This is a genomic window from Stenotrophomonas sp., from assembly GCF_035634915.1.
Lineage (GTDB): Bacteria > Pseudomonadota > Gammaproteobacteria > Xanthomonadales > Xanthomonadaceae > Stenotrophomonas.
The window spans coordinates 1-161760 of the sequence record NZ_DASQCB010000019.1; the positions used below are offsets into that span (position 1 = coordinate 1).

The 161760-nt window shown below is 67.3% G+C and carries 151 protein-coding genes, 2 tRNA genes and 1 other RNA gene; 92 read left to right on the top strand and 62 right to left on the bottom strand.

Translation table 11 applies throughout. The annotated features are described in order from the left end of the window. Window positions 1–312: 312 nt before the first annotated feature. The 8 genes from VER16_RS15400 to VER16_RS15435 all read right to left on the bottom strand — a co-directional run bounded on the left by VER16_RS15400 (window position 313) and on the right by VER16_RS15435 (window position 6008). Window positions 313–389: transfer RNA gene (locus VER16_RS15400), tRNA-Arg, on the bottom strand. Next, window positions 380–1306 (bottom strand): alpha/beta fold hydrolase, encoded by a 927-nt coding sequence (locus tag VER16_RS15405; protein ID WP_324809590.1) that lies wholly within the window; start codon window positions 1304–1306, stop codon window positions 380–382. Before VER16_RS15405 ends, VER16_RS15400 begins: the two co-directional genes overlap by 10 nt. Beyond that, window positions 1303–2112 (bottom strand): bifunctional hydroxymethylpyrimidine kinase/phosphomethylpyrimidine kinase, encoded by an 810-nt coding sequence (gene thiD / locus VER16_RS15410; RefSeq protein WP_324809591.1) that lies wholly within the window; start codon window positions 2110–2112, stop codon window positions 1303–1305. The genes VER16_RS15405 and thiD overlap by 4 nt, the downstream gene beginning before the upstream one ends. A gap of 97 nt (window positions 2113–2209) precedes the next feature. Further along, window positions 2210–2878: a YoaK family protein gene (locus tag VER16_RS15415; protein WP_324809592.1), complete on the bottom strand. Its 669-nt coding sequence runs from the start codon at window positions 2876–2878 to the stop codon at window positions 2210–2212. Between the two features lie 9 nt (window positions 2879–2887). Then, the gene (locus tag VER16_RS15420) at window positions 2888–3397 is read right to left on the bottom strand and encodes a hypothetical protein (RefSeq protein ID WP_324809593.1); all 510 of its coding nucleotides are present in this window, start codon (window positions 3395–3397) and stop codon (window positions 2888–2890) included. Then, window positions 3394–4794, bottom strand: coding sequence for a PhoH family protein (locus VER16_RS15425; protein ID WP_324809594.1), 1401 nt, complete (start codon window positions 4792–4794; stop codon window positions 3394–3396). Before VER16_RS15425 ends, VER16_RS15420 begins: the two co-directional genes overlap by 4 nt. 81 nt (window positions 4795–4875) lie before the next feature. Further along, window positions 4876–5355 carry a peroxiredoxin gene (locus VER16_RS15430; protein WP_324809595.1) on the bottom strand — a complete coding sequence of 160 codons (480 nt, stop codon included), beginning with the start codon at window positions 5353–5355 and terminating at the stop codon, window positions 4876–4878. A 92-nt stretch (window positions 5356–5447) separates the two neighbouring features. Next, entirely contained in the window at window positions 5448–6008 is a 561-nt protein-coding gene (locus VER16_RS15435) for a glycine cleavage system protein R (RefSeq protein ID WP_313142209.1), read from the bottom strand. Window positions 6009–6171: 163 nt separating this feature from the next. Here VER16_RS15435 and dapA point away from each other — a divergent pair, with 163 nt between their 5' ends. Both dapA and VER16_RS15445 read left to right on the top strand, forming a co-directional pair. After that, the gene (gene dapA / locus VER16_RS15440; RefSeq protein WP_324809596.1) at window positions 6172–7065 is read left to right on the top strand and encodes a 4-hydroxy-tetrahydrodipicolinate synthase; all 894 of its coding nucleotides are present in this window, start codon (window positions 6172–6174) and stop codon (window positions 7063–7065) included. Between the two features lie 32 nt (window positions 7066–7097). Further along, entirely contained in the window at window positions 7098–7625 is a 528-nt protein-coding gene (locus VER16_RS15445; protein WP_324809597.1) for a hypothetical protein, read from the top strand. Window positions 7626–7791: 166 nt separating this feature from the next. On the opposite strand, the gene fdxA is transcribed toward VER16_RS15445, so the two are convergent. Continuing rightward, window positions 7792–8115: a ferredoxin FdxA gene (gene fdxA / locus VER16_RS15450; RefSeq protein ID WP_324809598.1), complete on the bottom strand. Its 324-nt coding sequence runs from the start codon at window positions 8113–8115 to the stop codon at window positions 7792–7794. A 246-nt stretch (window positions 8116–8361) separates the two neighbouring features. Here fdxA and xylB point away from each other — a divergent pair, with 246 nt between their 5' ends. Genes xylB through VER16_RS15465 form a run of 3 tightly spaced genes read left to right on the top strand, consistent with a single transcriptional unit; the run spans window position 8362 to window position 12676 of the window. Further along, window positions 8362–9855 (top strand): xylulokinase, encoded by a 1494-nt coding sequence (xylB, locus tag VER16_RS15455; RefSeq protein ID WP_324809599.1) that lies wholly within the window; start codon window positions 8362–8364, stop codon window positions 9853–9855. Window positions 9856–9878: 23 nt separating this feature from the next. Continuing rightward, window positions 9879–11219, top strand: a complete 1341-nt coding sequence (gene xylA, locus VER16_RS15460; RefSeq protein ID WP_324809600.1) for a xylose isomerase — start codon at window positions 9879–9881, stop codon at window positions 11217–11219. 32 nt (window positions 11220–11251) lie between these two features. Next, window positions 11252–12676, top strand: a complete 1425-nt coding sequence (locus tag VER16_RS15465; protein WP_324809601.1) for a sugar porter family MFS transporter — start codon at window positions 11252–11254, stop codon at window positions 12674–12676. Between the two features lie 369 nt (window positions 12677–13045). Here the strand turns inward: VER16_RS15465 and VER16_RS15470 are convergent. Beyond that, window positions 13046–13120: transfer RNA gene (locus VER16_RS15470), tRNA-Glu, on the bottom strand. A 49-nt stretch (window positions 13121–13169) separates the two neighbouring features. On the opposite strand from VER16_RS15470, the gene pcnB reads away from it, so the two are divergent. The 6 genes from pcnB to pgi all read left to right on the top strand — a co-directional run bounded on the left by pcnB (window position 13170) and on the right by pgi (window position 18767). Further along, entirely contained in the window at window positions 13170–14549 is a 1380-nt protein-coding gene (pcnB, locus tag VER16_RS15475) for a polynucleotide adenylyltransferase PcnB (RefSeq protein ID WP_324809602.1), read from the top strand. Window positions 14550–14552: 3 nt separating this feature from the next. Next, window positions 14553–15038, top strand: coding sequence for a 2-amino-4-hydroxy-6-hydroxymethyldihydropteridine diphosphokinase (folK, locus tag VER16_RS15480; protein WP_324809603.1), 486 nt, complete (start codon window positions 14553–14555; stop codon window positions 15036–15038). A 34-nt stretch (window positions 15039–15072) separates the two neighbouring features. Further along, on the top strand, window positions 15073–15888 hold the full coding sequence (gene panB / locus VER16_RS15485) for a 3-methyl-2-oxobutanoate hydroxymethyltransferase (protein WP_079221487.1): 816 nt from the start codon (window positions 15073–15075) through the stop codon (window positions 15886–15888). Further along, entirely contained in the window at window positions 15885–16724 is an 840-nt protein-coding gene (gene panC, locus VER16_RS15490) for a pantoate--beta-alanine ligase (protein WP_324809604.1), read from the top strand. Before panB ends, panC begins: the two co-directional genes overlap by 4 nt. Window positions 16725–16875: 151 nt before the next feature. Then, complete coding sequence (gene panD, locus VER16_RS15495; protein WP_006432456.1) at window positions 16876–17256, top strand: aspartate 1-decarboxylase; 381 nt, start codon at window positions 16876–16878, stop codon at window positions 17254–17256. Then, window positions 17253–18767, top strand: a complete 1515-nt coding sequence (pgi, locus tag VER16_RS15500) for a glucose-6-phosphate isomerase (RefSeq protein ID WP_324809605.1) — start codon at window positions 17253–17255, stop codon at window positions 18765–18767. Before panD ends, pgi begins: the two co-directional genes overlap by 4 nt. A gap of 106 nt (window positions 18768–18873) precedes the next feature. On the opposite strand, the gene VER16_RS15505 is transcribed toward pgi, so the two are convergent. Both VER16_RS15505 and VER16_RS15510 read right to left on the bottom strand, forming a co-directional pair. Then, window positions 18874–19437, bottom strand: coding sequence for a response regulator transcription factor (locus VER16_RS15505; RefSeq protein WP_324809606.1), 564 nt, complete (start codon window positions 19435–19437; stop codon window positions 18874–18876). Then, a complete protein-coding gene (locus VER16_RS15510; protein ID WP_324809607.1) occupies window positions 19434–20660 on the bottom strand; it encodes an ATP-binding protein in 1227 nt (408 codons plus the stop codon). Before VER16_RS15510 ends, VER16_RS15505 begins: the two co-directional genes overlap by 4 nt. 114 nt (window positions 20661–20774) lie before the next feature. Here VER16_RS15510 and ispG point away from each other — a divergent pair, with 114 nt between their 5' ends. The 3 genes from ispG (at window position 20775) to VER16_RS15525 (ending at window position 23618) form a co-directional block, all read left to right on the top strand. Continuing rightward, window positions 20775–22040 (top strand): flavodoxin-dependent (E)-4-hydroxy-3-methylbut-2-enyl-diphosphate synthase, encoded by a 1266-nt coding sequence (gene ispG, locus VER16_RS15515; RefSeq protein WP_079221491.1) that lies wholly within the window; start codon window positions 20775–20777, stop codon window positions 22038–22040. Then, entirely contained in the window at window positions 22021–22770 is a 750-nt protein-coding gene (locus tag VER16_RS15520) for a phosphatase PAP2 family protein (RefSeq protein ID WP_324809608.1), read from the top strand. The genes ispG and VER16_RS15520 overlap by 20 nt, the downstream gene beginning before the upstream one ends. A 200-nt stretch (window positions 22771–22970) precedes the next feature. Beyond that, window positions 22971–23618 (top strand): response regulator, encoded by a 648-nt coding sequence (locus VER16_RS15525; protein WP_079221493.1) that lies wholly within the window; start codon window positions 22971–22973, stop codon window positions 23616–23618. A 56-nt stretch (window positions 23619–23674) separates the two neighbouring features. Here VER16_RS15525 and eda read toward each other — a convergent pair whose 3' ends face one another. From eda to zwf, 5 genes are all read right to left on the bottom strand, one after another. After that, a complete protein-coding gene (eda, locus tag VER16_RS15530; protein WP_032128859.1) occupies window positions 23675–24334 on the bottom strand; it encodes a bifunctional 4-hydroxy-2-oxoglutarate aldolase/2-dehydro-3-deoxy-phosphogluconate aldolase in 660 nt (219 codons plus the stop codon). A 232-nt stretch (window positions 24335–24566) separates the two neighbouring features. Then, window positions 24567–26483 (bottom strand): phosphogluconate dehydratase, encoded by a 1917-nt coding sequence (gene edd, locus VER16_RS15535; RefSeq protein WP_324809609.1) that lies wholly within the window; start codon window positions 26481–26483, stop codon window positions 24567–24569. A gap of 57 nt (window positions 26484–26540) precedes the next feature. Beyond that, complete coding sequence (gene pgl, locus VER16_RS15540; protein WP_324809610.1) at window positions 26541–27263, bottom strand: 6-phosphogluconolactonase; 723 nt, start codon at window positions 27261–27263, stop codon at window positions 26541–26543. After that, complete coding sequence (gene glk, locus VER16_RS15545; protein ID WP_313148112.1) at window positions 27260–28267, bottom strand: glucokinase; 1008 nt, start codon at window positions 28265–28267, stop codon at window positions 27260–27262. The genes pgl and glk overlap by 4 nt, the downstream gene beginning before the upstream one ends. Next, window positions 28264–29700, bottom strand: coding sequence for a glucose-6-phosphate dehydrogenase (zwf, locus tag VER16_RS15550; protein ID WP_324809611.1), 1437 nt, complete (start codon window positions 29698–29700; stop codon window positions 28264–28266). Before zwf ends, glk begins: the two co-directional genes overlap by 4 nt. Before the next feature lie 353 nt (window positions 29701–30053). Here zwf and VER16_RS15555 point away from each other — a divergent pair, with 353 nt between their 5' ends. After that, a complete protein-coding gene (locus VER16_RS15555) occupies window positions 30054–31136 on the top strand; it encodes a sn-glycerol-3-phosphate ABC transporter ATP-binding protein UgpC (protein WP_324809612.1) in 1083 nt (360 codons plus the stop codon). Between the two features lie 84 nt (window positions 31137–31220). Here the strand turns inward: VER16_RS15555 and VER16_RS15560 are convergent, their stop codons facing one another. Continuing rightward, window positions 31221–32096 carry a folate-binding protein gene (locus VER16_RS15560; RefSeq protein WP_324809613.1) on the bottom strand — a complete coding sequence of 292 codons (876 nt, stop codon included), beginning with the start codon at window positions 32094–32096 and terminating at the stop codon, window positions 31221–31223. A gap of 39 nt (window positions 32097–32135) precedes the next feature. Here VER16_RS15560 and VER16_RS15565 point away from each other — a divergent pair, with 39 nt between their 5' ends. From VER16_RS15565 to VER16_RS15610, 10 genes are all read left to right on the top strand, one after another. Next, window positions 32136–32309, top strand: a complete 174-nt coding sequence (locus VER16_RS15565) for a DUF1674 domain-containing protein (protein ID WP_324809614.1) — start codon at window positions 32136–32138, stop codon at window positions 32307–32309. Window positions 32310–32366: 57 nt separating this feature from the next. Further along, window positions 32367–32759, top strand: coding sequence for a succinate dehydrogenase, cytochrome b556 subunit (gene sdhC, locus VER16_RS15570; protein WP_324809704.1), 393 nt, complete (start codon window positions 32367–32369; stop codon window positions 32757–32759). After that, window positions 32756–33142, top strand: coding sequence for a succinate dehydrogenase, hydrophobic membrane anchor protein (gene sdhD / locus VER16_RS15575; protein WP_324809615.1), 387 nt, complete (start codon window positions 32756–32758; stop codon window positions 33140–33142). Before sdhC ends, sdhD begins: the two co-directional genes overlap by 4 nt. A 31-nt stretch (window positions 33143–33173) precedes the next feature. Next, window positions 33174–34964, top strand: coding sequence for a succinate dehydrogenase flavoprotein subunit (gene sdhA / locus VER16_RS15580; RefSeq protein WP_324809616.1), 1791 nt, complete (start codon window positions 33174–33176; stop codon window positions 34962–34964). Window positions 34965–35033: 69 nt separating this feature from the next. Beyond that, entirely contained in the window at window positions 35034–35819 is a 786-nt protein-coding gene (locus tag VER16_RS15585; RefSeq protein WP_295519534.1) for a succinate dehydrogenase iron-sulfur subunit, read from the top strand. 98 nt (window positions 35820–35917) lie between these two features. Then, a complete protein-coding gene (locus tag VER16_RS15590) occupies window positions 35918–36166 on the top strand; it encodes a succinate dehydrogenase assembly factor 2 (protein ID WP_324809617.1) in 249 nt (82 codons plus the stop codon). Window positions 36167–36350: 184 nt separating this feature from the next. Beyond that, the gene (locus VER16_RS15595; RefSeq protein ID WP_324809618.1) at window positions 36351–36566 is read left to right on the top strand and encodes a hypothetical protein; all 216 of its coding nucleotides are present in this window, start codon (window positions 36351–36353) and stop codon (window positions 36564–36566) included. 23 nt (window positions 36567–36589) lie between these two features. Further along, the gene (locus VER16_RS15600; protein ID WP_324809619.1) at window positions 36590–37831 is read left to right on the top strand and encodes a lipoprotein-releasing ABC transporter permease subunit; all 1242 of its coding nucleotides are present in this window, start codon (window positions 36590–36592) and stop codon (window positions 37829–37831) included. Beyond that, complete coding sequence (lolD, locus tag VER16_RS15605) at window positions 37824–38537, top strand: lipoprotein-releasing ABC transporter ATP-binding protein LolD (RefSeq protein WP_108768527.1); 714 nt, start codon at window positions 37824–37826, stop codon at window positions 38535–38537. Before VER16_RS15600 ends, lolD begins: the two co-directional genes overlap by 8 nt. Before the next feature lie 536 nt (window positions 38538–39073). After that, window positions 39074–39511 (top strand): DUF6491 family protein, encoded by a 438-nt coding sequence (locus VER16_RS15610; RefSeq protein ID WP_324809620.1) that lies wholly within the window; start codon window positions 39074–39076, stop codon window positions 39509–39511. Window positions 39512–39587: 76 nt separating this feature from the next. Here the strand turns inward: VER16_RS15610 and VER16_RS15615 are convergent, their stop codons facing one another. The 3 genes from VER16_RS15615 to ftsY form a co-directional block, all read right to left on the bottom strand. Further along, window positions 39588–39857, bottom strand: a complete 270-nt coding sequence (locus VER16_RS15615) for an oxidative damage protection protein (protein WP_324809621.1) — start codon at window positions 39855–39857, stop codon at window positions 39588–39590. A gap of 5 nt (window positions 39858–39862) precedes the next feature. Beyond that, window positions 39863–40987, bottom strand: coding sequence for an A/G-specific adenine glycosylase (mutY, locus tag VER16_RS15620; protein WP_324809622.1), 1125 nt, complete (start codon window positions 40985–40987; stop codon window positions 39863–39865). Between the two features lie 83 nt (window positions 40988–41070). Beyond that, the gene (gene ftsY / locus VER16_RS15625; protein ID WP_324809623.1) at window positions 41071–42375 is read right to left on the bottom strand and encodes a signal recognition particle-docking protein FtsY; all 1305 of its coding nucleotides are present in this window, start codon (window positions 42373–42375) and stop codon (window positions 41071–41073) included. Window positions 42376–42505: 130 nt separating this feature from the next. Between ftsY and VER16_RS15630 the strand changes: the two genes are divergently transcribed. After that, entirely contained in the window at window positions 42506–42802 is a 297-nt protein-coding gene (locus VER16_RS15630; RefSeq protein WP_324809624.1) for a hypothetical protein, read from the top strand. Between the two features lie 255 nt (window positions 42803–43057). Here the strand turns inward: VER16_RS15630 and htpG are convergent, their stop codons facing one another. Beyond that, window positions 43058–44944, bottom strand: a complete 1887-nt coding sequence (gene htpG / locus VER16_RS15635; RefSeq protein ID WP_324809625.1) for a molecular chaperone HtpG — start codon at window positions 44942–44944, stop codon at window positions 43058–43060. Window positions 44945–45582: 638 nt separating this feature from the next. On the opposite strand from htpG, the gene rsmD reads away from it, so the two are divergent. The 6 genes from rsmD to VER16_RS15665 all read left to right on the top strand — a co-directional run bounded on the left by rsmD (window position 45583) and on the right by VER16_RS15665 (window position 50414). Further along, the gene (rsmD, locus tag VER16_RS15640; RefSeq protein ID WP_324809626.1) at window positions 45583–46161 is read left to right on the top strand and encodes a 16S rRNA (guanine(966)-N(2))-methyltransferase RsmD; all 579 of its coding nucleotides are present in this window, start codon (window positions 45583–45585) and stop codon (window positions 46159–46161) included. A 26-nt stretch (window positions 46162–46187) separates the two neighbouring features. Then, window positions 46188–46697 (top strand): pantetheine-phosphate adenylyltransferase, encoded by a 510-nt coding sequence (coaD, locus tag VER16_RS15645; protein WP_005409091.1) that lies wholly within the window; start codon window positions 46188–46190, stop codon window positions 46695–46697. A 78-nt stretch (window positions 46698–46775) separates the two neighbouring features. Then, the gene (locus VER16_RS15650) at window positions 46776–47267 is read left to right on the top strand and encodes a hypothetical protein (protein WP_324809627.1); all 492 of its coding nucleotides are present in this window, start codon (window positions 46776–46778) and stop codon (window positions 47265–47267) included. Between the two features lie 131 nt (window positions 47268–47398). Then, the gene (locus VER16_RS15655) at window positions 47399–47680 is read left to right on the top strand and encodes a YfhL family 4Fe-4S dicluster ferredoxin (protein WP_324809628.1); all 282 of its coding nucleotides are present in this window, start codon (window positions 47399–47401) and stop codon (window positions 47678–47680) included. After that, entirely contained in the window at window positions 47677–49407 is a 1731-nt protein-coding gene (ggt, locus tag VER16_RS15660; protein ID WP_324809629.1) for a gamma-glutamyltransferase, read from the top strand. The genes VER16_RS15655 and ggt overlap by 4 nt, the downstream gene beginning before the upstream one ends. Window positions 49408–49526: 119 nt before the next feature. After that, window positions 49527–50414, top strand: a complete 888-nt coding sequence (locus VER16_RS15665) for an MBL fold metallo-hydrolase (protein ID WP_324809630.1) — start codon at window positions 49527–49529, stop codon at window positions 50412–50414. A gap of 354 nt (window positions 50415–50768) precedes the next feature. Here VER16_RS15665 and VER16_RS15670 read toward each other — a convergent pair whose 3' ends face one another. Next, window positions 50769–51059, bottom strand: a complete 291-nt coding sequence (locus VER16_RS15670; protein WP_108768537.1) for a PsiF family protein — start codon at window positions 51057–51059, stop codon at window positions 50769–50771. Window positions 51060–51205: 146 nt separating this feature from the next. On the opposite strand from VER16_RS15670, the gene VER16_RS15675 reads away from it, so the two are divergent. Next, window positions 51206–51691, top strand: coding sequence for an SRPBCC family protein (locus VER16_RS15675; RefSeq protein ID WP_343240127.1), 486 nt, complete (start codon window positions 51206–51208; stop codon window positions 51689–51691). A 65-nt stretch (window positions 51692–51756) separates the two neighbouring features. Here VER16_RS15675 and upp read toward each other — a convergent pair whose 3' ends face one another. Next, on the bottom strand, window positions 51757–52389 hold the full coding sequence (gene upp / locus VER16_RS15680) for a uracil phosphoribosyltransferase (RefSeq protein ID WP_324809631.1): 633 nt from the start codon (window positions 52387–52389) through the stop codon (window positions 51757–51759). Between the two features lie 155 nt (window positions 52390–52544). Between upp and VER16_RS15685 the strand changes: the two genes are divergently transcribed. From VER16_RS15685 to VER16_RS15700, 4 genes are read left to right on the top strand one after another with little or no spacing between them, the layout of a single operon-like run. Beyond that, window positions 52545–55121 (top strand): TonB-dependent receptor, encoded by a 2577-nt coding sequence (locus VER16_RS15685; protein ID WP_324809632.1) that lies wholly within the window; start codon window positions 52545–52547, stop codon window positions 55119–55121. Beyond that, a complete protein-coding gene (locus tag VER16_RS15690) occupies window positions 55121–56236 on the top strand; it encodes a phytase (protein ID WP_324809633.1) in 1116 nt (371 codons plus the stop codon). Before VER16_RS15685 ends, VER16_RS15690 begins: the two co-directional genes overlap by 1 nt. Before the next feature lie 11 nt (window positions 56237–56247). Beyond that, entirely contained in the window at window positions 56248–57597 is a 1350-nt protein-coding gene (locus tag VER16_RS15695; protein WP_324809706.1) for a metallophosphoesterase family protein, read from the top strand. An 11-nt stretch (window positions 57598–57608) separates the two neighbouring features. Continuing rightward, window positions 57609–58223 carry an inorganic diphosphatase gene (locus VER16_RS15700; protein WP_324809634.1) on the top strand — a complete coding sequence of 205 codons (615 nt, stop codon included), beginning with the start codon at window positions 57609–57611 and terminating at the stop codon, window positions 58221–58223. 19 nt (window positions 58224–58242) lie between these two features. Here VER16_RS15700 and VER16_RS15705 read toward each other — a convergent pair whose 3' ends face one another. Beyond that, window positions 58243–58827 (bottom strand): hypothetical protein, encoded by a 585-nt coding sequence (locus VER16_RS15705; protein WP_324809635.1) that lies wholly within the window; start codon window positions 58825–58827, stop codon window positions 58243–58245. Between the two features lie 108 nt (window positions 58828–58935). Here VER16_RS15705 and VER16_RS15710 point away from each other — a divergent pair, with 108 nt between their 5' ends. Beyond that, window positions 58936–60351, top strand: coding sequence for a deoxyribodipyrimidine photo-lyase (locus VER16_RS15710; protein ID WP_324809636.1), 1416 nt, complete (start codon window positions 58936–58938; stop codon window positions 60349–60351). 138 nt (window positions 60352–60489) lie between these two features. Then, window positions 60490–61185 carry an OmpA family protein gene (locus tag VER16_RS15715; RefSeq protein ID WP_324809637.1) on the top strand — a complete coding sequence of 232 codons (696 nt, stop codon included), beginning with the start codon at window positions 60490–60492 and terminating at the stop codon, window positions 61183–61185. A gap of 9 nt (window positions 61186–61194) precedes the next feature. Here the strand turns inward: VER16_RS15715 and VER16_RS15720 are convergent, their stop codons facing one another. Both VER16_RS15720 and VER16_RS15725 read right to left on the bottom strand, forming a co-directional pair. Continuing rightward, window positions 61195–61431 (bottom strand): hypothetical protein, encoded by a 237-nt coding sequence (locus VER16_RS15720; protein ID WP_324809638.1) that lies wholly within the window; start codon window positions 61429–61431, stop codon window positions 61195–61197. A gap of 282 nt (window positions 61432–61713) precedes the next feature. Beyond that, window positions 61714–62439 (bottom strand): SDR family oxidoreductase, encoded by a 726-nt coding sequence (locus VER16_RS15725; RefSeq protein WP_324809639.1) that lies wholly within the window; start codon window positions 62437–62439, stop codon window positions 61714–61716. A gap of 119 nt (window positions 62440–62558) precedes the next feature. Between VER16_RS15725 and VER16_RS15730 the strand changes: the two genes are divergently transcribed. Beyond that, window positions 62559–63449: a LysR family transcriptional regulator gene (locus VER16_RS15730; RefSeq protein ID WP_324809640.1), complete on the top strand. Its 891-nt coding sequence runs from the start codon at window positions 62559–62561 to the stop codon at window positions 63447–63449. 68 nt (window positions 63450–63517) lie between these two features. On the opposite strand, the gene VER16_RS15735 is transcribed toward VER16_RS15730, so the two are convergent. Then, window positions 63518–64546, bottom strand: a complete 1029-nt coding sequence (locus VER16_RS15735; RefSeq protein WP_079221531.1) for a LysR family transcriptional regulator — start codon at window positions 64544–64546, stop codon at window positions 63518–63520. Window positions 64547–64692: 146 nt separating this feature from the next. Here VER16_RS15735 and VER16_RS15740 point away from each other — a divergent pair, with 146 nt between their 5' ends. From VER16_RS15740 to VER16_RS15770, 7 genes are all read left to right on the top strand, one after another. Beyond that, on the top strand, window positions 64693–64920 hold the full coding sequence (locus VER16_RS15740) for a hypothetical protein (RefSeq protein WP_324809641.1): 228 nt from the start codon (window positions 64693–64695) through the stop codon (window positions 64918–64920). Next, entirely contained in the window at window positions 64917–65687 is a 771-nt protein-coding gene (locus tag VER16_RS15745) for an SDR family NAD(P)-dependent oxidoreductase (protein ID WP_324809642.1), read from the top strand. The genes VER16_RS15740 and VER16_RS15745 overlap by 4 nt, the downstream gene beginning before the upstream one ends. A gap of 91 nt (window positions 65688–65778) precedes the next feature. After that, complete coding sequence (locus VER16_RS15750) at window positions 65779–67002, top strand: efflux RND transporter periplasmic adaptor subunit (RefSeq protein WP_108764815.1); 1224 nt, start codon at window positions 65779–65781, stop codon at window positions 67000–67002. A gap of 127 nt (window positions 67003–67129) precedes the next feature. Beyond that, window positions 67130–70300: a multidrug efflux RND transporter permease subunit gene (locus VER16_RS15755; protein ID WP_324809643.1), complete on the top strand. Its 3171-nt coding sequence runs from the start codon at window positions 67130–67132 to the stop codon at window positions 70298–70300. 63 nt (window positions 70301–70363) lie between these two features. After that, complete coding sequence (locus VER16_RS15760; protein ID WP_324809644.1) at window positions 70364–71101, top strand: SDR family oxidoreductase; 738 nt, start codon at window positions 70364–70366, stop codon at window positions 71099–71101. Next, window positions 71095–72516 (top strand): efflux transporter outer membrane subunit, encoded by a 1422-nt coding sequence (locus tag VER16_RS15765; RefSeq protein ID WP_324809645.1) that lies wholly within the window; start codon window positions 71095–71097, stop codon window positions 72514–72516. Before VER16_RS15760 ends, VER16_RS15765 begins: the two co-directional genes overlap by 7 nt. A 150-nt stretch (window positions 72517–72666) precedes the next feature. Further along, complete coding sequence (locus VER16_RS15770) at window positions 72667–72930, top strand: hypothetical protein (RefSeq protein WP_324809646.1); 264 nt, start codon at window positions 72667–72669, stop codon at window positions 72928–72930. 33 nt (window positions 72931–72963) lie between these two features. Here VER16_RS15770 and VER16_RS15775 read toward each other — a convergent pair whose 3' ends face one another. From VER16_RS15775 to VER16_RS15785, 3 genes are all read right to left on the bottom strand, one after another. After that, window positions 72964–73821, bottom strand: a complete 858-nt coding sequence (locus VER16_RS15775; RefSeq protein WP_324809647.1) for an endonuclease/exonuclease/phosphatase family protein — start codon at window positions 73819–73821, stop codon at window positions 72964–72966. A 135-nt stretch (window positions 73822–73956) separates the two neighbouring features. Then, window positions 73957–74196, bottom strand: coding sequence for a hypothetical protein (locus VER16_RS15780; protein ID WP_324809648.1), 240 nt, complete (start codon window positions 74194–74196; stop codon window positions 73957–73959). A 65-nt stretch (window positions 74197–74261) separates the two neighbouring features. Then, window positions 74262–74501, bottom strand: a complete 240-nt coding sequence (locus tag VER16_RS15785; protein ID WP_324809649.1) for a hypothetical protein — start codon at window positions 74499–74501, stop codon at window positions 74262–74264. A gap of 189 nt (window positions 74502–74690) precedes the next feature. On the opposite strand from VER16_RS15785, the gene VER16_RS15790 reads away from it, so the two are divergent. Further along, window positions 74691–76799 (top strand): TonB-dependent receptor, encoded by a 2109-nt coding sequence (locus VER16_RS15790; RefSeq protein ID WP_324809650.1) that lies wholly within the window; start codon window positions 74691–74693, stop codon window positions 76797–76799. A gap of 18 nt (window positions 76800–76817) precedes the next feature. On the opposite strand, the gene VER16_RS15795 is transcribed toward VER16_RS15790, so the two are convergent. Then, window positions 76818–78827, bottom strand: coding sequence for an alpha/beta hydrolase (locus VER16_RS15795; protein ID WP_324809651.1), 2010 nt, complete (start codon window positions 78825–78827; stop codon window positions 76818–76820). A 121-nt stretch (window positions 78828–78948) separates the two neighbouring features. Between VER16_RS15795 and VER16_RS15800 the strand changes: the two genes are divergently transcribed. Next, on the top strand, window positions 78949–79404 hold the full coding sequence (locus VER16_RS15800; protein WP_324809652.1) for an isoprenylcysteine carboxylmethyltransferase family protein: 456 nt from the start codon (window positions 78949–78951) through the stop codon (window positions 79402–79404). Between the two features lie 77 nt (window positions 79405–79481). On the opposite strand, the gene VER16_RS15805 is transcribed toward VER16_RS15800, so the two are convergent. Next, window positions 79482–79856, bottom strand: a complete 375-nt coding sequence (locus VER16_RS15805) for an NINE protein (RefSeq protein WP_324809653.1) — start codon at window positions 79854–79856, stop codon at window positions 79482–79484. Between the two features lie 154 nt (window positions 79857–80010). Next, window positions 80011–80403, bottom strand: a transfer-messenger RNA (tmRNA) gene (ssrA, locus tag VER16_RS15810). 250 nt (window positions 80404–80653) lie between these two features. Between ssrA and VER16_RS15815 the strand changes: the two genes are divergently transcribed. Both VER16_RS15815 and VER16_RS15820 read left to right on the top strand, forming a co-directional pair. Continuing rightward, window positions 80654–81673, top strand: a complete 1020-nt coding sequence (locus VER16_RS15815; protein WP_324809654.1) for a hypothetical protein — start codon at window positions 80654–80656, stop codon at window positions 81671–81673. A gap of 111 nt (window positions 81674–81784) precedes the next feature. Beyond that, a complete protein-coding gene (locus VER16_RS15820) occupies window positions 81785–82357 on the top strand; it encodes a hypothetical protein (protein ID WP_324809655.1) in 573 nt (190 codons plus the stop codon). 50 nt (window positions 82358–82407) lie between these two features. On the opposite strand, the gene smpB is transcribed toward VER16_RS15820, so the two are convergent. After that, window positions 82408–82911: an SsrA-binding protein SmpB gene (smpB, locus tag VER16_RS15825; protein ID WP_079221548.1), complete on the bottom strand. Its 504-nt coding sequence runs from the start codon at window positions 82909–82911 to the stop codon at window positions 82408–82410. Window positions 82912–82968: 57 nt separating this feature from the next. Here smpB and VER16_RS15830 point away from each other — a divergent pair, with 57 nt between their 5' ends. Continuing rightward, window positions 82969–83394 (top strand): type II toxin-antitoxin system RatA family toxin, encoded by a 426-nt coding sequence (locus VER16_RS15830; RefSeq protein ID WP_079221549.1) that lies wholly within the window; start codon window positions 82969–82971, stop codon window positions 83392–83394. Window positions 83395–83397: 3 nt separating this feature from the next. Further along, complete coding sequence (locus tag VER16_RS15835) at window positions 83398–83655, top strand: RnfH family protein (RefSeq protein WP_324809656.1); 258 nt, start codon at window positions 83398–83400, stop codon at window positions 83653–83655. A 36-nt stretch (window positions 83656–83691) separates the two neighbouring features. Here VER16_RS15835 and VER16_RS15840 read toward each other — a convergent pair whose 3' ends face one another. Next, window positions 83692–84081: an outer membrane protein assembly factor BamE gene (locus tag VER16_RS15840; protein WP_324809657.1), complete on the bottom strand. Its 390-nt coding sequence runs from the start codon at window positions 84079–84081 to the stop codon at window positions 83692–83694. A 103-nt stretch (window positions 84082–84184) separates the two neighbouring features. Between VER16_RS15840 and fur the strand changes: the two genes are divergently transcribed. Beyond that, window positions 84185–84592 (top strand): ferric iron uptake transcriptional regulator, encoded by a 408-nt coding sequence (fur, locus tag VER16_RS15845; protein ID WP_295567769.1) that lies wholly within the window; start codon window positions 84185–84187, stop codon window positions 84590–84592. A 61-nt stretch (window positions 84593–84653) separates the two neighbouring features. Here the strand turns inward: fur and VER16_RS15850 are convergent, their stop codons facing one another. Next, window positions 84654–85901, bottom strand: coding sequence for an SGNH/GDSL hydrolase family protein (locus tag VER16_RS15850; RefSeq protein ID WP_324809658.1), 1248 nt, complete (start codon window positions 85899–85901; stop codon window positions 84654–84656). 97 nt (window positions 85902–85998) lie between these two features. Between VER16_RS15850 and VER16_RS15855 the strand changes: the two genes are divergently transcribed. Beyond that, a complete protein-coding gene (locus VER16_RS15855) occupies window positions 85999–86916 on the top strand; it encodes a LysR family transcriptional regulator (protein WP_324809659.1) in 918 nt (305 codons plus the stop codon). 95 nt (window positions 86917–87011) lie between these two features. Here the strand turns inward: VER16_RS15855 and recN are convergent, their stop codons facing one another. Then, the gene (gene recN, locus VER16_RS15860) at window positions 87012–88673 is read right to left on the bottom strand and encodes a DNA repair protein RecN (protein ID WP_324809660.1); all 1662 of its coding nucleotides are present in this window, start codon (window positions 88671–88673) and stop codon (window positions 87012–87014) included. Window positions 88674–88787: 114 nt separating this feature from the next. On the opposite strand from recN, the gene hrcA reads away from it, so the two are divergent. The 4 genes from hrcA to dnaJ all read left to right on the top strand — a co-directional run bounded on the left by hrcA (window position 88788) and on the right by dnaJ (window position 93821). After that, window positions 88788–89852: a heat-inducible transcriptional repressor HrcA gene (gene hrcA / locus VER16_RS15865; protein WP_324809661.1), complete on the top strand. Its 1065-nt coding sequence runs from the start codon at window positions 88788–88790 to the stop codon at window positions 89850–89852. 63 nt (window positions 89853–89915) lie between these two features. Then, window positions 89916–90431, top strand: a complete 516-nt coding sequence (gene grpE / locus VER16_RS15870) for a nucleotide exchange factor GrpE (RefSeq protein ID WP_324809662.1) — start codon at window positions 89916–89918, stop codon at window positions 90429–90431. Between the two features lie 185 nt (window positions 90432–90616). Further along, window positions 90617–92539, top strand: coding sequence for a molecular chaperone DnaK (gene dnaK / locus VER16_RS15875; RefSeq protein WP_324809663.1), 1923 nt, complete (start codon window positions 90617–90619; stop codon window positions 92537–92539). Window positions 92540–92693: 154 nt separating this feature from the next. After that, window positions 92694–93821: a molecular chaperone DnaJ gene (dnaJ, locus tag VER16_RS15880; RefSeq protein WP_324809664.1), complete on the top strand. Its 1128-nt coding sequence runs from the start codon at window positions 92694–92696 to the stop codon at window positions 93819–93821. A gap of 61 nt (window positions 93822–93882) precedes the next feature. On the opposite strand, the gene VER16_RS15885 is transcribed toward dnaJ, so the two are convergent. After that, the gene (locus VER16_RS15885) at window positions 93883–94266 is read right to left on the bottom strand and encodes a hypothetical protein (RefSeq protein ID WP_324809665.1); all 384 of its coding nucleotides are present in this window, start codon (window positions 94264–94266) and stop codon (window positions 93883–93885) included. Between the two features lie 107 nt (window positions 94267–94373). Next, window positions 94374–95171, bottom strand: a complete 798-nt coding sequence (locus tag VER16_RS15890) for a helix-turn-helix transcriptional regulator (RefSeq protein ID WP_324809666.1) — start codon at window positions 95169–95171, stop codon at window positions 94374–94376. A gap of 73 nt (window positions 95172–95244) precedes the next feature. Between VER16_RS15890 and VER16_RS15895 the strand changes: the two genes are divergently transcribed. The 3 genes from VER16_RS15895 to VER16_RS15905 all read left to right on the top strand — a co-directional run bounded on the left by VER16_RS15895 (window position 95245) and on the right by VER16_RS15905 (window position 99108). After that, window positions 95245–96444 carry an MFS transporter gene (locus tag VER16_RS15895; protein ID WP_324809667.1) on the top strand — a complete coding sequence of 400 codons (1200 nt, stop codon included), beginning with the start codon at window positions 95245–95247 and terminating at the stop codon, window positions 96442–96444. A gap of 628 nt (window positions 96445–97072) precedes the next feature. After that, window positions 97073–97981 (top strand): pyridoxal kinase, encoded by a 909-nt coding sequence (gene pdxY / locus VER16_RS15900; RefSeq protein WP_324809668.1) that lies wholly within the window; start codon window positions 97073–97075, stop codon window positions 97979–97981. Beyond that, entirely contained in the window at window positions 97978–99108 is a 1131-nt protein-coding gene (locus VER16_RS15905; protein ID WP_324809669.1) for a prephenate dehydrogenase, read from the top strand. The genes pdxY and VER16_RS15905 overlap by 4 nt, the downstream gene beginning before the upstream one ends. A gap of 305 nt (window positions 99109–99413) precedes the next feature. Here the strand turns inward: VER16_RS15905 and VER16_RS15910 are convergent, their stop codons facing one another. The 5 genes from VER16_RS15910 to VER16_RS15930 all read right to left on the bottom strand — a co-directional run bounded on the left by VER16_RS15910 (window position 99414) and on the right by VER16_RS15930 (window position 103553). After that, the gene (locus VER16_RS15910) at window positions 99414–99608 is read right to left on the bottom strand and encodes a hypothetical protein (protein ID WP_324809670.1); all 195 of its coding nucleotides are present in this window, start codon (window positions 99606–99608) and stop codon (window positions 99414–99416) included. 71 nt (window positions 99609–99679) lie between these two features. Then, window positions 99680–101452: an ABC transporter transmembrane domain-containing protein gene (locus VER16_RS15915; RefSeq protein WP_324809671.1), complete on the bottom strand. Its 1773-nt coding sequence runs from the start codon at window positions 101450–101452 to the stop codon at window positions 99680–99682. Next, window positions 101445–102041, bottom strand: coding sequence for a YigZ family protein (locus VER16_RS15920; RefSeq protein WP_324809672.1), 597 nt, complete (start codon window positions 102039–102041; stop codon window positions 101445–101447). The genes VER16_RS15915 and VER16_RS15920 overlap by 8 nt, the downstream gene beginning before the upstream one ends. 34 nt (window positions 102042–102075) lie before the next feature. Next, a complete protein-coding gene (locus VER16_RS15925; RefSeq protein ID WP_324809673.1) occupies window positions 102076–103038 on the bottom strand; it encodes a hypothetical protein in 963 nt (320 codons plus the stop codon). Beyond that, the gene (locus VER16_RS15930) at window positions 103035–103553 is read right to left on the bottom strand and encodes an RNA polymerase sigma factor (RefSeq protein ID WP_324809707.1); all 519 of its coding nucleotides are present in this window, start codon (window positions 103551–103553) and stop codon (window positions 103035–103037) included. Before VER16_RS15930 ends, VER16_RS15925 begins: the two co-directional genes overlap by 4 nt. A 248-nt stretch (window positions 103554–103801) precedes the next feature. Between VER16_RS15930 and VER16_RS15935 the strand changes: the two genes are divergently transcribed. Next, on the top strand, window positions 103802–106663 hold the full coding sequence (locus tag VER16_RS15935; protein WP_324809674.1) for an EAL domain-containing protein: 2862 nt from the start codon (window positions 103802–103804) through the stop codon (window positions 106661–106663). A gap of 19 nt (window positions 106664–106682) precedes the next feature. Here the strand turns inward: VER16_RS15935 and VER16_RS15940 are convergent, their stop codons facing one another. Beyond that, window positions 106683–107276, bottom strand: coding sequence for a TIGR00730 family Rossman fold protein (locus VER16_RS15940; RefSeq protein WP_079221569.1), 594 nt, complete (start codon window positions 107274–107276; stop codon window positions 106683–106685). A gap of 102 nt (window positions 107277–107378) precedes the next feature. Beyond that, window positions 107379–108875, bottom strand: coding sequence for an aminotransferase class III-fold pyridoxal phosphate-dependent enzyme (locus VER16_RS15945; protein WP_324809675.1), 1497 nt, complete (start codon window positions 108873–108875; stop codon window positions 107379–107381). A gap of 248 nt (window positions 108876–109123) precedes the next feature. Between VER16_RS15945 and queA the strand changes: the two genes are divergently transcribed. The 6 genes from queA (at window position 109124) to fabV (ending at window position 116932) form a co-directional block, all read left to right on the top strand. After that, window positions 109124–110155 carry a tRNA preQ1(34) S-adenosylmethionine ribosyltransferase-isomerase QueA gene (gene queA / locus VER16_RS15950; protein ID WP_324809708.1) on the top strand — a complete coding sequence of 344 codons (1032 nt, stop codon included), beginning with the start codon at window positions 109124–109126 and terminating at the stop codon, window positions 110153–110155. 235 nt (window positions 110156–110390) lie between these two features. Further along, entirely contained in the window at window positions 110391–111521 is a 1131-nt protein-coding gene (gene tgt, locus VER16_RS15955) for a tRNA guanosine(34) transglycosylase Tgt (protein ID WP_079221572.1), read from the top strand. Window positions 111522–111656: 135 nt separating this feature from the next. Then, window positions 111657–112001: a preprotein translocase subunit YajC gene (yajC, locus tag VER16_RS15960; RefSeq protein ID WP_057498089.1), complete on the top strand. Its 345-nt coding sequence runs from the start codon at window positions 111657–111659 to the stop codon at window positions 111999–112001. Between the two features lie 61 nt (window positions 112002–112062). Continuing rightward, window positions 112063–113919 (top strand): protein translocase subunit SecD, encoded by a 1857-nt coding sequence (gene secD / locus VER16_RS15965; protein WP_324809676.1) that lies wholly within the window; start codon window positions 112063–112065, stop codon window positions 113917–113919. A gap of 16 nt (window positions 113920–113935) precedes the next feature. Beyond that, window positions 113936–114916, top strand: a complete 981-nt coding sequence (gene secF, locus VER16_RS15970) for a protein translocase subunit SecF (RefSeq protein WP_324809677.1) — start codon at window positions 113936–113938, stop codon at window positions 114914–114916. Window positions 114917–115672: 756 nt separating this feature from the next. After that, window positions 115673–116932 (top strand): enoyl-ACP reductase FabV, encoded by a 1260-nt coding sequence (gene fabV / locus VER16_RS15975; RefSeq protein WP_324809678.1) that lies wholly within the window; start codon window positions 115673–115675, stop codon window positions 116930–116932. Window positions 116933–117058: 126 nt separating this feature from the next. On the opposite strand, the gene VER16_RS15980 is transcribed toward fabV, so the two are convergent. The 3 genes from VER16_RS15980 to VER16_RS15990 all read right to left on the bottom strand — a co-directional run bounded on the left by VER16_RS15980 (window position 117059) and on the right by VER16_RS15990 (window position 120949). After that, window positions 117059–119128, bottom strand: coding sequence for an EAL domain-containing response regulator (locus tag VER16_RS15980; RefSeq protein WP_324809679.1), 2070 nt, complete (start codon window positions 119126–119128; stop codon window positions 117059–117061). Window positions 119129–119219: 91 nt separating this feature from the next. Continuing rightward, window positions 119220–120404 carry an NAD(P)/FAD-dependent oxidoreductase gene (locus VER16_RS15985; RefSeq protein WP_324809680.1) on the bottom strand — a complete coding sequence of 395 codons (1185 nt, stop codon included), beginning with the start codon at window positions 120402–120404 and terminating at the stop codon, window positions 119220–119222. Then, complete coding sequence (locus VER16_RS15990) at window positions 120401–120949, bottom strand: YaeQ family protein (protein WP_324809681.1); 549 nt, start codon at window positions 120947–120949, stop codon at window positions 120401–120403. The genes VER16_RS15985 and VER16_RS15990 overlap by 4 nt, the downstream gene beginning before the upstream one ends. Before the next feature lie 123 nt (window positions 120950–121072). Here VER16_RS15990 and VER16_RS15995 point away from each other — a divergent pair, with 123 nt between their 5' ends. Continuing rightward, window positions 121073–121960 (top strand): pseudouridine synthase, encoded by an 888-nt coding sequence (locus VER16_RS15995; RefSeq protein ID WP_324809682.1) that lies wholly within the window; start codon window positions 121073–121075, stop codon window positions 121958–121960. A gap of 14 nt (window positions 121961–121974) precedes the next feature. Here VER16_RS15995 and VER16_RS16000 read toward each other — a convergent pair whose 3' ends face one another. Further along, window positions 121975–122463: a YaiI/YqxD family protein gene (locus tag VER16_RS16000; RefSeq protein ID WP_324809683.1), complete on the bottom strand. Its 489-nt coding sequence runs from the start codon at window positions 122461–122463 to the stop codon at window positions 121975–121977. Window positions 122464–122765: 302 nt separating this feature from the next. Between VER16_RS16000 and VER16_RS16005 the strand changes: the two genes are divergently transcribed. The 15 genes from VER16_RS16005 (at window position 122766) to pcaC (ending at window position 138182) form a co-directional block, all read left to right on the top strand. Further along, window positions 122766–122975: a cold-shock protein gene (locus tag VER16_RS16005; protein ID WP_004153307.1), complete on the top strand. Its 210-nt coding sequence runs from the start codon at window positions 122766–122768 to the stop codon at window positions 122973–122975. 171 nt (window positions 122976–123146) lie between these two features. Beyond that, window positions 123147–123836 (top strand): glutathione S-transferase, encoded by a 690-nt coding sequence (locus VER16_RS16010; protein WP_324809684.1) that lies wholly within the window; start codon window positions 123147–123149, stop codon window positions 123834–123836. 31 nt (window positions 123837–123867) lie between these two features. Beyond that, window positions 123868–125433 (top strand): protein adenylyltransferase SelO, encoded by a 1566-nt coding sequence (locus VER16_RS16015; RefSeq protein WP_324809685.1) that lies wholly within the window; start codon window positions 123868–123870, stop codon window positions 125431–125433. Window positions 125434–126365: 932 nt separating this feature from the next. Then, on the top strand, window positions 126366–127877 hold the full coding sequence (locus VER16_RS16020; protein ID WP_324809686.1) for a right-handed parallel beta-helix repeat-containing protein: 1512 nt from the start codon (window positions 126366–126368) through the stop codon (window positions 127875–127877). Between the two features lie 22 nt (window positions 127878–127899). After that, a complete protein-coding gene (locus tag VER16_RS16025) occupies window positions 127900–129201 on the top strand; it encodes a carbohydrate porin (protein ID WP_324809687.1) in 1302 nt (433 codons plus the stop codon). 35 nt (window positions 129202–129236) lie between these two features. After that, a complete protein-coding gene (gene aroD, locus VER16_RS16030; protein WP_324809688.1) occupies window positions 129237–130088 on the top strand; it encodes a type I 3-dehydroquinate dehydratase in 852 nt (283 codons plus the stop codon). Between the two features lie 53 nt (window positions 130089–130141). Then, window positions 130142–131467 (top strand): MFS transporter, encoded by a 1326-nt coding sequence (locus VER16_RS16035; protein WP_324809689.1) that lies wholly within the window; start codon window positions 130142–130144, stop codon window positions 131465–131467. Window positions 131468–131638: 171 nt separating this feature from the next. Further along, the gene (locus tag VER16_RS16040) at window positions 131639–132319 is read left to right on the top strand and encodes a 3-oxoacid CoA-transferase subunit A (protein ID WP_324809690.1); all 681 of its coding nucleotides are present in this window, start codon (window positions 131639–131641) and stop codon (window positions 132317–132319) included. Further along, on the top strand, window positions 132316–132963 hold the full coding sequence (locus VER16_RS16045; protein ID WP_164073142.1) for a 3-oxoacid CoA-transferase subunit B: 648 nt from the start codon (window positions 132316–132318) through the stop codon (window positions 132961–132963). The genes VER16_RS16040 and VER16_RS16045 overlap by 4 nt, the downstream gene beginning before the upstream one ends. A 1-nt stretch (window position 132964) precedes the next feature. Beyond that, window positions 132965–134179, top strand: a complete 1215-nt coding sequence (pcaF, locus tag VER16_RS16050) for a 3-oxoadipyl-CoA thiolase (RefSeq protein ID WP_414716058.1) — start codon at window positions 132965–132967, stop codon at window positions 134177–134179. Window positions 134180–134248: 69 nt separating this feature from the next. Beyond that, window positions 134249–134959, top strand: a complete 711-nt coding sequence (gene pcaH / locus VER16_RS16055; RefSeq protein WP_079221590.1) for a protocatechuate 3,4-dioxygenase subunit beta — start codon at window positions 134249–134251, stop codon at window positions 134957–134959. A gap of 4 nt (window positions 134960–134963) precedes the next feature. Further along, window positions 134964–135527, top strand: coding sequence for a protocatechuate 3,4-dioxygenase subunit alpha (gene pcaG, locus VER16_RS16060; RefSeq protein WP_324809691.1), 564 nt, complete (start codon window positions 134964–134966; stop codon window positions 135525–135527). A gap of 90 nt (window positions 135528–135617) precedes the next feature. After that, window positions 135618–136961, top strand: a complete 1344-nt coding sequence (locus VER16_RS16065) for a 3-carboxy-cis,cis-muconate cycloisomerase (RefSeq protein ID WP_324809692.1) — start codon at window positions 135618–135620, stop codon at window positions 136959–136961. A 26-nt stretch (window positions 136962–136987) separates the two neighbouring features. After that, window positions 136988–137773, top strand: a complete 786-nt coding sequence (pcaD, locus tag VER16_RS16070; RefSeq protein ID WP_324809693.1) for a 3-oxoadipate enol-lactonase — start codon at window positions 136988–136990, stop codon at window positions 137771–137773. Between the two features lie 22 nt (window positions 137774–137795). Next, on the top strand, window positions 137796–138182 hold the full coding sequence (pcaC, locus tag VER16_RS16075) for a 4-carboxymuconolactone decarboxylase (RefSeq protein WP_324809694.1): 387 nt from the start codon (window positions 137796–137798) through the stop codon (window positions 138180–138182). A gap of 36 nt (window positions 138183–138218) precedes the next feature. On the opposite strand, the gene VER16_RS16080 is transcribed toward pcaC, so the two are convergent. Together VER16_RS16080 and VER16_RS16085 are read right to left on the bottom strand one after the other, a co-directional pair. Then, window positions 138219–139073 (bottom strand): IclR family transcriptional regulator domain-containing protein, encoded by an 855-nt coding sequence (locus tag VER16_RS16080; protein WP_324809710.1) that lies wholly within the window; start codon window positions 139071–139073, stop codon window positions 138219–138221. Between the two features lie 101 nt (window positions 139074–139174). After that, window positions 139175–141580 carry a membrane-bound PQQ-dependent dehydrogenase, glucose/quinate/shikimate family gene (locus VER16_RS16085; protein WP_324809695.1) on the bottom strand — a complete coding sequence of 802 codons (2406 nt, stop codon included), beginning with the start codon at window positions 141578–141580 and terminating at the stop codon, window positions 139175–139177. Between the two features lie 297 nt (window positions 141581–141877). Here VER16_RS16085 and VER16_RS16090 point away from each other — a divergent pair, with 297 nt between their 5' ends. Continuing rightward, window positions 141878–142417, top strand: a complete 540-nt coding sequence (locus VER16_RS16090; protein ID WP_164073135.1) for an adenine phosphoribosyltransferase — start codon at window positions 141878–141880, stop codon at window positions 142415–142417. Between the two features lie 233 nt (window positions 142418–142650). On the opposite strand, the gene dbpA is transcribed toward VER16_RS16090, so the two are convergent. Further along, on the bottom strand, window positions 142651–144027 hold the full coding sequence (gene dbpA / locus VER16_RS16095) for an ATP-dependent RNA helicase DbpA (protein WP_324809696.1): 1377 nt from the start codon (window positions 144025–144027) through the stop codon (window positions 142651–142653). Window positions 144028–144228: 201 nt separating this feature from the next. Here dbpA and VER16_RS16100 point away from each other — a divergent pair, with 201 nt between their 5' ends. Further along, a complete protein-coding gene (locus VER16_RS16100) occupies window positions 144229–146115 on the top strand; it encodes an ATP-binding cassette domain-containing protein (RefSeq protein ID WP_324809697.1) in 1887 nt (628 codons plus the stop codon). 159 nt (window positions 146116–146274) lie between these two features. On the opposite strand, the gene VER16_RS16105 is transcribed toward VER16_RS16100, so the two are convergent. Both VER16_RS16105 and VER16_RS16110 read right to left on the bottom strand, forming a co-directional pair. Next, a complete protein-coding gene (locus VER16_RS16105) occupies window positions 146275–146736 on the bottom strand; it encodes a c-type cytochrome (protein WP_108764877.1) in 462 nt (153 codons plus the stop codon). A gap of 9 nt (window positions 146737–146745) precedes the next feature. Then, a complete protein-coding gene (locus VER16_RS16110; RefSeq protein WP_108746511.1) occupies window positions 146746–147135 on the bottom strand; it encodes a c-type cytochrome in 390 nt (129 codons plus the stop codon). Window positions 147136–147341: 206 nt separating this feature from the next. Between VER16_RS16110 and VER16_RS16115 the strand changes: the two genes are divergently transcribed. The 3 genes from VER16_RS16115 to VER16_RS16125 are packed head-to-tail and all read left to right on the top strand — an operon-like array spanning window position 147342 to window position 155109. Continuing rightward, complete coding sequence (locus VER16_RS16115) at window positions 147342–148502, top strand: efflux RND transporter periplasmic adaptor subunit (RefSeq protein ID WP_324809698.1); 1161 nt, start codon at window positions 147342–147344, stop codon at window positions 148500–148502. Beyond that, window positions 148499–152035 (top strand): efflux RND transporter permease subunit, encoded by a 3537-nt coding sequence (locus VER16_RS16120; RefSeq protein ID WP_414716059.1) that lies wholly within the window; start codon window positions 148499–148501, stop codon window positions 152033–152035. The genes VER16_RS16115 and VER16_RS16120 overlap by 4 nt, the downstream gene beginning before the upstream one ends. Continuing rightward, a complete protein-coding gene (locus tag VER16_RS16125; protein WP_324809699.1) occupies window positions 152032–155109 on the top strand; it encodes an efflux RND transporter permease subunit in 3078 nt (1025 codons plus the stop codon). The genes VER16_RS16120 and VER16_RS16125 overlap by 4 nt, the downstream gene beginning before the upstream one ends. Window positions 155110–155359: 250 nt before the next feature. Here VER16_RS16125 and VER16_RS16130 read toward each other — a convergent pair whose 3' ends face one another. The 6 genes from VER16_RS16130 to ykgO all read right to left on the bottom strand — a co-directional run bounded on the left by VER16_RS16130 (window position 155360) and on the right by ykgO (window position 159907). Continuing rightward, entirely contained in the window at window positions 155360–156580 is a 1221-nt protein-coding gene (locus VER16_RS16130; protein WP_414716060.1) for a TraB/GumN family protein, read from the bottom strand. A 4-nt stretch (window positions 156581–156584) separates the two neighbouring features. Further along, window positions 156585–157115, bottom strand: a complete 531-nt coding sequence (locus tag VER16_RS16135; protein WP_324809701.1) for a GNAT family N-acetyltransferase — start codon at window positions 157113–157115, stop codon at window positions 156585–156587. 14 nt (window positions 157116–157129) lie between these two features. After that, a complete protein-coding gene (locus VER16_RS16140) occupies window positions 157130–158017 on the bottom strand; it encodes a carbon-nitrogen hydrolase (RefSeq protein WP_079221610.1) in 888 nt (295 codons plus the stop codon). Between the two features lie 208 nt (window positions 158018–158225). Beyond that, window positions 158226–159263: an agmatine deiminase family protein gene (locus VER16_RS16145; RefSeq protein WP_324809702.1), complete on the bottom strand. Its 1038-nt coding sequence runs from the start codon at window positions 159261–159263 to the stop codon at window positions 158226–158228. A gap of 39 nt (window positions 159264–159302) precedes the next feature. Then, on the bottom strand, window positions 159303–159632 hold the full coding sequence (locus tag VER16_RS16150; protein ID WP_079221612.1) for a hypothetical protein: 330 nt from the start codon (window positions 159630–159632) through the stop codon (window positions 159303–159305). A 149-nt stretch (window positions 159633–159781) separates the two neighbouring features. After that, window positions 159782–159907 (bottom strand): type B 50S ribosomal protein L36, encoded by a 126-nt coding sequence (gene ykgO / locus VER16_RS16155; RefSeq protein WP_005409283.1) that lies wholly within the window; start codon window positions 159905–159907, stop codon window positions 159782–159784. 196 nt (window positions 159908–160103) lie between these two features. Between ykgO and cmk the strand changes: the two genes are divergently transcribed. Then, a complete protein-coding gene (gene cmk / locus VER16_RS16160) occupies window positions 160104–160781 on the top strand; it encodes a (d)CMP kinase (RefSeq protein WP_005409284.1) in 678 nt (225 codons plus the stop codon). A 196-nt stretch (window positions 160782–160977) separates the two neighbouring features. After that, window positions 160978–161760: S1 RNA-binding domain-containing protein (locus VER16_RS16165; RefSeq protein ID WP_324809703.1), on the top strand; the 783-nt coding region annotated here is incomplete at its 3' end.

The window sequence follows — 161760 nt, forward strand, 5'->3', positions numbered from 1 at the left end:
ATCCACGCCATGCGTGGATGAATTCATTCGATATCCGACAGATGTGCCGACCAACGGTCGGCACCCACCATCAGCCGCGTGAACCTGTCGAAGGCGGGGCACTGTGGGGTTGCGGGGTGTGAGCCGCATGGATGCGGCGACAAAGCCCCCATGGATGGGTTTACGGCGTCCCCGCAAACCCACAGTGCCCCGCCAACCCACGGCATGCCGCTTCGGCTTTGGACGTTGCCGTTGCATTGAGCAGGTGCAGGGCGCAGCCCTGCCGAAAACACAAAAAAAAACAGCAGGCCGGAGCCTGCTGTTTCGGTGTAATGGTGCGCCCGGAGAGATTCGAACTCCCGACCGCCTGGTTCGTAGCCAGGTACTCTATCCAACTGAGCTACGGGCGCCCTGCGACAGGAGCGGAATTATGCGGATGTCGGCGGCTGTCGTCAACGCTTTTGTGAAAATTTTCATCCAACTGAATGAAAAAACGCTCTGCCACGGCATCCGGGGCCTTCATCCATGCGAAGTGATCGGCGCGCGTGCCCAGTTCCTGCGCGGACAGCACGCGCACGCGTGAGGCCACATTCGGCAGCTTGGCCAGCAGCGCCTGCATCGAACCGGACGGCGCGAACCAGTCATCGGCCATCAGCACCGCCTGCGCGCTGCCATGGATGCGTGCGAGCTGGGCATCCAGGTCCTCGTCCATTCCCACAGCGGCGTAGTGGTTGTTCAGGCCCACCCGCGCCCAATCGGCGATCAGCCCGCGTGCTTCGGTGCCGCCAAAGCCGAGGCGACGGCCGTGCAGTACCCCCTGGTGGCGCGCGATCCACGGCAGGAACCGGTAGAACAGTGGCAGCAGCCAACCGCGCGGGGGCGGGAATACGCGCCAGAACGGCGTGCCGCTGGCGGCCAGCCACAGGTGCTGGAAACGATCCGGGTTGCGACCGGCATGCAGGCAGGCGAGCTGCCCGCCCAGACTGTGGCCACCGATGATCCACGGCAGCGCGCTGCCCGCATCGTCTCCGCGGTCCAGCACGGCCTGGCTGGCCGGCAGATCCTGTTCTAGGATCTCGCGGTAGCCCCAGTCGGCCGTGCGCGAGGGGCGCAGGGAGCTGCTGCCGTTGCCACGCCACTCATGCAGGTAGACGGCGACGCCACGCGCGGCCAGCGCCTGTGCCAGCGGCAGGTAGTGGCGCGCCGCCACGCCCAGCGCCGGCAGCCACAGCAGGCGCGCCCGCGGTTGCGCCGGCACACAGGCGATGATCTCGTAACGGTGGCCATCGCCGCTCTCCACGGCGATCATGCGTGGCGTGGCGCTCATGCGTGCGGTGCCGCGCCGAAGTGGTCCAGCACCCGCACATCGCTGCGACCGGGCGCATAGCCCTGCTGCAGGCCGCGCGCCACGTAATCGATGCCGGCTTCGCAGGCATTGGCCAGGCTGAGCCCGTTGCACAGCTGCGCGGCAATGGCCGAGGCCAGCGTGCAGCCGGTGCCGTGCGCGTCCAGTGGCAGCCGTGCGTGGATGAATTCCTCGCTGCTGACGCCATCGAAGTAACGGTCGATCACCCGGTTGCCTTCGTGCAGGTGGCCACCCTTCAGCAGTACGGCGCCGGCGCCCATGTCCAGCAGGGCGGCAGCAGCCTGCTCGACGTGGTCGGCGTTGCCGATGCTGCGGCCGACCAGCAGCTCGGCTTCGGGGGTGTTGGGGGTGATCAGCGTGGCCAGCGGAATCAGCCGTTCGCGCATCGCCTGCAGCGCGCTGTCTTCCAGCAGGCGCGCGCCGCTGGTGGCGACCATTACCGGGTCGAGCACCACGTGTGCGGGGCGGCGCTGTTGGAGCACGTCAGCAACGGTGTGGATGACTTCGGCGTTTGCGAGCATGCCGAGCTTCACTGCGTGGATGTCGAAATCATCGAAGCAGGCGTCCAGCTGCGCGCGCAGGAAGGCGACCGGCGGCACGTGCACGGCGGTAACCCCGCGGGTGTTCTGCGCGGTCAGTGCGGTGATGGCGGACAGGCCGTGCACGCGATGCGCGGCGAACGCCTTCAGATCGGCCTGGATGCCGGCGCCACCGCCGGAATCGGAGCCGGCGATGGTCAGGGCGGAAGCGGGAGTGGTCGGGCTCATGGACTGATTGTGCCGTAGAAGCGGGTTCTCCGCGGCTTGTCACGTTCACGCGAAACGTATCCACGCATGGCGTGGATCTACTGGGGGTCTGGCCCCATCAATGCCGCCAGCGCGCCCATTGCTGGTACATCACATACACGATGCCGGTCAGGCCGGTGAGCAGGGCAGGGGCAAGCAGGGCGTCGTAACGGAAGTGCATGAACAACCACGCCCCTGCGATGCCGCCGCCGAGGAAGCCGCTGATGATCAGTCCGCTCAGGGTCAACCGGCGCACCTGCAGCGGCAGGCCGCGCAGCAGGTGGCCCAGGCCGATGCCGAGGTCGGTGAACATGCCGCTCAGGTGCGTGGTGCGTACCACCGCGCCGCTGAAGGTGGTGGCCATCGCATTCTGCAGGCCGCAGGCCATGGCCGCAGCCAGCGCGCCCCAGATCTGTTGCTGTTCGAACAACGGAATGGCCACCAGCAGCAGTGCCGATTCGATGGCCAGGGCCACGCCGTAGCGACGGCCCAGCTGCAGGGTGTCGGCCTGGATCAGCAGGCCACTGAGCATCGCGCCCAGCGAAAAGGCGATCAGCAGGCCCCAGAGGTGCCCGACCGCGCGCCAGTCACCCTGGGCAATCGCCATGCCCAGCTGGCTGGTGCTGCCGGTCATGTGGCTCACCGCCTGGTGCTCGAAGCCCAGGAAGCCCACCACGTTGACCATGCCGGCCACGCTGGACAACGCGACCGCGCCGATCCAGACCCAGGTGGGCAGGCGGATTCCCATGCCGCCGCCTCAGGGCGACGGCACTTTGCCGCCGTTGAACTGCAGGTCGCTGAAGCTGCCGGTGGCCGGGTCGTACACTGCGCCCCAGAACTGCCGGCCGCCATCACACACGCGGATAGCTTCGCGCGCGGGATTGCTGCTGGCATCTTCCGGCATGTGGAAGGCGTTGATGTAGATCAGCTGCCGGCCGCCGCTCTCGATGCCCACGTACTGGCGGTCGAAGTCCAGCACGTGCGGCACCTGTGCTTCCAGCGAGGAGAGCTTCGCTTCCATCTGGTCCACCTGCTGCCGGCTCGGCGCCCAGTAGCCGCTCACCCGCCCGGCCTCGCGGCCGGGGCTGGTGCGCGAGCAGGTGTCCAGCACCTGCGCGGCGATGACCGGGCGGGTGACCACCCACGATTGGCCGGTACGTTCGGCGGTCGGCACGCTGGCCGGGCCGCGCGTGGTGGTGCATGCACCCAGGGCGGCTGCGAGAGCGATCGCAGCCGTGGGCAGCAGCAGGCGGGTGCAGCGGTTCACAACACCTCCGAAGCGTAATCGGCCAGGCGCGAACGCTCGCCACGGCGCAGGGTGATGTGCGCACTATGCGGCCAGTTCTTGAAGCGGTCCACCGCGTAGGTCAGGCCCGAGGTGGTCTCGGTCAGGTACGGGGTGTCGATCTGCTCGACGTTGCCCAGGCAGACGATCTTGGTGCCGGGGCCGGCACGGGTGATCAGCGTCTTCATCTGCTTCGGAGTGAGGTTCTGCGCCTCGTCCAGGATCAGGTAACGCGACAGGAAGGTGCGCCCGCGCATGAAGTTCATCGAACGGATCTTGATGCGGCTGGCCAGCAGGTCGTTGGTGGCCTGGCGGCCCCAGGTACCGCCTTCCTGGTTGTGGGTGAGTACTTCCAGGTTGTCGGTCAGCGCGCCCATCCACGGCGTCATCTTTTCTTCTTCGGTACCCGGCAGGAAGCCGATGTCCTCGCCCACGCTCACCGTGGCGCGGGTCATGATGATCTCGCGGTAGCGCTGCTGGTCCATCGTCTGCGCCAGGCCTGCGGCCAGCGCCAGCAGGGTCTTGCCGGTGCCGGCGGTGCCGAGCAGGGTGACGAAGTCGATCTCCGGGTCCATCAGTGCATTGAGCGCGAAGTTCTGCTCGCGGTTGCGTGCGCTGATGCCCCACACGGCGTGGCTGCCGTGGCGGAAATCATCGACCAGTGACAGCACTACCTTGCCATCGCCGACCACGCGGCTGACACGCAGCTCGACCTCGTCTTCGCCGGGCAGGTACACATACTGGTTCGGGTACCACTCCTCGCCGTCCTGGGCGAGGATTTCGTAATGCGTGCGGCCCTTGTCGCTCCAGCTGCGCAGGTCCTCGCCGTGGCGCTTCCAGAAGTCTTCCGGCAGCTCGGTGGCGCCGGTGTAGAGCAGGCTGAAATCATCCAGTGCGCGGTCGTTCTCGTAGTCCTCGGACACGATGCCGGCGATGGCCGCCTTGATCCGCAGGTTGATGTCCTTGGAAACGAACACCACCGGCAGGTCCGGGGTTTCTTCCTTCAGCGCCAGGATCGCGCCGAGGATGGCATTGTCCGGGATGACCTTGCCAAAGCTCTTGCCTGCGTCGAAATGGCTGGTCTGGAAGCGCAGCTTGCCGGCGCTCTGCTTGCCGCGCAGCTGCAGGCCGTTGGGGCGCTGCAGCGGAATGCCGTCGCCCAGATTGTCCAGGCCCGATTCCTGCACCAGCTCGTTGAGGAAGCGGCTTACCTGGCGGGCATTGCGGCTCGCTTCGGAAGTGCCTTTCTTGCCGTTGTCCAGCTCCTCGATCACCTGCATGGGCAGGTAGACGTCATGTTCCTCGAACTTGAACAGCGCGGTGGGATCGTGCATCAGCACGTTGGTATCCAGCACGTAGATGCGCTTGCCTCGGGTCATCGTCATTTCCTGGTTACGGACAGGGAAAAACCACCACGACCTGCAGGGCAGGGCGGTGGCGGACACAGTGGGCGGTGGGTCTCACTTGGATTGGGCGGCCTTCAGTTCGGCAAGCACGGCGTCGGCATGGCCGGCGACCTTGACCTTGCGCCAGGACTGCACGAGTTGGCTGTCGGGGGAAATCAGGAAGGTGCTGCGTTCGATGCCACGTACCTGCTTGCCGTACATGTTCTTCATCTTGATGACGTCGAAGGCGGTGCACAGCGCTTCGTCGCCATCGCTGACCAGCGGGAAGTTGAATCCCTGCTTGGCGCAGAAGTTGTCGTGCGACTTCACCGAGTCGCGGGAGACGCCGAGCACGACGGCACCGGCCTTGCTGAACTTCGGCAGCAGCGCGTTGAAGTCGATGCCTTCGGTGGTGCAGCCGGGCGTGCTGTCCTTCGGGTAGAAGTACAGCACCAGCCACTGCCCTGCGTAATCGCCGAGGGTGGACTGGTTGCCGCCGGACAGCGCCAGCGGCAGGGAAAGGGTGGTGCTGTCCAGGGTATCGCCGTTGTTCATGAGGTCCTTCTGTCGAGCCTGGGTTGTTTCTACGACAATTTCATGAAACGCCACGCGCCTGTGAGAGGCGCGCGAAAAATCCGCACGTGCGATCAGAATTTCATCGGGTCCATGATCGCGTCCAGGTTCAGGTGGTCGCAGAACTCGAGGAAATCGTCGCGCAGCGCGGCGATGTGCATGTTGGCCGGAACGCCGATGGTGACCTGCGCGCTGAACATTTCAGCACCGGTCTGCATGGCGCGGTAACGCGTGCTCTGCAGGTTCTCGATGGTGATGCCCTGGCGGTCGAAGAAATCGGCCAGCTGGAACAGGATGCCCGGCTTGTCAGCGGCGATGACCTCGACGATGTACGGCAGCAGGTTGGACTGTGCCTGCTTGGCCTCGGTGCGGTACCAGACCAGCTTCAGGCCCTCTTCGCGCTCCAGCCGGGTCAGCATGGCTTCCAGCTTGGCAACGGAATCCCACGAGCCGGTGGCCAGGGCGGTAACCGAGACATCGCGGCCGACCGTGGCCAGGCGTGCGTCCACCAGATTGCAGCCACTGTCGGCGATGCGGCGGGTGACAGACAGCAGGGGGGACTCCGGATGCGTCGTGTAGGCGTTGATCAGGAGGTGGTTTTCGCTCGGCGCAGGGCGCGGGGTGGTGTCGGTCAAGGCGATTCCGGGTAATACAGGGGTGAGTCTGAATGCCCGCCGGGGGCGGGAATCCACCGGTGTCCAGCATACTTGCCCGTGCTTTCGCGCCGCAAGTAACATTCAGGTGCCCCCGGCCTGTCGTGGCGGGCGTTTTCCCTCCCCAGCCAAGAGCAGCACGTCCTTGTCCCTTTCCGGCCTCATCACCGCGCTGGCGACCCCGTTCCGGGCCGACGGCTCCCTCGACCTCGACGGTTGGCAGCGCCTGCTGCACCTGCAGCTGGAGGGCGGCGTGCAGGGCGTTGTCGTCGCCGGCTCGACCGGCGAAGCCGCCACCCTCTCCAATGCGGAGTACGACCAGCTGCTGGCCAGCGCCGTCGAGCGCATCGCTGGCCGTATCCCGGTCCTGGCCGGCACCGGCCTGTCCGGTACCGCCAAAACCATCGAGCAGACCCGCCGCGCCGCCGCACTCGGTGCCACCCACGCCCTGGTTGTGACCCCGCCGTACGTGCGTCCCACCCAGGCGGGCCTGATCGCGCATTATCGCGCCGTGGCCGACCAGGGCGGCCTGCCGGTAGTGCTCTACAACGTGCCCGGGCGCACCGGCTGCGACATGCTGCCGGAGACCGTGGCCGAGCTGGCCAGCCATCCGAACATCGTTGCCATCAAGGAAGCGGTGGGTGACACCGGCCGCGTGCAGGCCCTGCTGGCCCTGGCCAACCCGGACTTTGCCGTGCTCAGCGGTGATGACGGTACCGCCGCCCGTTCGATCCAGGCTGGCATGGCCGGCCTGATCTCGGTCGGCTCCAACGCGCTGCCCGGTGCCTACCGTCGCATGTGCGCGCTGGCCGCCGCCCACGAACATGACGCCACCGAAGCCTGGGATGCGCGCCTGCAGCCGTTCCATGATTTCTGTGGCGTCGAACCGAACCCGATCCCGGTCAAGGCGCTGCTGCGCCGCATCGGCATCGGCCATGACCTGCGCCTGCCGCTGCTGCCGCTGTCGGCCGCACACCAGCCCGCGGCCGACCATCTTGCCGGCGATATCGCCGCCCTTGAAGCCCTTTCCAGCCACTGACCCGTTGTCGTGGCCTGATCCAGGAGATCCACATGCGTCAATCCGTTTCCACTGTCCGCGTGCTGTCCTACGCCCTGCTTGCCGTTGCCGTCGCTGCCGGTACCACCGGCTGCTTCAAGCGCGGTGCCAAGGGTGATTACGCCCTGGCCCCCGAAATGCGTCCGCTGGAAGTGCCGCCGGATCTGAACGTCCCGGCCGGTGCCGGTGGCAACCAGGTGCCCACGCTGAGCGCGGCCACCAAGCCGGCGGCTCCTGCTGCTCCGGCTGCTGCTGCCGCCCCGGCCGCTGGCAACAGCGGTTTCACCATCCCGGGCGGCAAGGAAGAAGCGTTTGCCAAGGTCGGCACCGCGCTGGAAGGCGTGGATGGCGTGACCATCGCCAGCCGCGCGCAGCTGCTGGGCTCATATGACGTGGCCTATGAAGGCAGCAACTTCCTGGTCCGCGTGGTTGCCGTCGATGCCGGTGCCTACATCTCCGCGGTCGACCCGCGTGGCCTGCCGGCCACCGCCGAAGCCCCGGTGAAGCTGATTGCCGCACTGAAGGCGAAGCTGGCGCAGTAATCGCCGGTGAAGGTTCCGCCGGGCATGGCCCGGCGCTACCTTTGCTCTGGTAGACGCCAACCTTGGTTGGCGCCGGAATGCCAACCAAGGTTGGCATCTACCGGATACCGTGCATCCACGAAAAAGGGCGCCGAGGGCGCCCTTTTTCGTTGCAACCGCAGGCGCGTCAGCGCTCCAGCAGCGGCAGCTTGTCCGGCTTGCCGTCCCACTCGCCGGCATCGGCGGGCGGATCCTTGCGCACGGTCAGTACCGGCCATTCCCTGGCAAGCTCGGCATTGAGGCCCGCGAACACTTCCTGGCCGGCCGGAACATCGTCCTCCGGGAAGATCGCATTGACCGGGCACTCAGGCTCGCAGAGCGTGCAGTCGATGCACTCGTCCGGATCGATCACCAGGAAGTTCGGGCCCTCGTGGAAGCAGTCCACGGGGCACACTTCCACGCAATCGGTGTGTTTGCACTTGATGCAGTTTTCGGTAACGACAAAGGGCATAAGGGGAGAGGCAGATCCGTCTTCAAGCGGACAATTCTAGAACAGGTTGAACGCGCGCGCTGCCGTCGGGCGCACCGGCGCCCTGCGTGGTGACGATTCCGCACAGGCGGCGAGGGCGCGCGGCCACTGCGCAGCCTCACTTTGCGGCACTGCACATTGCCAAGCCGGGGAAGCCCCCGGCAGACTCGATGTCCATCGGTGGACATCTGGCGGTGAAGCAGTGCGGATCGCAGGGACGGGCAGGGCATGAGCGTGTATCTGGGCATCGACGCCGGCACGCAGAGCGTGAAAGTGATCGCCTACGATGCGGCGGCACGCACGGTGCTGGCGCAGCAGGCACGGTCGCTGGAACTGGCGGCGACGGCCGATGGGGGACGCGAACAGAACGCCGCAGACTGGGTGAAGGCGCTGGTCGAGGCGGTCCAGGCCCTGCCGGGGCCGGTGCGGTCACGGGTGCGCGGCCTGGCGGTATCCGGCCAGCAGCACGGCTTCGTCCCGCTGGGGCGTGACGACCGCGCGCTGGGCCCGGTCAAGCTGTGGTGCGATACCAGCACCGGCGCCGAATGCGAGGCGATCACCGCCGCCATGGGCGGGCCAGCGGCCTGCATCGCCGAGGCCGGCAACGACCTGCGGGTGGGCTACACGGCCTCGAAGCTGCGTTGGACGCGGGAGCACCGGCCGGAGGTGGATGCCGCGCTGGATGGCATCGCTCTGCCGCATGACTACCTGAATCTATGGCTGACCGGCCAGCGCTTCATGGAGGCTGGTGACGCCTCCGGCACCGGTTGGCTGGATGTGCGTCGGCGCGACTGGTCGCCGGCGATGCTGGCCGCCACCGATGAGCGGCGTGACCTGGCCGCGCTGCTGCCGCCGCTGGTCGGCCCGGAGCGCGCCTTCTCCCTGCTGCCGGCGATCGCCGCGCTGCTGGGGCTGCCGGCCGCTACCCGCGTGGCGGTCGGCGGCGGCGACAACATGATGGCGGCCATCGGCACCGGCGCGGTGCGCGAGGGGCGGCTGAGCATGAGCCTGGGTACCTCGGGCACGCTGTTCGCCTGGCGCGCCACGCCCTGCGTGGATGCGCAGGGGCGCTGGGCCGCGTTCTGCGCTTCCGATGGCGGCTGGCTGCCGCTGATCTGCACGATGAACTGCACGGTCGCCACCGGCCAGGTGGCCGCATTGCTGGGGCAGTCGCCGGCGCAGTGCGAAACCCTTCTGGCGCAGAGCGCGCCCGGCGCCGATGGACTGGTGATGCTGCCCTTCTTCAACGGCGAGCGCAGCCCGGACCTGCCGCTGGCGCGCGGCGCCCTGCAGGGGCTGGACCTGCACAACCTGACCCCCGCCAACCTCTACCGCGCCGCGATGGAGGGGGCCAGCTACAGCCTGCGCCTGGGCTACGACGCGCTGGTTGAAGGCGGCCTGCGCGGGCAGCGCCTGGTGCTGACCGGGGGCGGTGCCAACAGCCCGGCCTGGCGCCAGCTGATCGCCGATCTGTTCCAGCTGCCGGTGGCCGTGCCGGTGCAGGCTGAAGGCGCCGCCTTCGGTGCCGCGCTGCAGGCGCTGTGGCTGTGCGAAGGGCAGGGCCAGGCGCTGGCCGATCTGGTCGATGCGCACCTGCAGTTCGACGCCGCCCTGGCCGCCCAGCCCGATACCACCCGCGCGGCCGCCTACGAAGCCGGTTACCAGCGTTTCGTCCACCACCTGCAGGCGTTGACGCCGCTGTTCCAGCAGCGCCTGCCCTGATCCCGAAGAAGGAAGCATCGTCCATGGCAACCCCGTTCCATGTTGGTCAGCGTGAGTACTTCCCCGGCATCGGTCGCATTCCCTTCGAGGGCCGTGACTCCGGCAACCCCCTGGCCTTCAAGGTCTACGACGCACAGAAGCAGATCGGTGGGCGCAGCATGGCCGAGCACCTGCGCTTTGCCGTGGCCTACTGGCACAGCTTCTGTGGTGCCGGCCAGGATCCGTTCGGGCCGGGCACCCGGGACTACCCGTGGGACCACGGCGATACCGCACTGGCCCGTGCCGAGGCGCGCTGCGATGCGGCCTTCGAGTTCTTCACCAAGCTGGGCGTGCCGTACTGGTGCTTCCATGACGTGGACCTTGCGCCGGACGCGGAGGACATCGGTGAGTACCGGGCCAACCTTGCGCACATGGTCGAGCTGGCCGGCCAGCGCCAGCAGCAGACCGGCATGCAGCTGCTGTGGGGTACCGCCAACCTGTTCTCGCACCCGCGCTACATGAATGGTGCGGCCACCAACCCGGATTTCGCCGTGGTCGCGCGCGCGGCGGTGCAGGTGCGCGCCGCGCTGGAGGCCACCGTGGCCCTGGGTGGCAGCAACTACGTGTTCTGGGGCGGCCGCGAAGGCTATGCCTGCCTGCTCAACACCGACATGAAGCGCGAACAGGCGCATCTGGCCCGGTTCCTTGCCGCCGCCCGCGACCACGGCCGCAGCATCGGTTTCCAGGGCACGTTCCTGATCGAGCCCAAGCCGATGGAGCCGATGCACCACCAGTACGACTTCGACAGCGCCACCGTGGTCGGCTTCCTGCGTGAGCACGGGTTGGATGGCGATTTCAAGCTGAACATCGAGGCCAACCACGCCACCCTGTCCGGGCACACCTTCGCCCACGACCTTCAGGTGGCTGCCGATGCCGGCCTGCTGGGCAGCATCGACGCCAACCGGGGCAACCCGCAGAACGGCTGGGACACCGACCAGTTCCCGACCGACCTCTACGACACCGTCGGCGCCATGCTGGTGGTGCTGCGGCAGGGCGGGCTGGGCCATGGGGGACTGAACTTCGATGCCAAGGTGCGCCGCGAGTCGACCGACCCGCAGGCCCTGTTCCTGGCCCATATCGGCGGCATGGATGCGTTCGCCCGCGGCCTGGAAGTGGCCCATGCGCTGCTGCAGGTCTCACCGCTGGAGCAGTGGCGGCGCGAGCGCTATGCCAGTTTCGACCATGGCCCGGGCCAGGCCTTCGCCGCTGGCCAGCTCAGCCTGGACGACCTCTGCGCCCACGCCCTGCAGGGCGGCGAGCCACGCCAGCGTAGCGGCCGGCAGGAAGCCTATGAGAACCTGCTGAACCAGTACCTGCTGCGCTGAGCGGCCGGCCCACCTCTTTCGCGGAAGACCCAATGTCCACAGCGATTCCTGCAAACGCCGGCACGCGCGGCGAAAACACTGCCTTCATCGTCCTGATCAGCTGCGTGGCCACCCTCGGTGGCTTCCTGTTCGGCTTCGACAGTGGCGTGATCAACGGTACGGTCGATGGCCTGCGCCAGGCGTTCAATTCCAGCGAGGCGGCGTTGGGCTTCGAGGTGGCCTCCATGCTGTTGGGTTGTGCGATCGGCGCATTCGTGGCCGGGCGCCTGGGCGACCTGCTGGGCCGGCGCAGCGTGCTGATCATCTCGGCGGTGCTGTTCCTGCTGTCGGCGCTGGGTGCCGGCGCGGCGCATGCCTCGTGGCTGTTCGTGGCCGCGCGCATGGTCGGCGGCTTCGCGGTGGGTGCGGCCAGCGTGATGTCGCCGGCCTACATCGCCGAAGTGGCCTCGGCGCGCTACCGCGGCAAGCTGGCCACGGTGCAGCAGATGGCGATCATCAGTGGCCTGTTTGCGGCCTTCCTCAGCAACTTCCTGCTGGCCCGCGCAGCCGGTGCCTCCACCGAGGTGCTGTGGCTGGGGCAGGAGGCGTGGCGCTGGATGTTCTGGATGCAGGCGATTCCTTCGCTGCTGTTCCTGGTACTGCTGCTGGCCATTCCGGAAAGCCCGCGCTTCCTGGTCGCCAAGGGCCGCCACGCACAGGCCGAGGCGGTGCTGGTGAAGCTGTACGGCACGGCCGAGGCCCGCACCAAGCGCGGCGAGATCGAGGGCAGCCTGGCCCAGGACCAGCACCGCCCGACCTTTGCCGACCTGAAGGACAAGGCCAGTGGCAAGCTGCGCGGCATTGTCTGGGTGGGTATCGGCTTGGCGGTGCTGCAGCAGCTGGTGGGCATCAACGTGGTGTTCTATTACGGCGCGGTGCTGTGGCAGGCGGTGGGTTTCTCGGAAAACGACGCGCTGCTGATCAACGTGCTGTCCGGCGCGCTGAGCATCGGCGCCTGCCTGGTGACGGTGCTGCTGATCGACCGCATCGGCCGCAAGCCGCTGCTATGGGTGGGGTCGGTGGGCATGGCCATTGCCCTGGCGCTGATGGTGGTGGCCTTTGCCAGCGGCAGCCTGGTGGATGGGAAGCTGCAGCTGTCCGACGGCATGGGCCGGCTGGCGCTGGTGGCGGCCAACGTCTACGTGGTGTTCTTCAACATGTCGTGGGGGCCGGTGATGTGGGTGATGCTGGGCGAGATGTTCCCGAACCAGATCCGCGGCTCGGCGCTGGCGGTGGCCGGCGCGGCGCAGTGGACGTCCAACTTCGCCATCACCGTCACCTTCCCGATGCTGCTGGCCGGCATCGGCCTGGCTGGCGCCTACGGCATCTATACGGTCGCAGCCTTCCTCTCCATCTTCTTCGTCATCCGCTACGTGCGCGAAACCAAGGGCAAGGAACTGGAGCAGATGGAAGGCTGACGCGTTTCGGCATCGGCTTCGGAGGCGATCCGTTCGCGCCTCCCGGCTACGTGGGGGAGGGGGCGGCCTGCCCCCTCCTGACAGTTTCGTGGTGTGTGCGGAAGCCGCGGGCCACTGCCCGTTTGCTGCCGCAGTGCGCGATCAACTGTCCGGAGACGGTGGGGTCACCCAGGCCAGGACCGCAGGCGCCATGGATGGCGCCTACGAGCCCCCATGGATGGGTTAACGGCGTGTCCTGGCCTGGGTGCCCCCACCGGCTCATGCCGATAACAGGGAGGCGCCACAGCGACCAAGCACCCGGAGTAGTGAACCCCGGAAAACGGAAAAGCCCGCACGAAGGCGGGCTTTTTCGGTTCCTGCTGCTGCGACTGGTGCTCCCTAGGGGACTCGAACCCCTGTTTTAGCCTTGAGAGGGCCACGTCCTAACCACTAGACGAAGGGAGCAGTGTGTCGCTGCCGAGGCAGGAGCGGTAGTATATGCACCTCGATGCCATTGGGCAATCCCGAAACTTCAACCGGAAGCGCCAACATCATTTCCTCTGCTCCATCACCGTTCAGCCTGCGGGTCATCCCGCGCGACCAGCACACGATCTCCCGCAAGGACATCAGCCCGAACGCTCTGCGCGTGCTGTACCGCCTGCGCGATGCCGGCTTCGGCGCCTACCTTGTCGGCGGCGCGGTGCGCGATCTGCTGGTCAATGGCCAACCCAAGGATTTCGACGTGGCCACCGACGCCACGCCCGAACAGGTCAAGCAGCTGTTCCGCAACTGCCGCCTGATCGGCCGCCGTTTCCGCCTGGCTCACGTAGTCTTCGGTCGCGAAATCATCGAAGTGGCCACGTTCCGTGCCAACAGCGATGACGGCAGTGGCGACCGCGAAATGGAAAACGGCATGCTCGTGCGCGACAACGTGTACGGCACCATCGAAGACGATGCCGTCCGCCGCGACTTCACCTGCAACGCCCTGTATTACGCCATCGAGGATTTCTCGGTGCGCGATTACACCGGCGGCTTCGAAGACGTGCAGGCGCGCCTGATGAAGCTGATCGGCGACCCGGTGCAGCGCTACCAGGAAGACCCGGTGCGCATGCTGCGTGCGGTGCGCCTGGCTGCCAAGCTCGGCTTCCAGATCGAAGAGGGCACCGCCGCACCGATTCCGCATCTGGCCGGCCTGCTCAACGAAGCCGCCCCGGCGCGCCTGTTCGAGGAAGTGCTGAAGCTGTTCCTGTCCGGGCACGGCGTCGCCAGCTTTGAAGGCCTGGAGCGTTACGGCCTGTTCGACGTGCTGTTCCCGGAAAGCGGCAAGGCGCTGAAGTCCAACCGCACCGGCGCGCTGCGCCGCATGCTGGTGGAAGGCCTGGCCAACACCGATGCGCGCGTGGCCAACGACGAGCCGGTCTCACCGGCGTTCCTGTTCGCGCTGCTGCTGTGGCCGGCGTACTGCCGCGCCCAGGCCGGACTGCTCAAGCAGGGCGTGGCGCCGGAAGAGGCGCAGCGTCGCGCCGCCGACCGGGTCACCGTACAGCAGTTGAGCACCATTGCCCTGCCGCGGCGTTTCTCGCTGCCGATGCAGGAAATCTGGCTGCTGCAGTCGCGTTTCAGCTCGCGCCAGCGCAAGCGCGTGTTCCGCACGCTCACCCATCCGCGCTTCCGCGCCGCGTTCGACTTCCTGTCCCTGCGCCAGGTTGCCTCGGCCGAGCACGAAGCCGATGTGGCGTTCTGGCGCGAGGCACAGGCGCAGTCCGGGCATGAGCTGGAATCGTCGCTGGATGCCATGCACACCGACGGTGGCGACGAAGAGGGTGGGGCCCCGCGCAAGCGTCGCCGCCGTCGTCGCCGCACCGGCGCGGCGGCCGGCGGCGCCGCCGAGTAAGCCATGACCCTTGCCTGGATCGGCCTGGGGGCCAACCTGGGTGACGCAATCGCCACCATCCGCGCGGCCATCACCGCGCTCGATGGCCTGCCCGGCACCCAGCTGCGGCAGGCCTCGCGCCTGTATGCCACGCCGGCCTGGGGCAACGAAGACCAGCCACCGTTCGTCAATGCGGTCGCCGGGGTGGAAACCACCCTGGCCGCCGGCGATCTGCTGCAGGCCATGCTGGCGCTGGAGCAGCAGTTTGGCCGCGTGCGCGACCCGGCCGTGCACTGGGGCCCACGCGCGCTGGATCTGGACCTGTTGCTGTACGGCGCGCAGGTGCTGGATGAGCCCGGCCTGCAGGTGCCGCACCCCTACCTGCATCAGCGCGCCTTCGTGCTGGTGCCGCTGGCTGAAATCGCCCCGGATCTGGCGATTCCCGGCCATGGGCGCGCGCAGGATGCAGTGATGCGGGTTGATGCCTGCGGGATCGCGCCGATAGGGTGATAATGGCCGGGTTATCTCCCCCGGTTATCAGCACATGAGCACCCACGCAGACAGCAAGCCTTGGACCGTTCCCGCCCTGGCCGAGGCCAAGCGCAATGGCCAGAAGCTGGTCATGTTGACCGCCTACGACGCCGGCTTCGCCCGCACCTTCGACGCCAACGGCGTGGACCTGATCCTGATTGGCGATTCGCTGGGCATGGTCGTGCAGGGGCATGATTCCACGCTGCCGGTCACCGTGGCCGACATGGTCTACCACACCCGCGCGGTATCCCGCGTACTGCAGCGTGCGCTGCTGGTCGCCGACCTGCCGTTCGGCGCCGATGCCACCCCCGAGCGCGCGCTGGACGCATCGCTGCAGCTGCTGCAGGCCGGCGCGGAGATGGTCAAGATCGAGGGTGCGGGCTTCAAGGTCGACATCGTGCGCTATCTGGTCGAGCGTGAGATTCCGGTGTGTTCGCACCTGGGCCTGACCCCGCAGTCGGTGCTGCGCCTGGGCGGCTTCAAGATCCAGGGCCGTGGCGATGCCGCGCGCCAGCTGGTGGAAGACGCCAAGGCGGTGGCCGCCGCTGGTGCCACCCTGATCGTGCTCGAATGCATGCCGACCCCGGTGGCGGCCGAAGTGACCGCAGCGGTGGACGTACCGACCATCGGCATCGGTGCCGGCCCGCACTGCGATGGCCAGGTGCTGGTGCTGCACGATTTCATCGGCCTGGACAGCGGCCATCGCCGTCCGAAGTTCGTCAAGGACTTCCTGGCCGAAGGCGGTTCCGTGGCCGGTGCCACCCGTGCGTATGCAGACGCCGTACGCGATGGCAGCTTCCCCGACGAACAGCACGCCTACGCCCAATGATCCAGACCTTCAACGAACTTGGCGCACTGCGCGCGCAGATCGCGCAGTGGAAGCAGGAAGGCCTGCGCGTGGCGCTGGTGCCGACCATGGGCAACCTGCACGGCGGCCATCATTCGCTGGTGAGCCTGGCGCGGCAGTACGCCGACAGGGTAGTGGCCAGCATCTTCGTCAACCCGACCCAGTTCGGGCCGAACGAAGATTTCAGCCGTTACCCGCGTACGCCCGAGGCCGATGTGGCCGGGCTGGAGCAGGTCGGCTGCGATGCGGTGTGGCTGCCCAGCGTAGAGGCGATGTACCCGCTGGGCGTGGACAGGACCACGCAGCTGCACGCCCCCGGGGTGAGCGAAGTGCTGGAGGGTGCCAGCCGCCCCGGTCACTTTGATGGCGTCTGCACGGTGGTCGCGCGCCTGTTCCTGCAGGTGCAGCCGGATGTGGCCGTGTTCGGCCGCAAGGACTACCAGCAGCTGGCGGTGATCAAGCAGATGGTGGCCGAGCTGTCGTTCCCGATCCAGATCGTCGGTGCGGAGATCGTGCGGGATGACGACGGCCTGGCCAAAAGCTCGCGCAACCAATACCTCGATGCCACCCAGCGCCCGTTGGCCACGACGATCCACCGCACCCTGCTGGGCATGCGCGAAGGTTACGTGGCCGGGCAGCCGCGCGCGCAGATCGAGGCCGATGCCACCGCCGCGCTGCAGGCCGCCGGCTTCCAGGTCGACTACGCCGTGCTGCGCACGCCTGAACTGGCCGAGCCGACCTTCGACGGTGGCGGCCGGGTGGCGCTGATCGCCGCCCGCCTGGGCAGCACGCGGTTGATCGACAACCTGGAATTCTGATGTCTGCGTGGGGTCAGATCCCTTTTCCTGCGGAAAAGGGTTCTGACCCCGGCTCCCCCTTCCAGCCCGTTACCTGAACGGGTTGCCGGCGGTGATGCCCCGTGCTGCGCGGGTGCTAGAATCCACGCTTTCCTTTGCGTTGTGCCGTGCCATGCACCTGTCCCTGCTGAAGACCAAGATCCACCGCGCCACTGTCACCCATTCCGAGCTGAACTATGAAGGCTCGATCGCCATCGACGACAACCTGCTGGCTGCCACGGGCATCCGCGAGTTCGAGCAGGTGCACATCTGGGACGTGACCAACGGTGCGCGCTTCTCGACCTATGCCATCCGTGCCGAAGCCGGCAGCGGCGTGGTGTCGCTCAACGGTGGCGCTGCACGCCACGTGCAGGTCGGTGACATCATCATCATCGCTGCGTTTGCCAGCATGACCGAGCAGGAAGCGGACAGCTTCAAGCCGAAGCTGGTGTACGTGGACGGCAACAACCAGATTACCCACACCAACGACACGATCCCGACCCAGGCCGCATGACAACGAACAACGGATTCGACTCGCTGCACTCCCACGCCCAGCGCCTGAAGGGCGCAAGCATTCCCAGCCTTCTCGCCGCCGAACCCGGTCGTGTGCAGGACCTGGCGCTGCGGGTCGGTCCGTTGTATGTCAATTTCGCCCGGCAGAAATACGATGCCGCGGCGCTGCAGGCGTTGCTGGCACTGGCCGCCGACTGTGATGTCGGCGGTGCGATCACCCGTCTGTTCCGTGGCGAGCAGGTCAATCTGACCGAAGGCCGCGCTGCGCTGCATACCGCGCTGCGTGGCGATGGGGTCGATGCGCCGGTGGCGGTCGAGGCCTATGCCACCGCGCGCGGGATCCGCCAGCGCATGGGCGTGCTGGTGCGCGCGCTGGAAGACAGCGGCGTGACCGACGTGGTCAGCGTCGGCATCGGCGGTTCCGATCTGGGCCCGCGCCTGGTGGCCGATGCGCTGCGCCCGGTCAGCGGTGCACGCCTGCGCGTGCATTTCGTGTCGAACGTGGACGGTGCCGCCATGCAGCGCACGCTGGCCACGCTGGATCCGGCAAAGACTGCTGGCATCCTCATCTCCAAGACCTTCGGTACCCAGGAAACCCTGCTCAACGGGCAGATCCTGCACGACTGGCTGGGTGGCAGCGAGCGCCTGTACGCGGTCAGCGCCAACCCCGAGCGTGCGGCCAAGGCCTTCGCCATCGCCGCCGATCGCGTGCTGCCGATGTGGGACTGGGTGGGTGGCCGTTATTCGCTGTGGTCGGCGGTCGGTTTCCCGATCGCGCTGGCCATCGGCTTCGAGCGTTTCGAACAGCTGCTGGACGGTGCCGCGCAGATGGATGCGCACGCGCTGGACGCGCCGCTGGAGCGCAACCTGCCGGTGCTGCACGGCCTGACCGACATCTGGAACCGCAACGTGCTGGGCCATGCCACGCACGCGGTGATGACCTATGACCAGCGCCTGGCGCTGCTGCCGGCCTATCTGCAGCAGCTGGTGATGGAAAGCCTGGGCAAGCGCGTGCAGCGCGACGGCCAGCCGGTCACCACCGACACCGTGCCGGTGTGGTGGGGCGGGGCGGGCACCGACGTGCAGCACAGCTTCTTCCAGGCGCTGCACCAGGGCACCAGCATCATCCCGGCCGATTTCATCGGCTGCGTGCACAACGATGATCCGTACACGGTGAACCACCAGGCGCTGCTGGCCAACCTGCTGGCGCAGACCGAAGCGCTGGCCAACGGCCAGAGCAGCGACGATCCGCACCGTGACTACCCGGGTGGCCGCCCGAGCACGCTGATCCTGCTCGACGCGCTGACTCCGCAGGCGCTGGGCGCGCTGATCGCCATGTACGAACACGCCGTGTACGTGCAGTCGGTCATCTGGAACATCAACGCCTTCGACCAGTTCGGTGTCGAGCTGGGCAAGCAGCTGGCCAGCGGCCTGCTGCCGGCGCTGCAGGGCGAGGATGTGGCGGTTGCCGATCCGATGACCCGCGAGATCCTGGCGCAGCTGAAGCGCTGAGGTATCTGTAGAGTCGAGCCATGCTCGACTGTCTTGTGCACGTAGTCGAGCATGGCTCGACTCTACAAGTCGGTAGCGCCGGGCCATGCCCGGCGGATTCGCCGCGTCAGCGGCTCGGGTCGCGTTCCGGGCTGGGCCGCTTGGCCAGCTTGCGCTGCAGCGAACGCCGGTGCATGCCGAGCAGGCGTGCGGCCGCAGACACATTGCCGCCGGTCTCATGCATCGCCTGCTGGATGTGCTCCCACTGCAGGCGGCTGATCGGCGTCATCGCGTCGGGCACTTCCATTTCGCTGTCGTCGGCCGGGCCATCATCTTCCTCGCCCAGTGCGCGCAGGATCATCGGCACCGTCGCCGGCTTCGGCAGGTAGTCATCCGCACCCAGCTTGATCGCCTCCACCGCGGTGGCGATGCTGGCGTAGCCGGTCACCAGCAGGATCCGCATGTCCGCGCGCAGGGCGCGCAGCGGCTGGATCAGCGCCAGGCCCGAATCGCTGCCCAGCTTCAGGTCGATCAGCGCGAACGCCGGCGGCTGCTGGCGGGCCAGGGCCAACGCGCTGGCGGCATCCTGTGCGGTCTGCGTCTCCAGCCCCTTGCGGGCCAGGCTGCGCTGCAGGGTGCGCAGGTACAGTTCGTCGTCGTCGACCAGCAGGCCGAGGGTTGAGGTACTCATGGGGTTTCCTCGTGGGGAGCCAGGGGCAGGCGGAAGCCGACGCGGCTGCCGGCGCCTTGCGCCGGGCGCATCCACATCTCGCCCTGCAGGCGTTCGATGGTGGCGTGGGACAGGGCCAGGCCGACGCCCATGCCCTCGCTCTTGCTGCTGCCGAACAGCTTGCCCGGCAGCACCGCGGCGCGCGCGTTGAAGCCATGGCCGTAGTCGCGCACTTCGCCGATCAGATCCTCGCCGTCGATCCGCAGCTCCAGGTCCACGCGCGGTCGCCCGGCCTGTTCGCCGGCATCGGCGGCGTTGTTCAGCAGCACCATCAGCAGATGGCCCACGCCGGGGTCCAGCGGCAGGCGCAGCGGTGCGTCGTCGTTGCGGTGCAGGTCGATGGTCGGGCGCACCAGGCGCCACTGTTCCAGCACCTGCTGGGCGCTGGAATGGCTGCGTCCGGGGCCGTCGGTGGAGGCCGGTGCGGCCAGCGCCAGCACCCGCTCGCGGCATTGCACCAGCAGCTCGCGCAGGGTTTCCATGTCCTCGCGCACTTCCGGTTCTTCGCTGCGCTCGGCCACATCGTCGGCCAGCAGGGTCATGGTCGCCAGCGGAGTGTTCAGTTCGTGCGCCACCGAGGCGGCATGGGTGGCCAGGGCAACGATGCCTTCGTTGCGGGCAAAGCGCTCGCGCAGCGCCGACAGTTCCAGTTCGCGCACGCGCAGGGCCATCGCCAGGCGGGTCGAGAAGGTGAGCACCACCGTGGCCGACAGCAGGAAGTTGGCGACCACGCCCCAGCGGTTCAGGTCCAGCGCACGGAAATAGCCGGTGGGCAGCGGCTGCCCGAAGATGCCACTGGCGGCGTAGCCGAGCAGGCAGGCACAGGCCACCGCCAGCGCCCAGCGCAGGGGCAGGGCGAAGGCCGCCAGGGCGATCAGGATCAGGAACAGCGAGCCGAACGGATTGGCGATGCCGCCGCTCCAGCCGACCATCCAGGTCAGGATGATCACATCGACCAGGATGTGGCCGAAGGCGGTCAGCGGCGCAGTGTCGTCCGGTTCGGGGCGCATCTGCGTGTACAGGTTGAACACGGCCAGCACGGCCACGCCCGCCCACAGCGGCAGCTGCGGCAGCGGCAGGCCCAATACCCAGGTGGCCACCAGGATGGTCGCGGCCTGGCCGGCCACGGCCAGCCAGCGCAGGCTGCACAGGGTGCGTAGGAAGGGGGCGTCGGGACCGGTCATGCCTGACCATCGTATGCGTTCACCGGGCAACCTGCCTGCGACAATCGGCCGCAGACGTGCCGACGGCTGAATGGGAATCGCCCGGAATGCAGGGCCGGGCGGTAGAATGCGCCCATGCACGACGCCGTCACCCGCCCGACCCAGCCCTCCGATGCCACCGCCTGGTCCCGTCGCCAGACCCATGCCGTCCAGATCGGCGGGGTCACCGTAGGTGGCGGCAAGCCCGTGGTGGTGCAGTCGATGACCAACACCGACACCTCCGACGTCGCCTCCAGCGTGAAGCAGGTGGCCGAATTGTGGCGGGCCGGTTCGGAAATGGTGCGGTTGACCGTCAATACTGTCGAGGCAGCCGCGGCCATCCCGCGCATCGTCGACAAGCTGGCGATGATGGGCATCGATGTGCCGCTGATCGGCGACTTCCATTACAACGGCCACCAGCTGCTGACCGCCGAGCCGGCCTGCGCCGAAGCGCTGGCCAAGTACCGCATCAACCCGGGCAACGTCGGCTTCGGCAAGAAGAAGGACCTGCAGTTCGCCCAGCTGATCGAGTTCGCCATCCGCTACAACAAGCCGGTGCGCATCGGCGCCAACTGGGGCTCGCTGGACCAGGCCCTGGCGGCGAAGCTGATGGACGAGAACAACCATCGCGAACAGCCCTGGGACGCCGGCCGCGTGCTGCGCGAGGCGCTGATCCGTTCGGCGCTGGATTCGGCCGAGCAGGCGGTGGAGATCGGCCTGCCGCGCGATCGCATCATTCTTTCGGCCAAGGTCAGCGGCGTGCAGGAACTGATCGCGGTGTACCGCGACCTGGCCCAGCGTTCTGATTTCGCCCTGCACCTGGGCCTGACCGAAGCCGGCATCGGCAGCAAGGGCATCGTCGCTTCGGCGGCTGCGCTGAGCGTGCTGCTGCAGGAAGGCATCGGTGACACCATCCGCATTTCGCTGACGCCCGAGCCTGGCCAGTCGCGAACCCAGGAAGTGATCGTCGCCCAGGAACTGCTGCAGACCACCGGCCAGCGCGCCTTCACCCCGCTGGTCACCGCCTGCCCAGGCTGCGGCCGCACCACGTCCGAGTTCTTCCAGGAACTGGCCAAGGTGGTGCAGAACCACGTGCGCGAGAAGATGCCGGTCTGGAAGGTGCAGCACCCCGGTGCCGAGAACATGACCCTGGCGGTAATGGGCTGCATCGTCAACGGGCCGGGTGAGTCGCGCCACGCCAACATCGGCATTTCCCTGCCGGGTACCGGCGAAACGCCAGCCGCACCGGTGTTCGTCGACGGTGAGAAGAAGGTGACCCTGCGTGGCGACAACATCGCCCAGGAATTCGTTGCCCTGATCGACGAATACGTCGAACAGAAGTATGTCCGGATCGCCGGGTAAGCCGGCGATCCTGGCCGCGCCGGAACCGGCGTCCGGCTTCCGACACTGGATGGGGCGCAATGCGTGGCGCCTGGTGCTGCTGTTTGCCGGCGTGCTGCTGCCGCTGGCCGGCTTCGTCGCCCTGGCCGATGAAGTGCACGAGTTCGAGTCGTTCCACTTCGACGCCCCGCTGCTGTGGCAGATGCACGGGCTGCATTCGCCGTGGCTGGACCGCTGCTTCGTACTGCTGTCGAAGCTGGGCTACGAGTGGTTCCTGATCCCGGCCGACGTACTGATCGTCGGCGCGCTGCTGTGGCGGCGGCGCTGGCGCGAGGCGACCTTCGTGGCCGTGTGCTTCGTCGGCTCGGCGCTGCTGAACATGGGCAGCAAGCAGTTCTTCCAGCGCGACCGCCCCAGCCTGTGGGAATCGATCGCGCCCGAATCGACGTTCAGCTTCCCCAGCGGCCACGCGATGGGCAGCATGACCCTGGCCGTGACCCTGGTGCTGCTGGCCTGGAACACCCGCTGGCGCTGGCCGGTGCTGGTGCTGGCGCCGCTGTTCAGCCTGCTGGTCAGCGTCTCGCGGGTGTACCTGGGGGTGCATTACCCCTCCGATATCCTCGCCGGATGGTGTGCGGCACTGGTTTGGGTGGTAGGGTGCTATCTGGTCATGTTCAGTCGCCGGCAACCCTGGCGACACCGCGGTTCGCCGCCAGCAGCGGCCAGCGAAGCGATCGCAACAGGGGAGTGACGTGGATGACCCTTCTAGGGCGTCCATGCAGCAGCAGGTTGTGTCGTTGTGACGGGTTCTGTGGGACAGGGGGCAACATCGATGTGCGAAGAATGTGATGCGCAAGGCAGAACGCCGTTTTTGCGCAGTTGTCCTGCTTGCGATGCCCGGATGCCCTGCCTAGCGTGGCCCGCAATGGCCGCATTCGATGAGGTACGTGAATGACGATTCGAGTCTACCTGGTGGATGACCACGCGCTGGTCCGCACCGGTATGAAGATGATCCTGTCGGGTGAAGCCGACATTGAAGTGGTGGGCGAAGCCGAGACCGGGGAAGACGGCCTGCGTGAGATCCGCCAGCTGCTGCCGGACGTGGTGCTGTGCGACCTGCACCTGCCGGGCGTCAGTGGCATGGAAGTGACCGAGCGCATCGTGCGTGGCCATCGCGCCACGCGCGTGGTGATCGTGTCCGTGCTGGAAGATGGCCCGCTGCCCAAGCGCCTGCTCGAGGCCGGTGCGGCCGGCTACATCGGCAAGGGCTGCGATGCGCAGGAGCTGCTGCGTGCGGTGCGTGACGTGGCCGCAGGGCGACGTTACCTCGGTACCAGCATTGCGCAGAACCTGGCGTTGTCGACGGTGGAAGGCAATGCCTCGCCGTTCGATACGCTGTCGCCGCGCGAGCTGGAAGTGGCGCTGCTGCTGACCCAGGGCCTGCGCCAGGAAGACATCGCACGGCGCCTGAGCCTGAGTGCGAAGACGGTGAACACGCACAAGGCGCGGTTGTTCGAGAAGATGGGGATCAGCGACAACATTGCGTTGGCGCGCATGGCCAGCCAGTACGGGCTGGTGGATCCGGCACGGCCGCTGTAACGGATTTTCCCTTCTGTAGAGCCGAGCCCATGCTCGGCTCTACACCTTTGCTGGGTTCAGTGGCCGCGGACGCGCTTGATGATCTTGGCGGCGTCGGCGGCGCTGGCGCGCACCTTGTCCCACTCGCCATCGGCGATCCAGTTGCCCGGCACCATCCACGAGCCACCGATGCAGACCACGTTCTTCTGCTCGAGGTACTCGGCGGCGGTGTTTTCGGTGATGCCACCGGTCGGGCACAGCTTCAGGTCGGCCACCGGGCCGGCCAGGCCCTTGATCATCGCCAGTCCGCCCACGGCCGTGGCCGGGAACAGCTTGCACACGCGGAAACCGCGCGCGTAGAGCGACAGCAGCTCGGTCGGCGTGGCTGCGCCTGGCACCACCGGCAGCGGTGCCGCCGCCAGCGCATCGGCCAGCGCCGGTGGCGTACCCGGCGTCACCAGGAAATCCGCACCCGCATCGATGGACTGCTGCATCTGCTCCACGGTCAGCACCGTGCCCGCACCCACCACCACATCGGGCAGCTCGCGCTTGAGCATCGCCAGCGCTTCCATCGCCACCGGCGTACGCAGCGTCAGCTCGATGGCCGGCAGGCCACCTTCCAGCAGCGCCGCACTCACCGCACGCGCCTGGTCCAGCGTATGAATCGTCACCACCGGCAGGATGCCCGCCGCACGCAGCAGTTCCGCCGCCTTCACCTGATGTTGTTCGATACCCATAGCTCTGCTTCTGCCTTTGCTTTCGAATTTGATTTCAATGATCACTTCGCGGCATTGATGCGCCGGAAAGCGTGATGCGGCGGAGGTCAGGCCGTCGCCAGGACCGCAGGCGCCATGGATGGCGCCTACGAGCCCCCATGGATGGGTTCACGGCGTGTCCTGGCGACGGCCTGACCTCCGCCGCCCCAGGACACCAACCGCCGCAACAAACCCGCAGCGCTCTTTCAACAATTCAGGCGTCCTTCGCCTCATGCGGCGCCGCCGCCGCAGCAGCATCGTTCCCCAGCTCGTACTCGGCGTCGTAATCCCACGGCCCACCATCGGCCGCCGCCGGACCGCACGAAATCGAAATCGCCCCTTGGTCCGCCGGACCCACCACGCGACGGTTGATCGCGAACAGATTGCGGCCCAGGTCATGCGCCGCCGGTGCCGTGTTCGGCGCCAGCGAACGCGCCGCCCACTCGGCCGCATCCACCAGCACTTCCAGCGTGCCGGCTTCACCGTCCAGGCGGATCATGTCGCCCTCGCGCACCTTCGCCAGCGGGCCACCGCGCGCCGCTTCCGGCGTCACGTGGATCGCCGCCGGGATCTTGCCCGAGGCGCCGGACAGGCGGCCGTCGGTGACCAGTGCCACGCGCCGGCTCTGGTTCTGCAGCAGGCCCAGCAGCGGCGCCAGCGAATGCAGTTCCGGCATGCCGTTCGCACGCGGGCCCTGGTAACGCACCACCGCCACGAAATGCTCCGGCAGCAGGCCACCAGCGTGCAGCTTGTTCAGCACCTGCGGCGCATCGACCACCACGGCCGGGGCCTCGATGGTGCGGTACTGCGGCTTCACCGCCGACAGCTTGATCAGCGACTTGCCCAGGTTGCCGCGCAGCAGGCGCAGGCCGCCTTGGCTTTCGAAAGGATTGTCGACGCTGCGCACCACTTCTTCATCGGCGCTGCGTTCCAGGCCCGGCAGGTACACCAGCTTGCCGTCGCGCAGCTGCGGCTCGCGGGCGTAGTCGGCCATGCCGCCACGGGCCACGCTGACGATATCGCCATGCATCAGGCCGGCCTTGATCAGCTCGCCGAACACGAACGCCGGGCCACCGGCCGCGGCGAAGCGGTTCACGTCGGCCTCGCCGTTCGGATAGACGCGGGCCAGCAGCGGAACCAGCTGCGACAGCTCGTCGAAGTCGTCCCAGGTCAGCACGATGCCGGCGGCGCGGGCCACGGCGATCCAGTGGATGGTGTGGTTGGTCGAACCACCGGTGGCCATCAATGCGATGACCGCGTTGAGGATCGCGCGCTCGTCGATGATGCGACCCAGCGGACGGAAATCGTCGCCCAGCGCGGTGATGTCCAGCGCACGCTCGGTGGCTTCGCGGGTCAGCGCATCGCGCAGCGGCGTATCCGGGTTGACGAACGAGGCGCCCGGCAGCTGCACGCCCATCGCTTCCAGCAGCACCTGGTTGGAATTGGCGGTGCCGTAGAAGGTGCAGGTACCGACGCCGTGGTACGAGGCGGACTCGGCTTCCAGCAGTTCCTCGCGGGTGGCTTCGCCGGCGGCGTAGCGCTCGCGCACTTCGGCCTTCTGCTTGTTCGGGATGCCCGGGGTCATCGGGCCGGCCGGCACGAACACCGCCGGCAGGTGACCGAACGCCAGTGCGCCGATCAGCAGGCCCGGCACGATCTTGTCGCACACGCCAAGGTGGATGGTAGTGTCGAACATGTCGTGGCTGAGGCCGATGGCCGTGGCCTGCGCGATCACATCGCGCGAGAACAGCGACAGTTCCATGCCGCCGCGGCCCTGGGTCACGCCGTCGCACATCGCCGGCACCGCGCCGGCCACCTGCGCGGTAGCGCCGAGTTCGCGCGCGATCTCACGGATCTGCTCCGGGTAGGTCTCGAACGGCTGGTGCGCCGACAGCATGTCGTTGTAGGCGGTGATGATGCCCAGGTTCGGGGTCACGCCGCCGCGCAGGCGGCTCTTGTCGGTGCTGCCGCAGGCGGCGAAGCCGTGGGCGAGGTTGCCGCAGCTCAGGCGGCTGCGGAACGGGCCATCGCGCAGGGCGGCGTCGATCGCGGCCAGGTAGGCGGCGCGCGAGGCGGCGCTGCGGCGGATGACGCGATCGGTGATGGCTTGCAGTTGCGGATGGAGGCTCATTGGCTACCAGCGTTCAAGGTGGCGAGAGGCAAGCGGCGGCGGGCGCCGCCGCCGACGTCAATCAGCCCAGTGCACGCGCAGGCGCGCGCCGTCCAGGTTGATTGCATTGAGGATCGGGTACAGCTGTGCGTCGTTGCTGTCCAGCGCCTGGCGCAGCACCTGCAGCTTCTGCTTGCCGCGCAGCAGCAGCAGGCGCTGGCGGCACTGGCCCAGCCCGCGCGGGGTCAGGGTGATGCGCAGCGGCCACTGGTTGGCGCCCGGGCAGCCGGTGGCATCCAGTGCGGCGTAGGGCAGGGTGCTTTCCAGGGCGCGGGCCAGATCCTTCGAGCCCGGGAACAGCGAGGCGGTGTGGCCATCGTTGCCCATACCCAGCGCCACGACGCTCGGCGCCTGGCTGTGCTGTGCCTGCAGGTTGGCGGTGTACACGCATTCGGGCAGCGGCTTGCCAACGCGCACCAGCGGATCGAAGTGCGCACCCTCGGCGCGCTTGAGCAGATGCTCGCGCACCAGCCAGGCATTGCTGTCGCGATCCTGCGGCGACAGCCAGCGCTCATCGGCCAGGCTCACTTCCACCCGGTCCCAGAGCACATCCAGCTCGGCCAGCGCCTGGTACACCGGCGCCGGCGTGGTGCCGCCGGACAGCAGGATGCGGGCGCGTCCCACTTCGTTGATGTCGTGGTTGATCGCCTGGGCCATTTCGGCGGCCACCGCTTCGATCCAGCCATCGGCATCGCCATGGCTGATGAAGTCGATGCGGTCGTCGTGGAAGGTCGGGCTCATGCAGCAACTCCTGTGGCGTCACGTTCGGCGTCGGCGGCATAGGCGGCGGCGCCCAGCAGCCCGGGGCAGGGGTGCATGATGGCCAGCGACGGCACCCGCGCCATGATCGAAGAGAACCGGCCCTTGTGCTCGAAGCGCTGGCGGAAGCCGGAGTGCTGCAGCGAGTCGAGCATCTTCGGCACCAGGCCGCCGGTCAGGAACACGCCGTCCCAGGCGCCCTGCACCAGCACCAGGTCACCGGCGATGGCACCGAACACGGCGCAGAACACGTCCACCGTGCGCATCGCCTGCGGGTCACCCAGGGCGGCGCGGGCGGTGACGTCGGCCGGCTGCAGCTGGCCCGGATCGAAACCGGCCATCTCGCACACGGCGCGATGGATGTTGACCAGGCCGGGGCCGCAGATCAGGCGTTCGTTGGAGACGCGGCCGAACTGCTCGGACAGGATCTCCAGAATGCGGATCTCCTCCGGCGTGCCTGGCGGGAAGCTGACGTGGCCGCCTTCGGTTTCCAGCGGATAGCTGCGGCCGTGGCGCACGATCAGGCCGCCGACACCGAGGCCGGTACCCGGACCGATCACGCCGTAGTTGCGCGACTCGCCCGGTGCGGCCGGGGTCCAGTGCGCGCCGCCGATCTGGATCACGTCGTGCGGCTGCAGCAGGGCCACCGCCATCGCCTGCGCGGCGAAGTCGTTGATCAGGTGCAGTTCGTCGAAGCCGAGCATGGCCGCAGTGCGGCTGCGCGAGATCACCCACGGGTGGTTGGTGATGCGTGCTTCGTCGCCGTCCACGCGGCCGGCCACCGCGAACACGCCGCGGCGCGCAGTGGCGCCGGCCTGTTCCAGGTAGTGGCGTGCGGCATCACCCAGCGAGGGGAACTCGGCTACCGCGTATTCGCGGATGCTGTCCTTCTGCAGGGGTGCGTCCAGCGAGGTATCGGCGAGGGCGAAGCGGGCGTTGGTGCCGCCGATGTCGGCGACCAGCACGGGCTGGCTGCCGACACTCATGCCGATGCTCCGCTGTCCGGGGCGTCCACACCCTGCGGCAGGAAGTCGGTGGCGTTGTCCGGGCCCCACTGGCCGGCCGGGTAGGGTTCCAGCGGCAGCTTGGCGGCCTTCCAGGCATCGGCCACGCTGTCGATCCAGGCCCAGGCCGCGCGCACTTCGTCATCGCGCACGAACAGGGTGTGGTTGCCGTTGAAGGCGTCCAGGAACAGGCGCTCGTAGGCGATGCGGCGGTGCAGGCCGGTCGGCACGGACAGTTCCAGTTCCAGCGGGTGCAGTTCAAGCGCGCCCCATTCCGGGCCGGCCAGGCTGCTCATCAGGCCCAGTTCGATGTTTTCCTGCGGCTGCAGCTGGAACACCAGGCGGTTCGGTGCGGCCTGCGCACGCTGCGGGCGCTCGAACAGCCAGTGGGTGACCGGCTTCAGGGTGACCACCACGCGGGTGGTGCGCTCGGGCAGGCGCTTGCCGGTGACCAGGTGGAACGGCACGCCGCTCCAGCGCCAGTTGTCGATGTGCGCGGTGACGCCGGCGAAGGTTTCCACATCGCTGCCTTCCGGCGGCTGGTAGGCCTGGGCCGGCTGGCCGTTGATGCTGCCGGCGGTGTAGCGGCCGCGGATGCTGTCACGCGCTGCATGCTTGGCGTCCAGCGGGCGCAGCGCACGCAGCACCTTGACCTTCTCGTCGCGGATGCGGTCGGCTTCCAGCGAGGCCGGCGGTTCCATCGCGACCATGCACAGCAGCTGCAGGATGTGGCTCTGCACCATGTCGCGCAGTGCACCTGAGCGGGCGTAGTAGGCGTCGCGGCCGTCCACGCCTTCGCTCTCGGCCACCAGGATGTGCACGGATTCGATGTAGTTGCGGTTCCACACCGCTTCCAGCAGCGTGTTGCCGAAGCGCAGGGCGATCAGGTTCTGCACCGCCGCCTTGCCCAGGTAGTGGTCCAGGCGGAACACGCGGTCTTCGTCGATCCACTGGCCGATGGTGGAAATGATCTCCTCGGCGCTCTCGCTGTCGCTGCCGATCGGCTTTTCCAGCATCAGGCGCGACGGGGCAGCCAGGGCGCCGCCCTTGGCCAGGCCTTCGCAGGTGGAGATGTACAGGCCCGGCGGGATGGCCAGGTAGCTGACGCAGCGACGGTCGACCAGGTCGGAGACGGCGGCGGCGACCGAGTCGACGTCGCGCAGGTCCACCGAGCGGTAATCGATGCGCCGCAGCAGGGAGGCGATGTCCTCCTGGCTGGCCATCGGCATGGCCTGCTGCAGGCGTGGCCGCAGGATGTCATGGAAGGCTTCGGTGTCATGGCCCGACAAGGCCAGCGCACGGATGCGGAAGTCCTCCGGCAGCAGGCCGTCGCCAAGCAGGCGCAGCAGCGAAGGGAACAGGTAGCGCTGGGCCAGATCACCTGTGGCACCAAACAGGAAGAGGGTGTCGTGCATCGCTCGAGTTTCAGATCCGGGTGACATCGTTGTCAATCGCTTCATGGCTGGGTTCAGGGGACATCCGCGCTACTGTCTGTCCGAGGCTCGATGGGGACGGATTTCCGGCAGTCCGGAAGACCGTTCCATTCGTAACCACTACGACGATGACCTTTCGTCTGGTCATCGAAGCAGATCGGCGCGCACCGACGTTCGGATAGTGCCACGTGAAAACGTTTACATGGCAGAATGGGCAACTGTATTCGATTGCAGTGGTCGCCGTCATGCGGCAACCGCGCAATCATCACTGCCATCGGGAGGGCCGAGGCAGTCCCCAATGACAGCCCGGCGTCGGGCGGACTGGATAGATTGATATGGCAAAAGTGCAGTTGCAGGGTGTGCGCAAGGTCTACGACAACGGCCAGGTCGCGGTGAAGGACGCTACCTTCGAGGTTGCCGATGGCGAACTCATGGTGCTGGTCGGTCCATCCGGCTGTGGCAAGTCGACCCTGCTGCGGATGGTTGCGGGGCTGGAAGAGATCAGCGGTGGCACGCTGACCATCGGCGACCGCGTGGTCAACGATGTGGCGCCGAAGGATCGCGACATCGCCATGGTGTTCCAGAGTTATGCGCTGTACCCGCATATGACCGTGGCCGAGAACCTGGCTTTCGGCCTGAAGCTGCGCGGCCACGACAAGGCGACCATCGACAAGCGCATCGCCGAGGCGGCGCAGACGCTGGGCCTGACCCAGATGATGGACAAGCTGCCCAAGGCGATGTCTGGCGGCCAGCGCCAGCGCGTGGCCTTGGGGCGTGCACTGGTGCGCGAGCCGGCGGTGTTCCTGCTGGACGAGCCGCTGTCCAACCTGGATGCCAAGCTGCGCCACAGCGTGCGTACCGAAATCGCGCAGCTGCACCGCAAGCTGGGCACCACCATGATCTACGTGACCCATGACCAGGTCGAAGCGATGACCCTGGGCCAGCGCATCGTGGTGCTGAAGGACGGCATCATCCAGCAGATCGACACGCCTATGGCGCTGTACGACCGCCCGGCCAACCTGTTCGTGGCCGGCTTCCTCGGCAGCCCGGCGATGAACGTGCTGCGTGGCACGCTGCAGGGCGATGCCGGCGGCGTGACCGTGGTCGATGGCGAGTGGCGCGCGCCGCTGGGCCAGGCCACCATCGACCCGGCATGGCTGCAGAAGTCGATTGCCGTGGGCGTGCGCCCGGAGCACCTGCAGCCAGCGGGTGCCGACGATACGCATGCGTTCACCGCACGCATCGAAGGCATCGAGCCGGTCGGCAACGAGATCTTCGTCAACCTGAGCAGCGGCACGCATGCGCTGACCATGCGCGTGGCGCCGCAGTCGCTGCCGGGCGTGGGCGAGGACCTCCGGGTGGCGATCCACCCGCAGGGCCTGCATTTCTTCGATGCGGAAACCGGCGAACGCCTGTGATTCCGTAGAGCCGAGCCCATGCTCGGCTGCTCTGGAGGCGTGCGGACCAACGGTCCGCACCTGCCGCGTGGATGAGGGGCTGCCTCAGCGCCCCAGGCCATCCAGCAGCGGCACCCGCTGCGCGGCCACGCCGCCCACCTGCAGTTCGGCGTCGCTGGTTTCCAGCGGCAACACCGCCAGCGCCAGGTCGCCGGCCACGCTGGCAATGCTGCCCAACGCCGCGCCGTCCTGCTGCACGCCATCACCGGCCTGTGCCGGGCCGGCGGTATGCAGCAGCTGCACCGCGCGCTTGGCCTTGCCGAGGAAGTGGGTGCGGGCCACGATTTCCTGGCCCGGGTAGCAGCCCTTCTTCACGCTGTAGCCGTTCAGCCGGTCCAGGCCCAGCTGCTGCGGCGTCCACACTTCGCGCTGGCTCTCTTCCAGTCGTGGCAGGCCGTAGCGCAGGTCAGCCTGCCGCCAGGCCAGGGCGAATGCGGCTTCGTCGGCCTCGCTGCCGGCTGCAAACCCTTCAGCTGGCCCTATGCGCAGCGTGCGCGGCAGGGCATCGCTGCCCAGGTCCAGTTCCCAGCCTGCGTCGCCACCGCCGGCGATTGCCGCGCCAGTGGCCGCTTCCGGCGCAGTGAACGCGCCTGCCACTGCCAGATCCGCATGCACCTGCAGCTTCACCTTGCGGCGGAACACGAAGCGCTGCAGTTGCGACGCAATCGCATCTGCATCGCCATCGGCCAGCACCAGCATCACGTGATCCTCGGCCAGCCGCAGCAGCTGGAACACCGCAAGGGTGCGGCCCTTGGCGCTCAGCCAGGCGCTCCACTGCCAGTGCTGCAGGGGCAGGGCGGTCACATCACTGCTGAACTGGGCGTGGGCGAAAACGGCCGCATCCACGCCCTGCAGGCTCAGCAGCTGGTGGCCGGGCAGGCGCGGATATGCGACGAAAGCAGGGGGCAGGTTGTCAGGCACGTGAACGAGGTCTAAAATTTGTGCGTTGCGAGACCGAACATGATAGGCCAAACAACCCCCACTCCCGACGACGAAACTGAAGCCCCGCTGGTCCCTGCGGCACCTGTGCCCGTGGAACAACCAGACGCGGAAGAGGAATTCGGCGGCCGCGGCGGACTTGATCCGGTGCGGTATGGCGATTGGGAGAAAAACGGACGCTGCATCGATTTCTGATCAGCATTGAGCCAACGCGGCATCGTGCCGCCCAGCCGAGACAACGAGCCCAGCGAAATGGCGACCAGACAACGCCCCCTCTCCCCGCACCTTCAGGTGTATCGCTGGCAGATTCAGATGGCCACCTCGATCCTGCATCGAGCCACTGGCGTCTTTCTGTCCGTGGGTGCCCTCATCATCGCTGCTGGCCTGCTGGCCCTGATGATGGGACCCGATTCCTGGAACTGCTTCACCGGTCATGCCGGGGCCTGGTATGGCCGCGTGTTCCTGTTTGCGTGGACATGGTCGTTCGCCTATCACCTGTGCAATGGCATCCGCCATATCGTGCAGGACTTCGCAGTTGGCTTCAGCATTCCGGCCTTCGTCCGCAGCAGCTGGATCTCGGTTTTCGGCAGCCTGGTGATCACCGCGCTGGTCTGGGCCTACGTGATGTTCGGAGGTGCCGCATGAGCAGGTTCCGTACCCCGCTGAAGAACGTGCGCGGCCTTGGCTCGGCCAAGACCGGCACCGAGCACTTCGTGCACCAGCGCCTGACCGCCGCCGCCCTGGTGGTGCTGGGCCTGTGGTTCCTGGTGTTCGTGGTGCGCATGGCTGGCGCCGATTACGCCACGGCCGTGGCCGCCATCGCCAAGCCGTGGAATGCCGTGCCGCTGATCGGCCTGCTGATCACCATGTTCTGGCACGCACAGCTCGGCATGCAGGTCGTGCTGGAAGATTACATCCACGAATCGCTGCTGGCCCTGGTGCTGCAGACCGCGGTGAAGTTCGTCGCCGTGCTCGGCATGATCGTCAGTGTGTTTGCGGTGGGCCGCATCGCCCTCGGCGTTGCCTGAGCCCAGGCACCAAGACAGGAATCCAGACTAGATGTCCGCTTACAAGATCACCGAACACAAGTACGACATGGTCGTGGTGGGCGCCGGCGGCGCCGGCCTGCGCGCCACGTTCGGCCTTGCCGCCAAGGGCCTGCAGACCGTGTGCCTGACCAAGGTCTTCCCGACCCGTTCGCACACCGTCGCTGCCCAGGGCGGCATTTCCGCCGCGCTCGCCAACATGGGCGAAGACGATTGGCGCTACCACTTCTACGACACCATCAAGGGCTCGGACTGGCTGGGCGACCAGGACGCCATCGAGTACATGTGCCGTGAGGCCATTCCGGCCATCATCGAACTCGAGCACTACGGCGTGCCGTTCAGCCGCACCGCCGAAGGCAAGATCTACCAGCGTCCGTTCGGCGGCATGACCACCAAGTACGGCGAAGGCCCGGCAGCGCAGCGCACCTGCGCAGCGGCCGACCGTACCGGCCACGCCATGCTGCACACCCTGTACCAGCAGTCGCTCAAGCACGACGCGCGCTTCATGATCGAGTACTTCGCACTCGACCTGATCTTCGATGACGAAGGCGTGTGCCGTGGCGTGCTGGCCTTGGACATGTCCGATGGCACGCTGCACCTGTTCCGCGCCCAGGGCGTGGTGCTGGCCACCGGCGGCTACGGCCGTGCGTACTTCAGCGCCACCTCGGCGCACACCTGCACCGGCGACGGTGGCGGCCTGGCCATGCGTGCCGGCATCGCCATGCAGGACATGGAGTTCGTGCAGTTCCATCCGACCGGCATCTACGGCGCCGGCTGCCTGATCACCGAGGGTGTCCGCGGTGAAGGCGGCATCCTGCGCAACGACAGCGGCGAGCGTTTCATGGAACGCTACGCACCGCATTACAAGGATCTGGCCTCGCGTGACGTGGTGGCCCGTTCGATGACCATCGAGATCCGCGAAGGCCGCGGCGTCGGCGAGCACAAGGACCACATCCTGCTCGACCTGACCCACCTGGGCCCGGGCGTGATCGACGAGAAGCTGCCGGGCATCGCCGAGAGCGCCCGCATCTTCGCCGGCGTCGACGTGCACAAGCAGCCGATCCCGGTCATCCCGACCGTGCACTACAACATGGGTGGCATCCCGACCAACTTCCACGGCGAAGTCGTGCGCAAGGTCGGCGACAACCCCGATGCCGTGGTGCCGGGCCTGTACGCCATCGGCGAAGCGGCCTGCGTATCCGTGCACGGTGCCAACCGCCTGGGCTCGAACTCGCTGCTCGACCTGGTGGTGTTCGGTCGTGCGGTGGCCAACCGCTGCGCTGAGACCATCAAGCCGGGCGCGCCGCACAAGCCGCTGCCGGCCGATGCCTGCGACAAGGCGCTGGGCCTGCTGGACAAGCTGCGCCACGCCAACGGCGACACGCCGACCTCGGTCATCCGTGACCGCATGCAGCGCACGATGCAGGCCGATGCCGCCGTCTTCCGTACCAGCCAGACGCTCAAGGAAGGCTGCGAGAAGATGGCCACCGTGTTCGATTCGTTCCAGGACGTGAAGGTCAGCGACCGTTCGCTGGTCTGGAACTCGGACCTGATCGAGACCTACGAGCTGAACAACCTGCTGCTGAACGCGGTGGCGACGATCAACTCGGCGGAGCAGCGCAAGGAAAGCCGTGGTGCGCACGCGCACGAGGACTACCCGGATCGCGACGACGTCAACTGGCACAAGCACACGCTGGTCACCGTCGACGAGAAGGGCAAGTGCAGCTTCGACTACCGTCCGGTGCACATGTACACGCTGACCGATGAGGTCGACGTGGTGCCGCCGAAGCCGCGCGTGTACTGATCGCGACCCCCGCCTACCATGCAATCCGCGCCTTGATGGCGCGGGCCGCCTGAGCCAACGAGAGCAGCCATGGCCGAGTTTTCACTCCCCAAGAATTCCAAGGTCACGAAGGGCCAGCACTTCCCCGCCAAGAGCGGTGGCAAGAACCTGCGCACCTTCAAGATCTACCGCTGGAGTCCGGACGACGACAGCAATCCGCGCACCGATACCTATGAGATTGATCTGGACGCCTGCGGCCCGATGGTCCTGGACGCGCTGATCAAGATCAAGAATGAGATCGATCCGACCCTGACCTTCCGTCGCTCCTGCCGCGAAGGTATCTGCGGTTCGTGCGCAATGAACATCGACGGCACCAACACCCTGGCCTGCACCCGCGCCATCGCGGACTGCGGCAAGAAGGAAGTGCCGATCTACCCGCTGCCGCACATGAGCGTGGTCAAGGATCTGGTTCCGGACCTGACCCACTTCTACGCGCAGTACGCCTCGATCAAGCCGTGGATCCGTACCCAGACCCCGGCACCGCCGGACCGTGAGCGCCTGCAGTCGCCGGACGACCGCAAGAAGCTCGACGGCCTGTACGAGTGCATCCTGTGCGCCTGCTGCTCGACCAGCTGCCCGAGCTACTGGTGGAACGGCGAGCGTTACCTGGGCCCGGCTATCCTGCTGCAGGCCTACCGCTGGATCATCGACTCGCGCGATGAGGACACCGGTGCGCGCCTGGACGATCTGGAAGATCCGTTCAAGCTGTACCGCTGCCACACCATCATGAACTGTGCCCGGACCTGTCCGAAGGGCCTGAACCCGGCGCTGGCGATCGCCGAGATCAAGAAGCTGATGATGGAACGCCGCGCCTGATACAGGCCTTGCGTTACCCGGTAGAGCCACGCCATGCGTGGATGCACCAACCAGCAGAGCCACGCCATGCGTGGCTTTGCTGTATCTGGAGAAACACGATGGACGAAGAAACCCTGCTGAAGAAGCTGCGCTGGCGCTGCCGCCGCGGCATGCGCGAGCTGGACCAGCTGTTCGGCCGCTATCTCGACCGCGAATGGAGTACTGCGCCGACCGAAGAGCGCGAGGTTTTCCTGTTCCTGCTCGACTGCGAGGACGATAAGTTGTGGCGCTGGTTCATGGGCTACGAGGCCTGCCCGCATGCCCACGCCGTGCCCCTCATGCAGAAGATCCTCGCCCTCAAGGCTTGAGTGGCGGCCCTCGCGGCTGCAGGCCGGCGCGCAGCCGCTGGTACTGCTGGCCGCGCCCTGGCTGCTGGGTGCCACGGCCCTGCCGGAAGACCGGTACTGGCCGGTGTTGCTGGCGGTCTGGGCACTCGGGGGGATCCAGCTTGTGGTGCGGCTGCGAAGGCCCCGGCGCTGGCTTGATCTGACCGTGCTGCCAGCGCCACTGCAGCTCGATGGCAGCGATATCGACGCCCCCCGCCTTGTGGTCCGTGGCCCCTGGCTGCTGCTGCACTGGCGCAGCGAAGGGCGGCGCGGGCGGCTGCTGTTCTGGCCGGACGTACTCGACCACCTGCAGCGACGTGAACTGCGACTGGCCGTGTCCGCACGCAGCGTTTCACGTCGACCCCGTACGATGGCACCATAGACTGAATCGACTGGCGTGCCTGCATGTTCAAACCCATCCCCGTGGCCATCGGCCTGCGCTACCTGCGCGCCAAGCGCCGCAACGGCTTCATCTCCTTCATTTCAATGGCATCGATCCTGGGCATCGCGCTCGGCGTGACGGTGCTGATCACCACCCTGGCGGTGATGAGCGGTTTCCAGAAGGAAATCCGCAGCCGCCTGCTGCAGATGACCGCCCATACCACCATCAGCCGCGACGGTGAGCCGATGCCGGACTGGATGCGCGTGGTTGACGTAGCCAACAAGGACCCGCGCGTGGCCGGTGCCGCGCCGTACATCGAGATCCAGTCGATGATCAGCGGCCCGCGCGTGCAGGGCGCGATCATCCAGGGCATCGACCCGGCGCTGGAGCCGAAGGTGTCGGTGATCGACCAGAAGATCACCAAGGGCAGCTATGACAGCCTGAAGCCGGGCAGCTTCAACCTGCTGCTGGGCAAGGAGCTGGCCATCTGGCTGGGTGTGGACGTGGGCGACCAGGTGCTGGTGACCTTCGCCGAAGTGCAGGGCACCCCGGCGGGCGCGGTGCCACGGATGAAACGCTTCACCGTCAGCGGCCTGTTCGAGGCCGGCTACAACGAGGTCGATCGTGGCGTCGGCTTCGCCAACATGAAAGATCTCGAGCGCGTGCTGCGCTCGGACGGTGCCACCGGCGTACGCCTGAAACTGCACGACATGGACCGCTCGCTGGAAGTGGGCGTGGACCTGGCGCAGAACCTGGGGGGCGCGTACCGGGTGAGCGACTGGACCCAGCAGAACGCCAACCTCTACCACTCGCTGCGGATGGAAAAGGTGGTGATGGGCATCCTGCTGTCGCTGATCATCGCGATGGGTGCCTTCAACCTGGTCTCCTCGCAGGTGATGCTGGTGACCGACAAGCAGGCCGACATCGCCATCCTGCGCACGCTGGGCCTGACCCCGGGCGGGGTGATGCAGGTGTTCATGGTGCAGGGCTCGCTGATCGGCATTTTCGGCACGCTGGCCGGCCTGATCGGCGGCATCACCCTGACCTTGAACCTGGAGCGCATCCTCAGCGCCATCGAGTCGCTGTTCAACGTCAAGCTGCTGCCGGAGGACGTCTACTACATCACCGGCCTGCCGACGGACATGCAGACCGGCGATATCGTAGCGATCACGCTGATCGCTCTGTTGATGAGTTTCCTGGCCACCCTGTACCCCGCCTGGCGGGCAGCACGCACCCAGCCGGCGGAGGCCCTGCGCTATGAATAAGGTCGTCAATCGCGGCGATGAAGTGATCCGTGCCGAGGGCCTGGGCAAGACCTACGCCGAAGGCCGCATGCAGACCCCGGTGTTCGATGGGCTGGACCTGAAGGTCAATGCCGGCGAAACGGTGGCGATCATCGGTGCCTCCGGCGCCGGCAAGAGCACCCTGCTGCACCTGCTGGGCGGCCTCGATGTGCCGACCGCAGGCGAGGTGTTCGTCACCGGACAGCGCATGTCGACCTTGTCGGACACCGCGCGTGGCCTGCTGCGCAACCAGGCGCTGGGCTTCGTCTACCAGTTCCACCACCTGCTGCCGGAATTCACCGCGCTGGAAAACGTGATGATGCCGGTGATGCTGGCCGGTACCGGCGTGCCCGAAGCCAGCCAACGCGCGACCGCGCTGCTGGAAGCGGTCGGCCTGGGCCATCGCCTGGACCACAAGCCGGGCGAGCTGTCCGGTGGCGAGCGCCAGCGTGCCGCCGTGGCCCGCGCGCTGGTCAACCATCCGGCGTGCGTGCTCGGCGATGAGCCGACCGGCAACCTGGATGACCGCACTGCGGCTACCGTGTTCGAGCTGATGCTGGAACTCAACCGTGCGCGCCACACCAGCCTGGTGCTGGTGACCCACGACCGCAGCCTGGCACGTCGCCTGGACCGCGTGCTGGAACTGCGCGAAGGGCGCCTGCACGCACTGGCCCACGCTGACGTCTGAGGCGCGGGTCTCGCTCTGGTGGATGCCGACCTTGGTCGGCTGCTTCTGCAGGGCGCGCGCCAACCAAGGTTGGCGACTACCAGGCGCCGGGGCTGGTTTCGCTCTGGTAGATGCCGACCTTGGTCGGCTGCTATTGCAGGGAGCGCGCCAACCAAGGTTGGCGACTTCCGGGCGCAGGGGCTGGTCTCGCTCTGGTAGATGCCGACCTTGGTCGGCTGCTTCTGCAGGGAGCGCGCCAACCAAGGTTGGCGGCTACCAGGCGCCGGGGCCGGTTTCGCTCTGGTAGATGCCGACCTTGGTCGGCTGCTTCTGCAGGGCGTGCGCCAACCAAGGTTGGCGGCTACCAGGTGCCGGGGCTGGTCTCGCTCCGGTAGATGCCAACCTTGGTCGGCTGCTTTTGCTTTGCTAGCGCCAACCGAGGTTGGCGACGACCGGTGCGCGGTGCGCCGACCGGCGGCTGAATGGGGCCGCTGGCCGTCGCGCCGGCCTTGCCCGGCCGGGCGCATGATGGCGACACCTTCCCGCTGGAGATCGCCATGAAGACCCCGTTGCTGATCGCCGGCCTGTGCCTGGCCCTGGCCGGCTGCGCCACCACCGGCCTGAGCAGTGCCGACCGGCTGGAGCTGTACCGCACGCACGCGGGTCCGCCGCAGAAGGACATGCAGTTCTTCGGCACCCTCAACGGCTGGACCGAGCTGGGTGACAGTGCGCTGGCGGTGTGGACCAAGCCCAGTGAAGCCTATCTGCTGGAGCTGACCGGACCGTGCCCGGACCTGTCCTACGCGCCCGCCATCGGTCTGACCAGCCATATGGGCCGGGTCACCACGCCGTTCGACAAGGTGCTGGTGCGTGATCCGACCGGTGGCCCGCGCCTGCCGTGTTTCATCAAGACCATCCGCAGGCTGGACGTGAAAGCGCTGCGTGCGCAGGAGAAGGAAATGCGTCAGGCGCAGGTGCAGGAGCGCGAAGAATAAAAAAAGGGGACGGAGGGGATTAAGTCGTTTGTGGAACAAACGACTTAATCCCCTCCGTCCCCTTTCTTGCTTGGCCTCAGGCTTCGGGGGTGAAGCCAGCCGGCTTTTCCGCATCCTTCTCGAACAGGAATTTCACCAGTTCCGCTTCCAGCATCGCGCGGTGTTCGGGCTTGCGCGGCGACAGGCGGTTCTCGTTGATCAGCATGGTCTGGTGCGCCAGCCAGGCCGCCCAGGCCTGCTTGCCGATGTGGTTGAACACGCGCTGGCCCAGCTCGCCGGGGTAGGGCACGAAATCCAGGCCCTCGGCATCGCGTTGTTCGTACTGGCAGAAGACGGTTCGGGGCATGGTGCTCACTCGTGGTTGCGGGTTTTCGTGGATCTGCGTTTCGGCGCCTTCACTGGCGTGCCGTCCAGCAGTTTGCGGATCGGCGCGGGCAGGCCCAGCGCCGGAAGTTCATCGGCGGCGACCCAGCGCAGCGCGGGTTCCTGCACGCGCAGGCCGCGCACCTGTCGCGACAATACCTGCAGATGCAGCCGATAGTGGCTGAAGGTGTGCTGCAGCACCGGCAGTTCCTCGGCCTCTTCCAGCGAACCGTCGACATGGGTGTCGAACCAGTCCTGCAGGTCGCTGCCGACGTCGGCCTGCGGCAGGGTCCACAGCTGCGCCCAGATGCCGGTGTCCGGTCGCTTCTGCAGCAGCACGCGCTGCTGGGCGTCGCGCAGCAGCAGCGCCACGGCCTCGCGCTCGGGCAGGGTCTTGCCGGGTTTTGGCGTGGGCAGTTCGGCGGTGCGGCCTTCGCGGCGTGCCACGCAGTCCTGCTGCAGCGGGCAGATCACGCAGGCCGGCTTGGCGCGGCTGCATACCGTCGCACCCAGGTCCATCTGCGCCTGTGTGTAATCGGCCATGCGCCCGGCTGGGACCTGCGCCACATGCGCCTCGGCCAGTGACCACAGTTGTTTCTCGATGGCCGGCAGGCCGGGGAAGCCCTCGATGCCGTGGTAGCGGCTGAGCACGCGCTTGACGTTGCCATCGAGGATCGCGAACGGGTCGTTCCAGGCCTGGCTGAGGATCGCGCCGGCGGTGCTGCGGCCGATGCCGGGCAGGGCGTGCAGGGCATCGAAATCACGCGGCAGGTCGCCGTCGTGCAGTTCCACGCAGCGCTTGGCCGCAGCATGCAGGTTGCGCGCACGGGCGTAGTAGCCGAGCCCGGCCCACTGCGCCATGACCGCGTCGTTGCTGGCGGCGGCCAGGTCGGGCAGGGTCGGGAAATGCTGCAGGAAACGCTGGAAATACGGGATGACCGTGGTCACCTGGGTCTGCTGCAGCATGATCTCCGACAGCCAGACCCGGTAGGGACTGCGCGGGTGCTGCCAGGGCAGGTCGTGGCGGCCGTGGTCGTCGAACCAGTGCAGCAGACGGGCGACGAAGCCGTCTGCGGGTTCAGTTGCGGCGCTGGCGTGCGGCTGGCGGGGCATCGGTGTTCCGGGGAAGGCAGCCACCCATGGGGTGGCTCTACTGGATTGCGGTAGAGCCACGCCAGGCGTGGCTGCACGGCGTATCAGCCGCCCAGCGCTTCAGGCAGCAGGGCGTCGACGAAGGCTTCCGGATCGAACACGCGCAGGTCTTCCGGGCGCTCGCCGATGCCGGCAAAGCGGATCGGAATGCCGAACTCGCGGGCCAGGGCGAACACCACGCCGCCCTTGGCGGTGCCGTCCAGCTTGGTCACCACCAGGCCGGTCACCTTCACCGCGGCATTGAACTGGCGCAGCTGCGAAAGCGCGTTCTGGCCGGTGGTGCCGTCAATCACCATCAGCACTTCGTGCGGTGCGGTTTCGTCGATCTTGCCAAGCACGCGGCGGATCTTGCCCAGCTCGTTCATCAGGCCGGATTGGGTATGCAGGCGACCGGCGGTATCGGCAATCAGCACCGAGGTGCCGCGTGCCTTGCCGGCCTGCAGCGCGTCGTAGGCCACCGAAGCGGCGTCGGCGTTCTGCCCCTGGGCGACGACGGCCACGCCGTTGCGCTCGCCCCAGGCCTGCAGCTGGGCCACGGCAGCGGCCCGGAAGGTATCGCCGGCCGCCAGCATCAGGCTGTGGCCTTCGTCCTTGAAGCGCTTGGCCAGCTTGCCGATGGTGGTGGTCTTGCCGACGCCGTTGACGCCGACGGTGAGCACCACGAAGGGCTTGGCGTTGCGGTCGATCACCAGCGGCTTGGCCACCGGCTGCAGGATCGCGATCAGCTCGCTGCGCAGCGCGGCGAGCAGCGCATTGGCATCGACGAACTCGCGCGACTTCATGCGCTTGCGCAGGCCTTCGACCAGATCGGTGGTCGCACCCACGCCGACGTCGGCGGTGATCAGCGCGGTTTCCAGTTCGTCCAACAGGTCGTCGTCGAGCTTGGGATTGCGCGAGAACAGGCCGCCGAAGCTGCGGGCGATGACGCTGTTGCGCAGCCGCTCGCGCCAGCCGGGCTTGCCGGCCGGGGCCGGGGCGGCATCGACCAGCACCGGCAGATCAGCGGCCGGCGCTGCCGGCGCTTCGGCCGGGGTGACCGGGGCCAGCGGTGCGAGCACGGCGGCTGCCGCAAGGGCTTCGGCTTCGAAGTCTTCTGGAGCGATGACGCGTTCCGGGGCCGGGGCCGGCGGCGCAGCGGCGACCGGCGGCTCGGGCGCCAGGGCAGGCGCAGGTGCAGGTGCGGCGGCCTCGACGCTGGCCGGCGTGGCGACTGGCGCGGCCGGGGCTTCTTCGGCCGGGGCGGCCGACGGGAACGCTGCCGCCAGCTCGTCAGCCGAGTAATGCTGGGTCTTGGGCGCGTCCGGCGTGGCGGCGTCCTGGGGCTTCTTGCGGCGGAAAAAACTGAGCATTGGCAAAAGGCGCTGAAATCAGAGGGATATGCTACCACTCGGGCCCGTTGACCCGATGTGGACTCAAGGTTGCGCGTGCCGGGCCGTTAACCGGTCCGAGGGGCTGCGCAGGGTGGCCCGGAGACCGCCGATGAACGTGATGGAGACTGCGCTGTCCGGCATGCGTGCGGCCCAGCAGGGCGTGCAGGTGGCCGCGCACAACGTGGCCAACCTTGCCAGCCCCGATGCCGAGCGACTGCAGGTGCAGCGCAGCGCGGGGGAACAGGGCGGGGTGGAGACCACGGTCACCACGACCGACCCCGATCCGTCGGCGCCGCTGGGCGACCTGCTGGCGGCCAGGGCCGAGGTGGTGGCGTTTGCCGCCAATGCCGCGGTGATCCGCCGCCAGGACCAGATGCTGGGCTCGCTGCTGGACCGGAATGCCTGAGGCGACCGCTCTGGTAGGTGTCAACCTTGGTTGACACGCTTCCCGGCTTGGTAGGTGTCAACCTTGGTTGACACGTCTTTCAAGCGCCAACCAAGGTTGGCATCTACCAGAGCAGGAATGCCAACCAAGGTTGGCATCTACCAGAGCGGGAATGCCAACCAAGGTTGGCATCTACCAGAGCAGGGGCGGGCATCCAACGTTGGCATCGAGCAGCGCGCGGTAGCGCCGGGCCATGCCCGGCGCCCACCCCATCAATCAGGCCGACAGCTCCAGCAGCAGCTTGTTCAGGCGCGCCACGTAGGCGCCCGGGTCCTTCAGGCTGTCACCGGCGGCCAGCGCGGCCTGGTCGAACAGCACCCGGCCCAGGTCGTCGAAGCGCGCGCCATCGGCTTCGGCATCGAGCTTGGCGATCAGCGGATGGCCCGGGTTGATCTCCAGCACCGGCTTGCTGTCGGGCACCTTCTGCCCGCTGGCTTCCAGGATCTGGCGCATCTGCAGGCCCAGATCCTGTTCGCCGATGGCCAGCACGGCCGGCGAATCGGTCAGGCGGTGCGACACGCGCACATCAGCAACGTCATCGCCCAGCACCGACTTCAGGCGCTCGACCAGGGCCTGCTTGTCCTTCGCCGCCGCTTCCTGTTCCTGCTTGTCGGCTTCGCTTTCCAGCGCGCCCAGGTCGAGGTCGCCGCGCGCGATGTCGACGAAGCCCTTGCCTTCGAAATCGGTCAGGTAGCCCATCAGCCACTCGTCGATGCGGTCGGTCAGCAGCAGCACTTCCACGCCCTTCTTGCGGAACACTTCCAGGTGCGGGCTGTTGCGCACCTGGCTGTAGCTTTCGCCGGTCAGGTAATAGATCTTGTCCTGGCCTTCGGCCATGCGGCCGATGTAATCGGCCAGCGACACGGTCTGCGCATCGGCTTCGCCGCGGGTAGAGGCGAAGCGCAGCAGGCCGGCCACCTTCTCGCGATTGTTGTAGTCCTCGGCCGGACCTTCCTTCAGCACCTGGCCGAATTCCTTCCAGAACGTGGCGTACTGCTCCGGCTTGTCGGCGGCCAGCTTTTCCAGCATGTCCAGCGAGCGCTTGGTCAGCGCGGCCTTCATCGAATCGATGACCGGGCCGGACTGCAGGATCTCGCGCGACACGTTCAGCGACAGATCGTTGGAATCGACCACGCCCTTGATGAAGCGCAGGTACAGGGGCAGGAACTGCTCGGCCTGGTCCATCACGAACACGCGCTGCACGTACAGCTTCAGGCCCTTGGGCGCGTCGCGGTGGTACAGGTCGAACGGCGCGCGGCCGGGTACGTACAGCAGCGAGGTGTACTCGAGCTTGCCTTCGACCTTGTTGTGGCTCCAGGCCAGCGGGTCGCTGTGGTCGTGTGCCACGTGCTTGTAGAACTCGGTGTACTCGGCGTCGCTGATCTCGGTACGCGGGCGGGTCCACAGCGCGCTGGCACGGTTGACGGTCTCCCACTCGCCGGCGGCGTCGTCGCCTTCCTTCGGCATCTGGATCGGCAGGCCGATGTGGTCGGAGTACTTCTTGAGGATGCTGCGCAGGCGCCAGCCGTCGGCGAAATCGTGCTCGCCGTCCTTCAGGTGCAGCACGATGCGGGTGCCGCGCTCGGCCTTGTCGATGGTGGCAACGTCGAAATCACCCTCGCCACGCGAGGTCCAGCGCACGCCTTCGCCTGCAGCCAGGCCGGCGCGGCGCGAGGTCACTTCCACTTCGTCGGCGACGATGAAGGCGCTGTAGAAGCCGACGCCGAACTGGCCGATCAGCTGCGAATCCTTCTTCTGGTCGCCGGACAGCTGGCGCAGGAAGTCGCCGGTGCCGGACTTGGCGATCGTGCCGAGGTGGGCGATGGCTTCGGCGCGGCTCATGCCGATGCCGTTGTCTTCAATGGTGATGGTGTGGGCGGCGGCGTCGAAGCTGACGCGCACGCGCAGTTCGCTGTCGCCTTCCAGCAGGGCAGGCTGGGTCAGGGCTTCGAAGCGCAGCTTGTCGGCGGCGTCGGCGGCGTTGGAGACCAGCTCGCGGAGGAAGATTTCCTTGTTGGAGTACAGCGAGTGGATCATCAGCTGCAGCAGCTGCTTGACCTCGGTCTGGAAGCCAAGGGTTTCGGTCTGGGGGGTCTCGGTCATCGATAGGGCTCCGTGTGCAATGCCGCGCCAGCGCGTGCGGCCTGGCCAAGGGGTATGGTTGATTGTCCCGAAATCAAGGGGTTGGTCGGGCAGGGCTGCGCCCTGCACCTGCAGAGGCCAGGGCAACGGCCACAGCCACAGCCACAGCCACAGCCGGCTCTGGGTTGTCTGCGGGGTTGGCGGGGCGGTGTGGGTTGGCAGGACACGCCGTAAACCCGTCCATGGGGGCTCGATGGCGCCATCCATGGCGCCAACGGTCCTGCCAACCCACACCGCCCCACCTCTGACAGGTTCCCGGTGACGGTGACAACGGCGGGTTCCTGATCTCATCAAATCCTTCGATATCTGACAGATGTTCATCCACGCATGGCGTGGATCTACTGCAGATCGCGGGAAACTGTCGAAGGCGGGGTGGGTCCGGTTGAGGGGGCGTGAGCCGCATGGATGCGGCGACCGAGCTTACATGGACGTACTTGCAGCGTCCCCCTCAACCGGATCCACCCCGCCATCCCACTGGAAGTCAGCTTTTGAAGTTGCTTCGGCTGTTGCTCCGGCCTCTGCGGGTGCCGGGCGCCGCCCGGCCGAACTACAATTCCGCTCATGGTGAATTTCTCGAACAACCCCCACCGGGGGCGCCGGTGAACGGCCGTGGTGGCAATGACGGCCAGGTCCGCATCATCGGCGGGCGCTGGCGCAACACCCGCCTGCCGGTGCCGACTCTGCCGGGCCTGCGGCCCAGCAGTGACCGCGTGCGCGAAACCCTGTTCAACTGGCTGATGCCCAAGCTGGGCGGGGCCCGCGTGCTGGACCTGTTCGCCGGCAGCGGTGCGCTGGGCCTGGAGGCCGTCTCGCGCGGTGCCGCCCACGCCACCCTGGTCGAGCGCGATGCCCAGCTCGGCCGCAACCTGACCGCCGCCGTCGCCAAGCTGCAGGCCGCCGAGCAGGTCACCGTGGTCCAGGCCGATGCCCTGCGCTGGCTGCAGGGCGCCCCGGCCCAGCAGGCCACCCTGGTGTTCATCGACCCGCCGTTCGCCGACGGCCTGTGGCAGGACGTGCTCGCCCAGCTGCCGCGCCACCTCGCCGCCGATGCCTGGCTGTACCTGGAATCGCCGGCCGGCCACGTGCCCGTGCTGCCGCCGGAATGGCTGCTGCACCGCGAGGGTGGCACCCGCGAGGTGCGCTTTGCCCTGTACCGCCGCGCCACTGCTACACTTTGACCTCATCTGAACATCTGTTACCGCCCATGACCGTGGCCAACCGCCGCATCGCCGTCTACCCCGGCACGTTCGACCCCATCACCAATGGTCACATCGACCTGGTGAGCCGGGCCGCGCCGTTGTTCGAAAAGGTCGTGGTGGGCGTGGCGCAGAGCCCGTCCAAGGGCCCGGCGCTGCCGCTGGAGCAGCGCGTGCAGCTGGCCCGGGGCGCCCTGGGCCACCACGGCAATGTCGAGGTCATCGGCTTCGATACCCTGCTGGCCCATTTCGTACGTTCGGTCCAGGGCGGGGTGCTGCTGCGCGGCCTGCGCGCGGTGTCCGACTTCGAATACGAATTCCAGATGGCGAGCATGAACCGCCACCTGATCCCGGAGGTCGAGACCCTGTTCCTGACCCCGGCCGAGCAGCACAGCTTCATTTCGTCCTCGCTGGTCCGCGAGATCGCCCGCCTGGGAGGCGACGTGTCCGGTTTCGTGCCGGCCGCCGTGCTCGAGGCGCTGCGCAAGGTCCGCGAAGCGAAGGCGGCGCAGTCGTAAATCCTGCCGCCCTGGCAGGGCCCGTAGTACCAAGCACCCCCATTACGTAAACCACACGCACCACTCGGGAGGAAACCCATGAACACCACCATGCGCGCGATGCTGATCGCTTCGTTTGCCCTGGCCTTCACCGCCTGCAAGAAGGAAGAGGCCGCTCCGGTCGAAGACGCCAAGCAGGCCCTGGTCGCTCCGGCCAAGGAAGACGATGCAGGCTGGAAGAAGTACCTGCAGGAAGTGGCGATCCAGAACATGGGCAACATCACCAACAGCCCGTTCCTGTATTACCTCTCGCCGGAATCGGACCCGGACTTCCAGGCCAAGTACGAGCGCCAGACCGAAAGCGCAACCCAGGCCGTGGCCCGTGGCGTGCAGCCGGGCAACATGCTGGCCTTCGGTTCGTCGGCCTCGGGCAAGATGGCTGACATGATCCAGGCGGTGTTCAAGGACGTCTCGGCCGATTCGATGAAGGGCGTGCGCGTCGTCTTCATCGGCCAGTCCGCTGACAACGCCCGCGTGCAGGCTGTCGTGCAGCCGACCGGCGCCGAGTACATTTTCGTCGAAGCCAAGTAAGACCGTGCCATGGCGGCCATGCTCCGGCATGGCCCGGGCGGCGCGCCGCAAGGGCGCCGCTGATGACCTGACCGGCCCGCGCGCCCGCGCGGGCCGGTCCTTGTCCCAAGGCGCGGGCGAGGAGTATCGCCATGTCGCTGAAAATCAACGAGCTCTGCGTCAACTGTGACGTCTGCGAGCCGGCCTGCCCGAACCAGGCCATTTCGATGGGTGAAACCATCTACGTGATCGACCCTGCGCGCTGCACCGAATGCGTGGGTCACTTCGACGAGCCACAGTGCGTGGTCGTCTGCCCGGTCGAATGCATCGACCCGGACCCGGAGATCGTGGAAACGGAAGTCCAGCTGCTGGCCAAGTTGCGCCAACTGCAGCACGATCACCCCGAACTCTACGCGGAGCCCCCATCCGAATGAAGACGCTGATCGTCCGCCCCCTGCTGCTGCTCAGCCTGGTGCTGAGCCCGCTGGCCTGGGCCGAAACCACTGCCCGTGCCGAGCGCCCTGATGGCGCGGCCATCGCCAGTGGTCATGCGCTGGCCACCCAGGCCGGCATCGACATCCTGGCGCAGGGCGGCAACGCTTTCGACGCCGCGGTGGCGGTGTCCTCCACCCTGGCCGTGGTCGAGCCGATCAGCTCGGGCCTGGGCGGCGGCGGCTTCTTCCTGCTGCACGATGCAGCCACCGGCAAGGACATCATGCTGGATGCGCGCGAGACCGCCCCGGCGGCCGCGACCCCGCAGGCGTTCCTGGACAAGCAGGGCAACCTGGACCGCGACCGCTCGGTCAACGGCCCGTGGTCGGCCGGTATTCCAGGCCTGCCTGCCGCGCTGGTCGAACTGTCGGCCAAGCACGGCAAGCTGCCGCTGTCGGCCTCGCTGCAGCCGGCCATCCGCATCGCCCGTGAAGGCTTCCCGGTCTATGACCGCATGGCCAAGGGCTATGCGTCGCGCCGCGAGGTGATGGAGCGCTTCCCCGGCACGCGCGAGGTGTACCTGCGCAACGGCAAGCCGATCGCCACCGGCGATCTGTTCAAGCAGCCTGAGCTGGCACAGACCCTGGAGCGCCTGGCGGCCGGCGGTCGCGATGGCTTCTACAAGGGCCAGACCGGCAAGCTGCTGCTGGAAGGCGTGAAGCAGGCCGGCGGCAAGTGGACGGCCGACGAGCTGGCCGGCTACCAGGTCAAGCTGCGCGAGCCGATCGTGTTCGACTACAACGGCTGGAAGATCACCACCGCGCCGCCGCCGTCGTCCGGTGGCATCGCCCTGGCCAGCATGCTGCAGATCCTGGAAGGCTGGGACATCAAGCAGATGGATGCGGCACACCGTACCCACCTGGTGGTGGAAGCGATGCGCCGCGCCTACCGTGACCGCACCTTCTTCCTCGGCGATCCGGATTTCGTGCAGATTCCGCAGAAGGTGCTGACCAGCAAGGATTATGCGCAGGGCCTGCGGGCCACGATCCACCCGGACAAGGCCACCCCCAGCGACCTGCTGTCGGGCAACCCGACCCCGCTGGAAGATGACGAGACCACCCATTTCTCGATCATCGACCGCGATGGCAACCGCGTCGGCGCCACCCAGACCGTCAACCTGCTGTATGGCTCGGGGCTGATTCCCAAGGGCACCGGCGTGCTGCTGAACAACGAGATGGACGACTTCGCGCTGAAGCCGGGTACCCCCAATGCCTTCGGCGTGATGGGTTACGCGGCCAATGCACCGAAGCCGGGCAAGCGCATGCTCAGCTCGATGACGCCCACCTTCATGGAGAATGCCGACAAGGTCGTGGTGCTGGGCACCCCGGGCGGCAGCCGCATCATCACCATGGTGCTGCTGGGCATCCTCGGCTATGACGCCGGCCTGGACGCGCAGCAGGTGGCCGCGTTGCCGCGCTACCACCACCAGTGGCTGCCGGACCTGATCGAGGCCGAGAGCGATGCCTTCGACGCGGACACGGTGAAGCAGCTGCAGGCGATGGGCCACAAGATCGACCTGCCGGGCGACGTCGCCGCAGGTGGCCGCGGCTCCAGCCACGTGTGGGGCAACCTGCAGACCGTGGAGTGGGACCGCAAGGCCAACAAGCTGTACGGTGGCAGCGATCCGCGCAACCCGGTGGGCGCTGCCCAGGTCGTGCCGGCGCATTGATGTGGCGGTAGCGCCGGGCCATGCCCGGCGAATGCAGATTCCGCGAACCCCGCCACCCGGCGGGGTTCTGCATTTTGCGGCTAGCGATTATTTAACGGGACCCCCTCGATAATTGCCGAATGAAACTATGGTCGATTCGTGGGAACTCGCAGCGCCTGGATGGCGGTGCGATGTTCGGCAACGCGCCGCGTGCGGTGTGGGAAAAGTGGGCGGCTCCGGACGAGCGCAATCGCATCGAGCTGGCCTGCCGTGCGTTGCTGGCCAGCCCGCTGGATGGCAAGACCGTGCTGTTCGAGACCGGCATCGGTGCGTTCTTCGACCCACGCATGCGTGATCGCTACGGCGTGCAGGAAAGCCAGCACGTGCTGATCGATTCGCTGCGCGAGGCGGGTTTCGAACACGAGGACATCGACGTGGTGGTGCTCAGCCACCTGCATTTCGACCACGCCGGCGGCCTGCTGGCAGCATGGAGCGAAGGTCGCTCGCCCGAACTGCTGTTCCCCAACGCGACGTTCGTGGTCGGTGCACAGCACTGGCAGCGGGCACTGGAACCGCATCCACGCGACCGCGCCAGCTTCATTCCTGAACTGCCGGGCCTGCTGCAGGCCAGTGGGCGCCTGGAAGTAGTGGAGGGTGAGTACTCCAAGGTGCTGGGCAACAGCGTGCGCTTCAGCTACAGCGATGGGCATACGCCGGGGCTGATGCTGGCCGAGATCGTCGGCCACGCGCATGCGGGCCAGGATGCGCACGGTGGCGTGGTGTTCTGCGCCGACCTGATCCCGGGGCGGTCGTGGGTGCACGTGCCGATCACCATGGGGTACGACCGCAATGCGGAGTTGCTGATCGACGAGAAGCGCCGCTTCCTGGAAGACAAGCTGGCGCGCAACGTCCATCTGTTCTTCACCCATGACCCGCAGGTGGCGTTGGCGCAGCTGGGGCGGGATGAGAAAGGGCGTTTCGTGACCCTGCACGAGCAGGGCGAACTGAAGGCGCGCGCGCTGGGGTGAGGGGTGTTCGTTCGGCAGGGCTTGCAGCCCTGCACCTGCAGAAGCCGAAGCCGCAGCAAGATCAAGAGCGGCATTCCGTGGGACGGCGGGGCGGTGTGGGTGGTCAGGACACGCCGTAAACCCCCCTTCGGGGTCCGGCCCAGCCGCTGGCGGCTGTGCGTTCGGGCGCTTGCGAGGCGTGCCTCGCAAGCAAAGCGCCCTCACCCATGGGGGCTCGATGGCGCCATCCATGGCGCCAACGGTCCTGCCCACCCACACCGCCCCGCCTCTGGCAGATGGCTGCGATCTGTCGGGGTCGGATCCCGTTGCTGCGCAACGGGCTCTGACCCCATCTGATTGAACTTGATGGCGGTGCTACGAGGCCTTGAGGCAGCTGCTCATGAAGGTCTTGCGGGCGTCGCCGGCGAGCTTTTTGGTCGCGGCATCGGCGTTGCACTGCTTCATGCGCTCCTGCGGGGTGGCGGCCTTGGTGTCGGTGGCGTGGCCGCTCAGGCAGGCGCTCTGCGCGGTCTTGTAGGCGTCGCCCTTCAGTCCTTTGTTTTTGGCCGAGCAGTCGGCCATGCGCTGCTGTTGCGGGGTGGCGGCGGTGGCGGCCAGGGGCAGGCCGATGAGCAGGGCGGCGGCCAGCAGGAACGAGGCTTTCATGGCATCTCCAGGGCGAGCGGTGCGGGTGCGCGGAGCATTCGCCTGTTGGATGAAAAACGACGTGAAGATTCGCGATCATCCCGGTAACGCTTGCCTCTGGAGGGCCATCGGCGTATCGGTGGGCATCCTTTCCGACGCACTGGGGCATGTCCATGACATCCGCTGCCGAGTCTCATCCGGAGACCGATCTGGTCATCAGCCGCATATTGGCCGCGCCGCGGGCAGCGTTGTGGCGGGCCTGGACCGAGCCTGAGCTGTTGCGGCAGTGGTGGTGCCCGCGGCCGTGGACCACCGAGGTGCGCGCATTCGAGCTGCGCCCAGGCGGGGCGTTCCACACCTTCATGCAGGGCCCGGAAGGCGGTACCAGCGATAACCCGGGGTGCTTCGTCGAGATCGTGCCGCAGCAGCGCCTGGTGTTCACCTCGATGCTGGGCGGCGGCTGGCGGCCGCAGACCCCGTGGCTGGGCTTCACTGCGGCCATCACCTTCGCCGACGAAGGGCAGGGCTGCCGCTACACCGCGCAGGTCATGCACCCGGACAAGACAGTCCGTGACCAACACGAGCAGATGGGGTTTCTTGATGGTTGGAACACGGCCATCGACCAGCTTCAGGCGCTGGCGGCCAGGCTGTAAAGACTCGGGTCGGAGCCCTTTCTGTGAAAGGGATCCGACCCCAGAGTCAGATCCCTTCAACCGGATCACACCACGCGCGTACCGAAAATGCGGTCGCCGGCATCGCCCAGGCCCGGCAGGATGTAGCCCTTGTCGTTGAGCTGGGCATCGATGGCGGCCGTGTAGATCTCCACGTCCGGGTGCGCGGCCTTGACCGCCTCGATGCCTTCCGGTGCGGCGACCAGGAAGGTGCCCTTGATGCGGCGCGCGCCCGCGCGCTTGAGCATGTCGATGGTGGCGATCAAGGTGCCGCCGGTGGCCAGCATCGGGTCCAGGATCAGCGCATCGCGCTCCTCCAGGCGGCCGGTCAGGCGCTCGAAGTAGGGCACCGGCTGCAGGGTTTCCTCATCGCGCTGCAGGCCGACCACGCTCACCCGTGCGGCCGGGATCAGCGACAGCACGCCGCTGAGCATGCCCAGGCCGGCACGCAGGATCGGCACCACGGTGATCTTGGCGCCAGCGATGCGCTGCACGGTCACCGGGCCGGCCCAGCCGGGGAGAGTATGCGGTTCGGTTTCCAGGTCGGCGGTGGCCTCGTAGGCCAGCAGCGTGCCCAGTTCGTTGGCCAGCTCGCGGAAATCCTTGGTGCTGAGCGCAGCGTTGCGCATCAGGCCGATCTTGTGCTGCACCAGCGGGTGGCGCACTTCGACGATCTTCATGGTCGGGAAGGGGGAATGGAGAGAGGCCCCCATTTTGCCGGATCGGCGCTGCGATGCCCACGTCGGTTTCGCCGGATATGCCGAGAGGTGTCACGGCCATGCAACCTTCCGGACATACCGTGCAGACCCATTCTTAACAGGAATGGGGAACTCCCGTGCACATCAAGACTCCGCTGGCCGTGGCCATCACCGTGACCCTGGCGCTGGGGGCCGCAGCACCGCTGCAGGCCGCCGGGCAGCAGGCCCTGGCCGCCACCGGCGCGGTTGCCGCCGATGCGGTCGATCTGGACCGCATTGAAGTGCGCGCCCAGCTCGAATCGCAGATCCGCGCGGTTGATCTGAAGCGCAGCAGCGACGCCATCGAAGACGCGGTGTCCTCCGATGCCCTGGGCCAGTACCCGGACAAGAACGTGGCCGAGTCGCTGCAGCGCCTGCCGGGCATCAGCGTGACCCGTGACCAGGGCGAAGGCCGCTTCGTGGTCATCCGTGGCCTGGATGCCAACCTCAACAGCGTCAGCATCGATGGCATCGCCGTGGGTACCCCGGAAGATTCCAGCCGCGCCGCGCCGCTGGACGTCATCCCTTCCGACTCGACCGAGCGCCTGCGTGTGGTCAAGTCGCCGACCCCGGACATGCCCGGTGATGCCATCGGTGGCGCGGTGCTGGTCGAATCGGCCTCGGCCTTCGACCGCGACGGCCGCAGCCTGCGCGGCAAGATCGAAGCCAGCCACCAGCAGCTGTCCGGCGAGACCAGCCCCAAGGCCTCGTTCAACTACAGCGAAGTATTCGCCGATACCTTCGGCATCGCGCTGGGCGTGAACTACCAGAACCGCAAGTTCGAGTCGGACAACACCGAAGTGGAGTACGACAATCTTGACGGTGACATCGAAGCCGCGGACGTGAAGCCCGGTGAGGTCACCGCGATCAATCTGCAGAACCGCAAGTACGAGATCGAGCGCAAGCGCATCGGTGCCAACCTCAACATGGACTGGCGCCCGAACGAGGACAGCACGTACTACCTGCGCACGCTGTACAGCCAGTTCGACGATGCCGAAACGCGCCAGCGCGTGATCTACAACTTCGATGACGCCGACATGGTGGCCACCGGCACCGACCAGTACCGCCTGGACGACCTGCCGTCGGATGCGATCCAGAAGCGCATGCGTTACCGCACCAAGAAGGAAAACACCTTTGCTGCCAGCCTGGGCGGCGAGAACAAGCTGACCAACGCAGTGGTGGACTACAGGATCGGATACACCCGTACCGAAGAGCGCGTCAACGACGAAATGGAAGCGCGCTTCGAGCTGGATGCCGATGACATGTCCGGCACCCTGGACCAGCGCAGCCGCCTGCCGACCTATACGCTCAGCAGCAACGACTGGATGGACAACGCGAACTACGCCTTCGATCGCTTCGTGCTTTCGCCCAAGCAGGTCAATGATGAAGAGCGCAGCGCGCAGGTCAACGTGCGTTTCGATGGTGACAACAGCAGCATCAAGTTCGGCCTGCTGGGCCGCTGGCGCGACCGTGACGTCAATGTGGACGAGGTCGAGCTGCGCCGTGGCCCGGACATCGATCTGACCAGCTGGACCGCGGCCGATCCGGAACACCGCCATGGCCTGATGGGGCAGGGCATGAGTTCGGCAGCCATGCGCGCCTACTGGGCGCAGAACGGCAGCCGCTACAGCGCCCGCCCGCAGGATGTCGCCGGCAACGCCGCGACTTCGCTGGAAGAGGACTACACCGCCAGCGAAGACATCTTCGCCAGCTATGCGATGGGCACCTGGGACATCGGTGCGCTGCGCATCATCGGCGGCGTGCGCGTGGAGAACACCCGCTTCAAGGCTACCGGCAACAGCGTCGAACTGGACGATGATGACGGCTACACCGTCAGCCCGGTGCAGGCCAACCGCAGCTACACCAACGTGCTGCCGGGCCTGCACCTGCGCTACGACGCGGCCGACGACTGGGTGCTGCGCGCCTCGGCCAACAAGACGGTCTCGCGTCCGTCCTTCGGTGACATCTCGCCGCGCCGCGCGCTGAACGCCGGTGACGAAGAGCTGCGCCTGGGCAATCCGCAGCTGGATCCCTACGAGTCGAAGAACATCGACCTGTCGGTGGAGAAGTACATCGGCACCACCGGCATCGTCTCGCTGGGCCTGTTCCACAAGTCCATCGATGGCTACATCGTGGAGACCGTGAGCCAGAATGACCCGGCTTACGATGGCCTCGACGTGACCCGCCCGATCAATGGCCGCAAGGCCACCGTGCGTGGCGCCGAGTTCAACTGGCAGCAGCAGCTGGCGTTCCTGCCGGGCGCGCTGGACGGCCTGCTGGTTGGCGCCAGTGGCACCTGGCTGGACACCGAGTTCGATGCCGGCATTGATGGCCGCGAGGGCGAAGACTTCATGCTGCCGCGTGCCTCCAAGCACGTGTACAGCGCGCACATCGGCTATGAGAAGTACGGCCTGAGCACCCGCCTGGCCGCGGTCTACCGCAGCGAATACCTGGACACCGTCGGTGCCGGCCGCGCGTTCGACATCTACGTCGCGCCCAACACCCAGCTCGACTTCTCGCTGGACTACAAGTTCACCCCGCGCATCAGCATGTACTTCGAAGCGCAGAACCTGCTGGACAAGCCGCTGGAGCTGTACCAGGGCACCCGTTCGCGCACCCTGCAGATGGAAGAGTACGGCCGCACCTACGCCATCGGCCTGAAGGTGGCCCTGTGATGGCGCGTGGCATGACCCTGCTGGCAGCCGCGATGACTGCCTGCCTCGCCGCCGGCTGCACGCCGGCGGCCGCTCCGGCCGGCGCCGATGCCGCCGCGAAGGCCCCGGCCGCTACGGCACGTTCGGTAGCAACCATCGCCGAGGCGTTCCTCAGCCCGATGACGCCGGAGGACAACATCGATTCTCCGGCCGCCTGGAAGGCGCCGGATGGCAAAACCTGGTTGATCGCCACCGCCAAGGCCACCGACAAGCTGGTGGTGTATGACGGCAGCACCGGCCAGCACCTGCGCGATGTCGGCACCGCCGGTACTGCGCTGGGCCAGTTCGACCGCCCCAACGGCATCTCGATCACCGACGACCTGCTGTGGATCGTCGAGCGTGACAACCACCGCGTGCAGGTGTTCGCGCTGCCCGATTTCACCCCGCTGGCGGTGTTCGGCGCCGACAACCTGCGCAAGCCCTATGGCCTGTGGGTCGACCGCCGCGCCGATGGCTACAGCGTCTACGTCACCGATTCCTGGGACAACGGCGAGGACGCACAGGGCAAGGACATCCTGCCGCCGCTGGCCGAGCTGGACAAGCGCGTGCGCCAGTACCACGTCACCCGCGATGGCGCCAAGGTTGAAGCGACCCTGGCCGCCAGCATCGGTGACACCAGCGAAGCCGGCGCACTGCGCGTGGTCGAGTCGATCTGGGGTGATCCGGCCAACGACCGCCTGCTGATCGCCGAGGAAGACGAAACCTACGCCAGCGAGTTCAAGGTCTACACGCTGGCCGGTCGTTTCACCGGCACCACGTTCGGTCGCGATGTGTTCCAGGCACAGGCCGAAGGCGTGATGCTGCGCACCTGCGGCAAGGACGGCTGGTGGATCACCACCGAGCAGGGCAAGCAGCGCAGCGTCTTCCACCTGTTCGACCGCCATACTCTGAAGCCAGTCGGTGCCTTCCAGGGCAATACCGTGGCCAACACCGATGGCATCTGGATGATGCAGCAGCCGAGCCCGCGCTTCCCGCACGGGGCGCTGTATGCCGTGCATGACGACCAGGGCGTGGTGGCCTTCGACTGGGAAGCCATCGCCAAGCAGCTGTCGCTGCCGCTGGAGTGTGGCGCATGAGCCGTCGTTGCATGAGCGCACTCGCGCTGGGCCTGCTGCTGGCGGTTCCCGCGCTGGGCTTCGCCGCCGCCGAACCGAACACCCAGGTGCCGGTGGGCAGCCGTCACTACGCGGCCACCACCGTGCCGGACCGCATCGTCGCCTCGCCGTCGGTCGATCCCAGCCAGGGCTTCGCCGTGGCCTGGCGTACCGATGGCAGCGTGCAGGCGCCGCTGCTGGAAATCGCCCTGGCCGGTGATTCGCCGGCCATCGAGGGCATCCGCCAGGTGCGCGCGAAGACCCAGCAGCTGCAGACCGAGAACGGTATGTCGCACCACCATCGCGCCGAGGTTGATGGGCTGAAGCCGGACACCCTGTACGTGTACCGCGTGCAGGGCAATGGCAGCTGGAGTGCCTGGAACCAGCTGCGTACGCTGGGCAAGGCCGGGCAGCCGCTGACCCTGCTGTACTTCGGTGATACCCAGAACAAGAACCTCAGCCATGTCAGTCGCGTGGTGCGTGCCGCGCAGAAGACCGCACCGGAGGCACGCATGAGCCTGTTCGCCGGTGACCTGGTCAGTGGCGGCGACGGCGCCGATGACAGCGAATGGGGCGAGTGGTTCGCCGCCACCAGCTGGCTGGCGCAAGAAACGCTGGTGGCCCCGGCCATCGGCAACCATGAGTACTTCGAAGAGTTCGAGGACACCCCGCAGGAACGCCGCGTGCTGGGCAGGCACTGGCCGGTGACGTTCGCGCTGCCGGGCAATGGTGCCGCAGCGGCTGCCAGCAGCACCTACTGGTTCGATGTGCAGGACGTACGCGTGGCCGTGCTCGACGGCACCTCCGCACTCGACCTGGGCACCGCCCAGGCGCAGGCGCAGTGGCTGGACAAGGTGCTGGCCAACAACCCGCACCCGTGGACCATCGTGCTGCTGCACCAGCCGTTCTATTCGCCGCGCGAAGGCCGCGAGAACGCTGCGCTGCGTGACGTGCTGCTGCCGGTCGTGCGCCGCCACAACGTCGACCTGGTGCTGCAGGGCCACGACCACACCTACGGCCGCCGCGGCGAAGGCGAGGCCGCCACGCCGCAGTACGTGGTGACGGTGGCCGGGCCGAAGCAGTACCGCCTGTCCGACGAGGCACGCCGGACCATGGATCCGGTGGCCGAGGATACCCAGCTGTTCCAGGTGCTGAAGATCGATCCGCAGCACCTGCGCTACGAAGCACGCACCGTCACCGGCCGGTTGTACGATGCCTTCGAGCTGCGCCGCGACGCTGCAGGTACCAAGCAGCGCGTGGAACTGCGCGAAGACCGCATCGCCCCGCGTGACTGCCCGCGTGCGCAGACCGCAAAGGGCCGGGCGGACCGTTGCTGGGAATGAGGAGTGACCGCATGAACACAACGCGACGCATCGCCCCGCTGGCCGCCCTTGGCGCAGCCCTGTTGCTGGTCGCCGGTGCCGTGACCGCCGCCGACAGCGTGCTGCATCCGTTCCTGGCCGCGCAGCCGAAGCAGGCCCCGGCCGAAGTGAACCTGGCGGTGGAGATCCCGGCCGGCAGCTTCACCAAGTACGAGATCAAGGAAGATGGTCTCGTACACGTGGACCGCTTCCAGTCGATGCCGGTGGCCTATCCGGCCAACTACGGCTCGATGCCGCGCACGCTGGCCGGTGACAACGATCCGCTGGATGCGCTGGTGCTGACCCGCGAACCGCTGCATCCGGGCGTGATCGTGCGCTTCCGCCCGATCGGTTATCTGAAGATGATCGATGGCGGCGAGCACGACGAGAAGGTCATCGGCGTGCCCGCCGACAAGGTCGACCCGACCTACGCCAACATCCGCGACCTGTCCGATCTGCCTGAGATCGAACGGCAGCGCATCGAGGCGTTCTTCCGGGTCTACAAGGACCTGCCGGCCGGCCGCAACCCGGTGCAGCTCAATGGCTGGGGCAATGCCGCCGAAGCCCGTGCGCTGATCAGCGAGGCGATGAAGCGCTTCGAAAAGTAGATCCACGCCATGCGTGGATTCACCCCTGCAACGTCTCGATGAACGACTCGGCCTGCAGGCGGTCGCCCAGCACCTGGGCCACCGCCTGAACGGCCGCTTCCTGGTGCTCGGCGCGGATGCCGCCATCGTCGTCATCGTTGTAGAGATCATCGCCGGCTTGCAGATACACCGTGCCGGCCGCGGCGAGGGCTGCCATAAGAGTCGGCAGGTCGTCGACGAACGTATCGGCCTCCCAGCTTCCGCAGCCATGCCGTGCGAACAGAACACGGCCATCGTCCATGTCGAGGATGAAGGGATCGGCGCCGAGGTCGGCCACGACCAGCCAGTTGGCGGGCCAGTCTTCGATCGGCTCGCCGTCCACGCCATTCCAGCGATACCCCGCCTGGTAGCTCCATAGACGCTGCAGTGGCGGCACCCATACCTCAAGCCCGGGAAAAGTGATGCCGGCATGGCCGACCTTGGCGTTGATCTCGCGCCCCAGCGGCCCGACCTGCGCGTAGAAGCGGGCCAGCACCGGCGGCAGCGGGAACGGGCCCTGCCAGTCCTGTTCGTGCTGGGCCTGCAGGGGGCCGAAATGGGCGAAGGCAGCGTGCAGGTCATCCATGCGGGGTTGTTCCGGTGACGGACCCGGCAGCCTAGCAGACGGACCCGCGTGCAATGCCTTCACCGTGGCTGGCTATCATGTGCGCCATCCAGAACGAAGGCGATGCACGTGTCGGTAGCGTTGGTGTGGTTCCGCCGCGATCTGCGGCTGCAGGACAATCCGGCCCTGCAGGCCGCGCTCGATGCCGGCCATGACGTGGTTCCGGTCTATATCCATGCGCCGCAGGAAGAGGGCGAGTGGACGCCCGGCGCGGCGTCGGATGCCTGGCGCCATCGCTCGTTGGCCGCACTCGATGGCGACCTGCGCGCACGCGGTTCGGCGCTGGTGCTGCGCAGCGGCGAGAGCCTGGCCACGTTGCAGGCACTGATCGAGGAAACCGGCGCCGAGGCGGTGTACTGGAACCGCAAGTACGAGCCGGCCACCCAGCCGCGCGACGCCACCATCAAGCGCACGCTGCGCGAGCAGGGCATCGACGCGCAGAGCTGCAACGGCAGCCTGTTGTTCGAGCCCTGGGACATCGAGACCCAGCAGGGGCAGCCGTACAAGGTGTTCACCCCGTACTGGCGCAACGTGCTCAGCCACTGGCGCCTGCCCGCGCTGCAGACCGCGCCGGAGAAACTGCCGGAGCACAAGGTCCAGAGCCTCGCGCTGGAAGAGCTGCAGCTGGCGCCGACGCTGGACTGGGACACCGGCTTCTGGGAGCACTGGCAACCGGGCGAAGCCGGTGCGCTGGAGGCCCTGTCGGTGTTCGAGGATGGCGCCCTGCGCGGCTATCGCGAGCAACGCGACCTGCCGGACCGGGTAGGCACCTCGCGGATGTCGCCGCACCTGCATTTCGGAGAGATCGCGCCGTGGCGCATCGCGCACGCGCTGGAAGGCCTGCGCAGCGCCGGCACCGATGCCGACATCGACGGCTACCTGCGCCAGCTCGGTTGGCGAGATTTCGCCTATCACCTGCTGCACCACTTCCCGAAGACGCCCAACGAGAACCTCAATCCGCGCTTCGATCGCTTCCCCTGGGCCAATCCCAGCGCTGCGCAGCTGCAGGACTGGCAGCGCGGCAACACCGGCGTGCCGATCGTCGATGCCGGCCTCCGCGAGCTGTGGCACACCGGCTACATGCACAACCGGGTGCGTATGATCGTCGCCAGCTACCTGTGCAAGCACCTGCGCGCGCACTGGTTGCATGGCGCGCGCTGGTTCTGGGACACGCTGGTCGATGCCGACCTGGCCAACAACACCATGGGCTGGCAGTGGGTGGCCGGTACCGGCGCCGACGCAGCGCCGTATTTCCGGGTGTTCAATCCGGTCACCCAGGCCGAGAAGTTCGATCCACAGGCGCGCTACATCACGCGCTGGGTGCCGGAACTGGCTTCGCTGCCGGTGAAGGCGCGCTTTGCGCCCTGGCAGCATCCGCTGCTGCTGGCCGACAAGGCCCCCGGCTATCCACGCACGCCGCTGGTGGACCTGGCGGCAGGCCGCGATGCCGCCCTGGCGGCTTACCGGAGCACAGGCGGGGAGTAAAGGTGGGGAATGAAGGCCGGCTCAGAAAGCTGAATGCAGCACGTCCGGCCTTCACATCCATCATCCCGGCATCGCGCCGGGCTGTATATCCTCCGGATCGTTCGCACGCCGCACTGGCCGGCATCCAAGGAGACCACCATGATCCGCAACACCACCCGCAACGTCGCTTTGGCCCTGATGACTGCCGCCGCGCTGACGGCGTGCGCCACCGGCGGCTCCTATGTGCAGAGTGACCAGTACGGCAACCCGACCGAGCAGCAGAACCGCACCGGTCGCGGCGCCCTGATCGGTACCGCCGTGGGCGTGGCCGCCGGCCTGCTGACCGGCAACAGCGCCACCGAACGCCGCCAGCACGCGCTGATCGGCGCGGGCATCGGCGCACTCAGCGGCGCGGCGATCGGCAACTACCAGGACCGCCAGGAGCGCGCGCTGCGTGAGCGCACCGCCAACACCGGCATTGATGTGCAGCGCCAGGGCGACAACATCACCCTGAACCTGCCGGACGGCATCACCTTCGATTTCGGCAAGTCGGCGCTGAAGCCGCAGTTCTACAGCTCGCTCAATGGTGTTGCCAGCACCTTGAACGAATACAACCAGACCATGATTGAAGTGGTGGGCCACACCGACAGCATCGGCAGCGATGCGGTGAACAACCGCCTGTCGAAGGAACGTGCTGATTCAGTGGCGCAGTACCTGGTGGGCCAGGGCGTGCAGCAGGTACGCATCGAGACCTTGGGTGCCGGCAAGGCCTACCCGATTGCCGACAACAGCACCGACGCCGGCCGCGCGCAGAACCGCCGCGTGGAGATTCGTGTGATTCCGCTGAAGCAATAACGCGCAGCGTCATGGTTCCGGCGAAGCCGAAACAGAGATGCCGCCCTTGCGGGCGGCATTTTTTTTAGGTGCCGAGCCTTGCGCGACACACGGTGAAGCCGTCCGCCGCATGTCCTGCTCCTGGTAGGTGCCGACCTTGGTCGGTACGCTCTGGCCTTGGTCGAGTCGAGCCATGCTCGACTGCTTTGCATTTGGGTAGGTGCCGACCTTGGTGGGCACGCTCTGGCCTTTGTAGAGTCGAGCCATGCTCGACTGCTTTGCGTTTGGGTAGGTGCCGACCTTGGTCGGCACGCTCTGGCCTTTATAGCTTTCAGGCAGTCGAGCATGGCTCGACTCTACAAAGAGCGGTCGAGCAAGCTCGACCCCTACCAGGGCGCAGAGCGGTCGAGCAAGCTCGACCCCTGCCAGGGCGCGGAGCGGTCGAGCAAGCTCGCCCCCTACCAGGGCGCGGAGCGGTTGAGCAAGCTCGACCCCTACCAGGGCGCGGAGCGGTCGAGCAAGCTCGACCCCTACCAGAGCAGCGGCACGTCACCCCGCCGCCGTCGGCCGCACCACGATCTCGTTCACGTCCACATCGCCCGGCTGCTCGATCGCAAACGCCACCGCCCGGCCAATCGCATCCGGCTGCAGTGCGATCGCGCGGTACTGCACCATCGCCTCGGCGGCGATGGGGTCGGTGATGGTGTCCGCCAGCTCGCTTTCCACAACACCTGGATGGATGCAGGTCACCCGCAGTTCGCGGTGTTCCTGGCGCAGGCCCTCGGAAATCGCGCGCACCGCGTATTTGGTCGCGCAGTACACCGCTGCGGTCGGCACTACCGACAACGCGCCGATCGAGGCGATATTGATGATCTGCCCCTGGCCACGCGACTGCATGTGCGGCAGCACGGCGGCGATGCCGTGCAGCACGCCGCGGATGTTGACGTCGATCATCCGGTCCCACTCGTCCACCTTCAGCGAGGCCATCGGCGAGAGCGGCATGACGCCGGCGTTGTTGACGATCACATCAATGCTGCCGAATTCGGCGAGCGCTGCGGCAGCAAACGCTTCGACCTGCGCGCGCTGGGTCACGTCCAGCGCCTGCACCAGCACCTGCGCCCCTTGCCCGCGCAGTTCGTCGGCCAGTGCCTGCAGGCGGTCCAGGCGACGTGCGCCGAGCACGAGGCGTGCGCCCGGCTGGGCCAGCGTGCGGGCAATGCCGGCGCCGATACCGCTGGACGCGCCGGTGATGAGGATGGTTCGGGAAAGGCTCATGGCAGGACTCCTGGGGGGATTGGAAAGGTCGCTTCGGACCTGGTATCGCCACGGTAGATCGCCCGCGTTGTCGCGATAAGATGGCGATTGCCGATCAGCCTGTTAAGGACTGCTAACCAATGTCTGTTGATCTCAATGCCCTTGCCGTGTTCCAGCGGGTGGCCGAGTACCGCAGCTTCACCGGTGCGGCCGACCAGCTGGGCGTGACCCGTTCGGCGGTGAGCCAGACGATCAGCAAGCTGGAACAGGCGCTGGGCATCGCCCTGGTCCTGCGCACCACGCGCAGCGTCAATCTGACAGATGCCGGGCAGGCGCTGCTGGCGTCGGTGCGCCCGGCGCTGGCCGAGCTGGATACTGCACTGGAGGCCACCCAACGGCGCCAGGCTGCGGTGTCTGGACAGCTGCGGCTCGCCGTTTCTTCCATTGCCGAAGCCTTCCTCGCCGGACCGTTGCTGGCCAGCTTCGCGGCAAAGCATCCCGCGCTGCAGCTGGACATCACGGTGAGCGATGAGGAATTCGACATCGTCGGCGCGGGCTTCGATGCCGGTGTGCGCCTGGGCGAAGTCATCGCCCAGGACATGGTTGCCGTGCCCGTATCGGCGCGGCAGCGGCAACTGGTGGTGTGCGCGCCGTCGTACCGCGACCAGCACACGCTGCCCGCGCATCCACGCGATCTGGCCGGGCATCGCTGCATCGGCTGGCGCAGTGCGCCGGGCAAGGCGCCGTATCGCTGGGAATTCGAGGAGCGCGGCCGCGAGTTCAGTGTTGATGTAAAGCCGGAGATCACCAGCAACGACATGGGCGTGATGGCGCGGCTGGCGGTGGCCGGCGCAGGCATTGCCATTGGCATGGAAGAGACCTGGCGGCCGTGGCTGCAACGCGGTGAACTGGTGTCACTGCTGGAGCCGTATTGCCCGCGTTTCGCGGGCTTTTTCCTGTACTACCCGAGCCGCCGCCAGGCCGAGCCGAAGCTGCGTGCGCTGGTCGAGCATGTGCTCTCCGACCTGTAGAGGCGAGCCATGCTCGACTCTACAAAAGCAGTCGAGCAGTAGATCCACGCCACGCGTGGATGCGTCGATCACGCCGCCGCAGTGACCTTTTCGAGGATGCGCTTGCCGCTGCTTTCCAGCGCCGCGTCTTCCTTCTCCTGCTGCTGCCGTGCCAGCTTTGCCGCCGGGCACTGCGCCAGCATGTAGTTGGCATCGAAGTTGAGCTTCTCCACCAGGAAATCGACGAAGGCACGCACCTTCGGCGAGACCAGGCGGCCGCCGGCGAACACGGCGTTGAAGTCCACTTCCGGACCGGTCCAGCCGGCCAGCACGCGGCGCACCATGCCCGATTCGACAAACGGCTTGGCCATCACGTCGCCGGTCAGCAGCAGGCCTTCGCCGCACACCAGCGCGCCGTTCAAGGCAGACATGTCGTTGGCGGTCATCAGCGGCGTCACCGGGAAATCGCGCAGCTCGCCACCGTTCTCGCCCAGCTGCCAGGTGAAGCGCGGCGAATTGCCGGTGTGGTACGGCTTGCGCATGGCCAGGATCCGGTGGAACTGCAGTTCTTCCGGATGCAGCGGCTCGCCGTAGCGTTCGATATAGGCCGGGCTGGCGAACACCTGCGTGCGCAGGCTGCCGAGCTTGCGCGCCACCAGGTTGGAATCGGGCAGGGCGCCCACGCGCAGCGCGAGATCGGCTTCGCCTGCGATCAGGTCCAGCTTTTCGTTGCCCAGGTGCATGTCCAGGCGGATTTCCGGGTATTGCGCATGGAACTGGCCCAGCAGCGGCGCGATCCAGGTGATGCCGATGGAGTAGGGCACGGTGAAGCGCAGCCAGCCACGCGGGCCGGACTGCAGTTGGCTCACCGCGCTTTCGGCTTCTTCCAGTTCGCGTGCAATGCGCTGGCAATGCTCGTGGTAGATCGAACCGGCTTCGGTCAGGCCGAGGCGGCGCGTGGTCCGATGCAGCAGGCGCGCACCCAGGCGCGTTTCCAGCTCCTGCACTTTGCGGCTGACCGTGGTCTTGGGCAGGCCGAGCGACTTGGCAGCGGCAATGAAGCTGCCTTGCTCGACCACCTTGACGAAGATCAGCGTCTCGTTGAGATCGTGGGACATGGTCGGGATCCTGGACGGCGGGGATGGGACAATCGTGACAGATCGATTGGACCGGGGACGGGATGATTATTCCCCTTAATCCGGACTAATCAAGTAAAGGTTTGAGGTCTATCGTGGCGCCATTCGTGAAATGGAGCCCATTCCCCATGAGCCTGCGCAACATTCTTGCCCACTTCCGGCGTGCCGGCCAGAACGCTCTGGACCAGGCGATGACCGTCGAAGCCCGCCCCAGTTCCTTGGTACACAAGGATTTCCGGGAGTTCACCGCACCGGTCCGTAGCCAGCGCGGCAGTTCGATCCGTCTGGTCCCCCGTCAGGGCGACCGACTGCGTCGAATTGGGACTATCCCGGATATGGGAGGAAATGTCCCGTGAATGGGATTCTGACGCCCGAGGTCCTGGTCCTCGGCGGCACCGGTGCCGTCGGCCAGGGCGTGGTCGGCGCCCTGCTGGAGGCCGGCAGTCCGGTTCTGGTGGTGGGGCGCGACCCGGGCCGACTGGCGGCACTGCACGAGCAGTTCGCCGATGAGCCGGGCCTGCAGACGATGCTGGGTTCGCTCAGCGACGACGGCTCGGCGCGGGCACTGGCCGAACGCGTGGCGCAGCGTCCGCGCCCGCTGGCGGCCGTGGTCGCGGCCATGGGCGGCCCATACAACCGCGGCCGCGTCATCGACCGCAGTGGTGACGCCCTGCTGGGTGCCGTGCAGGCCGACCTGATGCCGCACGCCCACGCGGTGCGCCACCTGCTGCCGCTGCTGCAGGACAACCCGCACGCCCGCCGCTACGTGATGATCGGCAGCCCCGCCGGCGCCAAGCCCTGGGCCGGCTACGGCGAAACCTCCATCACCACGGCAGCGCTGCGCATGTACGCGCAGGTGGTGCACCAGGAAGCGCAGGCACTGGGCGTGCGTGCGCAGATGCTGGAAGTGTGCAGCCCCGTGTGCACCCCGGCCAATGCGGCCAATGCCTGCATCGAGTGGCCCAGCTCGCTGCTGGTCGGTCGCCGCGTGGTGTCCCTGCTGGATGGATGCCGCGACAACCGCGCCATCGTCCGCTGCGACAGCAGCGATGCGGAACTGCCGCGCGGCCTGTTGAACCTCGACCTGCCACCGCTGTGGCGCGACACCGCAGGCGTTGCTTGACCTCAACCATCGTTGAGGTCGCAGGCTACGCCGCCGATTCACCGATCTTCGATTTCTACGTACTACCACCCCTTCCGTACGGATGCATGCCATGACTTCCCCCAACACCACCCCACACCGTTTCCGCCATCGCCTGGCAATGGCCGGCGTGTCGATCCTCGCAGCGGCGGTGCTGGCCGCCTGCAGTGGCGGCCATGCCGAAGAGGCCGGCGCGCCGCCGCCGCCGCAGGTCAGCGCCGCCCCGGTGCTGGTCAAGCCGATCAGCCAGTGGGACGAATTCAGCGGCCGCGTCGAGGCCGTGCAGAGCGTCGAGCTGCGCCCGCGCGTCTCCGGCTACATCGACAAGGTCAACTACGTGGAAGGCGAAGAAGTGAAGAAGGGCGCCGTCCTGTTCACCATCGACGCCCGCAGCTACCAGGCCGAGTACGATCGCGCCGCCGCCGAACTGGCCCGCGCCCGCACCCAGGCCAGCCTGGCCCGCAGCGAATCGGAGCGGGCCAAGCGCCTGTCCGAGCAGCAGGCCATCTCCACCGAGACCGCCGAACAGCGTCGCGCCGCGGCCGACCAGTCCGGTGCCGCGGTGCAGGCCGCGCAGGCCGCCCTGGATGCCGCCCGCCTCAACCTGGAATTCACCAAGGTGCGTGCGCCCATCGATGGCCGTGCCGGTCGTGCGATGGTCACCGCCGGCAACCTGGTCACCGCCGGCGACAGTGCCAGCGTACTGACCACGCTGGTCTCGCTGGACACGGTGTTCGTGTACTTCGATGCCGACGAAAGCACCTTCCTGCGCTACGCCCAGATGGCCCGCAAGGGCGAACGCCCGAGCGAGCGTGACAGCGAACTGCCGGTGAAGGTCGGCCTGTCCGGTGAAGAGGGTTACCCGCACACCGGCAAGGTCGACTTCCTCGACAACCAGGTGGCCCGCAGCACCGGCACCATCCGCGTCCGCGCGCTGCTGGACAACGCCGACCGCCAGTTCACCCCGGGCCTGTTCGCCCGCGTGCAGCTGCTCGGCAGCGGCCAGTTCCAGGCCATGCTGATCGACGACAAGGCCGTACTGACCGACCAGGACCGCAAGTACGTGTACGTGGTGGACAAGGATGGCAAGGCCCAGCGCCGCGACATCCAGCTCGGCCGCACCGCCGAAGGCCTGCGCATCGTCGAACACGGCCTGGCCGCCGGTGACAAGGTCATCATCGACGGCGTGCAGAAGGTCTTCATGCCGGGCATGCCGGTGCAGGCCAAGGCGGTGGCGATGCAGCCCTCGCCGGCACCTGCGCCGGGCCGCGATGCCACCGCTGCCCTGAATCGCTGATCCGCCGTCTCCTGATCCACGTTTCCGCTTAGCTGCCGGCGCCAGCGGCAGCCTTCCCTGCCTTCGTCATTTTGACGAGGGGCAGGGCGGCTGTTGCCCGTCGACGGCATTTCCCAGGAATTCCTCCATGGACTTTTCCCGTTTCTTCATCGACAGGCCGATCTTCGCGGCGGTGCTGTCGATCGTGATCTTCGCCGCCGGCCTGATCTCGATCCCGTTGCTGCCGATCGGCGAGTACCCCGAAGTGGTGCCGCCGTCGGTGGTCGTGCGCACGGTCTACCCGGGCGCCAACCCCAAGGTCATCGCTGAAACCGTGGCCACCCCGCTGGAAGAGGCGATCAACGGCGTCGAGGGCATGATGTACCTCAAGTCGGTGGCCGGCTCCGATGGCGTGCTGCAGATGACCGTCACCTTCCGCCCGGGCACCGACCCGGACGCGGCGGCGGTGAAGGTGCAGAACCGCGTGGCACAGGCGCAGGCGCGTCTGCCCGAGGACGTGCGCCGGCAGGGTGTGACCACCCAGAAGCAGTCGCCGACCTTCCTGATGGTGGTGCACCTGACCTCGCCCAATGGCAAGTACGACACCCTGTACCTGCGCAACTACGCCCGCCTGCACGTCAAGGACGCGCTGGCCCGTATTCCGGGCGTGGGTGATGCGCAGATCTTCGGTGGCGGTGACTACGCCATGCGCGCCTGGCTGGACCCGGACAAGGTGGCCTCGCGCGGCCTGACCGCCAGCGACGTGGTCGCCGCCATGCGCGAGCAGAACGTGCAGGTCTCGGCCGGCCAGCTCGGTGCGGAACCGCTGCCCAACAGCCAGTTCCTGACCCTGATCAATGCCCAGGGCCGCCTGAAGTCCGAGAAGGAATTCGGCGACATCGTTCTCAAGAGCGGCACCGATGGCGAGATCGTGCGCCTGTCCGATGTGGCCCGCGTGGAACTGGGCGCCGGCGACTACACCCTGCGCTCGCAGCTGGACGGCAAGAACGCCGTGGGCATCGGCATCTTCCAGGCACCGGGCGCCAACGCGCTGGAAATCCGTGATGCGGTCATCGGCACCATGGACGAGATGCAGAAGACCATGCCGTCCGACGTGAAGTACGAAGCGGTGTATGACACCACCATCTTCGTGCGTGACTCGATCAAGGCCGTGGTCTCCACCCTGCTCGAAGCCATCGCCCTGGTGGTGCTGGTGGTGATCCTGTTCCTGCAGACCTGGCGTGCCTCGATCATTCCGCTGATCGCCGTGCCGGTGTCGGTGGTGGGTACCTTCGCTGCGCTGTACCTGCTGGGTTTCTCGATCAACACGCTGAGCCTGTTCGGCCTGGTGCTGGCGATCGGCATCGTGGTCGACGATGCGATCGTGGTCGTCGAAAACGTTGAACGCAACATCGAGGAAGGCCTCACCCCACTCGCAGCGGCCCACCAGGCCATGCGCGAAGTGTCCGGCCCGATCATCGCGATCGCCCTGGTGCTGTGCGCCGTGTTCGTGCCGATGGCCTTCCTGTCCGGCGTCACCGGCCAGTTCTACAAGCAGTTCGCGGTCACCATCGCCATTTCCACGGTGATCTCGGCGATCAACTCGCTGACCCTGTCGCCGGCCCTGGCCGCGCGCCTGCTGAAGCCGCATGACGCTGCCAAGGATGCGCCGACGCGCATCATCGACCGCCTGTTCGGCTGGGTGTTCCGTCCGTTCAACCGCTTCTTCAAGTCCAGTTCGGAAAAGTACGAGCGTGGCGTGTCGAAGATCCTCGGCCGTCGTGGTGCGGTGTTCGTGGTCTACGCGATCCTGCTGGTCGGTACCGGCATGATCTTCAAGCTGGTGCCGCCGGGCTTCATCCCGACCCAGGACAAGCTGTACCTGATCGCCGGCGTGAAGCTGCCGGAAGGCTCGTCGATCGCCCGTACCGATGAAATGCTGCGCAAGGTCGCCAGGATCGCCCAGGAAACCGATGGCGTTGCCCACACCATTTCGTTCCCGGGCCTGAACGCGCTGCAGTTCACCAACACGCCCAACACCGGCGTGGCGTTCATTCCGCTCAAGCCGTTCGCCGAGCGTCATGGCCGTACCGCTGCGCAGATCAATGCCGAGATCAACCAGAAGATCGCCGGGCTGCAGGAAGGCTTCGCCTTCGCGATGATGCCGCCGCCGATCCTCGGCCTGGGCAACGGCAACGGCTACCAGATGTTCATCCAGGACCGTGGCAACCTGGGTTACGGCGCGTTGCAGAATGCCGTGCAGGCGATGCAGGGCACCGTCGCGCAGACCCCGGGCATGGCCTTCCCGATCACCAGCTACCAGGCCAACGTGCCGCAGCTGGATGCGGAAGTGGACCGCGTCAAGGCCAAGGCCCAGGGCGTGCAGCTCACCGAGCTGTTCGACACCCTGCAGACCTACCTGGGTTCGGCCTACGTCAACGACTTCAACCAGTTCGGTCGTACCTGGCAGGTGATCGCCCAGGCCGATGGCCCGTTCCGCGAGAGCGTCGAAGACATCGGCAAGCTGCGTACCCGCAATGATCGCGGCGAGATGGTGCCGATCGGTTCGATGGTCACCGTCAAGCAGACCTTCGGCCCGGACCCGGTGCTGCGCTTCAACGGCTACCCGGCCGCCGACCTGGCCGGTGAAGCCGATCCGCGCCTGCTGTCCTCGGCCGAAGCGATGAACAAGCTGACCGAGATCGCCGGCAAGGTGCTGCCGGTGGGCATGACCACCGAATGGACCGACCTGAGCTACCAGCAGGCCACCCAGGGCAAGGCTGCCTTCATCGTGTTCCCGGTGGCGATCATGCTGGCCTTCCTGGTGCTGGCGGCGCTGTACGAAAGCTGGTCGCTGCCGCTGGCGGTGATCCTGATCGTGCCGATGACCCTGCTGTCGGCCCTGTTTGGCGTGTGGATGACCGGTGGTGACAACAACGTGTTCGTGCAGGTCGGCCTGGTGGTGCTGATGGGCCTGGCGTGCAAGAACGCGATCCTGATCGTCGAGTTCGCTCGAGAACTGGAAATGGGCGGCAAGGGCATCGTTGAAGCGGCGCTGGAAGCCTGCCGCCTGCGTCTGCGTCCGATCGTGATGACCTCCATCGCGTTCATCGCCGGCACCGTGCCGCTGGTGCTGTCCCACGGTGCAGGCGCCGAAGTGCGCTCTGTCACCGGCATCACGGTGTTTGCCGGCATGCTGGGCGTGACCCTGTTCGGTCTGTTCCTGACCCCGGTGTTCTACGTGGCCCTGCGCAAGTTCGTCACCCGCAACGGCGGTGGCCAGCTGGTGCAGCACGGCGATCCCACCCTCCATCACTGACATGCACTCCCGCGGTCGCCGCCCCGAGCGGCGGCCGCTTCCCCCAAACCAAGGCATGAATCCATGAACACCCATCAGAACAAGATCGCGCTGGTCACCGGCGCCACCCGTGGCATCGGCCTGGAAACCGTGCGCCAGCTGGCCCAGGCCGGCGTGCACACGCTGCTGGCCGGCCGCAAGCGCGAGACCGCGGTGGAGCAGGCATTGCTGCTGCAGGGCGAAGGCCTGCCGGTGGAAGCCATCCAGCTGGACGTGACCGATGCCGCCAGCATCGCCGAGGCCGTCGAGCAGGTGCGCCAGCGCCACGGCCGCCTGGACATCCTGGTCAACAACGCCGGCATCATGATCGAGAACCCGGCGCAGGCGCCGTCCGAGCAGTCGCTGGATACCTGGCACCGCACCTTCGACACCAACGTGTTCGCGCTGGTCGCGGTCACCCAGGCCTTCCTGCCGCTGGTCAAGCAGGCCAAGTCCGGCCGCATCGTCAACGTGTCCAGCATGCTCGGCTCGCAGACCCTGCACGCCGACCCGACGTCGGGCATCTACGATTTCAAGGTTCCCGCCTACAACGCCTCCAAGGCAGCGGTGAACAGCTGGACGCTGGCCCTGGCCTACGAGCTGCGCAACACGCCGATCAAGGTCAACACCGTGCACCCCGGCTACGTGAAGACCGACATGAACGGTGGCAACGGCGAGATCGAGATCAGCGAGGGCGCGCGTTCCAGCGTGGAAATGGCGCTGATCGGCGAAGCCGGTGCCAGCGGCAGCTTCACCTACCTGGGCGAGGTGCTGCCATGGTGATCCGCACGTTGGCGGTGGCCATCTCCAGCCTGGTGCTGGCAGGGTGTGTCAGCGTCGGCCCCAACTACACGGCCCCGGCGCAGGAGCCGGTGGTCCTGCAGGGCGCGCAGCAGGCGGTGTTCACCACCGCTTCGCCGGTGGCCAGCTGGTGGGCCCAGTTCGATGATCCGGTGCTGGAAGAACTGGTGCACGGCGCACTGTCGGAGAACCTGGACCTGCGCGTGGCCGTGGCCCGCGTCAGCCAGGCCCGCGCGGTATTCGTCGAAAGCCGCTTCGACCAGGCCCCGCACATCACCGCTGACGGCAGCTACGACCGCCGCAGGCAACCCGATCCGCAGCTGGGTGGGCAGCGGGTGTTCAGTGAAAGCTACCAGCTCGGCTTCGATGCGGGCTGGGAGCTGGATCTGTTCGGCCGCAAGCGCCGTGCTGCAGAAGCCGCACGCGCCGATCTCGGTGCCGAGCAGGCCAATCTGGCCGATGCGCAGGTGCTGGTCGCCGCCGAAGTGGCACGCAACTACTTCGAGCTGCGCGGTACCCAGAAACGCATCGCGGTGGCCCAGCACACGCTGGAAAACCTGCGCGATACGCAGAAACTGACCGAAGCACGCTGGGAGCTGGGTGCCGGCAGCGAACTGGATGTGCAGAGCAGCCGCGCCCGCCTGAAGGCGATCGAGGCCGATATCCCGCTGCTGGAAGTGTCCGAGGCACAGTCGCGCAACCGTCTGGCGGTGCTGCTGGGCCAGCGCCCGGAAGTGCTGACCGCGATGCTGGCGCCGCAGGACGTGCCGGCGTTTGCCAAGGCGCTGCCGCTGGGCGACACCCGCGAACTGCTGCGCCAGCGTGCCGATGTGCGCGTGGCCGAACGTCGCCTTGCTGCCGCCACCGCGCGTGTCGGCGTGGCCACGGCCGACCTGTTCCCGCGGCTGTCGCTGTCCGGTTTCGTGGGCTTCCTCGGCGGCGATGCCAGTGGCCTGGTCAACGGCAACAACAAGGCCTGGTCGCTGACCCCATCCATCAGCTGGGCCGCGTTCGACTTCGGCACCGTGCGCGCACGCCTGCGTGCCAGCAAGGCCGAGGCCGAAGGCGTGGCCGCGCAGTACGAGCAGGCCGTGCTGCTGGCGCTGGAAGACACCGAGAACGCGCTGACGCGCTACGCCAAGCAGCAGGCGCGGCTGGCCATCGTGGTCGAGCAGGCGCAGGCGGCGCGGCGTGCCGAATCGCTTGCGCAGATCCGCTTCCGCGAGGGTTCGGAGGACTTCCTGACCCTGCTGGATGCGCAGCGCACGCAGCTGGCCGCCGACGATGCACTGGCCGCGGCCGAGGCCGAAGTCAACGTCAGTGTGGTCGGTGTCTACAAGGCACTGGGCGGCTGGGGGCAGTCGCCACAGGCAACGAGCGTGGCTCAGGTGCAGTAGGCCCGGGCCTGCAGTACCCGCACGGGGACGGATGCGAAGGCATCCGTCCCCGTGTTGTGTCTGGCCACGTTGCCGCAGTGACGCTTCTGACTCTGCCGGAACGGCCGCCCGCCGTAGTAACTAATAGGCGGATTTCAAGGAGGGGCGGCAATGAATGACGACAAGCAATCAACCCAGCGGCTGCTGTTCGGTGACCCCGGGCTGCCGGGCGCGGGCCTGTCCGTAGCGGTGGTGGCGTTGCTGGTACTGGCCGTGCTGGCCGTGGGCATCGGCTTCCTGCGCCTGCCGGATTCGATGCTTGGGCCGGGCCTGGTCGGCATTGGCCTGTTCCTGGCCATTGGTGCACGCATCTGCCAGGCCCGTGACCAGCACCAGGCGCTGTATCGCCTGCTGGGAGGGCGGCGGCCATCCTGACGATGGCCGCACGCAGGTCATGCCTGCAGTCGATCAGCGCTTCGGCCAGTCCAGTTCAACCACCAGCGGGAAGTGGTCCGAGGGCAGCACGCCGCCGATGCGGCGGTCATCGGTGGTGAAGCGGCGGGCGTGGAAGCCGCGCACCAGCACCCAGTCCAGCTGCACGGTGGCCTTGCCGGTGAAATCGTGGAAGGTCTCGCGCGGGCCCTGCGGTGCCTTCACCTGGGTGCGGGTGTCCTGCAGCACGCGCGTGAAGGCCTTGTAGGTCTCGCTGCCCGGCTCGGTATTGAAATCACCGGTCAGCACCACCGGCAGGTCGGCCGGCAGCGTGCCCAGGCGCGTGGCGATGAGTTCAGCACCCTTGAGGCGGCGTGGCTCGTCCTCGTCGCGGTAGGGCAGGTGGGTGTCCATGAAATAGAAACGACGGCCATCGTCGAGGCGGCGGAACAGTGCCCACGTGACCATGCGCGGGTAGAGGTTGCCCCAGGTGATGCTGCCTGGCACGTCCGGCGTATCGGACAGCCAGAAATCGCCCGACTGCTCGATCGCCAGCACCTTGCTGTCGTAGAACACACCCATGTGCTCGTCGCCCTCGCCACCACGGCGGCCCTGGCCGAACCAGCGGTAGCCGGGCAGGTGGGCGGCCAGGTAGGTCGCCTGTTCCTGCACCAGCTCCTGCGTGCCGATCACGGCCGGATGTGCATCGAGGATGACCTTGACCATCGCATCGCGGCGGTCGTCCCAGCGCTTGCCGGGCTCGGTATCGGCCGGGGTGCGTACGTTGAACGACATCACTTTCAACGGCGCGGGCGGTTGGGCTGCCCAGGCAGCCACGGGCAGAGCAAGGGCCAGCAGTGCGCAGAGTGCAGGCCGGCGAAGACGCGGGAACATCGTGGAATCCCTCCATTCCATGAAAACGGTTTCACGGAGCATGCCATGGAACGGGCGGAGGTGGTGTGCCGGGATGGGCGGCTGGCGAACGCCGGGCGGTCACGGGGGCCGCCCGGCGAACCGGCTGGTGCGCGATCAGGGGTCGTAGATCATCCCGTTTTCGTCGCGGTTGTAGTGGTCGCTGACCTCGCGCGTGCCGTCGTCGTAGATGACGTAGGCCGTGCAGGCCTGGTGGTACTGGCCTCCCATGCGGATGGGCACGCACTCTTCCTCCCATCCGACCACCTCGGCGGCATTCGCCGGGATTGCCGGGGCCATCGCCGCCAGCGCCAGCACGGCGCCGAACGAACTTGCAAGCATCTTCCTGTGCAGCATCGAGCACACTCCTTATGTCAGAGTTCCTGAACGCGCTTTGGAGAGGGCCTCGGAGGCCGACGGCCTCAGTCAGCCGGGATGTACCAGGTACCGTTCTGGTCGATCCAGTACTCCGAGGTGTAGACCGAGCCATCGGGCAGGGTGTGGGTGACCGTGCAGTGCTGGTGCACCACGTTCCATCCCATCCTTACCGGCACGCACTGGGTGGTCGACGTTCCCGGAAGCCCGGCGGCCGAGACACCGGCCGGGGAAATGGCTGCTGCGGCCAACATCAGTGCTGCCAGCGGAGCCAGTTGCAGTTTCATAAGCATCATCCTTGCTTTCTGCAATCGCGCACATGCGCAGGCCCTGTGTAGCACGGAGCGGGCAGGGCGGGTAGTGTCTGCGCAGCGCGCGGCCGTGACGCGATTGACGCATTTCGACACGTCGGGAAAGATACGCCCCTGTTCCGGGCCAGCCATATCGCCACGCCCTCCCCCCCAAGAGGAGTTCACGTGCTGAGATATTCGCGGCTGACGGTCGCCATTTCGTTGCTGGTCTGCGCCCACGCCCACGCCGAACAGGCCCCGCCCGAGGCACAGACGCTGGACAAGGTCGTCGTGACCGCCTCGCGTACCGGCCAGGACGCGGCCACCGCGCCGCAGACCGTGGTCATCATCGGCAAGGAGCAGATCGAGCAGCAGCTGCGCCTCAGCAGCAATTCGTCCGATGTGCTGTCCAGCCTGCTGCCGTCCTACACGCCCAGCCGCGGCAAGATGAACGGCAGTGGCGAGACCCTGCGTGGGCGCACGCCGCTGATCCTGGTCGATGGCATCCCGCAGTCGAACCCGCTGCGCCCGACCGGCCGCGAAGCGCACACCATCGATTACGCGCTGGTGGAGCGCATCGAAGTCATCCAGGGCGCCAATGCCATGAATGGCCTGGGCGCCACCGGCGGCACCATCAACCTCATCACCCGGCGTCCGGAACCGGGTGCGGTCAACCAGCACGTGGGCGTGCAGGCCACGCTGCCCACGTCCGAGGTGCGCGGTGAAACCGCCGGCTACCGCGCCGATTACCGCATCAGCGGCAGCAAGGGAAAGTGGGATTACCTGCTGGGCGCCGGCTATGAAGACCAGGGCCTGTGGGTGGATGGCGATGGCACGCCGATTGGCGTGGATGTCACCCAGGGCGACCTGATGTCGACCCGCGCCTACGACCTGCACGCCAAGCTGGGCTACTGGATCGACGACAACCAGGAACTGCAGTTCAGCAGCAACCGCTACCGCATCAAGTCCAAGGCCGAGTACCTGCCGGTGGCCGGCAACCGCGACCTGGGCATTCCCACCACCTCGGTGCGTGGCACGCCGCCGGGCACCCCGGCCTGGAACGATGCCTGGACCACTGGCCTGAGCTACACCCATCACGACCTGGCGGGCATGGAGCTGAAGGCGATGGTGTTCAACCAGGAATTCGAAGGCCTGTTCGGCGCCGACAATTCGTCCACCTTCCAGGACCCGCTGATCGCACCGGTCGGGACCTTGTATGACCAGTCGCGCTCGACCGCCTCCAAGTGGGGCTCCAAGACCAGCCTGGGCCGCGATGACCTGCTCGGCGGCGACCTGAAGATCACCGCTGGCGTGGACACGCTGCGCGACAGTGGCAAGCAGGATCTGTACGGCACCGGCCGCACCTACGTGCCCGATTCGCGCTACAGCAGCGTGGCCGGCTTCGTGCAGGCCGACTACAAGTTGCTGCCGCAGCTGACCGTGCAGGGCGGCTGGCGCCGCGAAGAGGCCGACCTGCGCATCGACAGCTACACCACGCTGTACCGCTACAACCGCGTGGCGGTGCAGGGCGGCAAGCTCAAGTTCCGGCAGAACCTGCGCAACATCGGCCTGGTGTACGCGCCGACCGGTCGCTTCAACACCTTCGTCAGCTATTCCGAGGGCTTCGGCATGCCCGATGTCGGCCGCGTGCTGCGTTCGATCAACACGCCGGGCACCAACGTGGAATCGCTGCGTTCCTTGCAGCCGCTGCTGACCCGCAACAGCGAGATCGGCGTGCGCTACCGCTCGCCGTCATGGGAAGCCGAAGCCAGCGCGTTCCAGTCGCGCTCGGAATACGGCACGCGCGTCATCGCAGTCGACGGCGCATTCCAGCTCGCCCGCGAGAAGACGGCCATCGAAGGCCTGGATGCGAGCGTGCGTTATCGTCTGAATGATGCGCACCGCCTCGGCCTGTCCTATGCCTGGACCCGCGGGCGCTACGACAGCAATGCCGATGGCCGGCTCGACGCGCGTCTGGATGGCCTGAACATCGCGCCCAACCGCGTCATCGCCACCTGGTCGGCGCAGTGGACGCCGGAGCTGTCGACGTTCCTGCAGGGGCAGTATGCCTTCAGCCGCACCTTCGACGAAGCCGCCAAGGAGTTCAGCGGCTACGCGCTGTTTGATCTCGGCGTGGACTATCGGCTTGCCAGGGGCAAAGTGAACCTGGGCATCGCCAACCTGCTAGACCGCCAGTACATCACCTACTACTCGCAGAGCGCGCTGATCGAGCCGGCGCGGTATTTTGCCGGGCGTGGGCGCACGGTGACTGTGGGTTACAGCCTGGATTTCTGAGGCAAAGCGCGGGCAGGATCATTCCTGCCCGCTGTCGTGCGCCTGCATGTCCTCATGCAGGATGCGCCGCAGTTCGACGATGGCCGGCGTGGCTTCCTGCACGCTGTGCCCCGATACGATCACCTTTTCCGACACCGCGTTGGGCAGGTGCGAACTCCAGTACGGCACCAGCCCGTCATCGGTCTTTTCCAGCGGGCCATCGGCGCTGGCGCGCGCGATGATCGAGTGATAGCGCACGCGCGGTGACATCGGCAGATCGGCCACCGCTTTCACGAACGGATCGTCCTTGTCCAGGTTCTGGATGCTGTTCATCTGGTAGCCCTGCTTGGCGTCCTTGGCGTCGAAGCTGCCACCATCATCCACGCCGGCCACATCCTCCAGCACGGTCAACGGCAGGCGCACCAGCCGGCCGATCCAGCGGCCGAGCCGGGTGCCGGCCACATCCGTGCCCCGGTGCGGGGTGGCGATGAACACGACCCGCGAAATTTCCGGCTCGGGCTGGAAGGTCAGCAATGGCGCGCCGCGGGTACGCAGCAGTTCCCGCTGCCGGGGGCTCAGCTTGGCCGTCGACAGCAGCGTATCCACCAGGTGATCGCCGGACGAAGACACCAGCAGGCGCGAGATGACCCCGCCCATGCTGTGCGCGACCACCACCATGTCATGCGACGCCTGCGCCTTCCCGGTCGGATCGTAGTGCTGCATCACATCATCCAGCGTGTGCCGGATGGCATCGTGGCTGAGGGCGATGGGCATGTTGGTGGGGTAATAGAACTGCCAGACCTGGAACTCGCGGCGGATCTCGTCGTCGCGCATCAGCTCGTTGGCCACGTTCACCCAGGCTTCCGGGCTGCTGGCCAGGCCATGGATCATCAGCAGCACCCGTCGGTTGGGATCGTACGGCTGCAGCATGAACAGGTGCGGCCGATCAATGCCGCCCTTGCTGCCGAACAGGCTGCGCAGCGACTGCCGGCTGAAATTGGCGCGCGCCAGCCACAACGCGTAGCCGGCGGTGAAGTTGGCGGCCAAGGGCACCTTCTGCCCATGCAGTTCAACGGCCGCGATCTGGTAGGGATCATGGATCTCGATCGTGGGCGTTTCATCGTGCAGGACTTCCCACAGGTTGGCGCCGGAGAACCGCAGCAGCACGGTTATCGACGGCGAAGGCATGCCGCTCCAGCGTTGAGCCGAAGGCGCATCATCAGTCGCCGCTTTACCGTTCCCGTGTGCCACCGCCAAGCCGTCGCTGGCCGGGTCCGCCATGACCGCCACCAGCTCGGCGCCAAAGCCATCGCGCCGCTGCACCCGGCGCAGGGTGCCGGTGAAGGACAGCGAGGCGGCTGGCACCAGTTCGATGGGCTGGCGGGTGTCCTGCACCACGCCGGTGTCTGCCGGCGCCAGCACGAAGGTCCAGCGGCCCAGCTGCAGGCGGCCATCCTCATTGCGCACCTGCTGGCTGGAATAGGCGTCGAACAGCATCACCGCCGCTTCCTGCGCGGCCAGGTTGTAGTAGTCGCGCACCTGGGTCTGGCGATCCTCGAAGCCGCGCTGGTTGGCGGTGCGTTCGGTGAAGAACAGATACGCATAGGACTGGCGCGCCACCTGCATCCACGCATCCAGCCGCGGCTGGAAGCCGGCATCGGCCACGATCATGGCCGGCGTGGTGCCGCGCTTGGCCTTGGGCGCGGGCATCGCCATCGCCTGCTGCAGCCACAGTTCTGCCAGGGTCGAGCGCTTGTCCTCCTCGCGCACCACGATGCTTGCTTCCATCGCCTCGATGCAGGGCAGGCCAGGCTTCGCGCAGGTGGTCTCGTCCAGGCCGGCCACCCGCAGTGTCTCCATCGTGGCCGCGCTCAGCCTGCCACTGGTGAGGATGTCGCCGCGCTTGAGCGCGATGTACTGGCCCGGGGTGACCGAGGCCACCTGCACCGAGGGGCCGAACTGGCGCAGCGTGGCGCAGCCGCTCAGCAGGAGCAGCGCGGTGATGATGAGGGTCGTGTGGCGGATGACGCCGATGCCCGTGGTTGCCATGCGATCCTCCAGCGCGGTCGCGCCACTCTAGCGGCCGGGGTGTCAACGCGGAAGCACAGGGTTGAACGCGCGCTGCACGGACTGTGACACCATCGCCGGCAGTGCTTTTCAGGGACCGACGATGCACCTGCTGGAAACGCGGATTCCGCCGCCGCTGCTGATGCTGCTGTCTGGGGTACTGGGGTATCTGATGGGCCGGGCGTGGCCGTGGCCTGCGCTGGCCGTGCCGGCCTGGGTCGCAGCACTCGTGGTGCTGGCAGGGCTGGCCCTGAACCTGCTGCCCAAGCTGGCCTTCCGCCGCGCACGGACCTCGGTCAACCCGCTGCGCCCGGCGGCGGCCACCGCGCTGGTCACCGGCGGCATCTACCGCTACAGCCGCAACCCGATGTACCTGGGGCAGGCGCTGGTGCTGCTGGGGGCCATGCTGTGGCTGGGCAGTGCGGCGGCACTGCTGGTGGTGCCGCTGTTCGTCGGCTGGATCACCCGTTTCCAGATCGTGCCCGAAGAGCGGGTGCTGTCCGCCCGGTTTGGCGCCGACCATGCTGCCTTCCGGCGCGAGGTGCGGCGCTGGCTGTAGGGCAGGGAGGCGTCCTGGACGGGCAGCCGGGGTCCTGGCCAGGCCCGCAGGTAATTGCGCGGGGCAATAGCCGGAACTCAGACCATGCGCACACCGGCGGCGTCGGTGTCGACGGTGATGACCTCGATCAGCGCCCACAGTGCGGTGATGAACAGGCCGATCAGCAGCCAGCCCAGCAACAGCGTGATCAACAGCTGTGCAACGGCACGGCCGTGGTAGCCGGCGTAGAAGTTGTGGATGCCCAGCCCACCCAGGAACAGGCCCAGCAGGACGTAGGCGACACGGGCGCGGGCGACCGGTTGCGGCTGCGCGTAGGGGGCCGCGTACACCGGTGCCACATGCAGCGGCGGCGGGGTCGGACGGCTGGCGCCGACAGGGGCGCCGCAGCCGACACAGCTGGCCGCCTTGTCACTGACTTCGCGACCACATTCCAAGCAACTGATCAACGCCATCGTTCTGTTCCCTGTGCTGGGCGGGGTGTCCGCCGGTCCAAAGGGACATTATCGGTTGTACTGAGGGGAATGCGGCCATCACGCGGGCAACAAAAAAGCCGGACCCCAATCGACGGGAGTGTCCGGCTTTTCGTGCCCCGAAGGGCGGTACAGATGGTGGAGGTGGGCGGAATTGAACCGCCGTCCGAAGGCACTCCATCCCCAGCACTACATGCTTAGCTCACCGTTGGATCTCGCCCCCGAGCAGCACGGTGTGCAAAGCGCACCCGGGGACCAGCCTGTTGTGTTCTAGTGCCGGACTGACAGGCAGCCGCCCAGCGCGATTCCATGATAATGACTCTACGCTGCGAGCATGGACACAAGCAGTTTCGAGGCTCCGCCTAAGTCGGCAGAAGGTCACGCACCGCAGTTTTTAGGCTGCGAGAGCGACCGGAGCGTAGTTGTCGTCGTTGGCAACTAGAGTTTTGCAGCTGGATTTACGAGGACAGCTACCCCCTCGGCATGCGCCAAGCGACTTCACAACCCCCGTCGAAACCAATGCACCCCCGGTTTCTTCAAGTCCTGCGAGGCTTTCAGGTGTCTGGTTGCCCAGAGACCCGCCCAACGAGCGCAATGGTACGGCAATCTTCCTGAACAGTCACGTCCGGCCCGGTGCGGGTCTGGCCGCATCTGTGCCGATGGACACGTTGTGGCGCCCGTGCGCGCCGTGCTCGAATCGAGCCCTTCAGCCTTCGGGGAGCATGCGGATGTCACTCAGGTCGCGGGCAGTACGGGGCGCGTGGATCGTCGTTCTGCTGATGCTGCCCCCGTGGGCGTACGCCGAGCCAGCCAGCCATGCGCCACAGCCCGCTCCCCTGGTGACGGTGGGCTATGACGAGACCTTTGATCTGTTCAATCTGCTGGACAACCTGGCCGATTGGCTGCCGGGCTATACCAGCGCGATCTACCAGCAGGATTGGGAACGCCGCTTTGGGCTGGATGCGCAGGATCGTGCGGCACTTGAGGCCTACGCCCGGTTCCGCCAGCGTACCTCGCCCATGGCCCGTGGTGACGACGCGGCGCGGCCCGTGGTGGATCGCCTGTTTGCTGGCAGCGACACCCGCGTCGGCGATCCCTATACCCGCCATTTCCAGGATGCCGCGTCATTCCACGCTGCCGCCAAGGCTGCAATTGCTGCCCAGGCACCTGCCGACCGCGAGCTGTTGCGGCGCTATTACGCGCGCTTCGAACCCCGTGCCCGCGAACTGCTGGCAGGGGCTGGACGCTTCACCCGGCAGCAGGACGCCTTGACCCGGGAGCTGGCGGCGCCGGAGGCCGCCGCGTTCGTTGCGCGCATGCGCACGTTCTATGGCACCGAAGCTGTGCCGGTCTTCCAGGTGCGTTTTGTGTGGTGGCCATACACCAACCGCACCCAGGCCAAACTGCGCGGCGGTGCCATCGTGCTGTTCTCGCCGCTGGGCGTGGATGACGACTGGGGGCCGATCGTGCTGCACGAGTACGCGCATTTCCTTTCCGCAGGCCAGTCTGCGGCCAACCGGGAGACGCTGGCGGCGGCGTTCGCGCGGTTGTGCCCGGCCGCCCTGGCGCTGCCCAATCCGTTGAACGCGCTGGAAGAGCCATTGGCCATCTACTGGGCGCAGTACCGCTTTGAGCAGGAGGTGCGGGGTCAGCCACTGCCCACTACGACCTCGTGGTATGTGCAGCCGCATGCCGACCGCGCGGCGAAGGCCATCGCGGCCGCGTTTCCAGCCGATCGTCCTGCGCCGGCGCTGGCTGCAGGCCCGCTGTTGCAGGCCGCCGCGTCGGTCTGCGAGTGAGATCGGGCGATTGCCGCACGGCCGTCATAGCGGATTGCTAACTTCGTTGGGACGGTTTTGCGACACACTGGCAACCACCATCCGAGCCAGGACCGACACGGAGACCCAGCGGTGAGCGACGCCACACCACAACGCAGCCTGCGACAACTGGTCGGGCCGGTCGGTGCCGACTACCGTCGGCGCGCGTTGCCGCCGGGCTGGGTATGGGCTGTACTGGCAGCCATCCTCACCGCGGCCTGCCTGACCGCGCTGCCGGCGACGGCGGCGGTGTTCCTGGTGGCCAGTGCCGTGGTGGTGTATTGGCCGCGGCGCGATCAGGCCCTGGTGCCGGGCTGGCGCATGTTGGCGCTGGCCGTGCTGGCGGTGATGGTCTGGGGCCCGGACGTCATCGCGCTGTGGTTCGAGCACGGTGCGGCCGTGGCCCTGCTGACGCTGGCGTCGCTGAGCATCCTGACCCATGTCCGCCGCAGTTGGGCGCTGTCGCAGCAGCTGCAGCACCAGGCGGATGCGCTGGATGACCAGCAGTTGCTGGCCCTGTTGCCTGACGATGCGGCCCAGCTGGCAAAGCAGTGGCGTGCGGGCGATGACCGGCATGCGCCGGAGCTGGCGGTGGTGATGCACCTGGCGGTGATGCACGCCGCACTGGCGCCGCGGATGCGCGGGCAGGGCGTGCTGGCGGGCTGATCGCCCGCCTTTCTGTAGGCCGAGCATCGGCTCGGCTCTACAGACGGCGGTTACGCGTCGCGGTTTCCGCGACGCATCACGCGCTGCTTCTCGATCGCCCAGTCGCGGTCCTTGGCGGCATCGCGCTTGTCGTGGGTCTGCTTGCCCTTGGCCAGCGCCACTTCCAGCTTGATCTTGTTCTTGCTCCAGTACATGGCCGTGGGCACGATGGTGTAGCCATCACGCTCGACCTTGCCCACCAGCTTGTCGATCTCGTTCCGGTGCAGCAGCAGCTTGCGCTCGCGCCGGTCGTTGGCCACCACGTGGGTGGAGGCCTGGATCAGCGGGGTGATCTGTGCGCCGATCAGGAAGATCTCGCCCTGCTTCACATAGGCATAGGCGTCGATGATGTTGCCGCGCCCGGCGCGGATCGACTTCACTTCCCAGCCCTGCAGGGCCAGGCCTGCCTCGAAGCGCTCCTCGATGTGGTACTCGTGGCGGGCACGCTTGTTCAACGCGATGGTCTTGTTGGCCGTCGCGTTCTTTGCTTTATCCTTGCCGCTGTTCTTGCTCATTTCCGTATTGTCTCCGATTCGGGCCCGCCCGGTCGATGGCCGAAACGCACCGCCTTTATGCCTACTATCCGCCGCAGCGCCCTGGTCGAACATTCGGCCGCGCGCATGTTCGACCTGGTCAATGACGTCCAGGCCTACCCGCGCCGCTTCCGCTGGTGCTCGGATGCCCGCGTCCTGGAACAGGGCGAGGACCGCCTGGTCGCCCGCCTGGATCTGGGCCTGGGTTCGTTCAGTACCTGGTTCCAGACCGAAAACACCCTGCAGCGCCCGCACAGCATCGATATGCAGCTGCGCGACGGCCCGTTCAAGCAGCTGCATGGCCGCTGGGAATTCCATGCGCTGGCCGAGGACGCCTGCAAGGTCACCCTGACCCTGGAGTTCGAACCGAAATCCCGCCTGCTCGCGCCGGCGCTGGCGATCGGTTTCCAGGGGCTGGCCGACCGCATGGTCAACGATTTCGTCCGCGTGGCCGACGAGGGCTGAGCGATGATCGAGGTCGAAGTGGTGCTGGCCTGGCCGCAGCAGGTGCTGTCACGCCGGTTGCAGCTGCCGGAAGGTGCCACCGTGGCCGAGGCCATTGCCGCCGCCGACCTCGAGGGCAGCGCCGACTGCCCGGCTGCCGCCGTGCATGGCGTGCTGGCCCGCCCGCAGCAGGCGCTGCTGGAGGGTGATCGGGTGGAGCTGCTGCGGCCGCTGCAGGCCGATCCCAAGGAAAACCGCCGGCGTCGCGCGCGCGGCGATTGACTCGGGTTGCCCGCCCCGAGGGGCGGGCAGGAAGGCTCAGCGGCCCTTCTTCTTGTCCTTGGCCAGGTTGCGGCCGAACTGGCGCACCGTCTGCTGGGCCAGGGCCTTGTCGTTGGCCGGGAAGTAGTCGCCTTCCCAACGTGTGACCGCGTCGTTCTCGAAGTACACGGTGAAGTTCTTCACTTCGGTACGGCCGAGGCGGTCCACGCGCTGGCTGGCGGTGTAGTCCCAGCGCTGGGCGTGGAACGGGTCCGGCACGGACGGGGTGCCCAGCAGCGCATTCACCTGCTGCTTGCTCTGCCCGACCTGCAGCTTGGACACGGCATCTTCCCGGATCAGGTTGCCCTGATAGATGGGTTGCTTGTAGATGATGCCGCACCCGGTGGTGGACAGGGCGACGGCGGCGACCAACAGAAGATTGCGCATCGGTACTGGCGGTTGGGGAAATCAAACCGATGATACACTCCCGGCGTGCCACCGCGACCCAATCCGAGGCAGCTGGCGCTAAATCGCCAATGAACGGAGACCTATGGAAACCCACGACCTGCGTAAAGTCGGCCTGAAGGTGACCCATCCGCGGATGCGGATCCTGGCGCTGCTCGAGCAGCGCAATGCCCAGCACCATATGACCGCCGAAGACATCTACCGCCAGCTGCTGGAGCACGGCGATGAAATCGGCCTGGCCACGGTGTACCGGGTGCTGACCCAGTTCGAGGCCGCCGGCCTGGTGCTGAAGCACAACTTCGAAGGCGGCCAGGCCGTCTATGAGCTGGACCGCGGCGGCCACCACGACCACATGGTCGATGTGGACAGCGGCAAGATCATCGAGTTCGAAAGCCACGAGATCGAGGAACTGCAGCGCAAGATCGCCGCAGACCACGGCTACGAGCTGGAAGAGCACTCGCTGGTGCTGTACGTGCGCAAGAAGCGCAGGTAAGGCGCTGCAGCCAGAGGCTGATGTGTGAAGACCCCGGGCCTGTCCCGGGGTTTTTCGTTGGTCACAGTAGATCCACGCCATGCGTGGATGGGCCCAGCAGCACCTCCAGATCCACCGCCTCGGCCATCGCCCGGTTGCCCGCATCCCCCGGGTGCAGGTGGTCACCGGAATCGAAGGCGGCGGCCATCCGCGTAGGCTCGGCCGGATCGCGCAGGGCCGCATCGAGGTCGATCACGGCATCAAACGGGCTCTCGCTGCGCAGCCATTCATTCAGCTGCCGGCGCAGCGCGTCCTTGTCCTCTGCGTAATAGTCGTCAAGCGGTGTGCCGGGCAGGGCGCCGGCGAACGGCGGCAGGGTCGCGCCGAGGATGCGCAGGCCGTGGCGGTGGGCCTGCTGGGCCAGCGCCCGGTAGCCGGCCTGCAGCTGGCCCAGCGTCGGGCGGGCCTCGTCGCGGGCGAAGGCGGTGCCCGGCCAGCTGATGTCGTTGATGCCGATCAACACGATCACACTGGCCGCGCCGGGCTGGTCGATCACGTCGCGTTGGAAGCGGGCGAGGGCGGCTGCGCCCATGCCATCGCGCAGCAGGCGGCCGCCGGAAATGCCGGCATTGACCACGGCCACGCCACGCGGGGCCAGACGGGCGGCCAGATGGTCGGTCCAGCGCTGGTCCTGGTCCAGGCTGGCGGTGGCGCCATCGGTGATCGAATCGCCGATGACCACCACGCTGCGCGCGCTGGGCGGTGCCTCGACATCAATGCCCGCCAGCAGCACGCGGGCGGTGGTCGGGTGGGCGTCGCCCAGGGCCGTCGCGTCGCTCTGGTTGCCCAAGGCGATCCAACTGGTCTGGCGGCCTTCCCAGTGGAAGGTCTGCATCAGGGTCGGTCCGGCCAGGTAGGTACTGACCTGCACCTGCTGCAGGTTGCGGGTAGGCAGTGCGAGCGGGTCGCTCAGGCGCTGCTCGCCCGGCGCGATGCGCACGCCCGGCTGGCCATTGAAGCGCAGCGCCACCGGCGCCGACCCGGGCTGCACGGTCACGCTGGCAGCACCGATCTGCAGGGGCTGCGTACCGTAGGCATTGCTCAGCCGCACTCGCAGGCGTGGTCCGCCCAGGCTGAGGCGCGCGGTCTGGCGGAAGGTCTGGTTCTGCAGCTGCGCCGGCACCAGGGCCGGGAACAGGAAGTCGGCCCCCCACACGGGTTGTGGGCTGGCCTGCCAGCTGGCGACCCAGTGGTTCGGCGGGGCGGCATCGGCGGTGGTCGAGGTGGCGATACTGACAAGTGCGGAGGCGATCAAGCTGAGGCGTGTCATCGGGCATTCCCGGAACAAGGGACTGCCATGGTGATTTCCACATCATCTGTGAACTAGACTGCAGGTGGACAATCATCTGTGAACTGGATTCACTTCAATGGCACGCCCCGACATCAACCGATCCGGCGAACTGGAAGTGTTCGTGCGGGTGATCGAAACCGGTGGTTTTTCGGCCGCCGCGCGCTCGCTGGACATGACGCCCTCGGCGGTCAGCAAGCTGGTGGCGCGGCTGGAGCAGCGGCTGGGTACGCGCCTGCTGCAGCGCTCCACCCGGCAGCTGCAGCTGACCCCGGAAGGCTGTGCGTTCTATGAACGTGGCCTGCGCGTGCTGGCCGACCTGGAGGAGGCCGAGCGCTGCGCCAGCGCCCATGCCGAGCCGCGCGGGCGGCTGCGGGTCAATTCCAACGTGCCCTTCGGCCAGCACTTCCTGCTGCCGCTGCTGCCCGGGTTCCTGCAGCAGCACCCGCAGGTGGGCGTAGACCTCACCCTGAATGACGAGGTGATCGACCTGCTGGAGCAGCGTACCGACGTTGCCGTGCGGGCGGGGCCGCTGAAGAGTTCCAGCCTGGTGGCGCGGCGGCTGGGCGCGACCCGGATGATGATCGTGGCGGCGCCGTCCTATGCCCGCCAGCAGGGTCTGCCGGCCACCGCCGAGGAACTGCTGGCCCATAACCGCCTGGATATCGGCCATGCGCGGGCGATGCAGGGCTGGCCGCTGCTGCAGGACGGCAGCGAGCGCAGGGTGCTGCCCAGTGGCAACGCCCGTGCCAGCAATGGCGACGCGCTGCGCCAGCTGGTGCTGGGCGGTCTGGGTCTGGCGCGCCTGGCCGCGTTCCAGGTGCAGGGCGACATTGCCGCGGGGCGTCTGCTGCCGGTGCTGGAAGCGGCCAACCCGGGTGACCTGGAAGAGGTGCACGCGGTGTTCCTGGGGCAGGGGGGGTACCTGCCGCTGCGGGTGCGTGCGTTCCTCGATTACCTGGTGGAGCACGTGGATCTGGCGCGGCCGTTGGGGTGAAACCACGCATGGACGTGCGGGAGCCGAGCGTGGGCTCGGCTCTACACGGTGGTCTCGTTAGGGCGCACGGCTGTAGAGCCGAGCCCACGCTCGGCTCAATGCGCCAGCAGCTTGCGGGCCGCAGCGCGTGCTTCCTTGCTCACTTCCACGCCGCCCAGCATGCGTGCCAGTTCTTCCTCGCGCGCCCTGGTGTCCAGCTTCTCCACCGCGCTCTGGGTCATGCCTTCCACCGGCGCCTTGCTGACCCGGTAATGGGCATGGCCCTTGGACGCGACCTGCGGCAGGTGGGTAACGCACAGCACCTGCCGCTTCTCGCCGAGCGCGCGCAGTTTCTGGCCGACGATGTCGGCCACCGCGCCGCCGATGCCCGAATCGACTTCGTCGAACACCATGGTCGGCACCGCATCCAGATCCAGTGCGGCCACTTCGATGGCCAGCGAGATACGCGAAAGTTCACCGCCGGAGGCGACCTTGCGCAGCGCCCGTGGCGGCTGGCCGGCGTTGGCCGCCACCAGGAACTCCACGCGCTCGGCGCCCTGTGGGTCGGGCTTGCCGCTGTCCTGCGGTTCCAGCTCGATCAGGAACTGGCCGCCGCCCATGCCCAGCTCGGCGATGATGCCGGTGGTGGTGGCCGACAGCTCTGCGGCGGCCTTGCGGCGGCTGGCACTGAGTACTTCGGCCTGCACGCGCCAGGCAGCGGCGGCCTTGTCGATCTCACCGGCCAGGCGCTGCAGGCGCTCGTCGGCGCCACGCAGCTGCTCCACTTCGGCATGCATGCGTTCGCGCTGCGCGCCCAGTTCGTCCATCGGCACGCGGTGCTTGCGGGCCAGGTCGTGCAGGCGGCCGAGGCGGCGCTCGTTTTCCTCGAACTGCTCCGGATCGGCATCGAGGTCGTCATGCACGCGGTCCAGCAGCGACAAGGCCTCATGCAGCTGGATCGAGGCGTTCTCGATCAGGCCGTCCACCTCGCCCAGGCGCGGGTCGTGCTCGACCAGCCGCGACAGTTCGTGGCGCACCTGCTGCAGCAGGTCCAGGGCCGAGCTGCCGTCGTCGCCGTTGAGCTGGTTGCTGGCCGCCTGGCAGGCGCTCAGCAGGGCGCTGGCGTGGGCCTGGCGGCGGTGGCTGGCACCCAGTGCGGCAATCGATTCGGGTTCCAGGTCCTCGCGGTCCAGTTCGCGCAGCTGGTGTTCGAGGAAGCCGATGCGGTCGGATACGTCGCCCTGTTGCGACAGCGCCAGTGACTCATCGACCAGCGTCTGCCAGGCCGCAGCGGCGCGGCGCACCTGGCGGCGTTCGTCCTCGTTGCGGGCATAGGCGTCGAGCAGGGCCAGCTGCGACGGGCGCGTCAGCAGGGCCTGCTGCTCGTGCTGGCCGTGGATTTCCACCAGCCGGCCAGCCAGCTCGGCCAGCTGCGCCAGGGTGACCGGGCGGCCGTTGATCCACGAGCGCGAGCCACCATCGGCGCGGATGACCCGGCGCAGCTGGCACTGGTCCTCGTCGTCCAGCTCGTTCTCGGCCAGCCACTGGCGCGCAGCCTGCAGCTGGTCCAGGGCGAACTCGGCCGACAGTTCGGCGCGTGCGGCACCGTGGCGGACCACGCCGCTGTCGGCGCGCAGGCCGGACAGGAAGCCGAGCGCGTCCACCATCAGCGACTTGCCGGCGCCGGTCTCGCCTGAAACGACGGTCATGCCCGGCCCGAACTCCAGCTCGGTAGCGCGGACGACGGCAAAATCCTTGATCGAAAGATGTCTGAGCATGGGTACAGGGGTGTCTGAGCCGCGCAACGCTAGCACGCGCGGCGGGGTGGTCCAATGACTTGCCAAGGCGACGCACCGCCATTATCTAGTGTCCGTGTCTCACAGGTTGATTCCATGCACGGTTCCGCTGACCAGCTTGCCCCGCGTGCGCGCCATCTGCTGCGCACGCTGATCGCGCGCTACATCCAGGACGGTGAGCCGGTCGGCTCGCAGACGCTGGCGCGCGTGGCCGGCCTGGAAGTCAGCCCGGCCACCATCCGCAACATCCTGGGCGATCTGGAAGACCTGGGCCTGCTGGCCTCGCCGCATACCTCGGCCGGGCGCATCCCTACCGCGCACGGCTACCGGGTCTTTGTCGACAGCCTGCTGCAGATGCAGCCGCCGGGCGAGGGTGAACTGGCCCGCCTGCGCCACGAACTGGCCGGTGGTGGCAGCACCCAGGCCCTGCTGGGCAGCGCCTCGGAGCTGCTGTCGGCGATGAGCCATTTCGTCGGCGTGGTCAGTGCCCCACGTCGCGAGCAGTTCGCCTTCCGCCAGATCGATTTCGTGGCGCTGGACGGGCGCCGGGTGCTGGCGATCCTGGTCTTTGCCGACAACGAGGTGCAGAACCGGGTCATCGAGACCCGCCAGGACTTCGAACCCGGGCAGCTGGAACAGGTAGCCAACTACCTCAATGCCCATTTCGCGGGCCTGCCCCTGGTCGAGATCCGTACCCGCCTGCTGCTGGAACTGCGTGACGCGCGTTCCGAGCTGGAGCAGCTGCTGGCGCACAGCATCGAACTGGCCGAGCAGGCCCTGCAGCCGCCGGCCGACGACATGCTGGTGGCCGGCCAGACCCGGTTGATGGGGGTGCAGGACCTGTCCGACCTGGAACGCCTGCGCGAGCTGTTCGAGCTGTTCTCCAGCAAGCGCGAGATCCTGCAGCTGCTGGAGCGGACCATCCAGGCCCCGGGCGTGCGCATCTTCATCGGCGAAGAGACCGGGATGATGCCGCTGCAGGGGGTCTCGCTGGTCACCGCGCCCTATACCGCCAACGGCCAGGTGCTGGGCGTGCTGGGGGTGATCGGGCCCAAGCGGATGGCCTACGACCGGATGATTCCACTGGTCCAGGCCACCGCGGACGTGCTCGGGGCGGCGTTTTCGCCCCCGGGGCGCGGTCCGGGGCCGGCTGACGCTTGAAACGCAGCATCCCGCCCACACTAGGGTGGGTGGAGGCGGGCAGTGACCGCCAGGGACCCAGACATGAACCAAGAACATCCAGATATCGAATCGCAGCAGAGCGCCGCCGATGCGGCCGCTGCCGCAGGCACCCATGACGAACTGGAGCGCCTGCGCGCCGAGGTCGAGCAGGTCAAGGCCGATGCGCTGCGTGAGCGCGCCGACCTGGAGAACCAGCGCAAGCGCGTGGCCCGCGACATCGAGCAGGCCCGCAAGTTCGCCAACGAAAAGCTGCTGGGCGAGCTGCTGCCGGTGTTTGACAGCCTGGATGCCGGCCTGAAGGCCGCCGGCGACGATGCCAACCCGCTGCGCGAGGGGCTGGAAATGACCTACAAGCAGCTGCTGAAGGTCGCCGCCGACAACGGCCTGGTCCTGCTGGACCCGACCGGCCAGCCGTTCAACCCGGAACACCACCAGGCCATCAGCCAGGTGCCGGCCCCCGGCGCCGCCCCCGGCAGCGTGGTGACCGTGTTCCAGAAGGGCTACCTGCTCAACGAGCGCCTGCTGCGGCCGGCGCTGGTGGTGGTGGCCGCCGATTGACGCGCCGGGCCGGCAACGGCCCGTCGCCGCCAGGTAGTGCCGGGCCAGGCCCGGCGTACCTTGAACGGTTGAACACAGCGTTCGGGTGATGGCTTGAATGTTCCACGAGCCTCCCCCACATCCCATTCATCCACCGGCCGACCGGCCGGACTGACACCCACAAGCATTCTTCAGGAGTCTCCCCCATGGGCAAGATCATTGGTATCGACCTCGGCACCACCAACTCGTGCGTGGCGATCATGGACGGCGGCAAGGCCCGCGTCATCGAGAATTCGGAAGGCGATCGCACCACCCCGTCGATCGTCGCCTACACCAAGGACGGCGAAGTCCTGGTCGGCGCCTCGGCCAAGCGCCAGGCCGTCACCAACCCCAAGAACACCTTCTACGCGGTGAAGCGCCTGATCGGCCGCAAGTTCACCGACGCCGAAGTGCAGAAGGACATCGCCCACGTCCCGTACAGCATCCTGGCCCATGACAATGGCGACGCTTGGGTGTCGACCAGCGATGCCAGGAAGATGGCGCCGCAGGAAATCTCGGCCAAGGTGCTGGAAAAGATGAAGAAGACCGCCGAGGACTTCCTCGGTGAGAAGGTCACCGAAGCGATCATCACCGTGCCGGCCTACTTCAACGACAGCCAGCGCCAGGCGACCAAGGACGCCGGCCGCATCGCCGGCCTGGACGTCAAGCGCATCATCAACGAGCCGACCGCGGCCGCGCTGGCCTATGGCCTGGACAAGGGCGACAACAAGGATCGCAAGATCGTGGTGTACGACCTGGGCGGCGGCACCTTCGACGTCTCGGTGATCGAGATCGCCAACGTCGACGGTGAGAAGCAGTTCGAAGTGCTGGCCACCAACGGTGACACCTTCCTGGGCGGCGAAGATTTCGACAACCGCGTCATCGAGTACCTGGTTGAAGAGTTCAACAAGGACCAGGGCATCGACCTGCGCAAGGATCCGCTGGCCCTGCAGCGCCTGAAGGACGCCGCCGAGCGCGCCAAGATCGAGCTGTCCAGCGCCCAGCAGACCGAAGTGAACCTGCCGTACGTCACCGCTGACGCGTCGGGTCCGAAGCACCTGAACATCAAGCTGACCCGCGCCAAGCTGGAAGCCCTGGTGGACGAGCTGATCCGCAAGTCGATCGAGCCGTGCCGCGTCGCCCTGAACGATGCCGGCCTGCGTTCGAGCGACATCAGCGAAGTGATCCTGGTCGGTGGCCAGACCCGCATGCCGAAGGTGCAGCAGGCGGTGACCGAGTTCTTCGGCAAGGAACCGCGCAAGGACGTCAACCCGGACGAAGCCGTGGCACTGGGTGCGGCGATCCAGGGCGGCGTGCTGGGCGGCGACGTCAAGGACGTGCTGCTGCTGGACGTGACCCCGCTGTCGCTGGGCATCGAGACCATGGGCGGCGTGTTCACCAAGATCATCGAGAAGAACACCACCATCCCGACCAAGGCCTCGCAGGTGTTCTCCACCGCCGAGGACAACCAGTCGGCCGTGACCGTGCACGTGCTGCAGGGTGAGCGCGAACAGGCCCGCTTCAACAAGTCGCTGGCCAAGTTTGACCTGTCCGGCATCGAGCCGGCTCCGCGCGGCCTGCCGCAGGTGGAAGTGTCCTTCGACATCGACGCCAACGGCATCCTGCACGTGTCGGCCAAGGACAAGAAGACCAACAAGGAACAGAAGGTCGAGATCAAGGCCGGTTCGGGTCTGTCCGAGGAAGAGATCGCGCGCATGGTCGCCGACGCGGAAGCCAACCGCGAAGAGGACAAGAAGTTCCAGGAACTGGTGCAGGCCCGCAACCAGGCCGATGCCCTGATCCACGGCACCCGCAGCGCCATCACCGAGCACGGCAGCAAGGTTGGCGGCGATGTCATCGGCAAGGTCGAGGCGGCGCTGGCCGACCTGGAAACCGCGATGAAGGGCGACGACAAGGCACAGATCGAAGCCAAGTCGAAGGTGCTGGAGGAAGCCGGCCAGGCGCTGTTCGCCGCTGCTTCGGCCGACCAGGGCGGTGCCCCGGGTGCCGACGCCGGCAACGCAGGCAAGGCGCAGGATGACGTGGTGGACGCCGAGTTCACCGAAGTCAAGGACGACAAGAAGTCCTGATCCGGACCGACACGGGACGCTGGCTGCCAGCGTCCCGTTGTCGTACCAGGGTCCTGACCGCCCACCGGCGTGTCGGGGCGCCCGACGCAAGAGCGGACCTGGTTCCGCTCTTCCGCTTTGACGAATCCCGACTTTCCGGAATGCGATCCACGATATGAGCAAGCGCGATTACTACGAAGTGCTGGGCGTTGCCCGCACCGCCACCGACGAAGAGCTGAAGAAGGCCTACCGTCGCTGCGCGATGAAGTTCCACCCGGACCGCAACCCGGGTGATGCGGCGGCCGAAGCCTCCTTCAAGGAGTGCAAGGAAGCCTACGAAACGCTGTCCGACGGCAACAAGCGCCGCATGTACGATGCCCACGGCCACGCCGCGTTCGAGCACGGCATGGGCGGCGGCGGTGGTCCGGGCGGCCCGGACATGAACGATATCTTCGGCGATATCTTCGGCAACATCTTTGGTGGCGGCGGTGGTGGCCCGCGCCAGGCCCGTCGCGGTGCCGACATCGGTTACGTGATGGAACTGGACCTGGAAGAGGCCGTGCGCGGCGTCGAGCGCCGGATCGAGATCCCGACCCTGGCCGAGTGCGGCGACTGCGATGGCAGTGGCTCCGAAGACGGCAAGGTCGAGACCTGCAACGTCTGCCATGGCCGCGGCCAGGTGCGCATCCAGCGCGGCATCTTCGCCATGCAGCAGGCCTGCCACAACTGCAACGGCCGAGGCCAGATCATCGCCAAGCCGTGCAAGACCTGCCACGGCAACGGCCGCATCGAGGAAGACAAGGTGCTGTCGGTGAAGGTGCCCGCTGGCGTCGACACCGGTGACCGCATCCGCCTGCAGGGCGAAGGCGAGGCCGGCCCGGCCGGTACGCCGCCGGGTGACCTGTACGTGGAAGTGCGTGTGCGCGAGCACCACATCTTCCAGCGTGACGGCGACGACCTGCACTGCGAAGTGCCGATTCGCATCTCGCAGGCCGCGCTGGGCGACACCGTGCGCGTGGCCACCCTCGGCGGCGAAGCGGAAATCCGCATCCCGGCCGAGACCCAGACCGGCAAGCTGTTCCGCCTGCGCGGCAAGGGCGTGCGTTCGGTGCGCAGCCGCAGCGAAGGCGATCTCTACTGCCGCGTGGTGGTGGAAACCCCGGTGAACCTGACCGCCGACCAGCGCAAGCTGCTGGAGCAGTTCGAGGCGACCTTCAACGGCGAGGAAGCACGCAAGCATTCGCCGAAGTCCGCTACCTTCATCGATGGCGTGAAGGGCTTCTGGGACCGGATGACGTCCTGAGTTTCCAGCTACGTGTTGAACGAAAACGCCGGGCTCTGCCCGGCGTTTTCGTGTGGGGTGCCTACATGATTTCCCAGTTGGCATCGCCCTGCAGGCGGCGGCCCTGGAACAGCAGCGTTCCGCGATCGCCAACAACGTCCAGCTCGAACCATGGCTGGCCATCACGCTTTCGTGGACGGACGTAGAGCCGTTTTTCGCGTCGATTCATTTCGACGTAGTACGCATTGCGCTCCGGGGCGTCGTCCGCCTTTCCCGTCCAGACGACATGGATGTAGCCGTCATCGCTTCGACCCTGGATCTCAAGCCGGAAGCGGAATCCGTCCTTCTGTTCGTCCGAGTGGAAGCGGAAATGCGTGCCGCTGGCCTGCGCGGGTGGGCTGATGACGGCCAGCGCCAGTAATACGGCAACAGCGAATCCTGACGCGACGATCCATGCCTTCTTCATGCGGGTCTCCTTTCCTTGGGACGGTTATCGAAGCACGCACGTGCTGGCAGACATCCTACCCGGACGCGGCCGTGGATCCACGCCATGCGTGGGTGCCGTTCAACGCCTCACCGGAAGAACGCCGCCGGCGTCTGCCCCAGCTGCCGCTTGAACATGCTGGTGAACGCGCTGGGGCTGTCGTAGCCCATCGCCAGTGCCACATCGATGACCTTCTCGCCCACTGCCAGGCGCTCCATCGCGGCCAGCAGGCGGGCCTGTTGCCGCCACTGGCCGAAGGTCAGGCCCAGCTCGCTGGCGAAATGGCGCTGGATGGTCTTCACGTCCACCGCGAGGGCCTGGGCCCAGTCCTGCAGGGTGGCTTCATCGCCAGGATGCTTCTGGATGTGCTGGCAGATGCGCTGCAGGCGTGGGTCGGTTGGCGTTGGCAGGTGCAGCGGCAGCACGTCCATGCGGTGCAGTTCGTCCAGCAGCAGGCGCACCACGCGGCCATCGCGGCTGTCGTCCTGGTGCTCGCCCTCGATCAGCGTCGCGGCATGCAGCAGCTCGCGCAGCAGCGGCGCAACCTGCACCGCGAAGGCTTCGGTGGCCAGCTGTGGGGCGAACGCGGGGTCGATGTACAGGCTGCGCATGTGCACATCGGCGATGCAGTCCACTGCATGGGCCATGCCGGCCGGCATCCAGATCGCACGGGTGGAAGGCACTACCCAGCGGCCGACCTCCGAACGCACCACCATCAGCCCGGACATCGCATAGACCAGCTGGTGGCGGCGATGACGGTGTGGCGAAACCCGGGTGCCGCCCGGGTAGTCCTTCACCCGGCACGTGACCGGGCGATGGCCGGGCACCTCATTCCAGGGCGCGGATTCCCGGATCGCGCAGGGTGTGTCCTTTTTGCGATATGGCATGACCAGAACGCGGCGGAAGGGAGGGGGAGGGCACCGTAGCATGCGGGGCTTGCCCCCAACCTGACTGCGCACCATGTCCAGCCTGGCCACACCCACCCCCGCCGTCCGCAGCTCGACCCGCGGCGTACTGGCGGCGATTTCCACCTCCCATGTCGTCAACGACATGATGCAGTCGCTGATCCTGGCCATCTATCCGGTGATCAAGGGCGGCTTCAACCTCAGCTTCACCCAGATCGGCCTGATCACGCTGACCTACCAGCTGACCGCCTCGATCTTCCAGCCGCTGGTCGGCCTGGTCACCGACCGCAGGCCCGCGCCGTACTCGCTGCCGATCGGCATGGCCTCGACCCTGTGCGGCATGCTGCTGCTCGGCTTCGCGCCAAATTACGCAATGGTGCTGCTGGCCGCGGCCATGGTCGGCATCGGTTCGGCCATCTTCCACCCGGAAGCCTCGCGCATCGCGCGACTGGCCTCCGGCGGCCGTCACGGCTTTGCCCAGTCGGTGTTCCAGGTCGGTGGCAATTTCGGGACTGCCTTGGGCCCGCTGATTGCCGCGGCGGTGATCGTTCCCTACGGCCAGCACGCTGCCTCGTGGTTTGCCGGCGCCGCGCTGATCGGCATCGCCCTGCTGACCTATGTCAGCCGCTGGTATGCGCTGCACCTGGGCACGCCGCGTCCGGTCGGGCAGGGCACGATGGCCGCGCGGCATCCCACCCGCACCGTGGCCAGGGTGATGGTGATCCTGCTGGTGCTGATCTTCAGCAAGTACTTCTACATGGCCAGCATCGGCAGCTACTTCACCTTCTACCTGATCCACCACTTCGGCATTCCGGTGGCGCAGGCGCAGCTGCATCTGTTCGCGTTCCTGGTGGCCTCGGCGGCCGGTGGCTTCCTCGGTGGCCCGCTGGGCGACCGCATCGGCCGCAAGCCGATCATCTGGACCTCGATCCTGGGCGTGGCGCCGTTCGCGCTGGCGCTGCCGCATGCGGATCTGTTCTGGACGACGGTGCTGGCGGTGCTGATCGGCTTCGTCCTGTCGTCGGCGTTCTCGGCCATCGTGGTGTATGCGCAGGAGATGATGCCGCACCGCATCGGCATGGTCTCGGGGTTGTTCTTCGGTTTTGCCTTCGGCATGGGTGGGCTGGGCGCGGCGGTGCTGGGCCTGCTGGCTGACAGGACCAGCATCGAGTACGTGTACCAGCTGACCGCGTTCCTGCCGCTGTTGGGCATCATCGCGGCCTGGCTGCCGCCGTCACGTCCTGCTGCTCACTGAGGGGTGGGGTTTGCAGGGCTTGCAGCCCTGCACCTGCTGCAATCAACGGCAATGTCAGAAGCCAGAGCGGCATTCCGTGGGATGGCGGGGTGGGTCCGGTTGAGGGGGACGCTGCAAGTACGTCCATGTAAGCTCGGTCGCCGCATCCATGCGGCTCACGCCCCCTCAACCGGACCCACCCCGCCTTCGACAGTTGTCCGCGGTCTGTCGGAACAGCGTTCTGCTTTGGTGGGTGCCGACCGTTGGTCGGCACGGGGTCGGATATCGATATCTGACAGACGTGTCGACCAACGGTCGACACCTACCAACAACGACACAGTAGAGCCACGCCATGCGTGGATGAATTCATCCGATATTTGACAATTGTGCCGACCAACGGTCGGCACCCACCAACAGCTGTATTTGCCAACAGCCGCGGGAAACTGTCAGAGGTGGGGCGGTGTGGGTGGGCAGGACCGTTGGCGCCATGGATGGCGCCATCGAGCCCCCATGGATGGGTTTACGGCGTGTCCTGCCCACCCACACCTCCCCGCCATCCCACGGAATGCGGCTCTTGATCTTGCTTCGGCTTCTGCAGGTGCAGGGCTGCAAGCCCTGCCGAAAACCCCCTTGGGCGTAGAATGCGGGGATGAGCGAATCCCTCGACAACCACCTGCTCCACGGCCGTCGCCAGCGCCCCGACGGGCCCTCGCCGATCGACGTCATCTCCGTCCAGTCGCAGCTCGTCTACGGCCACGCCGGCAACAGCGCCGCCGTCCCGCCGATGCGCGCCCTCGGCGTGCGCGTGGCGGAAATCCCGACCGTCCTGCTCAGCAATGCGCCGTTCTACGACACCACCCGTGGCCGCGTGCTGCCCGCCGACTGGTTTGCTGATCTGCTGCTCGGTGCCCGCGAACGCGGCCTGCCGCAGCGGGCGAAGAAGCTGGTCTCCGGCTACTTCGGCAGCGCCGCCAACGGTGCCGCCTTCGCCGACTGGCTGGACGAGGTCCTGCCGGCCTGTCCGCAGCTGCGCTACTGCCTGGACCCGGTGATTGGTGATACCCACACCGGCCCCTATGTGGAGCCGGGGCTGGAGGCGATCTTCGGCGAACGCCTGCTGCCGCATGCGTGGCTGGTCACGCCCAATGCCTTCGAGCTGAACCGGCTGACCGGCATGCCGGCCCTGGCCGAGGCCGACGCCATCGCCGCAGCGCGCACGCTGCTGGCGCGTGGTCCGCAGTGGGTGATCGCGCACAGCGTGGGCGGCAACCCGGGTGAACTGGTCACCCTGGCCGTCGGCCACGAGGAAACCTGGCGCTGGACTTCGCCACTGCTGCCGGTGGACGTGGCCGGCACCGGTGATGTGCTGATGTCGCTGGTGGTTTCCTTCCTGCTGCGTGGCGAGTCGATGCAGCAGGCCATCTCGCGCGCCATTGCCGGTACCCATGCCGCACTGGAAGCCACCCTGGTCAACGGCTTCGAGGAATTCGACGTGATCGCTGCCGCGCCTGCCGCGCTGGCGGAGGCCACCCGCTTCCACGCCGAACGCGTGGCATGAGCGGGCTGCAGACGCGCACGCCGCGCACGGTCGGCATCGTGGGCAGTGCCGGCGCCTACGGGCGCTGGCTGGCCCGCTTCTTCCAGCAGCACATGCAGCTGCAGGTGATCGGCCACGACCCGTCCGATCCGGATTCGCAGACGCCCGAACAGTTGCTCGCGCAGGCGGATGTGCTGGTGTTTTCCGCACCCATCCGGCATACCCCAACGCTGATTGCCGACTACGTGCAGCAGTCGGCGGGCCGCGAGCAGGGGCGCCTGTGGCTGGACGTCACCTCGGTGAAGGATGCGCCGGTGCAGGCGATGCTGGCCTCGCAGGCCGAAGTGGTCGGCCTGCACCCGATGACCGCGCCGCCGAAGGCGCCGACCCTGAAGGGCCGGGTGATGGTGGTCTGCGAAGCGCGGCTGCAGCACTGGCAGCCGTGGGTCGACAGCCTCTGCGCCGCCCTGCAGGCCGAGTGCGTGCGCGCCACGCCGCAGCGCCACGACCAGATGATGGCGCTGGTGCAGGCCATGGTGCATGCCACCCACCTGGCGCAGGCCGGCGTGCTGCGCGAGTACCAGCCGCAGCTGGGCGATCTGGCCGCGATGATGCCGTACCGCTCGGCCTCGTTTGAACTGGATACGGCGATCATCTCGCGCATCCTGTCGTTGAACCCGGCGATCTACGAAGACATCCAGTTCGGCAACCCCTACGTGGCGCCGATGCTGGATCGGCTGGTCGGCCAGCTGCAGGCACTGCAGGCGCAGGTCGGGCAGGGCGACGATGCGGCGCGCGGCTGGTTCCGCGAGCAGCTGCTGGCGGCCAACCATGCGGCGTTCGGTGAGCCTGCGCTGGCTGCGGGCAACTACACCTTCGAGCGCGTGGGCTACCTGCTGGCCGACCTGACCGAGCGCAACGCCTTGTCGGTGCACCTGCCGGAGGATCGGCCGGGTTCGCTGCGCGAGCTGCTGCATGTGTTCGAGCAGCACCGCATCAGCCTGGCCTCGATCCACTCCTCACGGACGCCGGGCGGCGAGGTGCATTTCCGTATCGGTTTCGTTGCCGGCAGCGATCCGCTGGCCATCGCGCGGGCGGCAGTGGAGGTCGATGCCAGCGGCATCGGCCGGGTCCTGGGGCAGGCCTAATCATCCACAGGCGGTGTGGATGATTTCTGGGCAAATATGTGGATAACCGCGCGCAGCCTTTGGCAGGCAAGGCTGTCAAGATGCTTGGCGAAAAATTGACCACACGATTTTTGTAGAGTCGAGCCATGCTCGACTGCCTTATGCTCTCGGCCGAGAGCGTGTCGACCAAGGTCGACACCTACCAGAGCGGGGCGGCGCGAAATCCGTCAGCGCGAGGCCACAGCGGGGCGGCGCGAAATCCGGCAGGGCGAGACCAGAGCGGGGTGCCGCGAAATCCGGCAGCGCCGGGCCAGGCCCGGCGGATCTCAGATCGTCAAGCGCAGTTCGCCACCGCTGGTGGTGAACTCACGGCCATTGCGTACCAGGTGGCGACCATCGTCCAGTTCATAGCGCGGGCTGCTCTCCACCTTCTGGCCGCTACTGCTGGCATCTGGCTTGAACTCGATGATGATGTGGCTTTCGCCATTGGCGTCGACTGCAGGGAACTGACGGAACGACATCGTGCACCTCCTTCAGCGGATCCTTCGGTTTCGCCGACAGCTTGGGCCGGCCGGTGTTAGCCGGCCGTCAATCAATCGACGAACTGCAGTCGCGCCAGCTCCGCATACAGTCCACCTTCAGCCAGCAGCTGCGCATGCGTGCCTTCGGCGACGATGCGGCCCTGGTCCATCACCACGATGCGGTCGGCCTTGAGTACGGTCGCCAGGCGATGGGCGATCACCACGGTGGTGCGCCCGGCCATCAGCCGTTCCAGTGCCTGCTGCACGCTGTGTTCACTCTGCGCGTCCAGTGCGCTGGTGGCCTCGTCCAGCAGCAGGATGGGCGAATCCTTCAGCAGCGCACGGGCAATCGCCACGCGTTGCTGCTGGCCGCCGGACAGGCGCGCGCCGCGTTCGCCCAGCTCGCTGTCATAGCCCTGCGGCAAGGCGCGCAGGAAGGTATCGGCCTCAGCTGCACGCGCTGCGGCCTCTACCTCGGCATCGCTGGCCTGTAGGCGGCCATAGCGGATGTTGTCGCGGGCACTGGTGGCGAACAGGGTCGGTTGCTGCGGAACCAGCGCAAGCTGCGCACGCAGATCAGCCGGGTCGACCTGGCGCACGTCGTGGCCATCCACGCAGATGCGGCCGCTGGCCGGATCATGGAAACGCAGCAGCAGCGACAGTACCGTGCTCTTGCCGGCACCGGACGGGCCGACCAGGGCCACCGTCTCGCCGGGACGGACGTTCAGGCTGAAATGATCCAGCGCCGCCTGGTCCGGCCGCTGCGGGTAATGGAACACCACGTTGTCGAACTGGATCTGCCCCTGCAGCGGCTGCGGCAGGGCGTGCGGCCGCGCAGGCGCGCGGATCTCGATGTCCTCCTGCAGCAGTTCACCGATGCGGCCCATGCCACCGGCGGCGCGCTGCAGTTCATTCCAGACCTCGGCCAGCGCGCCCACTGAACCACCACCGATCAGTGCGTACAGCACGAACTGGCCCAGGGTGCCGGCACTCAGGCGGCCATCGATGACATCGTGTGCGCCCAGCCAGAGCACGCCGACGATGGCGCCGAACACCAGCAGGATGGCGCTGGCGGTGACCAGCGACTGCGCGCCGATGCGACGGCGCGCGGCGGTGATGGCATCGCCGAGCGCGTGGTCGAAGCGACCGCGCTCGTAAGGTTCGCGGGCATGCGCCTGCACGGTGCGCACCGCGCCCAGGGTCTCGCTGGCCAGGCTGTTGGCATCGGCGATGCGGTCCTGGCTGTTGCGGGCGACCACGCGCAGCTTGCGCGCGCCGATGATGATCGGCAGCACCGCCAGCGGGATGCCCAGCAGCGACCACGCCGCCAGCCGTGGGCTGGTGACGAACAGCATCGCCAGGCTGCCGACCACGGTCACGCTGCTGCGCAGGGCCACCGACATGGTCGAGCCGACCACGCTGCGCAGCAGTTCGGTATCGGCGGTCAGGCGCGAAACCAGTTCGCCGCTGCGGCTGCGGTCATGGAAGCCGGCGCCGAGCTGGATCAGGTGTGCGTATAGCTGGCTGCGCAGGTCGGCCACGACCTTTTCGCCCAGCAGCGACACAAAGTAGAAGCGCGCGGCGGTGCCCAAGGCCATCACCACCGCCACCAGCATCAGCAGGGCGAACGCGCGGTTGATCTGGCCGCCACTGCTGAAGCCGTGGTCGATCATCTGCTTGACCGCCGGCGGCAGGCTCAGCGTGGCCGCCGAGGAGACCGCCAGGGCCAGCAGCCAGGCGGTGAACAACCCGCTGTGGCGGCGCACGAACGGCCACAGCGTACGCAGGCTGCCCAAGCGGCGCAGCGGCGGGGTTGAAGCGGACGTCTCGTCCTTGTCAGTCATCCTGGTCGTCATCTTGTATGCGGATACGGTCACGGGTGGCGTCGCGCAGGCGGATTTTCAATGCGTCGACCTGGTCGACGGGCAATTCCACCCGCAGCCGCACACCGTTGGCATCGAACTGTTCATCGCGCTTTTCGGCGGCAAACACGGGCAGGGCAGCGTGCAGGGTACCCAGGTCCTCGAAACCAGCCTGCAGCTGCAGGCGTGCCATTGCCACCAGCGGCAGGCGCGGGGCGGTACGCAGGCACTCGGCGGCGGTGCCACCATAGGCGCGCACCAGGCCGCCGGCACCCAGCTTGATGCCGCCATACCAGCGGGTCACCACCACCACCACGCGGTCGAAGCCCTGGCCATCGATGGCCGCCAGGATCGGCCGCCCGGCGGTGCCGGCCGGCTCGCCATCATCGCTGGAACGGTACTCCTGGCCATGCCGGTAGGCCCAGCAGTTGTGGGTGGCATCGGCGACCGCCACCTGCTGCAGGAAGGCCAGCGCAGCCGCGCCGCTGTCGATGGCCGCGGCGTGTGCGGTGAAGCGACTGTGCTTGATGTCCAGCGTGTGGCTGACGGGCTGGGCGAGGGTATCGGGCATTCCCGCCATTCTACGGGGTCAGGCCGGGTGCAACTCAGTCGTCCAGCAGCGGTCGCAGGTCCTTCGGCAGGCGTGCCTCGGGGTAAAGCTGCAGGTAGCGCTCCAGGCTGGCACGGGCCAGATCGCGCTGGCCGCTGTCGCGGCGCTCGCGGATCTTCTGCAGCCACTGCCGACGTGGCAGCCTGGCATCGGCCGCTACTTCAGAGTTCACCACATCGGCACTGAGGTCAGCGTCGCTGGACCGGCGCAGCATCACCCCGGGGGCGCTTGCCGGTGCCTGCGCGCTGTTGGCCTTGAAGGCTGCGGGCGCGGCGCGGCGCGCGCTGCGGGCAGCGTCGCCGCTGGCCGGCTCACTCGCTGCCGCGTCGGCCTCGCGGGCACCGCCGAGGACATCCAGGTCGAGCGCAGCCGGGGCGGGTGCCGCACGGGGCACCGGTGCCGGGGGTGCGGGTGCCGCTTGCGGTGGCGGTGCGGACATGGCCTCTGCCACGGGCGCTGCAGGCGCTGCCTGCACCTTGGGCGCATGGGCAACGGCGGGCGTGCCGGTCGGCGCGCGTGCCGCCGCCGATTTCTGTGGTGCAGGTGGTCGCGGCGGCGGTGGTGGCGCAGCTTCAGCCGCAGCAGATGCAGGCGGCGGTGCCGGGGTATCGGCCGCTGCGTTGTCTTCGACAACGGGTGCGGCGGCAATCTGTGCCTCCTGCGCAGGCACGACCGGCGGTTCCGGGCGCATCTGCCAGGCGATGCCAACCGCAAACACCATCGAGGCGGCAATGCCGAATACCGCCGGCCAGCGCGAGCGCGGGCGGTGTGCTCGGCGGGTCGGCGCCGTGGCGCTGCCGGCCGCTGCAGGCCTGGCCTCGGCTGTGGGGGACACCGACGCGCGCGCGGCCGCCAGGATCGCTGCGTCCAGCGCAGCAGGCGGTGCCTGGTCATGGCGGCGGCCCATCAGGCCGGCCAGCGCACGTTCTTCCGGCGTCAGCGGATCGTCTCGGTTCATGCGTTCAATCCCGCACGCAGCTTGTCCATCGCATAGCGCAGCCGCGATTTCACGGTTTCCCGGCCGACGCCGGTGATCTGGCCGATCTCCTCAAGGCTCAGTTCCTGTTCCAGCCGCAGTTGCAGCACCTCGCGCTGCTCCGGCGGCAGGTCTTCCATCGCCAGCTGGATGCGCCGGCGCTGCTCGAATTCAGACAGTTCAGCTTCCGGCGTCTGCCCGTCTTCCAGCGCGGCCAGGCGCAGATCGGCATCGACAGGCGCGGCAGGACGATGGCGGGCGGCACGCCAGTGGTCGTTCAGGCGGTTGTGCGCGATGCGGAACAGCCAGGTGCTGAATGCGGCTTCGGGCTGCCAACCGGCACGGGCGCTGATCACCCGCTGCCACACGTCCTGGAAGATCTCCTCGGCCAGTGCGTTGTCGCGCAGCTGACGCAACAGGAAGCCGAACAGGCGCTTGCGATGGCGTGCATACAGGCTTTCGAACGCCTGCAGGTCGCCACCGGCCCAAGCCAGCATCAGCGCTTCATCGGTTGGCAGGGCGGTTGCTTCCACGGCATACAGGGTAAGGCCTGCAGGCGATGGCGCATAGCAGCTGGCGGGGGCGGGCAGGGCGCAGTTCACGGCCGTTCGCGTGGGGGTGTCGCCAGCAGGAACGTTCATGCGCACGAAACGGGGTTGGCGGGCTTCCATTGCCCCCCCTGTCGCGCGTTATGCTCGACCACTCAGGGGAGGCGGCGCTGTAGCGACGCCAAGAGAACGTCATTTTGTCCACGCAAGCCGACCGTGTGCCACTGCTGTCACCCCACGAGGCCGTCCTGAGCACGGCGCTGGTGCGCGCATTGCATGCGCTGTTGCCGGAAACCGCGATCGTGCGGGTGGGCTGGAACGACCCGCAGCTTGGCCGCGGCCAGGATGCCTGGCCGCAGGACGCTGCTGCGTCCGACAGGCCGGCGGCGGAAGACGGGCTCGACTGGGACCATACGGTATGGGAGCACGCGGCCTGGGAGCACGACGGGGCCCAGCTGTCGCTGCGCGTGCGCGGGGCATCGCCTTCGGAAGCCTGGTGGGGCGTGTCGCGGCAGGCGATGGAACTGGCCCTGCAGCGCGGCCGCCAGGCCGGGCAGATCCGCGCACTGGAACAGGCTGAACGCCTTCAGCAGGCGCTGTTCCAGATTGCCGATCTGGCCGGCGCCGACCTGGAGATGGGCGAGATGCTGCGCCACGTGCACGGCGTGCTGGGTTCGCTGATGTACGCGGAGAACTGCTACATCGTCGAGTACGACGATGTGCGCGACCAGATGCGGTTCCTGTATTTCGCCGACCAGGTGGATGACTTCGTGGCTGACCCTTCGGTGAGTTACGACGCCGGGCAGATGCCACGCAGCCTGACCGTGGCGCTGCTGCGCCACGGCAAGCCACTCAGCGGCCCATCGCGCGAACTGCTGGCCGATGCCGAAGACGAGCACGACCCTGAGCGCGGCCCGGAAAGCCTTGATTGGCTGGGTGTGCCGATGCTGCGCGATGGCCGCGTGTGTGGCGCCATCGTGGTGCAGAGTTACCAGCAGGCCTCGCTGTATGGCGAGGCCGAGCGCGCGCTGCTGGGGTTTGTCGCCCAGCACGTGCAGACCGCGATGGACCGGCGCCAGGCACAGGTGCGGCTGGAACAGCAGGTGGAACGGCGCACCCTGGAACTGCAGCGTGCCAACCGCAGCCTGCAGGACGAGGTGGCCGAGCGCCGCCGCGCCGAACAGCTGCAGACCGCCCTGTACAACATCGCCGAAATGGCGATGTCGGCCGACAGCCTGGCCCAGTTCTACGGCCAGGTGCACGGCGTGGTGGGACGCCTGCTGGACGCGCGCAATTTCTACATCGCCCTGGTCACCGCGCAGGGCGATGGCCTGGATTTCGTCTACTCGGTGGACGAACACAATGCCTCGCGCGCGCCGCGTGCGTTCAGCCGTGGCCTGACCGAATACGTGGTACGCCACCGGCGCCCGCTGCTGGCCTCGCGGGCACAGATCGATGCACTGCTGGCCACCGGCGAAGTGCGTGAGTCGGGCGTGCGTTCGCACTGCTGGCTGGGCGTGCCGCTGCTGCGCGATGACGAGGTGGTGGGCGCGATCGTGGTGCAGAGCTACACCGATCAGATCGCTTTCAGCGTGCATGACCAGCGGCTGCTGACCTTCGTGGCGCAGAACATCGGCACTGGCCTGGCCCGCCAGCGCGACCAGCAGCAGCTGCGTTCGGCCCATGCCGAGCTGGAAAAGCGCGTGGAAGAGCGCACCCGCGAGCTGGCCGAGGTCAATGACAAGCTGCTGGGCCAGATCGCCGAGCGCCTGCGCGCCGAACAGCGGTTGACCCACCAGGCCATGCACGATGCGCTGACCGGCCTGCCCAACCGCCTGCACCTGCTCGACCGCCTGGAGGACGCGCTGGCGCTGGCCCGCCGCGAGGGCGGCCCGGAGTTCGCGGTGCTGTTCCTGGACCTGGACCGCTTCAAGCTGGTCAATGACAGCATCGGCCACGCCGCTGGCGACCGCATGCTGGTGGAAGTGGCCAAGCGCATCGTCTCGATGGCCGGTGATGGCGACGTGGTGGCGCGACTGGGCGGTGATGAATTCGCCATCCTGCTGGAATGTCCGCAGGGTTTGGCCCAGGCGCTGGATTTCGGCCAGCGCCTGCTGCTGGCCCTGCAGGAATCGATGTGGATTGCCGGGCGCGAGCTGTTCCCTTCGGGCAGCCTCGGCATCGCCCTGTGGAACACGCACTACCGCACCGGCGAAGAGCTGCTGCGCGACGCCGATGCGGCCATGTACCGGGCCAAGGCCCAGGGCCATGACCGCTGCGCGATCTTCGACGAGGACATGCGCGAGCAGGCCATGCGCAGCCTGGACCTGGAAGCGGACCTGCGCCGGGCGATCAACAACCGTGATTTCGTGCCGTTCTACCAGCCCATCGTGCGCCTGTCCGATGGCGAAGTAGTCGGCCACGAGGCGTTGCTGCGCTGGCAGCACGAGCGCCGCGGCCTGCTGCTGCCCGGCGCCTTCCTGGAACTGGGCGAGGAGAGTGGCCTGATCGAACAGGTCGACTGGCTCATCTACGAGCAGGTCATCGCCGGCCTGGCCGATGGTGGCCGCGGCTATGTGTCGGTGAACGTGTCACCGCGGCATTTCCGTTCAGCCGATTTCAGTGCACGCCTGTTCGGCCTGCTGGAAGCCAACGATGCCGATCCGCAACGCCTGCGCCTGGAAATCACCGAGGTGGCGCTGCTGGACGATGGCCCGCATACGCTGCGCATCCTCAAGGGCCTGCGCGAGCGCGGCATCCAGGTACAGCTGGATGACTTCGGTACCGGCTTCTCGGCGCTGTCCTACCTGCACCGGTTCCCGATCAGCACCCTGAAGATCGACCAGAGCTTCATCGCCGGGCTGCACGGGCCGGAGGCACAGAGCACGCGTGCGCTGGTGGAGGGCGTGCTGTCGCTGGCGCGCACCCTGGGCATCGAAACCATCGGTGAGGGCATCGAGACCGAAGCCCAACGCCAGAGCTTGTTCGAGCTGGGCTGCGACTACGGCCAGGGCTACCTGCTGGGGCGGCCGGCACCGTGGACGCGCGCGGTGGCCTGAGCCACCACGCGCGCGGGCATCAACGCAGCGCGGCGCGGCGCTTCTCGTCAATCCACTTGGAGGCCTGGGCTGGCTCGTACGCCTGCATCCACGCCAGCATTTCATCGATGTCCGAGCCGTACCACAGGTCCTGGCGCTGTTCCGGGTGCAGGAAGCGCTCTTCCACCATGCGGTCGATCATGCCGATCAGCGGGGCGTAGAAGCCGTCCACGTCGAGGAACGCGCAGGGCTTGTTGCCGATGCCGAGCTGGCGCCAGGTGAGCATCTCGAAGATCTCTTCCATGGTGCCGAAGCCGCCGGGCAGGGCGACGAAGCCGTCGGACAGGTCGAACATGCGCGACTTGCGCTCATGCATCGAACCGACGATTTCCAGTTCGGTGAGGCCGCGGTGGGCCACTTCCCAGTCGGCCAGCTGGCGCGGGATGACGCCGGTCACTTCACCGCCGGCGGCGAGCACGGCATTGGCAACGGTGCCCATCAGGCCGACGTTGCCGCCGCCGTACACCAGGCGCATGCCGTCACGGGCGATGCGATCGCCCAGCGCCATGGCGCGTTCGGTGTAGACCGGCTTGCTGCCAGCGTTGGAGCCACAGTAGACACAGAGGGACTTCATGGGGGATTCCTGTCTCTTGGTACGGAAACGAAAACGCCCCGCCGGCAACCGGGTCAGCGGTCGCGGGCGGGGTGTTGGTGGATTATGACGCGTTGGCGCGGGTTACGCGGCGGCGGCCTGCTCACGGCGCGGGCCTTCACGCAGGGCGCGGCCGACCAGGCCCACCAGCAGGTCCAGCTCTTCGCTGTCCATGCCGAAGTGCGGGGTGAAGCGCAGCGAGTTCTCGCCACCGTGGATCACGTTGATGCCGTGCCGGCGCAGCCATTCCTCGGTCGAGCCGGCGCCATAGCACTTGAACTGCGGGGCCAGCTCGCAGGAGAACAGCAGGCCGGTGCCCTGCACCTTGGTGATCAGCCCACCCAGCTCGCTTTTCAGCTGTTCCAGCTTGCGCACGGCCTCGGCGCCGCGTTCGGCGATGTTGGCGCGCACCTGCGGGGTCAGCTGGGCCAGGGTGGCACAGGCCACGTCAAGCGCCCGCGGGTTGCTGGTCATGGTGTTGCCGTAGATGCCCTTGCGGTACAGCTGCGCGGCATGCTCGGTCACCGCCAGCACCGACAGCGGGTACTGCGCGGCATTGAGCGCCTTGGAATAGGTTTCCATGTCCGGCGGGTCCAGGCCTTCGAAGCCCGGGTAATCCACCACCGACAGCACGCCGTGGGCGCGCAGGCCGGCCTGGATCGAATCGAGCAGCAGCAGGCTGCCGTGGGCGCGGGTCAGTTCGCGGGCCACCGCGTAGAACGCCGGCGGCACCGAACGGCCCGGGTCACCTTCGCCCATCACCGGCTCCAGGAACACCGCTTCGATGAACCACTGGTGGCGCTCGGCATCCTCGAACACCTTGCGCAGGCCGGCCTCGTCGTACGGCGCGACGGTAATCACCGAGTCCTCGCCACGGTAGCTGGCCAGGTGCTGCTGGTAGCTCTTGCGGCTGGAATCGGAATACAGCGCCGGGCGATCGGTGCGGCCGTGGAAGCTGCCCTTGATGACCACGCGCTTGATGGCGGCACTGGCATGGCGCGCGCCCAGGTCGGTCTGCAGCTTGGCGTTGACGTCGGCGATGCGTGCGGCGAGGCCGACCGCTTCGGAGCCGGAGTTCAGGCACATGAAGCGGGCGAACGGGCAGCCGCCGCGGCGGTGGCCGATTTCCTTGCGCAGGGCGCTGATGAAGCGCTGCTGCGACAGGCTCGGGGTCATGATGTTGGCCATCACCTGCGGGCGAGACATCGCTTCGAGCACCGCATCAGGGGTGTGGCCGAAGCCGAGCATGCCGTAGCCGCCCGCGTCGTACAGCACCGCACCCTTCAGGGTGACCACCCACGGGCCGCGCGCAGCCAGCGCCACGTACGGGGTCACCGCGTCATCGGCATAGAAATTGACGAAGCCGTCCTGCATCGCATCGATCTGCGCCTGCTCGTCCTGCGCCAGCAGCGGCCCCAGTTCCTGCTGCACGCGCGCGAATTCAGCGGCGGCGGCGTCCACAGCGGCAACCAGCTGCGGGTGGCGGGCGGACAGTGCGGTCAGGGTGGCGTCGTCCAGGCCGCTGGTGAGGCGGTTGCCGGGCTGGGCGCGGAGGGGGGCGAGGCGTTCGATGAAGCTCATTGCAGATCTCCTGAAACGATGGGTCGCACGGGCCTTCAAAAGCAAAACGCGCGTCATCACGCGCGCTTCGGGGGCGGACTCGTGCTGCGGACTTCCTTCCCGATGCTAGCACTTGTTTTTTTGCGCGATAACCCCGCAGAAACCTGCTGCATAGCAGCATATTGCCCGACGTTCGGTACGAAGCGCGCCGGCTCGCAGGCGCTGGACGTACAATGCGCGCCATTGTCGACCTGTTGCCGATCACTGCCTTGAAGAAGTCCGATTTCCACTACGACCTGCCGGCCGAACTGATTGCGCAGGCGCCCCTGGCCGAACGCTCGGCCAGCCGATTGATGCTGGTGCCGCCGGCGCCGGCCGCCTTCAGCGACGTGCAGGTCCGCGACCTGCCTTCGCTGCTGCAGCCGGGTGACCTGATGGTATTCAACGACACCCGGGTGATCCCGGCGCGTCTGTTCGGGCAGAAGGCCAGCGGCGGCCGCGTCGAGATCCTGATCGAGCGGCTGCTGGGTGGCCAGCAGGCGCGTGCCCAGGTCGGTGCCAGCAAGTCGCCCAAGGCGGGCAGCCGCATCGCCCTGGATGCCGGTGGCGAGGCCGAGGTGCTGGGCCGCGATGGCGAGTTCTACGTGCTGCAGTTCCACGTGCCCGAATCGCTGGAACAGTGGCTGCTGCACGCCGGCCGCCTGCCGCTGCCGCCGTACATCCAGCGCGAGCCGGGCATGGACGACCGCGAGCGCTACCAGACCGTATTCGCCCGCGAAGTGGGCGCGGTGGCCGCACCGACCGCCGGCCTGCATTTCGATGAGCCGCTGCTGGCGGCGCTGAAGGCCAAAGGTGTCGATTTCGGCCACGTCACCCTGCACGTCGGTGCGGGTACCTTCCAGCCGGTGCGCGCCGATGACCTGAAGGACCACGTGATGCACCGCGAGTGGCTGAACGTGGGTGCCGAACTGGTGCAGCAGGTGCGCCGTACCCGTGAAGCCGGCGGCCGGGTGATCGGCGTGGGCACCACCGTGGTGCGCGCGCTGGAAAGCGCGATGCGCGATGGCGAACTGCTGCCGTTTGCCGGCGAGACGCAGATCTTCATTACCCCCGGCTACCGTATCCGCAGCGTCGACGCGATGGTGACCAACTTCCACCTGCCGGAAAGCACGCTGCTGATGATGATCTCCGCGTTCGCCGGCAAGGACCGCGTGTTCGAGGCTTACCAGCACGCGATCGAGCAGCGCTACCGCTTCTTCAGCTACGGCGACGCGATGCTGCTGTTCCCGCAGGCGGGCTGACGCCCGGTAGGTGCGCACCTTGGTGCGCACGCGGGGGTGCCTGCCGGCCAGGAAGGCCACGCATGGCGTGGCTCTACTGCCCCAGGTAGGTGCGCACCTTGGTGCGCACGCGGCGGTGCCTGTCGGCCAGGAAGGCCACGCATGGCGTGGCTCTACTGCCCCAGGTAGGTGCGCACCTTGGTGCGCACGCCCTGATGGGAGACAATAGGCAACTATTTGCCTGAACGACCGCTCCATGTCCCGATTGCAGTTCCAGCTCCAGACCCGCGACGGCCGTGCCCGCCGTGGCCGCCTGACCTTCCCGCGTGGCACGGTGGAAACGCCTGCTTTCATGCCGGTGGGAACCTACGGCTCGGTCAAGGGCATCCTGCCGGACCAGGTGCGTGCGCTGGGCGCCGAGATCATCCTCGGCAACACCTTCCACCTGTACCTGCGGCCGGGCCTGGACATCATCGCCGACCATGGCGGCCTGCATGGCTTCTGCCAGTGGGACGGGCCGATCCTGACCGACTCCGGCGGTTTCCAGGTGTTCTCGCTGGCCCACCGCCGCAAGATCACCGAGCAGGGCGTGACCTTCGCCTCGCCCACCGACGGTGCCCGCGTGTTCCTGGGCCCGGAAGAGAGCATGAAGATCCAGAAAGTGCTCGATTCGGACGTGGTGATGATCTTCGACGAGTGCACCCCGTACCCGGCCACCGAGGACGTCGCCCGCCGTTCGATGGAGCTGAGCCTGCGCTGGGCGCAGCGCAGCCGCAATGCGCATGATGAACTGGGCAATGACGCGGCCCTGTTCGGTATCGTCCAGGGCGGCGTGCACACCGACCTGCGCAGCCGCTCGGCCGAGGCCCTGCAGGCCATCGGCTTTGACGGTTACGCCATCGGCGGCCTCGCCGTGGGCGAGCCGGAGCACGAGCGCAATGCCATGCTCGACCACCTGGACCCGGAGCTGCCGGGCGACCGCCCGCGCTACCTGATGGGCGTGGGCCGGCCGGAAGACCTGGTCGAGGGTGTCGCCCGTGGCGTGGACATGTTCGATTGCGTGATGCCGACCCGAAACGCCCGCAACGGCCACTATTTCACCTCGTTCGGCACCGTACGCATCCGCAACTCGCAGTATGCGCGCGATATGGACCCGATCGAGCCGGGCTGCGGCTGCGTGGCCTGCAGCGGCGGCTACACCCGCTCTTACCTGCGCCATCTGGACCGCTGCAACGAGATGCTGGCGCCCATGCTGGGCACCCTGCACAACCTCTTCTATTACGAAAAACTGATGGCCGACATCCGCGCGGCCATCGAAGCGGGAACCTTCCAGGCCTTCCGCGAGTCCTTCTATGCAGCACGCGGGGCGGTCGCACCGCCCCTGTAACCCCCGCAGCACCCCTGCCGAACGGCCCAAGGACGAACGTCCGGGGCCGTGGCATACTTCAAGGCTGACCCAGATCCGCGGTCGACACCCCCGCCCGTGAACGGACGGGAGCGCCGCCCAACCAAAGGACCAACGATGAACCTGCTTGCTTTCCTGATTCCCGCCGCCCACGCCCAGGCCGCCGGCGGCCAACCGCAGGGCATGGGCCTGACCACGCTGCTGTTCCCCATCATCCTGATCGCCATCATGTACTTCCTGATGATCCGCCCGCAGATGAAGCGGCAGAAGGAGCACAAGGCCATGCTGGAGAAGATCAAGCGTGGTGACGAAGTGCTGACCAATGGCGGCATCGCCGGCGTGGTCACCGACATCGGCGACAACTTCATCACCATCGAAGTGGCTGACAACGTGCGCATCCGCGTGCAGAAGGGCGCTGTCGGCAACGTGCTGCCGGCCGGTACCCTGAAGTCGGCCCAGTAAGCCACTCCCTTTCCGATGCACAACCGCGGCGCCGGGGATGGCGCCGCGCGGGACCCAAGCAATGCTCGAATTTCCACGCTGGAAGTACGTCGTCATCCTGATCGTACTGGCGCTCAGTACCCTGTACGCGCTGCCCAACATCTACCAGAAGGACCCGGCCGTCCAGATCACCGCCAACCGTGGCGGAACGGTCGACGACGCGCTGCGCGACCGTGTGCTGGCCGACCTGAAGAAGGCCGGTATCAGCCCGATCGGCGCCGAAAAGGAAGGGGAAAGCCTGATCGTCCGCCTGCCGGACCTGAAGGCCCAATCCGCGGCCAGCGATTCGCTGCGTGACACCGTCGGCGAGAACTACACGGTGGCCCTGAACCTGGCCTCGACCGTGCCGGACTGGCTGGCCAAGCTGGGCGGCCGCCCGATGGTGCTGGGCCTGGACCTGCAGGGTGGCGTGCACTTCGTGCTGCAGGTCGACCAGAAGGCCGCGCTGGACAAGCGCCTGGACGCCTACACCGAAGACGTGCGCAGCACCCTGCGTGACGCGCGCATTCCGTACCAGTCGGTCGAACGCCGCGCTGACAACACCATCGTGGCCAACCTGAGCCCGTCGGCCGGTGACGATGCCGCTGCCAACGCCCGCACGGCGCTGGTCAAGTCGCAGCCGACCCTGGGTTACGACGTCAGTGGCAGCCGCATCACGGTGACCATCCCGGACACCGAGATCTCGCAGATCGCCAACGGCGCCATCGAGCAGAACATCAACACCCTGCGCAATCGCGTGAACCAGCTCGGCGTGGCCGAGCCGATCATCCAGCGCCAGGGTGCCGACCGCGTGGTGGTGCAGCTGCCGGGTGTGCAGGACACCGCCGAAGCCAAGCGCATGATCGGCGCCACCGCCACCCTGGAATACCGCGCGGTGGTCGAAGGCAATGCGCAGGACGCGATCACCTCCGGGCGCATCCCGCCGGAAGCCAAGGTCTACCAGCAGCGTGATGGCCGCGGCCCGATCCTGCTGAACAAACGCGTGATCGTCACCGGCGACCAGATGGTCGGCGCACAGGCGGTGACCGACACCAACAGCGGTGCCCCGGCGGTCAGCGTGACGCTGAACAACGTCGGCGGCCAGCGCATGTTCGACTTCACCAGCGCCAACGTGAACAAGCCGATGGCCGTGGTGTACACCGAGCGCGTGCCGACCGTGACCATGGTGGATGGCCAGGAAGTGCGTGGCTTCAAGGTCAACGAGGAAGTGATCTCGGTGGCCAACATCAACGGTGTGTTCGGCAAGAACTTCCAGACCACCGGTCTGCAGAAGAAGGAAGCCGAGGACCTGGCCAAGCTGCTGAAGTCGGGTTCGCTGGCTGCGCCGATGGACTTCGTGGAAGAGCGCGTGGTCGGCCCGAGCCTGGGTGCGGAGAACGTCAAGAACGGTATCACCGCAGTGGTCTACGCGTTCCTGTTCACCCTGGTGTTCTTCAGCATCTACTACCGCATGTTCGGTGTGATCACCTCGGTCGCGATGCTGTTCAACCTGTTGATCGTGGTGTCGGTGATGTCGCTGTTCGGCGCGACGATGACCCTGCCGGGCTTTGCCGGCCTGGCGTTGTCGGTCGGCCTGTCGGTGGACGCCAACGTGCTGATCAACGAGCGTATCCGTGAAGAACTGCGTGCCGGCGTGCCGGGCAAGACCGCGATCGTGACCGGTTATGACCGCGCTTCGGGCACCATCCTCGACGCCAACCTGACCGGCCTGATCGTCGGCGTGGCCCTGTTTGCCTTCGGCACGGGCCCGCTGAAGGGCTTCGCCCTGACCATGATCATCGGTATTTTCGCTTCCATGTTCACTGCGATCACCGTGTCGCGTGCGCTGGCGACGCTGATCTACGGCCGTCGCAAGAAGCTCCAGAACGTGGCCATCTGACGGGACGACACGCACAATGAAACTGTTTCCGCTGCACATCCTCCCGAACGACACCAAGATTGATTTCATGCGCTGGCGCCATGTCGCCATGGCAGTCACGATCGCGGTGTTCATTGCTTCGGTGGCCATCATCGGCGTGAAGGGCTTCACCTTCGCGCTGGATTTCACCGGCGGCACCCTGATCGAAGCCCGCTTCGATCACCAGGTGGACGTCGAGCAGGTCCGCGAGAAGCTGGAGAGCAATGGCTTCGAAGGCGCCCAGGTGCAGAGCTACGGTGGCAACACCGATCTGCTCATCCGCCTGTCGCCGCACGGCGAGCACGCCCCCGGTACCGGCGACGCCGCTGCCGAGGACAAGGCCACCGCCGCGGCGGTGGTCAAGGCGATCAACAGTGCCGACAACCCGGTCACGATCCTGCGCAATGAGTTCGTCGGCCCGCAGATCGGCAAGGATCTGGCCAAGAACGGCCTGTACGCCACCATCTTCATGCTGGCGGGCTTCCTGATCTACATCGCGGTGCGCTTCGAGTGGAAGTTCGCGGTCACCGCCAGCATCGTGGCGCTGTTCGACCTGCTGGTGACGGTCGCCTACGTGTCCCTGCTGGGCCGCGAGTTCGACCTGAACGTGCTGGCCGGCCTGCTGTCGGTGATGGGCTTTGCGATCAACGACATCATCGTGGTGTTCGACCGCGTGCGTGAGAACTTCCGCAGCCTGCGTGCCGAGCCGATGGAGGTGCTGAACCGTTCGATCAACCAGACGCTGTCGCGTACGGTGATCACCGCGGTGATGTTCTTCCTGTCCGCCCTGGCGCTGTTCCTGTACGGCGGCAGCTCGATGGAAGGCCTGGCCGAGACGCACATGATCGGTGCAGTGATCGTGGTGCTGTCTTCGATCCTGGTGGCGGTGCCGATGCTGACCATCGGTGCGCTGCGGGTGAGCAAGCAGGATCTGCTGCCGAAGGCGAAGGACGTCGAAGCCCTGGCCCGTCGCCCGTAAGCAACCGCGCTGCGAGCAATACACGGAAAACCCCGCGCAAGCGGGGTTTTTTGTTGGCAGGGCTTGCAGCCCTGCACCTGCTTCAAGCCAGGGCAACTTCAAAAGCCGGAGCGGCATTCCGTGGGATGGCGGTGCACTGTGGGTTTGCGGGGACGGCGCAAGTACGTCCATGTAGCCTTGGTCGCCGCATCCATGCGGCTCACACCCCGCAAACCCACAGTGCCCCGCCTTCGACAGGTTCACGCGGCTGTTGGCAACGGCGCTACGCGGCTGTTGGTAGGTGTCGACCTTGGTCGACACATCTGTCAGATATCGAACGAGATCATCCGTGTCGACCAAGGTCGACACCTACCAGAGCAGAGCGCCGTTCCGACAGATCACGGAAGTCTGTCGAAGGCGGGGTGGGTCCGGTTGAGGGGGCGTGAGCCGCATGGGCCCGAGGCATGCCTCGGGCGGGTTGGGCAGGACGCCCAACCCCGGTCTTGCCGTGTGCGCAGGACAGCGCACACGAGCAAGCGGCGACCGAGCTTACAGGGACGTACTTGCAGCGTCCCCCTCAACCGGACCCCCCCGCCAACTCACGGACAGCCCGCTTTTGACGTTGCCGTTACCGTTGCACTGAGCAGGTGCAGGGCTGCAGGCCCTGCAGAAAAACCCCACCCTACGCCAGCGTCGGTTGTGCAATCAGCCCCTGCGCACTACGATCCTGCGGTTCGCGTGCGCCCCGTGCGCCGCATCTGCCAACCCGAGGTTTCCATGGTCATCAAACCGCGCGTCCGCGGCTTCATCTGCGTCACCACCCATCCGACCGGCTGCGAGGCCGCGGTCAAGCAGCAGATCGACTACATCCGCGCCCGCCCGCCGATCCAGAATGGCCCCAAGCGCGTGCTGGTCATCGGTGCGTCCACCGGCTACGGCCTGGCGGCGCGTATCACCGCGGCCTTCGGCAGTGGTGCGGCAACCCTGGGTATCTTCTTCGAACGCCCGGGCAGCGAAACCAAGCCGGGCACCGCAGGCTGGTACAACTCTGCCGCGTTCCACAAGTACGCCGACGAAGCCGGCCTGTATGCCAAGAGCATCAACGGCGATGCCTTCTCCGATGAAGTGAAGGCCAAAACCATCGAGATGATCAAGGCCGACCTCGGCCAGGTCGACCAGGTGGTCTACAGCCTGGCGGCCCCGCGCCGCAAGCACCCGAAGACCGGTGAGATCATCAGCTCCACGCTGAAGCCGATCGGCGAGCCGATCACCCTGCGTGGCCTGGATACCGACAAGGAAGTGCTGACCGAGACCCACCTGCAGCCGGCCACGGCCGAAGAGATTGCCGGCACGGTCGCAGTGATGGGCGGCGAAGACTGGCAGATGTGGATCGACGCGCTGTCCGATGCCGGCGTGCTGGCCAATGGCTGCACCACCACGGCTTTCACCTACGTGGGCGAAGAGATCACCCAGGCGATCTACTGGAACGGCTCCATCGGTGCGGCCAAGAAGGATCTGGACGACAAGGTGCTGGGCCTGCGCGCGTCGCTGGCGAAGATCGGCGGCGACGCCCGCGTCTCGGTGCTGAAGGCCGTGGTCACCCAGGCCAGCTCGGCCATCCCGACCATGCCGCTGTACCTGTCGCTGCTGTTCAAGGTGATGAAAGCGCAGGGCACGCATGAAGGCTGCATCGAGCAGCTCGACGTGCTCTACGACATCCTGTACGGCGGCAAGGCCGACGGCGTGGCCGTCGACCGCCTGCGCCACGACCTGGTCGATGGCCAGGGCCGTACCGTCGCCCTGGTGGACGAGGAAGGCCGCCTGCGCGCCGACTACAAGGAAATGACCCCGGAAGTGCAGGGCAAGGTGCTGGAGCTGTGGCCGCAGGTGACCAACGAGAACCTGTATGAGATCAGCGACCTGGCCGGCTACAAGGCCGACTTCCTGCGCCTGTTCGGTTTTGGCGTGGACGGCGTGGACTACGAGGCCGACGTCAATCCGGACGTGAAGATCAACAATCTGGTCGATCTGACCTGACACGATGAACGGTAGCGCCGGGCCATGCCCGGCGGATGCCGTGGATGCCGCTGCGTTCGCCGGGTATGCCCCGGCGCTACCTGCGCGGGCGGTGGCAGTGCCGGCCGCTGGCCGGCATCAGCGGATTCAGCCGAAATCGAAGTTCATCGACGGCAGTGCCGGCCCGACAAAGTCGCCCTGCACGTAGTCGACGCCTGCACTGAACAGCAGGGTCATCGAGTTGGCATCGCTGACGAACTCGGCGATGGTGCGGATGCCGGCTTCCTGCGCGCGCGCGGTGATCTGGGTGATCCGGTCGATGTTCTCGCGGGTGGCCGCCAGGTCGCTGGTGAAGCCACGGTCGAGCTTGAGGAACTGCGGCTCGAAGTGGGCCAGCAGCTGGAACGAATCCAGCCCCGAACCAAACTGCTCCAGGCCGATGCGGCAGCCCAGCGGCGCAACGTCGGCCAGGAACTGCTGGGCCGCACGCAGGTGGGTGAACACCTTCGCCTCCGGCGCGTGCAGCCACAGCCGTTCGCCCGCCACGCCCTGTGCCTGCAGCTGCTGGCGCAGGGTGGCGATCATCTTCGGGTCATCGAACGATTCGGGGGTGACCTTGACCAGGATCTGGGTGTCATGGCCGGCACGTGAGCGTTCGCCCAGCACGTTGATCGCCTGCGCCACCACCCAGCGGTTGATGTCGCCAAGCAGGTCATGTTCCTCGGCAATGCCGAGGAAGGCGGTCGGGCTGAGCAGCTCGCCGTTGTGTTCCAGCCGCAGGTAGGCCTCGTACAGCTCAAGCGGCTCGCCCTGCAGGTTCAGCACCGGCTGGTAATGCAGCTGGAAGCCGTCGCCGGCCAGGGCCTCGCGGATGCGAGCGACCCAGCGCTGCACGCGTTCTTCCTCGATACGGTCAACCGCGGCCGGGTCGAAGATGCGCGAGGTGTTGCCCAGTGCCGCCGCCGCCTGCGCGCATTCGCTGGCACGCGCAAGCACCTGGCCGATGCTGGCGATCTTCTCGCCCACCTGCACGCCACCGATGCTGACCGTGACCGTGGCCGAGCGCGGGCCGATGCTGAAGACGTGGGCGGCGAAACCTTCGCGGATGCGCTCGGCCAGGGCAACGGTCTGGGCGTAGGCGCCGGACTGCAGCACCGCGAAACTGTGCTCGCCAAAGCGCGCCATCCGTGCGTCGTCGCCCACCACCGCGGCCAGCTGTGCGGCCATCGCCCCGATCAGGGCGTCGGCCGAGTCCAGGCCGATGTCGGGGATCAGGCGTGCGTAATGGTCGGGCTCGATCAGCAGCAGGCCGAACTGGCCTTCGCTGCGGCCGGCCTGGGCCACGGCATCTTCCACCTGCAGCATGAAAGTGGGGCGGTTGAGCAGGCCGGTGACCTGGTCGCGCTGGCGCAGGTCCTCGACCTCGCGGGCCAGTTCCGGATCCAGTTCCAGGCGACGGCGGAACACCACCTGCAGGCAGGACTCGCCCTCGTAGGTGGCGGCGGTGAATTCCATGGTGGCGGGGAACGCGCTGCCATCCTGGTGGCGCGCGTCCAGCTGGTACTGCGGTGGCGGCGCGTCGCCACGGCTGAGCGACTTCAGCAGCTGCTTGAAGCTGTCCACGTGCTGGGCCGCGACCATGTCCAGCAGCGAGATGCCTTCGATGTCCTCGAAGTCCTCGTAGCCGAACATGTCCAGATAGGCATCGTTGGCGCGGATGTGCATGCCTTCGTGCACGTAGGCGATCGGGTCGCGCGAGGAGGCGATGAGCGCGTCGCAGCGGCGCTCGGTCTCGCGCATCTGCGCCTCGATGCGGCGCAGGCCGCGCCGTGCCTGCAGGTCGACCCACTGGTCGCGCACCACCGCCAGCAGATGCTCGTTGCGCTGGCGCAGGGCCAGGGCGCGCACCCCATTGCTGCTGGCCTGGACCAGGTCGTCCTCGTCGATGCGATCGGCCAGCAGCACCAGCGGGATGTCCTTGCCGCTGGCGGCGATGTGCTGTGCCACCAGGGGCAGCGGTATGGCCTGCGAGGGCGACGCCAGCACCAGGTCGATGGCCTGGCTGGCCAGCACCTGCGACAGTTCGGCCGAATCCTGCGGGCGCCAGGGGCGCACGGCGATGCCGCTGTTGCGCAGGGTGCTGACGATGGCTTCGGCGTTCTCGCCGCTGTCATCGACGATCAGCAACCGGATGGTGATGTCGTTCGCGTTCTGCATGCACTGCTCCCCAATCTGCAAATCTAGATACACGATGCGGGGCAGTCCGTCCATGCGCGCACCCCTTGCGAAGCTGGAACGGCGATGCGGTTCACACCACGTTGCCGGCGGCGTGGCCACTGGCCCAGGCCCACTGGAAGTTGTAGCCCCCCAGCCAGCCGGTCGCGTCCAGCACCTCGCCGACGAAATGCAGGCCGGGCACGTGCTTGGATTCCATCGTTGCCGAGGAAACATCCGCCGTGTCCACGCCGCCCAGCGTGACCTCGGCGGTACGGTAGCCTTCGGTGCCGCTGGCCACCAGCGGGAACGCCCCGAGCAGCTGCCCGGCCTGCCGCAGTACCGGTTCGTCCAGCTGCCGCACCGGGCGGTCCGGCAGCCAGTGTTCGCACAGGCGCTGGGCCAGGCGCTTGGGCAGCACCTCGGCCAGCACCGTGCGCAGTTCGGCCGCCGGGCGGTCGCGCTTCATCTGTCGCAGCCAGGCGGTCGCGTCCTGGCCGGGCAGCAGGTCCAGTTCCAGTGCATCGCCGGGCTGCCAGAACGAGGAGATCTGCAGGATGGCCGGACCGCTGACGCCACGGTGGGTGAGCAGCATGAAGTTCTGGAAGCTTCTGCCGTTGCAGCGTGCCTCGATCGGCAGGGCGACGCCGCTGAGATCGGCCAGGCGCTCCTGGTGGGTGCCACTGAGGGTCAGCGGCACCAGGCCGGCGCGGGTGGGCAACACCTGGTGGCCGAACTGGCGGGCCAGCTCATAGCCGAAGCCGGTGGCGCCCATGCTGGGGATGGACAGGCCGCCAGTGGCCACCACCAGCGAGGCGCAGTGGAACAGGCCCTGCGTGGTGTGCACGCGGAAGCCATCGCTGCCGTGCTCGATGCGCTGCACGCTGCAGTCGGTGCGGATCTGCACGCCTGCCGCCTGGCACTCATCCACCAGCATCTTCACGATCTGCTTGGAGGAGATGTCGCAGAACAGCTGCCCCAGCTCTTTTTCGTGATACGCGATGCCGTGCCTGTCCACCATCTCGATGAAGTGCCACGGCGTGTAGCGCGCCAGCGCCGACTTGCAGAAGTGCGGGTTGGCCGAGATGAAGTTGGCCGGGGTGGTGCCGGTATTGGTGAAGTTGCAGCGGCCGCCACCGGACATCAGGATCTTCTTGCCGACCTTGTTGGCGTGGTCGATCACCTGCACGTGGCGGCCGCGCTGGCCGGCGGTGATCGCGCTCATCAGCCCGGCCGCGCCGGCACCGATGACCAGCACGTCGCAGCGGATCGTGCTCATGCCTTGGCGCGCTTGCGCCAGTCCGGAATGATGTCGAGCTGGATCTGGTCGTTGAGCAGCTGCACTTCGCCATCCTGGATCAGCACGCTGAAACGCATGGCGCGCTGGATCTGCTGGCCCCACTGCTCGACGAAGGCACCGTCGAGGTCGACCACCGACAGGTTGTCGAAACGGGCCAGGGCCTTGCCCTGCTTGTTCCACCAGATCTCGGAGGCATTGCCACCGTAGTTCACCACCTGCACCTGGCGGCTGCGGTTGCAGGCCTTGCGGATGCGCGATTCATCGGGGTGGCCCAGGTCGATCCATTGCAGGATGTCGCCGGTGTAATCGTGGTTCCACAGGTCCGGCTCGTCGTCGGTGCTCAGGCCGCGGCCGAATTCCAGGCGGTCATCGGCGTTGAGGGCGAAGGCGAGCAGGCGCACCATCAGGCGCTCGTCGGTTTCCGACGGGTGCTGGGCCAGGGTCAGGTTGTGGGTCGCGTAGTAGCCGCGATCCATGTCGCTGATCTGCAGCTCGGCCTTGCGGATGGTGGCGGTGAGGGCCATGGGGAATCCGTGTACTAAAGACGACAATGATAGAGGTTTGCCGGAAGGGTGTCCGTGGCAGGAGTGTCTGCCGGGCGTCAACGATGGCACCCTTGCGCTCCTTGCCGCCGCAGAAGTGATGTGATGAACCTGCCCAGCCGCCTGCAGCTGCCACCCGGGGCCTGGCCGAACCTGCTCGACGGGTTGTGCGCACGGTTCCCGCGCATCGACCGCGCGCAGTGGCTGGACCGTTTCGCCCGCGGCCGGGTGCAGGATGTGCAGGGCAGGGCGCTGGCGGCCGACCAGCCCTGGCAGGTCGGGCTGGAGATCCTCTACTTCCGCGAGGTCGATGACGAACCTGCCATTCCGTTCAGCGAGCGCATCCTGTACCAGGATGGGCATCTGCTGGTGGCGGACAAACCGCATTACCTGCCAGTGACTCCGGCCGGTGGCTATGTACGCGAGACCCTGCTGGCGCGGCTGGTGGCGCAGACCGGCAATGCCGACCTGGTGCCGCTGCACCGGCTGGACCGGCTCACCGCCGGCCTGGTGCTGTTCTCGCAGCGGCCCGATTCGCGCGATGCCTACCAGCGCCTGTTCCGCGAGCGGCGCATCGACAAGACCTACGAAGCGCTGGCGCCGGCGCTGCCCGGCCTGCGGTTCCCGCTGCAGCGGCAGAGCCGGATCGTGGCCGGCGAGCCCTTCTTCCGCATGGCCGAAGTGCCGGGCGAGGCAAACGCGCGCACCCGGGTGGAGGTGATCGCGGCCGAAGGGACCGTCTGGCATTACCGGCTGCGGCCTGAAACCGGGCGCAAGCACCAGTTGCGGGTGCATATGGCGGCCGTGGGCGCGCCGATCCTCGGCGATGACCTGTACCCGCATCTGCAGCCGGCGGCCGATCCGTTGCAGGCGCCGCCGTTGCAGCTGCTGGCGCGGGCCCTGGCATTCCAGGACCCGCTCAGTGGCGACATGCGGTTGTTCAGCAGCGAACGTTCGCTGCGGTGGCGCGACGGCGGGGCGGGGGAAGGCTGAACAGCGTGGTTTGATCAGCGCGGCTTGATCCGGGCCAGCCATCGATCCAGTTCGGCAGCAAACAGCTGGCGATCGCGCGGGCCCAGCGGCGGCGGGCCGCCCGTCTGCACCCCGGCACCGCGCAGTTCTTCCATGAAATTGCGCATCGACAGCCGCTCGGCCATGTTGTTGGCGGTGTACAGCTGCCCGCGCGGGTTCAGGGCCACGGCTTTCTTTTCCAGCACCAGCGCCGCCAGCGGGATGTCCTGGGTGACCACCAGGTCGCCAGCGGCCACCCGTTCGACGATGGCGTTGTCGGCCACGTCCAGCCCCTGCGGCACCTGGATGGCGCGCAGCCAGCGCGAGGGCGGGGTGCGGATCCACTGGTTGGCGACCAGGGTCAGCTCCAGGCCGACGCGCTCGGCAGCGCGGAACAGGATGTCGCGAATGACAATGGGGCAGGCGTCGGCGTCGACCCAGATCCTCGGGCGGCCGTGTTCAGCTTGGGTTTCAGCTTCAGTCATCTACCCAGTGTAGGGTAGGAAAATCCTGAATAGGGACTCGGATTTAGCCTCGATCCGCTGCCAGCCCTTGCCACGCCTAGCGGGGCAGGCGATGCGAATGAATGTCAGGGCTATCGCTTTTTCCAGAAAACACGCGTATCGTTCGACCCACTGTGTTTGCTAGGGTCACCGTGAATCGTGGCCTGGTGCAGTTGATCTCACGATCCGCTCATCGATCCGCTTTACCAACGCCTGCAACTCAGTCTCGGCCCCGATTCCCGGTGGCTGCGATTTTTTCAACATGTGTTTCAGGAGTTAGTCAAATGTCTGATCGTCAGACCGGCACCGTCAAGTGGTTCAACGACGCCAAGGGCTTCGGCTTCATCACCCCGGAAAGCGGCCCGGACCTGTTCGTGCACTTCCGTGCCATCCAGGGCACCGGCTTCAAGACCCTGCAGGAAGGCCAGAAGGTCACCTTCATCGCCGTCCAGGGCCAGAAGGGTATGCAGGCTGACCAGGTGCAGGCGGTCTAATCCGTCTGCTACCGTTGGGTAGCCAGAAACGCCGGAAGCGAAAGCTTCCGGCGTTTTTTTTGCTTTTTGTAGAGTCGAGCCATGCTCGACTGCGCCATGCTCGACTGCGGTGTGAAGGCAGTCGAGCATGGCTCGACTCTACAATGGGCCATGCATTCCAAGAGCCCGCCCATGCGCATCGTCCACCACCTGGAAAACTCCCGTTCGCTGCGCGTGCTGTGGATGCTGGAAGAGCTGGGGCTGGACTACGAGCTGCGCCGCTACCCGCGCGATCCGAAGACGCTGCTGGCGCCGCCCGAGCTGCGCCAGGTGCACCCGCTGGGCAAGTCGCCGGTGCTGCAGGAGGGCGATCTGGTGCTGGCCGAATCAGGCGCCATCCTCGACTACCTGGCCGACCGCTACGACACTCAGCGCCAGCTGTCGCCCGCGCCGATGCCGGCCGAGGCGGCCGAGCGCATCGATTACCGCTACTGGCTGCACTACGCCGAAGGCTCGGCCATGCCGCCACTGCTGCTGACCCTGGTGATCGGCCGCATCCGCAGTGCGCCGATGCCGTTCTTTGCCCGCCCGATCGCCCGCAGCATCGCCGACAAGGCCGAGCGCGGGTTCATCGGCCCGCAGCGGCGCCTGCACCTGGAATGGATGGAGCGGCGGCTGGCCGAAAGCCGGTGGTTTGCGGGCGATCGGTTCACCGCCGCCGACATCCAGATGAGCTTCCCGATCCAGGCCGCGGCAGCCCGGGGTGGTGGACTGCACGACAAGCCCGCGCTGCGCAGCTTCCTCGCGCGCATCGGCGAGCGCCCGGCCTACCAGCGCGCCGAGGCCAAGGGCGGCGCCCTGCAGGCCCTGCGCGGCGATTGAGGCGCGGCCTCGCCGCCCCCATCCTGTGGGGATGGATACCAGCGCCCCCCGTTTCGACAACCGCCTGCTGACCGCCCTGCCGGGCGATCCCGAGAGCGGCCCGCGCCGCCGCGAAGTGCGCGGTGCCGCATGGTCATCGGTGATGCCGACGCCAGTGGCTGCACCGACCCTGCTGGCCTGGTCGCCGGACGTCGCCGCGCTGCTTGGCTTCGAGGCAGCCGACGTGCAGGACGATGACTTCGCCCAGGTGTTTGGCGGCAACGCGTTGTACGCCGGCATGCAGCCGTGGGCAGCCAACTACGGTGGCCACCAGTTCGGCCACTGGGCGGGCCAGCTGGGCGATGGCCGCGCGATCTCGCTGGGTGAACTGGTGGCCGCTGATGGCCGGCACTGGGAGCTGCAGCTGAAGGGCGCCGGGCCGACCCCGTACTCGCGCGGCGCAGATGGTCGCGCCGTGCTGCGCTCCTCCATCCGCGAGTTCCTGTGCAGCGAAGCGATGCATCACCTGGGCGTGCCTACCACGCGCGCGCTGTCGCTGGTCGGCAGCGGCGAGGACGTGGTGCGCGACATGTTCTACGACGGCCACCCGCGCGCCGAACCCGGTGCCATCGTCTGCCGCGTGGCACCGTCGTTCATCCGCTTCGGTACGTTCGAACTGCCGGCATCACGCGGCGAGACCGCGCTGTTGAAGCAGCTGGCCGATGCCTGCATCGCCCGCGATTTTCCCGAACTGCTGGGCGAGGGCGAGGCGCTGCATGGCGACTGGTTCGCACAGATCGCCGTGCGCACCGCCGAGCTGATGGCGCACTGGATGCGCGTCGGTTTCGTGCACGGGGTGATGAACACCGACAACCTGTCCGTGCTAGGCCTGACCATCGACTATGGCCCGTATGGCTGGGTGGAGGACTACGACCCGGACTGGACGCCGAACACCACCGATGCCCAGGGCCGGCGCTACCGCTTCGGCACCCAGCCACAGGTGGCGTACTGGAATCTCAACCGGCTTGCACAGGCGCTGTCGCCGCTGTTCGCCGACGTGCAGCCGCTGCAGGCGGGGCTGGCGGCGTTCCAGTCCACCTTCGTGGCCTGCACGCGCCGCGATGCCGCCGCCAAGCTGGGCCTGGCCGCCGCCGATGACGATGACCTGCAGCTGTACCTGCGCTGGCAGCAGCTGTTGCAGGACGGCGGGATGGACATGACGCTGGCGTGGCGCGCACTGATGCGGGTGGATGCGTCGGCGCCGGATGCCGGCGTGCTGGAGGCGGTGTACTACGACGACGCGCGCCGGCAGGCGGTGCAGGCGCCGCTGCAGCAGTGGCTGCAGGAGTATGCCGCGCGGTTGCGTGCCGATCCGCTGACGGCGGACGCACGGCTGGCGAAGATGGCGGCAGCCAATCCGCTGTACGTGCTGCGCAACTGGTTGGCGCAGGAAGCGATCGACCGGGCGGAGCAGGGCGACCTGGGCGGGGTGCATGCGCTGCAGGACGTGCTGCGTGATCCGTACACGGAGCGGCCGGGGCTGGAGCACTATGCCGGCAAGCGACCGGCGTGGGCGGATCACCGTGCCGGGTGCTCGATGCTGTCCTGCAGTTCGTAGGGGGGTGTTTTGCAGGGCTTGCAGCCCTGCACCCGCTCACTGCAACGGCAACATCAAAAGCTGGGTATCCGTGGGATGGCGGGGTGGGTCCGGTTGAGGGGGACGCCGTAAACCCATCCATGGGGGCTTGGTCGCGCCATCCATGGCGCTCACACCCCCTCAACCGGACCCACCCCGCCTTCGACCGTTTCCCGCGATCTGTCGGACATGCTCTTGGGGGGGGGGGCCGACCGTTGGTCGGCACTTGGTTGGATATCCAGGTCTGACAGATGTGTCGACCGAGGTCGACACCTACCAACAGCGCCGTTGCCAGTAGATCCACGCCATGCGTGGATGAATTCATTCGATGTCTGACAGATGTGTCGACCAAGGTCGACACCTACCAACAGCGCTGTTGCCAATGTATCCACGCCATGCGTGGATGAATTCATTCGATATCTGACAGATGTGTCGACCAAGGTCGACACCTACCAACAGCCGCGCGCAGCAACAGTCGCAGTTACCGACAGCCGCAGGAATCTGTCCGAGGTGGGGCACTGTGGGTTCGCGGGGTGTGAGCCGCATGGATGCGGCGACCAAGCCCCCATGGACGGGTTCACGGCGTCCCCGCGAACCCACAGTGCCCCGCCATCCCACGGAATGCAGCTCTTGCCTCGGCCGTTGCAGTTGCCGTTGCATTGAGCAGGTGCAGGGCTGCAAGCCCTGCAAAACCCCCTACAACGATGGTATTACCCATTCAGTGCGATATTCGCACGCACAGTCGATTACCGCACTTGAATGGTGCAGTGCGATAAACCTAATTTCACTCCCGCAGTTTCATAGCAGTCCAAGCGATCCACCCCTGGCGGGGCGAGGGCAGCAGCCGGTCCGGTGCTGAAGCCAGGTGCAGGGGAAGACCGCCGGATTTCCCTTCACCTGTGCGGAGTGTTCGCATGCGCCGTCGTCTGTCCGTTGTTTCCCTGTCCCTGCTTGCCGTGCTGCCGTCGCTGGCGCTGGCCTACCAGGCCGAACCGCCGCGCGAATCGCTGCAGGTGCTGCGCGTGGACCGTTACGCCGACGATGCCAATGCCGGCTCGCTGCGCTGGGCCATCACCACCGCCAACGCCGCTCCGGGCCGCTACCGCATCGAGATCGACGCCGTCGGCGCCGCGCCCTACGTCATCAAGCCGGCCGCGCCGCTGCCGGAAATCAAGGGCCCGGTACAGATCGTCGGCACGCCCTGGGCGCGCGATGGCCAGTACGTCGCCATCGATGGCTCGGCCTACGTCACCGGCACCGGCACCGATGCCTGCCCGGGCGCCGAACCCGGCCAGTCCGGTACCAACGTGCGCACCACCACGCTGCCGGGCCTGGTCCTGCGCGATACCCAAGGCGTCGAGCTGGCCGGCCTGGAGATCCGCAACTTCTGCATCGGCGTGCTGGTCAACCGTTCCAGCCACAACGAGATCCATGACAACCGCATCGTCGCCAACAAGGGTGGCGCCGGCATCATGCTCACCGGCGACGACGGCAAGGGCCAGTCCACCGCGACCACCACGGTGCACAACCGCATCGTGCGCAACGAATTCCTCGATAACGGTGACGGCCTGGAGCTGACCCGTGGCGCGGCCTGGAACCTGGTGGCCGACAACCTGTTCCAGTCCACCCGCGCCAACCCGGAACCCTCGCAGGGCATCGAGATCCTGTGGGGCAACGACAACAGCGTGGTCCACAACCGCTTCGTCGATTACTCCGATGGCCTGCAGATCAACTGGGGCAACCGCAACTACATCGCCGCCAACACCTTCACCGGCAACTCGCTGGGCCTGAGCATCACCGGCAGCGGCAACGTGGTCGATGGCAATACCATCACCGGCAATGGCATCGGCATCGGCGTGCGCCCGCAGCCGGTCAGTGCGCCGAACCGCTTCACCGCCAACCGCATCTTCGGTAACGGCCTGCCGATCGAGCGCTGCGAAGCCGGCGGCGCGTGCGTGAAGGGCCAGCCGCGCGGTGCCATCGTGTTCGGTGTGCCGGGCCTGGAGCACGCCAGCTTCGTCGGCTCGCGCGGTCGTGGCGTCGACAACGATCCGTCCAAGCGTGCGCGCATCTGCACCGCTGCCGGCCAGGCCAACTGCCAGCCGCTGCCCAACCTGGGCCAGGCTGCGCCGCAGCTGACCGCCGTGCAGGGCAAGGGCGCGCAGCGCCAGCTCAACGGTCGTTTCCAAGGGGTGCCGGATTCCCGCTACCAGGTGGAGGTGTTCGGCAACCGTGCCGCCAACGGCAGCGAAGCCGAACTGGTGCTCGGCAGCGTCGAAGCCCGGACCGATGCGCAGGGGCAGGGCAGCTTCACCTTCCCGCTCGGTGCCGGGGCCGATGCTGCCGCTGCCGGCAGCTTGACCGCCACGGTCACCTCGGCGCAGGGCGCCACCTCCCCCCTGAGCGCGCCGCTGTCGCTGCGCTGATCACCTCCACGAGACCGCGATCATGATTCCTGCGAAATCCCCGGCACAGGGCATCTCCCTGTCCATCCTTGCCATCGCGCTGCTGCCGGCGATGGCCCATGCGCAATCCAGCAACCGTTACGAAGGCAGGACGTTCACTGGCGACTGGGGCGGCACCCGCACCGATCTGTACGAGCGTGGCATCGCTTTCCGCGGCGATTACGTGGGCGAGGCCATGGGCGTGGTCGATGGCGGTTACGGCGAAACCGGCGCGCGCTATGCACAGCAGGTGCGCGTGGGCATGGACCTGGACATGGGCAAGCTGGCCGGCTGGGATGGCGGTGCGTTCCACTTCACCCTCAACGACCGTCGCGGCCGCAGCACCTCGGTGGACTTCGTCGGCAACCGCTTCCCGATCCAGGAAGCATACGGCGGCCAGTACACGCGCCTGACCGAGCTGAGCTATGACCAGACCTTCAATGCGGGCCAGTCGTACTACAAGCTGGGTTACTACGCGATGGGCAACCAGTTCGGCCTGCACAGCCTGCTGACCCACTTCGTCAACGCCGCCTTCTGCGCGCACCCGCTGGCGATGTCCGGCAACAGCGGCTGGTACAACTACCCGATGGCGCGCTGGGGCGGTGAGTTCGCGCAGCAGATCAGCCCGGCGGTGAACGTGCGTACCGGCTGGTTCCAGGTCAACCCGAACCTGGGCGGCAACATCGAGCGCAACGCGTTCCGTCCCTTCGTCTCGGGTACCACCGGTTCGCTGTTCCCGGTGGAAGTGACCTGGACCCCGGCCAAGGGCAGCCGCCATGCCGGCGTCTACAAGTTCGGCGGTTACTACGACACCTCGCGCGTAGACAAGCGCGGCCTGGACACCTCGCCGACCACCGGCCGCCACGGCGCCTACGTGCTGGCCGAGCAGCGCTTGACCCAGGAATCGGCCGACCCGAGCCGCGGCCTCACCGCCTTCGCGCAGTACATGGTGTCCGACACCGATACCGCGCAGATCAAGCGCTGGTACGCACTGGGTGGCGTCTACCAGGGCATCGGCTCGCGCGCGCAGGACAGCATCGCGCTGGGCTACGTGGGCGCCGACATCAACGACCGCCTGGTCGATGCACGCCGGGCCACGCTGATGAGTGGTGGCGTGCCCATCGATTCGCCGCTGTACAACCTCAGCCAGGCCGAGGAGCTGTTCGAACTGTCCTACAGCGTCCAGGTGAACCCGTGGCTGATGATCCGCCCGGACGTGCAGTACATCGTCAACCCGGGCACGTTCAATTACAGCGGTACCGACAACGCCTGGGCCGTCGGTGTCCAGGCCAAGGTGACCTTCTGATGGCCGCACGCTCCCTCCACGCTCTGGTGACAGCCATGAAATTCCCGTTCGCGTCCGTTGTCCTCGCCGGTGCGCTCAGCGCCTCCCCCCTGCTGGCCCTGGCCGCACCGCCGCCGGCGGTGCTGCAGGTTGGCCAGCTGCGCATCGGCGAGGGCAGCCCCCGCACCATCGTGCCGATCACCGGCGCCACCGCTGAGGTCGCGCTGCAGCAGGCCGCCGCGATCGCTGCCAGCAAGGCCACCGACATCGCCGAATGGCGCATCGACTACCTGGACATCGCTACCGATGGCAAGGCACTGGTCGCGCTGGGCAAGCGCATCCAGGCCACGCTGGGCGGCAAGCCGGTCATCGTCACCTTCCGTACCAAGGCCGAAGGCGGCGCCAAGCCGATCAGCGATGCCGACTACGGTGCGCTGTACGCCACGCTGCTGCGCGGCGGCGTCGCCCAGCTGATCGACGTGGAGATGTTCCGCGACCCGAAGGTCGTGCAGTCGCTGGTGGCACAGGCGCACAAGGCCGGGGTCAAGGTGGTGATGTCCAACCATGACTTCCATGCCACGCCGCCGCGCGAGGAGATCGTCGCACGCCTGCTGAAGCAGCAGGCCCTCGGCGCCGACGTGCTGAAGATCGCGGTGATGCCGCGTGATGCCGGCGACGTGCTGGCGCTGCTCGATGCCACTTGGCAGGTGCGCCAGCAGAGCGACAAGCCGCTGCTGACCATGTCGATGGGCGGCACCGGCGTGGTTTCGCGCCTGGCCGGCGAAACCTTCGGCCAGGCCCTGACGTCCGGCATGATCGGCACCCCGTCGGCGCCGGGCCAGGTCGAGGTCGATCGCCTGCAGGACGTCCTGCAGGTCATCCATGCATCCAGCCAGGCCGGTCACTGAGACCTTCCCCGCCGGACGTTCCACCGCACCACGCTGTTGCAGGAAACCGCACCATGAGCCACGCCTCCGCCGCTGCACCGCCGCTTGTCCTTGAACGGATGAGTCCCTTCCAGTGGACCGCCATCGCCATCTGCGTGCTGTTGAACATGCTCGATGGCTTCGATGTGATGGTCATGGCCTTCACCGCACCGCATGTATCGGCGGACTGGGAACTGTCGGGCAAGGTGCTGGGGCTGATGCTCAGCGCCGGCCTGGTCGGCATGGCGCTGGGTTCGTTCCTGCTGGCGCCATTGGCGGACCGCTGGGGCCGGCGGCCGATGATCATCTGCTGCCTGCTGATCCTGACCAGCGGCATGGCGCTGTCGGCGCTGGCCGGCAACGCCTGGCAGCTGGGCGCGCTGCGCGTGTACACCGGCATCGGCATCGGCGGCATGCTGGCCGGTGTCGGCGTCATCACTGCCGAGTACGCCAACGCCAAGTGGCGCAGCACGGCGGTCGCGTTGCAGGCCACCGGCTATCCCATCGGCGCCACCGCCGGCGGCCTGCTGGCGGCGTGGATGCTGGAGCACTGGTCCTGGCACAGCGTGTTCCTGATCGGCGCTGGTGCCTCGCTGCTGTGCATTCCGCTGGTGTTGAAGTGCCTGCCGGAATCGCTGGATTTCCTGGTCGCGCGTCGCCCGGCCAATGCGCTGCCGCGACTGAACGCGCTGCTGTCACGCATGCGCATGCCGGAACTGCAGGCACTGCCGCCGGCACCGGTGCGCAATGGCCAGCGCCAGGGCTATGCCGCGCTGTTCGTCGGCGACCTGCGTCGCGTCGCGCTGCTGATCGCGCTGGCGTTCTTCCTGCACATGTTCGCCTTCTATTTCGTGCTGAGCTGGACGCCGAAGCTGCTGGTGTCGGCCGGCGTGTCGGCGCAGCAGGGCATCACCGGCGGCGTGCTCCTGAACCTGGGCGGCATCGTCGGTGGCAGCCTGTTCGGCTGGCTGGCGTCGCGCTGGTCGCTGTCGAAGCTGACCGCGGGCGCGCTGCTGCTGGCGATGGTGTCGATGCTGGGCTTTGCGGCCTTCAACACGCAGCTGGGCGTGGCGTTCCCGTTGGCCTTCGTGATCGGTGCGGCGCTGTTCGCAGCGATGGCCGGCCTGTACGCGGCGGCACCGGTGGTGTTCGCCGCTGAAGTGCGGACCACAGGCCTTGGCTGGGCCATCGGCATCGGCCGCGTCGGCGCGATTCTCTCGCCGCTGACCGTGGGCGTGCTGGTGGATGGCCACTGGCAGCCCTCCGCGCTGTATGTGTTGTGCGCCTTGCCGCTGCTGCTGGCGGCGTGGGCGTGCCTGGGCCTGCGCGTGGGCGTGGGCGTCGGCCAGAACCGGCGTTGAACCGATGGCCGAGGTAGTTCAGTCAATGTGCGATTATCGAATGTAAGGACCGAATATCGCATTGACCGGACGGGGTGCCGTGGCGACCATGTCCGGGTCGTGTTTTCCCTTCGCAGTGGCCCTGCAGTGTGGCGGCGATGACCGCCGGCAGGCAGGGCAAGGAGCAATGCAGTGATCGACAAGACCGTGGCCAGCGTGCAAGCAGCGGTGGCCGATATCCATGATGGCGCCACCGTGATGATCGGCGGCTTTGGTACCGCCGGCATGCCCGATGAGCTGATCGATGCGCTCATCGCACAGGGCGCGCGCGAACTGACCATCATCAACAACAACGCCGGTAACGGCGATACCGGCCTGGCTGCGCTGATCAAGCACAAGCGCGTGCGCCGCATCGTCTGCTCGTTCCCGCGCCAGGCCGATTCGCAGCACTTCGATGCGGCCTACCGCGCGGGCGAGATCGAGCTGGAGCTGGTGCCGCAGGGCAATCTGGCCGCGCGCATCCACGCGGCCGGCTCCGGCCTGGGCGCGATCTTCACCCCTACCGGCTACGGCACCGAGCTTGCGCAGGGCAAGGAAACGCGCGAGATCGACGGCCGCCACTACGTGCTGGAATACCCGCTGCATGCCGACTTCGCGCTGATCAAGGCCGACCGTGGCGACCGCTGGGGCAACCTGGTGTACCGCAGGACCGCGCGCAACTTCGGCCCGCTGATGGCGATGGCCGCGCGCTGCGCCATCGTGCAGGTGCGTGAGGTGGTGGCGCTGGGCGAACTGGACCCGGAGGCCGTGGTGACCCCGGGCATCTTCGTGCAGCGCGTGGTGCCGGTGGACGCAGAAGGAGTGCAGGCATGAACAAGCTCAGCCGCGAACAGATGGCCGCGCGCGTGGCGCGCGATATTCCCGAAGGTGCCTACGTCAACCTGGGCATCGGCCTGCCGACCACGGTGGCCAACTTCCTGCCGGCCGACAAGGAGATCTTCCTGCAGTCGGAAAACGGCCTGCTCGGCATGGGCCCGGCGCCGGCCGCTGGCCAGGAAGATCCGGACCTGATCAACGCCGGCAAGCAGCCGGTCACACTGCTCACCGGTGGCTGCTATTTCCACCATGCCGATTCGTTCGCGATGATGCGCGGCGGCCACCTCGACATCTGCGTGCTCGGTGCGTTCCAGGTGTCGGCACACGGTGACCTGGCGAACTGGAGCACCGGTGCGCCTGACGCGATTCCCGCCGTGGGCGGCGCGATGGACCTGGCCATCGGTGCCAAGCAGGTCTTCGTGATGATGGACCTGTTCACCAAGAAGGGTGAGAGCAAGCTGGTGGCCGAATGCAGCTACCCGCTGACCGGCCTGCGCTGCGTATCGCGCGTATATACCGATGTGGCGGTGTTCGACCTTGGCGCCGACGGCGCGACCGTGCTGGAAATGGTCGAGGGCATGGACATCGAACAACTGCGTGAACTGACCGGCCTGCCGCTGGCACTGGCCGAGGGAGCCTGAGATGAGCCTGCACGAGACCTACATTGTCGATGGCATCCGCACCCCGATCGGCCGTTACGGCGGCGCGTTGTCCGGCGTGCGCGCCGACGACCTCGGCGCGATCCCGCTGAAGGCGCTGTTGGCGCGCCACCCGCAGCTGGACCCGGCGCTGGTCGAGGATGTCTACCTCGGCTGTGCCAACCAGGCCGGCGAAGACAACCGCAACGTCGCCCGCATGAGCCTGCTGCTGGCCGGCCTGCCGGTGACGGTGCCGGGCAGCACGATCAACCGCCTGTGTGGTTCGGGCCTGGATGCGATTGGTACCGTGGCCCGTGGCATCGCGGCCGGCGAACTGGGCCTGGCCATTGCCGGTGGCGTGGAATCGATGTCGCGCGCGCCGTTCGTGATGGGCAAGGCGACTTCGCCGTTTGCCCGCGACCAGCAGATCGAAGACACCACCATGGGCTGGCGCTTCATCAACCCGCGCCTGCGTGAGCTGCACGGCGTGGAGACCATGGGCCAGACCGCCGAGAACGTGGCCGAGCGCTACGGCATCAGCCGCGAGGACCAGGATGCGTTCGCCCTGCGCAGCCAGCAGCGCACCGCCGCCGCGCAGGCGCGGGGCTTTTTCGACGGCGAGATCGTGGCGGTGGATGTGCCGGGCCGCAAGCGCGGCGAGATCGTGACTGTCGACCGCGATGAACACCCGCGCGGCGATACCACCGCCGAAGCACTGGCCAAGCTGAAGCCGCTGTTCCGCCAGCCGGGCACGGTCACCGCCGGCAACGCCTCGGGCATCAACGATGGCGCCGCCGCACTGCTGCTCGCTTCGGGCGCACAGGTGAAGGCGCTGGGGCTGACCCCGCGTGCGCGCATCCTCGGCTTTGCCAGCGCCGGCGTCGAGCCGGCGATCATGGGCATGGGCCCGGTGCCGGCCAGCCAGAAGCTGATGGCGCGGCTGGGCCTGTCCATCACCGATTTCGATGCCATCGAACTGAATGAAGCCTTCGCCTCGCAGGGCCTGGCCTGCATGCGCCAGCTCGGCCTGGCCGACGATGCCGCGCACGTGAACCCCAACGGCGGGGCAATCGCCCTGGGCCACCCGCTGGGCATGAGCGGGGCGCGCCTGGCGCTGACCCTGCTGCGCCAGCTGGAAGCCAGTGGCGGCCGCCGCGGCCTGGCCACGATGTGCATCGGCGTGGGGCAGGGCGTGGCGCTGGCCATCGAACGCGTGTAAGCCTTCCCCCGTATCCATGATCTGCAAGACAGCTGCGGCCTTCGGGCCGCTCGCCAACAGGAGTACGCCATGAGCGATCCCACCGAACTGCGCGGCTACCGCAAGCCGTACCCCGGCAGCCAGCCGCCGCGCATCCATCTGCCGTATGCCTCCACCGCGCTGCGTGGCCCGGGTACCGACCCGATCGCCATCCCGGTGACGCTCTCGGAAGTGACCGGCCCGAGCATCAACCGCATCACCCTGGGCGAGCATGCCGCCGACCTGACCGCCGGTTTCCCCGGCCAGCCGCAGGGCGAGCGCATCATCGTCAGCGGCCGCGTGCTGGACGAGAACGGCCGGCCGGTGCGCAACACCGTGGTCGAGGTCTGGCAGTGCAACGCCGCCGGCCGCTACCTGCACAAGGGCGACCAGCACGATGCGCCGCTGGACCCCAACTTCAAGGGCACCGGCCAGGTACTGACCGACAGCGAAGGCCGCTACCGGTTCACCACCATCAAGCCGGGTGCGTACCCGTGGCGCAACCACTACAACGCCTGGCGACCGGCGCACATCCATTTCTCGCTGCACGGCGACGGCATCGGCCAGCGCCTGGTCACGCAGATGTACTTCCCCAACGACCCGCTGCTGGCGTTCGACCCGATCTACAACTGCGTGGACGACGCCAAGGCGCGCGAGCGCATGGTGTCCTCGTTCGACTGGGAAAACACCGCCAACGAATTCGCACTCGGCTACCGCTTCGACATCGTGCTGCGCGGTCGCAAGATGACCGTCTGGGAGTAAGACCATGAGTTTCCAATCCACTCCGTGGCAGACCGTGGGCCCGTACTACCGCCTGGGCCTGGAACCGCTGTACCGCACCGAAGTCGCCCCGGCCATCGCGCAGGGCGAGCGCATCGAAGTGCAGGGTCAGGTATTCGATGGCAATGGCACGCCGGTATCCGATGCCGTGCTGGAAATCTGGCAGGCCGACGCGCAGGGCATCTATGCCCACAGTGAAGACCCGCGCCGTGATGACCACGACCCGGCGTTCGACGGCTGGGGCCGCGTGCCCACCGATGATCAGGGTCGCTTTGCCTTCAGCACCGTCAAGCCGGGCCGCGTGCCGGGCCTGCGTGGCGAGCCGCAGGCACCGCACCTGGTGGTGCTGGTGTTCATGCGCGGTCTGCTGCAGGCCACCCGTGGCCGCATCTATTTCAGTGATGAAGCCAGCAACGGCGAGGATGGCATCCTCGCGCTGGTGCCCGCCGAGCGCCGCCACACCCTGGTCGCGCAGGCGCAGGGCAAGGGCCTGTACCACTGGGACGTGCGCATGCAGGGCCCGGACGAGACGGTGTTCTTCGCTTACTGATCGCGGCGCGGCCAACGCGCCTTCCGGCCACTCCACGCCCGCGTGCAGCGGGCGCGGGTAAGCTGTGGCCACCCAGGATGGACTGCACCGATGAGCCACTCCCCAACGCTGCTGGGCGGTCTGTTCGGCGACCCCGCCGTCGATGCCGTGTTCAGTGATGAAGCACGCCTGCAGGCGATGCTGGATGTCGAACGCGCCCTGGCGCGCGCGCAGGTGCAGTGCGGGGTGATCCCCGCCGCTGCGCTGGCCCCGATTGAAGCGGCATGCAGCGCCGATCTGTACGCGGTGCCGGCGTTGTCGGCGGCGACCGCACTGGCTGGGAATCCGGCCATTCCACTGGTCAAGGCGCTCACCGCACAGGTCAAGGACAGCGATGCCGAGGCCGCGCGCTGGGTCCACTGGGGCGCCACCAGCCAGGACATCATCGACAGCGGCGCGGTGCTGCAGCTGCGCGCGGCGGTCAGCCACGTGCAGGCGCGGCTGCAACTGCTGTGTACCGCGCTGGCGCGGCTCGCCGAGGCCGAGCGCGGCACCGGCCTGCCCGGGCGCACGCTGCTGCAGCAGGCGGTGCCGGTCACCTTCGGCCTGAAGGCTGCCGGTTGGCTCGATGCCCTGCAGCGCAGCCAGCGTCGCCTCGATGCGCTTGCCGACGATACCCTGGTCCTGCAGTTCGGCGGTGCCGCCGGTACGCTGGCTTCGCTGCAGACGCGTGGGCTGGACGTGGCCGAAGCCCTGGCCGCCGAGCTGCAGCTGCCGTTGCCGGCGCTGCCCTGGCATACCGCGCGTGACCGCATCGCCGAGTTCGGCAGCGTGTTTGCACTGCTCACCGGCAGCCTGGGCAAGATCGCCACCGACATCGTGCTGCTGATGCAATCCGAGGTGGCGGAAGCTTTCGAGCCGGCGGGCGAGGGCAAGGGCGGTTCCTCGGCGATGCCGCACAAGCGCAATCCGGTCGGCTGCGTCGCGGCCATGGCCGCGGCCACCCGCGTGCCGGGCCTGCTGTCGACGTTGTTCAGCGCCATGCCGCAGCCACACGAGCGTGCGGCCGGGCAGTGGCATGCCGAGTGGGACACGGTGCCGGAGATCGTGCGCCTGTGCGCCGGCAGCCTGGCCCAGGTGACCGTGGTGGTGCAGGGCTTGCAGCTGGATCGCGAGCGCATGCGCCAGCATCTGGACAGCCATGGCGGCCTGCTCTATGCCGAGGCCGTGGCGGTCACCCTGGGGGAGCGCATCGGCAAGCCGGCCGCGCATGCATTGGTGGAACAGGCGGCCAGGCAGTCGCTGGCCCAGTCGCTGCACCTGCGCGAGGTGCTGGCGCAGACGCCGGAGGTCACCGCGCAGCTTTCACCCGCACAACTGGATGCCCTGTTCGCCGCCGACAGCTGGCGCGGCATGGCCGATACCTGGATCGACCGCGTGCTCGCGCGCGGCTGATCCCTACGTTCAACGCTGGAGCCTCCATGCCCTTCCTCGACCTTCCGCAGCACCGCCTGCATTACCAGACCGAGGGCCGCGCCGATGGCCCGTGGCTGACCTTCTGCAACTCGCTCGGTACCGACCTGGGCATGTGGCAGCCGCAGGTGGATGCGCTGGCCTCGCGGTACCGCATCCTGCGCTATGACCGTCGCGGCCATGGCCAGTCCACTGCGCCGCCGGGGCTGTACACCGTGGCCGAGCTGGGCGCCGACGTGCTGGCCCTGTGGGATCACCTCGGCATCGAGCGCAGCCACTTCTGCGGCCTGTCGATCGGTGGCCTGACCGGGCAGTGGCTGGGCGTGCATGCCGGCAACCGCCTGCGCACGCTCACCGTGGCCGCTACCGCTGCGAAGATCGGCACGCTGGACGGCTGGCAGGCGCGCATCGCCCAGGTCCAGCAGGATGGCCTGGCGCCGCTGGTCGATGGCACCCGCGAGCGCTGGTTCACCGCCGCCTTCGCACAGACCCATGCCAGCCAGGTGGAAGAGGTCCTGCAGCGCTTCCTCGCCACCAGCGTCGAAGGCTACGCCGGCTGCTGCAACGCCGTGGGCACGGCCGACTTCCGTGATGCGCTGGGTCGCATCGGCGTGCCGCTGCTGGCCATTGCCGGTGATGACGATCCGGTCTGCGTGCCGGCCGAGCTGCAGGCGATTGCCGATGGCGTGGCCCATGGGCAGTACGTTGCCGTGCCGGGCCGCCACATCTGCAATCTCGAGTCGCCGCAGGCGTTCACTGCCGCACTGGCCGCGCATCTTTCCGCGCAGCACTGAATCACTCAACAGGATGACGACGATGGACGAACAGGAACGCTACGAAGCCGGCCTTGCGGTACGCCGACAGGTGCTGGGCGAGGCGCACGTCGACCGCTCGCTGCAGGCGCGCACCGACTTCACCACCGAATTCCAGGAGTTCATCACCCGCACGGCATGGGGCACGGTGTGGACGCGCGAAGGACTGCCGCGGCACACGCGCTCGCTGCTGACCATCGTGATGATGGTGGCGCTGGGCCATGACGAGGAGTTCAAGCTGCACATCCGCGCGGCCCGCAACAACGGCGTCACGCCGGAAGAGATCAAGGAAGTGCTGCTGCAGGCGGCGATCTACTGCGGCGTGCCCGCGGCCAACCACGCCTTCGCGCTGGCCAAGCCGATCCTGGAAGAGCAGGCGTCCGAACGCTGATATGGAATCCGCCGGGCCATGCCCGGCGGCTTTGCCTCAATTCAACAACGTACCCAGGCGCTGCGCCGCTTCACGCAGGCGCGGCAGCAGCTGGGCCTGCATCACGCCCAGGCCGATGCGGCCCGCCTGGGTGCCGATGTTCAGCGCGGCCACCACGTCGCCGCTGCGCGAACGCACCGGCACGGCAATCGAGCGCAGGCCGATCTCCAGCTCCTGGTCCACCAGCGAGACGCCTTCGCGGCGCACCTTTTCCAGCAGGTCGAGGAAGTCGTCCATGCGGGTGACGGTGCGTTCGGTACGCGGCCGCAGCGGGGTGCGTTCCAGGTAGCCTTCCAGCGTGTCGCGCGGCAGGGCGGCCAGCAGCACGCGGCCCATCGAGGTGCAGTACGCCGGCAGGCGGCTGCCGGCACGCAGGCCGATCGACATGATGCGCACGGTTTCCGCGCGCGCCACGTACAGGATGTCATCGCCGTCGAGCACGCCCAGCGAGCAGGACTCGTGCACGTCATCGCGCAGGGCATCCAGCACCGGCTGTGCGGCGGCCGTCATCGACGACGAGGCGACATAGGCGCCGCCCATGCCCAACACGCGCGGCAGCAGCACGAAGCCACGGCCCTGTTCACCGACGTAACCCAGCTTTTCCAGCGTATACAGCACGCGCCGCACCGCTGCGCGCGAGATGCCGGTATCGGTGCTGATCTGAGACATCGTCACTTCGCGGGGATGCTGCGAGAACACGCTCAGTACGGCCAGGCCGCGGCCGAGCGAGGTCATGAAATCCGGATCGCCCTGGTTGTCCTGGATCTGCTGCATCAGCTCATGGGCAAGGCCGCGATCCTGCGGTGGCGCAGGCGGACGCTTGGGACGACGGCTGGGAGGAACGGCAGGCATGGCAGCAGCTTTCATCGGGTTCGATCCTGCATGGTAAGCGCTGGACCCCACAACCGGTACCCACGCGGCGCAGCCATGCAGGCTGCACCGCGTGGCCCGGCTTACTTGCGCTCGGGCAGCGCGTAGGCGATCACGTAGTCGCCACGGTCCGGCGACTGGCGTGCGCCACCGGCGGAAATCACCACGTACTGGCGGCCGGTCTTCGGTGAGACGTAGGTCATCGGCGTGCCTTGGCTGCCGACCGGCATGCGCGCCTTCCACACTTCCTCGCCGGTGCGGCTGTCGTAGGCGCGCAGGTAGTAATCCTGCGTGCCGGCGAAGAACAGCAAGCCCGACTGCGTGGCCAGCGAACCGCCCAGGGTCGGCATGCCGATCGGAATCGGCAGGCCCATCTTGATGCCCAGCGGCCCGGTGTCCTTCACCGTGCCCACCGGCACCTGCCAGACCAGCTGGCGGGTAGCCAAGTTGATGGCCGACATCGTGCCGAACGGCGGCTTCTGGCAGGGGATGCCCAGCTTGGACAGGAAGCGGTCGCGCAGCGAGCCGTACGGCGTACCGGTCTGCGAAGCCGCGCCCATTTCCACGCCACCGGCGCCGCTGGTCATCTGCGCACGCGGAATCAGCTTGGTCCACAGCCCCAGGCGCATGTCATTGACGAACAGGTAGCCGGTGGTCGGATCGACCGAGGCGCTGCCCCAGTTCATGCCGCCCAGTGAACCCGGCCACTGCAGCGCCAGATCCTCGCCCGGCGGCGTGTACATGCCGTCGTAGCGGAATTGCTTGAACTGGATGCGGCACAGCATCTGGTCAATGGGGGTCGCGCCCCACATGTCCGACTCGGTCAACGTCTGCGCGCCGATCTGCGGCAGGCCCACCGACAGCGGCTGCGTGGCGGCGTAGCGTTCGCCTTCGGCATTGCCCTGCGGTGCCGGGATGTTGCGCACTTCGCTGATCGGCACGCCGGTCTGGCGGTTGAGCATGAAGATCTGCCCGGCCTTGGTGATCTGCAGCAGGGCGGGCAGGGTGCCGCCGTTGCCGTCGGGCACGTCGGTCAGGGTCGGCTGTGCCGGCAGGTCGTAATCCCACAGGTCGTGGTGCACGGTCTGGTAAACCCAGCGCTCCTTGCCGGTGGTCACGTCCAGCGCGACCACCGCCGAGCTGTACTTGTCATCCTGCGGCGTGCGCTCGCCGGCCCACTGGTCCGGCGTGGTGTTGCCGGTAGGCAGATAGACCAGGCCCAGCTGCGGGTCGTAGGCCATCGAGGTCCACACGTTCGGCGTGGCGCGCGTGTAGTGGATCGACGGATCCAGCGGCACGTCCGGGGTTTCCTTCGACAGATCCCAGACCCAGGCCAGCGCACCGGTACGCACGTTGTACGCACGCACCACACCGGACGGTTCACCCACTTCGATGTTGTCGGCCACACGGCCACCGACCACGATCAGATCGCCGGCCACCAGGGGTGCGGCGGTGAGGGTGTAGAAGCCGGGCTTGATCTCGCCCATGCCCACCTTCAGGTCGACCACGCCGTTGCTGCCGAAGTCCGGGCACAGCGCGCCGGTCTTCGCGTCCAGTGCAAACAGGCGCGCATCGATGGAGGTCATCAGGATGCGCTTTTCGCACAGGGCCGGGCCGGTGCTGGAGGTTTCCGTGGCCGGCTGCGGTGCGGGCGCGGGCGCCGCTGCGGTGGTTGCATCGAAGTAGCCGAGGCCACGGCAACGCTGCCAGTTCGGCGCGGTGGCCTTGGGATCGAACGCCCAGCGCTGCTTGCCGGAATCGGCATCGATGGCGATCACCTGGTTGTGCGGAGTGCACAGGTACAGGGTGTCGCCGATCTGCAGCGGGGTGTTCTGGTCCTCGGCACCGAAGCCGTTGCTTTCCGGCACGTCGCCGGTGCGTGCGGTCCACGCAACCTGCAGTTCCTTCACGTTGGCCGGGGTGATCTGGTCCAGCGCGGCGAAGCGGGTGCCGGCGGTGGTGTTGCCCCAGTGCATCCAGTCGCGCTGTTCAGCGCCCTTGGCCACCGGCACCACCGGCGGCGTCGCGCCCTGTGCGGTCTGCACAGGGCGCGGCTGGAAGGCGGAGAAGGCCGTGCCCAGCAGGCCGACCAGCAGCACCGCGGCCACGCCATAGGCGCCACGACCGGCCACCTGGCTGCGGCTGCGGCGCAGTACCGGCCAGGCCAGGGCGACCAGCAGGGCCAGCACCGCCGGCATCACCAGGCGCGAGACCAGCGGCCAGAACTCCCAGCCCGCATCCAGCAGCGCCCAGATCAGCGTGGCCACGAAGGCCAGGCCGTACAGCAGCGCACCGGCTGGCCGGCGCATCACCAGCAGCACGCCGGCCACGGCTGATACCGCACCCATCAGCAGGAAGTACCAACTGCCCCCCAGCATTACCAGGCGAACACCACCGACCAGCAGAGCCAGGCCGAACAGGGTCACCAGGATGCCGAGCAGGACCACCCGCACACGGCACAGGGCCGGAACTTTCGTCGTCTCGTCCACGTTGCATGAACCTCATTGCGAAAAACCCGCACGGAGGCGGGCAAAGCCCCGCGCGCGCCAAGCGTGGCGGGGGCCGTCGGCATCCCGGGCGGCTGCGGGCCGTGGCGGCGGGCAGGCGTCTGCCTGCTTATGGAGCAGGCTGGGTGAATGGCCGGTTAGGGCGATTATCGCACGGGTGTGCGATTTTTGCGTGATGTCGTGCGCCCATCGATGGAACGCAGCGGCGCGGTGGTGCCGGAACGGGCAGGGGGCGGGCGAACCGGTTACGCTATGCCGCCATACAAGCTGGTAGCTGCAATGACCGACGCCACCGTGGCCGTCCCCGCCTGGGCCTCGCGCCTGCGCGATATCGCCGATTTCCCGAAGCCCGGCATCCTGTTCAAGGACATCATGCCGCTGCTCGCCCACGGCGAAGACTTCCGCGGCGCGATCACGGCCATGGCCGACCGCTGGCGCGGGCAGCAGCTGGACGCCATCGTCGGCATCGAATCGCGTGGTTTCATCCTGGGCGCCGCCATGGCGCTGGAACTGGGCGTGGGCTTCGTGCCGGTGCGCAAGCCGGGCAAGCTGCCGGGCAAGGTCCTGCGCGAGGAATACACCCTGGAATACCGCAGCGACTGCATCGAAGTGCATGCCGACGCGCTGCCGGCCGGCGCGCGCGTGGCCATCATCGATGACGTGCTGGCCACTGGCGGCACGCTGGGTGCCGCGCTGTCGCTGGTTCGACGCCTGGGCGTGGAGGTGGTGGGTGCCGGCGTGCTGGTCGAGCTGGACGGCCTGGGTGGCCGCGCGCGCTGGGAAGCGGATCTGCCGCTGCACACCGAACTGGTGTTCTGACCGGGACGGATCGAATCACCGCAATCCGGTAGTCGCCAACCTTGGTTGGCGCGCATATCGAATCACCGCACTCCGGTAGATGCCAACCTTGGTTGGCATTGTCAGAGGGGCCAACCAAGGTTGGCCACTACCAGAGCGACGCCCGGAGGGCCAACCAAGGTTGGCCACTACCAGGGCAGGTTCGCGGAAACCGGTAGTCGCCAACCTTGGTTGGCGCCCACCAGATCACGCAATCACATCATCCGCACGCGGAAGCGGCGGCCCTTGATCTTGCCGGCTTCCAGCTTCGCCACGGCCTTCTGCGCCTGCTCACGGGCGATGGCCACGTAGGAGCGGGTCGGGAAGATCGCGATCTTGCCGATGTGCTTGCCCGACAGGCCGGCATCGCCGGTCAGTGCGCCGAGGATGTCGCCCGGGCGCAGCTTGTCGGTCTTGCCGCCATCGATGCGCAGGGTGCGCATCGCTGCCTGCGGCAGCTCGGCCGGGCGCGAGGTCGCCAGCGGCGTCTTCTGCCAGTCCAGCGGCTGGCCCAGATGGGCCTCGACGGCCTCGGCGCGGGTCTTCTCGCGACCGGCCACCAGGCTGATCGCCAGGCCGCTGGCACCAGCGCGACCGGTACGGCCCACGCGGTGCTGGTAGCTCTCCACGTCGGTGGGCAGCTCGTAGTTGATCACCGCCGCAAGCTCTTCCACGTCCAGCCCGCGCGCGGCCACGTCGCTGGCTACCAGCACGTTGCAGCTGCGGTTGGCCAGGCGCAGCAGCACTTCCTCGCGGTCACGCTGTTCCATGTCGCCATGCAGGGCCAGCGCCGAGAAGCCGAACTGCTGCAGCGAATTGGCGACTTCGTCCACGTCCTTGCGGGTATTGCAGAACACCACCGCCGATTCCGGCGTGTACTTCAGCAGCAGGCCGGCCAGTGCCTTCTGCCGGTGCGCCGGTTCCACTTCGCAGAACAGGTGGCGGATGGCCGGGGCCTGGTCGGCGCCTTCCACGGTCACTTCCAGCGCATCGCGCAGCAGGTCGCGGGCGATCTCGCGGATGCTGTCGGGGAAGGTGGCCGAGAACAGCAGGCTCTGCCGGTCCTTGTGGGTGCGGCCGGCAATTTCGCGGATCGGCTCTTCAAAGCCCATGTCCAGCATGCGATCGGCTTCGTCCAGTACCAGGGTGCGCACCGCGCCCAGGTTCAGGGCGCGCTTGCGGGCCAGTTCCTGCACGCGGCCGGGCGTGCCGACCACCACGTGCGGGTCGTGGCCTTCCAGCGAGGCCAGCTGCGGGCCCAGCGGCACGCCACCGACCAGCAGCAGCAGCTTCAGGTTGGGGATGCCGGTGGCCAGCTTGCGGATCTGCTTGGCGACCTGGTCGGCCAGCTCGCGGGTCGGGCACAGCACCAGCGCCTGCACGCGGATCAGGCTGGGGTCGATGGCCTGCAGCAGGCCCAGGCCGAAGGCGGCGGTCTTGCCGCTGCCGGTCGGCGCCTGTGCGATCACATCGCGGCGATCAAGGATCGCCGGCAGGCTCTGCGCCTGGATCGGCGTAAGGGTGGTGTAGCCGAGGGCGTCCAGGCCGGGCTGCAGGGCCGGGCTCAGCGGCAGGGTCGAAAAGTCAGTCATGGCACATTGTACCTGCGTGCGGGGCCGGAGCCTGCTGCGGGCCCTTCATCCACGCATGGCGTGGATCTACTTGGGCTGCATCCCGCATGGGGTGGATCGACCGCGCGCGATCCAGTAGATCCATGCCATGCGTGGATGACAGTGCCCCGGCACTGTTCGCTGCCGCCGCCAGGCGGGCCCGCCAACCCGTACAATAGCGGGATGCCTCTGATTACTCTGCAGAACGTCGACTTCAGCGTCGGCGGCCCGTTGTTGCTGGAAAAGGCCGAACTGTCGATCGAGCCGGGCGAACGCATCGCCCTGATCGGCCGCAACGGCGCCGGCAAATCCACCCTGCTCAAGCTGCTGTCCGGCGACCACAAGCCCGATGACGGCGAAGTGCGCGTGCAGCAGGGCGTGCGCGTGACCCGCCTGGAACAGGAAGTGCCGCATGGCGCGGCCGGCTCGGTGTTCGACGTCGTGGCCGATGGCCTGGGCGAACTGGGCCAGTGGCTGGCCGAATTCCACCACCTCAGCCACGCCGAGGTCTTCGACGGCGAAGCCCTGGGCAACGTGCAGGCCAAGATCGACGCGGCCAACGGCTGGGGCCTGGACCAGCGTGTCAGTGAAACCCTGACCAAGCTCGACCTGGACGGCGAGGCCGAATTCGGCCGCCTGTCCGGCGGCATGAAGCGCCGCGTGCTGCTGGCGCGCGCCCTGGTGTCCAGTCCCGACGTGCTGCTGCTGGACGAACCGACCAACCACCTCGACATCGAAGCCATCGACTGGCTGGAAGCCTTCCTCAAGGGCTGGAGCGGCAGCGTGGTGTTCGTCACCCATGATCGCCGCTTCCTGCGCGCGCTGGCCACCCGCATCGTCGAGATCGACCGCGGCCAGGTCACCAGCTGGCCGGGCGACTGGGCCAACTATGAGCGCCGCCGCGAAGAGCGCCTGAACGCACAGGCCCAGGAAAACGCCCGTTTCGACAAGCTGCTGGCGCAGGAAGAGGTGTGGATCCGCCAGGGCATCAAGGCCCGCCGCACCCGCGACGAAGGCCGCGTGCGCCGCCTGAAGGCGATGCGCAACGAGCGCTCGCAGCGCCGCGAACTCAGCGGCAACGTCAAGATGGAAGCCGCGCAGGGCGTCAGCTCCGGCAAGAAGGTCATCGACGTCAAGGACATTTCGTTCGCGTTCGGCGAGCGCACCATGGTCCGCGACTTCACCACCACCATCCTGCGTGGCGACCGCATCGGCCTGATCGGCCCCAACGGCAGTGGCAAGACCACGCTGCTGAAGCTGCTGCTGGGCGAACTGCAGCCGGCCAAGGGTGAAGTCAACGCCGGTACCAACCTGCAGATCGCCTATTTCGACCAGTACCGCGCCGTTCTGCGCGAAGACTGGAGCGCCATCGAGAACGTGGCCGAAGGCCGCGATTTCCTCGAGTTCAACGGCAAGCGCAAGCACGTGCATGCCTATCTGCAGGACTTCATGTTCACCCCCGAGCGTGCGCGCGCGCCCATCACCCGCCTGTCCGGTGGCGAGCGCAACCGCCTGCTGCTGGCCAAGCTGTTCGCGCAGCCGTCCAACCTGCTGGTGATGGACGAACCGACCAACGACCTCGACGTGGAAACCCTGGAGCTGCTGGAAGAGCTGCTGGGCGATTACACCGGCACCCTGCTGCTGGTCAGCCACGACCGTGATTTCATCGACAACGTGGTGACCTCCACGCTGGTGATGGAAGGCGACGGCGTGATCGGCGAGTACGTTGGTGGCTACAGCGACTGGCAGCGCTATGCGGCCAGCGTGGCGGCCCCTGCGGCGGCGCCGGTGGCCAAGCCGGCGGCTGCTGCACCGGCCGCTGCGGCCGCTGCAACTCCGGCTGCCGCGCCCAAGCGCAAGCTGGCCTACAAGGAGGCGCGTGAGCTGGAACAGCTGCCCAAGACCATCGAGACGCTGGAAGGTGACGTGGAAGGGCTGACCGCGGCGATGAACGACCCGGCGTTCTACACCCGCAGCAGCGCCGAAGTAACCGCGCACACCCAGCAGCTGGCCAAGGTCCAGGCCGAGCTGGATGCGGCGTACGCGCGCTGGGAAGAGCTGGAAGGTTGAGGATTCGTGCGGACCAAGGTCCGCACCTACCGTAATGCTGATTCGTGCGGACCAAGGTCCGCACCTACCAACGGCGATGGCCGGTAGATCCACCCCATGCGTGAATGGCGGGATCCGTGCGGACCAAGGTCCGCACCTACCCAGGCGCGTTCGGCGGGGTCATTTGACCCCGTGCAGGTCCCGCAGCTGGCTCGGCCGGCTGCCGAAGTACGCGGCCAGGTCGGCGATGTCCTGGTCGCTCAGGTCCTTCGCCTGCGGGGTCATCAACGCGTGCTGGCGGTCGCCGGCGCGGTAGGCCTGCAGGGCGTGGGCCAGGTAATCGCCGTACTGTCCACCCAGCTTGGGGTAGGTCGGGTCGATCGGCGCATTGCCGTCGGCGCCATGGCAATCAATGCAGCTCTGGTTGGTCGCCTTGCCCTTCACCTTGGCCCGGGCTTCACCGGCGGCCTCGCGGCCCGCAGGCAGACCGGCCGAGGAGGACGAACCGTGTTCGCCACTGGCATGGCCGGGGTCGCCGGCCGATTTCTCACTGCTTTCCACCTGCGACTGCGAGCAGGCCGCCAGCAGCAGGGCAACGGACAGGGCGATGGCGTGACGCATCGTGTGCGCGGCTTTCGACATGGGCGGGCCTTACTTGACGGTGGACAGGTAAACAGCGAGATCGGCGATCTCCTGTTCGCTGAAACTCATCGACTGCGCCTGCATCGTCGGATGCCGGCGCTTGCCCTGCCGGTACTCGGTCAGGGCCTGGGTCAGGTACTGCTGGGTCTGGCCACCGATCTTCGGTACCCGGTAACTGGGGTAGGCGTTCTTGTAACCGGTGATGCCGTGGCAACCCTGGCAGGTATAGGCGAGCACCCGGCCATTGTCGAAGTTGCCGGCCGGGGCGGCGGCAGCGGGCGGGGTGGCCTGGGCAGGAGCCGGGGCGGGTGCTGCAGGAGCTGGAGCGGGCTGTGCGGCGGCCCCGAGGGGCAGGAGGACGGCCAGAGCGAGACAAGCGGCGAGCGGCTGCGGGCGCATGATGTCGTTATCCGGGGATTCGGGTCTGGTCGTTCCGGCGTGGGGTACGGAACGACCCGAGTATAGCCCCAGGTTTCATCTAGCTGAAATGGGGGCGGGCCGACCAGCGGCGTGAAGGCACCATGACCTTTGGGATATGGTGTTGCCGTGAAGTGGTGCATTACTTTGCTACCACACCTGCCCACGCATCCTCCAGGGATCTGACGATGTCGCACCCAACCTTCCTGCCCGGCCGCCGCACTGGACTCTGTGCCACTGCCCTGCTGATCTCCACCTGCCTGCTGCTGGGCGGTTGCGCCGCAGGCCCCAATTCCGAAGCCAAGGCGGCCGAATCCAAGGACGAGAAGAAGGTCGACGCCGTGCCGGTGGAAGTGGCCGTGGCCAGCCACCGCGCGGTGGCCGCCAGCTACACCGGCACCGCCGCACTGGAGCCGCGCGCCGAATCGCAGGTGGTGGCCAAGACCTCCGGCGTGGCGCTGGCCGTGCTGGTGGAGGAGGGCCAGCGGGTGACCGCCGGCCAGCCGCTGGTGCGCCTGGACCCGGACCGCGCACGCCTGGCCGTGGCGCAGAGCGAAGCGCAGATGCGCAAGCTGGAAAACGACTACCAGCGTGCGCAGAAGCTGGTCGGCCAGCAGCTGGTCAGCGCCGCCAGCGTCGACCAGCTGCGTTATGACCTGGAAAACGTGCGCGCGCAGTACCGCCTGGCAACGCTGGAGCTGTCCTACACCACGGTGGTGGCGCCGATCTCCGGGGTGATCGCTTCGCGCTCGATCAAGACCGGCAACTTCGTGCAGATCAACACGCCGATCTTCCGCATCGTCGACAACTCGCAGCTGGAAGCCACCCTCAACGTGCCCGAGCGCGAACTGGCGACGCTGCGCGCCGGCCAGCCGGTGACGCTGTCGGCTGACGCGCTGCCGGGGCAGCGCTTCACCGGCAGCGTGGACCGCATCGCCCCGGTGGTCGATTCGGGCAGCGGTACCTTCCGCGTGGTCAGCGCCTTCAACGGCACCGAGCACGCGCTGCAACCGGGCATGTTCGGCCGCATCCGCATTGATTACGACCAGCGTGCCGATGCCCTGGTGGTGCCGCGCCTGGCCCTGCTGGATGATGGTGAGCCGGCGGTGTTCCGCGTGCGCGAAGGCAAGGTGGCACGCGTGCCGGTCAAGCTCGGTTATGCCGAAGGTCCGTGGGTGGAGATCCGTGAGGGCCTTGCGGCCGGTGACCAGATCGTCACCGCCGGCAAGGTCGCCCTGCGCGACGGCACTGCCGTGCAGATCATTGCCGATCCGAAGGCAGCCAAGCCCAAGCCGGCCACGGTGGCCGCCGCGGCTGCGCCCGCAGACAAGGCCGGGAGCCAGCAATGAGCGTCCCGGGACACGACCACGGTGCCTCGCCAGCGGGCGACGGCGCCGCTGCCGGCATGCGCGGCGGCCTGGTGGAATTCGCCACCCGCCGCCGCGTCACCATCGCCATGTTCACGGTCACGCTGCTGCTGTTCGGCCTGATCGCGCTGAACAATCTCAAGGTCAACCTGCTGCCGGACCTGAGCTATCCCACCCTGACCGTGCGCACCGAATACACCGGCGCGGCACCGACGGAAATCGAAAGCCTGATCACCCAGCCGGTGGAAGAAGCCGTGGGCGTGGTCAAGAATCTGCGCAAGCTGAAGTCGGTCTCGCGCACCGGGCAGAGCGATGTCGTGCTCGAATTCGCCTGGGGTACCAACATGGACCAGGCCAGCCTGGAAGTGCGCGACAAGATGGAAGCGCTGAACCTGCCACTGGAGGCCAAGGCCCCGGTGCTGCTGCGCTTCAATCCGTCCACCGAGCCGATCATGCGCCTGGTGCTGTCGACCAAGGCCACCCCGGCCAGCGATGAAGACGCTATCCGCGAACTGACCGGCCTGCGCCGCTATGCCGACGAAGACCTGAAGAAGAAACTGGAACCGGTGACCGGCGTGGCCGCGGTGAAGGTCGGCGGTGGCCTGGAGGATGAGATCCAGGTGGACATCGACCAGCAGAAGCTGGCCCAGCTCAACCTGCCCATCGACACCGTCATCAAGCGGTTGAAGGAAGAGAACATCAACATCTCCGGCGGCCGCCTGGAGGAGGGCTCGCAGCGCTTCCTGGTGCGTACCGTCAACCAGTTCGCCGATCTGGAAGAGATCCGCAACCTGCTGGTCACCACCCAGTCGTCCAACGGCAGCGCGGCCGATTCGGCCCTGCAGCAGATGTTCAACATCGCCGCATCCACCGGTTCGGCGGCGGCGGTCGCGGCGGCTTCGGCGGCGCAGAGCGCCTCGTCCGGCGGCAGTTCCAGTGTGGTCGCCAACGGTGTGCCGGTGCGCCTGAAGGACGTGGCCAGCGTGCGCCAGGGCTACAAGGAGCGCGAAGCGATCATCCGCCTGGGCGGCAAGGAATCGGTTGAGCTAGCGATCTACAAGGAAGGCGACGCCAATACCGTGGCCACCGCCGAAGCGCTGCGCAAGCGCCTGGAGCAGATCAAGGCCACCTTCCCCGGCGATGCCGAACTGACCACCATCGAGGACCAGTCGCGCTTCATCGAACACGCCATCAGTGACGTCAAGAAGGATGCGGTGATCGGTGGCCTGCTCGCCATCCTCATCATCTTCCTGTTCCTGCGCGACGGCTGGTCCACCTTCGTCATCAGCCTGTCGCTGCCGGTCTCGATCATCGCCACGTTCTTCTTCATGGGCCAGCTCGGCCTGAGCTTGAACGTGATGTCGCTGGGCGGCCTCGCACTGGCCACCGGCCTGGTGGTGGATGACTCGATCGTGGTGCTGGAAAGCATCGCCAAGGCGCGCGAACGAGGGCTGGGCATCCTGCAGGCGGCCATCGTCGGTACCCGTGAAGTGAGCATGGCGGTGGTCGCCTCCACCCTGACCACCATCGCGGTGTTCCTGCCGCTGGTGTTCGTCGATGGCATCGCCGGCCAGCTGTTCCGCGACCAGGCGCTGACCGTGGCCATCGCCATCGCGATCTCGCTGCTGGTGTCGATGACCCTCATCCCGATGCTCAGCTCGCTGAAGGGCAGGCCGCCGCTGGCGTTCCCGGAAGAAGCCGCCGCAGAAGCGTGGCGCCCGCAGAGCCGCTGGCAGAAGCCGGTCGCGCTGGGCCGTCGCGGCTTCGTGGCCAGCGTGCGCTGGAGCTTCTTCGCCCTGGCCTGGCTGGTGGTGCGGGTCTGGCGCGGCGTGGTCGCCGTGGTCGGGCCGGTCATGCGCAAGGCCAGCGACATCGCCATGAAGCCCTATGCGGGTGCCGAACGCGGCTACCTGAAGCTGCTGCCGAGTGCGCTGGCGCACCCGGGCAAGGTGCTGTCGATGGCGGCGCTGGCCTTCGTCGGCACCATGGCACTGGTGCCGATGCTGGGCGCCGACCTGATCCCGCAGCTGGCCCAGGACCGTTTCGAAATGACGGTGAAGCTGCCGGCCGGTACCCCGCTGAAGCAGACCGATGCGCTGGTACGCGAGCTGCAGCTGGCCCACGGCAATGGCGAAGGCGTGGCTTCCCTGTACGGCGTCAGTGGCAGCGGCACGCGGCTGGATGCCAGCCCGACCGAGAGCGGCGAGAACATCGGCAAGCTGACCGTGGTGATGGAAGGCGGCGGCAACGCGCGCACCGAAGCGGAGATCACCGAGCGCCTGCGCGACACCATGGGCCAGCATCCGGGCGCGCAGGTCGATTTCGCGCGGCCGGCACTGTTCAGCTTCTCCACGCCGCTGGAAATCGAACTGCGCGGGCAGGACATGGCCACCCTCGAGCAGGCCGGCCAGCGCCTGGCCGCACTCCTGCGCGGCAACGCGCACTATGCCGACGTGAAGTCGACCGTGGAAGAGGGCTTCCCGGAAATCCAGATCCGCTTCGACCAGGAACGTGCCGGTGCGCTGGGCCTGACCACCCGCCAGATCGCCGATGTGGTGGTGAAGAAGGTGCGGGGTGATGTGGCCACCCGCTACAGCTTCCGTGACCGCAAGATCGACGTGCTGGTGCGTGCGCAGGAAGGCGACCGTGCCAGCGTGGACAGCATCCGCCGCCTGATCGTGAACCCGGGCAGCAGTCGCCCGGTCACCTTGGACGCGGTGGCCGACGTGGTCGCCACCACCGGCCCCAGCGAGATCCATCGCGCCGACCAGACCCGCGTGGCCGTGGTCTCGGCCAACCTGCGCGACATCGACCTCGGCGCGGCCATGCGTGAAGTGCAGCAGATGGTGGCCGAGCAGCCGCTGGGTGCGGGCGTCGGCCTGCACATCGGCGGCCAGGGCGAGGAGCTGGCACAGGCCGCAAAGTCGCTGATCTTCGCCTTCGGCCTGGCCATTTTCCTGGTCTACCTGGTGATGGCCTCGCAGTTCGAATCGCTGCTGCACCCGTTCGTCATCCTGTTCACCATCCCGCTGGCCCTGGTCGGCGCGATCCTGGCGCTGATGTTGACCGGAAAACCCATTTCGGTGGTGGTGTTCATCGGCCTGATCCTGCTCGTCGGCCTGGTCACCAAGAACGCGATCATCCTGATCGACAAGGTGAACCAGCTGCGCGAAGCCGGCGTGGCCAAGCACGAGGCACTGGTGGAAGGTGCGCGCTCGCGCCTGCGGCCGATCATCATGACCACCCTGTGCACCCTGTTCGGCTTCCTGCCGCTGGCGGTGGCGATGGGCGAGGGCGCCGAAGTGCGCGCGCCGATGGCGATCACCGTCATTGGTGGCCTGCTGGTGTCGACCCTGCTGACCCTGCTGGTCATCCCGGTGGTCTACGACCTGATGGACCGCCGCGGCGATGCCTACTACCGCGAGCGCGGCCGCAAGCATGCCGGTGAAGGCCTGCATGCTGACGAAGGCGGGCAGGCCGGCGGGCATGCAGCAGGTGCGGAGGAACCGGCATGAGCGTTGCCGAGTTCTCCATCCGTCGTCCGGTCACCACCATCATGTGTTTCATCTCGCTGGTGGTGGTAGGCCTGATCGCCTCGTTCCGGTTGCCGCTGGAAGCGCTGCCGGACATCTCCGCGCCGTTCCTGTTCGTGCAGATTCCCTACACCGGCTCGACCCCGGAAGAAGTGGAGCGGACCATCATCCGCCCGGTGGAGGAATCGCTGGCGACGATGACCGGCATCAAGCGCATGCGCTCGCAGGCGACCTCGGAAGCGGCGTCGATCTTCATCGAGTTCAGCGACTGGGACCGCGACATCGCCATCGCCGCCTCCGATGCACGGGAACGCATCGATGCCATCCGCAGCGATCTGCCCGACGACCTGCAGCGCTACAACGTATTCAAGTGGTCCAGCAGCGACCAGCCGGTGCTGAAGGTACGCCTGGCCAGCGCCACCGACCTGACCGCGGCCTATGACATGCTCGACCGCGAGTTCAAGCGGCGCATCGAGCGCATCCCGGGCGTGGCCCGCGTGGACATCACCGGTGCGCCGCCCAACGAGGTCGAGATCGCCATCGATCCCGACCGGCTCAGCGCGCACGGCCTGAGCATCAACGAACTCAGCGACCGCCTGCGCACGCTGAACTTCTCGATCTCGGCCGGGCAGATCACCGACAACGGCCAGCGCGTGCGCGTGCAGCCGGTGGGCGAGATCACCGATCTGCAGGAAATGCGTGATCTGGTGATCAACGCCAAGGGGCTGCGCCTGGGTGACATCGCCGAGGTGCGGCTGAAGCCGGCGCGGATGAACTATGGCCGTCGTCTCGACGGCAACCCGGCCATCGGCCTGGACATCTTCAAGGAGCGCAGCGCCAACCTGGTAGACGTTTCGCGCGCTGCCCTGGCCGAGGTCGAGGCGATCCGCGCGCAGGAGTCGATGCGCGATGTGCAGATCAAGGTCATCGACAACCAGGGCAAGGCGGTCACCTCCTCGCTGCTGGAACTGGCCGAGGCCGGTGCGGTTGGCCTGATCCTGTCGGTCACCGTGCTGTTCTTCTTCCTGCGCCACTGGCCGTCCACCCTGATGGTGACGCTGGCGATCCCGATCTGCTTCACCATCACCCTGGGCTTCATGTACTTCGCCGGGGTGACGCTGAACATCCTGACCATGATGGGCCTGCTGCTGGCCGTGGGCATGCTGGTGGACAACGCCGTGGTGGTGGTGGAAAGCATCTACCAGGAACGCGAGCGCATGCCGGGACAGCCGCGGCTGGCCTCGATCATCGGCACCCGCAACGTGGCCATCGCGCTCAGCGCCGGCACCCTGTGCCACTGCATCGTGTTCGTGCCCAACCTGTTTGGTGAAACCAACAACATCAGCATCTTCATGGCGCAGATCGCGATCACCATCTCGGTGTCGCTGCTGGCCTCGTGGCTGGTGGCGGTCAGCCTGATCCCGATGCTGTCCGCGCGCATGGCCACGCCCAAGCTGCTGCATTCGCAGACCGGCGTCATCGCCCGCCTGCAGCACCGCTATGCACGCCTGCTGGACTGGTCGCTGCGCCATCGTGGCTGGAGCCTGCTGGGCATCGTACTGGTGGTACTGGTCAGCCTGGTGCCGATGAAGCTGACCAAGGTCGACATGTTCGGCGGCGGCGGTGGCAAGGACATCTTCATCGGCTACATGTGGAAGGGCGCCTACACCTACCGGCAGATGTCCGACGAAGTCGCGCGCGTCGAAGCCTGGGTGGAGCAGAACCGCGAGCGCCTGCACGTGCAGCAGGTCTACTCCTGGTACAGCGAGCAGGAAGGCAGCTCGACCACGGTGACCATCGACGAGAAGCATGCCAAGGACATCAAGGCGCTGCAGGAGGAGATCCGCAAGGGCCTGCCGAAGTCGGCGCGTACCGATTACTTCGTCGGCAACCAGGGCGGCGATGGTGGCAACGGCAACCAGGGCGTGCAGGTTCAGCTGGTGGGTGACTCCAGCAGCATGCTGCAGCAGATCGGTGAGGAGGTGCTGCCGCTGCTGGCCCAGCGTGCCGAGCTGCGCGACGTGCGCATCGACAACGGTGAAAAGGGCGGCGAATTGAAGGTGCGCGTCGACCGTGAGCGCGCCGCTGCGTTCGGCTTCAATGCCGAACAGGTCGCCAGTTTCGTTGGCCTGGCCCTGCGTGGCGCGCCGTTGCGGGAGTTCCGCCGCGGCGACAATGAAGTGCCGGTGTGGGTGCGGTTTGCCGGTGCCGAGCAGAGCAGCCCGGAAGACCTGGCCAGCTACAGCGTACGCACCGGTGATGGCCGCAGCGTGCCCCTGCTGAGCCTGGTCAACGTGGATGTCGGCTCATCGGCCACCCAGATCGGTCGCACCAACCGCCAGACCACGCTCACCATCAAGGCCAACCTGGCCGAAAAGATCACCGCGCCCGACGGCCGCAAGGCGATCGAAGCCGTGCTCAAGCCGATGAACTTCCCGGCCGGCTATGGCTACAGCTTCGATGGCGGCGACTACGGCAACGATGATGAAGCGATGCAGCAGATGGTGTTCAACCTGCTTATCGCCCTGGTGATGATCTACGTGGTGATGGCGGCGGTGTTCGAGTCGCTGCTGTTCCCGGCGGCGATCATGAGCGGCGTGCTGTTCTCGATCTTCGGCGTGTTCTGGCTGTTCTGGATCACCGGTACCTCGTTCGGCATCATGTCCTTCATCGGCATCCTGGTGCTGATGGGCGTGGTGGTGAACAACGGCATCGTGATGATCGAGCACATCAACAACCTGCGGCGCGGAGGCATGGGCCGCACCCAGGCACTGGTGGAAGGCTCACGCGAGCGCCTGCGGCCGATCATGATGACGATGGGCACCGCGATCCTGGCGATGGTGCCGATCTCGCTGACCAGCACGCAGATGTTCGGCGATGGCCCGGAATACGCGCCGATGGCCCGCGCGATTGCCGGCGGCCTGGCGTTCTCCACCGTGGTCAGCCTGCTGTTCCTGCCGACCATCTACGCGGTACTGGACGACCTGCGCAGTGCAGTGGCACGCCTGATCCGGCGCGCACGCGGGCTGGACAACGTGCCGGCAACCGCCGCGTAGAGTCGAGCTTGCTCGACTGATGGCTGCAACAACGTGTTTGTGGTGGGGGGAGACCGGTCGTAGTGGGGCGGTCTCCCCCGTTTTTTTCAACCAGCGTTGGCATCGACCTGTAGAGCCGAGCCCACGCTCGGCTGCTGTACGCGTCTGGAAAGCGACGCCAACCAAGGTTGGCATCTACCTTTCGCCGCTCTGCGGCGCCGCCCGAGCATGGGCTCGGGCGCTACGGGTCGCATAGCCCGCCACTGCTGAATCAACCCGCGACCTGGCCCCACACCTTGCCGGCAGTCAGCCACAGCCCGAGCATGCTGCCCAGGTTGGTCAGCATGAAGGTAAGCACCACGCGGGTAACGCGGTTGCGGTACCAGCCCTTCAGGCTCTGCGCATCGTCACGCAGCTTGAGGAAATCCTCGTAGGCCGGCTTGCGCAGGCGCGCTTCCACCAGCGCCGAGAACGCGCCGGTGGGGATGCTCAGGCGGAACGGCTTGAACGGTGCCACCGCAATCGCGGTGAGGATGCTCAGCGGGTGGCTGCCGGCCAGCAGGCAGCCGATGCCGGCCAGGCCGCCGGTATACATCGCCCACGTCGCCAGCAGTTCGGTGCCCACGCCCAGGCCGCCCCGGTAGAAGCCCACCGCAATACCGGTGATCACAATGGCCAGGATGCCCAGGGTGAACCACGGAATGTTGCGCTTCTTCGGCACCGCTTCCAGTTCCGCGCGCAGCGGCGCCGGTTCGGCGGTATCGGTTTCCAGGTAGCGGGCCAGCCCGGCCAGATGGCCGGCGCCGACCACGGCCAGCACCTCGCGCTGCTGCGGGTTGTGCTCTTCGCGCAGGCGTGTGGCCATGTAACGGTCGCGCTCGCCGATGATGGTCTCGTACAGCGCCGGGCTTTCGCTGGCGAACTCACCGAAGCTCGATTCCAGCATGTCGCCCTGCTTGAGCTTCTCGATCTCGTTCTCGCCCACTTCCTCCGAGGAGAACAGGCCCGCGCCGAGGCCAGCCACCAGCTTCAGCTTGCCGAAGAAGCCCAGCCGCTGCGAGGCGCGACGGAAGGTCAGGCCGACTTCGCGGTCGATCAGCTGTACCGGCAGGCCGCGCTCGCGCGCCAGGTCCACCGCGCGCTTCAGCTCGGCGCCGGGCTCGATGCCCAGCTGCTCGGCCAGGCGGCGCTGGTAGGCCGACAAGGCCAGGTTGGCGGCGAACAGCGCAACGCGGCCCTTGCGGATCACTTCCACCAGGTCCAGCTTGGCCAGCGTGTCCGGGTCGCTGAGCGCCTGCAGGCGCTGCGCGTCCAGCTCGACGGCCACCGCATCGAAGCGGCCGCTGTCGATGGCTTTTTCAACCGCCTCGACGCTGGCGTGGGACACGTGGGCAGTGCCCAGCAGGGTGTAACGCACACCGTCGCGCTCAACGATGCGCACCGGCTGGCCGGCGAACAGATCGTCGCCGGTTTCGGGAAGGGTTTCAGTCATGGATTCATTCATTGGAAGGTGCGGTGTCGGCGCCATCGCCGAGCGCGCGCTGCATCTGCACGGTGTCCAGCCAGCGGCCGTGCTTGCGGCCCAGGCCCTTGAACACGCCCACCAGGTGGAAGCCGAAGCGTTCGTGCAGCTTGATGGAAGCGGTATTGGTCGGCTCGCCGATCACCGCCACCATCTGACGGTGGCCGCGCGCCACGCAGGCGTCGATCAGCGCCTGCAGCAGGCCGGTGCCCACGCCCTTGCCCTGGGAGGCAGCATCGACGTAGACCGAATTCTCCACCGTCCACTGGTAGGCCACGCGGGTGCGGTAGGTGTTGGCGTAGGCATACCCCGCCACCTGGCCATCGATCTCGGCAACCAGGTAGGGGAAACCACGGTCGATGATGTCGCGCATGCGGCGCAGCATCTCGGCCTGGTCGGGCACGTCGTACTCGTAGGTGTTGACGAAGTCGGTGACTTCCACCGCGTAGATCGCGGTGATCGCAGCGATGTCGGCCGGGCCGGCATCACGGATGAGGACGGCCATGGCAGGTCTCCGGCTCAGTCGATGTAGCGCTTGAGCAGGTCACCGTACGCATCGATGCGACGGTCGCGCAGGAACGGCCAGATGCGGCGCACATGCTCGCTGCGCTGCAGGTCCACGTCGCACACCAGCACGGTGGCATCGGTGCCGGCCTCGGCCAGGAACTCGCCCTGCGGGCCCAGCACGTGGCTGTTGCCCCAGAACTGGATGCCCGACGCGCCCAGCGGCGAGGCTTCATGGCCCACGCGGTTGCAGCTCAGCACCGGCAGGCCATTGGCCACGGCATGGCCGCGGTGGCTCAGCACCCAGGCGTCGCGCTGGCGGGTCTTTTCGTCCTGCACGTCGTCCGGGTCCCAGCCGATGGCGGTGGGGTAGAGCAGCAGCTCGGCACCGGCCAGCGCCATCAGGCGCGCCGCCTCCGGGTACCACTGGTCCCAGCACACCAGCACGCCAAGGCGGCCCACCGAGGTGTCGATCGGGGTGAAGCCGATGTCGCCCGGGGTGAAGTAGAACTTTTCGTAGAAGCCCGGATCGTCCGGGATGTGCATCTTGCGGTACTTGCCCAGCAGGGTGCCATCCTTCTCGAAGACCACGGCGGTGTTGTGGTACAGGCCGGCGGCGCGGCGCTCGAACAGCGAGCCGACCAGCACCACGCCATGCTTCTTCGCCAGCGCGCCCAGGCGCTCGGTGCTCGGGCCCGGAATCGGCTCGGCCAGGTCGAACTCGTCGACCGATTCGTGCTGGCAGAAGTACGGGCCGTTGTGCAGTTCCTGCAGCAGCACCAGTTTCGCGCCCTGCGCAGCCGCCTCGGCCACGCGTGCTTCGATCACCGCCAGGTTGGCGGCGGCATCACCGTGGTTGCGCTCCTGGATCAGGGCGACGGTAAGGGGGCTGCGCGAGTTCATGCGGGGCGTTCCTGCGGGGGAAAAGCTGCATGTTAGCGCGGATGGCGGGTTACGGCGTGTCGCGCGCTGAATGGGCCCGCTCCCGCCGATTCGCGAACGGCCAACGGGCATGCTTGCTCGACTGGCTCTTCGCGCGGATCACGGCAAAATCCAGTCGTGCAAGCTCGACTCTACAGAAGGAGTGCCGGCCAGGGGCCGGCGCTACCGCTTACGCCTTCAGCAGCCCTTCCGGCAGCTGCATGGTGATGCAGTGCAGGCTGCCGTTCTGCCAGATCAGCGAACGGCAGGGCACCTGCACGATCTCGCGGCCCGGGTGGGCCTGGGCCAGCACGTCGCGGGCCAGGTCGTCGGCCGGGTCGCCGTAGGCCGGCATCAGCACCGCGCCATTGACGATCAGGTAATTGGCGTACGACGCAGCCAGGCGGCGGCCTTCGTCGATCACCGGCTGTGCCCACGGCAGCGGGAACAGGCGGTACGGCTGTCCGCTCTTGGTGCGCAGCGCAGCCAGTTCGTTGCCCATCGCCTGCAGTTCGGCGTAGTGCGAGTCGCTTTCGTCGTCGCAGGCCTGGTAGACGATGCTGTCAGGCGAAGCGAAGCGGGCCAGGGTGTCGATGTGGGCGTCGGTGTCGTCGCCTTCCAGGTAACCATGGTCCAGCCACAGCACGCGGTCCTGCTGCAGCCACTCGGCCAGGTCGGCGCTCAGGCTGGCACGGTCACGGTCCGGGTGGCGCTCGTGCAGGCACTTCCAGGTGGTCAGCAGGGTGCCTTCACCGTCGGTCTCGATGCCGCCGCCTTCCAGCGCGAACGGAATGCTGCGCACCGGTGCATCGTTGAACACGTCTGCCTGGTCGAGCACGCCCACCAGCTGGTCATCCAGGGTCGCATCGAACTTGCCGCCCCAGCCGGTGAAGCGGAAGTCCAGCAGCTGGAAGCCGCCATCGGCGCGGCGCAGGGTGATCGGGCCCGAATCGCGCAGCCAGGTGTCGTCATAGGCCGCCGTGGTGAAGCGGACCCGGTCCATGTCGATGCGGTTGGAGCGCAGCCGCATTTCGGCATAGGTCTCCACATCGTCGTCGGCCACGCAGATCAGCACCGGCTGGAAGCGGGTGATGGCCGCGACCAGCGCGATGTAGGTCTCCTCCACCTGGCCCAGGCGGTCGGCCCAGTCGGTATCGGCGGTGGGCCAGGCAATCAGGACGCCGCTCTGGGCTTCCCATTCGGCAGGAAAACGAAGGGTCTGGTTCATGGTCTCGCTACACAGGCCCGCCAGCGGCGGGTAGGGGGTTCAGCGGATCGGCGGCTTGGGGCCGATCTCGTTCGGATCCGCCTTGTTGGCCACCACGTCGATCACCTTCTGCTTCTCGAAGTAGACGGTGAACTGCGGGTAGACCCAGCGGTTGATGGTAGGCCACTGGCGCTTCTGCCCGCCGCGCGGCTGCAGCTGCTCGCTCGGCGCGCCGAACTGCGACTGCACCTGCTGCATGCTCTGGCCGCGCACGGGCAGGGCACCGGCCGGCTTTTCATTGGCCCGGTCCACCAGCAGGGTATCGGCCAGCGCCGGCGTGGCGGCGGCCAGGGTGGCCAGGACGGCCAGCGTGCTCAGGTAACGCTTCATCTCGATCTACTCCCCAGTGGTCAAGAACGGCGATTACAGCAAAAACGGCAGCAAAAAAAAGCTGCATGCAACAAAAAACCGCCCGAAGGCGGTTTTTTGCATCGGGTCGGCCCCGCGTGGGACCCGCCGCGGCCCGAAGGCCGTGAGGCTTAGCGCTGACGCGCCTTGAAACGCGGGTTCGACTTGCAGATGACGAAGATCTTGCCACGACGACGGACGACCTTGCAGTCGCGGTGACGGGCCTTCGCCGACTTCAGGGAGGACAGGACTTTCATGGCATACCTCGGCGTAAACAGTAGTTGTTCGGGTGGAGCGTGGCCGCGATATGCGAAAGACAATCGGCGTTGACGCTCGTTCAAGCCCGCCATTCTACCGGGCTTTTTGTCGTTGTTTCAAGTGGTTGCGCGAAAGTCTCCGCGCGGGGCCTCGGGCAGGGGCTAGAATGGCCCCTTCACACGCGCTAGGACCCCCATGAATCCACTCGCTCCCGTCCTGACCATCGACGGCCCTTCGGGGGCCGGCAAGGGTACCATCAGCCGCATCATCGCGCGCCGCATGGGCTGGCATTACCTGGATTCGGGCGCGCTGTACCGGGCGGTGGGCGTGGCCGCGAGCTGGGCCGACATCGACACCTCCGATGCCTCGGCGCTGGTGCGCTGCACCTTCGACACCCATGTTCAGTTTGTTGAACAGGGCGAATCGATGCGGGTCATGGTCAATGGCACCGACGCCACCGATGAGCTGCGGCTGGAAACCACCGGTGCGCTGGCCTCGGCCATCGCCGCCATTCCCGAGGTCCGCGCCGCCCTGAAGGAGCGCCAGCGCGCATTCAGGGAGCTGCCGGGCCTGGTCGCCGATGGTCGTGACATGGGCACGGTCATCTTCAAGGACGCCCCCTACAAGGTCTTCCTGACCGCCAGTGCCGAGGAGCGCGCCGAGCGCCGGCATAAGCAGTTGAAAGACAAGGGGGTTTCTGTTAACTTTGACGACCTCCTGCGCGAGATCATGGCCCGTGACGCCCGTGATGCCCAGCGTACCGTGGCGCCCCTGAAGCCGGCAGACGATGCCGTCCTCATCGACACCACAGGCATCGGCATCGATGATGTCGTTGCCAGAGTGATGGATCTGCTTCCGGTTCCGGCTGCCTGATCCGTTCGCGCGGGAGCACTGCCAGCAGCATCGGTGGTGGTCACGCACAGCAGTGCTGTACCAGCTCCGTCGCGCAATGATGCGTGGCGGTTTTCCTACTACACACGACCTGCGTTTCCGGGGTCGACCAACAGGCGGGCGGTCGCCAATCCCTGAAGGGACGCCACCGACCCATGTGTCCAACAGAGTAAATCTAATGACCGAATCATTTGCCGAACTGTTTGAAGCCAGCCAGGCCAACCTGGCCAAGCTGAAGCCGGGCGCCATCGTCAGCGGTACCGTTGTTGAAGTCCGCGGCGACGTCGTGGTGATCAACGCCGGCCTGAAGTCCGAAGGCATCGTTCCGATCGAACAGTTCCGTAACGACGCTGGCGAAATCGACGTCGCCGAAGGCGACATCGTCAAGGTCGCCCTCGACTCCATCGAGAACGGCTTCGGCGAAACCGTCCTGTCGCGCGAGAAGGCCAAGCGCGCGATGGTGTGGGACGAGCTGGAAGAAGCGTTGGAAAAGAACGAAACCATCACCGGCCGCATCAGCGGCAAGGTCAAGGGTGGTTTCACCGTGGACATCAAGGATGTCCGCGCCTTCCTGCCGGGTTCCCTGGTCGATGTGCGCCCGGTGCGCGATCCGGCCTACCTGGAAGGCAAGGAACTCGAGTTCAAGCTCATCAAGCTGGACCGCAAGCGTAACAACGTCGTGGTCTCGCGCCGCGCTGTCGTCGAAAGCGAGCACTCGGAAGAGCGCGAGCAGCTGATGGACAAGCTGCAGGAAGGCGCGATCCTGAAGGGTGTCGTCAAGAACCTGACCGATTACGGCGCGTTCGTGGACCTGGGCGGCATCGACGGCCTGCTGCACATCACCGACATGGCATGGAAGCGCGTGCGCCATCCGTCCGAAGTCGTGAACGTCGGCGACGAGCTGGACGTGCGCGTGCTGAAGTTCGACCGCGAGCGCAACCGCGTTTCGCTGGGCCTGAAG

Excerpts from the sequence above, each read along its gene's own strand:
- VER16_RS15405 (WP_324809590.1), bottom strand. The coding sequence starts at position 1,306 with ATGAGCGCCACGCCACGCATGATCGCCGTGGAGAGCGGCGATGGCCAC.
- thiD (WP_324809591.1), bottom strand. The coding sequence starts at position 2,112 with ATGAGCCCGACCACTCCCGCTTCCGCCCTGACCATCGCCGGCTCCGAT.
- VER16_RS15415 (WP_324809592.1), bottom strand. The coding sequence starts at position 2,878 with ATGGGAATCCGCCTGCCCACCTGGGTCTGGATCGGCGCGGTCGCGTTG.
- VER16_RS15425 (WP_324809594.1), bottom strand. The coding sequence starts at position 4,794 with ATGACCCGAGGCAAGCGCATCTACGTGCTGGATACCAACGTGCTGATG.
- VER16_RS15430 (WP_324809595.1), bottom strand. The coding sequence starts at position 5,355 with ATGAACAACGGCGATACCCTGGACAGCACCACCCTTTCCCTGCCGCTG.
- VER16_RS15445 (WP_324809597.1), top strand. The coding sequence starts at position 7,098 with ATGCGTCAATCCGTTTCCACTGTCCGCGTGCTGTCCTACGCCCTGCTT.
- fdxA (WP_324809598.1), bottom strand. The coding sequence starts at position 8,115 with ATGCCCTTTGTCGTTACCGAAAACTGCATCAAGTGCAAACACACCGAT.
- xylB (WP_324809599.1), top strand. The coding sequence starts at position 8,362 with ATGAGCGTGTATCTGGGCATCGACGCCGGCACGCAGAGCGTGAAAGTG.
- xylA (WP_324809600.1), top strand. The coding sequence starts at position 9,879 with ATGGCAACCCCGTTCCATGTTGGTCAGCGTGAGTACTTCCCCGGCATC.
- VER16_RS15465 (WP_324809601.1), top strand. The coding sequence starts at position 11,252 with ATGTCCACAGCGATTCCTGCAAACGCCGGCACGCGCGGCGAAAACACT.
- folK (WP_324809603.1), top strand. The coding sequence starts at position 14,553 with ATGACCCTTGCCTGGATCGGCCTGGGGGCCAACCTGGGTGACGCAATC.
- panB (WP_079221487.1), top strand. The coding sequence starts at position 15,073 with ATGAGCACCCACGCAGACAGCAAGCCTTGGACCGTTCCCGCCCTGGCC.
- panC (WP_324809604.1), top strand. The coding sequence starts at position 15,885 with ATGATCCAGACCTTCAACGAACTTGGCGCACTGCGCGCGCAGATCGCG.
- panD (WP_006432456.1), top strand. The coding sequence starts at position 16,876 with ATGCACCTGTCCCTGCTGAAGACCAAGATCCACCGCGCCACTGTCACC.
- pgi (WP_324809605.1), top strand. The coding sequence starts at position 17,253 with ATGACAACGAACAACGGATTCGACTCGCTGCACTCCCACGCCCAGCGC.
- VER16_RS15505 (WP_324809606.1), bottom strand. The coding sequence starts at position 19,437 with ATGAGTACCTCAACCCTCGGCCTGCTGGTCGACGACGACGAACTGTAC.
- VER16_RS15510 (WP_324809607.1), bottom strand. The coding sequence starts at position 20,660 with ATGACCGGTCCCGACGCCCCCTTCCTACGCACCCTGTGCAGCCTGCGC.
- ispG (WP_079221491.1), top strand. The coding sequence starts at position 20,775 with ATGCACGACGCCGTCACCCGCCCGACCCAGCCCTCCGATGCCACCGCC.
- VER16_RS15520 (WP_324809608.1), top strand. The coding sequence starts at position 22,021 with ATGTCCGGATCGCCGGGTAAGCCGGCGATCCTGGCCGCGCCGGAACCG.
- VER16_RS15525 (WP_079221493.1), top strand. The coding sequence starts at position 22,971 with ATGACGATTCGAGTCTACCTGGTGGATGACCACGCGCTGGTCCGCACC.
- eda (WP_032128859.1), bottom strand. The coding sequence starts at position 24,334 with ATGGGTATCGAACAACATCAGGTGAAGGCGGCGGAACTGCTGCGTGCG.
- edd (WP_324809609.1), bottom strand. The coding sequence starts at position 26,483 with ATGAGCCTCCATCCGCAACTGCAAGCCATCACCGATCGCGTCATCCGC.
- pgl (WP_324809610.1), bottom strand. The coding sequence starts at position 27,263 with ATGAGCCCGACCTTCCACGACGACCGCATCGACTTCATCAGCCATGGC.
- glk (WP_313148112.1), bottom strand. The coding sequence starts at position 28,267 with ATGAGTGTCGGCAGCCAGCCCGTGCTGGTCGCCGACATCGGCGGCACC.
- zwf (WP_324809611.1), bottom strand. The coding sequence starts at position 29,700 with ATGCACGACACCCTCTTCCTGTTTGGTGCCACAGGTGATCTGGCCCAG.
- VER16_RS15555 (WP_324809612.1), top strand. The coding sequence starts at position 30,054 with ATGGCAAAAGTGCAGTTGCAGGGTGTGCGCAAGGTCTACGACAACGGC.
- VER16_RS15565 (WP_324809614.1), top strand. The coding sequence starts at position 32,136 with ATGATAGGCCAAACAACCCCCACTCCCGACGACGAAACTGAAGCCCCG.
- sdhC (WP_324809704.1), top strand. The coding sequence starts at position 32,367 with ATGGCGACCAGACAACGCCCCCTCTCCCCGCACCTTCAGGTGTATCGC.
- sdhD (WP_324809615.1), top strand. The coding sequence starts at position 32,756 with ATGAGCAGGTTCCGTACCCCGCTGAAGAACGTGCGCGGCCTTGGCTCG.
- sdhA (WP_324809616.1), top strand. The coding sequence starts at position 33,174 with ATGTCCGCTTACAAGATCACCGAACACAAGTACGACATGGTCGTGGTG.
- VER16_RS15585 (WP_295519534.1), top strand. The coding sequence starts at position 35,034 with ATGGCCGAGTTTTCACTCCCCAAGAATTCCAAGGTCACGAAGGGCCAG.
- VER16_RS15590 (WP_324809617.1), top strand. The coding sequence starts at position 35,918 with ATGGACGAAGAAACCCTGCTGAAGAAGCTGCGCTGGCGCTGCCGCCGC.
- VER16_RS15600 (WP_324809619.1), top strand. The coding sequence starts at position 36,590 with ATGTTCAAACCCATCCCCGTGGCCATCGGCCTGCGCTACCTGCGCGCC.
- lolD (WP_108768527.1), top strand. The coding sequence starts at position 37,824 with ATGAATAAGGTCGTCAATCGCGGCGATGAAGTGATCCGTGCCGAGGGC.
- VER16_RS15610 (WP_324809620.1), top strand. The coding sequence starts at position 39,074 with ATGAAGACCCCGTTGCTGATCGCCGGCCTGTGCCTGGCCCTGGCCGGC.
- VER16_RS15615 (WP_324809621.1), bottom strand. The coding sequence starts at position 39,857 with ATGCCCCGAACCGTCTTCTGCCAGTACGAACAACGCGATGCCGAGGGC.
- mutY (WP_324809622.1), bottom strand. The coding sequence starts at position 40,987 with ATGCCCCGCCAGCCGCACGCCAGCGCCGCAACTGAACCCGCAGACGGC.
- ftsY (WP_324809623.1), bottom strand. The coding sequence starts at position 42,375 with ATGCTCAGTTTTTTCCGCCGCAAGAAGCCCCAGGACGCCGCCACGCCG.
- VER16_RS15630 (WP_324809624.1), top strand. The coding sequence starts at position 42,506 with ATGAACGTGATGGAGACTGCGCTGTCCGGCATGCGTGCGGCCCAGCAG.
- htpG (WP_324809625.1), bottom strand. The coding sequence starts at position 44,944 with ATGACCGAGACCCCCCAGACCGAAACCCTTGGCTTCCAGACCGAGGTC.
- coaD (WP_005409091.1), top strand. The coding sequence starts at position 46,188 with ATGACCGTGGCCAACCGCCGCATCGCCGTCTACCCCGGCACGTTCGAC.
- VER16_RS15650 (WP_324809627.1), top strand. The coding sequence starts at position 46,776 with ATGAACACCACCATGCGCGCGATGCTGATCGCTTCGTTTGCCCTGGCC.
- VER16_RS15655 (WP_324809628.1), top strand. The coding sequence starts at position 47,399 with ATGTCGCTGAAAATCAACGAGCTCTGCGTCAACTGTGACGTCTGCGAG.
- ggt (WP_324809629.1), top strand. The coding sequence starts at position 47,677 with ATGAAGACGCTGATCGTCCGCCCCCTGCTGCTGCTCAGCCTGGTGCTG.
- VER16_RS15665 (WP_324809630.1), top strand. The coding sequence starts at position 49,527 with ATGAAACTATGGTCGATTCGTGGGAACTCGCAGCGCCTGGATGGCGGT.
- VER16_RS15670 (WP_108768537.1), bottom strand. The coding sequence starts at position 51,059 with ATGAAAGCCTCGTTCCTGCTGGCCGCCGCCCTGCTCATCGGCCTGCCC.
- VER16_RS15675 (WP_343240127.1), top strand. The coding sequence starts at position 51,206 with ATGTCCATGACATCCGCTGCCGAGTCTCATCCGGAGACCGATCTGGTC.
- upp (WP_324809631.1), bottom strand. The coding sequence starts at position 52,389 with ATGAAGATCGTCGAAGTGCGCCACCCGCTGGTGCAGCACAAGATCGGC.
- VER16_RS15690 (WP_324809633.1), top strand. The coding sequence starts at position 55,121 with ATGGCGCGTGGCATGACCCTGCTGGCAGCCGCGATGACTGCCTGCCTC.
- VER16_RS15695 (WP_324809706.1), top strand. The coding sequence starts at position 56,248 with ATGAGCGCACTCGCGCTGGGCCTGCTGCTGGCGGTTCCCGCGCTGGGC.
- VER16_RS15700 (WP_324809634.1), top strand. The coding sequence starts at position 57,609 with ATGAACACAACGCGACGCATCGCCCCGCTGGCCGCCCTTGGCGCAGCC.
- VER16_RS15705 (WP_324809635.1), bottom strand. The coding sequence starts at position 58,827 with ATGGATGACCTGCACGCTGCCTTCGCCCATTTCGGCCCCCTGCAGGCC.
- VER16_RS15715 (WP_324809637.1), top strand. The coding sequence starts at position 60,490 with ATGATCCGCAACACCACCCGCAACGTCGCTTTGGCCCTGATGACTGCC.
- VER16_RS15720 (WP_324809638.1), bottom strand. The coding sequence starts at position 61,431 with ATGGCTCGACTCTACAAAGGCCAGAGCGTGCCCACCAAGGTCGGCACC.
- VER16_RS15725 (WP_324809639.1), bottom strand. The coding sequence starts at position 62,439 with ATGAGCCTTTCCCGAACCATCCTCATCACCGGCGCGTCCAGCGGTATC.
- VER16_RS15730 (WP_324809640.1), top strand. The coding sequence starts at position 62,559 with ATGTCTGTTGATCTCAATGCCCTTGCCGTGTTCCAGCGGGTGGCCGAG.
- VER16_RS15735 (WP_079221531.1), bottom strand. The coding sequence starts at position 64,546 with ATGTCCCACGATCTCAACGAGACGCTGATCTTCGTCAAGGTGGTCGAG.
- VER16_RS15740 (WP_324809641.1), top strand. The coding sequence starts at position 64,693 with ATGAGCCTGCGCAACATTCTTGCCCACTTCCGGCGTGCCGGCCAGAAC.
- VER16_RS15750 (WP_108764815.1), top strand. The coding sequence starts at position 65,779 with ATGACTTCCCCCAACACCACCCCACACCGTTTCCGCCATCGCCTGGCA.
- VER16_RS15755 (WP_324809643.1), top strand. The coding sequence starts at position 67,130 with ATGGACTTTTCCCGTTTCTTCATCGACAGGCCGATCTTCGCGGCGGTG.
- VER16_RS15760 (WP_324809644.1), top strand. The coding sequence starts at position 70,364 with ATGAACACCCATCAGAACAAGATCGCGCTGGTCACCGGCGCCACCCGT.
- VER16_RS15765 (WP_324809645.1), top strand. The coding sequence starts at position 71,095 with ATGGTGATCCGCACGTTGGCGGTGGCCATCTCCAGCCTGGTGCTGGCA.
- VER16_RS15770 (WP_324809646.1), top strand. The coding sequence starts at position 72,667 with ATGAATGACGACAAGCAATCAACCCAGCGGCTGCTGTTCGGTGACCCC.
- VER16_RS15775 (WP_324809647.1), bottom strand. The coding sequence starts at position 73,821 with ATGTTCCCGCGTCTTCGCCGGCCTGCACTCTGCGCACTGCTGGCCCTT.
- VER16_RS15780 (WP_324809648.1), bottom strand. The coding sequence starts at position 74,196 with ATGCTGCACAGGAAGATGCTTGCAAGTTCGTTCGGCGCCGTGCTGGCG.
- VER16_RS15785 (WP_324809649.1), bottom strand. The coding sequence starts at position 74,501 with ATGAAACTGCAACTGGCTCCGCTGGCAGCACTGATGTTGGCCGCAGCA.
- VER16_RS15795 (WP_324809651.1), bottom strand. The coding sequence starts at position 78,827 with ATGGCAACCACGGGCATCGGCGTCATCCGCCACACGACCCTCATCATC.
- VER16_RS15800 (WP_324809652.1), top strand. The coding sequence starts at position 78,949 with ATGCACCTGCTGGAAACGCGGATTCCGCCGCCGCTGCTGATGCTGCTG.
- VER16_RS15805 (WP_324809653.1), bottom strand. The coding sequence starts at position 79,856 with ATGGCGTTGATCAGTTGCTTGGAATGTGGTCGCGAAGTCAGTGACAAG.
- VER16_RS15815 (WP_324809654.1), top strand. The coding sequence starts at position 80,654 with ATGCTGCCCCCGTGGGCGTACGCCGAGCCAGCCAGCCATGCGCCACAG.
- smpB (WP_079221548.1), bottom strand. The coding sequence starts at position 82,911 with ATGAGCAAGAACAGCGGCAAGGATAAAGCAAAGAACGCGACGGCCAAC.
- VER16_RS15830 (WP_079221549.1), top strand. The coding sequence starts at position 82,969 with ATGCCTACTATCCGCCGCAGCGCCCTGGTCGAACATTCGGCCGCGCGC.
- VER16_RS15835 (WP_324809656.1), top strand. The coding sequence starts at position 83,398 with ATGATCGAGGTCGAAGTGGTGCTGGCCTGGCCGCAGCAGGTGCTGTCA.
- VER16_RS15840 (WP_324809657.1), bottom strand. The coding sequence starts at position 84,081 with ATGCGCAATCTTCTGTTGGTCGCCGCCGTCGCCCTGTCCACCACCGGG.
- fur (WP_295567769.1), top strand. The coding sequence starts at position 84,185 with ATGGAAACCCACGACCTGCGTAAAGTCGGCCTGAAGGTGACCCATCCG.
- VER16_RS15850 (WP_324809658.1), bottom strand. The coding sequence starts at position 85,901 with ATGACACGCCTCAGCTTGATCGCCTCCGCACTTGTCAGTATCGCCACC.
- VER16_RS15855 (WP_324809659.1), top strand. The coding sequence starts at position 85,999 with ATGGCACGCCCCGACATCAACCGATCCGGCGAACTGGAAGTGTTCGTG.
- recN (WP_324809660.1), bottom strand. The coding sequence starts at position 88,673 with ATGCTCAGACATCTTTCGATCAAGGATTTTGCCGTCGTCCGCGCTACC.
- hrcA (WP_324809661.1), top strand. The coding sequence starts at position 88,788 with ATGCACGGTTCCGCTGACCAGCTTGCCCCGCGTGCGCGCCATCTGCTG.
- grpE (WP_324809662.1), top strand. The coding sequence starts at position 89,916 with ATGAACCAAGAACATCCAGATATCGAATCGCAGCAGAGCGCCGCCGAT.
- dnaK (WP_324809663.1), top strand. The coding sequence starts at position 90,617 with ATGGGCAAGATCATTGGTATCGACCTCGGCACCACCAACTCGTGCGTG.
- dnaJ (WP_324809664.1), top strand. The coding sequence starts at position 92,694 with ATGAGCAAGCGCGATTACTACGAAGTGCTGGGCGTTGCCCGCACCGCC.
- VER16_RS15885 (WP_324809665.1), bottom strand. The coding sequence starts at position 94,266 with ATGAAGAAGGCATGGATCGTCGCGTCAGGATTCGCTGTTGCCGTATTA.
- VER16_RS15890 (WP_324809666.1), bottom strand. The coding sequence starts at position 95,171 with ATGCCATATCGCAAAAAGGACACACCCTGCGCGATCCGGGAATCCGCG.
- VER16_RS15895 (WP_324809667.1), top strand. The coding sequence starts at position 95,245 with ATGTCCAGCCTGGCCACACCCACCCCCGCCGTCCGCAGCTCGACCCGC.
- pdxY (WP_324809668.1), top strand. The coding sequence starts at position 97,073 with ATGAGCGAATCCCTCGACAACCACCTGCTCCACGGCCGTCGCCAGCGC.
- VER16_RS15905 (WP_324809669.1), top strand. The coding sequence starts at position 97,978 with ATGAGCGGGCTGCAGACGCGCACGCCGCGCACGGTCGGCATCGTGGGC.
- VER16_RS15910 (WP_324809670.1), bottom strand. The coding sequence starts at position 99,608 with ATGTCGTTCCGTCAGTTCCCTGCAGTCGACGCCAATGGCGAAAGCCAC.
- VER16_RS15915 (WP_324809671.1), bottom strand. The coding sequence starts at position 101,452 with ATGACTGACAAGGACGAGACGTCCGCTTCAACCCCGCCGCTGCGCCGC.
- VER16_RS15920 (WP_324809672.1), bottom strand. The coding sequence starts at position 102,041 with ATGCCCGATACCCTCGCCCAGCCCGTCAGCCACACGCTGGACATCAAG.
- VER16_RS15925 (WP_324809673.1), bottom strand. The coding sequence starts at position 103,038 with ATGAACCGAGACGATCCGCTGACGCCGGAAGAACGTGCGCTGGCCGGC.
- VER16_RS15930 (WP_324809707.1), bottom strand. The coding sequence starts at position 103,553 with ATGCTGGCTTGGGCCGGTGGCGACCTGCAGGCGTTCGAAAGCCTGTAT.
- VER16_RS15940 (WP_079221569.1), bottom strand. The coding sequence starts at position 107,276 with ATGAAGTCCCTCTGTGTCTACTGTGGCTCCAACGCTGGCAGCAAGCCG.
- VER16_RS15945 (WP_324809675.1), bottom strand. The coding sequence starts at position 108,875 with ATGAGCTTCATCGAACGCCTCGCCCCCCTCCGCGCCCAGCCCGGCAAC.
- tgt (WP_079221572.1), top strand. The coding sequence starts at position 110,391 with ATGTCCCGATTGCAGTTCCAGCTCCAGACCCGCGACGGCCGTGCCCGC.
- yajC (WP_057498089.1), top strand. The coding sequence starts at position 111,657 with ATGAACCTGCTTGCTTTCCTGATTCCCGCCGCCCACGCCCAGGCCGCC.
- secD (WP_324809676.1), top strand. The coding sequence starts at position 112,063 with ATGCTCGAATTTCCACGCTGGAAGTACGTCGTCATCCTGATCGTACTG.
- secF (WP_324809677.1), top strand. The coding sequence starts at position 113,936 with ATGAAACTGTTTCCGCTGCACATCCTCCCGAACGACACCAAGATTGAT.
- fabV (WP_324809678.1), top strand. The coding sequence starts at position 115,673 with ATGGTCATCAAACCGCGCGTCCGCGGCTTCATCTGCGTCACCACCCAT.
- VER16_RS15980 (WP_324809679.1), bottom strand. The coding sequence starts at position 119,128 with ATGCAGAACGCGAACGACATCACCATCCGGTTGCTGATCGTCGATGAC.
- VER16_RS15985 (WP_324809680.1), bottom strand. The coding sequence starts at position 120,404 with ATGAGCACGATCCGCTGCGACGTGCTGGTCATCGGTGCCGGCGCGGCC.
- VER16_RS15990 (WP_324809681.1), bottom strand. The coding sequence starts at position 120,949 with ATGGCCCTCACCGCCACCATCCGCAAGGCCGAGCTGCAGATCAGCGAC.
- VER16_RS15995 (WP_324809682.1), top strand. The coding sequence starts at position 121,073 with ATGAACCTGCCCAGCCGCCTGCAGCTGCCACCCGGGGCCTGGCCGAAC.
- VER16_RS16000 (WP_324809683.1), bottom strand. The coding sequence starts at position 122,463 with ATGACTGAAGCTGAAACCCAAGCTGAACACGGCCGCCCGAGGATCTGG.
- VER16_RS16005 (WP_004153307.1), top strand. The coding sequence starts at position 122,766 with ATGTCTGATCGTCAGACCGGCACCGTCAAGTGGTTCAACGACGCCAAG.
- VER16_RS16010 (WP_324809684.1), top strand. The coding sequence starts at position 123,147 with ATGCGCATCGTCCACCACCTGGAAAACTCCCGTTCGCTGCGCGTGCTG.
- VER16_RS16015 (WP_324809685.1), top strand. The coding sequence starts at position 123,868 with ATGGATACCAGCGCCCCCCGTTTCGACAACCGCCTGCTGACCGCCCTG.
- VER16_RS16020 (WP_324809686.1), top strand. The coding sequence starts at position 126,366 with ATGCGCCGTCGTCTGTCCGTTGTTTCCCTGTCCCTGCTTGCCGTGCTG.
- VER16_RS16025 (WP_324809687.1), top strand. The coding sequence starts at position 127,900 with ATGATTCCTGCGAAATCCCCGGCACAGGGCATCTCCCTGTCCATCCTT.
- aroD (WP_324809688.1), top strand. The coding sequence starts at position 129,237 with ATGAAATTCCCGTTCGCGTCCGTTGTCCTCGCCGGTGCGCTCAGCGCC.
- VER16_RS16035 (WP_324809689.1), top strand. The coding sequence starts at position 130,142 with ATGAGCCACGCCTCCGCCGCTGCACCGCCGCTTGTCCTTGAACGGATG.
- VER16_RS16045 (WP_164073142.1), top strand. The coding sequence starts at position 132,316 with ATGAACAAGCTCAGCCGCGAACAGATGGCCGCGCGCGTGGCGCGCGAT.
- pcaF (WP_414716058.1), top strand. The coding sequence starts at position 132,965 with ATGAGCCTGCACGAGACCTACATTGTCGATGGCATCCGCACCCCGATC.
- pcaH (WP_079221590.1), top strand. The coding sequence starts at position 134,249 with ATGAGCGATCCCACCGAACTGCGCGGCTACCGCAAGCCGTACCCCGGC.
- pcaG (WP_324809691.1), top strand. The coding sequence starts at position 134,964 with ATGAGTTTCCAATCCACTCCGTGGCAGACCGTGGGCCCGTACTACCGC.
- VER16_RS16065 (WP_324809692.1), top strand. The coding sequence starts at position 135,618 with ATGAGCCACTCCCCAACGCTGCTGGGCGGTCTGTTCGGCGACCCCGCC.
- pcaD (WP_324809693.1), top strand. The coding sequence starts at position 136,988 with ATGCCCTTCCTCGACCTTCCGCAGCACCGCCTGCATTACCAGACCGAG.
- pcaC (WP_324809694.1), top strand. The coding sequence starts at position 137,796 with ATGGACGAACAGGAACGCTACGAAGCCGGCCTTGCGGTACGCCGACAG.
- VER16_RS16080 (WP_324809710.1), bottom strand. The coding sequence starts at position 139,073 with ATGCCTGCCGTTCCTCCCAGCCGTCGTCCCAAGCGTCCGCCTGCGCCA.
- VER16_RS16090 (WP_164073135.1), top strand. The coding sequence starts at position 141,878 with ATGACCGACGCCACCGTGGCCGTCCCCGCCTGGGCCTCGCGCCTGCGC.
- dbpA (WP_324809696.1), bottom strand. The coding sequence starts at position 144,027 with ATGACTGACTTTTCGACCCTGCCGCTGAGCCCGGCCCTGCAGCCCGGC.
- VER16_RS16100 (WP_324809697.1), top strand. The coding sequence starts at position 144,229 with ATGCCTCTGATTACTCTGCAGAACGTCGACTTCAGCGTCGGCGGCCCG.
- VER16_RS16105 (WP_108764877.1), bottom strand. The coding sequence starts at position 146,736 with ATGTCGAAAGCCGCGCACACGATGCGTCACGCCATCGCCCTGTCCGTT.
- VER16_RS16110 (WP_108746511.1), bottom strand. The coding sequence starts at position 147,135 with ATGCGCCCGCAGCCGCTCGCCGCTTGTCTCGCTCTGGCCGTCCTCCTG.
- VER16_RS16115 (WP_324809698.1), top strand. The coding sequence starts at position 147,342 with ATGTCGCACCCAACCTTCCTGCCCGGCCGCCGCACTGGACTCTGTGCC.
- VER16_RS16120 (WP_414716059.1), top strand. The coding sequence starts at position 148,499 with ATGAGCGTCCCGGGACACGACCACGGTGCCTCGCCAGCGGGCGACGGC.
- VER16_RS16125 (WP_324809699.1), top strand. The coding sequence starts at position 152,032 with ATGAGCGTTGCCGAGTTCTCCATCCGTCGTCCGGTCACCACCATCATG.
- VER16_RS16130 (WP_414716060.1), bottom strand. The coding sequence starts at position 156,580 with ATGACTGAAACCCTTCCCGAAACCGGCGACGATCTGTTCGCCGGCCAG.
- VER16_RS16135 (WP_324809701.1), bottom strand. The coding sequence starts at position 157,115 with ATGGCCGTCCTCATCCGTGATGCCGGCCCGGCCGACATCGCTGCGATC.
- VER16_RS16140 (WP_079221610.1), bottom strand. The coding sequence starts at position 158,017 with ATGAACTCGCGCAGCCCCCTTACCGTCGCCCTGATCCAGGAGCGCAAC.
- VER16_RS16145 (WP_324809702.1), bottom strand. The coding sequence starts at position 159,263 with ATGAACCAGACCCTTCGTTTTCCTGCCGAATGGGAAGCCCAGAGCGGC.
- VER16_RS16150 (WP_079221612.1), bottom strand. The coding sequence starts at position 159,632 with ATGAAGCGTTACCTGAGCACGCTGGCCGTCCTGGCCACCCTGGCCGCC.
- ykgO (WP_005409283.1), bottom strand. The coding sequence starts at position 159,907 with ATGAAAGTCCTGTCCTCCCTGAAGTCGGCGAAGGCCCGTCACCGCGAC.
- cmk (WP_005409284.1), top strand. The coding sequence starts at position 160,104 with ATGAATCCACTCGCTCCCGTCCTGACCATCGACGGCCCTTCGGGGGCC.